We start from the raw sequence: 230686 nt of genomic DNA, 5'->3' as shown, positions 1-230686 counted from the left end.
AGCCTCAGCACCGACGGACAGTCCACCGTGGTGGCAGGCAACGAGGTCAGCCTCCAGGTTGCGCGATGAAAGAGCTGCTCGGTGCCAATGTGCTGGTTACCGGCGGCGCCGGAACCATTGGGTCCACGCTTGTGGACCAGCTGCTCGACGGCGGCGCGGCTCACGTCGACGTGCTGGACAACCTCGTGCGGGGACGCAGGGCAAACCTGGACGGGGCCCTGGCCAGCGAGCGCGTGCAGCTGGTGGAAGGCGACCTGCGTGACCGCGACCTGGTCCACGACCTTACGCACGGGAAGGACCTGGTGTTCCACCAAGCCGCCATCCGCATCACACAATGCGCGGAAGAACCACGGCTGGCACTCGAAGTGCTGGTGGACGGAACGTTCAACGTGGTCGAGGCTGCCGCGCAACAGAAAGTGGACAAACTCATCACAGCTTCCAGTGCCTCTGTCTACGGCATGGCCGAGGAGTTTCCCACGAAGGAAAGCCACCACCACCACAACAACGACACGTTCTACGGTGCGGCAAAATCCTTCAACGAAGGAATGGCCAGGAGCTTTCGGGCAATGACCGGCCTGGACTACGTGGCCCTTCGGTACTTCAACGTCTATGGCCCCCGGATGGATGTGCATGGCCTGTACACCGAGGTACTGGTCCGCTGGATGGAACGGATCGCCGATGGCCTCCCTCCGCTGATCTTCGGCAGCGGCGAGCAGACCATGGATTTCATCCACACCGCCGATGTGGCCAGGGCCAACGTCCTGGCAGCTGTCAGCGACGTGACCGAAGGGGTCTACAACGTAGCCAGCGGTACGGAGACCAGCCTGGCCCAGCTGGCACAGACATTGCTGGGAGTCATGGAATCCCCCCTGCACTTGGAACATGGCCCCGAGAGGGCAGTGAACGGCGTGGCCCGCCGCTTGGCGGACATCACGTCCGCACGCGATGACCTGGGCTTCGAGGCAGCCATCGCTTTGGAAGATGGACTGCGTTCGCTGGTGACGTGGTGGCGTCCGCTGCGCGACGAGATCGCTGCTTCCCGTACGGGCGGCCATCCTGCAGCTCCGGTAGTCGGTGCGCGATGACCACGTCCGAGACCCGGTTGGCACGCATAGATGTCATGAAGCCCTGGCTCGGCGCGGAGGAAGCCCAGGCAGTGGCTGAAGTGATTGCCTCCGGATGGGTTGCCCAGGGTCCCAAAGTCCGCCAGTTCGAAGAAGCCTTCGCCATGGCGCAACAAGCAGGCTTTGCGGTGGCCACCTCCAGTTGCACCAGCGCCCTTCATCTTGCCCTTGCTGTAGCCGGTGTGGGCCCCGGCGACGACGTAGTGGTGCCATCGTTCTCCTTCATTGCCACAGCGAACGCTGCAACGTACGTGGGGGCGCGGCCGGTCTTCGCGGACGTGGACGTCCTGACTGGTTGTGTGACGGCCGAAACTGTTCAAACAGCTCTGACGCCTGAGACAAAAGCGGTGGTTGCCGTCGATCAAGGAGGGGTACCGGTTGATCTCGACCCCATCCGTGCCCTGTGCGATCCGCTGGGCATCACCGTGGTGGAAGACGCTGCCTGTGCCATCGGTTCCCGATACCTCGGACGTCCTGTAGGAACCGGGGCGGAGGTGGCTGCTTGGTCCTTTCATCCACGCAAGATACTCACCACTGGAGAGGGCGGGATGCTCTCCACCTCCAGGCAGGACTTCGCAGACCGGTCACGACGCCTCCGGGAACACGCGATGAACGTCTCTGCCGCGGATCGCCACGCCAGCATCCTGGCATCCGCGGAGGAGTACCTCGAGGTCGGCTTCAACTACCGCATGACCGATCTTCAGGCCGCCGTCGGAATCGTCCAGCTGGGCAGGCTCGGCGAGGCCGTCCAGCGGCGGCGGGAACTGGCGGCCACCTACGCGAACGCGTTTGCCGGCGTCGAAGGCCTTCGTCTGGTCAGCGACCCGGAGTACGGCATCACCAACTTCCAGTCCTGCTGGTTGGAAGTCGGACCTGGATTCCCCATCGGACGTGAGGCGTTGATGATCCAACTGGCCAATGACGGCATCTCCGCACGGCGCGGCATCATGGCAGCCCACCGCCAACCTGCATACGCCGGCAAGAACAACGGCGGAGCACCCATGGACGCCACCGAATGGCTGACGGACCACACACTGATCCTGCCCCTGTACCACCAGCTTGCACTCCACGACCAGGTCCGTGTCATCGATTCAGTGCTTCGCGCCGCGGGTCGATCAGCATGAGCGAACTCCTCCTCATCGCAGCAAGCGGCCTGGCCAGGGAAGTCCTCGCCATGGTCCGCAGCAGCGGGCCGTTCGACGTCATCGGAATCCTCGACGACGACGAAGACAAGCTTGGCCGGGTAGTGGACGGCGCCCATGTGCTCGGCCCCATCCGCGACGCCCTGAAGTTCCCCCATGCCCTGTTGCTGGTGTGCATCGGGTCCGGGTCCGGTCGGGAGAGCGTGGTCATGCGGCTGAGGACCCTTGGACTGGATGAAGACCGCTACGCCACAGCGGTGGATCCCTCCGTGCAGGTTCCCGAGGGCTGCAAGATCGGCCGGGGCAGCATCCTCCTTGCGCATGTCAGCATGACGGCGTCGGTGACGATCGGCAACCATGTTGTGGCCATGCCGGGAGTTACCTTCACCCACGACGACGAGATCAGCGATTTTGCGACCTTCGCGTCCGGTGTCTCACTCGGCGGGAACGTCCACATCGGCCGGGCCGCCTACATAGGAATGAACGCCAGCGTCCGCGAGCGCACCTCCATCGGAGCGAACGCCACCATCGGGATGGGAGCGGCGGTCCTCACGGACGTCCCGGGGGACGAGACCTGGGCGGGGGTCCCCGCGCGTGTGATCAGGCGGGGCAATTCCCCTGCGTTGGAGGGCATTCAATGAAACTGATGCGGCCAGTCCCTTTGCGCCACCATGCGAGCGTTTCGGTGGTGGTCCCGTGCTACAACTATGGGCGGTACCTGCCCGATGCGGTGGCCAGCGCCTTGACGCAGGATGGCGTGGACGTTGAAGTCATCGTGGTCGATGACGCATCCACCGACGGCAGCGCCGCAGTGGCCTGGCGCCTGGCCGCGGGCGATCCCCGCATTTCGGTGGTCCTTCACGAAAGCAACCAGGGGCACATCGCCACCTACAACGACGGACTCTCCAGAGCCAGGGGCCGGTACGTCACGCTCCTTTCGGCGGATGACCTGCTTGCGCCCGGTGCCCTGGCCCGGGCCGCGGCACTGATGGAAGCCAACCCGGAAGTGGGTATGGTCTACGGCCTTCCCAGGGACTTCACGGACCAGCCGCCACAGACTGCCACACGTGGGCGCAGCTCCTGGACAGTATGGGGTGGCAAAAGCTGGATCACGCTGGCCTGCGCCCGTGGACGAAATTTCATCCTGTCGCCCGAAGTTGTGATGCGGACTGAGGCCGTCCTCGGCATTGGTGCCTACAGCGCCACCCTGCCGCATTCAGGGGACCTGGAGTATTGGTTGCGGGCAGCCTCTTCATGGGATGTGGGCAGGATCAACGGACCAGTCCAGGCTTTCTACCGTGTTCACGGTGCCAATATGCACCAGATGGAATTCCCGGCCGCGGCGGTTGACCTTCAGCACCGGCTCGACGCCTTCCGCGTACTGGAGGACCCCCGGTGTCCCGGCTCCCCGGAACGTCGGGTCCGGCAGTTGCAGCGGGCCAAGCGGGCCCTGAGCAAGGAAGCAGCCCAGCTCGGGCTTCAGGAGATCACCCGCGGAGGGTCCGTGGAAGCCGCGACGGAGCTGCGAAAGTTCATTGAGTGCCTTCATGAGGTTCGGGGCAACATCCACCGGGCCAACGCCCTTCAAGCCCGGATCGCCCGTGCTTCACGCGGCAAAGGCCCCGGCACCGGGCGGGCGGCAGCCCAGTACGTCCATACGCAGCTGGATCGTGTCCGTTGGCGCTTGTGGGCCATGACGGGAATCTCATGACCACCGTGAGTGGTCAGGACCGCGGACTGGGCAACAGGGCTGCGAGCGCAACGCTCTGGGGCGGGGTCAACATGGCCCTTGGCAGGATTGTCCAGTTTGCCACCACCATCATCGTGGCCCGGATGATTGCGCCCGAACACTTCGGAGCCCTCGCAGTGGCCATTGTGGTGCAGACCATTGCAACGAACATGGCTGAGCTTGGCGCTACTGCAGCACTGGCCCGCGGCAACGGCGACGCGGACAAGATCGCGCCGACGGTCTTCTCGATTGCACTGGTGACCAGCGGAATCATGACGGCCGCTGCCATGGCCCTGGCGCCGGCCCTGGCGGCGGCCTTTGATGATCCCGCTGCGACCCCCGTGATCCAGGTGCTGTCCGTGACTATCCTGCTGCAGGGCATCGGCGCCGTGCCCTCCACCATGGTGTGGCGGGAGTTCATGCAGAAGCCGCGCGTCGTCGTCGACCTCTGCAGCCTGGTCACGGTGTTGCTTTTGGTGGTTCCGATGGCATTGGACGGGTGGGGCGCCATGGCCCTCGCCTGGTCCAGGGTGGGCGGCCAGCTGGTTGCGATGGCAGGGTATTGGATTATCACGCCCAAGAGGTACGCTCCGGGGTTTGACCGGGTGGTGGCGGTGGATATTCTGCGCTTGGGCATGCCGTTGGCCATGGCCAACCTCGTGGTGTTTGTCACGCTCAACGTGGACTACCTCCTGATCGGGCGGATGCTGGATCCAACGGCACTGGGCCTGTACCTCCTCGCGTTCAACCTGGCCGGCCTGCCCAGCTCGGTGATCACAGCCGTCATCCGTGCCACCGCGGTGCCAACGTTCGGCAGGCTCTTCGCAGCCGGGACACTGGGGCCTTTGGCCGCAAAGTTTGTGACCGGGGTTTCCTATTGCGCATTCCCGATCTCCGCGATGGTGATAGCGCTGGCGCAGCCGCTGATCGTGACCGCATATGGCGGGGCATGGGCACCGGCGGGCATCGCGCTGGCGACGCTGGGAGTCTTCGGTGCCACACGGATCCTCGTTGAACTCTTCGCCGACCTGAGCGTGGGGGCAGGCAGGACGGTGTGGCTGTTCTGGGTCCAGGTTGCCTGGCTCGCCACCCTTACGCCGGCCCTCTACCTCTGCATCACATGGTGGGGGATCGCGGGAGCAGGCGTCGCCCATGCAGCCGTGGCGTGCTTCGTGGTGATTCCCCTGTACGCAAAGTCCCTCGCATCAGTACTGCAGACCACTGCCTGGCAGCTCCTTCGCGGAAGTCTTGCGCCGCTCCTGGCTGCTGCCTCGGCAGGGACTGCTGCGTGGCTGGCTACCCAGGGCATGGCCAACCCCGGGGTTGCCCTCGCTGCCGGCACCCTGCTCGGTTCGGCACTGTACGCCGCACTGACATACCGCCAGGGTAAACAACTCGTGGCAGATGTTCGCGGGCTGCTCCAAGCCACAGGAAGCCCCTCCCATGCCGGCGGTCCCGGAAGCGCAGGCCAGCCATGATGCCGTCCGCCCTGGCAACAGTCCGCGTCCTCGCCAATCGACTGCGCAGGGATGGCTGGCGGTCGGTAGCCAGAACCGTTGCGGCAAGGGTTGCAACCACGGCAATGGACACCTGGGACCTCTCAGAGCCAGGCCTTCCACTGCGGGAGGTGGACATTCTCGATTCCCGGTCCCTTGGCCGCCCATCACCGCTCCCCATCATCACCGGCAGCCTCAGGGTTGGCTGGGTCTGCACACCACCAGCCCCCGGCTCCGGGGGACACACCACGTTCTTCAGAATGGTCCAGGAGATGGAAGAACGGGGCCACCACTGCACCTTGTTCCTCTACGACCCCAACGACGATGACGCAGGCCGTCACGAAAAAACTATCCGCCGCCACTGGCCGGCGCTGCGTGCCGGGGTTCGCAGCGCCACAAATGGGATGGAAGGGGTGGACGTCATCGTTGCGAGTTCCTGGCCCACGGCACACCTTGTCGCGGGACGGGCTCCGGGCAGCGTCCACCTCTTCTATTTCATCCAGGATTACGAACCATACTTCTACCCCCGCGGATTCCTTTATGCACTGGCAGAGGACAGCTACCGCCTGGGACTGACGAATGTGGCCCTTGGGGGGATGATCGCCGATGTCATGGAGGCTGAACTTGGCGAGTCACCACAGGCCGTCATTCCGTTCGGTTGCGACACTGACACGTACCGGCTGCTCACGCCCGCCCCACGGAACACCCGCTCAGGAGTGGTCTACTACGCAAAAAAGAAAGTGGACCGGCGCGGCTACCTTCTGGCCAAAATGGCCCTGGAACGATTCCACGCTCTCCAGCCCGAACAGGAAATCCACATCTACGGAGACACCGTCACAGGGTGGAAGATACCGGTGACGAACCACGGCAACCTTGCCCCCGCGGACTTGAACGTCCTGTACAACCAAACCATCGCCGGGTTGGCAATCTCCTTCACCAACATCTCCCTGGTACCAGGGGAGCTGCTCGCAGCAGGAAACGTACCGGTCCTCAACAACGCCGCATTCGCGTCAGGGCTGCTCACGGACCCTGACGCGGTGTGGGCCCCCGCAACCCCATCGGGATTGGCCACTGCGCTCGCCGGGATTGTCAATGCCCCCGGCATCGACGAACGCGCTGCCTCCATAGCAGGCAGGAAACGGCTGGACTGGGCCGACTCCCGCAAGGCGTTTGCCCGCTTCCTGGAAACCTCATGCGCCCGCCTGCCTGATGAGGCCCCTCGTGCCTCGATGCGAGGAGGCCGGCTGTGAAGCGGATGAAGAAGGCACTCAGCTTCCCGCCAGCCAAGGAAGTGCGGATCGCAGATCTCGACGGCACCGCGGGCAACGCCGGACATGTGGGCCTGCTCCTGAAATTCGCGGCCTTCGCCGTTTTCTTCTTCCCCTCCAACATGATCGTGAAGCCCATAGGCGCCGTGGGCACCGTTCCCATCATGCTGGCCCTCCTGCTGCTGGTTTTTTGGCTGTGCTCCGCCCTCTTCGGACTCCACAATCCACTGAAAACGAACCACCCGGGCCGGATGGGGCTGGGACTGCTCTGGGTGGGAACGTGCGCCTCCTACGTTGCACTGTTCTCCGGATTCACCGGCAACACCAACGTTTCCGCCCAGGCCGCAGCCGACCGCTGGCTGATCCTGATCCTCGCCTGCGGCGGGATCGCCCTGGTGACCACCGAAGCCGTACGCACCCTGGACAACGCCATGTCATTGGTGCGGGCCATCCTTGCCGGGGCCTTCTTCTGTTGTCTCGTCGCCTTGGTCCAATTCCTTTTCCGGGTCAACCCCATGCTGTGGATCCAGGAGGCAATGCCAGGTTTTACGGACAACGGTGGAAACACCGCTTTCCAAGTGCGCGGACTGATGACCCGCGTTGCAGGAAGCACTTTCCACTCCATAGAGCTGGCCGTTGTCTGCGCCATGCTGCTGCCCTTGTCGATCTGGCGCGCGATCTACGACCGCACCGGCCACAAATGGCTGCACTGGACGGGTACTGCCTTGCTGGTTGTAGCCATCGCCTCCACCGTTTCACGATCCGGTGTCCTTGGACTGTTCCTGGGCATGGTGGTATTCATCCCGTTCCTGCCACGCGCGGCACGCCGGTGGGCAGTGGTGGCAGCGCCAGCAGCAATGGCAGCACTGTTCGTGGGGATCCCCGGCCTGGTGGGGACACTGACGTCCTCGTTCACCGCGGGAGACAGCGACCCCTCCCTCACAACGCGGACAAACAACTACCCACGCGTCGCGGAGATGTTCGGCGAACTGCCCTTCCTCGGCCTCGGCCCGGGAAACTACCTGCCGGACAACGCCCTCCACATCCTGGACAACCAGTACCTCAATTCCCTGGTTACCCTCGGACTCGTTGGCTTCATCGGCATGGTGGCCTACCTGACGCTGCCGGCCATTTCATCGTTCATCGCCGCCCGCGCCTCCCGGATTCCAGCCCTCCGCTGCCTTGCCGGAGCGGTGGCAGCCGCTGGCGCAGTGGCAGCAGGGTGTTCGTTGACGTTCGACTCGATGGCTTTCCCCGTGTTTGCCCTGCTGTATCCCTTCATCATCGGTCTCGGAGGAGGCGCATGGATCATGATTCGCCGTGAATTCGAGCTACGGGAAGCCAAAGCTCCGGACCAGAACAACAGTGGGCCGCCCCTTGACGGAACACCCCCCAAAACTTCCACACCGAATGACGAGGCGATCACATGGACCCGGTAGCAGTCATCAAAACGCTAATGCACCACAAGTTCATTGTGCTGCCCGTCCTGCTGGTAACAGCGCTCGCAGCCATCTACGTCTACCAGTTCGCCCCGCGGTCCTACGAGGCCAAGGCAACGTATGCCATCGTCAACCCCAAGATCCCGACTGCTGCTGAACTGGAGAAGAATCCGGCGCTCAACTCCTTGAACTCGGACAACCCCTACCTTCGATCGGCAGATTCGTCATTGATCGCGCAAGTGGTGGGCACACGGTTGAATGCCGACACCACTGGAGACGCCCTCCTTCGGGACGGACTCAGCACCGACTTCACAGTCCAACGTCCCCCCGCGTCGTTCCTGATCGAGATTTCGGCCGCTTCGGAAAACAAGGACAAGGCAGTAGCCACTGTCAAAGCCCTGGGAGCCCGGCTTGAGGACGACCTCATGGCCATTCAATCCATCAATGGGGCCGACGAACGCTTCTTGTACACATCGTTGATGGTTGCCGCTCCGGACAACGCGACCGAGCAGTTCTCCAGCAGGCTCCGGTCGCTGATTGTTGTCCTCGTGGCCGGCGTAGTGCTCACCTTTGGGGCAGTCTCCATAGCCCGGGGGTTTGAAGCCTCACGGTTGCGGGCCCGGTCAGCGGCTCCGGCGGGGGAGGGGCATAAGAAGTCCCGCCGCCGGCAGGCCGGCCATGACCCGGACCCAAACGGGCCATCTGACGGAACAAGCCTCGATGAACTCACCGTCCAGGACGTCCTTAAGCCCGCGGAAGAAGACCACTTTTTCGCCGCTACCGGACCCCTGCGTGATTCCCTGCGGTCCCGTTCCAATGGGAAGTCGCCTGTGAAGGAAACTTCTGCCTGAAAGGTCCTTATCCCGGGAGAGGAGCACCAGTGAAACGAAGGACAGCGGGAATCGCAGGCGGAACTGTTCTCGCCGGCTTTGTGTTTGTGGTCGCCGCTGCCACCGGCGTCACGCCCTTCACCGGTACCGGCACAGCCGACGGCAATTTGCCCAGCCCCACAGCCCCCTCTCCAACGGGCCACGAGGGAGTCGTCTTACGCCCGGTGGATGGGGGTGCGGACTACTATGCCCGGTTCAGGAACGGCCTGCCCGCTGACCCATCCTTCTTTCCCATCGCCGTATGGTTCGAAAGCGTGCTGGATAAGGGGAACGTTGCCCTCGATACGGCAGCAGGCCTCAACACCTACGTCGAGTTGACCGCCAACTCCGACCTCCAACTGGTGCGTGCGTCAGGAATGTACGCCATTCCCACTTTCGACTCGGCAGACGCCTCAGGCTTCGCCCTGAGCGACGAGGTGGACATGTGGGCAGGGCCGGGAAGCGCGCCCTGGACAGGCAAGTACCCCGGGGAGGGTCCGCTCTGTGTCCCGGAAGAAAGCAAATGCGGCTATACGGTACAGAAGGAACGCCGCGCTGTGGCGCCGCAAGGGTCAATGCTCTACGCCAACTACGGAAAGGGCGTGACCTTTTGGCTTTCCGATGAGGAATCCGTGGAATTCTTCAAAGGCATCCAGGACGTCGTGTCTGCCGATACCTATTGGTTCACCGACCCCAGCATTTGTGCCAAGGGCGAAGGTGGGGCGATTGTCGGCTACGTCCGCGATCTGACCCAGGACGAATGCCGGCTGGCCGCAAACTACGGCTGGACCATTGAACGGGTCCGAACCCTGCAGGCAAGCGGCAACGTCACGCCCATCTGGGCCTTCGTCGAAGCCGGACACCCCTTCAAAGACTCACCCAACGCCGCCACCATCACCGCTCCCGAGATCCGCGCGGCAGTGTGGAGCAGCCTGATCCACGGCGCTCGCGGTGTCATCTACTTCAACCACAACTTCGGCGGCGACTGCATCTCCCAGCATGTCCTCCGTGACTGCGGCATCCAGGTCCGCCCCACAGTAGCGGCCCTCAACAAACAAATCACTGACCTCGCACCCATCCTCAATGCCCCGTTCCTCGACGGCGCGACAACAGCCACCGGCCCTGTAGACCTCGCTACCAAACTCCACGAAGGCACGGTCTACATTTTTGCCGGTGCCAACAAGAAGGCCGGCGGCACAGCCACCTTCCACGTTCAGTGCGGCGGCAGCTCCGCCGTCGTTATCGATGAAGACCGGACCATCCCGGTGGTGGACGGCAGGTTCACCGACACCTTCGCCGACGGCAACGCCGTGCACCTTTACCGCGTGGAAGGCGGCGGCAGCTGCGGCTTCTGACTAGCGGCTGCTGTCGTCCCTCTCCCAGCCGGTTACCGGCCTCCTGCCGAACAGCGCACGACGGCGGCCCGCGGCGGCGAAGGCGGCGTAAACGGCGGCGTCAACTGAACTCAGCGGACTCCTGACGGAGGTAAGCAGTTCACGCAGGGTCCGCGAGGTCGATGCCACCGCTTCCGGGCCCGCCAACTGCGCGTTCCCGCGATAGCTCCTCCGAAGAATGGCAAGAAGCGCTGCCCGGGTCCGCGGCGTCCTCACCACCACCGGTTCAGTGTCCAACACAGCCTTCTCCGCCCCGCTGAAGAGACGGTCCACGTAATAGTCGTCCCCAGTGAGGGACGGAAAGGCGCCCAAGCGGTCATGTCCCGGCCTGCTGAGGGCGTATGCCCCGGCACCCCAAAGACCTTGCGCAGTGGCCGGAATCCGGTTCCGGGCCCGGTAATACGACCGCACCAGCGCGGTGGCACCACTGGTGTCATAGCGGAACGCGGGACGGGCGGCAAGGAGGACGCTGTCGTCGTCGAGCGCCGTCAGCACTGCGCGAAGGGCCTCCGTGCTGACCTCTATGTCCGCATCGAGGTATAGCCGGGGCCACAGGACAGCTTCCCGATCGGCAGCGTTCAAAGCTGCGGTCTTTGAAGCAGCGTCGAAAACCAGCACCCGCACCCCGGGAAAACCGGACGCAATGGTCTCCGTCCCATCAGTACAGCCATTACAAGCCACAATGACCTCAACCGTGCCCCAAGCGATCACGCCTTTTAACGAGTCAAGGGTCCTGCTGATGACGCCCGCTTCATTGTGCGCAGGGATGATCACGGCTCCTGATGGCCACGATGCCCCACTCTCCGGGGCAGCAGCCCCACCCTCTGGCGCCACGGCAGCCTGCGGCAACGTGCCCCACCGCCTGCGGTCAATCAACGCGAGAGCTGCCTCACGGTGCCCGGGCTTGTGGAGCCGTGCAAGCTCAGCTGCGAGGACCACCAGGGAGAAGGCCTTCAGCTGGCCGGGCCCACAATACTTCGCGGCGTACCGCACCCGGTTGACGGACATCAAGGCAGTCAACTGCGGAGACGTACCCGAGCCCCCACGTTCATGCCACATCCGGGCCGAGGGCTCAAACCAGATCGACCTGCCTGACTCGCGCACCCGCCGGCAATAGTCAGTCTCCTCCGAGTAGAGGAAGAACTGCTCGTCCCAGGCGCCGACCTCCTGCGTCGCATCGGCGCTGACCAGGAGCGCCGCACCCGTTGCCCAATCAACAAGGTGCGCATGCCGGTAACTCTCCGGATCAAAATCCATCTCGGAGAGCCAGCCCGGCCTGCCCTGCGCATGCCCTCCCAGGGCCGCATCACCCAGCGCCCGAAGAACCCCCGGCTCCCGCCGGAGTGATGGGTAGACGCTGCCGTCGTCGTCCAGCAGCATCGGAACCACCATCCCCGCCCCGGACATCGCCATTCTGTGCCGCATGGCAGATATCGCACCCGGCTCCACCCGCAGGTCGGGGTTAAGGATGAGGTAGGCGTCCGCGTCCCCGGCTGCACGCATCGCTGCGTTGATTCCACCTGCGTACCCCAGGTTGCCACCAGTACTCAGGGCCACCACATCAGGGTGTTGGGCCAGTTCCTCCATGGTCAGGTGGTCGGGGGAGTTATCGGCCATGACGACTTTGAGGGACTGCTCCGCGGTTTCCTGCCGCAAGCTGGCCACCAGTGGACCGACGTCGTCGGCATTGTTGTAGGTCACCACAATCACGGCGACGTCGGCCTTCGCTCCCGCCGCCACGAACGATCCCGGAGCACGGCTGGGCTCATGCTCCGGGACGGCTAAGGAATCGGGCACGGTGGCGGACCTCCCACCGGGCAAGCGACCGGGTGAGGCGGCACTACTGTGGATCCGCAGTTTGGCGTAAGCTCCCGGCCCGTCCACCAGGTATCGTCGGGCGAGCCTTCGTGGTTCCAGCATGAGTCGCCACGCCCATTCAAGGCCATGGCCACTCACCCACGTGGGGGCCCGCCTGATCCGACCTGCCAGGAAGTCAACAACTGCTCCGAACGCGAGCAAGACCTTTGCCCCTGTCAGTTCCCCGTACTCGGCAATCCAGAGCTCTTGCCGGGGCTTTCCCAGGCCCACCACCAGGATGTCCGGCGCGCTTGCTGCTATGTCCGCAGCCAATTGCGTGGATGCCGCCACGTCGCTCAGGACCGGGCGCTCGGGGGCCCACCACCCGGCGACCCTCAAGCCGGGGCGCTCCACGGCAAACGTGGTCCGGATAAGCTGCTGCGCCTCCTGGCGTCCACCCACGAAACCCACGCTGAGCCCACGCTGTTCTGCTTCGTCGAGCAGTGGTCCCACCAGGTCGCTGCCGGCCAGCCGTGGCCAGGCACGGCCGGTGACCCTGGCCGCTTCCGCAACCAACGGCGCTCCATCGATCAACGTCAGCCACTCCACTGGTGCAGGCTGGTCCAAAGTGCCCTGCCAGCGGCTGCCTGCACCGAAATGCCGGATGTGGTCCAGATTGGCCGAACACACGCCCAGGGGCTTCGCGCCACCTGCCGCCGCGCGATCCATGATGGTACGCAGCGCATCGTCGACGTCCATGGGTCTGACGGGGGCTCCGCCAAGGTCCACCCATTGACCAGCAGCTTGATCTGCAGTCGAAGCAGTCGTGCCCGGTCCGGAGGGCCCCGGTGGCGTGAACAGCATGGCGCCGCCATTCACAGCTACATCGGTGGTGCGGTGGGGGTGCGCGTCCCGTCGGGGGGCGATCTTCGGCAGCAGCATTCTCGGCTCTCCAGGCTTCAGGGTCCAACTCAGGCATAACAATTGAGCCGGCGATCCGAGGCTGCTGCACTGCCTGGACCGCCGCGGGCAGCGGATGCCGCCCAACCATAGTGTTCACTTGAGTTGTCTCCCGGCCCTGCCACTTTATGGGCTGCCGTAGGGCAACTTTAGGCCGTTTTGCTGGAGTTCGCTAGGGTGTTTTCCAGGCTTCGTCAGTGTTTCAAGGCGTCGAGATAACCGGCCAGCCGTTGGGCCGACGCCGGTGGATCGAAGCCCGTGGCGCGAATCCTGGTCAGGTCCAGAACGCTGCTGCGGGGACGGGGAGCGGTACCGGGCTTGGCGTAGTCGGTGGTGCTGATGGGCGTCACCAGTCCGGGGTCGGCGCCGCATAGCCGGAACACGTCCTGCGCAATGGTTGCCCACGACTGCCGCTCTCCGCTGTTGCTGATGTTGTACGTACCGTAGGGGGCGTGGTTGTCCAGCAAATGCCGGATGCCCGCAGCGATGTCCGTCGCGAAACTCAGCCGGCCCCACTGGTCATCAACCACCGACGGCGATGCACCCTGCGCCGCCAACGCAGCCATGGTGCGCACAAAGTTCTTCCCCTCACCCACCACCCAGCTGGTCCGAACGATGTAATGCCTCGGCACCGCCGCGACTGCCGTGTCACCAGCCGCTTTGCTTTGGCCATAGACACCCAGCGGCGCGGGGGTTTCGTCCTCATGGTGAACGTCGGCGGTGCCGTCGAACACATAGTCAGTGGAGATATGAACAAGTGTCAGCGAATGTTCGACGGCGGTGCTCGCCAACCGGGACACGGCAGCGGCGTTGATGCTCCAGGCAGCTGCGCGGCCGTCCGTTGTCTCCGCAGCGTCGACTCCCGTAAATGCTGCTGCGTTGATGATGGTGGAGTACTTCCGCCAGTCCGTGGCCACGTACGATGCTTCGGACGTGATGTCGAACTGCTTCCGGCCAGCGAATTCCACCGTGTGGTCACCGGAGAAGGCAGCCCGCAGGGCGCGTCCCAGCTGACCATCCGCGCCAAGGACCAGCGTGCGCTGCCGCGCCATGGGAGCCACTGTCATGGGAGCCGCTGTCAGGGGAGCCACTGTCAGGGGAGCCACTTCAGACAAGCGCGGATGGTTTTTGTCCTGTGGGGACACCACCGCCTTGCCCAGGGATATCGGCCAGGGCACTGCCACACTTTCGTCGGCCAGGTTCAGGAAGGTGTAGTCCCGTTGCGCCTCCGGACTCCAATGGTCGTTGACCAGGTAGGTGTACGCAGTGTCGTCCTCCAGCGTTTGAAAGGCGTTGCCTACACCACGGGGGACAAAGACGGCGTCCTTGGCTGTCATTTCCGCGCAGAACAACGTTCCGAAGCCGGGCCCCTCGCGCAGATCCACCCATGCCCCGAAGATGCTGCCTGATGCCAGGGAGATGAACTTGTCCCACGGTTCGGCGTGAATGCCCCGGGTGGTCCCTCGCGCTGCGTTGAAGGAGATGTTGTTTTGCACCGGCCCAAAATCCGGGAGACCAAGGTCCAGCATCTTTCTCCGGTGCCAGTTCTCTTTGAACCATCCCCTGTGATCCCCATGAAGCGGTAGCTCGAAGAGCAGCAGCCCGGGAATCGGGGTGGGCTTTGAGCGTAGTTGCTGTGCCGGGTCCACGGCCTAGTGTCCCTGGCCGGCGTATTTGGACTCGGTCGCTGTTTTCTGTGGCCGCCACCATTCCGGGTTGGACCTGTACCACTGGACCGTGTCAGCCAGGCCGGCGTCGAAATCCGGGTATTTGGGGGACCAGCCCAACTCCTGGCGGAGTTTGCTTGAGTCGATGGCGTATCGAAGATCGTGGCCAGGACGGTCGGTCACCAGGTCGTAGGCGTCGGGGGACTGGCCCGTCAGGGAGAGCAGCAGCTCCACAACCTCCCGGTTGGACCGTTCGCCGTCGGCTCCTATCAGATAGGTTTCGCCTACACGGCCGCCCTCCAGGATTGCCAACACGGCGGAGGAGTGGTCCTCCACATGGATCCAATCCCGAACGTTTCGCCCGTTGCCGTAGAGTCGCGGGCGCAAGCCGTCCAGGATGTTGGTGATCTGCCGCGGTATGAACTTCTCCACATGCTGGTAAGGGCCATAGTTGTTGGAGCAATTGCTGATGGTGGCTTTGAGCCCAAATGAGCGCACCCACGCCCGCACCAGCATGTCCGAGCCCGCCTTCGTTGCGGAATACGGACTCGTGGGGCGGTAGACGGAATCTTCGGTGAAACGATGCGGATCATCCAGGGCCAGGTCCCCGTAGACCTCGTCGGTGGAGATGTGGTGGAACCGGGTGCCGTGCTTTCTCGAGGCCTCAATGAGCGTGAAAGTACCCACCAGGTTCGTATCGACGAACGGTCGGGGCTCGTGAAGGGAATTGTCGTTATGGGACTCCGCAGCGAAATGGACCACTGCGTCCACGGCGGCCGTCAACGGGTCAACCACAGCGGCATCACAGATGTCACCCAGCACGAACTCGAACCGTTCGGGTGGCAGCCCGTTGAGCGATTCAAGGTTGCCCGCGTAGGTCAGTTTGTCCAGGACCGTGACATGCAGGCCAGTGTGCTCCATGATGTAGTGGACAAAGTTGCATCCAATGAATCCGGCCCCGCCGGTGACAAGGATTCTCTGCATGGCCCTAGAGTAGCCGTCCGCGGCGAGACTGGGCACAGGTGAGGACGGCAGGTTTGCGAGGAATTGTTCTTGCAGGTGGGACGGGTTCGCGGCTTCATCCCATCACGCTCGGAATCAGCAAGCAGCTGGTTCCCGTGTTCGATAAGCCCATGATCTATTACCCCTTATGCACGCTGATGCTCGCAGGCATCCGCGATGTCCTGGTCATCACCACGCCGGGGGATGCGGCCCAGTTCCAGCGGCTCCTCGGCGATGGCTCGCAGTTCGGCATCAACCTCAGCTATGCCGAACAGCCGACCCCGGATGGCCTCGCCCAGGCCTTCATTCTGGGAGAGGAGCACATCGGAACCGGCAAAGTAGCACTCATCCTCGGGGACAACATTTTCAACGGCCCCGGCATGGGAAACCAACTCCGCCACTATGCAGACGTCGACGGCGGCGCCATCTTCGGTTATTGGGTCAAGGACCCTTCGGCCTATGGTGTGGTGGAATTCAACGAGGACGGCCTGGCGGTTTCCATTGAGGAGAAACCGGCGTCACCCAAGAGCAACTACGCCGTCCCTGGCTTGTACTTTTACGACAACAACGTGGTTGCCATGGCGAAAGCCCTCAAGCCCTCCCCGCGTGGGGAGCTTGAAATCACGGACATCAACCGGCAGTACATGGAGCTTGGCCAGCTGCACGTCCAGAAGTTTCCGCGGGGAACGGCCTGGTTGGACACGGGAACCTTCAGCGACCTGAACGACGCCTCCAACTACGTGCGCACCACAGAGAACCGGCAAGGATTGAAGATCGGAGCTCCGGAAGAAGTGGCGTGGAGGATGGGATACCTGAGCGACGACGAACTGCGCCAGCAAGCCGCCAAACTCGCCAAAAGCGGCTATGGGAACTATCTCCTGGACATCCTGGACCGTCAATAGGGCCGGTTTAAGAGGCGGAGACGTCCTCGAGGGCGCGCGCTATCTCTGACGGCAGGACCGTCAATTGCGCGTCCAGCAATTCCTTGAGCTGGACGGCGTTCCTGGCGCCTACGATCGCCGTCGCAACTCCTGGCCGGGAAAGCAACCAGCTCAGGGAAACGTCCGAGGGGGACCGTCCAAGCCCGCGGGCGGCCATGGCCACAGCTTCCACCACCCTGGATGCCCTCGGCTCAAGATAGGGCTCGACGTACGCCGCCAGGCGGCTTTGCGCGGCCCGGGAATCGGCAGGAATTTGTCCGCGGTATTTACCGCTCAGGACACCCCGACCCAACGGCGCCCAAGCCATAAGCCCCAGCCCGGCATCCTCGACGGCCGGGATAAGTTCTTCCTCGGCCCGGCGCTGGACGAGGGAATATTCGGACTGGTTGGCCACAAGGGTGAATCCGGCCACTGCTGCGGCTTTGGCTGTCTGCCAGCCGTTGTAGTTGGAAATTCCCACGTACCGGGCGCGACCCGTCCGTTGGGCGAGTTCCAACGCTGAGAGGGTCTCATCCAGTGGAACGTTGGGGTCCCACTCGTGCGCGAACCAAATGTCGATGTAGTCGGTTCCGAGCCTGGCGAGGCTGGCATCGAGGGCGGACAGCATCGCGCCGCGTGAGGCGTTGATGCTGCGCCTGGAATCCGACGACGACACGCCGGCTTTCGTGGAAATGACCACCTCGGAGCGAGCCACCACGTCGCCCAGCATGGACCCCAGCATTGCCTCGGCCTGCCCTTGGGCGTACGACGCCGCGGTGTCAATGAAGGTGCCGCCTGCGGCGATAAATGCGTGGAGCACTTCGGCAGCGTCCTGTTCATCTGTCTCCTGGGCCCAGGACATGGTTCCAAGGGACAAAGAGGACACACGGAACCCACTGTTCCCGACATAACGCTGCTGCATAGCTGCTAGCTTACGGGCAGTTCCCAGTCTTCATGACGTAGGGTCTATTCACGTGAACTGGATAGAAGCAGCCTTGCTGGGCCTGGTGCAAGGCCTCACCGAATTCCTCCCGATCTCTTCAAGCGCGCACCTGCGGATTGTCGGCTCATTCCTTCCGGGTGCTGCCGATCCCGGTGCCGCTTTCACTGCCATCACGCAGTTGGGAACCGAAACCGCCGTCATCGTCTATTTTTGGCGGGACATCGTCCGGATTGTGCGCGCCTGGTTTGGGTCGCTCACCGGCAAAGTCGAGCGGAACAACCCGGATGCCCGGATGGGGTGGCTCGTCATCATCGGCAGCCTGCCGATCATTGTTCTTGGCCTCCTGTTCCAGGACCAGATCGAATCAGTGCTCCGCAGTTTGTGGATCGTTGCCACCATGCTGATCGTCTTCGGCATGATCCTTGCTGTTGCCGACGCCATTGGCCGGCAGGAGAGGGATCTCACACAACTGACCTATAAGCACGGCATCTTGTATGGCTTTGCCCAAGCCATGGCCCTGATTCCGGGCGTATCACGCTCCGGAGGCACCATCACCGCGGGCCTGCTCATGGGCTACACGCGCGAAGCCGCCGCCCGCTACTCCTTCCTCTTGGCGATTCCTGCCGTATTCGGCAGTGGCCTTTACCAGCTCTACAAAACGGTTTCCAACGAGGGCCTGACTGGTCCCTACGGCCTGCCGGAGACTGCCTTGGCCACCGTCATTGCCTTTGTGGTGGGCTACATCATCATTGGTTGGTTCCTGAAGTTTGTCTCCACCCGCAGTTACCGGCTCTTTGTTTGGTACCGGATCCTCCTGGGCCTGGCCTTGTATGTCCTGCTGTATTTCGGTGTCATCAGTGCCTAGCACTAAGGTTGAGTCGTGAAATCGTGGACCTCCCGCCCTGTTCCTGAGCTGCCCGGCAGCACGCCGCAACTTCGGCTGTTCGACACAGCCCTCGGCCGCGTGGTGGTCGTAGAAAGACAGCCGGAGCAGTCGATGTATGTCTGCGGCATCACTCCGTACGACGCCACCCACATGGGACACGCGGCCAGCTATGTGGCCTTCGACCTCCTGAACCGGGTCTGGCGCGATGCCGGCGTCCGGGTGTCGTATGTCCAGAACGTGACGGACATTGATGACCCGCTGCTGGAACGTGCCACGGCCACAGGCGTTGACTGGCGGGAATTGGCCCAAAGCCAGATCGAGCTTTTCCAATCGGACATGGACGCCCTGAACGTCCTCGCGCCCAACCACTACATAGGTGCCGTTGAGGCCATCCCGGACATCGTGCCCGCCATCGAACGCCTTATTGCCGACGGCGTTGCTTACCGTGTGCACGGCTCCGGGGACGAACCCGACGGCGATGTCTACTACGACGTCGAAATGGCCGGCAAGCGCTCCGACGCCACAGACGCCTGGACCCTCGGTGACGTGTCAGGACTGGGCGAAACGGAAATGCTTGCCTTGTTCGCAGAACGCGGTGGCGACCCCGCCAGGCCTGGCAAGCGCCACGCCCTCGACCCCCTGCTCTGGCGTGTAGCCCGTGACGGCGAGCCCAGCTGGCCAGGCGCAACCCTTGGAGACGGCCGGCCCGGTTGGCACATCGAATGTACGGTCATTGCGCAGAAGTACCTCCCCGCACCCTTCACTGTTCAGGGCGGCGGATCAGACCTCGTTTTCCCGCACCACGAAATGGGAGCCGGCCACGCGTATTCGCTGTCCGGCGTTCCTCTGGCCCGGCACTACTCACACGCCGGCATGGTGGGCCTCGACGGAGAGAAGATGAGCAAGTCCAAGGGCAACCTGGTTCTCGTCTCCAAGCTCCGGGCCGCGGGAGAGGAACCAGCGGCCATCCGCTTGGCAATCCTTGCCCACCACTACCGCTCAGACTGGTCGTGGACGGACGATGGGTTCGCCGCGGCCAAAGAGCGGTTGGCACTGTGGCGACAAGCCATCGATAACGCCCCGGCCGGATCAGCGGCGGTCCTGGTCGCAGCCATGCGCGAAGAGCTGGCCAATGACCTCAATGCCCCCGGTGCCATCGCCGCCGTCGATCGCTGGGCGCAGGAAGCGTTAGGTTCCGACGCCGAGAAGTCCCCGCAGGATACGGCCTTGGTTACTGATGCCATCGACGCGTTACTCGGGGTGGAACTCTAGAACCCGAATCCGCAGGAAACAGCAACGGCCCTGACGCAATGTCAGGGCCGTTGCTTGTTTCCGGTTGGGTTCCTAGGGGCGCTCTTTGCCGCGCCGCTTCAGGTACCGCTCGAATTCCCGGGCAATGGATTCACCGGAGGCCTCGGGGAGGTCGGCCGTGTCCTTCGCCTCCTCCAGCTGCCGTACATAGGCCGCGATCTCGGGGTCTTCGGTGGCGAGTTCGTCCACTCCGCGCTCCCAGGCCTCCGACTCTTCAGCCAAGGCCAGGCTGTCCAGGGGAACCTGGAGCAGGTCCTCCACCTTATGCAGGATCGCGAGCTGGGCCTTGGGGGAGGGAGGCTGGGCCACGTAGTGGGGAACTGCCGCCCACAAGGACACCGTCGGCAGGCCGGCCAGCATGGCGAACTCCGCAAGCACACCCACTATGCCCACCGGCCCCTCGTACTGGGACGCTTCAAGATTGAGGCGCTCCCTCAATGAGCTGTCCTCGGTGGTGGTACTCACAGGAATGGGCCGGCTGTGCGGAACGTCTGCCAGCAATGCGCCGATCAGAATGACGGAGTCGACCTTGAGCGCTTCCGCGTGGACCAGCAATTCCGTGGTGTAGGCACGCCAACGGTAGGAAGGTTCAGTCCCCAAAACGAAGACGACGTCCACGTTGCTGTCGGGGACAGCGGCCTTGTAGATCCGGGTCGAGGGCCACTTGACCTTCCGGGCCCCGGACGATGTGCGCCGCACCGTGGGCCGGGTGAACTGGAAGTCGTAATACTCCTCAGCGTCCACCGTGGCAACCTTCTTGCCGTCCCAGAGTTTGTTCAAGTAGTGCAGCGCATCGCTCGCGGCCTCACCAGCATCGTTCCAGCCCTCAAACGCGGCGAGCATTACGGTGACACGCTGGCCTTCCGCGGGTTCCTTGAGGAAACGCTCGGGCTCCGCGGTGATGTCCTGTCCTTCGGGGGTCCCGTCCACACTGTTCATCCACTCACCCTACGTCCAAGACCCTCGTGGATGCATGGCATTTCATGTCGGTGCGTGTCCCTTCTTCGCCCACAGCGCAAAGCACTGACAGGCGCCCGCCAGGTTCCACGTAGACTGGAAACCATGCATTCGTTACCCAGCCAGCCCCTCCTCAAAGCCGTGCTCTGGGATATGGATGGCACACTCGTGGACACTGAGCCCTACTGGATCGCGGCCGAGCGTTCGCTGGTGGAATCCCACGGCGGCAGCTGGTCGCACCAGCAGGCCATGCAATTGGTGGGACAGTCCTTGCTGCACTCGGCTGCCGTTCTTCAAGCCGCCGGCGTCAGGCTCGAGGCCCGTGACATCGTGGACACCCTGAGCGCACAGGTCATCGAGCAGGTTCGTAATGAAGTCCCGTGGCGGCCCGGCGCGCGTGAATTGCTGGATGAACTCCACGGCGCGGGCATCCGTTGCGCCTTGGTGACAATGTCCGAAGGCCCCCTGGCCGCCGTGGTGGTGGACAGCCTTCCCAAGCCCTACTTCGAGTTCATGGTCACCGGGGACACTGTCACTAATGGAAAGCCGCATCCGGAGGCCTACCTGACCGCTGTGGAACGGCTGCGGCTGGATGACGAGTCCTTGACCATCCACCACTGTGTCGCCTTGGAGGACTCCATTCCAGGAGCCACGGCCGCCATTGCCTCCGGCGTAGTCACGGTCGGAATTCCCCATCAGGTACCTCTTCCCGAGCACCCCCGCATGATCATGTGGGACACCTTGGCAGGCCGTACAGCTTCCGACGTCGGCCGCCTGGTTATTGACCGCTTCGCAGCAGTGAACCTGCTTGAAGGGGCCAACTAGGTGAGCAGCTCCTCCACGCCCCATCACTCGCACAGCAAAAAGAGGGACGGCATTCCCCTCGGACGAATCGCCGGCATTCCCGTCTATCTGGCCTATTCGTGGTTTGTGATTGCAGCCATCACCGTCATCTTCTACGGTCCCTTCCTCATGGACTATTTGCCCTATCTTGGCAACTGGGCCTACCTCGTCGGCTTTGCCGTTGCACTGCTGCTCGCCTTATCGGTCCTGATCCATGAACTTGCCCACGCGCTCAGTGCCAAGGCCTTTAACTGGCCAACAGAGAAAATCGTGCTGAACCTTTGGGGCGGCCACACGCAGTTCGAGAACTTCACCTCGTCACCGGGCAAGTCTGTCATCGTCGCGTTGGCCGGCCCTGCCTCCAACTTCGTGGTGGCCGGGGTCATCTGGGCCTTTGACGCTGTAGCCCCGCTTCGGGGCGTACCGGAAACTCTGGCCGACCTGCTGATGTGGGCCAACCTCCTGATCGGCATTTTCAATGTCCTTCCCGGCATGCCCCTCGATGGTGGCCGTTTGGTGGAATCTGCTGTGTGGAAAGCCACGGGCAGCCAGGACAAAGGCACCATTGCTGCTGGCTGGTCAGGCCGAGTCATTGTCGTTGCACTGCTGTTGTGGTTCATTGGCCGACCCATGATTATTGGGGCCTGGCCCAATCTCAATGTTCTTGTCGTCACCGTCCTCGTGTGCGGCTTCCTCTGGATGGGCGCCTCCAGCTCCATCCACCATGCGAAACTCCGCAGCCGCCTGTATCTGGTGAGCGCTGCGGGCCTGGCGGAACGCGCAGTAGGCGTGCCCAACTCGGCCACCGTCGCAGACGTCCTGGATATTTCACCGGCCGGAAGTCCCGCCGTCGTGATTTGCGGGCCCGACGGCAAACCGCAAGGAGTCGTGGATTTCGGCGCAGCGGCAGCTGTGCCCGCGCCAGCTACGACGTCGACGCCCGTCACCGCGGTAGCCCATGCCCTGGCCGCGGGCGCATACGTCCCCGAATGGTCCAAGGGCCAGGAATTGATTCAATACTTGGCCCGGCTGGAGGGCGGCGAATACGCTGTGGTGGATCACAACGGAATCGTCACCGGCCTGCTCCGCCAGCAGGCGGTAGTGACGGCCATTACAGGTAAGGAACCCCGCCGGAGCGGGCGCGCCTGACATCCTTGCCGGTAGAGTTGCATGCCGGCGGTTTTACCAAAGAACCCAATGATTTTTGGCGCCACCAGCCAGCAAGACGTTGCGGCACAGCCGTACAGGAGCGAGGAACAGTACATGAGCAGCGAACCCGCCGCCCCCGAAGCAAGCGCAAGCACTGACAAGCCGGCCGATGGCACAGCAGTGCAGCCGACGGGCGCCGCGCGCCGCCGCGGGCCGTTCCGCGTGGGCGAACGGGTGCAGCTCACAGACGAACGCGGCCGCATGAACACTATTACCCTCGAGGTGGGTGGCGCCTTCCATACCCACCGCGGATTCCTGAACCACGACGAAATCATCGGCAAGGTGGATGGTTCCGTCGTCAGTAACAATGTGGGCCAGCAGTACCAGACCCTGAGGCCGCTGCTCTCAGACTTCGTTCTGTCCATGCCCCGCGGCGCAGCCGTTGTTTACCCGAAGGACGCCGGACAGATTGTCACCATGGCGGACATTTTCCCGGGCGCCCGCGTCGTGGAAGCCGGAGTCGGCTCCGGCGCGCTGTCCATTTCCCTGCTTCGGGCAGTGGGCGACGGCGGCTACCTCCACTCCTTTGAGCGCCGCGAAGAGTTCGCGGACATCGCCCGCGGGAACGTGGAAACCATCTTCGGTGGCCCGCACCCGGCGTGGCAGATTTCCCTGGGTGACTTCCAGGAAGAGGTAGTCAAGGCTGAGGCACCCGGCTCCGTGGACCGCGTAGTGCTGGACATGCTGGCTCCCTGGGAGTGCTTGGACGCTGTTGCCACTGTTCTGGCTCCGGGCGGCGTCTGGATCAACTACGTAGCTACCGTCACCCAGTTGTCCCGAACCGCAGAGGCCATCCGCGCCGACGGACGCTTCACCGAACCCGACGCCTGGGAATCAATGGTTCGCGGTTGGCACCTTGAGGGCCTCGCCGTCCGGCCCGACCACCGCATGGTGGCACACACCGGATTCCTCCTTGTCACCCGTCGCTTGGCCGATGGGGTCACCGGCATTTCCGTGAAGCGCCGGCCGTCCAAGACGGAATTCAGCGAAGAGGACCTCAACGCCTGGACCCCCGGCGCGGTAGGGGAGCGGTCAGTGTCCGACAAGAAACTCCGCCGTGCTGCCCGTGACGCCATCGCCGGAACCAACGTCCAGGACGATCCCTCGGTCACAAACTGACAAAGGTCACAATAGGGTCCGCATTCCGGATGTCACCCAGCGCCCTCGGCTTTTCGGGACTAAGGTCTTGTTAAGCGCAGGAAGGGGCTGATGAATCGTGGATACGTCAAACAACGACCTTGGACGGCCGACGCCGGAAGAAGCACACGCCGCAGCGGAAGAAGCAGCAAGCCGGGGGCTTGCAGCTGTCCAACCGCCCGACCCCTCAAGTGAACTCACCGTTGCCGAACGGCAAATCAATATCCTTCGGGACAAGCTTCGCCACATTGACCGCCAGCTGGCAGCCGCTACCCAGAACAACGGCAAGCTTGTGAGCATGCTGGAGACCGCCAAGGCCGAAATCCTCCGGTTGAAGAGCGCCCTGGAGCAGGAGGGCCAGCCGCCCTACAGCTTCGGAACCGTGGTACAAATCAACCCGCGGAAGCAACCGGCCGCCGGTAGTTCCGGCCAGGCTGCCACGGAAGAGTCCGTGGATATTTTCAATGCGGGCCGCAAGATGCGTGTGGGGGTCAGCCCGCTGGTGAACGTCAACCAGCTCGCTGTCGGGCAGGAAGTTCTCCTTAACGAGGCGCTCTTGATCGTGGCTGGACTCGGCTACGAACGCGCCGGTGAACTGGTCACCCTCAAGGAAATGTTGGGCAAGGACCGCGCCCTTGTGGTGGGCCGGGCCGATGAAGAACGGGTGGTCCGGCTTTCGGGCGCACTGCAAAGTGTTCACTTGAAGGTCGGCGACGCACTGTCCTTGGATTCCCGCACCGGTTACGCCCTTGAGAAGGTGCCGCGGGCCGAGGTGGAGAACCTCGTCCTCGAAGAAGTCCCGGATATCACCTACCAGGACATCGGTGGCCTCGGCCCCCAGATCGAGCAGATCCGCGACGCCGTGGAGCTGCCGTTCCTGCATCCGGACCTTTACCGTGAGCATGGACTGAAAGCCCCCAAGGGTATCCTGCTGTACGGCCCTCCGGGCTGCGGCAAGACCCTCATCGCCAAGGCAGTTGCAAATTCCCTCGCGGCCCGGGCCGCCGAACGTGCCGGCAACACGGACCTCAAGAGCTACTTCCTGAACATCAAGGGTCCGGAGCTCCTGGACAAGTATGTGGGGGAGACCGAGCGCCATATCCGCCTGATCTTCTCCCGCGCACGGGAAAAGGCTTCGGATGGCAGCCCCGTGGTGGTCTTCTTCGACGAGATGGACTCGTTGTTCCGCACTCGTGGTACCGGGGTGTCCTCTGACGTCGAAACCACCATTGTGCCCCAGCTGCTCAGTGAGATAGACGGCGTGGAGCGCTTGGACAACGTCATCGTCATTGGTGCCTCCAACCGCGAAGACATGATCGATCCCGCCATCCTTCGTCCCGGCCGGCTCGACGTGAAGGTGAAGATCCAGCGCCCAGACGCAGAGGCCGCGGCAGACATCTTCGCAAAATACATCACCACGGACCTGCCGTTCCACGCCCAGGACCTGGCGGAATACGGCGGCGATGTCCAGGCGACCGTGGACGCCATGGTGCAGCGCACCGTGGAAGCCATGTACTCCACGGATAAGTCCAACGAGTACCTCGAGGTCACCTACGCCAACGGTGATACGGAGATGCTGTACTTCAAGGACTTCAACTCCGGCGCTGTGGTCCAGAACGTGGTGGACCGCGCCAAGAAGTACGCCATCAAGGACCTCCTGACAAACAACCAAAAGGGGCTCCGGATCGAACATCTGCTGCGTGCCGTGGTTGATGAATTCCGCGAGCACGAGGACATGCCGAACACCACCAACCCGGACGACTGGGCGAGGATATCCGGCAAGAAGGGTGAACGGATCACCTACATCCGCACGATTGTCCAGGGCAAGGCCGGCCAGGAACCGGGCAAGTCCATTGAGACCACCGCCAACACTGGTCAGTACCTGTGACAGCAAGACCCGAAAATACGCCTGCTGATAAGTTGCCTGCCGGGGGCGCCATGCGCGTGATGGGCTCGGAGACGGAATACGGAATCCATGCGCCGTCGGCGCCCGGCGCGAACGCCACCATGATGTCTGCAAGGATCATCCAGGCGTACGCCACGGTTACCCGGCAACGGGCAGCCGGGGGAGCGGAGACCCGTTGGGACTACACGGACGAAGAACCGTTGCACGACGCCCGCGGCTGGACCGTTGACAGGGCTTCGGCGGATCCCAGCCAACTCACCGACCAACCGCCGGTGCTCGACGCCGAAGCGGTCGCCTTGGCCTACGGTCGCCAGGAGTTGGAACTGGACGGTGCCGACGAATCCGGTTCCCTGCTGATGAACATGGTCCTTGGCAACGGTGCACGGCTCTACGTGGACCATGCGCATCCCGAGTACTCGAGCCCTGAGGTCACCAACCCCAGGGATGCCGTGGCCTGGGACGCTGCCGGTGACCTGGTTGCCTTGGCCACGGTCCGGAAGGTCGCAGCAGACACCAGTCTTCCTCCCATCAACCTCTACAAGAACAACACCGACAACAAGTCCGTGTCCTACGGCTCGCATGAGAATTACCTCATGCCGCGATCTGTTCCTTTTGGTGACATCATTCGTGGGTTGACGCCGTTCTTTGTGTCCCGGCAGGTGGTGTGTGGTGCTGGTCGGGTAGGCATTGGGCAGGACAGTTCGACGCCCGGATTCCAGATCAGCCAACGGGCTGATTTCTTTGAGGCTGAGGTCGGTCTGGAGACCACGATCCGGCGCCCCATCATCAACACCAGGGATGAACCGCACGCCACCGCGGACAAGTACCGCCGCCTCCACGTCATCATCGGGGACGCAAATCTCAGCCAGGCCTCGAATTACCTCAAGTTCGGGACCACAGCCATGGTCCTGAGCCTCATCGAAGCCGGCCAGGCGCCAAGGATGGAAGTCCACGAGCCCGTCCAGGCGCTCCAAGCCATCAGCCATGACACATCGCTGACCGCTACAGTGAGGTTGCTCGATGGGCGGAGGGTAACTGCCCTGGATATCCAGTGGATGTACTACGAGGCAGCCGCGAAGCTCGCTCAAGAGACGGGTGTCGCGGACTCGGTCACCGGCGACGGCCACACCCACGACGTTCTGCTGAATTGGGAAGCCACCTTGACGACCTTGGGCAGCGACCTGGATGCAGCAGCCTCGTCCGTTGAATGGGTGGCCAAGAGGTCGCTGCTGGAGGGCTACCGAAACCGCGACGGACTGTCCTGGGACGACGCGAGGCTCGGTTTAGTGGATCTCCAGTGGTCCGATATCAGGCCCGAAAAGGGTCTCTATTACAGGTTGCTGTCGAGGGACCGCATGACGCGGATCGTCGACGACGCCGACATCGCCAGGGCCGTTGGCGAACCGCCGTCGGACACCCGCGCCTACTTCCGTGGCCGCTGCGTTTCCAGGTTCGGCAAGGATGTGGTTGGCGCAAGCTGGGACTCGGTGATTTTCGACGTGCCGGGGATGGGGAAACTGCAGCGGGTACCCACCCGCGAGCCGCTGCGGGGGACCCGGGCACTGACAGGCGCGCTGTTTGACCGTCACCAGGATGCCGCCTCATTCCTTGCCGAATTGATGGGCAGGAACCTGCCCCCGGCGACGGGTTAGGGTCTGCCCGCCACAGATCCAATCGTGCCTGTTCAAAGCCGTACGCAGCAGCCCGCAGCGTGGCAATATGGCAGTAGGAAGTCTCCACCATCAGGGGACTGACAGTAGGGAGAAAGAAAATGGCAGCTCAGGAGCAACAGCAACCGCAGTCACGGGAAACCGAAACTGAAGTGGACGTCCCGGAGGCCCCGCCTGCGGCGCCCGAAGCGCAGGCATCGGAAGCCACACAGGGCGTGGACGACCTCCTCGATGAAATCGACGGCGTTTTGGAATCAAACGCCGAAGAGTTCGTCAGGGCTTTCGTCCAAAAGGGCGGCCAGTAACCGGACCCACCCAAGAGGTACTGCCCGGTCGGCGTGAGGCCGCCGGGCATCGGAACGCAGAGTCGAAGGAGTGCAGCAATGCAGGACCCATCAACCGGCCCCCTGGCCACCCAGGCAACGTCTTCTTTCACGGAGCATCTCCAACGCTCGCGTCCCGAACTTCTTCCCTTCAGCCAGTCGTTACCCGCCGGCATGGTGCCGTCCTCGCCCCATGCCACCACAATCGTGGCCCTGACATATGCAGGAGGCGTGCTGATGGCGGGAGACCGTCGGGCCACCATGGGCAATATCATCGCCAGCAGGCACATCGAAAAGGTCTTCCCAGCCGACGAGTATTCGGTGCTGGGCATTGCAGGAACGGCCGGTTTGGCCATCGACATCACACGGCTCTTCCAGGTTGAACTGGAGCACTACGAAAAGATCGAGGGCACCCTGCTCAGCCTCGTGGGGAAGGCCAACCGCCTGGGTGCAATGATCCGGGGCAACTTGCCCATGGCCATGCAGGGAATGGCAGTTATTCCCTTGTTTGCCGGGTTCGACCACGTTTCCGGAGCGGGACGGCTGTTCTCCTACGACGTCACAGGCGGCCGCTACGAAGAGCAGGAGCACCATTCGGTTGGTTCCGGTTCAGTGTTCGCACGCGGCGCGTTGAAGAAACTTTGGAAGCCCAACCTTTCAGAAGAGACCGCCGTCGCCGTCGCTGTCGAGGCACTTTACGATGCCGCCGATGACGACTCAGCCACCGGCGGCCCGGACCCTGTCCGGCAGCTATGGCCGGTGGTGTATACCGTCAACCGCTCCGGTAACCGGCGTGTTCCTGAACGCGACCTCGCCGCAATAGCCGGCGCCATTGTTGAGTCGCGGGCCATCGCCGGACGGGAGGCCTGACATGACGCAGCAGTTCTATGTCTCTCCCGAGCAGTTGATGAAGGACCGTGCGGACTTTGCACGCAAGGGCATCGCACGCGGGCGCTCCGTTGTGGTCATCAGTTGCGCCGATGGCATCGCGTTGATCGCCGAAAACCCTTCACCTTCACTGCACAAAATTGGTGAGATCTACGACAAGATCGCTTTTGCGGCGGTGGGCAAATACAACGAGTTCGAAAGCCTCAGGCAAGCTGGCGTCCGGTACGCCGACGTCCGCGGCTACTCGTACGACCGCGAGGATGTGACGGCCCGCGGCCTGGCCAGCGTGTATGCACAGAGCCTCGGAGCCGTGTTCACGGCCGAACAGAAGCCGTTTGAGGTGGAGTTGGCGGTGGCGGAGGTCGGCACCACACAGGAACTAGACCACCTGTACCGGCTCACGTTTGATGGGTCCATCGCCGATGAGAATGGTTTTGTGGTCATGGGCGGACTTGCTGACCAAATATCCGACGTCGTCAACGGGACATGGGAGCCGGAGCTCGGGTTGGCCGGGGCCATGCGATTGGCGCTCCGAGCCCTGGCCACCAATAAAGAAGTTGAAGAACTGCCCGCCACCGCCGTCGAAGCTGCAGTGCTGTACCGCGATTCGGAGAGCAACCGCGGATCACGAAGGGCGTTCCGGCGGCTGTTGCCGGATGACATGACCCGGTTGCTCACAGAGGAGAGCTGAGATGGACAAACGGATATTTGGCATCGAAACGGAATTTGGAATCTCTTATTCCAGCCCGGATTCACGTCCCCTGGCTCCTGAGGAAGTGGCACGCTACCTCTTTCGCAAAGTGGTCAGTTGGGGCAGGTCTTCCAACGTCTTCCTGACCAATGGCTCGCGGCTTTACCTGGACGTGGGCTCCCATCCGGAGTACGCCACGGCGGAGTGCGACGACCTCGCGCAGCTCATCGCCCACGACAGGGCGGGCGAACTCATCCTCGACGACCTCGTGGACGAGGCCCAGGCGAGGCTGGCAGCTGAGGGGTTCAACGGTACGGTTTACCTCTTCAAGAACAACACCGACTCTGCGGGCAACTCCTACGGCAGCCACGAAAATTACCTCATACCCCGGCGCGGAGAGTTCTCCCGACTGGCTGAGATCCTGATCCCCTTCCTGGTGACCCGCCAGTTGATCGCGGGAGCCGGCAAGGTACTGAAAACGCCCCATGGCGCTACGTTCGCTTTCTCCCAGCGGGCCGACCACATCTGGGAGGGCGTATCCTCGGCTACCACAAGGTCGCGGCCCATCATCAATACCCGCGATGAGCCACACGCTGACGCCGAGTTCTATCGCCGCCTCCACGTGATCGTGGGGGACTCCAACATGTCTGAAACCACAGCACTGCTCAAGGTGGGAACGGTTGACCTCATTCTTCGCATGATCGAGGCGGGCGTCATCATGAGGGACATGCGGATGGAGAACCCCATCCGCAGCATCCGCGAGATTTCCCACGACCTGACTGGCCGCGCCCTGGTCAGGCTCGCAAACGGCCGGCAGCTCACTGCTCTCGATATTCAGCGCGAATACCTCAACAAGGTGACCGAGTTCGTGGCCACGAACGGTGCACACAACGCACATGTGCCGCTCATCCTGGATTTGTGGAAGCGCACCTTGGACGCAATCGAGAGCGGGGACACCAGCCCCATCGACACCGAGGTGGACTGGGCCATCAAAAAGAAACTCATGGACGGCTACATGCGCCGGCATGACCTCAGCCTGGATTCTCCGCGCATCGCCCAACTCGACCTCACGTATCACGACATCTCGCGGCAACGTGGCATCTTCTTCCTGCTGCAGGCACGTGGTGCGGCCCGCCGGCTGGTCACTGAGACCGAGGTCAAGGATGCTGTGGATGCGCCGCCCCAAACAACCCGGGCGAAGTTGCGTGGCGACTTTGTGCGCCGTGCCCAGGAGCTTGGCCGCGACTACACGGTGGACTGGGTCCACCTGAAGCTCAATGACCGCGCGCACCAGACAATACTCTGCAAGGACCCCTTCCGGAGCGTCGACGAACGGGTGGATGCGCTCCTGGACTCCATGAGCTGACGCACTCTATAAGCTGGCTCCCAGCTTCACGGGCTATTCTGGATAGTGGTCTCTTCCCGAGACACAACCTGCTTGGATGCGCATAGCGCCTTTCCGAGTGTCCTTTGCCCCGACGAAAGTGTCTTTTTTGTGCGCCGACTCCTAGCAATTCTCCTTCCTGCCCTGTTGCTCATCACCGCGTGCGGAGGAAGCACTCCGGCCGCCGAGCCCACCAGCCAGTCGGCCGGTGACACGACCAAGCTCGACTCCGTGAAAGTAACTGATAACGGCGACAAAGCACCCGGCGTTGAGTTCGCAAAGCCCCTCACTGTGGCTGAGCCCACCATCAAGATGGTTGTCGAGGGCGACGGTGAGCGTGTGAAGGCCGGGCAGACAGCCGAACTGATGTACGTTGCCGTGGACGGCAACGACGGCAAGACGGTTGAAGATGCCTACGCCAACGGCCCCCAGCCGATCGAGCTGACTGACGAGCTGAAGTCCGGCAACGAGCAGATCTACAACGCCATTGTCGGAGCCAAGGTTGGCTCACAGATCGCCTTTGCTGCGCCGGGCAATGCCACAGCATCAGCTCCCGCCTCCACCCAGCTGGTCGTTTTCAAGCTGGTCTCGGCCAAGGATCCAGCACCAGTGATGGAGAAGCCTGAAGGCGAAACCGTGACTCCTCCGGCAGGGCTCCCCACCGTGAAGGAAGACGATAAGGGCATTCCGCAGATTTCCGTTGAGGGTGTTGCTGCTCCCAAGGAACTCATCGCCCAGGACCTCATCAAGGGCACCGGTGCTGCTGTCAAGGCAACTGACACCCTGACGGTCAACTACGTCGGCGTCAACCTCGTGGGCGGCACCAAGTTCGATTCCAGCTACGACCGTGGAAAGCCAACCAGCTTCCCGCTCACTGGCGTCATCAAGGGCTGGACGCAGGGCCTGGAAGGCAAGACCGTGGGCTCCCGCGTCCTGCTGGTCATCCCGCAGGACCTGGCCTATGGCGAGGCCGGCCAGGGCGAAGCCAAGGGCGATCTCGTGTTCGTTGTCGACATTCTCGGCGTCAAGTAGCAGCACCAATACTTCGACAAGATAGCCGGGCACTGGCTTAAGCTGGTTCCTGACATCAATCCGTCTCTCACACCTAGGAGCAACCATGTCATTTGGTCAGCGTGACTTCGACCGCACCAAGCCGGAAATCGACTTCCCGGAAGGTGACGTCCCCACGGACCTCATCATCACGGACCTCATCGAAGGCACCGGCACGGAAGCCAAGGCCGGAGACACCGTGTCCACCCACTACGTCGGTGTCGCCTGGTCCACGGGCGAAGAATTCGACGCATCATGGGGCCGCGGCGCTCCCTTGGACTTCCGCGTGGGGGTCGGCCAGGTCATCCAGGGCTGGGACCAGGGCCTGCTGGGCATGAAGGTTGGCGGCCGTCGCCGCCTGGAAATCCCTTCGGAGCTCGCTTACGGCTCCCGTGGTGCCGGCGGAGCGATCAAGCCAAACGAGGCCCTGATCTTCGTGGTTGACCTCGTAGCTGTCCGCTAGGAAAGCAAGCTCTTCGCAAGGCGCGTCACCCTCCGGTTTCACCGGTCGGGGACGCGCCTTGCTGCTTTCCGGCTGGTCTTTAGTAACGTAGCAACCGTGTCCGCATCCCGCACTGAACGACTCCTGAACCTCCTTCTCGCCTTGCTCAATACCAGGGTGGGGCTTCCGCGCTCCGTCCTGCGCGAGAAGGTGTACCACGATGCCGCCGAAAGCGATGTCGCCTTTGGACGCATGTTCGAGCGCGACAAAGTGGATCTCAAGCAGTTCGGTTTTGAGATCGAGACCCTGATGGATCCGCGGAACTTCGGATCGGATGATCCTGCGACGACGCGCTACCGCATCGGCAAGGACTCCAACAGGCTTCCTGAGGTCAACCTGACCCCCGCAGAGTGCACTGTCCTCCTGCTCGCTTCCCAGCTATGGGAACGTGCAGCCTTGGGCACTGCCGCTGCCAACGCTGTCCGCAAGCTGCAGGCCGCTGGAGGCTTCACCGACGTCGACCTCCCCGCAGGCGTACAACCACGCATCAAACCGGCCGGACAGGCCTTCGACGACGTCGTGGCGGCCATGCACGGACGGCACCCAGTCCGTTTCGGCTACCTCGCCATCAGCACGGGGCGGGAAGAAGTCCGCGAAGTTGAACCCTGGGGACTCGGCAGCCGCTTCGGCCAGTGGTACCTCGTGGGCCTGGACCGGGGGAGGAATGCCAAGAGGCTCTTCAGGCTCTCGCGGATGACAACAGCAGTGGGCATAGTGGCTGGGACTACGTTCGAGCCACCCGAAAACTTCAACGCCCGTGCCGAGTTGGACGCGCTCAACGAACTACCGGTCCAACGCGCCGTCCTTGACCTCGACAAGGACCGCCTGCTTGCGCTGCGGAAACGGGCCGACGCCGTCGAAGAAGCTCCCGGCGTCAGCAACCGTGACCGCATCACGGTTGAATTCCGCGATCCGGAGCAGCTTGCCGAGGAATTGGCCTCCTACGGCCCCCACGTCCAGGTGGAGGGTCCCCCTGAGCTGCGTACCGCCGTCGTACGCCGCCTCAGAGGTGCCGTGGACTTTGATGACGCCCCGTCAGTACCGGTCGGGTTCCCGGAGGCTGAACGGGCGCCACGGGCGCGGAAGCGTACCTCCGAGGACCAGCTGGCCAGGATGCTGCAGCTGGTACCTTTCCTGGTGCATCATCAAGGCCTGCACATCCAGGAAGTCGCGGACCACTTTGGCATTTCCCGCAAGGCCCTTATTGACGATCTCAAGATCCTGATCTGCTCGGGGCTCCCCGAGGGTTACCCGGATGACCTCCTGGACATCCAGTGGGAGAACGACCACGTCTACATCTCCGAGCACTTGGACCTGAATCGTCCAGTTCGTTTCAGTGAAGATGAGGCGGCCGCGTTGCTGACCGGCCTGGCAATGCTGGGCGACCTGCCGGCACTGGCCGGGATGTCTGAGGACGAGCCCGGCAGCGCGCTGGAATCAGTCACCATCAAATTGACAGGCGCTGCAGGGCAGGCGGGACGGTTGGCTGGGGCCGTCGCCGGCCAATCCGTTGCGCCGGAACAGTCACAGGCGTTCGCCACCATTACCCGGGCAATCAGGGACCGCCAACAACTCCGCCTGCGGTACTTGTCCCGGCAACGGGACGAGGTGACGGAACGGGACGTCGACCCCCTGCGGCTCTACTCACTGGACAACACGTGGTACTTCGAGGCGTACTGCCACAGCAAGGCGGGCATCCGGAACTTCCGTCTGGACAGGGTGGAAGTCGTTGAGCCAAATGGCCGTCCCGCATCGGGCACCGTAACCGCCGCGGAAGATTTTCCGGCCCGGCTGTTCACGCCCAGCGACGACGACGTCCTGGTGGTCCTGCAGCTGACCCGGCAGGGCGCCGGGCTGGCCGATGACTACTACGCCGAGCGTACGGCGGAATTGCCCGACGGCGGACTCCTCGCCGAGGTGCGGTTCGGCGACGCCGGGTGGCTGCCCATGTTTGTTTCCCAGCATGGGGGATCGGTCCGGATCCTCCAGCCCAGGACGCTGCGCGCGGAAGCCCGTACCTGGCTCGAAGCAGCCCTGGCCCAGTACGACTCTCCTTCCCACAGCAAGGCTGGCTAGACTACTCAGATGCCTTGGTGGTTCTGGATCCTGTTGTGGATCGCGCTCATAGCCCTTTCGTTGCTGCTTCACCTGACGCTGGGGTATCGCCTGTTCAGGAAATTCATGTCAACTGTTCATGAATTGGGTGATGCGGGTAAACGTTTCAGCAACCTTTCTCCTGTCGCGGAAACCTCCGACGTTGAAACGACGGAAGGCCGCGCCGAACCGGGCTCCGCAATTTTTGCCTCGCCGGAGCAGATGCGTCATGATTACCTGACGGCCAAAGCCTTCCGCCAGGAAGTTCGTCGCCAAAAGCGCGTCAAGCGCAAAGCAGAGCGGGGTCAGCCCCAATCCCTGCACGACATTGAATTCAGATAGACGTAGGATGTATCCAAAAGGAAAGGACCTCCCCACATGAGGCTCGAAGGCTGGCATCTCATCATCATCATCGTCCTGGCTCTGGTGCTCTTCGCAGCACCCAAGCTGCCGTCCATGGCGCGCAGCATCGGGCAGTCGATGCGCATTTTCAAGTCTGAGGTCCGGGAAATGAAGAAGGATGGTTCTTCCGAGAAGGACACCCCGGACGCTTCCGACGCCGTCGAAGGCAAGGTAGTGGGCCACCCGGACGCAAAGGCCAAGAACAACGGCGAGACCGACGTTCCGCCCTCCAACCGCGTCTAAAAAGAAGTGGTAGAGACGAAGGGGCGCAAGGCCAACCCCGAAGCCCGGATGGCGCTCCTGGATCACCTCAAGGAGCTGCGAAACCGGCTCTTCAAGGCTGCAATCGGCGTCATTGTGGGAACTGTGGTGGGCTTCATCGTCTACCAGCCCCTCCTTGAAGCATTGATCAAACCGATCAAGGACCTCAACGAAAAAGAGGGACGCGCTGCCACGCTGAACTTCGATGGCGTGGCCAGTTCCTTCGACCTCATGGTCCAGGTTTCGGTCTTCCTCGGCGTAATCCTTTCAAGCCCTGTCTGGATCTACCAGCTTTGGGCCTTCATTGTCCCCGGGCTCCACAAGAAGGAGCGGCGCTTGGCGCTGTCCTTCGTGGCTGCAGCGGTACCGCTGTTCATCGGTGGTGTCCTGCTTGCCTGGCTGGTGCTGCCCAACGCCGTTCGCGTGCTGACCGACTTCACACCGGTCGGTGGGTCGAACTTCATCAGCGCTGAAATCTACCTGGCCTTCGTCCTCCGGCTCCTGCTGGCCTTCGGGATCGCCTTCCTTGTACCCGTAGTGCTGGTGGGATTAAACCTCGCTGGAATTATCAAGGGCAAGCAACTGGTCAAGAGCTGGCGAATTACCATCTTCCTGGTGTGCTTGTTCGCTGCGATGGCGGCTCCCGGCGCTGACGCCATGAGCATGTTCTACCTGGCAGCGCCCATGCTGCTCCTGTTCTTCGCGGCCATCGGTGTCTGCCTCTGGAACGATCGGCGCCGTGAGCGCCGCGCCATCAAGCGGGCAGCTGAGACTGAAGCCACTGCAGACATCGCCACCCCGGCCACGGATCTGGAGAATCTCTAGACCTTGGGCCACTAGGCTTGATGCATGTCTTCCATATCCGGGTCTTCATCACCATCAGACCGTTATCAGGCTGCAGCCCAACGGGCAGCTGAGTCGAAAACATACTTGGGCGCCTTCGCCCGTTCCCTGGACTTTGACCTGGATGACTTCCAACGCGAGGCCTGCAGGTCTCTCCAGGAGGGCCGCGGGGTCCTGGTGGCGGCCCCCACAGGCGCCGGCAAGACGATCGTTGGCGAGTTCGCGATATACCTTGCGCTGGAGCGGGGACTCAAAGCCTTCTACACCACCCCAATCAAAGCCCTGAGCAACCAAAAGTTCTCGGAACTGGCCTCCAAGTACGGTGCGGCCAATGTTGGTTTGCTGACCGGCGACACCACCATCAACGGTGAAGCCCCTGTTGTGGTGATGACCACCGAAGTGCTTCGGAACATGCTGTATGCCGATTCGGAGACCCTAGGAGACCTGGGATTCGTGGTGATGGACGAGGTCCATTACCTGGCCGATCGATTCCGGGGAGCAGTCTGGGAAGAAGTCATCATCCATCTGCCCAGCGAGGTGCAGGTTGCCTCACTGAGTGCCACGGTTTCCAACGCCGAAGAGTTTGGTGCCTGGCTGGATACAGTGCGCGGCGATACAGACGTCATCGTCTCCGAGCACCGTCCCGTACCCCTATGGCAGCACGTCATGGTGGGCCGGGAAATAGTGGACCTCTTCGCCGGTGACACTACTTTTGACGAGATTGCACCCCAGGCACCGGGTACACAGGAAACGGAGGCTCCGGACCTTTCCGAGTCGGACGAAGGGGTGAGCGAACCCGCAGCCGCTGAGGTTCGGAGCGTCCAGGCCAAGCGTTCATCAGCCGGCCGGGTCCGCCAAGCAGTCACCGGCCCCGAGTTCGAGGTCAATCCGGACCTCCTGGCCATGGCCCGGTCTGAGAGCCGGATGAACATGAGTGGCCGATTCGGCCATGGTGGGCGGAGTCGCCGCCGCCAGGACCGCTCCCGTGATGAGCGGCAGCAGTCCGAACAGCGCAGTCCTGTCCGGAAGGCCAGCCGTCCCCAAGTCATCGAGAGCCTCAGGCGCCAGGATCTCCTGCCTGCCATCACCTTCATCTTCTCCAGGGCCGGCTGTGACGCGGCAGTAGCCCAGTGCGCCGCATCCGGGCTGTGGCTGACAACGGAGCGTGAGCAGCAGATCATCGCGCAGCGCGTGGACGAGGCAAGCCACGAAATTCCTGCGGACGACCTCGATGTCCTCGGCTTCTGGGGTTGGCGTGACGGCCTGATCAGGGGTTTCGCGGCACACCACGCAGGCATGCTCCCTACGTTCAAGGAAGTGGTGGAGAAACTCTTCGCCGATGGCCTGGTCAAAGCCGTCTTTGCCACCGAAACGCTCGCGCTCGGGGTCAATATGCCCGCCCGCTGCGTGGTCCTGGAAAAGCTGGAAAAGTACAACGGTGAAGCACATGTCAACATCACCGCGGGGGAGTACACCCAACTCACCGGACGGGCCGGACGCCGAGGCATCGACGTCGAAGGCCACGCTGTTGTGCTGTGGCAACCGGGAACAGATCCCGCCGCAGTCGCCGGGCTGGCCTCACGACGCACCTACCCCCTGAATTCCAGTTTCAGGCCCACCTACAACATGAGCATCAACCTGATTGCCCAGTTTGGCCGTGTGCGGGCTCGTGAAATCCTCGAATCCTCCTTCGCGCAATTCCAGGCGGACCGCTCCGTGGTGGGCCTGGCCAGGCAAGTACGTGGGCGTGAAGAGTCACTGGCAGGCTATGCAAAATCAATGCAATGCCACTTGGGCGACTTCACCGAGTATGCGAAACTCCGGCGGGAACTCAGCGATGCCGAGAATTTCGCTGCCCGGGACCATCAGCGGGCCCGCAAATCCCACGTGGCTGAATCCTTGACCCGGCTGATTCCGGGCGACGTCATCAGTATCTACAGCGGCAGGCTGGCCGGGCATGCAGTGGTGCTTGAGGTGGATCCCAACGCCCGCGAGCCCCGGCCATCTGTGCTCACGTCGGATAACCAGCTCCGGCGCATCGGCGTCCACGACCTCGAAGGGCCTGTGTCACCCGTGACCCGGATCCGCATTCCAAAATCGTTCAACGCCAAAGTTCCCAAGGCCCGTCGCGATCTGGCTTCGTCGATGCGTCACGCCATCAGCGAGGATGCACCGCATAGCCGCCGGAACAGCAGGCACGAGGACTTCGGCCTTGGCGCCCGGCTGCCGGACCAGGAAAAGAAGATCGCGGATCTGAGACGGGCGCTGCGGGCGCATCCGTGCCATGGCTGCAGTGAGCGGGAGGATCACGCACGGTGGTCGGAGCGCTGGTGGAAGCTGCGCAAGGAGACCGACGGCCTGGTCCGGCAGATCCAAGGCCGAACCAACACCATTGCCAAGACGTTCGACCGCGTCTGCGACGTTCTCTCTGTCTACGGCTACCTGGAAACGAACGACGCCGGGCAGGTCACCATCAGCGCCGATGGCCAGCGGCTCCGCCGGATCTACGGAGAAAAGGACCTGCTGATTTCGCAGTCCGTGCGGCGGGGCGCCATCAACGACCTCGATGCCGCCGAACTGGCCTCCCTTGCCAGCACGCTGGTTTACCAGGCCAAACGCGAGGATCGCGGGCTACGGCCCAAGATGCCTACCGTTTCACTTGAACCCGCCGTGGACATTGTCATCCGCGAATGGTCGCAACTGGAGGATACCGAGGAGCACAACAGGCTTCCCTTGACCGGGGAACCGGAACTTGGACTCATGTGGCCGATGTACAAGTGGGCAAAGGGCCGTCACCTCCAGGACGTGCTCAGCGGAACCGACCTCGCTGCCGGCGACTTCGTCCGGTGGGCCAAACAAGTAGTGGACCTCTTGGACCAACTGGCGAAAATACCCCAACTGGATCCACGGCTGGCGAGGATCTGCCGCGAGTCCATTGATTTGGTCCGCCGCGGCGTCGTGGCCTACTCCGCGGTGGCCTAACCCCCGCCCTCTTCACTGAACGACTGTTTTCAACGCTCAAGGAGCACAACGCATGAACCAGCCAGGCGTGCCGGCAGGCCGTGACCGCAACGAACGCGACCGCAAGGTCACGATGTACCGCAACGGTTCGATATATACGGCTGCAGATCCCTTTGCTACGGCCATGGTGGTAGACGGTGACACCGTCGCCTGGGTGGGCTCCGAACAGGCAGCCACCTCGATCGCTGATTCGTCCATGGAAATCATCGACCTCCGCGGCGCCCTCCTGGCGCCAGGCTTCGTGGATTCGCATGTGCACCTGACCGAAACGGGCCTGGCACTCACGGGCCTCACGCTCACCGCCGTGCGTTCGGCAAACGAGCTGCTCGACGCCGTGGCCACTGCCGGAGGTTCCGGCATCATCGTGGGCCATGGCTGGGACGAAACGCAATGGAACGATCCCACGCTTCCAACCCTCGAAGAGATCGAACGGGCTGGAGGGGGACGGCGGGTGTACCTCTCACGGATCGACGTCCACTCCGCCCTGATTTCAGGGTCGCTTGCAGCGGCCGCGGACTTGAACGGCCTGGATGGATTCTCCGGCAGTGCCCGCGTGGTGCGGGCAGCACATACTGCAGCCAGGCTGGCAGCGCGCCAGTTGCCGGAATCCGAGCGGCGGGAACATCAGCAACGGGCACTCCAGGAAGCTGCTGCCCACGGCTACGTGGCGCTGGCCGAAATGTCCGCACCCCACATCTGCGGGCCGGACGACCTCCGAATGGCTGCGTCATGGAATGCCCAGGGAGGCAGCCCCGAGGTGCTGCCCTATTGGGGCGAGCTGGCTTCCTCGGGGGAGCACGCCCAATCCATCCTGGACAGTTTAGGCACCCCGGTTCTGGGCCTCGCGGGAGACCTCAACGTGGATGGTTCCATCGGTTCCCGGACGGCAGCCCTTCTGGATGACTATTCCGATGCGCCAGGGGATCGCGGCAGTTTGTACCTCTCCGTGGATGATGTCACCAAACACGTTGCCGCTACGTCCCTGCTGGGCATCCAGTCCGGCTTCCATGTCATTGGAGATGCAGGCCTTGCCGCAGTCCTGGACGCTTTGGACGCGGCTGCGGCCGAGGTGGGTGAGCAACGTGTTCGGGCAGCGGGCCACCGCCTGGAACACGTTGAGCTGGCTGACCAATCCGCCATCGACAGGCTGGCAAAGTACTCCGTCACAGTCAGCGTGCAGCCAGGATTCGATGCAGCCTGGGGTGCGGCCGGTGGACTCTATGAGCAGCGTTTGGGCCATCGCAGCCAAGAAATGAACCCCTTCGCTTCCTTCTACGCAAGCGGCGTGCCCATAGCTTTCGGCAGCGATAGTCCCGTCACTCCTCTGCGGCCGTGGTCCAGCGTCCGTGCCTGCCTGGAGCACAGCAATCCTGAGCAGCGAATTTCGGCGCGGGCCGCTTTCCTCGGACATACCCGGGCAGGTTGGCGCGCCACCAAACACCGGAACCCCTTGATGGGCCAACTGGTACCAGGGGCACCGGCCAGTTTCGCTGTGTGGGAAGTTGAGGAGCTGATGGTCCAGGTGGCCGATAGCCGCGTACAGTCGTGGAGCACCGACCCACGTGCACGTACACCTCTGCTGCCCGCGCTGGACACTGGAAACGACCCCCGTTGCCTGCAGACAGTCCGCGAGGGAAACGAGCTGTTCGCCCACGAGTCACTCCGGGTTTAGCCTATGCATTTTTGCGTCGGCCTGTGGCCACTGAACTGGGCGGACGCACGGATCCGCAGGTCAGCGGACGGTTGACAGCCTGAGGTGAGTCCGTAGCATTGAGGCTCAACGGATCATCAACGCAGGGGCGACAGCCACGGCTTGATGGCCCGGTCGTGGCCGGAACACGTTCATGGTGGCGGCAAAGAGGCGGGCAGGTCCACAGCGACCCAGAAAACAGTTCGTCCGGAAAGCATTGTCCGGCTTCACTGGCCCTGGGCTTGTGGACCTGCCCGCAGCACCGCCACTTTGTGTCCGGGACCACAGCCGCGCAAGGAGTGTCCTTGGGCGTCCTATAATGGAGAGTTGCGCCAGAATGCCAGCCGCCAGGCTGGTACGGCACACTGACCGCTCCATCAAGGAAAGGCCTCTTCTTGCGTGTCCTGACGATCATTCCCACCTACAACGAGCTGGAATCGCTCCCTAAGACGTTGGGACGGCTGCGCGCCGCTGTGCCCGAGTCCGATGTCCTGGTGGTTGACGACAACAGCCCTGACGGCACGGGACAGCTTGCCGACGAGTTCGCCGCAGCTGACAGCCAGGTGCATGTCCTGCACCGAAAGGGCAAGGAAGGACTCGGAGCTGCTTACATCGCCGGATTCAAGTGGGGTTTGGCTGCAGGCTATGACGTCCTGGTGGAGATGGACGCCGACGGTTCCCACAAGCCGGAGCAGTTGCCGCTTCTCCTCGACGCCGTCAAAGACGGGGCCGACCTCGCCATGGGCTCCCGCTGGGTTCCAGGTGGCAGTGTCGTCAACTGGCCGCTCTACCGCCAAGCCATCTCGCGCATCGGCAGCACCTATGCGCGGATCATGCTGGGCGTCAAGATCAAGGACGTCACCGGCGGCTACCGGGCATTCCGGCGCAGCACACTTGAGGCACTGAACCTTGATGAAGTCGAGTCAGTTGGCTACGGCTTCCAGGTGGACCTCGCGTGGCGGGTGGCCAAGCTCGGCCTGCGCATTGAGGAACGCCCCATAACTTTCGTGGAGCGTGAACTTGGTGCCTCCAAGATGAGCGGCAACATCGTAGTGGAAGCAATGATCAACGTTACCAAGTGGGGACTGGCGGCCCGTTGGGCGAAGCTCACCCGCAAATCGCCCGCAGTAGCCAAGTAGCTTCCCGACAACAGGTCGTTCTCCAACAGAAAAGGCCGGGTCTGGTTCCCCAAGGAAACCGGACCCGGCCTTTCTTGTCTGAGTTGCTCAGACTATGCGGAGCGGCGCTCTCCACGACGCTCACGCAGAATGTTCAAACGATCCTCAAGGATCTGCTCCAGTTCAGGAAGACTGCGGCGTTCCAGCAGCATATCCCAGTGGGTGCGGACAGCCTTCTCGTTGGCATCCACGGGACGCTCGCCATCGACCAGGAGAGCTTCCTTGCCGGTCTTGGAAACCCAAACGGGGGGAATCTCGGCTTCCGAGGAGAAGGTCACGAAGACCTGTTCGCCATCCTCGCAGCGGTATTCGACCCGCTGGCGCGGTGCCGGTTCAACGCCGGACTCGGTTTCCATGCTTTGGGCGCCAAGACGCATACCCCGCAGGCTGCGATCGCTCATGATTACTCCCTCTGTCTGTTCGCGGAGCAAGAAACCCCGCGCAAGCCGTAAGCCGTTTTCACGATCCTTACGGACTACTTCTGCACACCTTGCATCACTAATTGCAACGCCTGGCCAAGCCTTTATGTTCCATCCACACTGAACCAGCCGGACAAATATCCCATTATACGCGGATGAAGCCCTACTACTCAAAAGCAGGGACGTGCAACGAGCGGCCAGCCGCAATGGCTGGCCGCTCGAATTACACCTGCGGTCTGGATTATTCAGTTGGCCGTGGCTGGTGCACTGCTGCTGCAGGCTCCGATTCCTTGGCTGGTTCATTACCGCCGAAGAGGCCGGCGGCGGGGGAGTCCCCGTTGTTTCCGCCAAGCGCGCCACCGATGCCCTTGAGGGCTTCGCCCACTTCACTCGGGATGATCCAGAGCTTGTTCGAGCTACCTTCAGCGATCTTCGGGAGCGTCTGCAGGTACTGGTATGCAAGGAGCTTCTGGTCCGGGTTGCCCTTGTGAATTGCATCAAAGACCTTCTGGATGGCCTGGGCTTCACCATCGGCCCTCAGGATGGCCGCCTTGGCATCGCCTTCAGCAGCCAGGATGGCAGCTTGCCTCTGGCCTTCGGCAGTGAGGATCTGCGATTGCTTCGTACCTTCAGCAGTCAGAATGGCGGCACGACGGTCACGCTCTGCGCGCATCTGCTTTTCCATCGAGTCCTGGATGGAGTGGGGCGGATCGATCGCCTTCAGCTCGACGCGGGAGACACGGATTCCCCAGCGCCCCGTAGCTTCATCAAGGACCCCACGCAACTGACCGTTGATCTGGTCGCGGGACGTGAGGGCTTCTTCGAGGTTGAGCCCACCAACCACGTTACGAAGCGTGGTAGTGGTCAGCTGCTCTACGGCCTGGATGTAGTTGGCGATCTCGTAGGTGGCTGCCCGGGGATCAGTGACCTGGAAGTAGACCACGGTGTCGATGGAAACCACCAGGTTGTCTTCGGTGATGACCGGCTGCGGCGGGAATGACACTACCTGTTCGCGCAGGTCGAGCAACGGCAGGAGCCGGTCGACGAACGGGATCAGGATGGTCAGTCCCGGATTGAGCGTGCGCTGATACTTGCCGAGTCGTTCAACGACGCCGGCGCGCGCCTGCGGGATGATCCTCACCGAGCGTACCAACACGATGATGACAAAAATGACGAGAACAATCAGCACAATTGCTGCTGCTGTTCCTCCTAAGCCGTCCATACATCTCCTTCGTTCCCCAATTGCGTGGTCTGATGCGGCTGTGCACGGGCGGGCTGCCCGGCCCGGCAACCGACTAAATCAAAAGGCGCGCCTCAGCGCGGGCTGTTGTCGGCAGACGAGGCGACGACCGCCGTCGCGCCGTCGATCTTGGTGACTTGAACCGTCACACCGGCGTCAATGACTCCTGCGGTACTCCGGGCGCTCCAGACATCTCCGCCGATTTTGACGAGTCCGCTGGTGCCGCTCACGGCTTCGATAACGAGGGCGGACTGGCCTATCAACCGGTCTATGTTGGAACGCTGTTCCTCTGGCCCTTTGTGCAGGTGCTTCAACGCGACCGGCCGCAGGAAGACGATCATCAGAAGGGAAACCACGCAGAAGATGACGATCTGAAGCCAGAAATCAGCGCCGGCGAAGTCGGCAACGAGCCCGGCCAGGGCTCCGCCGCCCAGCATGATGAAGAAGAGGTCGAGAGTCAGCATCTCCACCACTGCGAACGCGAGGAAGACCGTGAGCCAGAGAGCCCACCAATTCTCGCCGAGCCATTCGAACATCATTTCCCCCTTCGTCCCGGACCCCGCCAAGCGGGATCACAGTCACTGTTCCTCCATCCTAGCCCGACGTACCGTCGCACGTCAGGGCGCGGTGACGGTGGAGGTCAGAACTCCGGATTCTCCGCTGTGAACACGCTGATCCGGAACTTCGCCGTGGTGGCCACGGAACCACCGGAGCCGGTGAGTCCGGACAACTGTTCGCGCCGGAGGTGATGGCCGGCAGGGCCCATGTAGGCGAGGTCAGCTACTTCCTGGCCGCTCAACGTCAGGGGTACGTCGAGGCAGTGGCTCGTCGCGGGACCGAAATGACCTCGCATGGTGTCCGCCAAACGTTCTTCCTTGCCTTCTTCAATACCCAGCATGCCTGTCCGGGCAGCGATCTCCGCGAGATGGCCCGGTCGCGGCGTCACAACAATCAGCTTCCCCCCGGGACGAATCACCCGTGCGAACTCGGCAGGGTTTCGTGGGGCAAATACCACCATGACTACGTCTGCCGAGTGGTCTGCCATGGGCAACGGACGCCAGATGTCCCACACCAGGTTTGGGGCCTCCGGGTTAAGCCGCGCTGCCCTTCGCAGGGCGAACTTGGAGATGTCCATGCCTATCGCAGTCGCGCCGGTTTCCTGGATAACCGCGTGCAAATAATGTCCTGTGCCTGTACCGGCATCGAGCACCAGGCCGCCGGGCCGCCGGAGCGCCACCGCCGCGGCACCTGCAACAGCCTCGGTGAGCGCGGAATAGTGTCCAGCGTCCAGGAACCTGTATCGGGCCGCCACCATATCCGCCGTGTCCGCCTCGAATACGGTGCCCTTCCCCGTCAGCAGGTTGAAATAGCCTTGTTTTGCGGCGTCGAAGATGTGTCCGGATCCGCAGGTCAGTGAACTTTGCTGTGCTTCTTTGATATGGAATACCCCTTGGCAAACGGGGCAACGGAGGGCAGCGACGGCGTCGGACAACATGACTTCAATCCTACGGTGGGACGGAGTGTCTGGTACCGGGCACCGGGCAGCCGGGCTAGGCTCACCATCGTGAAACCCGCGCAACTGCCCCTGCTGAACTCTGTGTCCGCCCCGGCCATCCACCCCGATGGCACCAAGGCGGTGGTATCTGTCACGAGGCCGGATTTTGATGCTGACAGCTACGTCGGCCAACTGTGGACCATCCCCTTGGACACCACCAAGCACGCGCGCCGGATTACCCGCGGTTTCAGGGACAGCGCGCCGGCTTTCTCGCCCGACGGCCTCGTTCTTGCCTTCCTCCGCAGCGATCCGGAGGGGAAACCGCAGTTGTTCGTCGTGGAAGCGGCAGGTGGCGAGCCCCAGAAAATCACGGATCAGCACAGCGGCGTGGGCGGTTTCGTGTGGGCGCCTGATTCGCACCGGATTGCGTTCGAAGCCAGGGTCCCCGAACAAGGACGTTACGGAACGCTCGACGGCGTCACTCCAGGTGGCGAGGATGCCCGCCTGATCAGTGCCAACCAATATCAAATGAACGGGGTGGGGTACACCGCCGATCAGCGCCAGCAGTTGTTCCTGCTTGAGGTTCCCGAGTTGGGCGGTGAGCCTGCGGTTATTCCCCGCGGAAGGGCAGCCCACGAACAGCCGGCCCGGGTGACCGCCGGCGTCCCTGAGGCAAAGCAGTTGACCTTTGGCGATTCGGACCACGAGTCCCCGTCCTTTTCGGCTGACGGTTCCCACCTTTACTTCGTCGCCGCACTCCATGGGGGGCACGACGACGACCTCGTCACATCCATTTACCGCATCGATGCAAACGGAGGCCAACCAACCGCCGTCGAACCGGCCAACCGCAGGCTTCAAACTGTCACGGGCGTGCGGGCCTCCGCGGATGGGCAGTGGCTGTTCCATATTGCCCAGGATCTGGGCGATACGGGCAGGGACTTCGTCGCCCGAAATGCTGTTCTCTACGTCATGCCCATCGCCGGGGGAGAGGCAGTGGCCTTGACCGACGTCGAACATCTGGATGTTTCGGGTCCGTTGGAACCGAGCGGACCTGACAGCGTGTTCGTCCTGAACACCGCGCTGGGCAGCGTTGAACTGCTGAAGGTCACCGCTGAAGGAGAAATCACCCCTCTGGTACATGGCGCCCGGGTGGTCATTGGAGCAACAATGGCCGCCAATGGAGAGATCGCCGTGAGTCTTTCCGATGCGTCCACTGTGGGCGACGTTGCGTCCTTGGAGCGTGGCGAACTCCGCCTCCTGACGGACTTTTCGGCGGTCCTCAGAAACAATTCCCGCGTCAGTGAACCCATGGATTTCGAGGCCGAATCCGCCGATGGGCATCCAGTCCACGGTTGGTTGGTGCTTCCGGATGGGCCGGGACCCCACCCGGTACTCCTCACCATCCACGGGGGTCCGTTTGCCCAATACACCGGAGCCTTCTTTGATGAAGCCCAGGTGTACGCTGCGGCAGGCTACGCAGTAGTGATGTGCAACCCACGCGGGTCCTCCGGTTACGGCCAAGCGCACGGGCGGGCCATCAAGGAACGGATGGGCACAGTGGACATGCAGGATGTGCTCGCGTTCCTGGACGCAGCCTTGACTGCCGTTGATGCGCTGGATAAGGACCGGGTGGGAATCATGGGTGGTTCGTACGGCGGCTACCTGACTGCGTGGACCATCGCCCACGACCACCGTTTCAAGGCTGCGATTGTGGAGCGTGGATTCCTGGACCCCGTCAGCTTCACCGGCTCCTCTGACATCGGCTGGTTCTTCGGCGGTGAATACACCGGAGGAACCTCTGAGCAGATGGTGGCACAAAGCCCCATGGCCGTTGTCACCAACGTCAAAACGCCCACCCTTGTAGTGCACAGTGAAAACGATCTGCGATGCCCCATCGAACAAGGTCAGCGCTACTACGCACACTTGAAGACACAGGGCGTGGAGACCGCCTTACTGGTGTTTCCAGGCGAAGACCACGAGTTGTCCCGATCCGGAACTCCGCATCACCGCAGGCAGCGCTTCGACCACATACTTCGCTGGTGGGCAAAATATCTCCCCACGGCGACCAATCGCTTGGAGGCTTAACCGCCGCCCCTTTCGTCCCGGTGTCAGTGCAGGAAGCCAAGGCTCCTGCGCGCCTCGTCGATGTCGGGAGCAGCCCAGCGGGCCGAGTGCTCGGCATTGCTGCTCAGTGACCGGATCTCTGCCCGGTCCAAGTACAGGATGCCGTGGAGGTGGTCGGTCTCGTGCTGCACGATGCGTGCCTGCCAGCCCGAGAACCACTCTTCCATCGGTTCGCCTGCGGGGTTGGAATATCTCAACTCAACGTTTCGGTGCCGGGTCACCACGGCCTGGTAGCCGTTGACAGACAGGCAACCCTCATAGAACGAGGCAGTCTCCGTACCCAGAGGACGATATTGCGGGTTCACGATGGCGAAGAACTCCATCTGTTCCCTGTGCCGCACCGCAGCGGACGCCGGATCAATGTCGTACTGATCTTCAAGCACGGCCAGCTGCAAAGGGATACCCAACTGTGGAGCGGCCAAACCCACGCCCGGCGCATCGTGCATGGCATCGCGCATCCGTTCGACCAGTGCCATCAGCTCGACGTCGTCGAGTTGGCCATCGAAAGGAGCCGCCTGCTGTCGCAGCACCGGGTGGCCCGCCTGGACAATGGTGGGAAGTTCTTCCGCATCAAGCAGCCGCCGCACGGCATCCCTGATCTGGGTGGGGTTGAAGTCCGTGGCAGGACTTGTGGCCTCTGGACGAGGGTGGTGGTTCATGTCACGAGCCTATCGCCAGGGTGCCGCCTATGGTGGGCTAGGCTCGACGAATGAGCGATTCCACCCCTTTGGACCATGTACTCGGGTTCGTCCGAACTGTCGAAGCCGGCGGGGGTGCTGCAGAGCTGCGGCCCTTCCTTGCCGAGGACTTCAGGCTCACGGAATGGCCCCATGCCTTGTCCAAGTCAGGCTCCACGCGGAACTTGGCGGAGACGTTGGCCGGGGCCGACCACAGCAAGGACATTGTTGCTGACCAGCGCTTTGACGTGGTCCGTACAACCAGCGAGCAAAACCGTGTCGTCCTCGAGATGAACTGGTCCGCCACACTGCTCCTTGACCTTCCGCACTGGGACCGGGGCGATACCATCCGGGCCAGGAGCACTGCGGTCTTCGAGCTCCGCGACGGCCTGATCATCAGCCAGGATACGTACGACTGCTACTACACCACACCCGAGTAGCTAGCGCATGGTGAAGCGCCGCTCCACCAACTCCGCGACGGGCTGAACCTCGAGAGCAGCGGCAAAAATCCTGTTCCTGGCCGACATGGCGGCAGTCGGCAGCGGCCTGCCCAGAGCCATGTTGAGTCCTGCCTGCCTTGAAGCCCGCATCGCCGCTTTCCTGCGTGCTCTCTCGAAGTGTTCCAGCCTTCGGCCCACATCGGCGCCGCCGAAGGAAGCATCCATGATCGGTGCGAGTGCCGCGGCATCCAACCAGCCCAGGTTCATGCCCTGCCCTCCGATCGGGCTGATTTCATGGGCGGCGTCGCCGAGCAACACCACCCGGCCGTGGACCATGCGCTTCGCCAGCCGCGAACGTACTTCGAAAGCGCTCAACATCGTGTTGCTGGCTGGGTCCAGCACCTCACCGGTCCTGGCACCGACCAAGTCGGCCAGCCCGGCCGCCGTCGTACCTTTGTCCGGTGCGCCCAGCCTTACTACCCATCGACGCACGCCAGCCGGGAGCGGAAACGACTCCACGATGCCGTCAGGTTCCAGATATAAAACGGCATCGGACCCATGACCGGTGGCGTCTGCGAAGTCGCCCATGATGTAGCAGTCCGGATAGCCCCGTGGCGGAAGGTGGGGCAGGATGCCTCGTCGAATCTTTGAATGCGCTCCGTCAGCGGCCACAGCCAGGCGCGCCCTGAGCTCAAGGGTTCCGGAGGGAGAATCTGCCGCGATCCGAACAGACCTGAAGTCGTCCACTACCTCCTGAACGTCAGCTCCGCGGACGATGGCCTCCGGGTCCAAATCCGTGACCACTTGCTCCAGGACCTTCTCGGTCAGTGCCTGGGGTACGGCGAGGATGTAAGGAAAGGCAGCGTCGCCGTCGAACGGCAGCTCGGCCACCTTTCGTCGCTGACTGTAAGCCACGCCCCGGCGAATGTGGACCCCGGCTGCTATCAGGTCACCGGCCACTCCGGCCCGTGCCAGTTCCGCCAACGCCGGAGGGTGGATTCCGATGGCCCGTGAACGGTCGCTCCGGGTGGTCCGACGTTCCACGATGCGGATCCGGTGCCCGTGCTGAAGCAGCAGCGCTCCCATGAAGAGCCCCACCGGACCGGCACCAACAATGACAACGTCAAACACGTCTTCCCCGACTATTCAGGCCCTCTTGCTGGCTCTTCCCGTGGACGGCGAGGTGATGCCAAGGTCCGTTCCGTTCAACCGTCCACCCCTCCGGAACGGCTAACGCCAGCTCCGACGCCGTGTAACTGCGCCTGATGGACACCAGGCCATCGCCACAAATGTACGAGCCCAGGCCCAAGGGCCAGAAGCCTGCCATGAACAGCAGGTACGCGACGTTGCTGCGGTTGAGGTCGTTGTGGAGGGCAAGCCTGCCGGTCAGCGATTCGGAATCACGCAGCACCGCTGCCAGTTGTCCCGCGTCAAGGTGGTGCAGGATGTGGTTGGACATCACAATGTCGAAGGTCCGGCCCTCCGCCACCAATTCTGAGCTATGGGCTTGACGATAGCTGACGCCATCAACAGCGGGGGCTTGGGTTGCAAAGGCGTAGGCCCTCTCGTCCGGGTCGATTGCCGTTATCGAGAGACGGTAGCCATCGTGGCTGGCCCAGCGGGCCAGGCTGCGTGCCACATCCCCGCTGCCACACCCGATGTCCAGAAGCGACGTCGTCCCTCCCTCCGCCAGCACCGGTCGGATGCGTCGGCGGTACGTACTGAACCAGCCTGAAAGCAGGCTGTTGACCACCGGGAAGCGGGCATAGGTCTTGTGGAGGCGTTCAGGGTCGCAGTCGGGCCTGTCCATCTGCTCGACTGCGTGCAGGTCCCTCTCGCGGAGGGATCCCCACGGCGTCACAGGTCGGGGGAGACCAGCGTGAAGAGGCCCGTCTCCACCGTCAGCCCGGGGCCGAACGCCATGGAACAGATTCGTTCCTCGCGTTCAGTGGCGGCGTGCTCCAACATGTATTTCAAGACAAACAGCACCGTTGCACTGCTCATGTTGCCGTATTCCCTCAGCGTTTCCCGGGCGGGCACCAACTGCTCCTGCGTCAATTCCAGTTTGGATTCGACCTTGTCCAGGATGCTGCGGCCGCCCGGATGGATGGCCCAGTGGGTGATGTCCCGGTATGGGATTCCCGCCAACTGCGGCTCTTTGGCGAGAAGGGGCTCCAAGGCCCCCGTGATGTGTTCTTCGATGATGTGGGGGACGTACGAGCCCAACACCATTTCGAATCCTTCATCGCCTATGTTCCAGGCCATGGCTTCTTCGCCCACAGGCGTTAAAACCGTTTCGAAGTGGTCCAGCCGGATCACGGGTTCGGGCCCATCCGGTTCCCTGGCCGTTACGACGGCGGCCGCCGCGCCATCGCCGAAGATGGCTGATCCCATGATGGTGTCTGGATCATTCGATGTTCTGACATGCAGTGAACAGAGTTCGACACAGATCACCAGGACAACTGCTTGGGGATCGGCCTCACAGAATTGCTTGGCGGCTTTGAGGGCAGGAAAGGCGGCATAGCAGCCCATGAACCCAAGGTGGTAGCGCTGAACCGCCGGGTTCAATCCCAACGCCCTGACCACCTTGTAATCGGGTCCCGGATTGAAGAAACCCGTGCAGGACACAGTAATAACGTGGGTGATGTCGTCCAGGTCAATTCCCGAGGCTTGCGCCACCGCAGTTTTGCCTGACTCCACGAAGAGCTTGGTGGCTTCTGTCGCAAAAATTTCGTTGCGGACCTTCGTGCTGGGGCTGAGCACCCGGTTTGTTTCCGGGTCGAAGAACTGCGGGTTCTCAGGATGGGCGTCAAGGCTGAGCTCGGCAACGGCCGTGTAGCGGGTGTCGATGGCTGCGGAGTCGAAACAGGTGGTGACGAGTCGCGTTCCCAATCGTGTCAAGCCTGGTTGGGATGCGAAAACTTCGCGTGCTTGCTGCTGGACGAGGATGGTTGGCGGAACTGCGGTTTCAAGGGACCTCATGTATACCGGCATGCTTCATTCTTAGTGAGTAAAGCTGGGAAGACAATGGCAGAATCGATCGTATTGACCGAGGCTGGTCAGTGAGGACCAGGCGACGCCGGCGGGGGACTGTTGGGCAACGCCGCCTAACAGATGGAGAAATGATGACTATTGCTGCGAGTACCGACACGCAATCTCCTGGGTCGCACGTGGCCGACACCCACGACCTGATCCGGGTTCAAGGCGCACGGGAAAATAACCTGAAGGATGTCAGCATCGAGATCCCGAAGCGCCGGCTGACGGTTTTCACGGGTGTTTCCGGGTCCGGCAAGAGTTCGCTGGTCTTCGCCACCATCGCCGCTGAGTCGCAGCGCATGATCAATGAAACCTATAGCGCTTTTGTCCAAGGCTTTATGCCTTCCCTGGCGCGGCCGGATGTGGACGTGCTCGAAGGACTGACCACAGCGATCATCGTGGACCAGGAGCGGATGGGCTCCAATCCGCGTTCAACCGTGGGCACTGCAACCGATGCCAACGCCATGCTGAGGATCCTGTTCAGCCGCCTTGGCCACCCGCACATCGGCTCGCCCAATGCGTACTCCTTCAACGTCCCCACCGTGAAAGCGAGCGGAGCCATCACCGTGGATCGCGGCGAGGGCAAGACCAAGACCGAGAAAGCCAGCTTCAACCGGCTGGGCGGAATGTGTTCCCGCTGTGAAGGCATGGGTTCGGTCAACGATTTCGACCTCACGGCCCTCTATGACGACACGAAGTCCCTCAGCGAAGGGGCACTCACCATTCCCGGCTACACCATGGACGGCTGGTATGGGCGAATCTTCAGCGGTTCCGGTTTCTTCAATATGGACAAAGCCATCTCGAAGTTCACCAAGAAGGAACTCCACGACCTCCTGTACCGGGAACCCACCAAGATCAAGGTTGAGGGCATCAACCTCACGTACGAAGGCGTCATCCCCAAAATCCAGAAGTCAATGCTCAGCAAGGACGTCGATTCCCTGCAGCCACATATCCGCGCCTTCGTGGAGCGGGCCATCACGTTCACCACGTGCCCGGAGTGCGAGGGAACCAGGTTGAGCCCGGAAGCCCGGTCATCCAAGATCAAAGGCAAGAGCATCGCGGCCGTATGCACCATGCAGATCAGCGACCTCGCTGAATGGATCCGCGACCTTGATGAGCCCTCCGTTGCTCCGCTGTTGAAAGGACTCCAACACCTCTTGGATTCCTTCGCGGAGATCGGACTGGGTTACCTTTCACTGGACCGGCCGGCAGGCACGCTGTCCGGGGGAGAGGCACAGCGGACCAAGATGATCCGCCACCTCGGATCGTCGCTGACGGACATCACCTATGTCTTCGATGAACCGACCATCGGATTGCACCCCCACGACATCGAGCGCATGAACCAACTCCTGCTGCAGTTGCGCGATAAGGGCAACACGGTGCTTGTAGTGGAGCACAAGCCGGAAACGATCGCAATCGCCGATCACGTGGTTGACCTTGGACCAGGCGCTGGTACCGGAGGGGGTTCTGTTTGCTTCGAGGGCGACTTGGAGGGGTTGCGGGGGAGCGACACCATCACCGGGCGCCATCTCGACGATCGTGCCTCCATCAAGGACAGCGTCCGATCTGCTTCCGGCGCGCTCGAGATCCGCGGCGCGTCAACCAACAACCTCAAAAATGTCGACGTCGACATCCCCCTCGGCGTTCTCTGTGTCCTTACCGGTGTGGCCGGTTCGGGAAAGAGCTCCCTGATCCACGGTTCAGTGGCCAAGCGTGACGGGGTCCTGGTGATCGACCAGGGAGCCATCCGAGGTTCGCGCAGGAGCAATCCGGCCACCTACACGGGGCTCCTTGAGCCGATACGCAAGGCCTTCGCCAAAGCCAACGGCGTGAAGCCTGCATTGTTCAGCTCCAATTCCGAAGGCGCTTGCCCCACGTGCAACGGCGCTGGCGTCATCTACACGGATCTCGGCGTCATGGCTACAGTGGAATCCACCTGCGAGGAGTGCGACGGAAAGCGCTTTCAGGCGTCGGTCCTGGAGTACAAACTGGGGGATCGCAATATTGCAGAGGTGCTTGCAATGTCCGTGGACGAGGCTGAGGGCTTCTTCAGCGATGGCGAGGCCCGGACGCCTGCAGCCCACAAAATCCTGGATCGCCTGGCAGACGTCGGGTTGGGCTACCTGACGCTGGGCCAGCCGCTCACTACACTGTCCGGCGGTGAGCGCCAACGGCTCAAGCTGGCCACCCAGATGTCCGAAAAGGGCGATATCTACATCCTGGACGAACCGACCACGGGCTTGCATCTTGCTGACGTCCAAAACCTGCTCGGGATGTTGGACCGCCTGGTGGCTTCAGGGAAATCGGTCATCGTGATCGAGCATCACCAAGCCGTCATGGCACACGCCGACTGGATCATCGACCTTGGGCCCGGCGCTGGTCACGACGGCGGCGAGATCGTTTTCGCTGGAACGCCCGCCGAGCTTATTGCCGGCAAGTCGACACTGACGGGCAAACACTTGGCCGCTTACGTCGCCAGGTAGGAAGCCGCCGCCAAGCAGGAAGCCGGATTGTGGTCGTTTCGGGACGGCCCGGAATGACCACTTCCAGCATCCTGCTATAACGCCGATAATCTACATTATGTAAAGTAAACCTTCTGCGGGCCTTCCCCAGGACTATCCCGCTGCCCGAAACGCACAGTTGCGGTTGGTCGCTTCGTCGCGTTGACTACTGCCCTTGCTGCGCACCCGCGATGTTGACGAGCCACCCGATTCCGAACCTGTCCACGCACATCCCGAAGGTGTCCCCCCAGGGTGCCGTTTCGAGCGGGACTGTCACAGAGCCGCCGTCGACCAGCTTGTCCCAGTAGCCGCGGAGCTCGACTTCGTCCGAAGCTTCGCCACTCAAGGACACAGACATGTTGTCACCGGGGTTGTACTCCATGCCACTTGGGGTGTCAGCTGCCATCAAGGTCAACCCGCCGGGAGTCTCCAGCATGGAGTGCATGACCTTGTTGGCCTCCGCCGGATCTTCGCTCGCTTGGTAGTCGCCGAAGGTGCTGATGTTCAGTTCACCGCCAAAGACGGATTCGTAGAAGGTGATGGCATCGCGGGCATTGTCACGGAACGAGATATAGGGGTTGAGGCGGGTTGTCATCGGTCAGTTCTCCTCATGGTTATGGTGGGTTGCAGTTCACCGTGCGGCTATGCTAGCAGCGTCATCAGACGCCCGTCCCCCACTATTTTCTGCCGCCGTCGTGCGCCTGTCGCAAGGTGCTGATCTCAAGTTTCCGTTTTTTCAACATGGCCTCCATAGCGCGCTGTAACCCTCAGGGCCTGTCCTTGGGCCACCCGCACTGGCACTCCCCTCCCCCGGCCAGCAGGGCTTCCCAGTACCGATCCACCGCAGCCTCCATCGATTGGCCGTCGAAGCACAAACACGTGGAAATCTTTTTGCATCAGCCACTTCTCACAGATCACCAAAGCCGGGTCACCAAAGCCGGGCTGCCCAAGGGTGCTGGTCCTAGTCCCCCGCTGTCCGGATGCGGCTGACCAGTCCCACCGTATTGGCCTCACTGTCCTCGATGAAAGCCATCCATTCTTCCGAATTCGCCGGCCCCAAGGTGTCATCCTCGTGGGTAAAGATCATGTGCGGCCCGGCAATGATCCGGACACCCCGCTGTCGAAGCGCGGCCACGGTGCCGTGGATGTCCCCCACCTCGAAATAGACCAAGGATGAGGGTGCCCCCTTCTCCAGAAGGAGCCGAACACCACCAACGTCAAAAAACAGCAGCCCGGGAGGTTCGAGCAAAGCCTTGGGCTCGGTGTCCAACAATGCAGAGTAGAAAGCCGCCGCCCTTTTCAGGTCTTCGGCGTGTTGTGCCACTTGAACGAATCGCAATGCGTCCTCCAAGGCCCGGTTGGTTCCGTTGGCTTCTGCCCATCATGGTGTCTGCCCCTGCCGCCGCAGGCAAGGGATAGCGCGCCGAGGACGACTTCGCGCCACGGGGACACGCCGGATAGTGTCAGGAGCATGTCTTCACCGAAATCGTGGATCACCGCAGCCATTGCCGACCTTCTGTTGATTCTTGTCTTCGCCGCCATAGGCCGGGACGCCCATGCTCGCGGAGACATCATCGCGGGGGCTTTCGCTACAGCGTGGCCATTCCTGGCCGGAGCGGCAATCGCGTGGGCGGCAACACGTGCCTGGCGGGCGCCCTTGGCTATCTGGCCGTCCGGTGCGGGCATCTGGGTCGGCACAGTCCTGGTGGGAATGCTGCTGAGGGCCGCCACGGGCCAAACAGTTGTTTTGCCCTTCGTGCTGGTGGCATTGATCAGCCTCGGGGTCTTCCTGCTGGGATATCGCGCCCTTGCAGCGTTGGTGGTGCGAGCTTCGCGCAAACGGCAACGGAGCGTTTGATCACAAGCCCGGACCAGAGCGAATGCACTAGGCTGGAAACAGTCCGCAACGATGCTTTTCCGGAAAGGCCCCACGTGATCACCGCTTTCGTCCTGATCAAGACCGACGCCTCAAGAATCCCGGAGACCGCCGAGCAAATATCGGCAATCCAGGGCATCAGCGAGGTCTACTCCGTAACCGGTGAGTGGGACCTCATTGCGGTGGCCAGGGTAACAAAGCACGACGAACTCGCCGACGTCATCGCCGACCGCTTGTCCAAGGTTGATTCAGTGGTCCACACCACTACCCACATTGCCTTCAGGGCATACTCACAGCACGACTTGGACGCGGCCTTCGCACTCGGATTCGAGTAGGAAGCAGCGGCGGGATCAGCTTTGGCTGAGCGCCGTCCACTTGGCGAGCACTCCGGCGGCCTTTCCTGAGTCGACCGATTCGGCCGCACGCGCGTAGGCGGTGCGCATGCGCTCCACCAGGCTTCCCTCTGCGTGAAGATCGATGGACACCAACCCGGCAGCAGCATTGAGTAGAACAGCGTCCCGCACCGGCCCCGTCTTTCCATCGAGGATCTCGCGGACCACTCCCGCATTTGCTGCGGCGTCTCCTCCACGAAGGTCGGCCACAGTAGAAGGCCTGATTCCAAGGTCCGCGGGCGTAAATACCTGCTCTGCAACCGTGCCGTTCCTGATCTCCCACACCGTGGACGGGCCTGTGGGAGTGAGTTCGTCCAAGCCGTCATCACCCCGGAACACCAATCCCCGGCTGCCACGACGGGCGAGTACACCTGCCACAAGCGGGGCCATGCGCGCATTGGCAACGCCCACCGCTGAGGCCTGTACATGAGCGGGATTGGTCATTGGCCCCAGAAAATTGAAGGCTGTGGGAACGGCCAGTTCCCGGCGCGGGACGGCTGTATGCCGAAACGATGGATGGAACACCTGGGCGAAGCAGAAAGTGATTCCGGCCTCTTCTGCGTTCCGGGCCACCTGAGCGATCGACAGGTCCAGGCGTACGCCCAAGGCTTCCAGCACGTCCGCGGAACCGGACGTAGACGACGCAGCCCTGTTGCCATGCTTGACTACCTTGGCGCCGGCGCCGGCAGCCACCAGCGCTGCCATCGTGGAAATATTCACGGTGTTGAGGCGGTCACCCCCGGTCCCGACGATGTCCAGCTTCTCACCCGAGATCTCGATGGGATTGGCGTGCTGGACCATAGCTTCAACCAGGCCAGCCAGTTCCTCCACGGTCTCGCCCTTGGCGCGGAGCGCCACCAGGAAGCCCGCGATCTGCGCCGGGGTCGCCTCTCCGGACATGATGGTGTTCATGGCCCACTCTGTGTTGCCCACTGCAAGGTCGTCGCCGTTGATCAGTGCTGAGATGAGCCCTGGCCAGGTATTGCTGGTCGCAGGTGCCGATGCCGGTGAAGTCACTCCCTGATGCTATCGAGCCAGCCACGCCGATGACCAATGTGAACGCGGCCGGGAACTTTTCCGCGCGAATTCGCGTCTTTGTAGAAAAAGTCTCCCGAATCGGTGGTTTGCATTGGGAACTCTGGACTTTTACAGACATAATGTCCTTGTGACATCTGCGACCCATGCCCCCAGTACCCCGGCGCACCCGACGCTGAACCGCCCCAACCTGGTTTCTGTTGGAACCGTTGTTTGGCTGTCCAGTGAGTTGATGTTCTTCGCCGGTCTCTTTGCCATGTACTTCACCCTGCGCTCCACATCAGGTTTGATGTGGGCCGAGGAGACAGCCAAGCTCAACTTCCCGTTTGCGCTCGTCAACACCATCGTCCTTGTGGCAAGTTCCTTTACTTGCCAGATGGGCGTTTTTGCCGCCGAGCGGCTCGAGCCGCGCCGCACGGGCGGGCTGCTGCAGTTCACCCGATGGGGCATGACCGAATGGTTCACCCTCACGTTCGTCATGGGTGCCTTCTTCGTAGCCGGCCAGACCACGGAATACGCCATGCTCGTTTCAGAGCACGTGTCCCTGTCGTCCAACGCTTACGGCTCTGCCTTCTACATGACAACGGGCTTCCACGGCCTGCACGTCATCGGTGGCCTCATCGCGTTCCTGTTCATCATCGGCCGCGCATTTGCAGCCAAGAAGTTCGGACACTTTGAAGCGACGTCGGCAATCGTCACCTCGTACTACTGGCACTTCGTTGACGTTGTGTGGATCGGCCTCTTCCTGGTCATCTACGTCCTCAAGTAAGCCCGGCTTTGACTCTTTTTCTACAAGAGGCAGAATTTCAAGAAGCGGCTCACGGAGCCGACGCAGGATCGAATAAAGGAACCACCACGTGAAGGCACTATCGCAGAAGCGACGTCACCCACTGGCAGCCATTGCGCTGTTGCTGATGGGCCTCCTCCTCACTGGTGGGCTTTACGCCGTCGCCACAACTGTCAACCAGGCCAAGGCCGACACCACAAGCTTCAGTGCAAGTGACGTAGAGGAAGGCGGCAAGCTCTTTGCCGCCAACTGCGCCACCTGCCACGGCATGGGTGCCAGCGGAACCCAGGACGGCCCCTCGCTGGTCGGCGTGGGTGCTGCAGCAGTTGACTTCCAGGTTGGTACCGGTCGTATGCCCATGCAGATGAGCGGCCCGCAGGCCCAGAAGAAGCCCGCCCAGTTCAACGAGGAGCAGACCAAGCAGCTCTCTGCTTACGTTGCATCCCTTGGCGCAGGACCGGCCATTCCAGAGGAACACCTCCTCGACGGAAAGGGTGACGCAGCCAACGGTGGCGAACTCTTCCGAGTCAACTGCGCCATGTGCCACAACGCTGCCGCTGCTGGTGGCGCCCTGACCCGCGGTAAGTTTGCCCCCGCGCTGGCAGGAGTGAGCGCTGAGCACATCTACGAGGCCATGGCTACTGGTCCCCAGAACATGCCTGTCTTCAACGATTCCAACATCACCCCTGAAGACAAGCGCGACATCATCACCTTCCTGAAGACCATCGAGGCTGACGGTTCACCCGGCGGTGCCGACCTTGGCTCGCTTGGCCCGGTGTCTGAAGGTCTCTTCGTGTGGGTTGCCGGCTTGGGAGTCATCATCGCATTCACGATCTGGTTGACGTCCCGTACGTCCTAGACCGGACACAACAAACTTCTGCTGCACGTTCAGCAGTTTGAAACTGAAAATAACTCGGCCCCGGCCGAGACAACGAGAGAAGGATGAGGCGAATTATGGGCAACCATAGTGACGGCAGTCCGAACCACTCGGGCACCGTAGCTACGGCTGGTCAGAATGAGGTGGAGAAGTTCCAGGACCCTGGACTTCCTCCGCATCGTTTGCGCCTGGCTGACACGGACCCGGTAGCCGCGAAGCGAGCCGAACGTCAGGTAGCCATTCTGTTTGGCACCTCCGTCATCGGCACGCTGGTCTTCCTGGTGGCGTACTTTGCCATCGACCTTGGCGAAGATTCCACCATTGCGACCATCCGCACCCAGAACCTTCTTCTGGGTCTCGGTACGGCATTCGCAATGCTTGGCATCGGCACCGGCATCGTGCATTGGGCCAAGGCCCTGATGCCCGACCACGAAGTGTCTGAAGAGCGCCACGCTATCCGTACCGAAGAGGATCGCCAGGCAGCAGTCCGCATCGTCGACGACATCGTCGAGGAGACCGGCATCAAGCGCCGCCCGCTGATCCGCAACACCCTTCTTGGTGCCGTTGCGCTTGCGCCCTTGCCGGCTCTCGCCATCTTCGGTGACTTGGGCCCGCGTCCGGATGATGCACTGGCACACACCATGTGGGCTCCAGAAGGCGGCAAGCTTAAGCGCCTGACCCGCGACCCTGATGGCACCCCCATCAAGGCCTCGGATGTCACCATCGGTTCGGCCTTCCACGTCATTCCCGAAGGTCTCAACGAGCTCCACGAAGGCAAGCTGAACGAAAAGGCAAAAGCCGTCGTTCTGCTGATGCGCCTCGATCCGAACTCATTGAATCCCTCCGAGGGCCGTGAAAACTGGAGCTACAACGGCATCGTTGCTTACTCCAAGATCTGCACGCACGTCGGTTGCCCCGTTGCCCTTTACGAGCAGCAGACGCACCACCTCCTGTGCCCGTGCCACCAGTCCACGTTTGACCTCACGCAGGAATGCAAGGTCATCTTCGGACCGGCAAGCCGTCCGCTCCCCCAGCTGCCGATTGCAGTTGACGCAGAGGGCTACCTCGTCGCCACCAGCGACTTCAGAGAACCTGTAGGACCGAGTTACTGGGAGCGTGACGAGCATGAGCGCCTCATCAACAGCTGAAGCCCCCTTCGTTCCGAAGACAAAAGTTGGTAGTTTCACCAACTTCGTGGACGAGCGTGTTGGCGGCTCCGGCATCCTGCGTGAGTTCGGCCGGAAGGTCTTCCCCGACCACTGGTCATTCATGTTCGGTGAGGTGGCGCTGTACTCCTTCGTCATCTTGCTGATGTCGGGTACATTCCTGACCTTCTTCTTCGATCCGTCCATGGCGGAAACCCACTACCAGGGTTCATACACACCGCTGTACAACGTCGAAATGTCCGTCGCTTACAGCTCGTCACTGAACATCTCGTTTGACGTCCGCGGCGGCCTGTTCATGCGCCAGGTACACCACTGGGCAGCCCTGCTGTTCGTGGCGTCACTGGGTGTCCACATGCTGCGCGTGTTCTTCACGGGTGCTTTCCGCAAGCCCCGTGAAATGAACTGGGTAGTGGGCGGCGTCCTGCTTATCCTCGCCATGGCAGCCGGCTTCACCGGTTACTCCCTCCCCGATGACCTTCTCTCCGGCAACGGCCTGCGAATCATCGACGGTGTGATCAAGTCAATCCCGGTCATCGGAACATACACTTCGTTCTTCCTCTTCGGAGGTGAGTTCCCGGGTACAGCCATCATCGGCCGCCTGTATGTCCTGCACATCCTGCTTGTTCCGGCCCTCATCCTGCTGATGATCGTTATCCACCTCTTCATGGTGGTCGTGCACAAGCACACCCAGTACCCCGGTCCCGGACGCAACGACGGCAACGTCGTCGGCTACCCGCTTGGCCCGGTTTACGCTGCCAAGGCCGGTGGATTCTTCTTCATCGTCTTCGGCGTCCTGGCGCTCATGGCGGCCGCGTTCACGATCAACCCGATCTGGAACTATGGTCCCTACGACCCCTCCCCGGTTTCGGCCGGTACCCAGCCTGACTGGTACATCGGGTTCGTGGATGGCGCATTGCGACTCATGCCGGGTGTCATCAACGACTTCCACTTCGAATGGGTCATCTTCGGACGTACCCTGACCCTGAACGTGCTGCTTCCGGCACTTGTACCCGCTGGAATCATCTTTACGGTCTTGTTCATGTACCCGTGGATTGAACGCTGGATCACCAAGGACAACCGTGAACACCACGTCCTTGACCGTCCACGCAACGCTCCTACCCGCACCGCCATCGGCGTTGCAGGCTTCACCTGGTATTGCGTGATGTGGGCAGCAGCTGGCTCCGACCTTATTGCAACGCACTTCCACGTGTCCCTGAACGATGTGACGTACTGGCTCCGGACCCTGTTCTTCATCGGCCCGGTCATCGCCTTCATCGTGACCAAACGCATCGCACTGGCACTCCAGCGCAAGGACCGCGAAATCGCCCTGCACGGACGCGAGACGGGCCGCATTGTGCGACTCCCGCACGGTGAGTTCATCGAAGTCCACGCTCCCCTGGACGAGTACAAGCGCTACAAGCTCGTTGGCTTCGAGTCACCGGCTCCCCTGCCGGCTGAACCGAACGAACATGGCGTAGTCACCCGCAAGGAAAAGCGCCGCGCGGCACTTTCCAAGTGGTTCTTCGAGGATCGTGTTGCCCCGGCAACCCCTGCTGAACTCGAAGCAGCCCACGCTCATGGCCACCACGAGGCCATCGCTGCTGGCGAAGACCAGAAGAGCCTGAGCCACTAGCGGCTTAGCAAGCAATAAGGAAGGGCCCGGTCCATTGGACCGGGCCCTTCCTTATTGCGTTTTCTTTTCGTAGGGGGCATCCACCAAGCAGAGGCTGTTCGCGTTCCAACTACTGGGTGCGGTATCCGGACGAATAGTTCCGGGTGGGACGAACGCCGGGTCGCTGCAGAGGGACCCACAATTTGTACCGGTCGGCCCGGTAGTAAGAGACGGAGTAGTCCACCATCGCCCTGGCAACGAAGGCATGGCGCTGGATCTTAAGCAATGGTGCACCGACGTCCACGTTGAGGAGCCTGGCGGTGGAGGGGGATGCCGCAGTGGCTTCAATCATGTCCTCGCCCCACTCCATGACCAGACCAAAGCGTTCGCTCAAGACGTTGTAGAGAGAGGTTGGAGGCGCCTCATCGAGCAAGCCTGGAACACGATGCGCAGGAATGAAGTTCTCATCCACGCTCATTGGTTCATTGTCAGCCAGCAACAACCGCCTGAACCGAACCAAGGGCGTACCCTCCTCCAGCTGCAGTTCCCGTGCAAGGAACGCGCTGGCAGCGATCTGTTCGAAGCTGAGTACCTTTGCGGCAGGAACCATGCCTCGGCGCTGCATCTCTTCGCTGTAGGAGGTGAGTTTCACTTGGAGATCCAGCTTGGGCTTCCTGACGAATGTGCCAAGCCCAACTACGCGCTCGATAACCTCTTCGCCTACCAAGGCATCAATGGCCTGCCGCACGGTCATACGCGCGAGCCCGAACCGCTCCGACAGATCCCGCTCAGATGGAAGAGCAGACCCTGGTGGGCAGGATTGGGCGATGAATGCCCGCAGGATTTCACGAAGCTGAACGTAAATCGGAGTGGCGCTGGCGCGGTCAATTTCGCCGGCAATGCTTGCTGCCTCAGGCACGGCAGATGTCCAGCAGGTGAGTCATGATTCAAGGATAATTCAGGAACGCTACAGGTCTAGACCACTGAACGACCGAAATGGAGCGGGCGGTCCGCGGCGGCTAGGCTTGTATGGTTCATTTTTTGACGGAGGATCCGTCGTAGCAAAGGAGTTGGGTTGCCAAAGCAGAGGGCTTTCGTCGCCGCCGACATCGGACTGCATGCACGGGCAGCCGCAGTGTTCGTCCGTGCTGTTACCGAAACTGGTTTGCCGGTCACCATCCGTAAACAGCACGGTCAGCCTGTAGATGCCCGCTCGCTGTTGGAAGTCATGACCGAAGATTTTGGCCACGGTTGTGAAGTATTGCTGGAGGTGTCACCGAACGCGCTGAGCGGCGATCAGAGCATTCCCACCGTCGAGGATGCCCTTGCACGTCTCTCGGCTGTCCTTGAGGCCACGGAGGCCCGCTGAGAGGTATACCTGCAGAAAGCCGCCACGGTAGGCAACGTTCCAAGTGTCACCCTGGAGATCACGTTCTTAAACACGATGGGCCCCACCAAAAAGGTGGGGCCCATCGTCTTGTTGCTAAAGGCTAGTGCGCGTGGTCGCCACGGCTGTACTCAAACACCCAGCCAACCAAGGCCACAAGGGCGAGGCCACCAGCGACGTACGTCACCCAGAAGCCGATCGCGAGGCCGAGGAAACCACCGGCACATGCCAGGCCGAGAACCAGGGGCCACCAGCTCCAGGGGCTAAAGTGGCCCTGCTCGCCTGCACCCTCATGAACCTCAGCATCCGGGCGGTCCTCGGGACGCAGACCGATTCTCTTACCAGTGAACCCGAGGTAGGCACCGATCATGCCGGCGAGACCGCCGACCAGCAAGATGCCCAGGACACCGACCCACTCAGACCATTCGGTCAGGAAACCATAGGCGATGGCTACGGGGACGAAGAAGAAGACTCCGGCTCCGAAGAGCCACGATTCAATTTTCATTTGTTGACGTCCCTTTGGTCGGCGTTACCCAAAACGGCTGCTGCGGGCGACGGGGCCTCGGCGGTGTGAACCTGGGCCAGCTCCGGGTGGTGCAGGTCCAGCGCCGGGCGCTCGGATCGGATGCGGGGCAAGGAGGTGAAGTTGTGGCGCGGCGGCGGGCAGGAAGTTGCCCACTCCAGCGATGCACCGAAGCCCCACGGGTCATCAACTTCAACCTTCTTGTTGCTCCGCCAGGTGATGTACACATTCCAGAAGAACGGCAGCAGCGAAGCGCCCAGAACGAACGAGGAGATGGTGGAGAACTGGTTCATCCACGTGAAGTTGTCCTGCGGCATGTAGTCCGCGTAGCGACGCGGCATACCTTCAACACCCAGCCAGTGCTGGATCAGGAATGTGCCGTGGAAGCCCAGGAAGAGGAGCCAGAAGTGAATCTTGCCGAGCCGCTCGTTGAGCATCTTGCCGGTCCACTTGGGCCACCAGAAGTAGAACCCTGCGAACATCGCAAACACCACGGTACCGAACACCACGTAGTGGAAGTGGGCGACCACGAAGTAGGAGTCCGAGACGTGGAAGTCCAGCGGAGGGGAAGCCAGGATGATGCCCGTAAGGCCACCGAAGAGGAACGTCACCAGGAAGCCGATGCTCCACAGCATGGGCGTCTCGAAGGTGATGGAACCCTGCCAGAGCGTTCCGATCCAGTTGAAGAACTTCACACCAGTGGGTACGGCGATCAGCATCGTCATGAATGCGAAGAACGGCAGCAGAACCGAACCAGTTACGTACATGTGGTGCGCCCACACTGTGACGGACAACGCGGCGATGGCGATGGTTGCGTAGACAAGACCCTTGTAGCCGAAGATCGGCTTGCGGCTGAAGACGGGGAAGATCTCGGAAACGATGCCGAAGAACGGCAGCGCAATGATGTACACCTCAGGGTGCCCGAAGAACCAGAACAGGTGCTGCCACAGGACCGCGCCGCCGTTTTCGGGATCGAAGATGTGGGCGCCGAAACGGCGGTCGGCACCAAGTGCGAACAGAGCTGCTGCCAGCGGCGGGAAGGCCATCAGGACCAGGATTGCCGTAACGAGCGTGTTCCAGGTGAAGATCGGCATGCGCCACATGGTCATGCCGGGGGCACGCATGCAGATGATGGTGGTGATGAAGTTGACGGCACCAAGAATGGTTCCGAAGCCCGAGAGCGCAAGGCCAAACACCCACAGGTCACCACCGACGCCGGGACTGAACGTGGTGTTCGACAAGGGAGCGTAGGCGAACCAGCCGAAGGACGCAGCACCCTGAGGGGTGATGAAGCCGGAGACGGCAATGGTGGAGCCGAACAGGAAGAACCAGAAAGCCAGTGCGTTCAGACGCGGGAAGGCGACGTCGGGAGCGCCAATCTGCAGCGGCATGATCACGTTGGCGAAGCCGGCAAAGAGAGGAGTTGCAAACATCAGGAGCATCACGGTGCCGTGCATCGTGAACATCTGGTTGTACTGCTCTTTGGTCTGCAGGATCTGCATTCCGGGTTCGAACAGTTCGGCGCGGATCAACAGCGCCATGACTCCACCGAGGCAGAAGAACACGAAGGATGCAATCAGGTACATGTACCCGATGGTCTTGTGGTCGGTGGAGGTGATCCAGTTGACGACGATGCGTCCCTTGGATTTAGGAACTACGGGAGCTTCTAGGACCCCCGCGGATTGAGTGTACGTAGCCACGTCGCTCCCCTTACTTGGTTTCGTTCAGGTTCGGGTTGCGGTCGTATTCCGCACCGAGGAGGCCCGTGTTGCCTTCCTGGCGAAGCTTGTCCATGTGTGCCTGGAATTCAGACTCAGAGACAACCTTGACGCGGAAAAGCATTTCGGAGTGGTATTCACCGCAGAGTTCGGCACACTTACCGTCGAAGGTGCCCTCCTTGGTGGGGGTGAACCTGATGTAGTTCGTCTTGCCAGGGATCATGTCGCGCTTCTGGAGGAAGGCGGGAACCCAGAATGAGTGAATGACGTCACGGGAGTTCAGTTCCAGGTCCACTGACTTGCCAACGGGCAAGTAGAGAGTGGGAAGAAGTTCCTTGTTGACCTCGTTGCCGGTCAGGTGTGCCTGAACGCCGGCCTCGTGGAGGTCCTCGTTGATGACCTCACCCTTTTTGTAGTTGAAGTCCCAGGCCCACTGCTTGCCGCGGACGTCAACAACGACGTCGGCAGGCTGCGAGCGGTCATCGATCGCACGCTGATCCTGGTCGGTGAAGTAGAAGAACACCAGCACCATGAACAGCGGGATGGTCAAGTAGAAGACCTCGAGCGGCAGGTTGTAGCTGAGCTGCTTGGGGAATCCCGTGGTGCCCTTGCGGCGACGGTAAGCGATGATGCACCAGACCAGAAGGCCCCACGTGATAATACCGACTGCCAAGGCGGCGATCCATGAGTTGACCCAGAGGTCCATGATCCGGTCAGTGTGGTTGGTCGTGCCGCGCTCTGTAGGCAGCCAACCCTTCTCTACCTCTGGTGAACATCCGGTCAAAACCAACGCGCCGGCTAGTGCCAAGCCAGTGATCGATGTGATCTTTATGCGTCGGCTGCCGGTTCGGTTCTGCGAACTCACAGACGGCCCTTCCTCTTGTTGCTGTCTCCCGGCAGGCCGAAGGCTCACCGGGCACACTAAAAGTTTTACTACCCGATGTAGAGCTTACCGCTATCGCGCGGTTTTCGCGCACATGTCAGCGCCGTGGCTCCGAACGGTTTAAAACCCGTCCAAAGCGGCGCCGACATGCGGCGATGGCTCACATCAGTGGAACGAATCGCCGCAGGCGCAAGACCCGCCGGCGTTCGGGTTGTCGATGGTGAAGCCCTGCTTCGAGATGGTGTCTTCGAAGTCGATGCTGGCGCCGCTGAGGTAGGGAACGCTCATCTTGTCTACGACGACCTCAACGCCGTCGTAGTCACGCACAGCATCTCCGTCAAGCAGTCGCTCATCGAAATAAAGCTGGTAGATCAGACCGGAGCAGCCTCCAGGCTGGACTGCAACGCGCAGCCGAAGGTCGGTGCGCCCTTCCTGTTCGAGGAGGCTGCGGACCTTGCCTGCGGCCACGTCGGTCAGATCGACCTCGTGCGTGGGCAGTTCGTCGTTGGTGACGAGCTGTGCTCCGGTGCTGTTTTCGTTGGTTGCAGTGCTCATTGGCCTACCTTCTTATGAAGCTCCTGGCGGCGGCGCCGGAACGCTGCCTGCCCTTACCCAATTACGTACGGGTTATAGCTAATGCTACGTCGCGCAGACGCTTAGCTATAACTCCTGACGTAACCACAGACAGCATTTGGTTGTTCCCGGCGCGCCCTGGAGCTTAGCCCGCCAGTCCTTCGGCATTGAGTCTGGCCAGCATCAGCGCCTCAGCCAACACCGCGTGCCGGAAGTCTTCAATGTGCAAAGATTCGTTGGCGCTGTGCGCGCGGGAATCGGGGTCCTCCACGCCGGTCACCAGGATCTGGACATCCGGGTACATCTCCAGGAGGTCTGCGATGAACGGAATGGAACCACCGATACCCATTTCCACGGGCTGGACTCCCCATGACTCCCCCAACGCCCAGAGGGCAAGCCGCGCGGCAGCGGAGGACGTATAGGTGGAGAAGGCGTTGCCCCTCTCCCCCGGCGTAAAGGTCACCTTGGCACCGAAGGGCGCATGTGACTCAACATGCTGCTTCAGGGCCTCCATTGCTGCTTCGGGGTCCTGCCCCGGCGCCAACCGCATGCTGAACTTGGCGCGGGCAGCCGGAATAAGGGTATTGGAGGCGACGTCAACTGCCGGGACGTCCATCCCAATGATGGACAGGGCCGGCTTGGTCCACAGACGTGAACCGATTGTCCCGCTTCCGGCGAGCTTCACGCCGTCGAGCACTGACGCGTCGGCGCGGTAGTCCTCTTCGGCCAGGTCCACAGCTACTTCGTCCCTGGCTACCAGGCCGGCAACCGCCACGTTGCCGTCATCGTCGTGCAGAGTCGCAATGAGCCGCGACAAAAGTGTTGGGGCATCCAGTACCGGTCCGCCGAACATGCCCGAGTGGACTGCGTGTTCCAGAACGCGGACTTCGAAAGTACCGTCCACCAAGCCACGGAGGCTGGTGGTCAGGGCGGGAACGCCTACTTTCCAGTTGCTTGAGTCTGCCACCACAATGACGTCGGACCGCAAGAGCTCCTGGTGCTCTTCGAGGAATGTCCGGAACGTGGGCGATCCTGCTTCTTCCTCACCCTCGAAAAAGAACGTCACGCCGAGGCCGAACTCCTCACCAAGAACCTTGGTGGCGGCACTGTAGGCAGCAAGGTGCGCCATAATGCCTGCCTTGTCATCCGCTGCGCCGCGGCCGTACAGCCTGCCCCCGCGCTCCTCGGCGACAAAGGGTTCCGAGTTCCAGAGGCTCTTGTCCCCCGGCGGCTGAACATCGTGGTGCGCGTACAGAAGGATGGTTGGCTTGCCGTCGGCCGCGGCACGGCGCGCGACGACGGCAGGTCCACCCGGGGTACCGTCCGCTTTGTTGCACCGCAGAATCCGGACTTCTTCCATGCCGGCGGCCTTGACCAACGAAGCAACTGCCTCAGCGCTGCGATCAAGTTCGCCCGGATCAAAACTTGGCCAGGCAATACCCGGAACGGACACGAGTTCCTTAAGGGAGGCCATGGTGCTTTCGAAGGATTCATTGACCGCTTCGGTCAGGGCCTCCACGGGGGTTTCGCCGGAGTGCCGTTGCTTGTTCTGCGGGATCTCCGCATGTGCTGAAGTCATGGCCATACTTTACCGCCGGGGATTCCCGGGCCAGGGCAGGCACGGCCTGGGCCCGATCGGGCCCAGGCAACCGGACACGTAACGTGCGCCACCTTCGTGAGGGGTATTCTGTATGGGTGTTCGGACGCAAAAAGGAAGAGCCCAGCGCTCAATCAGTAGTAGACCAGGCCTACGCCACCGCCCCGGAGCCGGGTGCCGGCAAGGGCGCCCCTACGCCCAAGCGGAAGGACCAGGAAGCAGCCCGCAAGCGCCCCTTGGTTCCCAACGACCGTAAAGCATCCAAGGCAGCCGAAAGAGTGGCTATCCAGGACCAGCGGCAGAAAATGCGGCAGGCACTGGATACGGGAGATGAGAAATTCCTCCCCCTCCGTGACAAGGGCCCCCAGAAGCGGTACACGCGGGACTATGTCGACGCCCGCTTCAGCCTCGGTGAATACCTCATGTTCGGCGCCTTGCTGTTCGTAGTGATCTCCCTGATCATTCCGCCCACGAGCGCCGGTATCAGCTACGTGCTGGTGGGATTCTGGATCATGTTCCTGGCCGTCTTCGTGGACGTCTTCATCCTGTCCCGCAAGCTTCGAAAGCGCCTCACGGAAAAGTTCGGAGAGGTGGAACGCGGTTCTGTCTGGTACGGCTGCATGCGCGCCCTCCAGTTCCGCAAGCTCCGCCTCCCCAAGCCGCAGGTCAAGCGCGGGCAGTACCCGGCGTAGGCGCCCAAACCTTCAAATACAAGAAAACCCCGGACCACTGGTCCGGGGTTTTCTTCGTCATTGAGCGACTAGCGCCCAGCCTTCTTGCGGAGCCTTACAAGACCCTTGTTGATGCGGGATGCCCAGAACGGCCCCTCATAGAGAAATGCCGTGTATCCCTGCACCAGTGTTGCGCCGGCATCCAAACGGTCCTGGACATCTGATGCAGCCTCGACGCCACCGACAGCAACGAGCACCAGCTCGTCACCGACAGCCGCCTTCAGTCTCCGCAGTACCTCCAGGGAGCGTTGCTTCAGGGGCGCCCCTGACAACCCACCTGCGCCCAGCGATTCGACCTTCGCAGCGTCGGAGACGAGTCCATCACGGGAAATCGTGGTGTTGGTGGCAATGATGCCATCAAGTTTAAGGTCCAGAGCGAGTCGCGCGACGTCGTCGATGTCCTCGTTGGTCAAGTCCGGTGCAATCTTGACCAGCAGGGGAACGTGCCTGCCAGCGGCCTCATCAGCGGCGTCGCCTACTGCCCGCAACAGTGGACGAAGTGTTTCCACGTTCTGCAGCAAGCGAAGCCCTGGCGTGTTGGGAGAGCTGACGTTTACCACCAGGTAATCAGCTGCAGGGGCCAGGCTGCGTGCGCTGACCAGGTAATCGTCCGTGGCTTCGTCAAGCTCCACCACTTTGGTCTTGCCGATGTTCACACCGATGATTGGCCGGACGTCTGGGTGTACTTTTTGCAGGGCGGCCCGGGCAGACTTAAGCCTCGGCGCGACCGCTGAAGCGCCGTCGTTATTGAATCCCATCCGATTGATGACCGCGCGGTCCTCGATCAAGCGGAACAACCTGGGCTTCTCATTGCCTGGCTGCGCCTGGCCCGTGATGGTCCCCACTTCCACATGGCCGAAACCAAGCTCAGTCAAGGCCTCGATGCCGTGGCCTTCCTTGTCGAAACCTGCCGCCAGGCCAAAAGGTGACGGAAACGTCAAGCCCAGCGCCTCAGTGCGAAGCGAGGCGTCAGGAGCTGTCAGGCGGGCAAGGATCCTCCCGGCGCCCGAACGGTGGGCCGCCCTGATTCCCTGGAAGCCGATCTTATGTGCCTTCTCAGCGTCCATCCAGGAGAAGGCCAGCTTGAAGAATGTGGGGTAAACACGCATGATCCTAGTTTTCCGGTTTACGGACAACACACCAAACCCGTGACCACGGATGCCGCTAGCATGTACGCATGCCCGGGGAAAATAGTGACGCAAATCATGGAAGCTACAGGATCACTGCCGACGTGGTGGTGGTCGGAGCAGGGTTGTCCGGGCTGGTTGCCGCCGCCACTGCCTATGCCGCGGGGAGGACGGTGGCCGTTCTGGATCAGGAGCCTGGGGCCTCCGTGGGTGGACAGGCGCATTGGTCATTTGGCGGTCTTTTCATGGTCAACACACCGGAGCAACGGCGCCTCGGTGTGAAAGACAGCGTTGATCTTGCCCTGTCCGACTGGATGGCCTCGGCCGCCTTCGACCGACCGGATGACCGGGCTGCCTTGGAATGGGCAGAGGCCTACGTCGACTTCGCCGCCGGCGAGAAACGCGCGTGGCTGAAGAGCCTCGGAGTTGGCGTCTTCCCGTTGGTGCAATGGGCTGAACGCGGCGGCTATGGACCTCAAGGGCACGGCAACACCGTGCCACGATTCCACGTCACCTGGGGAACGGGACCAGCGCTGGTGAAGCCCTTCCTCGCCAAAGTATTGGAAGGCGTGGGCGCCGGCAGGGTCAGCCTGCACTTCAGGCACCGGGCCCAATCACTGACGACGACGGCGGGCAGGATCGCAGGCGTGTCGGGTGAGGTTCTTGAACCGTCGACGGCAGTGCGGGGCCAGGCTTCCGCGCGTGTCGCCGTCGGCGGTTTCGAAGCCACAGCAGGCGCTGTTGTGGTGACGACCGGCGGCATCGGCGGCAATCACTCGTCCGTCCGCCGCCAATGGCCCGGCAGCAACGCACCCGACCACATGCTTTCCGGCGTTCCAGCTTCCGTTGACGGCGAATTTCTACCTGTCGTGGAAAGCGCTGGAGCTGCCTTGGTCAACGACGACCGCATGTGGCACTATCCCGAAGGCATCCACAACTACGATCCTGTGTGGCCGAACCACGGCATCCGCATCCTGCCGGGCCCATCTTCCCTATGGCTCGATGCCGAAGGCCGACAGTTGCCCGCGCCCCTGTTCCCCGGCTTTGACTCGCTGGGAGCACTACGCCACATTGCCGGAACAGGACATGGCTATTCGTGGTTTGTCCTCAACCGCACCATAGCGCTCAAGGAGCTCGCTCTCTCCGGATCCGAACAGAACCCCGATCTCACGGATAAGGATGTCCGGCTTCTTGCCTCACGCTTGCGCCCCGGAAGCGATACCCCTATCCAGCGTTTCCTGGACCGGGGTCCCGATTTTCTCCAGGCGTCCTCGCCGTCGGAACTCGCGTCCCGGATGAACCAACTCGCAGGCAACTCCCTGATTGACGCCGCCGCACTTGACTCACTCGTGAGGGCACGGGACCGCCAGGTGGCCAGCGGCCTGGGCAAGGACCCGCAGCTTGCGGCGATCAGGGCTGCCCGTAGATTCGCTACGGACAAGCTGATGCGGGTAGCTCCCCCACACCGCTTGACCGATCCAGCCCACGGACCGCTGATTGCCATCCGGCTCTCCGTGCTGACGCGAAAAAGTCTGGGAGGCCTTAAGACGGATCTGCGCTCCAGGGTCCTGGACAACGAAGGAACAGCCATCCCCGGGCTCTACGGCGCCGGCGAAGCAGCCGGATTTGGTGGAGGCGGCATCCACGGATACCGGGCATTGGAGGGGACATTCCTGGGCGGGTGCCTCTTCACCGGCAGGGCAGCGGGCCGGGACGCCGCTGCCACTGTCTAAGCTGAAGCCATGGAATGGTCGGCTGACATCCTGGGAGAAGACTTCCAATCCTGTGGCCTTGACGCCACAGGGACAGACGGTGTGATCCGCCACGCCACCCTGATTCGACACCGCTCGGAACAAGAAAACCAACCCGCCGATGACGGGCGTGCCACACGCAAGCAGCACGGCGCAGTACTTTTTCTTCACGGGTGGAGCGACTACTTCTTCAACACTGAACTGGCCACGTTCTGGGCGAGGCAAGGATACGACTTCTACGCCCTTGACATGCACAACCACGGCAGGAACCTGCAGCCAGACACGCCCGGGGGTTATGTAGCCAAGCTGACAGACTACGACGCCGAAATTGACCGGGCCATAGAGCTCATCCAGCAAGATCGGGCCGGGTCCCCCACGGGAAGCCTGACACTGATGGGGCATTCCACCGGAGGACTGGTTGCGGCGCTATGGGCGAGTCATCATCCAGGAGTGATCCAGTACCTTGTCCTCAACAGCCCTTGGCTCGAAATGCACGGCAATTCACTGGTCCGGAGAGCTGCCCAAGCCATGGTGGCCCCCCTCGCAAAGCTTCGACCGGAGACTGTGCTGAGGTTGCCGGAGCGTGGATTCTATTTCCGTAGCATCAGCAGTTCCGCAGAAGGGGAATGGCTGCTGGACGAGAACTACCGGCCCCCTCTGGCGTTTCCGGTCCGGGCAGGCTGGCTAAGCGCCGTATTCGCAGGCCATTCGCAGGTGGCACGGGGGTTGAAGCTGGAAATACCGGTCCTGGTGCTCACCTCATCTGCAAGTGCCAATGGCATGGTGTGGCAGGAGTCCATGCGACGATCGGATGCTGTGCTTGACGTAGGTGTCATCGCGTTGCGGGCCATGGCGTTGGGCCGGACCGTGACCTTGGAACGCATCGACGGGGGGCTTCACGACGTCTTCCTTTCGGCACCGGCGGTACGGAAGGATGCCTACGCACGGCTGGCCCGATGGATCAACGGGTTCATGAACAGCGACTTGCCGGAGGAACGGCAGGAAGGGGACAAATGACCACCACGGAAGAGTCCGTATCGTTGTGGAAACGCGATTTCCTTGGCCACGGCTACGAATGCATGGACCTGCCCCTCAGGCCCGATGAGGAAGGTCCCGTCAAAGCCACGCTCGTCAGGCATGCCCCTCCCTCGGAACACGCGGCCCCGCAAGGAATCCTGGATTTCCTCGCATCCTTTACCAGGCGCAAGCGCCGGGCGGCCCCGGCAGATCCAACCGGGGCACCACGAGTGGTCCTCTACCTGCACGGGTGGGCCGATTACTTCCTGCAGACCGAGTTGGCAGAGTACCTCACGGCGTCGGGCTTTCACTTCTACGCGCTGGACCTCCGGAAATTCGGCCGCAGTCTGCTGCCCGGACAAACACCGGGGTACACATCCGACCTCGGCGTTTACGACGAAGACCTGGAGGCCGCGTTCACGGTCATCGAACGCGATGTGGCATCGCGAACTGCGAACAGCACTCCCCCCACCATCCACATGCTGGGCCATTCCCTCGGCGGCTTGATCGCTGCGCTCTGGGCGGACCGCAACCCCGGCAGGCTTGGCACGCTGGTTCTGAATTCGCCCTGGCTGGAGCTGCAGGGCAGCAGTCTCGTCCGCAGCATTGCCATGCACTTGGTGGAGCCCTTTGCCCGTACTGACCCCAAGCGACCGTTCCGCTTTCCGGAGATGCCCGCCTACTGGGAGAGCGTCAGCAACGAAGCACATGGCGAGTGGATCCTCGATCCGGTCTGGCGACCGCGGGCTTCCTTCCCTATCCGTGCAGGATGGACGAAGGCAGTGCTGGCCGGTCACGCCGCAGTGGAGCGAAAGCTCAACATCGACTCCCCTGTTTTGGTTCTTCTGTCGGGGAGAACCAGGATCCAAGCTGAATGGACGGCAGACCTCATGCGGGCGGATGCTGTCATTGACGTTGAAGAAACGTCTCGTCGGGCCCTTGGCCTTGCCCGGCGCACGGCCGTGTTCCGGTATCCGGGGGCCTTGCACGATGTCTTTCTCTCCAGGCGTACCGTCCGACAACAGGCTTACCGTGACGTCGCCGTGTGGCTGGCCGCCTATCCTTATTGATTCAGCACGGGCATGCTAATTGCCTGCGGGTGCAGCGTCAACGGCCCCGCCGTAGCGCCTGTCGCGCTTGGCGTAGATCTCCACGGCATCCCAAAGGGTCCGCCGATCTACATCCGGCCACAGAGTGTCCATGAAGACGAACTCCGCATAGGCCGATTGCCACAAAAGGAAATTGGAGAGCCGCTGCTCCCCCGAGCTTCGCAGGAAGAGGTCAACGTCCGGGAGGTCGGGCTCATCGAGGTACTTCTGGATGGTCTTCTCGGAAACCGATCCAGGCTTCAACCGTCCTTCGGCGACGTCGCGCGCAATGGCCGAAACGGCATCGGCAATCTCAGCGCGGCCGCCGTAATTAACACACATGGTCAACGTGCAGGTGTCGTTGGCACGGGTGTACTCCTCTGCCTCTTCCAACTCCCTGATGACCGAACCCCACAAACGGGGGCGGCGACCAGCCCAGCGGATACGGACACCCCATTCGTCGAGCTGGTTGCGCTGCCGTCGTAGTACATCCTTGTTAAATCCCATGAGGAACCGGACTTCCTCGGGCGAACGCCGCCAATTCTCTGTTGAGAATGCGTAAACGCTGACGTACTTAATGCCGAGCTCGATGGCCCCCGCCATGACATCCAGCAACGCAGGCTCGCCGGCCTTGTGCCCCTCGACGCGGGGCAGTCCACGTTGATTTGCCCAGCGCCCGTTACCGTCCATGACGATCGCCACGTGCTGCGGGATTAGTTCACTTGGAATACGCGGCGGCACCGCGCCGGATGGATGACCGTAAGGGGCAACCACAGGCCCCGTCCTTGCCGCTGTTGATTTACTTTTCTTTCCAAGTCCCACTGTCAGCTTCGCTCCACGTGTTTGAGTGATTTCAATGCCCGTTCAAGGTGCCACTGAAGGTAGCTGGCCACAAGCCCCGCCGCCTCCCGCCGATGCCGCGGGTCAGAAGCATCCGCAACGCCCCAGTTTCCTGTCAGGAGGGCGCCCAACAGCACTACAGTCTCTGGTGCCGGGGCAGGTGAACCCGGGGGCCTGCAGTCACTGCAAACCATTCCACCGACCGGTGCGGCAAAGGCGGTGTGTGGACCAGGACGGCCGCAGCGGGCGCAATCGGTGAAACTCGGGGCCCAGCCGCCTGTAGCCAACGCGCGCAGCAGATAGGAGTCCAGGATGAGCTCAGGTGGGTGGTCCGAACGGCTAAGGGCAGCCAAGGCTCCAACCAGCAGATTGTATTGGGCGGTGCCGGATTCGGTATCGGCGTCCGTTAGTTTCTCTGCGGTCTCAGTCATGGCCGCCGCCACTGTGAACCGCCCATAATCGGCAGCGATGCTGCTGCCATAGGCGCCCTTGGCTACCGCCTGGGTCACGATGTCGAGCGTCCGCCCGGAAACCAGCTGCAAATCCGCCACCATGAACGGTTCCAGGCGCGCCCCAAAACGGCTGCTGGTCCTACGCACGCCCTTGGCCACAGCACGGACTTGCCCATGGTGTTTGGTCAATAAGGTGATGATCCGATCCGCCTCGCCCAGCTTGTGGGTGCGGAGCACCACGGCATCGTCCCTATAGGACCGTGCTGCAAACGATGGATTGGCCACAACTAATCTTCGCACTATGCCTGGACCGGCCGGTGACAGCAAGACCGTGTGGTGACGGTATTTCCCGTCACCACACGGCGCAGGCTCCTAGGCCCGGGAGTCCCGCACGGCCCGGTTCACCGCGGAAATCAAAGCCTTGAGGGATGAAGTGGTGGTGCTGGGATCAATGCCGACACCCCATAGGACCCGCTCCCCAACGGCACACTCAACATATGCCGCCGCACTGGCGCTGCCGCCTTCGGACAGGGCGTGTTCGCTGTAGTCGAGTACACGAACGTCAACGCCGTCATGGTGCAAAATATCCAGCAGCGCAGCGATGGGACCGTTGCCATGGCCGGTCCGGCGCACCTCCACACCATCGATCCGCAGATTCGCGTTCATGGTCATAGCTCCGGATTCATCGGTTTCCGTGCTCACGCTGCCCAAAGCGTAGCGGCCCCACTGTGCCTGTTCCTCGTCGGAGGGCAGATACTCGTCCTGGAAGACCTGCCACAACTGAGCACCGCTCACCTCGCCGCCCACGGCATCGGTTCGGCGCTGGATGACTCCGGAGAACTCAATCTGGGCCCGGCGGGGCAGGTCCAGGTTGTGCTCGTTCTTCAACAGGTAGGCGACGCCTCCCTTGCCGGATTGCGAGTTGACGCGAATGACGGCTTCATAACTGCGGCCCAGGTCCTTCGGATCAACGGGCAGGTACGGAACCTGCCACGTGAAGTCGTCCACCGTCTTGCCAGCTGCGGCGGCGTCCTTCTCCAGTGCCTCAAACCCCTTCTTGATGGCGTCCTGGTGTGAACCGGAGAAGGCCGTGAAGACGAGGTCACCACCATAAGGTGAACGCTCCGGGACCGGCAGCTGGTTGCAGTACTCCACCGTGCGGCGGACTTCATCGATATCGGAGAAGTCGATCATCGGGTCCACGCCCTGCACGAACATGTTCAGGCCCAGTGTCACCAGATCCACGTTTCCGGTTCGCTCGCCGTTGCCGAACAAGCAGCCTTCGATGCGGTCTGCGCCGGCCAGATAGCCGAGCTCGGCAGCAGCCACACCCGTCCCGCGGTCGTTGTGCGGGTGCAGGGAAATGATGATGCCCTCGCGGGGGTGCAGGTTCCGGTGCATCCACTCGATGGAGTCTGCGTAAACGTTCGGGGTTGCCATTTCCACAGTGGCCGGCAGGTTGATGATGACCTGGTTGTCGGCGGAAGCCTCAAAAACGTCGGCAATCGCGTTGCAGACCCGCGCAGCGTACTCGAGCTCGGTTCCCGTGAAGGACTCCGGTGAGTATTCATAGGTGATGTGCGTGTCTTCCAGCGTCTCTTCGTACTTCTTGCACAGCCGGGCACCCTGCAAGGCAATATCCAGAATGCCGTCTTCATCCTGGTTGAACACGACACGCCGCTGGAGCACCGATGTGGAGTTGTACAAGTGAACGATGGCCTGCTTGGCACCAACCAAGGACTCGTAGGTCCTTTCGATCAAGTGCTCACGCGCCTGGGTCAGAACCTGGATGCTGACGTCGTCCGGTATATGGCCACCCTCAATGAGCTGGCGGACGAAATCGAAGTCGGTCTGCGACGCCGAAGGGAATCCAACCTCGATTTCCTTGTAACCCATCTTGACCAGCAGCTGGAACATCTTCAGCTTGCGCGCAGGACTCATAGGGTCAATCAGCGCCTGGTTGCCATCGCGCAGGTCTACGGCGCACCAACGCGGGGCTTTGGTGATGACCTTGTCCGGCCAAGTGCGGTCCGGAACCTCGACAGTTATCTGGTCCTGGAACGGCAGGTAGCGGTGAATCGGCATACCGGAGGGCTTTTGTGCATTACGCATGACGTGTGGCCTTTTCTCTAAGAACTAAGTGAAAGCTTAGCCGGACACAACGGAACTCCGCGGCGAGGATGGCCCAGCGTCAGATAGCTTTCAGGCCTCGCCGCGGCAGCTAAGAAGAAGCATTGCCGTACGCACAAATTCACACTAACACGATGCGTATGATGACAGTGCAACACCTCATGCAACGTCCACTATGCAGACGCCGCGACGGTGGAAACGCCGGCTGCAGTGTCCACACAAGGAGCCACAGTGCCACAGTCGGGGATCACTCTTTCCAACATCGATCACAGCGTCCGGCCCCAGGACGACCTCTACCAACACGTCAACGGCGCGTGGCTCAACAGCACAACAATCCCCAACGACCGGCCACTGGAAGGCACTTTCACCGCACTGCGGGATGGCGCCGAATTGGCCGTCAAGGCGATTATTGAGGAAGCTGCCGGAAAGGGAGAGTCAGCGACCGGCGTCGAACAGCAGGTTGGCGGCCTTTACGCGAGTTTCATGGACGAGGCGGCAGCGGAGGAAAAAGGGCTCGATCCCGTGCGCGGTCGTCTGGACGAGGTTCGGGCGGTGGGTTCGGCTCATGAGTTGGCCGCGCTGATCGGCCGCTTGTTCCGGTCCGATGTCTCGGGGCTCTTCTCCATCTACCCGGCTCCGGATGCCGGCAACCCCGAACGGATCCTCCTGTACATCGGACAAGGAGGCCTGGGACTGCCCGATGAGTCCTATTACCGGGACGGGAAGTTTGCCCCGATAGTGGTGTCATACGGCGATTACATTGCCAGGCTTTTCGAACTCGCGGGCATCCCCGATGCCCAAGCCGCCTCAACCCGTGTCGTCGCACTCGAAACCGCTTTGGCATCGCACCACTGGGACAACGTCACGTTGCGCGATCCCCAGAAGACCTACAACCTCAAGACCGCAGATGAAGCAGAGACGCTTTTCCCGCTCTTGGGCACCTGGTTCGACGCCGCGCGGGTTGACGCAGCCAAGCGGAATGAGATCGTGGTCAGCACTCCGGATTTCTTTGCAGGAGCGGCGGGCCTGCTGGAATCCGAGCCTCTTGACACCTGGAAGGAGTGGCTGACTCTCAGGGTCCTCAGTTCAGCTGCCCCATACCTGTCATCCGAGTTCGTGAACACCAACTTCGACTTCTACGGCACCAAGCTGAGCGGCACACCGCAAAACAAGGAGCGCTGGAAGCGCGGCGTTGCCGTCGTCGAAGCTGCGCTTGGCGAAGCTGTGGGCCAAATCTATGTGGAACGTCATTTCCCCGCTGGTCACAAAGCCAGGATGGAGACCCTCGTCGCCAACCTGATTGAGGCTTACCGTGACAGCATCTCCTCCCTTGAGTGGATGGGCGAGGAAACCAAGAAGGAAGCGCTCAAGAAGCTGGAAGCGTTCCGCCCGAAGATCGGTTTCCCCGAGAAGTGGATTGACTACTCCGCCGTGGAAATCGATCCAACGGACCTCTTGGGCAATGTGGAACGTGCCCACGACGCTGATGTTGACCGTCATTTGGACGAGATCGGGAAGCCCGTTGACCTCACCAAATGGCTCATGACACCGCAGACGGTCAACGCCTACTACCATCCGATGTTGAACGAGATCGTCTTTCCCGCCGCTATCCTTCAGCCGCCCTTCTTCAACGCTGATGCGGATGACGCCGTGAACTATGGAGGAATCGGTGCTGTGATCGGACACGAGATCGGTCACGGCTTCGATGACCAGGGATCCCAGTTTGATGGCAGCGGCGCGCTGCGGAACTGGTGGACAGAAGAAGACCGTGCCTCGTTCGAAATACTCACGGCCAAGTTGGTGGCCCAGTACGATGCTCTCTCCCCGTATGCTGCACCGGATCATAAGGTCAATGGCAAACTGACCTTGGGCGAAAACATTGGCGACCTCGGAGGCCTCACTATTGCCTACAAGGCCTACCTCCTCAGCCTCGGCGGAGCCGAGCCCGAGGTGATCGATGGTTTCACCGGGCAGCAACGCTTCTTCATGTCGTGGGCAGCAGGCTGGCGTCAGGTGATCCGTACCGAGGAAGCCATCCGCCGGTTGGCCACGGATCCGCATTCCCCCAACGAGTTCCGCACCAATGCCATTGCCCGGAACCTCGATGCCTTCCATGAAGCATTCGAGGTCGGTCCGAACGATGGGATGTGGATGGAGTCCGGAGACCGCGTGAGCATCTGGTAGGACAGGTATGAAAGAGGCCGGGCCACTTGGCCCGGCCTCTTTCATGCTCCATTGACTTGTGGGATCGGTTATTGATCGATGTACAGCGGATTGACCTGCTGGCAAACGGCGTCGCTGGCTGTTTGGTTCACCACGTCCGATGGAACCGACGCTGCCCCATAGGCAGTACCCGTCCCGAAGTCCGTACCAATGTAAAGCTGGACTCCCGCAACTCCTGGCGCCTCTTGCACCTGGGCAGCCGGGATTCCGTACAGCGTGGCCACGTCAGCCGCCACATCCGCAAAGCCAGCGCCGTAGTAGAGCACTGTCTGGTCCACGGGGTTCGCCAGATATGAAACGGCCTGCGTAAAGCCGTTGCCCGTCAGCACAGCCATGATCTCCTGGGCCCTGGTGGCAATCCCACTGCCATTTGCCACGGCAACCGGCTGGATGGCTTTGTTATAGGCCGGCACGGCTGGGGTTGTGGCCGTGGGCTGGGGCGCAGGACTCTCGGTCGACGATGGTGTGGACGTCGCGCCGGGGTTGGTCAGATCAAGGTCGGCGCGCAAGGCCGCGAAGAGTTGGGACGCCTGCGGCTCGATGAGCTCCAGCCTGTTGGGATCAATGGCAGCCGCCTGCGTGGGCACCGCGACGAACGCGACCTTGGAGACATCAATGTCCTTCAGCCGCCCACCGATGGTCAACAACGACGGTACGGACGCCAGTCCCTCATCAACAGTGAGGTTCTGTGTGACGACATCCGCAATCTGGAGCAACCTCTGAGGGTTTCCCAACGTACCCTCGTCCTTGAGCTTTCGCGTCAGCGAAGAGAGGAACGCCTGCTGGCCCTTGATACGGCCAAGGTCTCCACCGTCGCCGAATGCGTGCCTTGTCCGCAGGAAGGCAAGTGCTTGCTCGCCTTCAACAAGTGAGTCACCTTTGGGCAGTCGAAGGCGGGAATCAGGATCAAAGACGGGATCACTGACGCACACATTGACGCCGCCTATCGCTTTGGATAACTCCTTGACCGCGTTGAAGTCCGCCATCATGAAATGGTCGATCTCCAGACCCGTAAGCTTATTGATGGTGTCTACCGCGCAGCCGATCCCGGCTTCCGCCATGGCCTCGTTGATCATCACGCTGCTGCGGGCGGGAAACGTCTGGTTGTTGGTACGGTCGGTGCACTGCGGTACATCCACCAACAAGTCCCGAGGGAAGCTCATGACGCTGACGCGCTTGTTGTCCGCCGAAATGTCCAGCAACATCATGACGTCGGAGTGACCATAGCCCGTGGAGTCCTCGGTGCTGCCGTACTCGGAGTTCTTCCCATCACGGGTGTCAGAACCAAGAATAAGGATCTGCAGGCGGTCCGACTTGTCGTTGGCCAATGCTTCACCGCTATCCCGACTTTCTCCGGCACTCAATGGTGCCTTGGTGATATTGTTCTGCAGCCGAATGAACCAGAAGGCCGCAAAGGCCACACCGGCAACCAAGGTCACGGACAACACGCCAGTAACAATCTTCAGCCAGAGCGGGAGCCCCTTGGGCGCCTTCATGTGGCGAGGGGTGCCGTCGGCAACCTCCCCATGGCGTGCCGCAACGGAGCCTGCGGTGCCGGTGCCCTGGGGCCGGGCGTCACGACGTCGCACTATTGGGTTTACCTTTCCTCAAACAGCTGGATCCCCGCAATCATAGTTGCCGATTCTGAGAAGTTCCTTATCGTGCCAAAACCACGCCGGATCCAGTGACTCAGCTAGAACCCGAGTTTGACCAATTGCTTGGGATCCCGCTGCCAGTCCTTGGCGACCTTGACATGCAGGTCCAGGTAAATCCGGGTGCCAAGCAAGGTTTCGATGCCCTTGCGTGCATTGGTACCAACTTCACGCAGCCGGCTTCCGCCCTTGCCGATAATAATGGCCTTCTGCGAGGGGCGTTCGACATACAGATTGACCCGAACGTCCAAAAGCGGGTTGTCCTCCGTACGACCTTCACGAGGGACAATTTCTTCGACCACAACTGCCAATGAGTGGGGAAGTTCGTCGCGTACACCTTCAAGGGCGGCCTCGCGGATAAGCTCCGCAATCATCACAGCCTCGGGCTCGTCCGTCAGCTCGCCGTCAGGATAAAGCGGTGGCGATGACGGCATGTGGCTGATCAGGACATCCGCAACAGTTGAAACCTGGAAACCGTCGGCCGCGGACACGGGGACGATGTCCGCCCAGCCCTGCTCTCCAAGGACCTCACGACCCAAAGCTGCAACAGCGAGCAACTGCTCAGTCAACGCCTGACGATCCACGAGATCGGTCTTGGTGACCAGTGCCACGATCGGCTTGCGTCCCACTGCCGCCAACTGTGCCGCGATGTACTTATCGCCTGGGCCGATCTTCTCATTGGCCGGCAGGCAGAAACCGATGGCGTCAACTTCAGCAAGGGTGTCGGCAACCAGCTCGTTCAGGCGCTTACCCAGCAAGGTGCGCGGCCTGTGAAGACCCGGGGTATCCACCAGGATCAACTGGGCGTCTTCCCGGTGAACAATGCCGCGGATGGTGTGCCGCGTGGTTTGCGGTTTGGCCGACGTGATGGCCACCTTTTGGCCGACCAGGGCGTTGGTCAGCGTGGACTTGCCTGCGTTCGGCCGGCCGACCAGCACGGAGAATCCTGCGTGGAAGCCGCCGAAATCGTCATCGGCATCGAATTTCTTATTTTGCTTGCTCACGTGGAACTCCCTGTTGCGTTGAGTCGGCGTCTTCGAGAAGGTCTTCAAAGTCAGTGTCTTCCTTTGGCATGGCTGCCGCAATGATGTGGCTGACCCGGTTTCGGCGACCCTCCAGCCTATCCGCCCTGAGCGATATCCCATTCACTTCAACCGAGCTTCCGACAATCGGAACCTGGCCGAGGGCTTTGGCGAGCAGGCCGCCTACAGTGTCGACTTCATCGTCCTCGAGGTCGATGTCGAACAACTCGCCCAGATCATCGATGCTCATGCGGGCACTTACCCGGAAGGTACCATCGCCGAGGTCAACCGCTTCTTCCGCAGCGGCATCATATTCATCGACAATTTCCCCCACGATTTCCTCAATGAGGTCCTCAAGCGTCACAAGCCCGGCGGTTCCGCCGTACTCATCAATGACGATCGCGACATGCGTGGACTCCTGCTGCAGCTCCCTGAGGAGGTCACTCACGAGCTTGGATTCGGGGACATAGCGGACGTCCCTCGCCAAAGAGTCAACATCATGGGCCTGCAACCCGGGCTCACCGCGATACATGGCCGCCGCTACATCCTTCAGGTAGAGAATGCCGCGGATCTGATCCGTATTTTCGCCAATGACCGGAATCCGTGAATACCCCGAACGCAGGAACAGGCCCATGGCCGTCTCCAGGTCCGAGCCAGTACCGATGCTGACAATATCCGTGCGTGGAACCATGACTGACCGCACCAAAGTGTCGCCGAAGTCGAAGACCGAATGGATGAGTTCGGCTTCGTTGTCCTCGATCATGTCCGATTCCGCGGCGCGATCCACGAATTCGCGGAACTCTTCCTCACTCACGAAAGCGTCGTCACCGCTCGGGGCACCGGGTGCCACTGCCTGGCCAAGGGCCACGAGCCACCCAGGGATGGGGCCAAGAATCCAGCAAAGGAACCTGATCAGCGGGGCGGTGAAACGTACTACCGGTCCGGAATGGGCCCTTCCCAACTGCCTGGGTGAAACGCCGACCAGCACGAATCCAATCACGGCCATAATGCCGGTAGCGGCAAGGCCAGCGAGCCACACATTGTCCAACAAACTGTGAAGGACCACTGCCACAGCCACCGCGGCAGCCATTTCGAACCACACGCGCCAGAACCGCAAGGCGCGCATGTGGGCAATGGGCGCCTTGAGGATGCCCCCCAGGGCCTTGCCCTTGCTCCGGACAATCGATTGTTCGGCCTCATGCCGGGGCAGGAAGTTAAAGGCAGCCTCAGCTGCAGTCAGCAAAGCAACGAAACTGAGGAAAACCAGCGCCATGCCGACCAGGATGATCCAGGTCACTGCATGGTCTCCATGGGGGCATCCTTGCCCAGGAATTCAGACAGCAGTTCCCGCTGCAAACCGAACATCTCCTCTTTTTCCTCAGGCTCTGCATGGTCGAACCCCAGCAGGTGGAGGATCCCGTGCGTTGTCAGGAGCAGCATTTCGTCCTGTGTTGGGTGTCCAGCGTTGCGTGCCTGGACTTCGGCCACCTGGGGGCAGATGGCGATATCCCCCAGCATGCCCTGCGGCGTGGGCTTGTCCGGAGTGCCCGGCGTCAGCTCGTCCATCGGCACGGACAGGACATCAGTAGCCCCGGGCTCGTCCATTAGTTCGATGTGGAGCTTCTCCATGGCGGGTTCATCCACCAGGAGAATTGAGAGCTCCGCCTGGGGGTGGATATAAAGCCTTTCAAAAATGAAGCGTGACAACGTCACTAGTTGGGCTTCGTCTACCGCCACACCGGACTCGTTGTTTACTTCAATGCTCATTTACGTTCTCCACGTTTGTAATGTGTGCCTGCGGTATCGGTGCGATGAGCGTCATCCCACGTACTGTAGGCGGAGACGATGTCGGCCACGAGCCGATGCCTCACGACGTCAGCCGCGTCAAGAATGGAGAAATTGACATCATCAATACCTGTGAGGATTTCGCGCACGATCCGCAACCCCGACGTGGCGCCGAGAGGCAGGTCGATCTGCGTGACGTCGCCGGTGACCACCATTTTTGAGCCGAAGCCCAAGCGGGTCAGGAACATCTTCATCTGTTCCGGCGTCGTGTTCTGCGCTTCATCAAGAATGATGAAGGCATCGTTCAAGGTGCGACCGCGCATATAGGCCAAAGGGGCGACCTCGATGGTGCCGGCCGCCATCAGCCTCGGAATGGACTCCGGATCCATCATGTCGTGCAAAGCATCGTAGAGCGGGCGAAGGTAGGGATCGATCTTGTCGCTCAATGTGCCGGGAAGGAAGCCCAGCCTCTCCCCCGCTTCCACGGCGGGACGCGTCAGGATGATCCGGCTGACCTCCTTCATCTGGAGCGCCTGGACGGCCTTGGCCATTGCCAAGTACGTTTTTCCCGTTCCTGCGGGACCGATGCCGAAAATCACAGTGTTCGCATCAATGGCGTCCACATAGTTCTTCTGGTTCAGCGTCTTGGGTCGGATGGTCTTGCCCCGGCTGGACAGTATGTTGTGGGTCAGGACGTCCGCAGGACTCTGCACAGACTGTGTCCTCAACAGTGACACGAGCTGCTGAAGGATGTCCGGCGTCACCACGGTCCCTTTCGCAACGAGCCCACGGACTTCTTCCAGAAGGCGCATAATGCGGGGAATCACGGTGGAGGGCCCGGTCATGGAGAGCTCATTGCCGCGGACATGGAAATTGACGTCCTGGAACTGCTCCTCGATGTACCGCAGGGCTTCATCGTGGCTGCCCAGCGAGTGAACCATCTGGTCGGAGTTATCGAAAGTGACAACTTCCGTGCGCGTGCCCGGTAAGGTGTGCGGGAACTCGTTGGGCGGCTGGTTGCCGTTTCCGGTCCTGAGCCGCCCGTTCAAAGATTCACTCATAGTGCTGGCCGTCAGGCCTGTTCTCCTCCGGTTGGTCGTATTAACGCCATCTATTCGACATTCGCGGCCGCTTTCAGCGCCCGTGTTGATGCCGGAATGTCTCCAATCCTACGCCAGCCTGGCCCGCGATGAACCTCAACTTGCGCCGCCATTGGGGACGTCATGTTGATCACCGACACTTTGTCTCAACTCGGCATCAAGCGGGTATCAATCATGTTTCAGTTGATGCCGGTCCACTGAATCCCGCACGACCGCCGTCGGCGATGTGCCAAGCTGGCATAGCGGGCGGAAACGAAACCCTCTGCCCGGCCGCGACAGCGGCATCAACACTGCACGGTATGACAGGAAAGCCCCATCAAGAATCCAGCCAGCAAACAGGCGGGCGCGCGAAAGCGGACAAGGTCCGCCATCGCTGCGCCGGCGATGCTTGCTGTCCTCTTGCTGACAGGCTGCATTGCCAATGGCGGTGGCACCCAAGCCACGCCCAGTGCGCCCTCCTTAACTGTCCAGGAGGCTCCGGCCAGCAACGCGCCCTTGGAAACAACCCAGGCATCCACGAAGATTCCGGTCTACTGGATCGGACGCAGCAATGAAGAGGTCTACCTCTACCGCGAGTTCAGGGACATGTCCGGCGACGGTAACCCTGTCACCACCGCACTGCGGATCATGATGGCCGAAAAACCGCTCGACCATGACTTCTTCACACCGTGGCAGGAACCATCCAGCCTGGCAACGTCCGTTTCCGGCAAGAACGTGATCACGGTCGATATTTCCCGCGATGCGTTCAATTCGAACCTCGACGCAGGTATGGCGCAACGAGCCGTCCAACAGTTGGTGTACACCGCTACCGCAGCTGCGTCGTCTTCGGGCCTCATCAACTCGGGACAGCAGATTCAGGTGGTCATCCTGGTTGACGGCCACAAGGACTATATGGCCTTCGGGCAAGTGCAGTTGGGCCAGCCCATGGCCCGCGACGCATCAATGGTTGCACCGCTGTGGATCATCGATCCCCAGGAAGACACTTCCATGCCCACAGGACTGGTGAAGTTCAATGGACGGAGCACCGATAGCTCCAAGCCCATCGACTGGCAGATCCTCCAGGACAACGGCAAAGGCGAGAGGACCAGCATCCTCACAGGCCAAACGAAGGCCACAGGTGAGCCCGGACAGTATGGCCTCTTCACTTTCGGTGTGACGCTGAAGGCCGGGCAGTATGAGGTGCGGGTTTCCCAAGTTGATGAAGCCGGCAACACCATCGCGACGAGTACCGACACCCGGCTTTTCAGGGTCGGCTAGCGCAGGATTTGCCTGCTACCAGCGGCCCAGGATGTCGCTCGCCAGCACGACGGCGGCAGGTCCCGCCGTCGAGGACCGCAGGACATGATGACCCAACAGTGCCGTAACGGCCCCGGCGTCACTGAGCCGCGTTACTTCACGTGGCGAAATTCCGCCCTCCGGTCCGACGATCAAAAGGACTTCCTGGGGCGTTCCGGCGTCCGCTGCCCCTAAGGCCACGAACTCCTCGAGGACTGTCCTCAAGGGCTTCTTGGCATCTTCATGCAAAATAATGGCCAGGTCAGCGGCAGCGACCGCCTTCGCCAGACTCCCGGTGTCCAGAATGGACCGCACCTCGGGGATCCACGCCCTCCGTGCCTGCTTGGCAGCCGCCGTGACCACAGACTGCCACTTCGCATGCGCTTTTGCGGCGCGATCAGCCTTCCAGCGCACAATCGAGCGTTCCGACTGCCAGGGAATGACGGCATCTACCCCAAGTTCCGTAGCAGTCTCAATGGCGAGTTCGTCGCGATCGCCTTTCGCGAGGGCCTGTACCAGGACCAAGCGGATGCCCGGTTGCTCCTCGAAGACAACCTCGGAGGCAGTAACGGTCAACGCGGTGGGTGCGGCCTCGGCCACCGTCCCCGTCAGCCGCGAGCCCGAACCGTCTGCAATATCGACGGACTCTCCCACAGCCAAGCGCTTGACCGTGACCGCATGCCGGGCCTCAGGCCCCTCAAGCACGAATGTCGAACCGGGGTTCACATGCCCGAGGGTGCCTGCCGGCGTGAAGAAAACGGGATTGCTCACCGCTACAGGTTACCGAGCTTGTCCCGGAGCTTCGCGAACATGCCGCCACTGGCCACAAGCTTCCCCTCGGTGAACTGTTCCCCGCGAAGTTTGGCCAACTGCTGCAACAGCTCTTCCTGGGCAGGGTCAAGCTTGGTGGGCGTCTCCACATGAAGGTGCACTTTAAGGTCGCCGCGCCCGTAGCCGCGCAGGTGGGTAACGCCCAGTCCACGCAGGGTGATGATCTCGCCCGACTGTGTGCCGGCCTTCACATCAATGTCCTGTGCTCCATCGAACGTTTCCAGCTGCAACTCAGTGCCCAGTGCAGCGGCCGTCATGGGCACGCTCAGTGTGGCGTGGAGGTCGTCGCCTTCGCGCATGAACATGGAGTCGTTGTTGACGCGGATTTCCACGTAAAGGTCACCCGCTGGACCACCTGCGGGCCCCGCTTCACCCTGTCCCGACAACTGGATCCGCGTACCGGTGGCAACACCGGCCGGTACCTTGATGGTGAGGGAACGGCGGCTACGGATGCGGCCCTGGCCGTTGCATTCGTTGCAAGGATCCTTGATGACGGAGCCAAATCCTTCACAGGAACCGCAAGGGGCGGTGGTCATGACCTGGCCAAGGATGGATCGAACGGCGCGCTGGACCTGGCCGCTGCCGCCACAGATGTCACAGCGTTCCGGATGGGTGCCCGGGCGGCAGCAACTGCCGTCACACGTCGGACAGACGACGGCGGTATCTACTTCGAGCTTCTTGTTGACGCCGAACACGGCGTCCTTGAGGTCAATGCGGACACTGATGAGTGCGTCCTGGCCGCGACGGACACGGGACGCCGGTCCGCCATGGCCGCCACCACCAAAGAAGGTGTCGAAGATGTCCTGGAAGGCAAAGCCTTGACCGGAGTACCCGCCGCCGAACCCGTTGTCGGTTCCGTTCTCATTGCCCGTTGCATCGTAGACGCGGCGCTTCTGGGGGTCGGACAGCACCTCGTAAGCATGGGTCACGGCCTTGAACTGCTCCGCGACATCTTCACCGGGGTTCACGTCCGGGTGGAGTTTCCGCGCCAACTTGCGGTACGCCTTTTTGATCTCTTCCCCGGTGGCTTCCGGCGAGACTCCCAAAACGTCATAGTGGCTGCTCAAAGTCGGTATCTCTTCCTTGTTGTACTGCGGATATTTCTTCGGGCCGGCGTTCAGCCGCCGAGAATGCGTGAAAGGTAACGGGCCACGGCACGAACTGCTGCCATGGTGGTGGGATAGTCCATTCGTGTGGGTCCGAGGATCCCCACCTTGGCACCTGAGCCGTAGCCGGTGGCCACCACCGAGGCTTCGGCCAGGCCGTCGTAGGGGTTCTCACGGCCGATACTCACGGTGACGCCTCGGGGGTCGTCCCCCATGTCAGACAACAACCGGAGCATGACAACTTGTTCCTCAAGGGCTTCCAGCACGGGTCCGATACTCAACGGGAAGTCCACGTTGGACCGGGCGAGGTTGGCCGTGCCGGCCATGAGAATGCGTTCCTCTCGGCTGGTGTCGCTCAAGGCCTGCAGTCCGTGGGCCAAAGTTTGGGCCAGGCCACGAAGCTCGGGAGGACATAGGGCAACCACCGACGGGAGCACTTGGGGCAAGAGGGCCAGCTGGGTTCCAGCGATGCTCCCGAGGAAGCGGGACCGTAGAAGCATCAAAGCCTCGTTACCCACGTCCGTACCGGCATCGATGACCTTCTGCCCTACGCTCCCCGTGTCAGCTATCAGAACGACGAGGACCTGTTTGGGCGCCAGCAGGACGAACTCCACATGGCGAACCAAGGCACGGTTCGATTGCGGATACTGCACGACGGCTACCTGGTTGGTCAGTTGCGACAGGAGCCGCACAGTACGCTCCAGGATGTCATCGACGTCGTCCGGCCCCTCCAGCAGCGAGTGGATCGCCCTCCGCTCTGCGGCCGAGAGCGGCTTGACCTGGGAAATGCGATCGACGAACAGCCGGTAGCCCTTGTCCGTGGGAATACGGCCTGCACTGGTGTGGGGCGCTGCAATGAGGCCCTCCTCTTCCAGGACAGCCATGTCGTTCCTGATGGTGGCGCTCGAGACACCCAGATGGTGACGCTCAACGAGGGCCTTGGACCCAACAGGCTCCCGGGAATGCACGTAATCTTCAACGATGGCACGCAGAACTTCCAACTTGCGTGGCTCACTCATCGCTCCACCTCCTGACGACTGCCGTGGTCCCTGCGACCGGTCACCGCGGGATCCCGTTCGTATCACCGCGCTTAGCACTCAACATGCCCAAGTGCTAACCAGTCTAGTATGAGCCACCCCGTTGCTAGCATTGAAACTGCCCGTTTCAACCCATCACAAAAGGTAGGCATTCCTTGGCTTTCAACAATTGGGGCCCGCAGGATCTGTCCGCTCCTGCCAAACGGCAACTTCCCGAGGTAGCCGTCCAGCGTGGAATGGTCCTGGAAGATGTCCAGTCGGGCTGGGTGGGCGAAGTCACCCGTGTTGAAAAAACCGGCGGCATGCACATCGTGTCCCTGGAGGACAGGCGGGGCAAAACCAAGTCGTTCCAACTCGGGTTCGGCTTCCTGCTTGAGGGGCAGCCCATCCGGTTGATGCCTCCTGCGCCCCGCCAACCCGTTTCGTCGGTACCGACCGGACGGACAGCCTCCGGCTCAGTAAAGGTCCATGGACATCGCGCCCAAATCGCCAAGGCCAGCCGCATCTGGGTGGAAGGAAAACACGACGCCGAACTGGTCGAAAAGGTGTGGGGAGACGACCTTCGCGTCGAGGGCATCGTCGTGGAGCCACTGCACGGCGTCGATGACCTCAAGTCTGCTATCGCCGCCTTTAACCCCGGCCCGGGGCGCCGTCTTGGCATCCTGGTTGATCATCTTGTCGCCGGGTCCAAGGAGTCACGCATAGCGGCCGAGGCCATGACTGTCCCCGGGGCAGCAGGTAACGTCTTGATCGTTGGCCACCCCTACGTTGACGTCTGGCAGGCCATCAGGCCAAAGGTCCTGGGCATCGAAGCGTGGCCCACCGTGCCCCGCGGCGTTGACTGGAAGACCGGGATCCTCAGTGCCTTCGGATGGCCTCACGAAACGGCCGAGGATATAGGACTGGGCTGGCAACGACTCCTTGGGGCGGTGCGCAGCTATGCCGATCTTGAGGCATCGTTGCTTGGCCGGGTGGAAGAAGTCATTGATTTCCTCACGGTTCCCTGAAACCAGGCAGGTGCGGGCGGCAGCAACTGACATGTCATCGGGGCGTTGGTCCCGGGAAGTCCGTCAAGGCCGGTATTCTGGGACAGCAACACCGCAGCATCTTTACAGCAAAGGGAAGACACCGTGGCAGATAACGCTCCTGAAGAACCGGGCAGCGCCGCAGGCCAGCCCCAGTACCATGGCGCGCCTGCCAACGCACTCCCGCTGACAGCCAGCGAGGACCGGCAATGGGCTACGCTTGCTCATTTTGGCGGCATCCTGGGATGCCTGCCGTCGCTGCTGATCTACTTGATCTTCCGGGACCGTGGACCGTTCACGGCACAGGAATCCAAAGAAGCCCTGAACTTCACCCTGCCGCCAACCATCGCCGCTGTCCTGGCAAACATCCTGGTGCTGCTGCCAGTAGTGGGCAACATCTTCGCGGTGATTGCCACCGGCATCTGGGTAGCCTTGACGTGCTTTTCCGTCTCGGCCGGAATCCGGGTCAACCATGGCCAACCGCACCGCTACAAGCTCAATCTTCGCTGGATCAAGTAGCCTCTTCGGCGCCGGCCGCCGGCGGCTAGTCGGGCAGGATCCTTCGCACGACGGCGTCAGCCAGTAGCCGGCCCTTCAGCGTAAGTATCAGGCGTCCCTTGAAAGCCTGCACCGGATCAACCAGCTCATCAGCGATCAGCCCGGCCATCGCATGCCGCCCAATCGCGTCCAAGGCATCAACGGACAACCCTGATCCCAGCCGCGCTTCGAGCATGATGCGCTCGACTTCCCGTGTCTCGGCATCGAGGGTTTCCCTGCCTGCCGCGGGAGAGCTGCCGGCCGCCAAACGTGACGCATAGGCTGTTGGGTGTTTGACGTTCCACCAACGCACGCCACCCATGTGGGAGTGCGCTCCGGGACCAATGCCCCACCAGTCATCGCCGCGCCAGTACGCCAGATTATGCCGGCACGCTTGCTCCGGAGTTTTGGACCAGTTACTGACCTCGTACCAGCTCAAGCCTGCTTCGGAGATCATTCTGTCGGCCAGTTCGTACTTTGCGGCGTGGTCGTCGTCGTCGATCCCTGGCACTTCTCCACGCCTGATTTGGGCAGCAAGTTTGGTGCCGTCTTCCACTATCAACGCGTAGGCGCTGATGTGGTCCGGCTCGTAGGACAGGGCTGTTTCCAGGGAAACCTGCCAGTCCTCCATGGACTCCCCCGGCGTACCGTAGATAAGGTCCAGGCTCACAGCGAGCCCGGCTTCCCGCGCCCATTGCACAACGAGTGGAACGCGACTGGGACTGTGCGTCCGGTCCAGCACCTTCAGGACATGCGGCACAGCTGACTGCATGCCGAACGAGACCCTCGTGAAGCCGGCATCGGCCAGGACCCTCAGGGACTCGGGCGTCACGGAATCGGGATTGGCTTCAGTGGTTACTTCAGCACCGGGCTCAAGCCCCCAGTGCCCGACGGCGGCACGCAGGATCCGTGCCAAGTCTTCCGCAGGCAGGAGCGTCGGAGTGCCGCCACCGAAGAAGACTGTGCCCATGCGCCGTTGAGGCAGCCCCGAGGCGTCAAGGGCCGCAGCCGCAAAGTCGAGCTCGGACTCTGCCGTGGTGGCGTAGGCATCCTGGGAAGCACCGCCACCCAGCTCGGTGGCTGTATAGGTGTTGAAGTCACAGTAGCCGCAACGAACGGCGCAAAAAGGGATGTGCACGTAGAGCCCGAACTTGCGGTGCTCGACGCCGGCCAACACCTGCGGAGGCAGTATGCCGTCCGCAGGTGCCGGATCGCCCAAAGGTAGGACGCTGGGCATCTACTTCTTGGCCTTGTCCTTGGACTCGTCAGTGGTCAGGGCTGCAATGAATGCTTCCTGGGGCACCTCGACGCGACCCACCATCTTCATGCGCTTCTTGCCTTCCTTCTGCTTCTCCAGCAGCTTGCGCTTACGGGTGATGTCACCGCCGTAGCACTTGGCAAGAACGTCCTTGCGAATGGCCCGGATGCTTTCACGGGCAATAATGCGGGACCCGATGGCAGCCTGGATGGGCACCTCGAACTGCTGCCTCGGAATCAGCTCGCGGAGCTTCCCGGTCATCATCACACCGTAGGCGTAGGCCTTATCCCGGTGCGTGATGGCGCTGAAAGCGTCCACTTGCTCACCCTGCAGCAGGATGTCGACCTTGACGAGGTCGGCGACCTGTTCGCCGTCGGCCTTCCAGTCCAGCGAGGCGTAGCCACGCGTCTTGGACTTCAAGAGGTCGAAGAAGTCGAAGACGATCTCGGCCAGCGGGATCCAGTAGCGGAGCTCTACGCGGTCCTCGGACAAGTAGTCCATGCCGCGCATCTGGCCGCGGCGGCTTTGGCAGAGTTCCATGATGGACCCAACAAACTCGTTCGGCGCGAGGATGGTTGCAGAAACCATTGGCTCACGGACTTCGGAGATTTTGCCTGTGGGGTACTCGCTGGGGTTGGTGACGTGGATGACCTTCTTGTCCTCAAGGGTCACCTCATACTCCACGTTGGGAGCGGTGGAGATGAGGTCGAGGTTGTACTCACGCTCCAAGCGCTCACGCGTGATCTCGAGGTGAAGCAAACCAAGGAAGCCAACGCGGAAGCCGAAGCCGAGTGCTGCAGACGTCTCGGGTTCGTAAACCAACGCAGCGTCGTTGAGCATCAGCTTTTCAAGAGCATCGCGCAGGACCGGGTAATCCGTGCCGTCCAGGGGGTAGAGACCGGAGAAGACCATCGGCTTGGCGTCTGCGTAGCCGCTGAGTGACTCCGATGCCGGCTTGGCCAGGTTGGTGACAGTATCGCCAACCTTGGACTGGCGTACATCCTTAACGCCGGTGATCAGGTATCCCACCTCGCCGACGCCCAGGCCCTTGGATGGCGTGGGCTCCGGGGAACTGACACCAATCTCAAGGAGCTCGTGTGTTGCCCTGGTGGACATCATCTGGATGCGTTCGCGCGGGTGGAGCATGCCGTCCACCACACGGACGTAGGTGACCACGCCGCGGTAGGTGTCGTAGACAGAGTCGAAAATCATGGCGCGGGCCGGGGCATCGGGATCACCAACGGGCGCGGGAAGGTCGCGGACAATTTTGTCCAGCAGCGCCTCCACGCCTACGCCGGTCTTGCCGGAAACCTTGAGGACGTCATCGGGATCGCCGCCAATCAAGTTGGCAAGCTCCGCTGCGTACTTCTCGGGCTGGGCGGCCGGAAGATCGATCTTGTTCAGCACAGGAATGATGGTGAGGTTGTTTTCCATCGCCAGGTACAAGTTGGCGAGCGTCTGGGCCTCAATACCCTGGGCCGCATCCACCAACAGGACTGCGCCTTCACAGGCGGCAAGCGAGCGGGAAACCTCATAGGTGAAGTCGACGTGGCCGGGAGTATCGATCATGTTCAGCGCATAGCTGTTGCCATCGAGTTCCCACGGCATACGGACAGCCTGGGACTTGATGGTGATGCCGCGCTCACGTTCGATATCCATGCGGTCCAGATACTGGGCCTTCATGTCGCGTTGCTTAACGACGCCGGTGTACTGCAGCATGCGGTCGGCCAAGGTGGACTTACCGTGGTCAATGTGGGCAATGATGCAGAAGTTCCGGATGATGGCCGGATCTGTTGCGGCGGGCACCGGTGCGGTGCGGGCCATGGGAGACACGCAGGATCCTTACTGTCGACACTCACACGGCAATTCCCGGAACTGGGCATAGGCCAGCCGGAACCCGCCGCGCATCTGATCCTCTAGTCTCCCATGAACCGGCGCTTCGCCGTACATTGCCTGCCGGGGCTTCAGCCGCACACGGCTGTAGCGTGGTCACATGGCTTTCGACTTGCGCCCCTTGGGCAATCTCATCCTGCGGTCCCTCAAGTCGCTTGGAGGCAATGGCCCCAAGGCAACCACCCCCGGAGGTGCCCGAAAGACGCAGACCCGGCGATCCGACGTCGTACATCAGCCAGGCTCCTACCCAGGCGACTATCGCGGTTCATTTAAGGTCAGCTACTCCCCTAAGCCCGATGGCCAACCGGACCCCGGCGAAATTGTCTGGAGCTGGGTCCCCTACGAAGAGGACCACACTCAAGGCAAGGACCGGCCGGTGCTTTTGGTTGGTCGGGACCGCGAATGGCTTTTGGGCCTCATGCTGACTTCCAAGGAGCACGACAATGGCGCCCGGGCGGACGACTACGTTGACATAGGAACCGGCTCGTGGGATCGGCAAGGCAGGCCCAGCGAAATCAATGTCGGGCGCGTCATCCGGCTTGATCCCGGCACGATCCGGCGCGAAGGCGCCGTCCTTGGAAAGTCGCGGTTCCAGGAGGTAGCCCGGGCCCTCCAAGCGCGGCAATAGCGCCACTGAGTACCGGTTCGGCGTGAGCCCTGACTTTCTGCTATCCTTTATAGCTGTGTGTCCGTGCAGGTCGACGGCCACTCATGGTTGGCTGCCATAGGCATCCCCACGCCGCTCAGTCGATGGCCAACCTGAAAACCCTCTAGACCATTTCCGCATTAAAAAGAGAGTTCATACGTGGCTAATATCAAGTCCCAGAAGAAGCGCATCCTCACCAACGAGAAGGCTCGCCTGCGTAACAACGCAGTCAAGTCCGAGCTGAAGACGGCCATCCGCGCCGTCGCCACCGCCGTTGAGTCTGCTGACAAGGATGCTGCTGGAACTGCACTTGTTGCTGCCAGCCGCAAGCTGGACAAGGCTGTCAGCAAGGGCGTTATTCACAAGAACAACGCTGCAAACCGCAAGTCGGCGATCTCCAAGAAGGTCAACGCACTCTAAGGTTTTTCCAGTTCGACTGAGCTGATCAAAAGGCCGGCACCCTTTGGGTGCCGGCCTTTGGGTTTAACCGGCGATGCCGCCGCGCGCTGGCTTCAGCGTCGACTGGCTGACATGGCAATCACAGTCACCGCATGCTCCACGGCGTAAACGGGGTCACGCGACTCACCCTTCACCTGGGCATCCGCTTCCGCGATGACCTGGATGGAACGGATCAGGCCTTCGGGCGTCCAGCGGCGGACGTCACGCTGCGCCTGCTCTACAAGCCACGGCTGCATTCCCAGGTTCTTGGCGATGGTCGCCGGAGAACCGTTGGCTCCGGCAACTTTGGCCAGGGTGCGCAGCTTGGCCGCCAGCGCCGCAACCAGGGGAACAGGATCGACGCCGGTGGCCAGCGCGTGCCTCAGGGTGGACAGCGCCACTGGCCCATTGCCGGCCATCGCAGCATCGGCCACCTTGAATGCCGTAGCTTCCACCCGGCCACCGTAATAGCGTTCCACCGTCTCCGCCGTCACGGCGGTAGTGGCGTCGGCAATCAGTTGGTTGCACGCTGCTGCAAGTTCGGAGAGATTGGCGCCCACGGCGTTCACTAGTGCCTGGACAGCTTCGCCCTCAATTCGGCGACCTCCGGCCCTGAATTCGGAGACAACGAACGCGGTCTTGTCTGAGTCCTTCTTCAGCGGCTGGCAGTCGATCACTGGCCATCCCGCGGACTTCACGGCGTCGAGCAGCTTCTTGCCACGGACTCCCCCGGCATGACGCAGGACAAGGACAACGTCCTGGTCCGGATGCTGGAGGTAGGCCAATCCGTCGGCCAGGAAAGCATCATTCATTGCCTCGAGGCCCTCGACCTCGATGAGCTTGCCCTCGCCGAAAAGGGACGGCGTGACGGTCATGGCCAGGGAACCGGACTCGTAGGAGCCTGCATTCAGGCGGCTGAGCTCGACATCCGGAGTAGTGGCCCGCACCTGGGTGCGGATGCCATCCATTGCGCGGATCCCAAGGTATTCTTCCGGGCCCATGATGAGGACTACGGCGGCGGGCGCCGCTTCCCGCCAACTGACGGTGTTCGCCGCGGCACTCTTGGCCCGGGTGTTTTGGGCAGCAGCCACAGATGGTTCCTTCCGGATGTTACTTTGCAGGCTTCAAGTCTGCCATGCCTGCGCCTTGCACCGCGCTCCAGGAGCACGATCACAACACCGTGCAGGCCCATGACCAGCCGCTTCACATCTGCAGGGTGCAGCGACATCCAGACGACCAGCATGGTCACGATCGATGAGAGCACCATGGCCATTATTCCGATCGGCCCCTCAGCCCAGGGCAAAGCAGCTCCAGGCAAAGCGGCGAAGAACCGTGCCAGCCCCGCAACCATCCCCGCGCAGGCCCCCGCAACGGCGATCGGCACCACCGCCAGCCAGGGCAGGACCGTGGCCAGCGGCGCAGCAATCGTCCCAACAATAGTCACCGGCGCCACCAAAGGACCCGCCGCCACGTTGGCGATCAGGGCATACGGCGTGAACTGAGGCTGTAGTGCCACAATCACCGGGCCGCACAACAACTGCGCCGACAAAGGCACCGCAATTCCGGCGGCCAACCACCGTGGTACCCATAACGGAATCCACGACGCAATACGGGTGGCAAGCAGTACAATTCCGAGCGTAGCCAGAACCGACAAGAGAAACCCCACGTTGGCCGCCATGGCCGGGTCCAGCAACAGCAGAATCGTCGTGGCGAGGCAGAGGAAAGTCAAGGACCGGCCCCGCAATCCGCCTGTCAGGGCAGCCAATCCCACAGCCCCCATGACCGCAGCCCGCAAGACACTCGGATCCGGCCCAACCATCACGACGAACGACAACAGACCGCAGGCAGCGAATGCCCCGGCGGCCGGGCGTACCAGCCGGAAGCAACGCGCCAACAGAATGAAGCCACCCAAGACCAGGCTGCAGTTGGCTCCCGAAACGGCAGTTAAATGCGTCATGCCCGTGGTCTTCATTGCGGCTTCCAGGCTTTCCGGCAGCGCACTGGTGTCGCCTGTCACCATCCCCGGAAGCAACCCGGCCGGATCCTCAGGGAGCCACTGTGCAGCGGCTACAAACCCTTTTCGCACGTCGGCCGCGGTTTGTCGGACATCGAACCCGGAACCCGTAACGACGGGACCGGAGGACGCGTTCAGAAGGACAGCTTCCGATTGCCCGTCCCTCGCCTGTTTGAGCGTACCGGTTGTCCTGATCCTTTGCCCTGGCCGCACGTTCTGCCATCCGTCGCCGCCTGTGATGACGATGTCGGCAGATCCGCGCACCACGCTTCCCTCGGACCTGAGATCAATCAGGCTCGCATCCACCATCCACCTGTCGTCACTCGAATGCCCTGGTGAACGCACCGCTGCGGGGCTGCCAGTGATGAGTACATGGATCACAACCCCATCATCGGCGGCCACCGCCGGGGCTAGTGGCCCATTCTCACGATGGTCGGCCGAAACCCCGCAGTGCACCGCAACAGCGGCCCCCAGAACGCAGGCAAGAGCGAGGGTCGCGAACAGAGTTCTGGCCCGTACTCCGGACGGCCTTTGGCGGCGCCCCAACACCAGGAACACTCCGCCCATCACGGTCAGTGCACCCGCCAAAGCTACCGACCAGGCTGCACCTATGAAGCCGCCAGCCAGCGCGACGGACCACGTCACCATCACAACAGGAACAAGCCGCAGGTCAATGCGCTTTCCCGCTTCCGGACCGCCCAGGGATTCAGCCACCCTGCACCGTCACAAGGTCCTTGAGGGACTCCATGAGCTTGGGCCCTATCCCGTCAATGGCATCCAGTTCGTCCACCGATGCGAAAGGTCCGTGATCTTTCCTCCAGTCGAGAATTCGCTGGGCAGTTACGGGCCCCACCCGGGGCAAAGTCCCCAAGTCTTCCAGAGAGGCTGTGTTGAGATTGACCTTCGTTGCACCGCCACTCGAGTTGCCGGTACCAGCGCCACCGCCGGCAAGCGCAGACGGAGCAGGCTGCGGCGCCTCTCCCACGACCGGAACGACGATTTTGACCCCGTCGTTGAGCACCTCCGCAAGGTTCAGCCCACTGAGTTCAGCGTTGGTGGCTGCACCCCCGGCGGCATCTATGGCTTGAAAGACGCGACTCCCCAGCGGCAAGGAAACGACGCCGGGCTTCTCTACAGCCCCCGCCACATGGACAAGCAGCGACCCTTGAGGCTCCTCCCCCACTGGGTCCGGCGATTCTGACGGATCCGGCGCTCCCGGACCAACCGACGTCGACGAATCCAATGGTTCTGATGTTGGCTGCCCCAGTGAAGACTGCCACAACTGCCACGCAATGAGAGCTGCCGCTACGACAGCCAGGAGTACCGCTACCCGCCAGGGGGTCCGCCACCGAAGCCGGGCACTCCGAACGTGCGCGCCGAGTACTTCGTCGCCAGCCGGGGCGGGCGGGTCTTCGGTTGGCAACTGCAACAGCGGCGCGGTCCGGGTGTCCACTGCCATTCGGGCGGCAAAGCGCTGCCTGGCTGCCTGCGCTGCGGCATCTGGGGACGCATCCTGGCTCCGGCGTGGCATACAACGAGCCTATGGCCGCCGCTGCTGCCACGACGGAATGAAGTTCGCTATGTGGAAAAGACAACCCCGGAGTCAGCCTGTGGGTGTGCTGCTCTCCCCCACGATGACTGCAAGGACACCCAAACCCGCATGAGCAGCCAGGACAGCCGGTAGTGCGCTGATCTGGGGCGCCGGACAGTCCGGACACTTTTCGTTCAGGCGGGCTGCCAAGGCTTCTGCTTCGATCTGGTTTCCGAAATGATGGACTGCCAAGCGTTGCTGGCCAGCTGGGCGGGAGGCTACATCCGCTGCAACGATCTCCTCCAAGCGGGCCACGGCACGCACAGCGGAACGGACCTTCTCCAGCGGAACGATTTTGCCGCCGTCGACCGCCAGGATGGGCTTGATGGCGAGGACTGTACCCAACAACGACGCTGCCGCACCGATGCGTCCACCGCGTCTTAGCTGCTCCAGGCTGGGCACGTAAAAGTAGACCTTGGTGCGCTCCATACGCCTCTCGGCGAAGCCGCGAACTTCTGCCGCCTCCTGCCCGTCGGCGGCGGCCACAACAGCGCTTTGGACTCCCATGCCCTGTGCCATACCGACCGTGCGCGAGTCGACGACCTCAACCGGGATGCTGACGCGGGCAGCGGCAAGCCTTGCGGCATCAGCCGTTCCGGAGAGCTCGGAAGAGATGTGAATGGAGACCACGGATTCGAAGCCGTGGCGCTGGGCAGCGAGGTACGCCTGTTCAAACTGCCCGGGCGATGGGCGGGACGTTTTCACCGAAGCACCCGAAGCAAGAGCCAGCGACAACGTTTGGGTGATGTCGTCTTCGCCCTCGCCGTAGATTTCGTTTCCGACCATGACGGGCATGGGGACAACCGCAAGTCGTCCGTCGGCGGTAAAGGCCGACACCCAGTCAGGCGGCAGTGCAGCTGCCGAATCGGTGACGACTGCTGTTTTGACGACGGCGGCCAGCGGCTCGACAACGGATGTAACCGGGGCAGTGGGTTGCCTGAGGCGCGCCACTCTTTCCTTGAGCCATATCCATGCGGGTGGTTCTCGCTCAGGCACGCAACCTCCAAAGATGATGGCTGGCCGCCGGCACAGTGCCGGCGGCCGCACAATCCCTGCTAGGCAGGGACGATGTTCACCAGTTTAGGTGCCCGTACGATCACGGTGCGGATGCCGCGGCCGTCCAGTGCACGCTGGACGTTTTCCGAGGCCATGGCGAGTTCGCGCAACTCGTCTTCCGTGACGTCCGGAGAGACTTCCAGGCGATCGCGAACCTTGCCCTGGACCTGCACCACGGCAGTGACGGTGTCCTGCACCAGCAGCGCTTCGTCGTGCTTCGGCCAGCCAGCGTTGGCCACTGACGCGGGGTGACCCAAAGTGTTCCAGAGGTCTTCCGCGGTGTAGGGAGCGAACAGGCTCAGGATGACCGCAACGGCCTCCACCGCTTCCCGTACAGCCGGATCTGCGGCACCTGCACCCGAATCGATGGTCTTACGGGTGGCGTTGACCAGTTCCATCAGTCGGGCGACCACGACGTTGAACTTGTTGTTGTCAAGGAGGTCAGCGGCGTCGGCGATGGTCTTGTGGGTCACGGTGCGCAGTGCGCGGTCACCGGTAGCCGGGTCTACACCCGGCTCGCTGCTGACGTCCTGGCCGAGCCGCCAAGCACGGGCCAGGAACTTGGCCGAACCCGACGGCGAAACATCCGCCCAGTCGACGTCGTCCTCCGGCGGGGAGGCGAAGACCATGGTGAGACGGACGGCGTCGACGCCAAACTTGTCCAGCTGCTCGCCGAGGTCCACACCGTTGCCCAGGGATTTACTCATGGCCTTGCCGCCGTTGAGCACCTGGCCTTGGTTGAGCAGCGCGGAGAACGGCTCATTGGCTTCGATCAGGCCAATGTCCTTGATGACCTTGGTGAAGAAGCGTGCGTAGAGCAGGTGCAGGATGGCGTGTTCAACGCCGCCAACGTACTGACCCACCGGCATCCAGTTGTTGATCTTTTCGGGATCGAACGGGCCTTCGGTGTACTCGGGCGAGACGAAGCGCAGGAAGTACCAGGAGGAATCCACGAAGGTGTCCATGGTGTCCGTGTCGCGCTGGGCTGCACGGCCACAGTTGGGGCACTCAACGTTGACCCATTCGACGGCGGCGGCCAGCGGAGAGGTCCCCTTCGGAGACAAAGCCTCACCGCGCAGGTTGTCGGGCAGCCTGACGGGCAACTGGTCATCGGGGACTGGCACCTCGCCGCATTCACCGCAGTGGATGATCGGGATGGGTGTGCCCCAGAAGCGCTGGCGGCTCAAGAGCCAGTCGCGCAGCCGGAAGTTCACGAACTTCTCGCCGGTTCCGAGCTTCTCAAGAATGTCAATGGCGGCCGGAATTCCTTCGGACTTGGACAGCCCGTCCAGCTCGCCGGAGTTCTTGAGAGTGCCTTCGCCGGCAGTGGCTACGCCCGTCTCTGCAGGGTCCTCGGCACCGGTTTCCAATACCGCCCGGACGGGCAGGCCGAATGCCTTGGCGAAGTCGAGGTCGCGCTGGTCATGCGCGGGCACGGCCATGATGGCTCCCGTGCCGTAGTCGGCCAGCACGTAGTCAGCAGCCCACACGGGGAGCTTTTCGCCGTTGAGCGGGTTGATGGCGTAACGGCCGGTGAAGACGCCGGTCTTCTCGCGTTCGGTGGACTGCCGCTCGATTTCGGACAGGGCCTTGACCTTCTCACGGTAGGCCATGAGTTCGTCATGCTGTCCCGGCGTGACCAGGTCCAGCGCCAAATGTGCATCTGCTGCGACAACGAAGAACGTTGCGCCGTAGAGGGTGTCCGGACGGGTGGTGAATACGGTGACTTCGCGTTCGGCGCGGTCCTCGGTGGCTTCGATGACGAAACGCACGTGGGCACCTTCGGAGCGGCCGATCCAGTTGCGTTGCATGGCGAGGACGCGCTCGGGCCAGTGACCCTGCAACTGGTCCATGTCTTCAAGCAGACGGTCGGCGTAGTCCGTGATCTTGAAGTACCACTGGTTCAGTGACTTCTTGGTGACAGGCGTGCCGCAGCGCTCACAAGCGCCATTGACGACCTGCTCGTTGGCCAGCACGGTGAGGTCCTTGGGGCACCAGTTGACGGGCGAGTCCTTGCGGTATGCCAGGCCACGCTCGTAGAAGCGCTTGAACAACCACTGGGTCCACCGGTAGTACTCGGGGTCAGAGGTGTGGAGGCGGCGCGACCAGTCGGCAGAGATTGCGTAGCGCTTGAAGGACGCCGCCTGGGTGTCGATGTTCGCGTAGGTCCACTCGCTGGGGTGGGCGTTGCGCTTGATGGCAGCGTTCTCGGCCGGCAGCCCGAAAGAGTCCCAACCGATGGGGTGCAGGACATCGAAGCCCTTCTGGCGCAGGTAGCGTGCCACGACATCGCCCATGGCGAAGGCCTCGGCGTGTCCCATGTGAAGGTCGCCTGACGGGTAGGGGAACATGTCCAGCACGTAGCGGCGCTCCCGCGAACCGTCGTCGGCGGGCGTGAAGACTTTAAGGTCTTCCCAGACCTGCGGCCACTTGGCTTCCATCGCAGCGAAGCTGTAGACGCCCTCTTCGGGCGCTTCGGCTGCGGCTGCTTGTGCTGTTCCGGTCTCTGTCTCCGGCTGAACGCTCACTGCTGCCCTCTTCTGTTCTTCGATGGCGGTTTTGCCTCCTGCTGCGGTCCCGGATACCCCCGGACACACAAAAGCCCCTCAACAATGGAGGGGCGGCCGCACGGCTATTGAAAGCCGAGCGGCTAGCTAAGCAGAAGGATCGCACGCATACCAATACCTTACCCCACCAAACCCATGGGCTTGGTGTAAGACGTCCGTATGCGGCAAGAGGTTCCGGGGACTCCCCGCCATGGTGTGGTGGGCACCGCGAAGCGGGCGGGCGGGAGTCCCCGGAACCTCTGTCAGGAGAAGACTACTTAACGTCCTCGTCGACCCAATCCATGGACTTTGTCACTGCCTTCTTCCAGAGACGCATCTGACGCTCCTGCTCCTCGGCGGGCAGCTGCGGTTCCCAACGCTTGTCTTCGTTCCAGTTGGCGCTCAGTTCACCGAGGTCCTTCCAGAATCCGACCGCCAGGCCAGCGGCGTATGCAGCACCGAGGGCCGTGGTTTCGACGACCTTCGGGCGGACAACGGGTACGCCCAGGATGTCTGCCTGGAATTGCATGAGCGCCTCGTTGGCCACCATGCCGCCGTCGACCTTCAATTCGGTGAGGGGAACACCCGAGTCGGCGTTGACGGCGTCGAGTACCTCGCGGGTCTGGAAGGCCGTGGCCTCCAGCGCTGCGCGGGCGATGTGACCCTTGTTGGCGAAGCGCGTGAGGCCCACGATGGCGCCGCGCGCGTCTGCCCGCCAGTACGGGGCGAACAGGCCGGAGAAGGCAGGGACGATGTACACGCCACCGTTGTCCTCCACCGCTGCGGCCAGTTCCTCGACCTCCGGGGCGGAGCTGATCATGCCCAGGTTGTCGCGGAGCCACTGGATCAACGAGCCCGTGACGGCGATGGAGCCTTCAAGGGCGTAGTGCGGCTTGGCATCGCCCAGCTTGTATCCAAGCGTGGTGAGGAGTCCGTTCTTGGAGTGAACAATTTCCTCGCCCGTGTTGAAGATCAGGAAGCAGCCGGTGCCGTAGGTATTCTTGGCCTCGCCGGCCTGGAAGGCGGCCTGGCCGAAGGTTGCCGCCTGCTGGTCGCCCAAGATGCCGGCTACCGGAGTTTCGCGAAGAAGCTGCGAGGTGTGGACCTGGCCGTAGACCTCGGAGGAGGACTTGATGGCGGGCATCATGGAGGCCGGGACTCCAAAGACATCCAGGATCTCCTGGTCCCACTGCAGTGTCTCGAGGTCCATGAAGAGGGTGCGGGAAGCGTTGGTGACATCCGTGACGTGCACGCCGCCGTCCACACCGCCGGTCAGGTTCCACAGAACCCATGCATCGGTGTTGCCGAACAGGAGGTCGCCGGCTTCCGCACGCTCGCGGGCTCCTTCGACGTTGTCCAGGATCCACTTGATCTTGGTGCCCGAGAAGTAGGTGGCCAGCGGCAGGCCTACCTTCTGTTTGAAGCGTTCGAGCCCGCCGTCCTGCGCCAATTGGTCCACGATCGGCTGGGTGCGGGTGTCCTGCCAGACGATCGCGTTGTAGACAGCCTCACCGGTGTTTTTGTCCCAAACGACTGCAGTTTCGCGCTGGTTGGTAATTCCGACGGCGGCGATGTCGTGCCGGGTCAGGTTCGCCTTGGACAGGGCGGAGGCAATGACTTCCCGGGTGTTGTTCCAGATTTCGGCGGGGTTGTGCTCAACCCAGCCAGCCTGCGGGAAGATCTGCTCGTGTTCCATCTGCCCGGTGGAGACGATGTTGCCGGAGTGGTCGAACACGATGGCGCGGGAGCTGGTGGTGCCCTGATCGATGGCGATGACGTATTGGTTCATGGTGACGTCCTTGTCTGAAGTTGTTGTCTACGTTCGGGTGTTTACGGTGTGCGGGTGGGTAGGTGCAGGACTAGCCGGCGAGTGCGGGCATGATGTCCGGAACCCAGATGGCCACGAGGCCTGCGAGGGCGCCGCCAACCAGCGGGCCGACGACCGGGATCCAGGAGTAGGCCCAGTCGCTGGAGCCCTTGCCCTTGATGGGGAGGACGGCGTGTGCGATGCGCGGGCCGAGGTCACGTGCAGGGTTGATGGCGTAGCCGGTGGGGCCACCGAGGGATACACCGATACCGACAACGAGCAAGGCAACTGCCAGCGGGCCGAGGCCGGAAGGGGTGCCGCCGAAGGTCAGGATGACGAAGACCAGGACGAACGTGCCGATGATTTCGGTGATGAGGTTCCACGGGGTGGAACGGATGGCGGGGCCGGTGGAGAAGGTGCCCAGCTTGTTGGCTGCCAGGGGCTCCTCATCGAAGTGCTGCTTGTAAGCGAGCCAGCAGACAACGGCACCCAGGAAGGCGCCGAGCAGTTCGCCGCCGAAGTACGTCAGTGTTGACCCGAAGGTGACTGCAACGTCCGGGGCGTATTCGCCTTTCCCGTTGACCAGCAAACCCAGGGTGACAGCTGGGTTCAGGTGCGCACCGGACTTTGCGGCCACGAAAACGCCCGCGAAGACCGCAATACCCCAGCCCCACGTCACCATCAAGAATCCACCGTTGTTGCCCTTGGTGCCTTTGAGCGCAACGTTTGCCACGACGCCACAACCCAGTAGGGTCAGCATCATGGTTCCGAATACTTCGGAAAGGAAAACAATTCCAAGAGACATCTTTGACTCCTCATTTTTCTGTTGTCAGCCCCCTCGCGGGTGAAGAGGCTGTTGGGACGGTTCCGTTGTCTCCGGAACCGTCCCGGTGTGGTGGTCCCCTGACGGGCCCACCTACCCCATTCCGTCCCTACCGCACGCTGGGACGGTCAAGCTGTTTTCCGCTGCGTGGTGTCAGGCTACGAGACTGTGCACGTCAACCTTGTGGAACCGCTGCAGTACTTCCTGGGCGTGGCGGACCTCTGCTTCGCGGGCAGCAGCATCCCAACCGAGCGGTTCGGCCAGTACTGAGGCCATCTCGTTCAGCAGCTCGCCGGTAACCAGGCCACGGAAGGCGAGCGACGTCCTGCGGATGAGGACATCCACCAGGTGCCCGATCTGCTCGTGCTCGGCCATGAAGGCCAGCTCACGGACACTCAGTTCGCGGGTGGAACGCAGCGGCGCGTCGTGTCCGGCATTGAGGTACTCGATGACGGCGTCTGCGCGCGTTCCGTACCGGGTAAGCAGGACGGCTACGCGGTCAGCATCGAGGCCCGGCCCCATGTGCTTCTTGATCCATTCCTGTTCTCCCTGTTCGGTGGACGGGAAGCCGGCGCCGCCGCCGATGGCGAGTTTCGCCGTCGAGACTTTGCGTTCCATGCCGAGTTCGCGGAGAACGTCGTTGGTCATGTGTTCGGCCAGCGCGCGGAACGTTGTCCACTTGCCGCCCACCAGGCTGAGTACGACGGCGGCCTTACCGCCTGGGGTTGTGACGGCGTCGCTGCCGGTGCGGACGCTGCGTTCGATGCGGTAGTCACGTGAGACGAAACCGGGCTGGGTTTCGTCGTGGCGCGGCAACGGGCGGACACCGGCAAAGCTGTAGACGATCTGCTCGCGGCCAACCTTGATGGTAGGGAACACGTGTCCGACGAGGTCGAAGAAGTAGTCGATCTCTTCGTCCGTGCACACGGCGTCTTCGGACATATCCGCGTCCACGTCCGTGGTTCCGACCAGCACGCGGTCACCCATGGGGTAGATCAGGACGATGCGGCCGTCTGTGTGCTCGAAGAAGATTTCCCTGCCGTTGCAGGCAGCGAGGAGTTCCGGGTGGTCCAGGACGATGTGGGACCCCTTGGTACCGCCCATGAACTTGCTGACGGCACCCATGGCCTGGTTGGTGAGGTCAACCCAGGCTCCGGTGGTGTTGACGATGACATCTGCCTGGAATTCGAATTCCTTGCCGGTCAGTTCATCGCGGAGGAGTACCCCGTCGGCACCCATGGAGACGAGGGAGACGTAGTTGCTGGCGCGGGCGCTTCCACCGGGAAGTCCGCCGCCACGGCCCGCCTTCTCGCCGTCCTGCAGGACGTCGAGGGTCAAGCGCTCCGGATTGTGGACGGAGGCATCGAAGTAGGTTGCTGCGTACTTGATTCCGGAGTTCAGTTTGGGAAGCTCGGCAAGGGCCTTGGTCCGGCCACGGAACTGGTGGCGCGGAACGCTGCCGCCGTCACGGGAGAAGAAGTCGTACATGCTCAAGCCGACCTTGATGAGGAAGGCGCCACGCTCCTTGGGCTTGCCCTGCTTGTGGGTAAGGAAGCGCATGGGCGCGGAGAGGATGCCGGAGAACGTGCTGTAGATCGGGATGGTGGTCTGAAGAGGCTTGACGTAGTGCGGTGCGATGCGCAGGAGCCGGTTGCGCTCAACCACTGATTCCTGGACCAGCCGGAATTCGCCGTTTTCAAGGTAGCGGATGCCACCGTGGATCATGTGGGAGGAGGCACCGCTGGCGCCCTGGCAGTAGTCACCGCGTTCAACGAGCGCAACGTCGACGCCCTGGAGAGCCAGGTCGCGGAACGTTCCCACACCATTGATGCCGCCGCCGATGATGAGTACCTTCGCAGAGGGCCTCTCCTGCAGTGCAACGACGGAGTCGCGCTGCTGTGCGTGCTGTGAGGTACCGGAAATCCTGTTGTGTCCCAAAACTGCTCCCTTGGGCTTGGTTCGTGCGCCGCGCCACTCGCTGCTGCACCGTTCACCACTAATCTGGCGAAGGTGGAAAATGGAGTCAAGCTATTTGCACAAACGTGCAGTAAGGAAATGAGATGGCACGATCACGTCACTCGGATGCGCTCCGGGCTGCACAGATGTATTACCTGCAGGACCTGACCATGGATGCGATAGCCCGCGAGTTGCGGACCTCCCGATCCACGGTGTCCCGGCTGCTGTCCTCAGCCCGGGAAACAGGCTTGGTGCAGGTCCAGATTCGAAGCCCGTTTGAGACCGGGCCTGAGCTGGAGAGCCAGATCCGGAACCAGTACGGCGTGGACGTCCACGTCGTACCGGTCCTGGACACGCTCAACGAAGCCGAGACCCTGGACCGCGTGGCCATGCAGGCCGCGCGAACCATAGGACCCCTGGTGGACTCCAACGCCATCATCGGCGTGGCGTGGGGTGCAACACTCAGCGCCGTCAGTCGACACCTCACCAGGAAGGTGACCCATGACAGCATTGTGGTTCAACTCAACGGCGCCGGAAACATGCAGACCACCGGCATTACCTATGCCAGCGACATCATGCGACGTTTCGGCAGCGCGTATGGAGCACGGGTGGAGCAGTTCCCCGTTCCAGCGTTCTTTGACCACGCCTCCACCAAAACGGCGATGTGGAATGAGCGCAGCGTGCAACGCATCCTTGATCTACAGGCCCGCATGAGCATCGCCATTTTCGGTGTCGGATCTGTCGATTCGGACTACCCGAGCCACGTGTACGCCGGCGGTTACCTCGATGAAATGGACCTCAACAAGCTGGCCGCCGATGACGTGGTGGGCGACGTCGCCACGGTCTTTTTCCGGAGCGATGGATCCTCGGACGGCATCACCTTGAACGAGAGGTCCACGGGCCCGAGCCATGAGCAGCTCAGGCAAGTCAGGCGACGGATTTGCGTGGTGTCCGGTGCGTCCAAGATCAACGGGTTGCAGGGAGCGCTGGCAGCGGGGTTGGCCACCGACCTTATCCTCGACGAAGCATCGGCCAGGCGACTTGTGAGTTTCAATGGCCACGCCTGAAGCATTCGTGCAAGGAATGGGTAGAGTCTTTGCTATGAGATCCCCTGCCCGGCAGACATTGAACAACGGCGTACAGATGGAACGCCTGGGATACGGACTCTACAAAGTTCCGCCCAAAGACGCAGAAGCCTTGGTGGCCACCGCTTTGGGCGAGGGCTACCGGCGTTTCGATACGGCCGCGATGTACGGCAACGAAACAGGGCTTGGCCGCGCTCTGGGCGGCGCCATTGGGGATGCCTCGGAGGCCAACAGGAGTACCGGCGGCTCTGGCGAGTCGGTGCACGCACTCGCACGAGAGGACCTCTTCGTCACCACCAAGGTTTGGAACGACGATCAGGGCTACGATGCCACCCTCCGCGCATTCGACACATCCATCTCGAACCTTGGCCTCGACTACGTGGACCTCTACCTCATCCATTGGCCGTGCGCCGGCCGTGGCCTGTTTACCGAAACCTACAAGGCCATGGAGACGCTCTACCGCGAAGGCAAGGTGCGGGCGATCGGGGTTTCCAATTTCCAGCCCGGGCACCTTGAAGAACTCATGCAGAAAGCCGAAGTTGTCCCCGCCGTAAACCAAATCGAGTTGCACCCTTGGTTGCAACAAACCAGGTTGCGGACATTCCATGAACAGCTCGGAATCCGCACCGAGGCGTGGAGCCCCCTTGGGCGCGGGCAGGTCCTGGCTGATCCCGCCATCGTGTCGCTCGCTGGGAAGCATGGACGGACTCCCGCCCAGGTCATTATTCGATGGCATCTTCAGCTGGGAAACCTGGTCATCCCGAAAGCAAGCTCGGCTGGGCGCATCAAGGAGAACTTTGAGGTGTTCGATTTTGAATTGGACGCCGAAGACATGGACGGCATAACCGGGCTTGAACGCCACCACAGAACCGGTTCCCACCCGGACAACGTGAACTAGGAACGGCTGAATGGAAAAAGTGGAAACAGCGAACGGCCCGCAGGCCCCGAGCGAATTCTTCAGCACATCCTTGGCGCGGCGCACGCATGCCTCGGATGTGGACGTGGACGGCAGCAACGTGGCGTACTGGACGTACGAACCAGTCACCGTCACCCCATTGACCCGCACCATCCTTGTCATCCACGGCTTCAGGGGCGATCACCACGGCCTGCTCCGCGTGGCAGACCAGCTTCCGGAGATGCGGATCATCATGCCGGATTTGCCTGCTTTCGGGAGCTCGGAACCCTTCGTTGCGGATGAACACAGCGTTGAACGCTACGGCAAGTTCATCACCGGATTCATGGGGGCGCTCGGCCTCGGCCCCAGGACTGTCCTCCTGGGCCATTCCTTCGGTTCGATCGTTGCCAGCCACTTTGCCGCCGCACATCCAGGTGCCATCTATCCGCTGATCCTGATCAACCCCATCGCTGCCCCCGCGCTGGAGGGGCCCAAGGGCATCATGACCAAGCTTGCAGTGCTGTACTACCAGGCGTCCGCCAAGCTTCCCCGCCGCGTGGGCCTCGCGGTCCTGCGGAACCGTGCGATCGTCCGGGTCATGAGCATCACCATGGCAAAAACCAAGGACAAGGCTCTGCGCCGCTTCATCCATGGCCAGCACGATGCCTACTTCAGCGCGTTCTCCGACCGGAAGAGCCTGCTTGAATCCTTCAAAGCCTCGGTCTCCGGTAACGTGGCCGAGGTCGCCGAACAATTGACTCTCCCTGTGCTCCTGGTCGCCGGTGAAAAAGATGAGATTGCCACTCTTCCCAACCAGCACAAACTCATGGAGCGCCTGCCTGACGCAAAGCTGGAAGTGATTCCCGGCGTCGGGCACTTGATCCATTACGAAACGCCGGAACCGGCCGCAGCAGCCATTCGCACCTTCCTGGAGGAACACCCCGCGTGAAAATTGTCATCGACGCCCGCTTTACCAGGACGGACCACCACGATGGCATCAGCCGCTACGGTTCAAGCCTCATAGCCGCAACTTCGAAGATCGCCGACGTCACCATGCTGATCAGCGACAAGCGCCAGTTGGCCCTGCTCCCCGACGTCCCGTATGTGATGGTCAACAGCCCCTTGTCCCCGCTGGAGCTGTTCGTCGCCCGCAAGGTCAACCCCCTTGGTGCCGACGTTGTGGTGTGTCCCATGCAGACCATGGGAACCGTTGGCCGGCGATACGGACTGATCCTGACCCTCCACGACCTCATCTACTATGAGCACCCCACTCCCCCGGGCTTCCTCCCCGCACCCGTGCGCCTGCTGTGGCGGCTGTACCACAAGGCGTTCTGGCCGCAGCGAGTCTTGCTGAACCGCGCCGACATCGTGGCTACCATCAGCAGAACCACGGAAGCGTTGATGGCGAAATACCAGCTGACCAAACGGCCCGTGAGAATCGTCGGTAACGCACCGCAGCCCGGGCAGTCGCCGCGGGATCCTGCTGCCGGCGCCGCCAGGACACTCCTGTATATGGGCTCGTTCATGCCTTACAAAAATGTCGAGACCATGATCCGCGGCATGGCCGGGCTGCAGGACTACACCTTGCATCTCCTCAGCAGGATCACACCGCAGCGTCAAGCGGAGTTGGAGGCTATGGTTCCTGAAGGAGCCAAAGTCGAGTTCCACAACGGCGTCACTGACGCCCAATACGACGAACTCCTGCTCAGGGCAACTGCGCTGATCAGCCTTTCCCGGGCTGAAGGATATGGGCTGCCACTGGTGGAAGCCATGGCCCTTGGGACCCCCGTGATTGCCAGCGACATCCCGATCTTCCGCGAAGTGGGCGGAGACGCCGTGAGCTACGTAGACCCGGAGTCACCCACGGACTTCGCCGCAGCGGTCACCGCCCTGGGCAACCAGACGCTTTGGCAGCAGCGCTCCCGCAGGTCAGTGGAACGCGCTTCGGAGTTCAACTGGGACGAGTCGGCGCGGCAGCTTCTTGCTGCTGCCGCGGAAGTGGTGGCCTTTCGTCAACGTAAGGCCTAGACCCAAGATGGAGGCCTGGCCCCGGGCTGGAGGCCTGTTTACGGGCTAGAGGACGTCCACGCCGTCCAGGCGTAGCTGCACCGGCCCAGACGTGCGCTTGGCAGCACTCGCGGCCTTCACAGCGCGCATGGCACGCGTGGTTTCCGCGGCCTCGGCATACGGGATGAAGTAGAGCATCCTGACGTCCGCGTCCGCCTCGCCGGTGGTCCCTTGGGATGCGCCGGAGAACAGCTGCACCGGAGCTGGCCCCGCACTGCGGAGCTTGGTGCCCGGGGCACGCGCAGCGCTGGCCTCGAACGCATCTGCAAAGTGTCCGACGTCGGCCCTTGAGCCGGTCACGGAAGCCACCCTCACCGCCGGGGGCAGCTGAAGTTCCTTCCGCAATGCCAGCTCCCGCGACGCATAACCCGGGGCGTCCCACCGCAACAATGCTCCCGTGGCCGCAGTATCATCCGCAGTGATCACTACCAGGCCGCCTTGGCGGGCCGGTTTCACGAGGGAAGCAGCATTGAACCAGCGGCGGACGGTGTCCTCCCCCGCCCGCAGGTTTTCCCGCCGGAGCAGTGAATTTCCGTCCAACAGCAAAGCTGCCGCATAGCCGTTGGGAGCCACGGGCTCTGCTCCGACCGTTGCTACCACCAAGGCAGGAACATCAGGCACCGTGGCTTTGATGTGCTCACCGGAGGAGGTCACCACCGCTTTGCCCGGGAAGGCCCGGCCCAGTTCCTCGGCAGTCCTCATGACTCCTGCTGCTCCCCTGCGAAGCCGGGTGCCGCTGCAGTGGTTGCAGCGCCACTGTGGGGCGGGCGTCGAGCACCAGCGGCATGCCGGCATCGCCGAACTGCTGGAGACCGCCAGCGGCCCCTGGCACGCATTGCAGCGCGCCAGTTCACGGCACGACTCGCACACCAGCGACGGCGCATATCCGGCGCGGGCCACCTGCACCAGTACCGGGCCGCGCTCAAGGCCTTCTTTAGCCGCACGCCACGCCGCACCGGGCAAACGGGCAATCCGGGCGAGGGGGTCGCGTTCCTGTTCGAAGCTGTCAGCCGTGTTGAGTACCCGGGGCACAGTGGACCGGACAGTAGTTCGCGGCGCCTCGATAGGCACCGCCCACTGGACTTCGACGAGCCGCTGAAGCTCGCTGCTGCGGCTATGGGATGCCATGAGGCACGCGGCGTTCTCCTGCTCGGCTCGCAGGAGCAGGACCTCCCTCGCGTGGGCGTAAGGAGCCCTCTGTTCGATGTGGAGGTCGTCGCCGTCATCCCAGCACACCACCAGCCCCAGATCCCGGACCGGCGCATAGGCCGCTGAACGGGTACCGATGGCAACCCCTGCCGATCCGCTCAGCAGACGCAGGAAGTTCCGGTACCGGGGAGTCTGGCCATCATCCGCGGCGAGCCGTGCCACATCGGAAGATGGCAGGACCTTGGCAAGCGCGGCCTCCAACTGCTCAAGATCCCGGTAGTCCGGCACCACCACCACCGCGCCTCGCCCAGAGGAACGGACTGTGGCAACAGCCGATGCGATGAGGGCCGGCCAACCTTCAGGGCCGAAGCCCTGAAGGGCCGTGAGGACGGCCTTGGGCGCGCCGCCGCTGGCGAGGTGCTGCAGATATGCCGCCCCGTTGGAATACGAAGCCCAGGCTTGGGCATCCGTGTCCGGCTTCAGGTCCACAGCGGCGGCTTCCAAGTCTCCGGCCAGAAGCTCCTTCTCCACTTTGGCCACACGAGGAGGAACGGCCGTACGTAGGACATCGCTAAGCGTCCCGGCGTACCTTGCAGCGACCGCACCGGCAAGCTCAGCAATGGCCGGAGTCAGCACAGCAACCGGGGACACCACCTTGTGCAGGACCGTCAGCGGGTGCGCTGCATCCGAGAATTCACGCCGCTCGATGACATAGCCGTTCAATTCCTGTCCATTGAACTTGACCTTCACGCGGACCCCGGGAGCAGCCGAATCAGCCAGCTCGGCAGGAACGCTGTAGTCGAAAGGCCTGTCCAAGTGTGGCAGGGATGACTCCAGGACGACGCGGGCAACGGGATTTTCAGCCGCCAAGGGAGGCCCGTTGACGGGCAGGCGGTCCGGAAAGCCTTGCAGCAGCGACGGTTGAAGCAACGACGGCTGGGCCTCGTGTCCTGCCATGTACTTCACCTCCACCTATCGCTCGGAAAACCACCGCATACCAGCAACGCAGAATGCCCGCAGCGGGATTGACCCGCTGCGGGCATCTCTCTGGCTCCAGCCAATCACGGACCACCGACAAAACAACATCAGCGGACCGGTCGGCAAGGACAAAAATCAGGCGTTGAAGTATTCCTTCAGGTCATCAACCCGGTCCAGGCGTTCCCACGTGAAGTCCGGATCGTCGCGGCCGAAGTGGCCGTGGGCCGCCGTCTTGCTGTAGATGGGCCGCTTGAGGTCCAATGAGTCGATGATTGCGCGGGGACGGAGGTCGAAGAGTTCGTCGATGGCTTCGCTGATGCGGGCCGGGTCAACCGTTTCCGTGCCGAAGGTCTCAACGTACGTTCCGACAGGGCGTGCCTGCCCGATCGCGTAAGCGATCTGGATCTCGGCGCGCTTTGCCAGCCCGGCAGCCACCACGTTCTTGGCGACCCACCGCATGGCGTAAGCCGCAGAACGGTCCACCTTGGACGGGTCCTTGCCGGAGAACGCTCCACCACCGTGACGGGAGAATCCGCCGTAAGTGTCCACGATGATCTTGCGGCCGGTGAGGCCGGCGTCGCCTACCGGGCCGCCGATGACGAACGCGCCGGCAGGGTTCAGGATGTTGGCCGTGCGCGCGATGTCCAGGTTGGACGCCGAGAGGACGGGGTCGATCACGTAGCTGGCCAGGTCAGCTCGAAGCTGCTCAAGGCTTGCCTCTTCCGCGTGTTGGCTGGAGATGACCACCGTTTCAACGGAAACCGGCCGGTCGCCGTCGTACCCTACGGTCACCTGGGTCTTGCCGTCCGGGCGAAGGTAAGCCAACTCGCCGTTCTTGCGGACCTCGGTGAGCCGTTCCGACAAGCGGTGGGCAAGCCAGATCGGAGTAGGCATGTACGACGCCGTCTCATCGCTGGCGTAGCCGAACATGATGCCTTGGTCGCCTGCGCCCTGGAGGTCGTAGTCATCCTCCTGGCGGCCTTCGCGGGCCTCCAGTGAGTTGAAAACTCCACCAGCGATGTCGTTGGACTGCTGGCCGATGGACACCGAGACACCACAACGGGCGCCGTCGAAGCCGTTGGCTGAAGAGTCGTATCCAATGCCGAGGATGGTCTCGCGGACAATCTGCGGAATCTCAACGTAGGCGTCGGTTGTGACCTCACCAGCCACGTGCACCAGGCCGGTGGTGGCCATGGTTTCAACGGCCACACGGGACTCAGGATCAGCAGCCAGCAGCGCGTCAAGGATGGCGTCGCTGATTTGGTCGCAGATTTTGTCCGGGTGCCCTTCGGTGACCGACTCTGAGGTGAAGAGCCGGAGCTTGGACGGGGTGCCATGGTGTTCATGGTGCAGCGGTAAAGTCACTCGACCACCTTACTGGGTTGCGGGATGGCGGCATCTGCCGTGTGTCCCTTTGCTAAGAATTCGGGTGTGGGCCTGGTTACAAGGCCGGAAAGACGCGCGTGAGCTCAGCGCCCACCCGGTCCACGACCACGGCCGCGACGTCAGCCTTGGAACCGGCGGCAGATTGAGGTTCGGCGCCGTGCCCGGACAGGATGACCACGGAATTGTCGTCCTGGCCGAAGACGCGGCCGATACCCACCTGATTGACCACCAGGAGATCGCAGCCCTTGCGTTTGAGTTTGGCAGTGGCATGTTGCAGGACATCGCCTTGCGCGTCGCCAGTCTCGGCCGCGAAACCAACAATCAGTTGCTGGCCGCCCTCGGCGTTGCGCCGCTCAACCAGCTCATGGAGGATGTCCGGGTTCCGGACCAGCCGCACCACAGGTGCGTCCTCGCCGTCGACCTTTTTGATCTTGGTATCCGAAACATCTGCCGGACGGAAATCCGCGACGGCAGCGGCCATAATGACGACGTCGGAATCAACTGCCGCTTTCAGCGCTGCTTCGCGCAATTCCAAGGCAGACTCAACGCGGACAAGCTCGACGCCGGCAGGCGGCTCGACGTCCATATGCGCAGCGAGGAAACGGACCGTGGCTCCGGCCGCCAACGCAGCAGCAGCCAACGCTGCGCCTTGCTTGCCGGACGAACGGTTACCGAGGAAGCGGACAGGATCGAGGGCTTCCCTGGTTCCGCCGGCCGAAATCGTGACAACACGGCCCGCCAGTGGCTGCTCCGTGGCAGGAGAAGCTTTCGCCCCGTCCGCAGCATTGACCAGAGCCATGGCAGCCGCGAAAATGGCTTCCGGCTCCGGCAGGCGGCCCGGTCCCGAGTCAGCCCCCGTGAGTCGCCCGGAAGCAGGCTCCAGGACTGTCACACCGCGACTGCGCAATGTTTCCACATTCGCCTGCGTGGCGGCGTGCTGCCACATCTCCGTGTGCATGGCGGGCGCGAAAAGCACCGGTCCGTGAGCCATGAGAAGTGTGTTGGTGAGGAGGTCGCCCGCTTGTCCGGTCGCGGCTTTGGCCAAGAGGTCGGCCGTGGCGGGAGCAACCACGATCAGGTCAGCTTCGTGTCCTAAACGGACATGGTTGACCTTCTCGACGTCGTCGAAGACGCTGTTGCTGACGGGGTTGCCGGAGAGGGCCTCCCACGTAGCCACTCCGACAAATCGGGTAGCGGCCTCCGTGGGAATGACCGTCACCTTGTGACCGGCTTCAGTAAAAAGCCGGAGGAGCGATGCAACCTTGTAGGCTGCGATCCCTCCCCCGACTCCGAGGACTATGCGCACGTGACCTCCGTCAACAGGCAGTCTGCTTTATTCTGCGGGCTCGATCGGCGTGGAAACCAGAAGGCCTTCGTTGATCTCGCGGAGGGCGATCGAGAGCGACTTCTCGTTCAGCTTGGTGTCAACCAGCGGGCCGACGTATTCGAACAGGCCCTCGTGCAGCTGGGCGTAGTAGGCGTTGATCTGGCGCGCACGCTTGGCGCCGAAGATGACCAGGCCGTACTTGGAATCAGCAGCCTCAAGCAGCGAATCGATCGGCGGGTTGATGATGCCTTCAAGGTTCGTGGACACGAATTCTCCAAATTTTAGCGGGCCAACAAATGCAAGCGCTTAGCGCCCGTGCGGGGTAAGCCCCATGAGTGAAACAAGCTCGTCTGCTGCCCGGCGAACGTCGTCATTGATGACGGTGTGGTCAAACTCCGGTTCAGCAGCAAGTTCCAGTTTAGCGGTTTCCAGCCTGCGCTGCTGTTCCTCGGGAGTTTCGGTGCCGCGACCCACCAGTCGACGGACCATTTCGTCCCAGCTGGGCGGGGCCAGGAACACAAAGTTTGCCTCAGGAACCGCGGCCTTGACCTGGCGTGCGCCCTGGAGGTCGATCTCCAACAAGACCGATTTGCCGTCCGCGATGGCCGCATTGACCGTGCTGCGAAGCGTCCCGTAACGGTTCTGGCCGTGCACTACAGCCCATTCCAGGAGTTCGCCGTCGGCCACCAGGGAGTCAAACTCCTCAGCCGATTTGAAGAAGTAGTGAACGCCATCCTTTTCACCCGGACGCGCAGCCCGTGTGGTTGCCGAGACTGACAGCCAAACCTCCGGATAGTTGTCCCTGATGTAGGTGGATACGGTTCCCTTGCCAACGGCAGTGGGGCCTGCAAGGACAGTCAGTCCGGGTTTCTTGCTCACGGATTCCTTCGGGGAGATGCGTTAGACGCTTTGCTGGGTATCCATAAAATCTACCAGCGCCCGGGCTTGGTGAATTCCCAGCCCCCGGATGCGCCGGGATCCGGCGATACCAATCTCCGCCATGATCCCGGCCGCCCTGACGGGCCCAATGCCCGGCAAGGCCTCCAAGAGCTCCACCACGCGCATGCGCGCGATCGCTTCATCCGTACTACTCGATGAAATCAACTCCGCAATGCTCACCTCGCCGCGCTTAAGCCTTTCCTTGGCTGCGGCACGCACGGCCCGCGCCTTGGCAGCCTTCTCCAGCGCATCGGAACGCTCCTGTGGTGTCAGCTCTTTAAGGCCCACTGCCAAACCCCTGTCAGATCGCGATTGTGATCCAGATCACGCGGACTGATCCTGAACCTACCGGCAGGGACCCGGTTGCGCAATGGGTGGGCAATTTACTCGGATCGAAGCCCGGCCAACGTCGCCGCGGTGGCCGCGCGCAGACCCTCCACCGAAGGACCAGCGGCAAGGATCCCACGGCTGGACGTGGCCAGTACGGTGGGATACGCGGCCCCGAAGGTCTTACGGAGATCAGCAGGGGTGGCTCCCTGGGCACCGAGCCCCGGGGCGAGGATGGCACCGCGAACAGGGCCAAGATCGATATCCAGGTCCTCCAGCGCGGAGCCAATAGTGGCACCTACTACCAAGCCAACTGAGCCCAGGGATCCGTCATAGCGCTGGTTCTCAGCGGCAGCTGCAGCAATGATCCGGCGGGCAACGGAATCGCTTCCGCCAATGTGCTGGACCGACTTGCCTTCAGGGTTCGACGTCAGCGCGAGCACGAACACTCCCCTGCCGTACTGGGCTGCGAGGTCCAAGGCGGGGCGCAGCGACTCAAAGCCCAAGTAAGGACTCAGCGTCACAGAGTCAGCCGCCAAGGAGGACCCGTCACGCAACCAGGCATCCGCATATGCTGCCATCGTGGAGCCAATGTCTCCCCGCTTCGCATCGGCGATGCTGAGCACACCCGACTCCGCGGACGCGGCCAGAGTACGCTCCAGGACAGCCATCCCGGCAGACCCGTGGCGCTCATAAAGGGCCACCTGCGGCTTGACCGCGGCAGCGAGGGAAGCCACGGCCTCCACCACTGTCAACGAGAAACGCTCCAGCCCTGCGACGTCGTCGTTCAATCCCCAGTCAGCCAAAAGCTGCGGATGCGGGTCGATTCCGACGCAGAGCGGACCACGCGCGGCCATGGCGGCAGCCAGCCGGGAGCCAAAGGACTCCCGGGCCGGCTGCTGCGCCTGCTGTGGAGAAGCGGACTCAGGCATCGGCTGCTTCCACTGCGGCTGCCAGGTTGGCTGCGTGCTCCTGCAGGCTGGTCACGGACCATTCGTAGGTGCGCAGCGCCTCGATGGCCTGCACTGCAGCGTTGAACTCGGCAACGGTGGTGATGCAGGGAATTCCGATGGACGTTGCTGCAGCACGGAGTTCATATCCATCGCTGCGGGCTTCTCCACCCGAAGGCGTGTTGAAGACCATGTCGATCTCGCCGGCGATGACGAGGTCGGCGATGGTGCCTTCGCCTTCGGCGCTGCTGCCTTCGGCTACCTTGCGGACCGGAGTCGCCTGGATGCCGTTGCGGCGCAGGACATCTGCCGTGCCACCGGTGGAGACGATTTCGAAGCCGAGGTCCGAGAGCCGCTTGACACCCATGATGACGGAGCGCTTGTCGCGGTTGGCCACGGACACGAAGATCTTGCCCTCGGTGGGCAGTGCGTTGTTGGCAGCCGCCTGGCTCTTGGCGAACGCGGTGTCGAAGTGCTTGTCGATACCCATGACTTCACCGGTGGAGCGCATTTCCGGGCCGAGCAGGGAGTCGACGACCTTTCCTTCCGGGGTGCGGAAGCGGCTGAACGGCAGGACTGCTTCCTTGACGGCAACCGGCGCGTCCAAAGGCAGGGTGGAACCGTCACCGGTTTCCGGCAGCATCTTGTAGGCGCTGCGGAGCTGGTTGATGGTGACGCCGGTACCGATGAGGGCGGCAGCCTTGGCCATCTGTACACCCGTTGCCTTGGAAACGAACGGAACGGTACGGGAAGCGCGCGGGTTGGCTTCGAGGACGTACAGGACGTCGGAAGCCAACGCGAACTGGATGTTGATGAGGCCGCGGACGCCCACGCCTTCGGCGATGGCACGGGTTGCCGTACGCACGCGCTCGATCACGTTGTTGCCAAGGGTGATCGGGGGCAGGACGCAGGCCGAGTCACCGGAGTGGATACCCGCTTCTTCGATGTGCTCCATGATGCCGCCGAGGTACATGTCGGTGCCGTCGAAGAGTGCGTCGACGTCGATCTCCACCGCATCCTCGAGGAAGCGGTCGATCAGCACCGGGTGGTCCGGGGTGATTTCCGTGGCGTTGGCGATATAGCGGGAGAGGTTGGCCTCGTCATAGACGATCTCCATGCCACGGCCGCCCAGGACGTAGGACGGCCGAACCAGCACTGGGTAGCCGATTTCGTCGGCGATCTTCTTGGCGTCCTCGAAGGAAACAGCGGTGCCGTTCTTCGGGGAAGTCAGGCCTGCTTCGTCCAGGACGCGGGCAAAGGCGCCACGGTGCTCAGCAAGGTCGATCGCTTCCGGCGACGTGCCCAGGATGGGAACGCCGGCATCGGCGAGCTGCTGTGCCAGCTTCAGCGGGGTCTGGCCTCCGAGCTGCACGAAGACACCCATGACGCCACCGGTGCGCTCCTCCGCTGCGATGACTTCAAGGACATCCTCAAGGGTCAGCGGTTCGAAGTAGAGGCGGGTTGAGACGTCGTAGTCGGTGGAGACAGTCTCCGGGTTGCAGTTGACCATGACGGTCTCGTAGCCGGCCTTGCGCAGGGCCATGGAGGCGTGCACGCAGGAGTAGTCGAACTCAATGCCCTGACCGATGCGGTTGGGGCCGGAGCCGAGGATGATGACGGACGGCTTGGCGTGCAGTCCAACTTCGTCCTCTTCGTCATAGGACGAGTAGTGGTAAGGGGTGTACGCGGCGAACTCTGCAGCGCACGTGTCCACCGTCTTGTACACCGGGCGGATACCCAGGGCCTGGCGGACGCCCCGGACTACTGCCTCGTTGTTGTGTGTCAAAGCACCGATCTGCTCGTCGGAGAAACCGTGGCGCTTGGCGTTGCGCAGCATTTCCTCGGTCAGCACGCCGGCCTTGCGGATCTCCTGCGCGGTCTCATTGAGCAACTGCAGCTGGTCCAGGAACCAGGGGTCGATCTTGGTGGCCTCGAAGAGATCCTCGACGCTGGCGCCGCCCAGCATGGCTCGCTGCACCTGGTGCAGGCGATCCGTGGTGGGACGCTTGGCCTTCTCGATCAGCTCGGCCACTTCGTACTCCGGCACGGAGCTGAAGTCCAGCTGCGAACCCTTCTGTTCCAGGGAGCGGAGTGCCTTCTGCAGGGCTTCGGTGAAGTTGCGGCCCATGGCCATGGCTTCGCCGACGGACTTCATGGTGGTGGTCAGCGTGTTGTCCGCGGCCGGGAACTTCTCGAACGCGAAGCGCGGAACCTTGACCACGACGTAGTCCAGGGTCGGCTCGAACGAGGCCGGCGTCTTCTGCGTGATGTCGTTCGGGATCTCGTCCAGGGTGTAGCCCAGGGAGAGCTTGGTGGCGATCTTGGCAATGGCGAAGCCGGTTGCCTTCGAAGCCAGGGCAGATGAGCGGGATACGCGCGGGTTCATTTCGATGACTACAACACGGCCCGTGGCGGGGTCGATGGCGAACTGGATGTTGCAGCCACCGGTGTCCACGCCGACTTCGCGGATGACGGCAATGGAGACGTCGCGCAGCTTTTGGTATTCCCGGTCCGTGAGGGTCAGCGCCGGAGCAACCGTGATGGAGTCACCGGTGTGGACACCCACGGGGTCGAAGTTCTCGATGGAGCACACAACAACGACGTTGTCGTTCTTGTCGCGCATCATCTCAAGCTCGTATTCCTTCCAGCCGAGGATGCTCTCTTCGAGCAAGACCTCGGTGGTGGGGCTGTACTGGAGGCCCTGGCCGACGATGCGGCGGAGGTCGTCCTCGTTGTACGCCAGACCGGAGCCCAGGCCACCCATGGTGAAGGAAGGACGGACCACCATGGGGTAGCCGAGGTCTTCCGCAGCAGCGAAGGCCTCTTCCATGGTGTGGATGATGTGGCTCCGCGCGGACTCGGCGCCACAACGCTCCACGACGCCCTTGAACTTCTCGCGGTCCTCGCCGAGCTCAATGGCAGCGATGTTCGCGCCAATGAGTTCCACGTTGTACTTCTCCAGCACGCCGTTCTTGTCCAGCGCGATGGCCGTGTTCAGTGCCGTCTGGCCACCCAGGGTGGGCAGGATGGCGTCAGGACGCTCCTTGGCGATGATCTTCTCCACCACCTCCGGGGTGATGGGCTCAACGTAGGTGGCATCGGCGAACTCGGGGTCCGTCATGATGGTGGCCGGGTTGGAGTTCACGAGGATGACCCGAAGGCCCTCCTCCTTGAGGACCCGCAGGGCCTGGGTGCCGGAGTAGTCGAACTCAGCCGCCTGGCCGATGACGATAGGGCCGGAACCGATGACGAGGACGCTCTTGAGATCTGTACGCTTTGGCATTACTTCTTGTCCTCAGTCTTGGAGTCGGTGGAGGTGGCGCCTGTGGCCTTGGACTTGGTATCGGCCATAAGGTCGATGAAGCGGTCGAAGAGGTACGCGGCATCGTGGGGGCCGGCCGCGGCTTCGGGGTGGTACTGGACCGAGAACGCCGGGATGTCGAGGCAGGCGAGCCCTTCTACGACGTCGTCATTCAACGAAACGTGGCTGACTTCCACGCGGCCGTAGCGCTCTTCCGGTGCCACGGTGGAACCGTTCAGCGGTGCGTCAACGGCGAAGCCGTGGTTCTGTGAAGTGATTTCAACCTTGCCGGTCCGGCGGTCCATGACGGGCTGGTTGATGCCGCGGTGGCCGTAGCGGAGTTTGTACGTGCCAAAGCCGAGGGCACGGCCAAGGATCTGGTTACCGAAGCAGATGCCGAAGTACGGCAGTTTCTCGTCCAGTACCGATCGCAGCAGCGAAACCTGGTGTTCGGCGGTGGCCGGGTCGCCAGGACCGTTGGACATGAAGAAGCCGTCAGGGTTGACCGCGTTGACGTCCTCGAGCGTGGACGTGGCAGGCAGGACGTGCACGCGGACGCCGCGCTCTGCGAAGCGCACCGGGGTCATCGCCTTGATGCCGAGGTCAACGGCCGCAATGGAGAAGCGCGGTTCGCCTTCCCAACCGTGGTCCTTGGGTTCCACCACGTAGGCCTCGTCGATGGAGACTTCCTCAGCCAGCGCTGCGCCTTCCATGGGCGCACTGGCCAGGACGGCGTCCAGCAGTTCCTTGTCGGTGGCCTTTGCGGCTTCGCCCGAGAAGATGCCTGCGCGCATGGTCTTGTGCTCACGGAGGTGGCGGGTGATGGCACGCGTGTCGACGCCTTGGATGCCAACAATTCCTTGCTCCACCAGTTCGTCGTCGAGGCTGCGTTCGGAGCGCCAGTTGGAGGGGCGGCGGGCGGCATCGCGAACGATGTACCCGGCCACCCAGATGCGGCGGGACTCAGCGTCTTCGCTGTTGACACCGGTGTTGCCGATGTGTGGCGCAGTCTGGACCACCAGCTGGCGAGCGTAGGAGGGATCGGTGATGGTCTCCTGGTAGCCGGTCATTCCGGTGGCGAAGACGGCCTCACCGAGCGCGGTTCCCTGGGCTCCGTAGCTGCGGCCGCGGAACATGCGGCCGTCTTCGAGGACCAGCACTGCTGCTGAGGGGGTGGTTGTGGTGGCTGCTTTACTATCCGTCACTTTATTACTTTCCACTATCGGCATCTGCCTGAGGGGCTGCGGAGATCAATTCTTGGAGGGCTTCGAGGAGGAGGTGCTTGTCGGCGGCGTGCCTGGATCGGAATCCGGTGTCGAGCTCCCGGGCGCCAAGCTTCCAGCTGATGACCAGGAGCCCGTCCTTTTCGACGAACTTCCCGGCCATGCCGTTGGCTTCCCGGCTGTCCACCAGGGCGGAGCGCGGGATGAAGACCGGGGCTGCACCGGAGCGGTCGAACAGCACGCCTTCAGCGTGGATGCTCAATTCCGCATTGGTCCGGATGCCAAGGCCCTGCACCGCGATCCGGTCAAGCCAGTCGCCCGCCGTTGTGGTGGCTACGTACTGGCCATCCCCGACGACGGTGGCCGGCGTCAGCTGTTCCGGTACCTCAGGAAGGCGCTCGACGTCGGCTTGTCGCCTCAGCCGGTTCCGCCATCCCAACCAGATCATCGCCAGGACGACGACGATCAACGGCACCGTGATCACCACGGTAAGTGTCTGGTTGTCCATTAGTTGCTGCTGACTGCCGGATACCGGTACGGCGTGTTGAGCTGGCCGTCGAGCACCGTGGGGTGGCCTTTGAAGAAGGTCGCCACCACGGTTCCGGGCAGCTCCTTGCCCTTGAACGGTGAATTGCGGCCCATGGTTGCCATTTTATGGGGGTCGACGGTCCAACGCGCAGCCGGGTCCACCAGGATGACGTTGGCAGGTTCGCCAACCTCCAACGGGCGGCCCTGGTCAGCGACACGACCGATGACTGCGGGCGTAAAGGAGGTAACCCGCGCGAAGTCGGCCCACGTCATGAGGCCTGTTTCGATCATGGTCTCCTGAACCACGGAAAGCGCGGTTTCCAGACCGGTCATGCCCATGGCAGCCTGGGCCCACTCGCATTCCTTGTGCTCGCTGGGGTGCGGAGCGTGGTCGGTTCCCACGACGTCGATGGTGCCGTCGGCGAGGCCCTCGCGAAGCGCCTGGACGTCGGCATCGGTACGCAGCGGCGGGTTGACCTTGTACACGGGGTCGTAGCTGCGGACCAGTTCATCCGTGAGGAGCAGGTGGTGTGGTGTGACTTCGGCCGTGACGTTGATCCCACGGGCCTTTGCCCATCGGACGATTTCAACGGATCCGGCCGTAGAGACGTGGCAGACGTGCAGCCGCGAACCAACATGCTGCGCAAGCAGGACATCGCGGGCAATGATGCTCTCCTCGGCAACGGCGGGCCATCCGGTGAGTCCAAGCACGGCGGAGACTGTGCCTTCGTTCATCTGTGCCCCGGCGGTGAGGCGGGGTTCCTGCGCGTGCTGGGCCACCACGCCGTCGAACGCCTTCACGTATTCCAGCGCGCGGCGCATCAGGACGGGGTCGTGGACGCAAATGCCGTCGTCGGAGAACATCCGGACCTGGGCGCGTGAGTCGGCCATGGCGCCCAACTCTGCAAGCTGCTCACCGGCCAGTCCCACAGTAACTGCGCCCACGGGACGAACATCCACCCAACCGGACGCGCGGCCCAGGCTATGAACCTGTTCCACGACGCCCGCAGTGTCCGCCACAGGGTTGCTGTTGGCCATCGCGTGGACTGCCGTGAAGCCGCCCAATGCTGCGGCGCGGGTGCCTGTCTCCACTGTCTCGGCGTCTTCGCGGCCGGGTTCGCGCAAGTGGGTGTGAACGTCCACCATGCCCGGCAGGGCAATCAGGCCAGCGGCATCGACGACAGTCGCGTCGTCTGCGGAGAGGTCCTTGCCCCGCGCTTCGATCGTGCCGTTGCGGATCAAGAGGTCTTCAGCTTCGCCGCCGAGGATGGCGGCCCCACGAATCAGGTAGGTGTTCTCGGCCATCAGTTGGTCTCCTTGCTGGACTGGCTTGCGTTCGGGGCGGCTTCGCGGGAGTCTCCGGAGAGCAGCAGGTAGAGGGCGGCCATACGGACCGAAACACCGTTGCGCACTTGGGCAAGCACAGTGGAGCGCGGCGAATCGGCGGCGGCCGAAGAAATTTCCAGTCCCCTGTTCATGGGGCCCGGGTGCATGATGATGGTGTCTTTCATGCCGAGGTCATCCAGGGCACGGAGCCTGGCGTCGTCGAAACCCCACCTGCGCGAGTACTCGCGGGTCGAAGGGAAGAATGAGGCATTCATACGTTCGCCCTGGACGCGCAGCATCATCATGGCGTCGGTGCCGGCCTCCAGCGTCTGGTCCAGGTTGTAGCTGACCTTGCAAGGCCAGTGCTCGACGCCGATGGGCAGCAGCGTGGGTGGCGCCACCAGGGTGACCTCGGCGCCAAGGGTCTTCAGCAACCAGACGTTGGACCGTGCAACACGGGAGTGCAGGACATCGCCGGCAATCGCTACCCGCATGCCCTTGAGATCCGCTCCGGTTGACCCGGTGCCGTTGACCTGGGACCAGTGCCGGCGCATGGTGAAGGCATCCAGGAGTGCTTGCGTTGGGTGTTCGTGGGTGCCGTCACCGGCGTTGATCACTGCGGCGTCGATCCAGTCCGTGGCAGCGAGCCGGTGCGGCGCTCCGGACGCCCAGTGGCGGATGACGACAGCGTCCGCGCCCATTGCGGCGAGGGTTTGCGCCGTGTCCTTGAGGGATTCCCCTTTGGACACCGAGGAGCCCTTGGCCGCGAAGTTGATGACGTCCGCAGACAGCCGTTTGGCGGCTGCCTCAAAGGAAATACGCGTGCGGGTGGAGTCCTCAAAGAAGAGGTTCACCACGGTCCGGCCGCGCAAGGCCGGCAGCTTCTTTACTTCACGCTCCCCCACAGCGGACATTTCCTCCGCAGTGTCCAATACACGGATGGCGTCGAAAGCGCTCAGGTTTTCAGTGGAAAGGAGGTGCTTCACTTGCCTGCCTCGATAACTACCTCGTTGACAGGCACGCCGTCCACGGAGTCGATTTCTTCCAGGTGGACACGGACCTTTTCCGAAGAAGAGGTGGGAAGGTTCTTGCCGACGTGGTCCGCGCGGATGGGGAGCTCGCGGTGGCCCCTGTCCACCAGCACAGCCAAGCGCACAATCCGTGGGCGGCCCAGGTCTACCAAGGCATCCAGCGCGGCGCGAATGGTGCGGCCCGAATACAGGACGTCATCGATCAGGACAACAACCTTGTTGTCGATGCCGGACAACGGGAGCCTGGTATGGCGTGGTGGCCGCGTGGGCTGGTGCGAGAGGTCATCGCGGAACATGGTCACATCCAATTGGCCGACCATCGTTTCGGCGTTGACCGTAGGATCGGCCGCTGCGATCTTGTTGGCAAGCCGCACGGCCAAAGGGTAGCCGCGGCTGGGAATGCCCAACAGAACCAGGTCCTGGGAGCCTTTGTTGGCTTCGAGGATCTCGTGGGCGATACGAGTGAGCGCACGATCAATGTCCGCCTGATTGAGGACAACCCGCGACGGCACGTGCGCTGAAGTGACTTCAGTCATCGCTCGTCTCCCCTTTCCCCGCCTCACTGGACGGAATTAAAAAAGGAATATTTGCTTTTCAAAACTACCACAGCGGCCCTTTCCAACCTCACCGGGCTCCTCCGCCGGGCGTGAGTTTAAGCTCACATCCGGCACTGTGGAATAGGCTCATCACCATGACCATGAACCCCCACGGGCAAGCTGGCGGACACCCCTATCCGCGGCCTTACCTGGAACCTGGCGCCAACCCCACCTGGATTGGCCGTGTGCAGCCAGCGAACTACCAGCCCGCTCCAGGCAATCCGGCGTCACTCCCCCAGCAAACCTGGGCCATGCCACCAGCACCGCGCAGCCGCCGGTCGTTGGGCACCCTCCCTTTGATCATTATTGGTGGGGTGCTTGCCCTTGCCAGTCTTCTTCTGGTGGTGCCATTCCTGTTGGGCAATACCGGAGTGACGGGCTTCGTGATCGGTTTCATGGCGTCATTGATTCCGTTGTCCGTGGTTCTCCTGACGGTACGCTTCATCGATCGCTGGGAGCCTGAGCCGAAAAGGCTCCTGTGGTTCGCCTTCACCTGGGGCGCCGCGGTGTCCATTGCCGGGACACTGCTCATCCAGCCTCTCTTCGCACTCGCCGCACCAACCAGCAGTGAAGAAGCCTTCACCTACTTCATGGCCACCGTCCAAGCCCCCATCGTGGAGGAATTCACCAAGTCGCTGGGGTTGCTGGTACTGATTTTGGCCGCGCGGAAATACTTCGACGGGCCCGTGGACGGCGTAGTGTTCGCTTTCACCATCGCCGCTGGCTTTGCCTTCACAGAGAACATCCTCTACTTCGGACGGGAAATCGCCTCGTCCACCGATCCCGGGACGGACTTGGTCCGTATCTTCATCCTCCGCGGCGTCATGTCGCCCTTCGCCCACGCTGTATTCACCGGGACAACTGGCCTGATCATGGGCTTTGCTGCCCGGAAGTGGCACTCCGGATATGCGGTGCTGGCATTCTTCATCGGCCTGATTCCCGCAATGTTCCTGCACAACCGCTGGAACAGCATGGGCCAGAACTTCCTGGTGGAGTACTTCGTGGTCCAGGTGCCCATCTTCCTTGTAGCGGCAGTGGGCATCATCCTGCTCCGGGTAGCCGAAGGAAAACTCACGCGCCAGCGGCTCCTGGAGTATGCCAGGGCAGGTTGGTTCACCCCCGCCGAAGTGGAGATGCTGGCCACCTCCAGGGGCCGCCGGCAGGCTGTCCGCTGGGCGTCTTCGCGCGGCCGTGCCTCACAGATGAAAGCCTTCATCCGCGAAGCCACCGCCTTGGCGTTCACGCGCCAGCGAGTACTCAGCGGCCGCGATGTCCACGTTCACCAGCAGGACGAACTTGAACACCTCAGCAGCATCCCTGGCCTCAGGGCGGCGGTCCTCCAGTAATACAAAAGGACCCGCATCCTGTGGATGCGGGTCCTTTTACCATCTCAGCTCGCCAACAACTGTCTACGCGAGAAGCGAGGGCTTGAGCTTCTGAAGACGGCCCAGGAGGCCGTTGATGAAGGCCGGGGACTCGTCCGTGGACATCGTCTTGGCAAGCGCCACGGCCTCGCTGACGGCTACGCCATCGGGAACCTCGTCATTGTAGAGGAGTTCCCAGGCACCGATCCGAAGGATGATCCGGTCCACGGACGGCATCCGCTCCAACGTCCAGCCCTGCGCGTACGTCTCCAGGAACTCGTCAATGGTTGCCTGCATGGAAACAACACCTTCCACGATTTCCACCGTGTAAGGGTTGATGATCAGATCTGTCTTCTCCCGGCGCGCTGTCATGGCGTCAAAAGCCGAAACGGAGCGTTGCTCCGCCTCGAAAAGTACTTCGAGTGCCCTGCTACGGGCTTTACCGCGTGCGCTCACTAGTCGTTAACCCGGCCCAAGTAGCTGCCATCGCGGGTGTCGACCTTGACCTTGGTGCCCTGCTCAACGAACAGCGGAACCTGGATCTCGTAGCCGGTTTCAACGGTAGCCGGCTTGGTGCCGGCCGAGGAGCGGTCGCCCTGAAGGCCCGGCTCCGTGTAGGTGATTTCGAGGACAACGCTCGGCGGCAGTTCGATGTACAGCGGGTTGCCCTCGTGGATGGCAATGTTGACCATCTGGTTCTCAAGCATGAAGTTGGTGGCGTCGCCAACAGTGGCACCGGAGACGGTGATCTGGTCGAAGTCCTGGGTGTCCATGAAAACGAAGTCTTCGCCATCCTGGTACAGGTACTGGTAATCACGGCGGTCAACCGTAGCGGTTTCGATCTTCAGTCCGGCGTTGAAGGTCTTGTCGACCACCTTGCCGGACATGACGTTGCGCATCTTGGTGCGAACGAAGGCGCCGCCCTTGCCCGGCTTGACGTGCTGGAACTCGATGATGTTCCAGAGCTGGCCCTCGAGCTTCAGTACGGTACCGTTCTTGATGTCGTTTGTGGTTGCCACTCGTATCCTCAGGTTTCTCTCACTGGTTCAAGCTGCCAGTTCGTCTATGCCAAGCAGGCATGCCAAACGGCCCGCCAGCGCGTATTTATCAAAAATCCAAGAACCATTCTACCGGCAAATAGGCCGTTGGCTTGCGAAGGGTGATCCAAGCAGCTTTCAGGAAGCGACTTCGAGTACGTTGCGGGCCCTCTGCAGGGCTACGGCCGATGAGTAGATCAGCGCCGCATCGGCAGCCATGGCGACCCGCAAATCCAGGGCCTTGGCGAACTCCTCGGACGCTGCCAACGCATTCCCGCTGACAAAATATGCCCGCCCCAAGTACTGGTGCACAATCGCTTCCTTGGAACTTCCTTGAACGTCCTGCAACAGGTGTCGAAACAACTGGACAGCCCGGTCCAGGCGGTTGGTGGCCCTGTGGACTTCCGCTTCGAAAATACGGAGCCGGAATGACTCAGGGTCTTTGTAGCGGGCTTCAGCCAGGAGTTCCGCAGCTTCGTTGGGCTGGTTTTCGAGCAGAAGCGCCATGATGCGGTCAGCGGGGTCATCCGAGGCCGCAAGAGCAGACTCCATGACTTCCTCGTTGACGACCACGGGCAGCAGGGTGTCCGGGTTCATCCGAACGCCCGGGAAGCCCGCGGTCGGCCAGTCGCTGACGCCTTCACGCAGTGCAACGGTCATGATGCGATCTCCTGGTAGGCGGCAAACAGGAGGGAGGTGTCGGGAACGTCCAGGATGCCGGGCTTGGCTACGCCGTCAAGGACAACGAAACGCAGCAAGTCGCCACGGGACTTCTTGTCCCGGCGCATGCCATCGAGCAGACCCTGCCAACGGTCACGGCGGTAGGTAGTCGGAAGTCCCAGGCTTTCCAGGATGGTCCGGTGCCGGTCTGCATCAGTATCGGACAATCGGCCTACGCTCCGCGACAACTCCGCAGCGAACATCATGCCCACCGAAACAGCGGCACCGTGCCGCCACGAATAGCGTTCCACCAGCTCAATGGCGTGGCCCAAGGTGTGGCCGTAGTTCAGGATTTCCCTGAGGCCGGATTCCTTGAGGTCTTGCGAAACGACGTCGGCCTTGACGGTGATGGCACGCTCAATGAGTTCGCGCACAACGTCCGAACCCGGGTCCATCACGGCGTCGGTGTTCTTCTCGATCAGGTCCAGGATGGCAGGATCGGCGATGAAGCCGCACTTAATGACCTCAGCCATGCCGGAAATAAGCTCGTTCTTCGGCAGGGTCTGAAGGGTGTCCAGATCTGCCAGTACAGCGGCCGGCGGGTGGAAGGAACCCACCAGGTTCTTGCCCTCGGCAGTGTTGATGCCGGTCTTTCCACCTACAGAGGCATCCACCATGCCAAGCAGGCTGGTGGGCATGTGGATGACCTTGACCCCACGGAGCCACGTGGCAGCCACGAAGCCGGCAAGGTCAGTGACAGCGCCGCCGCCAACAGCCACAATGGCGTCGGAGCGCGTGAAATCGTTCTGCCCCAGTACTTGCCAGCAGAAAGCCGCCACCTGGATGTGCTTGCCCTCTTCGGCGTCCGGGATTTCGGCCGTCAGCGCGGTGAAACCAGCGGTCTCAAGCTCATCGCGTACGGTATCGCCCGTCAGGCGAAGGGCGCGGGGGTGGATGACGAGAACGCGCCGGACACGCTCGCCAAGCTTGGCGGGAAGGGTCTCCAACAGGCCGCGCCCCACCACGACGTCGTAGTTCTCATTGACAGACTGGCCGGTCACCTTGATGACAGTTGCTTCGTTGCTCACTTTTCAACTTCCTCTTTCAAGGCTGCATGCTGGCGCAGCCGCTCCTCCAGGTGGAGGCCGATTTCCGCCACGGATCCCGAACGGACATCCATGACGATGTCCGCCAGCCGCTCATACACAGGACGCCTGGTGGCAAACAAGGCTTCCCAGCGGGTCATTGCATCGCCCTGCAGCAAAGGCCTCCCAGTGTTCCGCGCTATGCGGTCGGCGACTGTCTCTGCGTCACATTCGAGGTAGACCACGGTGCACTCTTCCAGCAATTGCTGTGTCCCGGAGTCAAGAACGGCCCCACCACCCAAGGAAATAACAGCTGGTTGGGCCTTGGCGTTTTCGATGGACTTCGCCACTGCCCGTGCTTCGATTTCGCGGAAGGCGTGTTCGCCACGCCCCGCGAAAATATCAGCGATGCTACCGTGGGCGGCTACCACCACAGCGTCGGTGTCCACGAACGGGAGACCGAGTTGCTGTGCCAGTTGCTGGCCAATGGCCGACTTTCCAACAGCCATTGGTCCCACCAGGACGACGGGACGGCCCGGACAGCCGTCCGCAATAACGCGGACCACTACCGGCCGACCGAGTCCAGGGTGGCCGGGATGCTGTCGAGGTAGCTCTGCAGGTTCCGCTGGGTCTCGGCAACAGAGTCGCCGCCGAACTTCTCGGCAACAGCCTCCGCCAGGACAAGGGCAACCATGGCTTCGGCGACAACGCCCGCAGCGGGAACCGCACAGACGTCCGAACGCTGGTGGTGGGCCTTGGCAGGCTCACCCGTGCTCACATCAATGGTGCGCAATGCACGTGGAACGGTGGCGATCGGCTTCATGGCAGCGCGGACGCGCAGGACTTCGCCGATGCTCATCCCGCCTTCAATACCACCAGCCCGGTTGGTCTGGCGGACGATCTTGCCTTGGTCGTCCTTGAGGATCTCATCGTGGGCAGCCGAGCCGCGGCGGGCAGCTGTGAGGAAGCCGTCACCAACTTCCACGCCCTTGATGGCTTGGATGCCCATGAGCGCAGCGGCCAAGCGGGAATCAAGACGCCGGTCCCAGTGGACGTAGCTTCCAAGTCCTGGAGGAAGTCCGTAAGCAAGGACCTCAACCACGCCGCCCAGGGTTTCGCCTTCTTTATGCGCCGCATCCACCTCGGCCACCATGGCGTCCGATGTCTCGCGGTCAAAGCACCGCAGGGGGTCGGCGTCGAGGGCTATGACGTCCCGGGGCAGCGGCAAGGGACGACCCTCAGGAACCGTCACGCTGGCGATGGAAACCGTGTGACTCACCAGCTCAATTCCCAACTGCTTCAGGAATTGGGCGGCCACGGTACCCAAAGCCACACGGGTAGCCGTCTCGCGTGCGCTGGCACGCTCCAGGACCGGACGGGCTTCGTCAAAGCCGTACTTCTGCATTCCGGTGAAATCGGCGTGGCCCGGGCGGGGGCGGGTAAGCGGTGCGTTGCGCGCCTGGTCGGCGAGGACTTCGGGGTCCACTGGGTCCGCAGACATAATCTGCTCCCACTTGGGCCACTCGGTGTTGCCAACCTGGATGGCCACGGGCCCACCCTGGGTCAGGCCATGCCGGACGCCACCCATGATGGTGACCTCGTCCTGTTCAAACTTCATGCGGGCACCACGTCCATAGCCCAGGCGGCGACGCGCCAACGCGTCACGAATCTGCCCGCTGGTGAGTTCAACACCGGCGGGCACGCCTTCAACAATTCCGATCAGAGCCGGACCATGGGATTCACCGGCAGTCAACCAACGCAACATATAACCAATCCTGCCATGTAAGGCGTCTAGAACACTCGCCGGGGAAGCCCGACTGAGTCGCACATCACATCTATGACGGCGCCGTCAACGTCACAGCCGCTGAAGCGCCTGATCTGCTCGGCCGCCTGATACATCAGCATCTCCAGGCCAGGGACCACCGCTCCCCCATGGCCGTGCCACACTTCCGCGAGGCGGCTGGGCCAGGGATCGTACGCGACGTCCAACAGGACACCGGCCCCGGTTCCCGGCAACTCTGCGAGCTCCTCGGCCAAGGGATCGGCCGCACGCGGCGGAAACGTCGAAATCACCAGGTCCGTGCCCGCCAGCGCGGTGGCCGCCCCGGTCAAAGGCCTGACGCTGAGGGAAATTCCGACGGCGGCAGCCGCGGCTTCCGCGTCGCCGGCCCGTCCCGCGTCCCGAACGAAAACGTCAACGTGCCTGGCACCGAGTTCATACGCCGCAGCCACAGCTGCAGCCGCCGTACCGCCACCACCAAGGATGGCGGCATGGGGCGCGGAAACCACACCGGCATACCTGACCGATTCAACAATCCCCGCAACATCGGTGTTGTAACCCACGCGAAGCATCGTTCCGCCGTCGCGCTCGAAAACAACCGTGTTGATGACGCCCAAGTGGGCCCCGGCGCCGCGGACTTCATCGACTTGCCCGATCATCGCCGACTTCAGCGGCATGGTTACCGAAAGGCCGCACCATGAGTCGTCACCACGGAGGGACTCCATGAACGACGGAAGGCCGTCCACGGTGACGTCAATCGCCGAGTATTCAATGTCGACGCCAAGCTTGGCGTAGGCAGCGGTGTGCAGGGCCGGGGATTTCGAATGCGAGATCGGATGCCCCAGGACTGCGGCACGACGACTCACACACACCGTCCCGCATTGGCCTGGCACCACGCGTTGTACTGCTCAACGTAGGTGTTGTGCTCCGCCAGCGTCTTGGAGAACTTGGTCTCCTTGGTGTCCAGGTTGATGGTCACCCAGTAGAGGTAGTCATTTTGTGTGGGCTTGGCCGCAGCATCGATGGCTGTCTTGCCCGGTGAGCCGATCGGTCCGGCCGGAAGGCCGACGTTGGCGTACGTGTTGTACGTATTGGACTTATCGGCCTTCTCTTCCTCCGTGAGGTGGAAGGACTTCTTGCCCAAGCCGTACGTCACAGTGGCATCGGACTGGATAAGTCCGCTGGTTTCCACATTGTTTGGCTTCAGCCTGTTATAGATGGCGCCCGCCACGTTGCCGTAGTCCGCCTGACCACCCTCAGCCTGCACGATGCTGGCAATGGTGACGGCGTCGTACTGCTTGGCGGGATCGGTGATTCCCTGGGATTTGAGTTCGTCCAGAGTGGTGGTTACCAGCTTCTGGACGATCTCCTTGGCCGGCGTGCCGAGCGGAAAGCGGTACTCCCCCGGGGCAAGGAAGCCTTCCAGGTTCTTGGCCTTGGACGGAATGCCGAACTGTGCCGGGGCCTGGTTGAGTGCATTGAGTTCCTGCATGGAGATGCCCGAACCCTTGGAAATGGCTTCCAACGATTCATTGATGCGCAGGCCCGCACTCAGGGCGAAATACATCACCTTTGAGGCGTCCTTATTGGCAAGGACTGCCACGGCATCGGAGTTCTTCATCTCCGTGCGGAACGTGAATTCGCCGGGAGACAACTCGGCACCCTCACTCAAGAATTCCTTGACGAAAGCGTCGGCGTCGGCCACAACCTTGTTCGCCACAAGGGTGTTGGCCACGGCCTTGGGCCCGGAGCCCTCAGCCACGGTGACATTCACGGACCCTGTTCCGGGTCCTGGATAGTCGGTGACCTTATCCATTCCCAGCAGCGGTTTGAGGAATTGCGCGCCGATGGCAATGGCGGCTACGAAGACACCGAGCGTGATCAGGAGTGCGAGGACACGACGACGACGCCTGGCCTTCTTCGCGGCTGCTTTGGATGATGCAGTTTGCTCGACGGGCGCAATGAGGTCATGGTGATGCTCGTCGTGAAGGTGCTCATCGGCATGGTGATCGTCATGGTGATCGGCATGGGCTTCGAAGCCGTGGTGGGCATCGTGCTCAGCGAAGCCAGGCAGGTGACCAGCGTCAACGAGGACAGGTTCGAGGTGTTCCGGATCTGAGTGTTCAGGATCTGAGTGTTCTGAAGCGACGTGTTCTGGATCTGAGTGTTCTGGATCTACGTGTTCAGGGTGGTGATGCCCGGGGACATCCTGTGAAGCTTCGCTGTCCTGATGGACCTCGTCATGCGCCGGTTCAACACCATGTTCCGGTTCAACACCATGTTCCGGTTCAGTGGGGTTCGACGCGACAGGGGCTTGCACATCACTGGATTCGCCGGCATGAGCCGGCGTCGAAGCCGTAGCGTCGGGTATTGGCGCTGGAGCAGCAGGCCTGGCCACGGGTACTGGTGGAGCCACGGGCACCGGTGGAGCAACCGGCGCGGGAGGCACTGCGGGAACAGGGCGGGGCAGCGGGGGTTCAACGTCCGCCGGCGGGGCGGATTCCCCGGGCGTTGCTTCAGGAACGGGTACGACGTTGTGGTTCTGCGTGGCGAGGAATCGTTCCCGCGCCCGCAGCTCTTTGCGGGTCAGTGGCATGCCGCCACCGGCGGTACCGCTGGAGGGGTCGTTGTTGACCGGGCTCACAGTTGCAGTCCCCTCGTAGAAGAATCGGGTTCACTGCCCGAGGCATCCCGCAGCGTTGGGGCACTGCTGGGTTTTTCGGACTGCGCCGGTGCCTGCACTCGGCGGCCTACGTCCGTACCTCTGGCTTTTTGCATGTCGATTGCGTGCTGCAGTATTCCAGCAGCGGCAACCTGATCAACCACTTTACGGTGGTTCTTGCTGCTCATGCCAGCTTCGTGCAGGTTGCGGTGTGCCGTAACAGTTGAAAGTCGCTCGTCCACGAGGTTCACGGGGACGTCCAAACCGGCGCGCACCAGCTCACTGACGAGGAGTTCGGCGTACACTGTCGCCATTTCAGCAGACGCGCGTTCCTCGCCCTTCATGGTGCGGGGAAGGCCTACAAAGATCTGCACCGCCCCCAGTTCCACGGCGTGCTTGACAAGGACGCGGACGTCGGCGTTCTTCTTGGCATCCCGGCTCACGGTCTTGAACGGGGTGGCCAGGATTCCGTCGGGATCGCAGATGGCCACACCGACCCGGACGCTACCGACGTCTACCCCCAGCTTGATGCCCCGGGGGTAGACGCCGCCGTTAGTACTTTCAGCCACCGTCAGCGCTTGGCTATCGCATCCACCACCGCTGTGAGGGCCTCAGAGACCTTCCCAGCGTCGGCGCCGCCGCCTTGGGCGACGTCGTCCTTGCCGCCGCCCCCACCACCGAGGATGCCGGCAGCCAGGCGAACCAGCGCACCGGCCTTCACTCCGGCTTCGCGGGCAGCCTCGTTGGTGGCAATGAGGATCACCGGGCGGTCATTGCTGACACCAGCAACGGCCACCGTGGCAGCTTCCGAGCCGAGGCGGCTGCGGAGGTCCAGGGCAAGGTTCCGGAGGTCGTCGGCTCCGCCAACCTGACCGGCGTCGTGGGCTACTACCCGCACACCTGCAGCGTCCTTTGCGGTACCCACAAGGTTTGCGGCCGCTGCTGCCAGCTGCTCCTTGCGGAGGCGGTCGAGTTCCTTCTCCGTTGCCTTCAGCTTGCCCAGCGTGCTGGCGATACGATCGGCCAGTTGCCCCGACGGAACCTTCAACAGTTCAGTGAGCTCAGTCACCAAAGCCCGCTCGGCTGCCAGGTGACGGAAGGCATCCAAGCCAACGAAGGCCTCAACACGGCGGTTTCCCGAGCCAACGGACTGTTCGCCCAAGAGCGAGAGGCTGCCAATGAGGGAGGTGTTGGACACGTGCGTGCCACCGCACAGCTCGCGGGACCAGGCGCCGTCGATCTCCACTACACGTACTTCGCTGCCGTAGTTTTCGCCGAAGAGCGCCATGGCGCCCAGCGCCTTGGCCTCAGCAAGCCCCATCACCTTGGTGTCTACCCGGAAGTTGTTCCGGATGGCGATGTTGGAGACCTCTTCGATTTCCGAACGTGTGGCCGTGCTCAGGCCCTCGCCCCAGGCGAAGTCGAACCGGAGGTACCCGGCCTTGTTGTACGAACCGCGCTGGGTAGCTTCCGGGCCAAGGATCTGGTGCAGGGCGGCGTGCACGATGTGCGTACCGGTGTGCGCCTGCTCTGCAGCGTGGCGGCGTTCACGGTCGACGGCGGCGCGCACCAAGGCATCGGACGCAATCTCGCCTTCGCGGACAATCGCCTTGTGTACGCTGAGGCCCTTGATGGGACGCTGGACATCCAGGACCTCCACCACGAAGCCATCTCCTGTGATGAGGCCCGTGTCGGCAGACTGGCCGCCGGCTTCTGCATAGAACGGGGTCTCGTTCAGGACCAGCTCAATTTCGTCGCCGGTGGCAGCATGCGCTACCGAACGGCCGCCACTGACGATGCCGCGGACCTTGGCTTCGCCCTCAAGTTCGTCGTAGCCCGTGAAGACTGTCTCGCCCTTGCCAAGGAGCTCCTGGTAGGCGCTGAGATCAGCGTGGCCGCCCTTTTTGCCCTTGGCGTCAGCCTGTGCACGCTGGCGCTGCTCAAGCATGAGCGCGCGGAAGCCCGCTTCGTCGACCTTGAGGCCGGCTTCTTCTGCCATTTCCAAGGTCAGGTCAATCGGGAAGCCGTAGGTGTCGTGAAGTGCAAAGGCATCGGCGCCCGACAGGGGAACCCCGGCAGCCTTCGACTCGGCCACGGCATCCTCCAAGCGGGCCGTACCGGAAGCAATGGTGCGCAGGAACGCCTTCTCTTCGGCATAGGCGATACGGCTGATACGGGCGAAGTCGGTCTCCACCACCGGGTAAACGCCCTTCATGGCGTCGCGGGAGGCGGGGAGGAGATCCGGCAGGCAAGCCTTTTCGACGCCGAGCAAGCGCATGGCGCGAACTGCACGGCGGATCAGGCGGCGCAGAACGTAGCCGCGGCCTTCGTTGGATGGTGCTACGCCGTCAGCGATCAGCATGAGTGCGGAACGGATATGGTCGCCGACAACGCGCATGCGGACATCGTCCGTGTGGTGCGGGTCGTCCGCGGACTCGGCCGAGGTGTACTCGCGGCCCGAAAGTTCAGCGGCCTTGTCGATCACAGGACGGACCTGGTCGGTCTCGTACATGTTCTCGACGCCCTGGAGGATCATCGCGAGGCGTTCCATGCCCAGGCCGGTGTCGATGTTCTTCTGCGGCAGTTCGCCCACAATGTCGAAGTCCACCTTGGAGCGGACGTTCTCAATCTGGTACTGCATGAACACGAGGTTCCAGATTTCGATATACCGGGTCTCGTCAGCGAGCGGACCGCCTTCGATGCCGTAGGCGGGGCCACGGTCGTAGTAAATCTCCGAGCAAGGCCCGGCGGGGCCAGGCTGGCCAGTGGACCAGTAGTTGTCAGCCTTGCCCATGCGCTGGATGCGCTCGGCGGGAATCCCGGTGTTCTTGAGCCACAGTTCCTTGGCTTCGTCGTCTTCTTCGTAGACCGTCACCCAGAGGCGCTCGGCCGGAAGTCCATAGCCGCCGTCGTCCACACTGGTGGTGAGCAGTTCGAAAGCGAACTTGATGGCGTCTTCTTTGAAGTAGTCGCCGAAGGAGAAATTACCGCACATCTGGAAGAACGTGCCGTGGCGGGCGGTCTTGCCCACTTCCTCGATGTCGCCGGTGCGGATGCACTTCTGGACGCTTGTTGCACGCTTGTAGGGAGGCTCTTCGCGCGCAGTCAGGTAGGGAATGAAAGGCACCATTCCGGCCACAGTGAAGAGAAGCGACGGGTCGCTGGAAACGAGCGACGCGGAGGGAACGGCGGTGTGGCCCTTGCTGACAAAAAAGTCCACCCAGCGCTTGGTGATCTCCTGCGACTTCATTAGCTGATTACTTACCCTTCTCAATTCACTGCACACGATGTGCGCGGTACCGGCTGGTGCCGTTCCGCAGCTTTCCATTCTGCCCTGTTGAGGGCTTTGGAGCGAACCGCTCCTGCTAGCGGCGACCCGCTCCGGCGTCGTCGATCCCCAACGCTGCCCGAAGATCCTCTTCGCGTTGATGCATGCCGGTCCGCACGGCGTCGGCGAAGTCGAACAAGCCATCAGCCATTCGGCCGACCGCGCGGTTCAACCCTTCGGGCCCGATGGTGGCCTTGGCTTCGGTGATCTTACGGAAGGCGATGACGCCGATTGCGACGCCGATGCCCATCCAAACAATTCTTTTCATGGGTTTATGGTCTCCCGTTGTTTCAGCGGCTGCGGCGGCCGGAGGAAGGGGCGCGGCGTCCGGCGAAAGCAGAACGGACGCCGTAACTGAACGCAGCCACCTTGATCAGCGGCGAACCAACGGTGGCGGCCACGAGCGACGACAACGCGGAAATATTGGCAGATGCATCTGAGACGTTGGAGGCAATGCCGTCAACCTTCTTCAGCTGCTGATTAGTGGTAGTCACCGTAGCGGTCACTTCGTCCATCAGGGGCGTGGCGCCGTCGCTGATGGAACGGATGGAGGTGCGGACTTCGTCAAAAACGCCGCCCAGCTTCAGGATGGGCACGGCCAACAGCAGAACAAGGAGCGCGAACACTCCTGCTGCGATGAGGCCCGCGATGTCGCCACCAGACATAGAACTCTTCTCCTAGGATCGTTGCGCTGCCCTGCACCAGCCGGTTCACGGCTTTGGCCAAGGCCTCCCCAAGTACCTTACCTACATTGGACCGGTACCTTACATACAAAGAAGCCCGCGGCGTGTGCCACGGGCTTCTTTGTATGCGCTGCTTGAATTTAGCGAGCGTAGAATTCGACGACGAGCTGCTCTTCGCAGATCACGGGGACCTCAGAGCGCTTCGGGCGACGAACCAGGCGGGCCTGCAGGGCGTCAATCTTGACGTCCAGGTATGCCGGCACGTTGTTCAGAACGTGTGCGCCGGCTGCTGCCACCTGGAACGGGGGCATGACCTCGGAGCGGCTGTGAACGTGGATGAGCTGGCCTTCGCCAACGCGGAAGGACGGGCGGTCCACGCGGATGCCGTCAACCATGATGTGGCGGTGCACAACCAGCTGGCGGGCCTGTGCGATGGTGCGGGCGAAGCCTGCACGGAGCACGAGGGCGTCCAGACGCATTTCGAGCAGCTCAACCAGGTTTTCACCGGTCAGGCCCTTGGTGCGGCGTGCTTCTTCGAAGGCACGGGTCATCTGTGCTTCGCGGATGCCGTACTGGGCGCGCAGACGCTGCTTTTCGCGCAGACGTACGGCGTAGTCGGAGTCCTGCTTCTTGCGGGCACGGCCATGCTCGCCGGGGCCGTACGGACGGCGCTCCATGTACTTGGCGGCCTTGGGGGTCAGAGCAATGCCGAGTGCACGTGAAAGACGTGCGGTACGGCGAGCACGAGTGTTGTTAGCCACTTGTGTCCTTCCAATTACTGCGGTGTGTCTGTGTTACTGGCCTCCATCAGGGAGAGCATCGGCCAACCGCTGCCTCTTGCTACTAGCCCGGGCGCACAGCACTATGGAGTAAATCTTCAAAGGGATTGTGCGTCGGGCCATGCCAGACAAGCAACTATCCTACCATGTGCAGGGCCGCCGCCCACCGCTTGCTTGTTTCGGCGGACTACTCCCCACGCACGATCTTGCGAAGCCGTTCAAGCCGTGCCGCGATGTCCCGTTCAGCGCCGTTATTGGTTGGCTCGTAGTAGTCCTTCCCCACCAGGTCGTCTGGCGGATACTGCTGGGTTGCCACGCCGTGCGGTTCGTCGTGGGCGTACTTGTAGCTTTTGCCGTGGCCCAGCTGCTTGGCGCCCGGGTAGTGCGCGTCCCGCAAGTGCATGGGGATACCGCCGCCAAAACCGGCCCGGACATCGGCAACGGCCTTGTTTAAGCCCATGTAGGCAGCATTGGACTTGGGTGCGGTAGCCAAGTGGACCACGGCTTCGGCAAGAACGATCCGCCCCTCCGGCATGCCAATCAGCTGTACCGCCTGCGCGGCCGCCACGGCCGTCTGCAACGCCGTGGGATCGGCCATCCCGATATCTTCGGCCGCGGAAATAACGATGCGCCGCGCGACGAACCGCGGGTCCTCGCCAGCCTCCAGCATGCGCGCCAGGTAGTGCAGTGCGGCATCAACATCAGAGCCCCGAATGGACTTGATGAACGCGCTGGCTACGTCGTAGTGCTGGTCACCGGCGCGGTCATAGCGAACGGCTGCTGCGTCCAGGGCGCGTTCGGTGTGGCGCAGTTCCACCAAGACCGGGGCGTCCGGTGCGCCGTCGCCCGCAAGTCCGGGTTCGCCGTCGTCGCTGTCCTCCTCCGCGTCTGCGGGGTCGGTGTTCCCGACGGCGGCAGAGTCACCGAACGCAACGCCGGCGGCGGCTTCCAGTGCTGTCAACGCCCTCCGGGCGTCACCCCCGGACAACCGGACGAGGTGGTCCAAGGCCTCCGGGCTGAGCTCCACCCGTCCGGAGAGGCCGCGGGCGTCTGCCACAGCCCTTTGGAGCAAACCCGAAATGTCATCGTCGGTAAGCGGCTTCAGGGTCAGCAGGAGCGAGCGGGACAGGAGCGGCGACACTACCGAGAACGATGGGTTCTCCGTGGTAGCTGCCACCAGCACAACCCAGCGGTTCTCCACGCCGGGCAGCAGCGCATCCTGCTGGGCTTTGTTGAAGCGGTGGATCTCGTCGAGGAACAAGACCGTGGTCTTCTTGTAAAGGTCACGCGCCGTCAGTGCCTCGTCCATGACGCGCCGGACATCCTTCACACCGGCGGTGATCGCGGACAGTTCAACGAACTTCCGTCCCGGACCCCGCGCGATCACGTGTGCCAGGGTGGTCTTGCCGGTCCCAGGCGGTCCCCAAAGGATCACCGAGCTGGGACCTGCCGGACCGGCCGCCTCGGCTCCGGCCGCCAGCTGCCGAAGAGGGGAACCCTTTCCCAGCAAATGCTGCTGGCCCACAACGTCATCCAAGGTCCGGGGCCGCATTCTCACCGCCAAGGGGCTGCGTTGGGACGCCATCCAGTGGGCGTCGGAAGGTCCCCCGGTGGCAGGCAGATCCTCCGACTCGTCGTCGTTGACTGCACCCGCACCAAAGAGATCTTCCACATGGATAGGCTACTCATAGTTCGAGCAAAGGAGACATCGACGTGGGCCGCCCCCGATCAGCCCCGCTGCCACAGCAGCCGGGTAACACCACCCGCACGGCTGTTGTACCGGCGGAGCGGCTCCTTGGCTGGGTCGAACGGTTCAAGGCGAGCCACGGAGCGCTGCAGGAAGATTTCCACGACGACGGGCTGCTGCTGCGTGCGGCTGACGGTGCTGCCGCCCTGCTACGCGCACCCTGGCTTGCTGACGGACGCCCGGGACGCGGAGCGACGGAGCTTGAGCGCCTGGCATCCCTTGCCGCCCAGGAGCGTGGGCTGGGCCTCGTGCTGGTGCGCCGGGGTGGTTACGCTGTGGCCTCGGCCAGTGGAGCAACGATCCTGGCGTCGAAGACCGGGAACCGCCACCTCGAGTCCAAGTCCACGGCCGAACACGCCGCACGAATTTTCGCCCGGCACCGCATTGAGTACATTGTTCCTGGCGGCGACCGCACCTTGGTGGAGCAGGTCCTTGCCCAACCAGCCCTCAAAACCGTTGCAGGCCGGACCCGCCTTGCTTTCCTGGACATTCAGGTGGCCAAGTCCAACGTCCTCCCGAAGGCCGCCGCCGACGCTTGCTCAATCCGGATCACAGTGACCGATCCTCCGGGCTAGCAGCCGCTGAGGGCACGCTTCAATGGAGCTTGCCGGTACACGTAGCTGCCGAAGTCGGTGAAACCCGCCTGTGAGTACAGCGACTGCGCTCCGTGGTTGGATTCGGTGACCAGCAGCCAGAATCCCTCAAGCTCCCGTTCGGCCCCTGCATTCAGCAACGCTGCCAGCACCTGGGTGCCGTATCCGCGCCTGCGATGCCCTGTCGTCGTCGCCATACTGTAGATACCGCCCCAGCCGTCCACCAAGGCAAGACGACCGACGGCGGCTGGGACGCCGTCGTCGTCCCGCACCAGCGCGTACAGTTCCGGACAAGCGGTGAGAATCTTGTGGGCGACCGACAACTCGGCCTCCCCGCCACGGCCGTCGACGGCCCACCACAACCGGAGCCATTCATCCGAAGGGTTCTCAGCGAGTTCCACACGCATTCCTGAGGCGCCGACCGGCAGACCGTCCGTGCCGCGGACCATGATCCTTGTTTCAGACTGCCGGGTGAAGCGTTGGCCGTCCAAAACAGAGTTGAGGGCAGCGCTGCGGGAATCCTCGAAGACCTGGAAAATCACGGGAAGGCGACGTTTCCGGTACCACTGAGCTGCAGACCGCACGGCCGCTTCGATACCCGCACGATCTGAACTGGCGGGAACACCGGCGGGAACACCGTTGGATGTACGCTTCGGCCACACGGAGTTGGCCCGTTGCGTCACTCCGTCCGAGGCGCGGAGTACCCACTCCCCTGCCGCTTCCCGTTCCAGGGCTGGCCACGCTTTGTCCATGAGTGTCTCGATGGTGGATTGCTCAACCACGGTCGGAGCACCTTTCGCTGGAAGGAACACCAAAGGCTCCCCACCGAGGTGGAGAGCCTTTGGCTAACGATCTATTCGGACTTCGTTTCCGGCTTGGCCGCCGGCTTGGCTTCCGGCTTGAAGTCGACGCCAGCCTCCTTGCGCTGCTGCGCAGTGATCGGCGCGGGCGCGGCAGTCAGGGGGTCATAGCCATTACCCGACTTCGGGAAGGCAATGACGTCGCGAATGGACTCCACCCCGGCAAGCAGGGCAACCACGCGGTCCCAGCCGAGGGCCATTCCACCGTGGGGAGGTGCGCCGTACTTGAAGCCCTCCAACAGGAAGCCGAACTTGGTTTCAGCATCTTCCTTGTCCAGGCCCATGAGCTGGAAGACACGTTCCTGCACTTCGCGCTCGTGGATACGGATGGAGCCGCCACCGATTTCGTTGCCGTTGCAGACGATGTCATAGGCGTACGACAGTGCGGACTCAGGGTCCTTGTCGAAGGTATCCAGGAACTCAGGCTTGGGCGACGTGAACGCGTGGTGCACGGCCGTCCACTGACCCGCGCCCACGGCGACGTCACCGGAAGCTACAGCGGCCGCTGCAGGCTCAAACATCGGAGCATCCACGATCCACACGAAAGCCCAGTCCTTGGGATCGATCAAACCGGTGCGGTGACCGATCTCGACACGCGCGGCACCGAGCAGGGCACGCGCAGCGGACTTCTCGCCGGAGGCGAAGAAGATGCAGTCGCCCGGCTTCGCACCGACAGCGTCGGCCAGGCCTTCGCGCTCGGCCTCCGTCAAGTTCTTGGCGACGGGGCCCGCCAGTTCGCCGTCCTCCTTGAAGAGGACGTAGGCAAGACCCTTGTGTCCGCGCTGCTTGGCGAATTCCTGCCAGCCGTCCAGAGTACGGCGGGGCTGTGAGGCACCACCGGGCATGACCACGGCTCCGACATACGGGGCCTTGAAGACGCCAAAGTTGGTGTCCTTGAAGAACTCAGTGAGCTCGGTCAGCTCCACGCCGAAACGCAGGTCCGGCTTGTCCGAACCGTACTTGGCCATCGCGTCCAGGTACGTCATCCGGCGGATCGGGGTCGGGATTTCCACGTCAATCAACTGCCACAGTGCCTTGACGATTGCTTCGCCGAGCTCAATGACGTCGTCCTGGTCAACGAAGCTGGCTTCGATGTCCAGCTGCGTGAATTCGGGCTGGCGGTCCGCCCGGAAGTCTTCATCGCGGTAGCAGCGGGCAATCTGGTAGTACTTTTCAAAACCGCCCACTTGGAGGAGCTGCTTGAAAAGCTGCGGTGACTGCGGAAGCGCGTACCAGGAGCCTGGAGCCAGGCGTGCCGGAACGACGAAGTCGCGGGCGCCTTCCGGCGTCGAACGCGTCAGCGTGGGAGTTTCAATTTCGACGTAACCACGCTGGTGCAGCAACTCGCGGGCCACGCGGTTGGCCTCCGAACGCAGGCGCATGTTGCGTGCGGGGCCAGGGCGGCGAAGGTCCAGGTAGCGGTGCTTAAGGCGGGCTTCCTCGCCAACTTCAACGTGCTCGTCGATCTGGAACGGAAGCGGCTCGGAAGTGTTGAGGATAACCACCTTATCGGCGATGACCTCGATCCCACCTGTTGCCAGGGCCGGGTTTTCGTTGCCTTCGGGACGCTTGTTGACGGTACCCGTCACCTGCAGGACGTACTCGTTCCGCAAGCCATGGAAGACCTCTTCCTCACGGACAACCACCTGGGCGACACCGGACGCGTCACGCAGGTCAACGAATGCAACGCCACCGTGATCACGGCGGCGGCCCACCCAGCCGGCCAGGGTAACGGTTTGTCCAATGTGCTCGGAGCGAAGTGATCCGAGGTCATGTGTGCGCAGCACAGCATTCCTTTCAGCATGAAAATTTATAGGGACCGCTGCAAGGCGGTCCCGTCCGAGTTTACCCGCACCGGCCGCGGCTCCCGCCAACCGGCGGAACAAGCGCTGTGTGTATCAGGCAGTGGTGACGCGGACGTGCATGTCCTCCTCGGGAGGCGTCCAGCTCGCCGGGTCGGCGTCCACCTGCTCGCCGGAGCGGATGTCCTTGACCTGGTGCTTGCCGTCGTCGTCGGTAAACCACACGAAGGGGATGCCGCGGCGATCGGCAAATTTGATCTGCTTGCCGAACTTCTCGGCCTTGGCCGCCACCTCGGTTGCAATGCCCCTGCCGCGCAGCTGGGCGGCAATGTCCTGGGCAGCGGACCAGCTGTCGTCAGTGTTCAAGGCCACCAGAACAGCAGTAGGCACCGACCGCGAGGCCGTTGCCAATTCCTGGCTGAGTATGCGGGAAACGAGCCGCGTGACGCCGATGGAAAGGCCGACGCCGGGGAACTTGCGGTTGCCCTTGCTAGCCAGGGCGTCGTAACGGCCACCGGAACAAATGGAACCCAGCTGCTCGTGGCCCACCAGCACGGTTTCGACGACGGTTCCGGTGTAGTAGTCCAGGCCGCGGGCGATGCTCAGGTCTGCAACTACCTTGCCCGGGGCGCGCTGGACTGCCGCTTGGATGACCTGTTCAAGCTCGTTGAGCCCTTCCTCCAGGAGTTCATCTGTGACGCCCAAAGCGCGTACCTGCTGGACGAAGGAGGTGTCTTCAGTGCGGATACTTGCCAGTTCCAGGGCCAGTCCGGCTTGCTCGTCCGTGGCACCGAGCTCGCTCTTCAACAGCTCTGCCACCCTGGCAGCGCCGATCTTTTCCAGTTTGTCGATGCTGCGCAGTACGCCCGCGGTGTCTGTGAGGCCAATACCCCGGTAGAAGCCTTCGGCCAGCTTCCGGTTGTTGATCCGGAGCCGGAAATCCGGAATCGGCAACGCGCTCAGTGCCTCGGCGATGACCAGGGCGATCTCGACGTCGTAGCGGAACGGGAGCTCGCCGTCGCCCACCACGTCAATGTCCGCCTGGGTGAACTCGCGCGCGCGGCCTTCCTGGGGGCGCTCACCACGCCAGACCTTCTGGATCTGGTAGCGCCGGAACGGAAACGCCAAATAGCCGGCGTTCTCCACCACGTAGCGGGCGAAGGGAACCGTCAGATCGAAGTGCAGGGCCAAGGCATTCGGGTCAGCCTTATCCGCCTGGTTCTGCTTCGCAGCCTCACCCTCGTCATCCTGGAGCCGGCTCAGCCCGTAAACCTCTTTGTCGATCTCGCCTTTGCGGAGCAGCTGCCCCACAGTTTCCACTGCCCTGGTCTCGATGGACGAAAACCCGTGCAACTCAAACGTCTTCCGGAGCGTATCCAGCACATGGAGTTCCACCAACCGCTCCTGGGGAAGCCACTCGGGGAATCCGGACAGGGAGGCGGTACGTGCCATGGTGGAAATGTCTCCTCGAAGAAAGCTGACCCTGGCGTCGGCGCCGCAGCTTTAAAACGCCCGTTCGGCGTTTACAGGGCGGGCGTCCAGCCGGTCATGCATAAACTATGTGCGGCAGCCAGTTTATGCTTTCCGCGCGTGCACATCTAATGCAGCATGCCCGGTTCCTGTGGGCAGCCTCGGAAAGTGGACACAATCAGGAGGACTCTTGGCAACAAGGTCGCGGGATGACCGCGAAGCGAAACGGCGTATCAGGCAGATGGAAGCCAAGCGTGCCCTGCGACAGGAACAGGGAAAGCGGCGCAAACGCGACAACACCATCGCCGTCGGCGCCGGTGCAGCGGCAGTAGTCCTCGCCGTGGTGCTGCAACTGACTGTTTTCAGCTCCAACCCCACTGAGGCCGAGTTCGCAGCCGCAGAAGCCGGCCTGAGCTCTCCTTCCGCTTCACCGTCGGCTTCGAACAGCGCCGATATTCCCAGCCCCGACACGGCAGCGGGGAAGACCTTCACCGGTGAGCTCGCGCTGAACAGCGGCGTGGTCGGCATTGAGCTGAATGGAACGGCGGCACCGCAGGCTGCCGCCGTCTTCAAGTCTCTCAGCGACGCCAGCTATTACAACGGGAAGTTCTGCCACCGCCTGACAACGTCCGAAACGTTCGGGCTCCTGCAGTGCGGCGCCTCCTCGGAAGACGGGGCGGATGATCCCAACTACCGGTGGGGTCCGTTGGAAAACGCGCCTGCTGACAACAAGTACCCAGCCGGAACGATTGCCGTAGCCCGCACCGGTAACGACGCCAACGGTAATGGGCACCAGTTCTTCATCGTCTACAAAGACACGACTATTCCGGCAGATACGGCTGGCGGATATACGGTGGTGGGCAAGGTAACCAGCGGATTGGATGTGGTCACCAAGATCGCCGCGGCCGGCCTTAAAGCGGGCGAAAATCCCGGTGACGGCGCCCCTGTGGCACCTGTCACGATAGACTCGTTTTCTCTGAAGTAACCAGCTCCAGGCCCCGGCCCGGGGTGCATTACCTTAGCAGTCCCTCCAAGCGAAAGACTTTTAGCGGTGACAGACAGTCAGAAATCCGACGAAACAGCAGTAGTGGCCAACGAAGAAGCAGTCGAGGCGAACAGCGCCGACAACGTGGAAAACCCCGTCGCGCCGGCGCCTGCAGAGCAGCCAACTCCTGCCGGGACTCCAGCCCCCGCCGTGGAGGAACCAGCTACCCCGGTCGCGGAACCAGCCACGGCCACCCCGCCTGCGACGCCGGCCGCACCGCGCCCGGCTCCGTCCGCCGCCCCTTCCCCCGCGGCTTTTGCGGCCCGCCCGAAAGCTCCCGCCGCGGTGATTCCTGCCGCCCCCGCTGTGTCTGCTGCGTCGCTGGCCGAGGCCGCTAAATGGGGCCGCGCTGAAGGCGACGGCCACGTCTTCCTGACGCTGGATGGCGAGGAGATCGCTGTCGGCCAATACCCCGGCGTCAGTCCGGATGAAGCGCTGGGCTACTTTGCCAGGAAGTTCGACGACGTCATTGCCCAGGTGGTGCTGCTGGAGCACCGGGTGGAGTCCAAGGCTCCGGCTACAGACATGCAGAAGACCGTCACGCACCTTCGTGAGCAACTCGCCGAGCGCAACATGGTGGGCGACATCCGCTCCGCCGAGTCCCGCTTGGATGCCCTGTCCACCCACATCGTGGAACTGGAAAAGTCCGAGAAAGCTGCCCACGATGCCGTGCGGGCCAGCGAGCTTGCAGCACGGGAAGCGATCGTAGCCGAAGCCGAATCCATTGCAGGCCAGGATCCCACGCAGATCCAGTGGAAGACCTCCAGCGCCCGCATGAACGAGCTGTTCGAAACATGGAAGGCTGCGCAGAAGAGCGGCGTCCGCCTGGGCCGCAGCAACGAAGACGCACTGTGGAAACGGTTCCGTTCGGCACGTACGGTTTTTGATCGTCACCGCCGCGCCTACTTCTCGCAGTTGGACAGCAACAATTCCGCTGCGAAGTCGGCCAAGGAGGCCTTGATCGCAGAGGCCGAGGCACTCTCTTCTTCCACCGACTGGGGATTCGCTGCCGGCGAGTACCGCAGGCTGATGGATCAATGGAAGGCCACTCCCCGCGCGAGCCGCAAGGACGACGACGCTCTCTGGGGCCGGTTCCGCGCCGCCCAGGACGTCTTCTTCAGCAACCGACAGGCCGCCAACGACCAGATCGACCAGGAATACACGGCGAACCTGGCGGTCAAGGAACAACTGGTAGCCGAAGCGCAGTCCCTGCTGCCCATCAACGATCTCAACTCTGCCAAGAAGGCCCTTCAGTCCATCCGGGACCGCTGGGAAGACGCCGGTAAGGTTCCCCGGGCGGACATGGGTCGCATCGAGGCCGGCCTGCGCAAGGTCGAGGACGCTGTACGCGAAGCCGAAGAAGAGAAATGGCGCCGGAGCAACCCGGAGACCAAGGCCCGCACCAACAGCGCCCTCTCACAACTTGAAGCCGCTATCGCCGGCCTCAAGGAAGACCTGGAGAAGGCGGAGAAGGCAGGCGACCAGCGCCGCATCAAGGCTGCCCGTGAAGCCTTGGATGCCCGTCAGGCATGGCTGGACCAGATCCAGCGTTCGGCAAGCGACCTCGCCTAGCCCTCACCAAGGTTTCGCATACCTGCAGGCTCCGTCCTGGTTATCCACATAACCAGGACGGAGCCTGTACTCGTAAGGCGCGTGCACGGAATGATCGATGAATGGTCCCCGCTGTCACTGCCCCGCCCCTGTTGGAGCCGGTCATCCCCGAGCTCTACTCCCCCAGCCGCATCTTCTCCTGGAACGAACTGCAGGGCATGGCCTTCGACGGCATTCTGCTCCCCCTCTACGGCAAGAGCTACGCCTCACCCGGCGTCGCTGTCACGCATCGCCTGAGGGCCCGCGCAGCAGCCCTCACGGTTCCGGAGCGCATACGAACCAAGGTGGTTGCCGGCCGGCTCACTGCAGCCTGGATCTACGGGTGCGCGAATCCGCCCGAACATTTGTCACTGCTGGTTGATGCGAAGCACCGTATCTCGAGCCTGCGGGGAACCACGGCGTGCAGTCTCCATGAAGTACGGCTGGGCCAAATGGACGTGGTAAGCCTCGGAGGAATGCTGGTGAGCAGCCCGCTCCGCACCGCTGCAGATATCGCTCTTCACGTCGAAGCCGACCGTGCCTTGCCTGCTCTGAAACGCCTCTTGGAACGTGAAGAACTCGGTGTCCGGCTGCGGCTCCTCACCCTTGCCGTGGAGGCGGCGCCACGGGTTCCACACAAGAAGCGCGCGCTGGCCACCCTGTCAAGGCTGGCAGTCCCGGCCTTGAACTAGCTGCGGCGCCTGTTACCCGTGGTGCGGTAGACGTCAAAGACACCATCGATGCGGCGGACAGCATTCAGGACGTGGTGCAAGTACTTGGGATCGCCCATCTCGAAAGCGAACTTCGAGATCGCCACCCTGTCGCTTGAGGTGTGAACCGAGGCGGCGAGGATGTTGACATGATTCTCCGACAAGATACGCGTCACATCGGACAACAGGGACTTGCGGTCCAGGGCTTCCACCTGAATCTCCACGAGGAAAACGCTCGACTGGGTTGGAGCCCACTCCACTTCCACGATTCTGTCCGGCTGGTCGCGAAGTCCCGAGACGTTGGTGCAGTCGGTCCTGTGGACAGAAACTCCGGAGCCACGGGTAACGAACCCAAGAATGGGGTCCGGGGGAACAGGGGTGCAGCATCGGGCAAGCTTGACCCAGACGTCACCCACGCCACGGACGATGACGCCGGAGTCTGAGAACTTGGACTTGGCAACCTGCGTGGGAATGCTGACTTCGTCGAGGTCTTCGTCCGGAGTTTCGTGGCCGCCCAGGTGCTCCACGAGCTTTTCCATGACGGACTGGGCCGACGTGTGCCCGTCCCCAACGCCCGCGTAGAGACCGGAGATGTCCACGTAGTGGAAGTCTTCCGCGACGGCCGACAACGCGTCATGTGTCATCAACCGCTGCAGCGGGAGGTTCTGCTTTCGCATTGCCCGCGTCAGCATGTCCTTGCCACGATCGATCGCTTCTTCGCGACGTTCCTTGGTAAACCACTGACGGATCTTGTTGCGGGCACGCGCAGACTTGACGAAATGCTGCCAGTCCTGGCTGGGACCTGCTCCTTCGGCCTTGGAGGTGAAGATCTCCACCCAATCGCCATGGTTCAACTCACTGTTGAGCGGGACCAGTTTGCCGTTGACGCGGGCGCCAATGGTCCTGTGACCTACCTCGGTGTGGACAGCATAAGCGAAGTCCACAGGGGTCGATCCAGCGGGCAGGGCCATGACCTCGCCCTTGGGGGTGAAGACGAAGACCTCACGTGCATTAATTTCGTATCTCAGGGAGTCCAGGAACTCGCCCGGGTCGGATGTTTCCTGCTGCCAGTCCACAAGCGACCGCAACCAGCCCATATCGCCGTCACGTGGGCTGCCAGGGCCCTGCGCGGTCCTGTTCGGCTGGTCCTTGTACTTCCAGTGCGCTGCCACACCGTACTCTGCCCGTCGGTGCATCTCGTGGGTACGGATCTGGATCTCCACGGGCTTACCCCCCGGGCCGATCACCGTGGTGTGCAGCGATTGGTACATATTGAACTTGGGCATGGCAATGTAGTCCTTGAACCGCCCGGGAAGGGGGTTCCAGCGCGAATGCAGAGTGCCAAGTGCTGCATAACAGTCGCGGACTGAATCAACCAGGACCCGAACGCCCATGAGGTCGTTGATGTCGTCGAAGTCCTTATCCCTGACGATCATCTTCTGGTAAATCGAGTAATAGTGCTTGGGACGGCCAGTGATGGTCGCCTTAATACGTGCCGTGCGGAGATCATCAGCTATCTGGTTGCGGATGACGCTGAGGCTCTTCTCACGCTCGGGCGTGCGGTCTCCCACCATGCGCACAATTTCTTCGTACACCTTCGGGTAGAGAGCAGCGAAGGAGAGATCTTCGAGCTCCCATTTGATGGTGTTCATGCCCAGGCGGTGTGCCAGTGGCGCGAAGATTTCCAGCGTTTCGCGCGCCTTGCGTGACGAGGACTCAGCCGAGACGAACCGCCAGGTACGCGCGTTGTGCAAGCGGTCAGCCAACTTGATCATCAAGACGCGGATGTCCTTGGCCATGGCCACGACCATCTTGCGGACAGTCTCCGATTGGGCGGCCTCGCCAAAGCTGACCTTATCGAGCTTTGTCACGCCGTCAACCAGCATGGCAACCTCGGGGCCAAAATCCCGTGTCAGGTCAGCGAGTGTGTACGGTGTGTCCTCCACGGTGTCGTGAAGCAGCGCCGCAGCCAAGGTTGTGCCCGTCATGCCGAGCTCGGCCAGTATGGTGGCCACCGCCACCGGGTGGGTGATGTAGGGGTCACCGCTCTTGCGTTTCTGGCCCTGGTGGCTCCGCTCTGCGACAGCGAAAGCCCGCTGGATCAGGTCAAAGTCTTCTTTGGGGTTGTTGGCCCTTACCGTCCGCAGCAGCGGCTCAAGGATCGGTGAGTACGGGGCGACGCCACGGCCTGTCAGGCGGGCAAGCCGGGAACGGGTGCGCTCCCTCCGTCCCGGGAAGGTGGGACGCACGCCAGGAGTATCGATCGGAACCGCGCCGGCAGTCCGTCCAGCCACACTTGTTGCCGGAACCGCCACAGCATTGTGGCCGTCTTCTCCGCCCGCCGGTGGTGCCGACGTCGCACGTTCTTCCACAGAAGTACCCCTCACAACCGATTTAATTCTCCCAGTCTATTCCCGCAAACGAATGCTTCTGCAACTGGGCAGCACATGACGACAGGACCGGCAAGTCAAAGAGCCGGCCTCCGCAGTATCGCGGGGACCGGCTCTTAGGCGAATCTCTGGGCTGGAATGGCCCTAAACGGTAACTTCCGCCCTGCGGTGCTCCACCTTCTTGGCTTGCTTCACGAGCTCCGGCTCACCCTGCCGCAGCCACGCATAAAGCGGCGCCGCGATGAAGATCGTTGCTGCCGTGCCAATAAGAATCCCGACGAACAACGCCAGGGAGAGGTCACGCAACGTGCCCGCGCCCAGAAGCCCGGCACCGATGAAGAGGATCGCCGCCACAGGGAGGACAGCCACCATCATGGTGTTGATGGAGCGGACCAGTGTTTGGTTGACGGCCAGGTTGACCTCTTCGCCGAACGTGCGGCGTGTGGACGTGGCAATATCGGCAGTATTTTCGCGGATCTTGTCGAAGACCACCACGGTGTCGTAGAGCGAGTAGCTCAGGACCGTCAGGAAGCCAATGATGGCCGACGGCGTGACCTCGAAGTCGCTCAGTGCGTAGACACCTGCTGTGGTGAACATGGTGACGAGCATGCCCACGAGGGCAGACAGCGACATTTTCCAGGTTCTGAAGTACAGCGCCATCAGGACGGCCGCCAACCCAACGAAGACCACCAGGCCGATGAGCGCCTGACGGGTGACGTCCTGTCCCCACGTGGGTCCGACGAAGTTGGACGTCACTTCGTTCTCCGTGACGCCGTATGCGCTTGTGAGACCATCCTTGATGCGGTTGGTCTCGTCGTCAGTCAACTGGTCCGTCTGGATACGCATGGTGTTACCGGCGACGTTCGCAACGCGTGGAATGGCATCCGGTACGACGTCATGGACGGCCTTTTCGCCGAGGCCCGCATCAGTGTTGCTCACATTGGAAACGGTGAATTCCGAGCCTCCGCGGAATTCGATGCCGAGGTTGAATCCACCTTTAGCCACCGGAATGAGGATGGATAGGGCAACGGCGACTGCGGCGATGATGAACCAGATCTTCTTGGATTCAACAAAGCTGTACGAGCGCTTGCCCGTGTAAAGCTCGTGGCCGAAGGTTGCGAAGCTCGTGGTCATTACTTCTCCTCCTTGGTGGCCTTGGAGGAACCAGTGAGCTGGCCCTTCTCGGCGAGGCGCCGTTCGGCGATGGTCATGCGTCGTTCGGCTTCGGCCACTGCGCCGGTGTTGCGTGCCCGCACCGGTGTGGGCTTTTCGTCCGAAGTACGGAGCCTTCCGGCCCCCCGGTACAGGGGAACTGCGCCCAGCCGGTCAGGGGAAAGCCCGGAGAAACGGTGTCCTTCGCCGAAGAACTTGGTGCGCGCCAGGAGTTGCAGCGTGGGGTGCGTAAACATGAACACCACAATGAGGTCGGCAATTGCAGTCAGGCCGAGCGTGAACGCGAAACCACGGACGTTGCCCACCGCCACGAAGTAGAGGACCAATGCAGCAAGGAGATTGACCGCCTTGGAAGCCAGCACCGTTCGCTTGGCGCGCTTCCATCCATTTTCCACCGCGGAAACGAGGCCGCGGCCATCCCGCAATTCATCGCGGATACGTTCGAAGTAGACGATGAACGAGTCAGCGGTCTGGCCGATGGCCACAATCAGACCGGCCACACCAGCCAGGGAAAGCCGGTAGTTCTCGGTCCATCCAAGAATGGCGATGGCCAGATAGGTCAGGCCGCCGGCAACCACAAGGGATGCAATGGTGACGAGTCCAAGGGCGCGGTATTGGAAGAGTGAGTAGACAACAACCAGCAGCAGGCCGATCATGCCGGCCAGCAGCCCGAGGCGAAGCTGGTCGCCACCGAGCGTGGCAGAGATTTGCTCCTGTGATTGGATTTCGAAGCTGATAGGCAACGCGCCGTAACGGAGCTGATCGGACAGTGCCTTGGCAGAGGCCTGAGTAAAGTTACCCGTGATCTGCGGCCGTCCATCGGTGATCACCGCGAGGGATCGTGGAGCAGAAATGACCTTGTCGTCCAACACGATTGCGAACTGCGACTTGGGGTCGTTGCTCCCTTGTGCCTGCGCCGCAACGTAGTACTGGTTAAGCCGCTCGGTGACAGCCTTGAACTTTGCAGTTGCGTCGGCGTTGAAGACGATGTTCACACCCCAGGAGTTGGTCACAGAACCCTGTGCACCCTGGACCTGGGAAAAGGTGGAATCGCTGATGTCCTGACCCCTGACCTCGACCGGACCAAGGATGTACTTGATCGCGGGGGTCTCTGCCGTGGCGGCCTCACAGGTCACCAAGGGCTTGGAGGGATCGGAACGGTCGCGCCTTTCAGCGGAGGGATTGACGCAGTCCAGTGCCTCAAATTCCTTGTAGACCTCGGGGGTCACCCAGTTGACGTCACTGGCATTGGCAGGTTCTGCCGTGGGCTTGGGCAACTGGTCGTCCGGCGTCCGGGACTCGGCAGGAATGGCGGCGGGGTCGGCCGCAGCGATAACCGGGCGGAAGGTCATGTCCGCGGAAGCCTGGATAAGGTCACGGGTTTCCTTGGACGGTGTACCCGGAAGGCTTACCACCACGTTGCGGCCGGACTGCGTGCTGATCTCTGCTTCGGCTACGCCTGAGCCGTCCACACGCTGCCGGATGATGGCAACTGCCTGGTTGAGCTGCTCCTCATTGATTTCGCTGGAACCCTCCACCCTGGGGGCCAGGATCATCTGGGTTCCGCCTTCAAGGTCCAAAGCAAGCTTGGGAGCCCAACTGGCGTGGCCAGTCACCACCCCGCCAGCCAGGACAGCGGTGAGTACAACGAATATTGCTCCAAGCCAAGTCAGCACCCTGCGGGCTGAGTTTTTGGGGCCGGTCCGTGCCATTATCGATCTTCCTGTTATCGCCGAACAGCCGCCGGCGCACGCTGGTGAGCGTCTGCCGGCGGCTTTCCGCTGCCGTAGAAGGTGTCTTCCGCGGAGTTGCCGCGACTGACGATGCTAGTTGTCCTTCTTGTCCTCTTTGTTGAGGCGCGCGATGGTTTCTTCCGGCGTCTCGACAGCTGCGGAAGATTCGGTCTCCGCTGCAGTGAGGGAAGAAGCGTCATCCGGAACAACCGGAGCTTCCTCAGGGGTCGTCTCGACCACCTTGGTAACGGCCTGGCGGTGGACCGTGGCCTGGTTGCCCGGGGACAGCTCGATAACGACCTTGTTCTCGGCCTCGTCGATGGAAACGATGCGGCCAAAGAGACCGAAGCTGGTCATGACATCGACGCCCGGAGCAAACTTGGACTGCATTTCAGCCTGCTGCTGCTGGGTCTTCTTGTTGCGGCGGAACATCATGAAGACAAAGAGTCCAAGCATGACGAACAGCAATATGGTCATTGGATCCACAGGGAAGTTCCGTTCTGTACTTACGTTTTGGTTCCCGGCAACGTCCCTGGCAGATCCGCGAAGCGGGCGCATGATCAAGGACTCGAACGTGCCGAGCGTCATACCAGTCTAGAGGGAAAACCTGAATACGGCGTGTTAACCGACCGTATCTACGCTTTCGGCGTGGTTTTCGTCCTCGCCAAACAACGCCAGAGTCTCTTGGCCGAAGACTCCGGCCGGCACCGCATAACCGAGGTGCGTCCAAGCGGACGCCATGGCTATGCGCCCTCGCGGCGTGCGCCCCAGCAAACCCTCCCGCACCAGGAACGGCTCTGCCACGGTCTCAACGGTCTCTGGCTCTTCGCCCACGGCTATAGCCAAAGTGGACAGACCCACAGGGCCACCATTGAACTTGGTAATCAGCGCTTCCAACACGGAGCGGTCCAAACGGTCCAGGCCACGCTCGTCCACTTCGTACATGTCCAGGGCCGCTGACGCCGATCGGGCGTCAATTTGCTCGATGCCATGAACCAGCGCCCAGTCACGAACCCGGCGAAGCAATCGGTTGGCGATACGCGGCGTCCCGCGTGACCGGCCAGCGATCTCGGTGAACCCGGCCGAGTTCACCTTGAGGTCCAGGAGCCCGGCAGAACGCCGAAGAACGAGTTCAAGTTCAGCTACCGAATAGAACTCGAGGTGCCCGGTAAATCCGAAACGATCCCGCAAGGGTCCTGGCAGGAGTCCGGCCCGCGTGGTGGCACCCACCAACGTGAACGGGGGAAGTTCCAGCGGAATGGCAGTTGCGCCGGCGCCCTTGCCCACCACGATGTCCACTCGGAAGTCCTCCATGGCCATGTACAGCATTTCCTCTGCAGGCCTGGACATGCGGTGGATTTCGTCGAGGAACAGCACTTCCCCTTCCGACAATGAGGAGAGAATGGCAGCAAGATCGCCGGCGTGCTGGATGGCCGGACCACTGCTGATGCGCAGTGGCGCGTTCATTTCAGCGGCAATGATCATGGCAAGGGTGGTCTTGCCGAGTCCGGGAGGACCGGACATCAGCACATGGTCGGCACTGCGGCCACGCATCTTTGACGCTTCGAGGACAAGGGCGAGCTGTTTGCGGACGCGGTGCTGGCCCACGAAGTCGTGCAGGTTCTTGGGACGGAGGGCGGCCTCGATGACCCGCTCCTCCGGTTCCTCTCCCCCGGCGACAAGCGACTGCTCAGCCACGGCTGCCTACGCGGTTGCCGGCGCGGGCACCGTCTTGGCCAAGCCAGCGCAGGGTGGCACGGAGGATCTGGGCCACGTTTCCTGCGTCCACCAACTCCGGTGAATCCGCCATGGCTTTATCGATGCTGCCGGTCGCGTCCTTCTCGGACCAACCCAAGCTGGTCATGGCAGCGACTACCTGGGGCTTCCATTCGGCCTTAATGGAGCTTGCGGGGGCCGCAGTGGTACCTGTTCCGTGCGGGACCAGCTTGCCTGCGAGCTCCAAAACGATGCGTCCCGCGACCTTGGGACCGATGCCCGGCACTTTGGTGAACGTTTTGCCGTCGCCCGTGTGGGCTGCCACGCGGATTGCTTCGGGTTCATGCACGGCGAGAACGGCCAGTGCCAAGCGCGGCCCAACTCCGCTGACGCTGAGCAGGACATCAAAAACCTCGCGTTCGTCGTCGTCCGCGAAACCGAACAAAGTCAGCGAATCTTCCCGCACGATCATGGAGGTGAAAAGCTTGGCTTCGGTTCCCACTTTGAGATGGCTCAGGGTCTGAGGGGTGGCATGGACGCTCATTCCCGCACCGTTGAGGTCAATGACGGCGGTGGACAAACCGACGTGGGCAACGGTTCCACGAAGAAAACTAATCAAGACCCGGCTCCTGAATTTCTGCCGGCTCCGACGCCGCAAATACTGCGACGAAAGCCGACTATCCGAACATATCTACGAATACCCTAGCAAGGGCAGCAGACAATCACCGTGCGCGGCGCGCTTTCGCTTCGGCTTCGGCCCACGCCTTCTGCGCCGGAGTGAGCGAGCTGCTGCCGGAGCCACCACCGGCGGCGCCCATTCCGCTGCCTGCCCTCCATGCGTGGGTGAGGGCCAACGCCAAAGCATCGGCTGCATCAGCCGGCTTGGGCGGAGCGTCAAGGCGCAGGATCTTGGTCACGAGCTTGGTTACGGCATCCTTGTTGGCCGTACCACTTCCGGTTACGGCAGCTTTGACCTCAGAGGGCGTATGCAATGCGACCGGAATCCCCCGCCGCGCGGCGGCTGCGATAACAACGCCGGACGCCTGGGCGACGCCCATCACTGTGCTCACATTCATCTGCGAAAAAACGCGTTCGACGGCGACGACGTCCGGCTCATGCCGGTCCAGCCATTCGTCGATGGCTTCGGCAATGACCAACAGCCGCTTGTCCAAGGTCAGTTCCGCCGAGGTGCCAACGACACCCACGGCAATCATGGTGGCACGGCGGTTCCGCTCGATGTCCACCACGCCGATGCCGCAACGGGTAAGGCCCGGATCGACTCCCAATACGCGAAGAGTCAAGTCCGGGCCTTCCTGGTAAGTGTCAAAATTGGATGCTGCCTGCGCCTACTCGGCGTCGAGGGCAGCCTGCACTTCCTCGCTGAAGTCCGCATTGCTGTAGACGTTCTGGACATCGTCCAGGTCTTCCAGCGCATCGACGAGCTTCACGAACTTCTTGGCCCCGTCAACGTCAAGTTCCACCTGCATGGACGGCACGAACTCGGCTTCATCGGTTTCGTACTCGATGCCTGCTTCCTTCAAGGCGTCCCGGATGGCCTGAAGATCGGAGGGCTCGGAATGGATTTCCCAGTTCTCGCCGCTGTCCTTCACTTCTTCGGCCCCGGCCTCCAGGACTGCCATCAGAATGTCGTCCTCGCTGAGGCCATTCTTTGGCAACACCACAACGCCCTTGCGTGCGAAGAGGTAGCTCACGGAACCGGGGTCTGCGATGGTTCCGCCGTTGCGCGAAATGGCGAGGCGAACCTCGGAAGCTGCACGGTTCTTGTTATCGGTCAGGCATTCGATCAACAGCGCCGAACCCTGTGGCCCACGGGCTTCGTACATGATTTCGGTGTAGTCGACAACCTCACCGGTGAGGCCTGCACCACGCTTGATGGCGCGGTCGATGTTGTCGTTGGGAACTGAAGTCTTCTTGGCTTTGGTGACGGCGAGTTCCAAGCCAGGGTTGCCTGCGAGGTCCGGACCACCCATGCGGGCAGCAACTTCGATGTTCTTGATCAGTTTTGCGAACGACTTTGCACGCCTGCCGTCAATGATGGCTTTCTTGTGCTTGGTGGTCGCCCATTTGGAGTGGCCTGACATGCTTTACGCTTCTCCTCTGATCATTCGAATAAAGAGTTCATGCACGCGCTTCTCTCCCGTCACTTCCGGGTGGAAGGAGGTGGCCAGCAGGTGGCCGGAGCGCACTGCAACAATTCTAGCCACTCCGTGCAAAGTGGCCGTGTGGCTGGCGTGGTCCGGATCAACCTGCGCCAGGATTTCGACGTTGGGGCCCACACGCTCAACCCATGGGCCGCGGATGAATACCGCGTGAACGGGATCTACGCCGGACTCTCCCGCGCTGAAGTCCAGTCCCTTGAAATCGAGATCGGTTTCGAAGGATTCGCGCTGACGGCCGAAGGCATTCCGGCGCACAGTGATGTCGAGCCCGCCGAAGGTCTGCTGCGGATTTCCGTTAAGGTCCTTTGCCGGGTCGGCAATCTCATCGGCGAGGAGGATCATGCCGGCGCAGGAGCCGTAGACGGGAAGGCCGTCCGCGATGCGGTCTTTGATGGGATCGCGGAGCTCAAAAATCCGGGACAGTTTGTCGATGGTGGTGGATTCTCCGCCGGGGATAATCAGGCCGTCAACGTCGTCGAGCTCGGAAGGCCGGCGGATACCCACTCCTGCGGCCCCTGCGGCCTCAACAGCGTGGATATGCTCGCGGAAGTCGCCCTGGAGTGCCAGGACGCCGATCCTGAGTCCTGAACCCACGCGCGATGAAGCGTCGGAAAGGGGGTTGGTCATTGATCCATCATAGTGCTCCGGCCCGTGGCGCTGTCCCATTCGGCTGCCGACGACTGCCTTCAGGCGGGGTTCCATGCCTTAACTGGGATATATTACAGAGCATGCTTTCCTTCAGCGTCCCCCTCGGCAAGCTGGTCCGTAAACTCTCCCGGCTCCGGGGTGGTGGCTCGGCTTTTCCCGGCCTGGTGGTTGAGAAAATCGACCCCGGCTTCATGCAGCGAACGCTGGCCTCACTCCCCCATGGGGTGGCGGTGGTCAGTGGCACCAACGGCAAAACCACCACCACCAAGATGGTGGTGGAACTCCTGGAAAGCCAGGGACTGAAAGTCTTCACCAACCGCACTGGCAGCAACTTCACCCGCGGAGTGGCTGCATCGCTGCTGGGCGAGGTGGATTGGCGCGGCAGACTCGACGCCGACATCGCCATCCTCGAACTCGACGAAGCCCATGCAGTGCATTTCGTCAACAAGGTCCAGCCTCGATACAGCCTCCTGCTGAATGTTCTTCGCGACCAATTGGACCGTTTTGGCGAAATCGACAAGACTGCCCGGTTGCTGGAGCACATCGCATCCAAGACGACGGACACCGTGGTCCTGAACCGCGAGGATCCGCGTGTTGCGCGGATAGCCAACATCATCAACAGCCTCGACGCCGTTCACCACCCCAGCGTCCGATACTTCGGTCTGGATGAATCACTCCGCAGCACTTTTCCGAACGACGACGAGATGCGGACCGGAAGCGGCCCTTCTCCTTCCGGCACTTCGGTAGCCGCAGCGACCGGTGACGCCGTCGCCCTGCCGGCCGCCGACGTCGTACTTCGCCGGGTAGGTGCCCAAGACGCTGACTTCGAGTTCGACGGGAAGACCGTCACCACCACGATGAAGCTGCGTGGCGTCTACAACATCTTCAATGCAGCTGCCGCCCTGTCACTGGCGCGCGCCGTCCTTGGCACCGGCCCCGTTGACACGCCAAGACTCGTGAAGGCTTTGGGCGAGGTGGCTCCCGCCTTCGGGCGAGGTGAAAGCCTGACAGTGGACGGACAACCGCTGGAGTTGGTGCTGGTGAAGAACCCGAGCGGCTTCCGGCTGGGCCTGAAGTCGTTTCCGGCCGGCGGCTACGCCACCATGATCGCCATTAATGACAATTACGCAGACGGACGCGACATGTCCTGGCTCTGGGACGTCGAGTTCGAGTCCCTTCGCCAGGAAGGCGTGGAGGTTCTTACCGGCGTCCGCGCCTATGACATGGCTTTGCGCCTCCAGTACGATGACGTGCCGTTCGGCGTGGTGGAGCCGGACATCACGGCTGCGCTGCGCACGTTCATCGACGGCTCGAGGGGCAATCCCAAGCGAATCTTCTGCACCTACACGTCCATGCTCGCTATTCGCCGCGAACTCGCCAAAATCACCATAGTTGAGGTGGTCTCATGACCTCGGAAGCACAGCCGACCCCCCGGGAAGCACATCCCAGCAAGGGAACCCTCCGCGTTGTCCAGCTCTACCCGCGGGAAATGAACATCTACGGTGACTGGGGCAACGCCCTGGTGCTCCAGCAACGCATTAGATGGCACGGGTACACGCCTGAGCTGCTGGAGTACAACGTCGGCGACGACTTTCCAGAGGACGTCGACATCCTTGTGGGCGGCGGCGGGCAGGACAGCGGCCAGCTCGTTATCCAGGACGACCTCCAGGCGCGTGCCGAACAGTTGAAGCAGCTCGCCGACGGTGGCGCCCCCATGCTGGTGATCTGCGGCCTCTACCAACTTTTCGGCAAGTTCTTCAAGACCAGCACAGGACCTACTATTCCGGGTATTGGCATTCTGGACGTGGAAACCCACGGCACGGATGAACGGCTGATCGGCAACGTGATCATGAAGTCTGCCGAATTCGGGGACATTCTGGGCTACGAGAACCACAGCGGTCAGACCACTCTGGGTCCCGGCGTTGAGCCCCTCGGAACAGTGACCAAGGGCGCGGGAAACAACAGCAAAGATGGACATGAGGGCGCTCGGTACAACAACGTTGTAGCCAGCTATCTGCACGGTTCGTTGCTGCCGAAGAACCCGGCCATTGCCGACTTCCTCATCAGGACGGCGGCTGAGCGCAAGTTTGGCACTTTCGTTCCCGGAACGCCCGACGACGACTACGCCCGCCTCGCGCGCGAACATGCCGCCCGCCGGCCGCGTTAGGAGTTACCTTTCCTTGCTGATCAGCAATTCGTGCGCGCCCGCAGTTGCTGCGCCCATGGACTCCACCACCGCTTTGGTCCGCTGATAGGTCCCGGCATCGGCCTCAGGTGTAGCGCAGACGCCCTGCGGAGCGTCGCTGGCCACCGAGCACCATCGGTACGGGTCCCGAACAATGACTGACGGCGCCCAGGCGAGATCCGAGGCAGTCCAAACACCTGCGGCGTTCTGGCTGAACTGCGCCCTGACCAGCAGCCCTTCATTGTTGACGACATACCACGGGGACAATTCCGTGACCCCGTTGCCCAAACCATAGACGATCCAGGTGCCCTTGTAGTTCTCGATCGGCAGCACCGAGTGGGTGTGGTGCCCGTAGATCATGGTGAACTGGCCACTGTCCACCAACGCGTGCGCAACGTCCTGCTGCTGGGCATTGGCTTCGCTGGCGTACTCATCACCAGCGTGCATGACGCCCAGGACAATGTCGGCTCCAAGCGCTTTCGCCTGTGTTGCCTTCGCGATCATGGCCGCGGGATCCAGCTCGTCAACCAGCCACGGGTATTCCGGTATTTGCCCGTTGTGCCCGTAGGTTCCGATGATGATGGCCACCTTGGCCGCGTCCGTCTGGATCATCAGGATTTCCTTGGATGCGGCTTCCGTTCGGTAGGAACCCGTGTGCTTCAGGCCGGCGGCGTCGAGTGCGTCCAAGGTCCGGAGCAGTCCTTCGGTTCCACGGTCTATGGTGTGGTTGCTCGCCGTTGTGCAGGCTTGGTAGCCAACATCCTTGGACGCAGTGATGATCTGCGGCGGCACGTTGAAGGACGGATAGGCGGAGAACGGCCCTCCGGGAGTCGCGACCGGGGTTTCCTGGTGGCAGATAGCGAGATCGCTGTTGCCGATGTAGCGTCGCTGTCCTTCCAGAAGCGGAACGAACGTATAGCCCGGCAGTCCTGCCGCGGCGGCGTCCGCTCTTGCCTGTTGCCACAACTGGGTGTGGACCAGCATGTCCCCGGTCACCGTGATGGAAGTGCATCGCAGTTCGGGGCAAGCAGCGCCTTTACCCGGCGTCGGGTTCGGAGCGGGAGTACGCGTTGGAGCCGGGGATTCGGTGACGGGAGCCGGAGCTGCACTGCTGCGGGTCTGGTCGTCGCTCTCAGCGATGACTCCGCAGGCACCCAACGAGAGTGCGATCGCAGTTGTGACCAGCACGATGACGGCTCTCGGAGGACGAATCCACCCTGCTGCAGATGTGATATTCCCCATGATTTTCATCCTAAGGCTGAAGGCCGGACAAACAGGGCGTGCCGCTCTTGAGGACACGATTCTTACGTGAAAGAGTCACTTCATGGTCAATCCCCTCCTGAGTCCCAGCCCCCTGCCCTACGGACTACCGCCGTTCGCCGCGATCTCAACGGGCCATTACGCCGAGGCCATGGAGGCGGGGCTTGCCGAACACCTGAAAGAAATTGCCACGATCGCGAACAACCCCGAAGCCGCCTCCTTCGAGAACACCGCCCTGCCCATGGAGCGTTCCGGACGCCTTCTGGAGCGAGCGGCCGCATCGTTCTTCACCCTTGTTTCGGCAGATGCCGCGGATGAGATCAAAACACTGGAAACTGAGTTTTCGCCAAAATTCTCAGCCCACCAGGATGCTGTGTATATGAACCGCGCGCTCTACGAACGCTTTGCTGCCATCGACACCTCCACCCTCGACGCCGAGTCCACGCGCCTGGTGGAGGAATACCTCAAGGAATTCCGGCAGTCGGGTATTCAGCTGGATGGTGCCGCCCAGGCGCGGCTGCGTGAAGTCAACGCGGAACTCTCACGTTTGGGCACGGAATTTGGCCAGCGCGTCAAGGAAGCCATGAAGTCCTCGGCATTGCTGCTTGACGACGCTGGGGAACTTGCCGGGCTGCCGGCGGACGACGTCACCAATGCCGCAAAAGCAGCAAAGGCTGCCGGGCACGAAGGCAAATACCTGCTGACACTCATCCAGCCGAGCAACCAGCCCGCTCTCGCGTCCCTGGAAAACCGGGCCATCCGCCGTCGTCTGTATGAAGCATCCTTGTCACGTGGCACTGAAGGCGGCGCCTTGGATGTGCGCGACCTCGTGACGGCGACCGTCCGGCTGCGCGCAGAGAAAGCAACGCTGCTGGGCTTCGCCAGCTATGCGGAGCTGGTAGTGGATCAGCAGACAGCCCCGAACTTTGCGGAGGTGCAGGCAATGCTGGGCCGGCTGGCACCTGCCGCCATCCGGAACGCCCAAGCCGAAGCCGATGCCTTGGCCGAATCAGCCGGCCACGAACTCGAGCCTTGGGATTGGGCGTTCTTCTCGGCCCGGGTCCGCAAGGAACGGTTTGAGGTGGATGAGCAGGCCCTCCGGCCCTACTTCACCCTGGAGACCGTCCTCAACGACGGGGTCTTCCGCGCCGCAACACAGCTTTACGGAGTCACCTTCCATGAACGCGAAGACCTGGATGGCTACCACCCCGACGTCCGCGTCTGGGAGGTACTCAATGAAGACGGCAGCGGCCTGGGCCTGTTCCTGGGCGACTACTACACCCGGGAATCAAAGCGCGGGGGTGCCTGGATGAACTCCCTCGTGGAACAATCCAATCTGCTGGGCACGAAGTCCGTTGTGATCAACAACCTCAACATCACCAAGCCTGCTCCCGGCGAACCGACGTTGTTGTCCCTCGACGAGGTCCGCACCGTGTTCCACGAGTTCGGCCACGCCCTGCACGGCCTGTTCTCCGATGTCACCTATCCACGCTTCTCCGGAACGTCAGTGCCCCGGGACTTCGTGGAGTACCCGTCGCAGGTTAACGAAATGTGGATCATGTGGCCCGAAATCCTGGCCAACTATGCCCGTCACCACTCCACAAGGGAACCGCTCCCCCAGAAGACCGTGGATAAACTGAACGACTCACTGCTGTGGGGCGAGGGATTCGCAACCACCGAATATCTCGGCGCTGCCTTGCTTGACCTTGCGTGGCACGTGCTCTCCGAAGACGACATCCCGGACGACGTCCTGGCTTTCGAGGCCAAGTCGCTGGCCGAAGCCGCAATTGCGCATCCGCTGATTCCACCCAGGTACCGTACGGGCTACTTCCAGCACATCTTCGCGGGCGCCGGCTACGCGGCCGGCTACTACTCCTACATCTGGAGTGAAGTACTGGATGCGGACACGGTGGAATGGTTCAAGGAGAACGGCGGTCTCACAAGGGCCAACGGCACCCACTTCCGATCCGAGCTCCTCTCACGGGGCAACAGCCGTGACCCTTTGGAGTCGTTCCGGGCGTTCCGGGGCCGCGACGCAAAGCTGGAGCCCCTCCTGAAACGCAGGGGACTGGATTAAAAACGACGGCGGCGGCGCGCTCTGCCGGGTTGCCGGACTTGAAGATGCCCGAGCCAACGAACACACCATCGGCGCCGAGCTGCATCATCATCGCAGCATCAGCCGGGGTGGCGATGCCACCGGCAGTGAACAGGACCACGGGGAGCTTGCCGGTGGCGGCAACTTCCTTGACCAGTTCGTACGGGGCCTGCAGTTCCTTGGCCGCAACGTAGAGCTCGTCCTCCGGGAGGGCGGCGAGCTTGGCGATCTCGGAACGGATCTGGCGCATGTGCCCGGTGGCGTTGGAAACATCGCCGGTGCCGGCTTCGCCCTTGGAACGGATCATCGCCGCGCCCTCGTTGATGCGGCGCAGGGCCTCACCGAGGTTGGTGGCACCACAAACGAAGGGGACGGTGAAGTTCCACTTGTCGATGTGGTTGATGTAGTCCGCCGGGGTCAGGACCTCGGACTCGTCGATGTAGTCAACACCGAGGGACTGCAGGACCTGGGCTTCGACGAAGTGGCCGATGCGGGCCTTGGCCATGACTGGGATGGACACGGCGGCGATGATCGCGTCGATCATGTCGGGATCGGACATGCGGGACACGCCACCCTGGGCGCGGATATCGGCCGGGACACGCTCGAGCGCCATGACAGCGACGGCACCGGCGTCCTCGGCGATGCGGGCCTGCTCGACGTTAACGACGTCCATGATGACGCCGCCCTTGAGCATCTCCGCCATGCCCCGCTTAACGCGGCTGCTGCCCGTGACGCTGTTCGCGGACGAACCGGCTTCGTTGCTTACATCTGGTGTAGACACAAAAACCCCTATGGGTAGATAAACGACCTTCTTGCCGGAGGCACGCGCAGCCACAGGACCGCAATCAGCGCACACCGGATTTTCAGGTCAAGGTGACCAAGTACTAGTAATAGTAGTCCCAGGTTGCAGGGTGGCAGTACATTCATTACTGCCTTGACGGGCAACAAAGAGGCCTGTGGTAGGGCGACTGCACAACCGTCAAGGGCTGAGTTTGGTCGGATGCCAGTTCCCTTGTCAGGCATCGCCCCTTAGGCGTTACGCCGCAGCCGTTCCATCCGCTTCAGCCATGGCTTGCCGCCGCACCGCAGACATGCGCTGGACGATTGTCACCGCGCTGGCCAGCGCCAGCAGGATCAACGTTCCGAACAGCACCACCGGAGGAAGACCAAGACCGGTGAGCCCGGCAATCAGCAGCACCGAAGCCAACCGCTCGGCACGCTCGGCGATCCCCACGCTCGCTTGGTATCCGAGCGATTCCGCTTTGGCCCTCGCGTAGGAAACAACCATCCCCAGGACAAGGCAAACGACGGCGGCAGTCCCGATTGCAGGGTCCTCACCCTTGGTGAAGAACCAGATAGTGAGGCCCGCGAAGATCGCGCCATCCGCCAACCGGTCCAAGGTGGAGTCAAGGAAGTTCCCCCAGCCTCCGGCCCGGCCCTGCAAGCGCGCCATGATCCCGTCGACGACATCTGAGAAGGCGAAGAAGGCAACCACCACAGAACCCCACCACAGGTGGCCCATCGGGTAGAGGACCAGCCCGCCCAGAACCACGCCGGCGGTCCCCGCAATGGTCACTGCGTCCGGAGACACACCGATCCTGAGGAGCCAACGCGCCAGAGGTGTAAAGAGTGAAGTGAAGAAGCCGCGCGCATGCCTATTGAGCATTCGACTCCCCCGGCCAGGCTTCGGCCACGAGCTTGCGGACTTCGTCCAGAGTCTGCGTGATGGCCTTGGTCTGGGCGATGATGGGGAAGAAGTTTCCGTCGCCACCCCACCGCGGGACTACATGTTGATGAAGGTGCGCGGCGATGCCGGCACCGCCTGTCACGCCTTGGTTCATGCCCAGGTTGAAACCACTCGGATTCGAAACCTTCCGCAGGACCCGCATGGCTGTTTGGGTAAGTTCGGCAAACTCGGCCGTCTCCTCCACCGTGATGTCCGTGTAATCGGGCACGTGGCGGTAGGGACAGATCAACAAGTGCCCCGGGTTGTACGGGAAGAGGTTGAGGACCACATAGCAGGTCCTCCCCCGGTAGACGATCAGCGATTCCTCGTCCGAACGGGTGGGTCCTACACAGAACGGGCAGTCATCCTTGTTCTTGAATTGATCCTGCCCGCCCTTGATGTAGGCCATGCGGTGGGGAGTCCACAGACGCTGAAACGCGTCCGGAACGCCTGCGAGTCCGAAGTCATCGGTTACGTCGGCGTCGCCGGGAAAGTCAGCTGCCGCGCCTGTGTTCTCCTGCACCGTCTATGCGCCCGTTCCGTCAGCTCTCGCGGTTCTTGACGGCGTCGACAATCCTGCGGACCGCCTCTGCCACGGGAACGCCATTGTCCTGGCTGCCATCGCGGAAGCGGAACGACACGGCACCGGCCTCGGCGTCCTCACCCCCGGCAATCAGGACAAAGGGAATCTTGTCCTTGCTGGCAGTGCGGATCTTCTTGGGGAAACGGTCCGAGGAGATGTCAACCTCGGCACGGATCCCGGCGGCCTTGAGCTGGCCCACGACGTCGAACATGTAGTCGTTGAACGTCTCGGCGACAGGGACGCCCACCACCTGCACCGGGGCGAGCCACGCCGGGAAAGCACCGGCGTAATGCTCGGTGAGGACACCCATGAAGCGCTCAACCGAACCGAAGAGGGCGCGGTGGATCATGACGGGGCGCTGGCGCGTGCCGTCCGCCGCCTGGTATTCCAGTTCGAACCGTTCGGGCAGGTTGAAGTCCAGCTGAATAGTGGACATCTGCCAGGTCCTGCCCAGGGCGTCCTTTGCCTGGACGGAGATCTTGGGACCGTAGAAGGCTGCTCCCCCCGGATCCGGAACCAATTCCAGGCCGGAGGCCGCGGCAACCTCGGAGAGGGTGCGGGTAGCTTCCTCCCAAGCGGCGTCGTCGCCAACAAACTTTTCTTCGTTCTTGGTGGAAAGCTCCAGGTAGAAGTCATCCAGGCCGTAGTCCTTGAGCAGGCCGAGGACGAAGTTCAGCGTGGTGGTGAGCTCATCCTTCATCTGCTCGCGGGTGCAGTAGATGTGGGCATCGTCCTGTGTCATGCCACGTACACGCGTCAAGCCGTGCACGACGCCGGACTTCTCGTAGCGGTACACCGAACCGAATTCGAACAGCCGTAGCGGCAGTTCGCGGTAGGACCTGCCGCGGGAGCGGAAAATCAAGTTATGCATGGGGCAGTTCATCGGCTTCAGGTAGTAATCCTGACCGGGCTTGCGGACCGTGCCATCCTCATTGAGTTCGGCATCCACGTGCATCGCCGGGAACATACCGTCCTTATACCAGTCCAGGTGCCCCGAAACCTCGTAGAGGTGTCCCTTGGTGATGTGGGGTGTGTACACGAACTCGTAGCCGGCGTCCACGTGGCGTTGGCGGGAGTAGTCCTCCATGGCCTTGCGGATGATGCCGCCCTTGGGGTGGAACACCGGGAGACCGGAGCCCAGCTCGTCCGGGAAGGAGAAGAGGTCAAGTTCAACGCCGAGCTTGCGGTGGTCGCGGCGCTCGGCTTCGGCGATGCGTTCCTGGTAGGCCTTGAGGGCTTCCTTGGTGGGCCAGGCGGTGCCGTAGATACGCTGCAGCTGCTGGTTGTTCTGGTTGCCCAGCCAGTAGGCGGCGGACGAGCGGGTCAAAGCGAACGCATTGGAAATGATTTTGGTGTTGGGCAGGTGCGGGCCCCGGCAAAGATCGCACCAGACACTCTCGCCGCTCTTCCTGTCAACGTTGTCGTAGATCGTGATGTCGCCGGCGCCGACCTCAACGTTGACGCCTTCAGCTGCGTCTTTGGCGTCGTCCTTTTTGCCAAGGAGTTCCAGCTTGTAGGGCTCGTTGGCCATAGCCTCACGGGCTTCATCTTCGGTGACCACGCGGCGGACAAACTTCTGGTTCTGGTTGATGATCTTCTGCATCATCTTTTCCAGCGTGCGCAGGTCTTCCGGGGTGAACGGCTCGGCGACGTCGAAGTCGAAGTAGAAACCGTCGGTGATGTACGGGCCGATCCCGAGCTTGGCCTCAGGGCGCAACTGCTGCACGGCCTGCGCCATGACGTGCGCGGTGGAGTGGCGGAGAACGTTGAGGCCATCGGGTGATTCGATGGTGACGCCTTCGATGTCAGCGTCTGCGGGCAGAACCTGGTCAAGGTCCTTCAGCACACCGTTGACACGGGCTACAACGACGTCGCGGCGCTCGAAGAAGAGTTCCGCGCCGGTAGTCCCTTCCGTCACCTTGGTCTCTTCGCCATCGACGATGAGGGTGATCTGTTGGGCATCTGACACGGGTGTCTCCTATTCATGGTTGAGGCTTCATAGCTTGTGGCGTACGGGGACCACAGCCAGCCACCGTCAATCGTATCTGCTTCGGCGAAGGCGGCCAAAGCAGCGCGCCGGTGCCCAATTCAGCTGCTGTTCAGCTTCCCAGCCCTGTGATGGCAAGGTTCCTGGAGATGCCGTGAAGGGGGCCTTGGTGGGTGTAATTATCCGGTGGGCCACCTCCAGCAGGCAGGAGTTCCGCGAACGGCAGCGTTTCAGGCTGGCTGAGATCCCACGCCTTGCTGGCGCTGAGGCTGATCCCCTTGGGACCGGTCCTCCTGGTGGTTCCACGGATCAGCAGCAGGCGGGTACCGAACAGCAGCGGACCGGATTCCTCCTGGGCTTCATGGAAGAAGACAGAGTCCACACAGCCCGTGCCGTCGTCGATGCTGATGAACACCACACGCCTCCCGCCACGCATGGGTGGGGTTTGGGTGGCTATCCGTACCCCTGCCACCAGCACTTCGGTCCCGTTGCGAAGGCCGAGGAGTCTATTGGCAGTGGTTACTCCCAGCTTGTCCAGCAGGGGCCTGTGACTGTCCATGAGGTGTTCACTGACATCGACGGCCATTAAGTCGAGCTCTGCCCTGACGTTGTCCACCATTGATGGTTCTGGAAGCTCCGGAGCCAGATTTCTCAATTCAACATCGCCCAGCGCGAACGACAGTTGCCCCTCCATGACGTCGGCTGCCTTCTTGGAGGGACTGCTTTGGAGGGCTTGCAAATGCTGTACGAGGTCGGCCCGATTGGCTCTTCCACCGGAATCCTTGTGCAGGGCATCGAAGGCTCCCAGTTGGGCCAGCCTCTTGATGTTTGGCTTGCTGACCCGTGACCGTGCCCTGAGATCCGCCAGGGAATCGTAGGGTTGTCCCGCCACGATCCGTTTCAGTTCCGCACCTGAAAGCCCGTAAATTCCAGTGAGGCTCAAGCGGATGCCAAGTTTGCCTTGGTCAGGTCCCTCATGGATCTTCTCCACCCTGTATTCAGCCTGGCTCCTGTTGATGTCCAAAGGAAGGATCGGTATGCCAAGCCGGCGTGCTTCGGCCACCAGCAAGCGCTTGGGATACATCCCTGGGTCGTGTTCCCACAACCCAGCAAGGAAAGCCTCCGGATGATGGGTTTTTAGCCACGCCGATTGATATGTGGGCACCGCGAACGCAGCGCCATGGGCTTTGCAAAAGCCAAAGCTGCCAAAAGCCTTGAGTGTTCCCCACACCTTGTCCACTACCTCGGGAGAGTAGTTCTTGATCGCTTCCCGGCGGAAGTATTCTTCCACCCCGGGCTCTTGGATTTCATTCCCAAGAGCCCGGCGGAACTCATCAGCCCTATCCAGGCCGCATCCGGTCATAACGTGGAATGTCTTCAGGATCTGCTCATGGAAAACCGTCACCCCATGAGTCTCTTGAAGCACGGGTTTAAGGTCCGGATGGGGATATTTTTCAGGAGCAAAGCCATGCCGGTGCTCAAGGAAGGGCCGCACCATATCCGATTTCATGGGCCCGGGCCTGAAGAGCGAGATATCGATGATGAGATCGTTGAATTCCCTGGGAGCCATCTTTCCGATGAGCTCCCGCTGGCCGGGTGACTCGATCTGGAAACAGCCAAGTGTATGGGTGCTGCGGATCAGTTCAAAGGTGGGTTCGTCGTCAAACGGAACTGCGTTGAGATCGATCCTGCCATCGGCAGCGATGAAGTCCGGCCCTGTCCCACCCGGCTCAACCGGGTGCTTGCCGGCAGCTACTACTTCGGCTTTGGAAGGATGCAACCGGATCACTTCCCGCACGGCAAAAGCCATGGCACTTTGCATCCGAACTCCCAGGACATCAAGTTTGAGCATTCCCATGGGGTCCATGTCGTGTTTGTCGAACTGGCTCATGGGCAGCCCTAATCCACTGGGCTGAACAGGGGTCCTGTCCAGAAGCGTGGCATCTCCCAGGATCACCCCACAAGGATGCATGGAGATGTGCCTGGGCAGACGGTCCAGCCTTTCGGTAAGGTCCACCAGCAGATCAAGTTGCTGGTTCTCCTCCAACCTTCCCTGTTCCACCCTTCCGGCAAAATCACGCAGTTCAGGCTTCTCGACCAAGGCTTCCCTGAACTTGCGAGCTGAAAATCTCCACAATTGCTTGGCGATTTCACCGATCTCGCCGTCATCCATCCCCAAAGCCATCCCTGCGTCCCGAACAGCTCCGCGTGCCCGGTAACCGTTCTGCATGCTCATGAGCGTGACGCGCTCAGCACCGAAACGTTCAAAAATCTTTCGGTATACGTTGTGCCGTTCTGCGCTTTCGACGTCGATGTCGATGTCGGGAAGGGTTGACCGGCGACCTGACAAGAAGCGTTCAAAGATGAGGTCGTGGCGGATCGGATCCACTTGGCTGATGTCGATCAGGTAATTGACCAGGCTTGAGGCGCCTGATCCCCTGGCAGCAACCCTGACCCCCATATCAAGGATCATCCGGGACACCTCCGCCACGGTGAGGAAGTAGGAAGCAAACCCAAGCCGGGCGATGATTCCAAGCTCATGTTCCAACCGCGAGCGCAGGTGTTTTTCGGCTTTACCGTTGATGCCCGGGAACCGTCGGGAGATCCCTGCCTCACAGCGTTGGGTGAGTTCCACCATGGGGTCGCGGTCGATGCCAATGATGGAGGCCTCGGGAACTACCGGCTTCTTCCACCCCATGTCCAGGACGGGGTCAATGCGGCATTTGTCTGCGAGCGCTTCTGTGTTGGCGAGCAGTTTGTGGAGGTCGGCTTTTCCCTGGCCTGCCGCGTTCATGATTTCTTTGGCGAGTTGGAGCATTTGGTGGGCATTTTTCAGCCAGCCCTGCCCTGTCGGTTGGAGCAGTCCTGTCGGTTGGAGAAGTCCTGTTGGTTGGAGCATGGGTGCGGCTGAGAGTTCCGGGAGGGATTTCAGTGTGCGGGCCGAGTCCAGGACGTCGGCGGTGGCTGCGCCGTCCTGGGCGCAGTAGCGGACTGCGTTGGTAAGAACGGCGGGAACGTTGTATTCGAGGGCGAGCTTGAGCATCCGTACGGCGTGGGCAGTGCTGAGCGGCTCTCCTGGGGCACTGAGGTGGGAGACTGTTTCGGCCACGATTGTGCCGGGCGGCATGGCATCGACCCATTGCTTGAAGAGGGTCCTGGGCCGAAGGTACTTGCGCCCTCCCATGGCGCGGCCTACATCTGAGTCGGGTCCGAGCAGGATGGTCAGAACTGGTTTGAGGGTTTTGGGGTCGAGGGTTCTTGAGGCGAGTTCGCTCCGCGTGACTGCGACTGGGACTACTCCTCCGGCTTTACCTGAGGTGCGTGCGTGGGCGTCGGAAATGAGGCGGCACAGTGCCCTGTAGCCGGCGCCATTGTTGTTGCCATGAGCTAGTACGACGACGCGGCCCGCGACTTGGGTGCGGAGGTCTCCGTCGTCGTCGAATACTGCCAGGTCCACCCCAACGATGGGGTCGATGCCTGCGTCCATACAGGCTTTGAGGTGCTTGACAGTGCCGTACAGCCCGTCCCGGTCCGTGCAGGCGAGTGCTGTTGCGCCGTCTGCTGCGGCTGTTTGGGCGAGGTGGTCCGGCCAGGAGACGCCGAAGTGTGCGCTGAAGGCCGTGGAAACGTGCAGGTGGGTAAAGCTCAAGGTTCACGCTGCTTCGTCTGGTTCTACGGCACGTTCGGGCGCGGCGTCGTGGATGCGGAGTAGCCGCCATCGTCCGCTGCCTACGTGCCTGACGAGATCAAGGGTGATGGTCCGGCCGGCAAGTGCTTCATCCTGCGGGCGCTGAAGCTGAACACGCCAGATCTCGTGGTCTACCAGTCCAGCTCCGCTGCCAAGGGGTGCCCGGCTTTCTTCCAGCCACCATTGGCGTCGCTCGTACCACCGAACGGGTTCATTGGAGACCGCGTACTGCTCACCTTTCCACTGCACTGCCTGGGGCTGGCCTGTATCCGCGCAGATGACTTCCACTGACTCACTGAACAGCCCCATATCTTCACCTCTTCACGCCGGATCAAACTGATTCGAAAGTATGTTCGAATAAATTCAGTTTACGCCGCACCTCGGGCAAAAACCTATCCACAGATAAAGTACGTAGTTGTTTAAATTCCGTAGAAACCATAGTTTTGAGGTGTGACTGATACAGACCTCCAGCTGAAGCTTGCTGCGTTGGAAGAGCGGGTGGCTGCCTTGGAAGCAGCTTCGGTGCCAGGTGCCACACAGCCTGGGCCCGAACACGAACCCACCGACCCCTTCTGGGTGCTCTCTTCCTTGAAGCAGCGCTATGCCGATACCGCCGTTGTTACCTACGCGGGACGGATTCCCGGAGGAGACCACCAGGGCTACAAGGGGCCCACACCCGTTGATTGGCAGTACGGCCTCCCGGTCACGGACATCCTCGCCCGAGACTGGGAAACCACTGGTGCTTCACACGCCCTCGGTGCCCTGGGGAGCCCTACGAGGATCCGCTTCCTCCAGGAAATCCTTCGTGGCAATGACAGCGTCGCCTCACTGAGTGAACTTGAGGGCGTGGGGACTCCAGGACAGGTTTATCACCACCTCAGCCAACTGCAGGCTGCTGGCTGGGTTCGCCCCATTTCACGTGGACGTTATGGCGTCCCGGGGGAAAAGGTCATTCCATTGCTGGTGATCATCCTCGCGTCGGCGGGCACACCATGAGGGGGCGGCGGCTTCTCGCGCTATCACTGGTCATTGCCACAGCCACAATGTTCACCGGCGTCCTCTTGGGCCCTCATATTCCACGTTCCTCTACTGCCCACACCGGGGACCCCCGCATTGCCGGCCGACTGGCAGAACTCGCCTCCGATGGGGCCTACCACCACCTCAGCGTCGCTGTCGTGACACCTGAGTTCACCAAATTCGCTGGCCTCGGCGCGGACGAGCGCACCTCCATGGAGATCGGCTCCATCACCAAGACCATGACGTCACTCCTTCTGATTCAGGCGGAGGCTGATGATGTGCTGGACATTGCGGATCCGGCTTCGATGTACCTCGAACTCGGAACCCAGCCGTTCACCTTGGAGGAGTTGGCATCCCACCGGTCGGGACTTCCCCGGGTTGAGTCCGGAATAGGCGCCTTCCTGCAGGGTTATGTTTCCCAGCTCAGGGGCAGCGATCCTTACACTGGCGGCGTTGACGACCTCGTCAGCGCGGCACGCGGATCCGGGTTGTCGGGTGCAGGAAGTGTCTCTTACTCGAACATGGGTGTTGCGGTGCTTGGCCAGGCAATCGCTTCCGCCAGGGGCCTCCCCTACGAACAAGTGTTGGGCCAGGGAATATTCGAGCCCCTTGGCATGACAGACAGTTTCGCGCCGGTCAGTTCTTCCGGCCTCACGGACGATGCTCCCCGGGGTTACACATCCTCTGGCAGGCCAGCCGATCCGTGGACAGGGAATGCCCACGCTCCGGCCGGCGGGGTCCGCTCCACCGCCACAGATATGGCGCGATACGCCTCGGCACTCCTCACAGCCGACCCTGCATTGCGTGTCGATCCGGCAACGTCACTTGATCCCCGGTTTGACGATGATGACGGCGGCTCGATCGGCCTGGCATGGTTCATGGACGAGCGGGATGGCCGCACCATCACCTGGCACAACGGAGCAACCGGCGGCTATCGGTCAATGCTTGTCCTTGACCGTGCGGCGGGTACAGCTGTGTACATCGCCGGAGACACAGCCAACGGCCCGGTTGAGGGTATCGCCCATGCGCTCCTTGCTGAGGCGACACGAGGGGATTTCCGATGATGTGGATGGCGCCGGCCATTGGCGCATTGCTGCTGATACCGCACCTTGTGGCGGTCCTGCCTCGAAAGCGGGCATCCGAGCGCGCCGCGGGCAAGGCAGACAGGCTCAGACTCATCGCATCGGCATTCGAGATAGTGGCAGTGCTGGTCTTTGTCCGGCAGCTCGGGACGTGGACACCGGCAACAATAGCCCTTTGGTACGTTGTGGTCGCACTTGCGGCATCCGCCCTTGCGGGGATGATGTACCGCAGCGCAGGCCTGCCGTGGATCACGGACAACTCGTCCCATGCCCGGCGCATACTTGGGACCGCAGCCGGGTGCTTGGTGGCCACCACGGTCATCGTCGTACTCCTCTTGCCTTAGCACCGGTCCGCAGGCCCTAGGTACCCATCCGCGAAGCAGTCCGCTTGGAACGCTTGCCCACCTGTTTCACCACAGCGTCGCGCCAAGGTTGTGCACCCTGGGCGAGGGCAACGCTACCCATGAGCGAAGAAGCCAGCCGGAGCAGCTGAGTGCGCATGACCCGCTCCCGGTTATAGGCGGCGAGCGCTTCCTTCAGGGGCCGCTCGTTCAGCAGCTTGCCCAGGGTCACAGCATCGATCAAGGCTTCGCAGGCACCCCGGCCAAGATTGGGGGTCATGGCGTGTGCGGCGTCCCCAAGCAACACCACATTGCCCTGCGCGTATCGTCCGAGGGGAGGCGTCGTCCAGATCCGCTGAGCCAGTGAATTGTCCGGAGTCGCACTGGAAAGAACACGCCGAACAGCTGGTGGGTACTTCGCATACCGGGACCGCGTCACCTCAAGTGCTTCTGCGACGTCAACCCCGTCCGGGCCAAGGGCAGACCTGAAGGAGGCGTACCAGTTGGTTCCATCACCCGCAGGTGCCAAACCGAAAATCTCGCCCCTCCCCCAGTACTCGCCGATGTCTTCGGCGGACGGGGTTCCGGGAGTGACTCCGCGGACAGCAAGGAATGGAGTGGGCCTGGCAGTACTGCGCGGGCCCCAAATGCTGCGTCGAACAATGCTTTTGACTCCGTCCGCGCCCACGGTCAGCCAAGCATCGGCTGGTGGGCGATCCACACGCCTGGCCACCCTTGACACCGCATCCGGCACTGCGGAGTCCAGCAGCCTCAGCAGTTCGGGCCGGGACACTCCTACCAGCCCTTCTCCTTCCATGGAGAGCATGGGATCCCCGGAGGGGCTGCGGAGAGCGCCCGTCTTGATGATGGAACCACGACTCCGAACGGCACCAAGGATTCCCAGCTCGGCCAAGGCCCGCTGAGCACCCGGCCACATGGCAAGAGTTGTCCCAACTGCCGGGAGTTCGGGCCGCTGCTCATACACGGTGACGTGAAACCTGCTGGGATCCAGCCGCCCGGCGAGCGCCAGTCCGGCGATTCCTCCGCCAATGATGTCCACTTTTTCCATGAGCACACTGTACAACTACATTTGTAGTGGTACCAGGGGTTGAAGTTAGACTTTCGCCATGCAAGACCGACGAACTCAACTTGCCGATGCCGCGCTCGCCGTCGTCTCCGCCAAGGGTCTCAAGGGACTCACCCACCGGGCCGTCGACGCCCAAGCCGGCGTCGCCGTCGGAACTACCTCGAACTATTTCCGCAACCGTGCCGCGTTGGTCAGTGCCGCCGTCGACCGCGTTGAAGAACTGGACCGCCTCCTTCTGCAGCAAGGGCGGGCGGACTTTCCGACGTCGGTAGCCTCCTTGGCGGACCAAATCGCTGGAGCAGTCATGCGACTCGCGACTGAAAACGCCGACCTGACCAGGGCCCGTTTCGTTTTCGCCCTCGACCAGCCAGAGATGGTCGCCGCCGGGCACGAGCGGTTGGTATCGGCGTTGGCGCAACTGCTCGAAGCAATGGCAATACCTGACGCCCGGGCGCGGGCGGAGGCAGTTTCCGACTACAGCGATGGGCAGGCCCTGCACCTCCTGACCGCCCGCAAGGGCAGGATCATGGACAGGGCAACAGTGACACGCAACATCCAGCGGCTCTTGGAAGGATGACGTCCCGAGGGGTGGACGCCAGCGTGTCCACAGAGCAGGATTGTGGAATGAGCACCAATGACGCACTCCTGAAGCAGGTCAACATCTCCGCCGAAGACGACAACCTTGTGGCAAGGTTCGAAATCGATGGCAACATACCAGGCTCCGGCGCTTACGTCGTGGGCCTTGTTGCTGCCAGCGAGGACTATTCCTCGCAGCGCAGGCTCGGCATCGAATTCATGAACGGCGAGGCGATCTCGTTCTACTCCTTCAACCATTCCCTCAGTGCTGAGGAAAACTACGACATCAAGGGCGTGGAGCACTCGGGCAACGTCATCACGGGGAACTTCCCCATGTCGGCCATCCATGGGCTGAGCAAAGGCCACGTCATGACGGGCTTCAGCGAAGCGGACGGCCGGGAGTTTCAATCCGGCGTACCGGTCACCGAGGCTCTCTAAGTTCTAGAAGAGGCCTTCCACCGGTTCAACGAGTTCCGGTGAATTGTTGCGGACATTTCCCACCGCGGCACCCACTGGGTCCAGTGTCCATGCAGCTGCGGCATCGTGTGCCCTGGAGCGGACCAGCTCCACCAACCCTTCAGCGTCCTTTTCCCGCGGATCCAACCAGGCTTCCATCGTCTCTGTGCTCATCGGCAATGGAACACGGTCATGCAGGGCGGTCAGCTCATCAAAGACAGAGGCGCTGCGCCGGGACCTGGCCGACTCAGCCGTAGGGGTGTCCGCGGTCAGGATGGACATGGACAGCAACCAACGGGCAGGGTCATCATCAGAGGCCGACTGGTCCCGCCACCACTCGTACAAGCCTGCAAAGACCAAGCCCTGGCCATCCCCCGGATGCACATAATAGGGCTGCTTGTTCTTTCCCTCGCCCTTTTTCCATTCGTAGTAGCCATCAGCAGGAACCGCGCAACGCCTGGCAACGGCGGCCTTCTTGAAGGACGGCTTCTCCAACAGCGTCTCGCTTCGAGCGTTGATAAGCCGGGCACCGCCCTTGGGATCCTTCGCCCACGAAGGCACCAGCCCCCACTTCGCCACGTGGAGCTGCCGTTTCACATCGTCATCAATCAACCTCTCCAAAACGATGGGAACGGCATCCGTCGGAGCCACATTCCACGATTTCTCCAGGGCTATTTCCTTCTCGAGCTCGGCGTCAAAATCGGCGAGCAGGTCCCCCACCGCACGGGCCATCACATAACGTCCACACATGCGAACAGTCTGCCCTTTCCTCGCAGAACGCACCAGCACAGGCATGTGACGTAACCCGGCTTCGCGGCCGCACGGGAATTATTCGGTAGCGGGTTACCGTTGTTAGGAACGAACCACTCCCGTGAAAACGACGAATACTGAGGAGAGCTCTGTGGACTTCACTCCCGACTCCGGCACCATCACCATGTTCTCGACCACCTGGTGCGGCTACTGCAACCGCCTAAAGAAGCAACTGGACGCCAAGGGCATCGGCTACACCGAGATCAACATCGAAGAAGTGGATGGCACTGCCGAACTCGTCGAGCAGCTCAACGGAGGCAACCGCACAGTTCCCACCGTTCTCTTCCCGGACGGTACCGCTGCAACCAACCCCTCCGCATCAGAGGTTGAGAGCCGACTGGCCGCATAAGGTCCCGTGCCACCGAGTTCATGCCGGGGTCCGCACGGAACAATCCACGCACTGTCTGCCACTTGTGATAGACAGAATGGGAATCCGTAGCGGGCCCTGTTGCATTTAATCGGGCCGCTCTCCGCGAGCCCGAAGGGAAGCTCTCCATGGTCCACGCAGTCAAAGGTGTCGTCGTCCGCTCCAAAGGCGCACCCGTAACCCTCGAAACCATCCTGGTTCCCGAACCCGGTCCAGGCGAGGCCCTGGTTGACATCCTCACCAGCGGCGTATGCCACACCGACCTCCACTACAAACTCGGCGGCATCAGCGACGACTTCCCGTTCCTGCTGGGCCACGAAGCCACCGGCGTGGTCAGCGCAGTCGGTCCGGACGTCACGGACGTAGCACCCGGCGACCGGGTTGTCCTCAACTGGCGTGCCGTCTGCGGCAACTGCCGCGCTTGTAAGCGCGGCCAAGCCCAGTACTGCTTCAACACCCACAACGCCACCCAGAAAATGACCCTCGAGGACGGCACTGAGCTGTCCCCCGCCCTGGGAATCGGCGCCTTTATCGAAAAGACGCTCGTGGCGGCCGGCCAATGCACCAAGGTAGACCCCGACGCCGATGCTGCCGCCGTCGGCCTGCTCGGCTGCGGCGTCATGGCAGGTTTGGGCGCAGCGCTCAACACCGGCGGCGTCAAGCGGGGCGACTCGGTTGCCGTCATCGGCTGCGGCGGCGTGGGCGTAGCCGCCATCGCCGGTGCGGCGCTTGCCGGCGCCACCACCATCATCGCCGTCGATATCGATGCAAAGAAGCTCGAGCGTGCCAAGGACCTGGGCGCCACGCACACCGTCGATTCCTCCGCCGGCGACCCCGTGGAAGAGATCCGTGCGCTCACCGGCGGCTTCGGAGCAGATGTGGTGATCGACGCCGTCGGACGTCCGGAAACCTACAAGCAGGCGTTCTACGCCCGCGACCTCGCGGGAACCGTTGTCCTGGTAGGCGTCCCGACACCCGAAATGACTCTCGAGCTGCCCCTCCTGGACGTCTTTGGCCGCGGCGGATCCCTCAAGTCTTCCTGGTATGGCGACTGCCTGCCCTCCAGGGACTTCCCGATGCTGGTGGACCTGTACAAGCAGGGCAAGCTGGACCTGGACGCCTTCGTAACGGAGCGCATCACTATCAACCAGGTGGAAGAAGCCTTCGACAAAATGCACCAAGGCGCCGTCCTGCGATCGGTGGTGGAACTGTGACCAGCACCAACGACCTCCGCATCGACCATGTTGTCACGTCCGGCACGTTCTCGCTCGACGGCGGAACCTGGGACGTGGACAACAACGTGTGGATCCTCGGCGACGACGCAGAGTGCATCGTCATCGACCCCGCCCACAACCCGGAAGCGATAGTTGAGGCCGTCAACGGCCGCACGGTCAAAGCCATTCTCCTGACCCATGGCCACGACGACCATATCCGTTCGGCCGGCGCGTTCCGGGACCTCGTCAAGGCACCCATCCACCTGCACCAGGACGACTGGATGCTGTGGCGGGCAGTTTTCCCGGACGTTGACCCCGATGTCGCAATTGCGGACGGCGACGAGTTCACCGTCGGCGGTGCGAAGCTAACGGCAATCCACACTCCCGGACACTCGCCCGGGTCGGTGTCGTTCCACCTGCCCAGCGAAAGGACACTCTTCAGCGGGGACACCCTCTTCCAAGGCGGACCCGGCGCGACCGGCCGTTCCTACAGCGACTTCCCCACCATTATCGAGTCCATCCGGACCAAGTTGCTCAGCCTGCCGGATGAGACAGTGGTCCGAACAGGACACGGGGACTCCACTGCCATCGGTGCGGAAAAGCCGCACCTGGACGAATGGATCGCCCGCGGGCACTGACACCTTCAGGACTGCTTGTCGGCTGCCGTTCCGTAAACCGGTGCGGCAGCCGGCTCAAGCCGGATGATCACAGACTTCGACGCCGGCGTATTGCTTTCCTCCGCCGTCGAATCCAAGGGGACCAGCACATTGGCCTCCGGGTAGTAAGCAGCAGCGCAGCCACTCGCAGTGGGGTACGCCACCAAACGCAACTGCGGAAGGACACGGTCCACGCCGTCGTCGGCCTCGCTGTGAACGTCCACATAACCACCGTCCTGGTAGCCCAACTCCTCCAAGTCCTGCGGATTGACCAGCAACACCATGCGGCCTTTCTTGATCCCCCGGTATCGATCATTCATGGAGTACATGGTGGTGTTGAACTGGTCGTGGGACCGGAGGGTCTGCAAAAGCAACCGGCCTGGCGGAATCACGATCGTCTCAAGTTCATTGACGGAGAACATGGCCTTGCCTGTTGGCGTGGGGAACGTCCTGCTGTCCCTGGGTCCATGCGGAAGCACGAAGCCGCCCTCCTCACGAATGCGTGTGTTGAAGTCCTCAAAGCCCGGCACTATGCGGGAGATGTGGTCCCTGATGGTGTCGTAGTCAGTGCGCAGACCGACCCAATCCACCAGCATTTTGTTGCCCAGCACAGCCTGGGCAAGGCGACTGACGATGGCAACCTCGGACAAGACGTCCGGGGCAATCGGCTGCAGGGGACCCGCCGAGCGGTGCACCGCGCACACTGTGTCCTCCACCGTAACGAATTGCTCGATGCCGCCTTGCCTGTCCACCTCGGTTCGCCCCAGAGTGGGCAGGATCAGCGCCCGCTCACCCACCACCACGTGTGACCGGTTCAGCTTGGTGGAAATCTGGACGGACAGGCGGGTTTTCCTCACGGCCGCTTCCGCCACAGCGGTGTCCGAGATTGCATGGATCAGGTTGCCGCCCAATGCCACCAAAACCTTGATCCTTCCATCCCTCATGGCCCTGATGCTGTCTACCGCATCGACGCCGGCACGCCTCGGGGGTTCAAAGCCAAACTCACTCTGCAGGGCATCCAGGAACCGTGGCGGCATCTTCTCCCAAATGCCCATGGTCCGGTCACCCTGGACGTTGCTGTGTCCACGGATCGGGCACGGCCCCGCCCCGGGTTTGCCGATATTGCCGCGCAGCAGGAGCAGGTTGATGATTTCCTTGATGGTGGACACGGCCTTCTTATGCTGCGTGAGCCCCATGGCCCACGTGACAATGACCTTCCCGGCACGGAGGTACCTCCCGGCAAGTTCATCGACTTCTTCGCTGGTCAGCCCCGTGGCTGCCAGCACATCGCGCTCATTCAACGTAGCGAGATGGGCGGCGAAACCAACAAAACCCTGACAATGTTCATCAATGAACGTACGGTCCAGCACCGTCCCGGGGGCCACCCTTTCTGCGTCGAGCACGCGCTTGCTGAGAGACTGCAGCAATGCCATGTCCCCGGCGATCCGGATCTGAAGGAACTGATCGGCAAGGTCCGTGCCTTTTCCCACCAGGCCGCGCGGACGTTGTGGGTTCCGGAAATTTATCAAGCCAGCTTCCGGCAATGGGTTCACGGCAACGATCTCCGCGCCGGCTTGTTTGGCGTCTTCGAGAGCAGTGAGCATCCGTGGATGGCACGTTCCCGGATTCTGTCCCATGATGATGATCAGGTCGGCTTTGGCGAAGTCGGGGTAGGTGACGGCAGACTTGCCTACTCCGATGGTCTCTCCCATTGCGATGCCCGTGGACTCGTGGCACATGTTGGAGCAGTCCGGGAGGTTGTTGGTTCCGAACGCCCGCACGAACAGCTGATAAAGGAACGCAGCTTCGTTGCTGGTCCGGCCGCTGGTGTAGAACGTGGCCTGGTCCGGATCGTCGAGGCCGTTGAGCTCTCCCGCGATGATCTCAAAGGCCCGATCCCAACTGACGGGGGCATAGTGATCTGAACCAGCGGTTTTGTAGACAGGTTCAACCAGCCTGCCCTGCTGCCCCAGCCAGAACTCCGATCTCCGTTCCAGGGAGCCCAGCCCGTTCTCTGCCCAGAATTCCGTGGGGATCCGCAGCGGTTCCGCTTCCCATCCAATGGCCTTGGCACCGTTCTCGCAGAACTCGGCCGCTTTGCGCTCCGGCGGGTCAGGCCAGGCACAACTCATGCAGTCAAAGCCGTCCTTCTGGTTGACGGCCCTCAGCGTCTTCCATGCCCGCGACGGCCCCATGTTAGCGAGGGCGTGCGGGAGGGTTTCACTTAGGCTGGGCAAACCGGCGGCAGACCTCTTCGGTGGGCTGACGCTGATATCGACGTCCGAATCCTCAAACGGGTGATGCTTCCGGCCCATTGTGCCACCGCGATCCGCGTGATTGGATTTCCTGTTGACCTCAGCCTAAACCCGGGTAACTCCGTGCTCAACGGCGCAGGTGCCGCTAAGCCACCAGACTCCGGAAGTCGCCGTCGACGACGTCCGCGTAACCGCCGTACGCCTCAATGACAGCGCCCTCCACGGTGTCCACATCCAGGTGCGGCAGCAGGTCGTTGGCAGCGCCGGCCGTTGCGGGATCCCAGTCAAGGCCCAACGCGGCGTAGCTCGCCGTCAGGACGTCCCGGATGGGCTGGGAGTTCTCCACCACAATCACTGAGCTGAACAGCCAACCACCGGAGACTACCCGCTGTGCAGTACCGATGAGCTTGATACGGTGGGCCGGAAAGTCCGGATCCTCGCCGTGAACGCTGAACTCGCCGGGGCAGTACTCCCCCGGAATCTCACCGACGGCGGCGTGAACACCGACGCTGCGGAGCGCACCGGCCAACAGTTCACCGAACTCCGAAAAACGGGCCTTGGCGCGTACGATCGCGTCCGGATGTGGCTCAATGTGGTCTATCACCAAGGTGCCCTGGTGATAGGCAGCTGCGCGGCCTCCGGCTTTCCGGATGAGAGGCTCGAAACCCAGCTCCCGGCAGGCCTGTTCCGCTGCGTGGAAACCCGGTAGGTTGGCATCCCGCTGGCCGAAAGCAACCGTAGGCTCCGGGCGGTACAGGCGAAGCGAAGGACCCAGCTGCCCGCTGCGGGTGCGCTTCAGGAGCTCCAGGGCGAAATCTAGGTCTTCTGCTGCGCCCATGCTTTCGTGCTGGCGGTACACAGTGAGCTGCCCGCGGACCGCGTCGGCCGGCATCAGCTCTTCCTCAACGTCAGGATCTGCTCGGCCCTGCCGAACGGCCCGTTGACGTCGTGGAGCACTGTGGAGGTCAGCCCGATGCCGTCGGCTCCGAAGGAAACCTTGTTGTCCAACCCGAGCCATTCACCGGACGGTGCCCGGTACATGTGGATCTGCAGGTCCACGTTGGGAAAAATGTAGCTGTTCTCGCCCGGTGGGACACGGGCCGCGATGCCGTTGGCTGTGTCCACCAGGCCCATCAAACGCGCAAGGTCCGTGCTGTCCTGCCGGTCCGTCAGAGGGTGCGAGGTCCGGATCCACACCTTGCCGGATCCTGGTCGGTGGCCCTCCGCCAAGCGCATCTCCAGCGAGCGGATGTACCCGCCCGGCCACACGCTGGCTCCGTCCCATGGCTTGCACTCGTCGGGCGCCGGCATGCGCTCGTCTTCCACCGCTGCTACGGCGCTGGTGTCACTGGTGACCATTCGCCAGGCCGAAGCACGGATGGCCACCCGGCCTCCGGCAGTAAGTTCGGCCTGGATCAGTTCTATGGTCCGGCCAGGCCTCAGCGTTGAGGTGGTGACCTGGAATTCGCCGCCGGGAATCAATCCGAGGATTTCGTAGCTGATGCGGGCCAATCGCACGTCGTCCCTGGGCTCATGCCTGACAAGGGCATCGGCGATGATGCCCGAGGCCGGAGCCATGTGTTGTTCGTGTGGATTCCATGCACCCTGGGCATGGAGTGTGGACCGGTAGCGGCCCTCACCCAACGTTTCGTAGTAGAAATCGCCGTCCGCCAGTTCCGGTAATGCAGTAGTCAACCCGAGCCTTTCGCCGATCCAGCAGTAGAACTCAGACCACTGTATCCGCTGATTTGGCCGCAGAACGACGCCTGCGAACTACCAGCCACACGATGACGGCGGCCAGGGTGGCAAGTGCCAGACCTGCGCCAACGGGGGACGCCGCAGCCACCGCCAGCCACGCCTCCAAGGCGGCAAGTCCGATGGTGGCATAAAGCAACGCCCAGATGACAGAACCCCCAATGGCTGCCGGCAGGTAGCGGCGCAGCGGCATCCGCGCCGCACCCGCTGCAAGGTTGACCGCCGTTTGGAGGCCAATGGTCAGGAAAGAAAGTACGACGGCGTATGGCCCCCACCGCTGGATCAGGGCCTGGGCCCGGGCTGACTTTGGCCGCTCCAAGGACTTGCCAAATCGGGTGTGGCCGAATCCGGCCACGACGCCACGGCCAATCCAGTACGTGACGTTGACGCGGATCATGACTATCGCAAACAGCGCCGCCAGGGCGACTCCGAAGGGCAAGCTCATGATCTGGTCCACTCGGCTTAGGCTACCCTAAGCATCGGCCCAACGCGGATTTGGTCCCCTTTGCCGCCCGGATGAAACCCTAGGATAAGTTCATGGATCTCCGCGAAGCTGCCCAGGAGCTGTACGCCGTCTTGCCGCGTGAGTTCACAGCGGAGCGGTCGGCGCTGGTCCGCAAGGCAAAGGACGGCGGCGATAGCGCCCTGGCGAAGGAAATCGGCGGACTGCCCAAGCCCGCCGCCGCAGCCTGGGCCATCAACATGGTGGCGGTTCATAAGCCCGAGGTGATTGACGGCGTCGTGCGTTTTGGCGTTTCGCTCCGAACCGCACAGGAGGAGTCTGACGCGGAGGCATTTCGCGGGTTGGGGCAACAACGGCAAGGCCAGTTGGCATCGGCAGTGCGGGCGGCCAAGGATCTCGCAAGCGAGTTGGGAGCACCGCTCAGCGCAGCCGCGGTTGCCGATACGGAGCAGACCCTAAGGGCGGCGATGGCTGATGCGGGGGCTGCCGGCGCGGTAGCCACCGGGCGATTGGTGCGCGCACTGAGCGGCAGCGGCTTCGAGTCCGTAGACCTCACAGGTGCCGTGGCCGCAGCCGGGCCGGAGGAGTTGGCTGGCTTTGAAGCCACGGAGCCGCGTGTGGCGACACCAGGCAAGAAGGACCCGTCGCCTGCCAAGGAACCATCCCCTCCCAAGGAGAAGGAACCGAAAGAGCAGGCGACTTCCCTGGCTGAGCGTCGCGCCGCCAAACGACAGGGGGCGCTGAAGGAGGCCCGCAGCGAATTCGAGGCGGCCGACAAAGAGGCTCACCACGCCGAAGAAACAGCGGACCAAGCGTGGGACGTCGTCAGGAAGTTGGCCGAACGCCGAACAAACCTCACATCAGAGATCGAGGAAACCAAGAAACGATTGGCGTCCTTGGAAGCCGAGTTGATCGGGCTCACCCGGGATGCCGACGCCGCAGAATCAGACAAGAAGGGCGCCGTGAGGACGGCAACGCAGCTGCGACGAAGCGCGGATCAAGCCAAGCGGCGCGTCGATCGGCTCAGTTAGTCCTTTTTCCTGACGGGCGGCTTCTGCAAGTGATGGGTCGCAGGGCCTTCAAGGTACTTGCCCCCGGGGGTGAAACGGGAACCGTGCAGCGGGCAGTCCCACGATTTCTCGGCATCGTTCCAGCCCAGCAATCCGCCCAAATGCGCGCAGCTGCCCGACACCATGCACACCTTCCCATCCACCGTCGAAACCGCCGCCGGCTCGCCCTGATAAAGTCCGACGACGCCCGTTCCCTCGGGCGGGCGGGTTTCGTCGGTAATCTCCGGGTTTTTCCTGACTTTGGCTTTGTCCTCGATCATCCGACGCGCAATGTCGGCGTTATGTCGGATAGCTTCTGCAGCACCCTTGGGCGAGGTCACCCGGTGATGGATAACAGTGGCCCAATCAGATTGGCCACCCAGTATGTCCGAGGTGATGGACAGCGCAGCGGCGACGCCGTTGCTCATCCCCCACTTGTTGTAGCCCGTGCCAAAGAAGATCCGGCTGTGGCCCCGGGGCAGTTTGCCGAAGAATGGAAAGAGGTTGGTTGCCTGGTAGTCCTGGGCTGACCACGTATGGGTCGCCTCCGCGCCGGGATAATGCTGGCTGGCCCATCCCAGAAGCTCATCCAGATGCGCCTTCGGAGATGTGGCCCGCCCAGCCGCGTGACCGTAGCCGCCCACGAGCAAAAGTTCACCTCCAGGAGTTGGGTAGGTTCGCTGGGAGCGGGTTGGGCCATCAATGGACAGGTACATGCCGGACGGGATTGTTGTGTCGCCCGGTACACGGAGTGCGGCAGCGTAGGAACGGTTGGGCTCGAGCTTCGCAAAGTAAAGTCCACGGTCCAGAATCGGTATCCCCGTCGCCAGCACAACCGTGTCCGCTGTGAAGGTTCCCTTGTGCGTGGAGACCTCCAACGGCTGTTGGCCACTGACGTTTTGCACTTGTACGCCCTCAACCACCAGGCCGCCGTGTTCCCGGATGTCGCTCGCCAGGTTCTCCAAGACATCCATCGGGTGGATTTGGACCTGGTCCTCCAGCTCAAGCGCCTCGACTACCGCGAACGGGAGTCCGGGATCACGGCTGAAATGGACATCCAATCCCGCGTCACGCGAAACCGCGGCTTCTTTGCGGAGACGCTGGCCGCCGTCGTCGGTGTTTGCGAAGGTGACCGCAGTCCGGCGCTGGAACGGAATGCCCTGCTGCTCCATGTACTGCGTGAGCCAGGCCTGTCCTGTCTTGTTGGCCTCAACGTAGGCTTGGACCACCTTGAGTGAGTACTGGCCGCGCAACGCCGAGAGCGCGCCACCTTGCAAGAGACTCAGCTTGCCAGTGGTGTTGCCCGTGGTCACAGCGCCAAGTGTTCGTGCCTCGAAAACCACCACGCGCTGGCCGGACCGGGATAGGAGCAACGCAGCCACCATACCGGTGAGGCCTGCGCCCACCACTATCGTGTCAAAGTGCTTCTCATCGGGGATTGCGTCGGACGTGAAGTGAGATTGACGGTCCAACCATAGCGATTTCATCGAACAATCTGCCTCTCGATTCACTGGCATGTTGTGAGGGAAACGCTAGGCGCGTCCCTGGTGCTTATCAAGGGGTGGTGGCGCCTGTGGCAAGGGCAGCCGCGCGTCGCAATTCGGGGTCCGGGTCGGTCGCCCAACGACCAAGAACGCGATCAGCGCGGTCCTTTGCCGGCCCCTCGAGCCGGGCGAGCAGGGGCCGCACCACATCCTTGGCGAGCGGATTCACCAGTTCCGGCGTCCCGGCGTGCCTGATAAAACCCTCGATGCGGGTCAGGTCCGTATTCACAAGGACGCCCACTTTGCTCTGCAACAGAACCACCGCTGCGAGGCGCCGTTCAAAAACCGGTTCCTCCCAAAGTTCCGAGCTCAGGGCGGTGACGTCGTCATGGCTGAGGTTCTTGTACCGCTTCAAAGCATCCCGGATTGTTCCGCGGACGGCGCCCACGGACGCGCCATAGACCTTCAGCGCTCCACCGAGGCGTTCGCTGGCTTCGTCGGCTTTCTCCCAGGACGACTCACGCTGCAACGTGTAGTCCACAAATTCGGCGGCTTCACTCACCCGTCTATTTTGTCAGTCCCTCCGCATAGCGTGATCCCAACAGCAATCGACAGGAGACACATGCCGTCCCAAGAGCTCGCTACCGAGGCCTCATTTCCGGGGATTCCGGCAGCATCGTCCATGCCCGACTGGTATCCGGCTCTGCTCAATACGGTGGCGCAAGAGGTCCGGGTGGGCAGGACCCGAGCGATGGCTGCGGCCAACAGCGAGGTCCTGAACTCGTACTGGAGCATTGGCAGGCAATTGGCGGAACGGGAGTCCGAGCAGGGCTGGGGCGCCAAAGTGGTCACGCGATTGTCGGCCGATATCCGCACCCGGTATCCGGAAGCGAAAGGGTTCTCCCCCAGGAACCTGCGGTACATGAAGAGCTTCGCCCAGGCCTGGCCGGACTTTCCAATGTTGCAAGCGCCGCTTGCAACATTGCCCTGGTATCACCAGATCGCCCTGCTGGAAAAGCTCGACGACGCCGCCACGCGCCTTTGGTACGCCGCGGCAGCTGCCCAACACGGATGGTCACGCAACGTGCTGACCCACCAGATCTCGACGCGCTTGCACGAACGCTCCGGGCAGGCCATCACCAACTTCAAGTCCACTATGGTGCCAGCGGACTCGGACCTGGCTCAGCAGGCCACCAAGGATCCCTACGTCTTCGACTTTCTGTCCATGGGTGACCGGCACACCGAACGGGACCTGGAGCTGCAGTTGGTGAAACACGTGGAGAAGTTCCTGTTGGAGCTGGGCCAGGGCTTCGCGTTTGTTGGCGAGCAGGTGCGGTTGGAGATTGCCGGCGACGAGTTTTTCGCTGACCTGCTGTTCTACCACCTGAAATTGCGGTGCTACATGGTGATCGAACTCAAAGCGGTTAAGTTTGAACCCGGGTTCCTGGGGCAGCTTGGCATGTACATGGCTGCCGTGGACGATCTCATGGCACACCCGGACGACAAGCCGACCATCGGCTTGCTGCTGTGCAAGGAGAAGAACAGCGTGGTGGCGGAGTACGCGCTGCGGGGCTTCAACGCTCCCGTCGGCATCGCTGAGTGGCGGACCTCCCTTGCGGACTCCTTGCCTGACGAATTGGTGGCGTCCCTGCCGAGTATTGAGACGCTTGAAGCCGAGCTGGCCAGTGAGGCTGCCCGGTTAAACGGGTGAGGTCTGGCCGGGTTAAACGTTGTCCTTGAACCACGTCAGGGTGTCGTTCCAGGCGGCTGTTGCTTGGGCTTCAACGTAGCGGTCACCGGTGTCGTTGTGGAACGCGTGGTCCACGCCCGGGTACACCTTCAGCTGATGCTTGACCGTTGATGCGTCCAAGGCTTCCTGGAACTGGGGCATCGCGCCGGTGATGCGTGCGTCGTTCTCCGCATAGACACCGAACACGGCCGGCTTGATGGTGGGTACTTTGGCCAGGTCCGGTGCTGGACCGTAAAAGGCCGACGTTGCCTTGAGGCCAGGGATCTCCGTGGATGCCTGCCAGGTGATACCGCCGCCGAAGCAAAATCCGATCATGGCGATGCGGCCTTCTTCTACGAAGTCCTGGACGTTGAGGTAGTCGAAGGCGGCGGCGAAGTCTTGCACATGCCTTTGGGCACCGGCTTGGGTGAGCGCACCCGGGACGGCATCCGGGTCCATGGACGCCGTGCCGCCTTCCCGGCTCAGCAGATCCAGAGCCAGCGCTGCGTAGCCTTCCTTGGCGAAGCGCCGGGCGACGTCCTGGATATGCGGGGTTAGCCCTCGGTTCTCGTGGCAAATCAGGACCGCGGGTCCCTTTTCGCTTCCGTCGGGCCGGGCCAGATACCCGCTGATTTCTGTCCCTCCGGAAGTCAGTTTCACCGTGGCTGTTGTCAGGCCGGCCGCGCCTTCCGGAACAGACAATGGGCTCTTGGCGTTGGGAACCGCGGTTGTCGCCGTCCCGGCCGATCCAGCCGAAGAAGCAGGCGATGGCGTTGGCATCGGATCAGTGGTCCGCGGCACCTCGTCAGGTGTGCAGCCCACTAAGGTCATGGCCGCAGCAGCGGCCGTCATGCTCCCCATAATGAATGCCACCCGCCTGGTGAATGTCTTGTGCGACATGTCCCCTGACCGGTAGTCGTCGTAGAACTCTTCGATCAAGTACTTTTCGAACTTTTCAAGCCGCACCATGGTGAACCTCCCGAAGATGGCACTTATCCTCCCCTGATGTAAGGACGCGGACAAGGGCGGGACGGTTCAACTCCGCGTCACATATAGGCTGAACACCAGAAATAGACCTTGAACCCTACAAAAATTGGAGGCCCAATTGGCCGTAGTGTGGGGCATCCACAATGATGCTTTGTCCAGCGAGCTTCTTGAGCAGGGATTCGTCAGCATCGGCTGGAACGCCATCGCTGACATACGCTCCATCGGCAATGACAGGGAAAAACTAAAGCGTGCGCTAGAAGTTGCCTATCCCGATGCAAAGGCCGGGGCCTACCCCGTCTGGGCGGGAATACTCCGACGTTTTGCCTTTGAGATGAAGGAAGGCGACGTTGTCATCGCACCGCATCGGGCAGACAGCACCCTGAACTTCGGCGTGATAACAGGGAACTACAGTTACTACCCCGATACCCAGGTTCACCCTCATCGACGGGAAGTCCGGTGGGTCCAGACGGGCGTCTCGCGAGGTTTGTTTCCGCAGAAAGCCCTGTACGAAATCGGATCGGCAATGACCCTTTTCCGCGTCAAGAAAAACGTACAAGTCTTCTTGGACTATCTCGACTCTGGAACGGTTAGACCGCCTTCCGCGATGTCTTCTGACGTGACTTCGGAAGCTGTCGACGACTGGGTGGAAACGGAACCCAGCGCGGCAAGACTCGATCAATTCACGCGCGATTTTGTACTAAAGACACTCCTTGAGGACCTTAGCCATGAAGAATTTGAACACTTCACAGCCGATCTCCTCCGCGCCATGGGGTACCAGGCTCGGGTGACCCCCTACTCGTCGGACGGTGGCGTCGATGTCATCGCGCATAAGGACCCTTTGGGTCTGGAACCTCCTCTGATCAAGGTTCAGTGCAAGCACACCAGCGCCCAACAGTCCCGCCCGGACGTCCAGAGACTGAGCGGAACACTCGCGCACGGAGAGCTTGCACTATTCGTTTGCCTTGGTAGCTACAGCAAGGACGCTTTGGGGTACGAACGTGAGCGCCAGAACTTGCGGCTGATGACTGGGGCAGACATAGTCGAACACACAATTGCGAACTACGAGAGTCTCGCGGCGCGATGGCAAAGTCGTATGCCCCTGCGCCGCGTTTACGTGGTAGATCGTTCTAACGAAGGGCACTAAGGACGCATTGAACGCCCCTTTGGGCCGCTGACGCTATATTGTCAGTGCCTGCTGCGAACGTAAGGACATGAAGCAGAACGGGGAAAGGCAAGCGGAGACAACGGCGTCTACCGCGTCTCTTCGTGCCATCTCCCGAGGTGCGGCTCAGCCCGGCACTATCAGTGGCCATCTGATTGGTCAGTTGCGGATCCTGGAGGAGATGAAGTCGGCCATCACCGGATTGCAAGCGCAGATTGCTGTGGCTTTCGATCTAGCGCAGCGAGCCGAGCAAGCCGAGGCCGGCATCCCTGTGGCGGAGCGAGGCAAGGGCGTTGGCGCGCAGGTGGCTTTGGCGCGGCGGGAATCACCGTACCGTGGCTCCAGGTTATTGGGGCTTGCCAAAGCTCTAGTCACGGAGATGCCGCGCACCTTGGCGGCGTTGAGTTCGGGGCAGCTTAATGAATGGCGGGCCACACTGCTCGTGAAGGAAACAGCCTGCCTCAGTGTTGAAGACCGAGCCTCCGTCGATGAAGAGCTCGCCCCCGACACCGGTACTTTCAACAGTGCAGGAGACAAGGCCATCATCGCCGCCGCGAAGGCCGCCGCATACCGTCGTGATCCGAGGTCAGTGGCCCAGCGGTCCAGCCATGCCGCCAGCGAGAGGACGGTAAGTCTGCGCCCCGCACCGGACACCATGACGTATCTGACCGCGCTGCTTCCTGTAGCCCAGGGCGTTGCAGTGTATGCCGCGCTGACCCGGACGGCCGACTCTGCCCGCTCCAGCGGCGACCCCCGAAACCGTGGGCAGGTCATGGCAGACTCACTTGTTGAACGCACCACAGGCACGGCCGGCGGGGTCTCGGGCATCGAACTCCAAGTCGTTATGACCGACCGCACCCTCTTCCAAGGCGACAGTGAACCGGCCAGGCTCCAGGGCTACGGAATCGTCCCTGCTCCCTGGGCTCGGACTCTGATTGGCGCCGGACAATCCACCACCCAGGTAGGGACCAAGGCAGCAGCCAGTCAGAATCAGGACTTAAAGGTCTGGCTCCGACGGCTCTACACCGCGCCAGCCAGTGGCGAGCTGTTGGCCATGGACTCAAAGGCCCGGCTCTTCCCACCGCGACTCAGACGCTTCATCGAAGCCCGCGACCACGGCTGCCGCACCCCCTACTGCGATGCACCCATCCGGCACATCGACCACATCGTGCCCTGGCACTCCGGCGGAACCACTACCCTGGACAACGGCGCCGGACTGTGCGAAGCCTGCAACCACACCAAAGAAAACCCCGGCTGGAACGCAAAACCCCTACTCGCAGACGCTCACACCCTACAAATCAGGACACCCACAGGACATAGCTACCACTCAACCGCTCCACCCTTACCCGGGCACGCACGTACTAGGCGTCCTGCCTCAGCAGACGAGGGCGGCCCGTAGGTACCAGGCGGCCAGAGCTCTCTGCCGTGGAAGCCCTCTCGGCGTCGGGGATTCATTCCTCAGGCGCACTCTCCGGTGTGCCAGACGTGTCTCGCTTCCGCGACTTGAAGAGACCAGCGACTCTCCCACCTGCTGCGCCTGTGGCGCCCGCCAGAGCACCGCCGAGTCCTTTGACCGCAGACAATGCCTGTGGCTCATCAGGTATCCCGTCTCCGTCAACGTCCACTGCGCGGAACGGGCGGGACACCGCTGCGGCGGCGCCTGCTACGCCTGATCCCACAGCGGTGGCACCAGTCGCAACCCCACCCCCAACCGTGCTGGCCGTCCCTGTGATCCAGCTTCCTGTGGATTTCGCAGCATCCTCCAAGGCTGCAAGCGCCCGGTTGGGCTCCGACTCCCGAGCATCGGCGTCTGACGACTTGTCCTGAAGACCCAGACTCTCGGGGAACTCCTCAGGAGCCTCAGGGAACGCGGCCCGAGCTGCCACGACCACGTCGCGGCCAAATACGAATCGGCTGACTCCGCCTGCCAGCGCACCCACGCCGTATTCAATCGCTGACTGCTGTTTCCCGCTCAAGGTCTCACGTACGGTATCCAGCTGACCCGTCTGTATGGTTCTGACAAGACTTTGTGCTGCCCCGCTTGGCAGTGTGTCTGCAAGCGTCGTTGCCCAATGGGACCAGTCACCACTGGCAACGGCGAACTTGTGACCAACTCCCACCACTCCATCGGGAGACGTTTCCGCTACATCCTTAGCCATGGTTGCAATCTGCGTCTGGCTAACGGAATCGTTAGTGAGCCCGTAAACCAGAGCATGTGCCTGATCTTGGTCGAGGTCCATGCCGTGAATGTCTGCGAGGGCCAGCCCAAAAATTGCTGTGATCTCGAATTGAAGTTGCTGATCACCGGCGGGGAGAAGCGCGGCTACACGATGAGCACCGGTTTTCGCAGCACCCAGGGCCATATTCTTCGCGGCCACTTTGGCCGCTTCCTTGGCTGTTACTTGCACAGTCTTCTTTGCGGCCTGTTTCCCGGCGGTCTTAAGACCCGCGGCCGCGACTCCTCCACCCGGGATAAGGGAGATGCCCACCTCAGCGGCGATGGACCCTGCAGTAATGGCCGCGCCGGCGGCTGTGATTGACGTGCTGTAGTGACGTTCCAACAACTTGATCACTTCCGCCGGGGTCGCCTCTGGACGACGGCGCCGAATCCTCATGACGTACTTGCGGGCGATCGAATGACGGGCACTGACCGCCTTCGCAATGTCAGCATTGGCCCCCTCGTCATCGAGCTGTGTTTCGAGCGTCACGGATTCACTCTCGGTCATGTGCTGTCCCCCTCTAATTACAGACTCAACCCTGTGCCTGTTCGTCAACCCTGCAATTCGGTTCGCGGCAGAGGAGCCCAGGGCTTTCCTGCCGCGAAGTTATCAGTGTCCCCCATGGTGCGGCAGGACCTTGCTAGCCACGCTGCACCTACCCACTGCCGGGCCTCATGGTCCGGCCGAAGTGAGCTTATCCCGGGATCTGGATCCGCGCGGCCTCCTGCAGCAGAGGACCAGGGATCATGACGGTGTCAGCGCCTGGTGCAATATCGAATGCAATGTTGCCCCGAGCCTTGTCGCCGGGCAGAATCTCGCCGGATCCCAGCTGATTGTCGGCGAACAGACTCATGTCCGCCATTCGCCCATTTGCATCCTTAGCCGAGAGATAGAGCGGATTGGAGCTCGTCTTGCCGGATTCTGTTTCCCAAAGTAATGTCCTATAAGTTCCCAGCCGGGCACGTGGGAATTGTCGACGACTTTCTCCTTAAGGAGTTCGGGGAACGTTACATTGATGAAACGAAGTCATTGGGCGACGATCCTACTCGCGGATCAAAACTTCGTTTCCGGCTCAAGAAATTTGCGCCACCAGTCGGAAACTGAGTCTGGCTTTCCTGAGACAAAAGATCTTCTGCCACAAGGCGGTCGTTACCAAGCACGAAAAATGGGGAAAATATGTCGTATTACGACACGTCAACAGGCTACAACCCGCCTGTTCCGCCTATCCCGGAGTCGACTCCGCAGGCGAACGTCGTCAAGAAGCCCGGGCTTTTCAAAACATTTGCTGCAGCTGCCGGACCAGTGCAGCTTTCAAGGGTCATTCTGGGCATCATCCTCGGATTGCTGTTCATCCTGACTTGGGCTGGCACCGGGCCTGCTGTTGTCGACGCAGGCAACCCGTCCGAGTGGAAGTCAGACCTCGCCGACGCGAGCATCAAGAACGAGGTCAATAACGGGGAGACCAAGGGAGCCCCGCAGCAATCGGTGGTCAACGGTTGGTACGCCAACGATATCGCGGCAGTTACGGCCTCACAGAATACCTATATCGCCGCTAGTTCGGCCAGGAACGGCACTCTGTTGATGCTCATCGGTGTCGGGATTGCCGGCGAGATGATCATCCGAGGCTTCGCCGGCAATGAGCGGACGAAAAAGCAGCAGGGGCCGTCACAGGCGGTCGGTGCCCAGTGATCAAGCGCACCCTGATCCTGATTGTTGGCGCCATCGTACTGGTATTAGCCGCAGTCGGCGTAGCCAACGTGGCGGGAGTCAGCCCTTTCCAGTCGCAGCGGACAGACCGCAGCCAGCCTGCCCTTTTGAAGTCGATCAAGGACGTCAGCCAGTATCATGCCGCAGTGGGCAACTTCGAAACTGTCCTGGACATCGACCACAACGTCGCAGGGGTTCCCGCCCTAATTTCAGGACGCCGGACGCTTTTCGTCGCCGCTGGTACGGTTAACGCCTACATCGATCTATCCGGGTTTGCCGACGACGACCTTGTATTGTCAGCCGATGGGAAGTCGATGACCGTGCGGCTGCCGGAGGCGCAGCTGGATAAGCCAAACTTGGACCACGATCGTTCCTATGTGTTTAGCCAAGACCGCGGCATCATGGAACGAATCGCCGATGCTATAGAGGCGCCCCAGCAAGCGGAGTATTTCAAGCTCGCTGAGACGAAACTTACGTCTGCAGCTGAGGAATCACAGCTTCGCAAGCAGGCAAGTGAAAACACAAAGTCCATGCTGACCGGCATGTTCAGCTCGGCCGGAATTCAAGTCTCCTTCTCATGACAGCAAAAAGGACCCCGCACGCTCAAGCATGCGAGGTCCTTTTGGTTTTCAACGGCCGGTCAGATCGTGGTTGGAGGTTCAGGTGGAATCCTCACAACGACCTTCCGGCTGGACTACCTAGAACTCCCAGTCCTCATCCTCCGTGTTGACAGCCTTGCCAATCACGTAGGAGGAGCCCGAGCCCGAGAAGAAGTCGTGGTTCTCGTCAGCATTCGGGGACAGGGCCGACAGGATGGCCGGGTTCACGTCAGTGACGGAAGCCGGGAACATGGCCTCGTAGCCGAGGTTCATGAGGGCCTTGTTGGCGTTGTAGTGCAGGAACTTCTTGACGTCCTCGGCCAGGCCCACACCGTCGTAGAGGTCGTGGGTGTACTGGACTTCGTTTTCGTACAGCTCAAAGAGCAGCTCGAAGGTGTAGTCCTTGATTTCCTGCTTGCGTGCCTCGGAAACCTTCTCCAGGCCCTTCTGGAACTTGTAGCCGATGTAGTAACCGTGCACGGCCTCGTCACGAATAATGAGGCGGATGAGGTCGGCCGTGTTCGTGAGCTTGGCGCGAGAGGACCAGTACATGGGCAGGTAGAAGCCCGAGTAGAACAGGAAGCTCTCCAGCAGCGTGGAGGCAACCTTGCGCTTCAGGGGATCGTCGCCCTGGTAGTAGTCCATGACGATCTGCGCCTTCTTCTGCAGGTTCTCGTTCTCGAGGGACCAGCGGAAAGCGTCGTCAATCTCCTTGGTGGAGCACAAAGTGGAGAAGATGGACGAGTAGGACTTGGCGTGCACCGATTCCATGAAAGCGATGTTGGTGTACACGGCTTCTTCGTGCGGAGTGATCGCATCCGGGATCAGCGAAACAGCGCCCACTGTGCCCTGGATGGTGTCCAGCAGTGTGAGGCCCGTGAAAACGCGCATGGTGAGCTGCTGCTCATCAGGGGTCAGCGTGTGCCACGACTGGACGTCGTTGGAGAGCGGCACCTTCTCGGGCAGCCAGAAGTTGTTGACCAGCCGGTTCCAGACTTCCACGTCCTTGTCGTCCTGGATCTTGTTCCAGTTGATGGCCTCGACGTGTGTCAGCAGCTTGACCTTTTCGGTCATTTCATCCCCTTAAAGCGATGGTTTTCTTGAGATAAGCCTACGACGGCGGGTGGGAACCCGCCGTCGTGCTCTTTAGTTTTGAGTGCAGCCGGGGCCGCAATTAATCAACCGATAAAGGCTGATTACAGCATGCAGCTGACGCAGCCTTCCACCTCAGTGCCCTCCAGCGCGAGCTGGCGGAGACGGATGTAGTAGAGGGTCTTGATGCCCTTGCGCCATGCGTAGATCTGCGCCTTGTTGATGTCGCGCGTCGTGGCGGTGTCCTTGAAGAACAGCGTCAGGGACAGGCCCTGGTCCACGTGCTGCGTGGCAGCGGCGTAGGTGTCGATGATCTTCTCGTAGCCGATTTCATAGGCATCCTGGTAGTACTCCAGGTTGTCGTTGGTCAGGTACGGCGCCGGGTAGTAGACGCGGCCGATCTTGCCTTCCTTGCGGATTTCGATCTTGGCGGCCACCGGGTGGATGGAGGACGTGGAGTTGTTGATGTAGCTGATGGAACCGGTAGGCGGCACAGCCTGCAGATTCTGGTTGTAGATGCCGTGCTCCATGACGGAAGTCTTCAGCTCGCGCCAGTCATCCTGGGTGGGGATGTGGTGGCCGGCGAAGAGCTCACGGACGCGTTCCGTCTCGGGCGTCCATTCCTGCTCGGTGTACTTGTCGAAGAACTCACCGCTGGCGTAGGTGGACTTCTCGAAGCCGCCGAACTTCTGGCCGGTCTCGATGGCGAGGCGGTTGGAGGCGCGCAGCGCGTGGAACAGCACCGTGTAGAAGTAGATGTTGGTGAAGTCCAGGCCCTCTTCGGAACCGTAGTGGACGTGCTCACGGGCAAGGTAGCCGTGCAGGTTCATCTGGCCGAGGCCGATTGCGTGGCTCTGGGCGTTGCCCTGGGCGATGGACGGCACCGAGTTGATGTATGACATATCCGAAACAGCGCTGAGTGCACGGATGGACGTCTCGATGGAAAGACCGAAGTCCGGCGAATCCATGGTCTTGGCGATGTTCATCGAACCCAGGTTGCAGGAGATGTCCTTGCCCACGGTCTCGTAGCTGAGGTCCTCGGCGTAGATGGACGGCGAGGAAACCTGCAGGATCTCCGAGCACAGGTTGCTCATGGTGATCTTGCCGTCGATCGGATTGGCCCGGTTCACGGTGTCCTCGAACATGATGTACGGGTAGCCGGACTCGAACTGGATCTCCGCGAGGGTCTGGAAGAACTCGCGGGCGCTGATCTTGGTCTTCTTGATCCGGGAATCGTCAACCATCTCGTAGTACTTCTCGGTCACCGAGATGTCGGAGAACGGGACACCGTAGACCTTCTCGACGTCGTACGGGGAGAAGAGGTACATGTCCTCGTTCTTCTTGGCGAGCTCGAACGTGATGTCCGGTACGACAACACCCAAGGAGAGGGTCTTGATACGGATCTTCTCATCGGCGTTCTCGCGCTTGGTGTCCAGGAAGCGGTGGATGTCCGGGTGGTGGGCGTGCAGGTACACGGCACCTGCACCCTGGCGGGCACCGAGCTGGTTGGCGTAGGAGAAGCTGTCTTCGAGGAGCTTCATCACGGGGATGACGCCGGAGGACTGGTTCTCGATCTGCTTGATCGGTGCACCATGCTCGCGGATGTTGGTCAGCGAAAGTGCAACGCCGCCGCCACGCTTGGAGAGCTGGAGTGCGGAGTTGATGGCGCGGGCGATCGACTCCATGTTGTCTTCGATGCGGAGCAGGAAGCAGGAGACCAGCTCGCCGCGCTGGGCCTTGCCGGCGTTCAGGAACGTGGGGGTGGCCGGCTGGAAACGGCCATCGATGATTTCGTCAACGAGACGGTTGGCCAGCTCTTCGTTGCCGCGGGCAAGGTGCAGCGCGACCATGCACACGCGGTCCTCGTAGCGCTCCAGGAAACGCTTGCCGTCGAACGTCTTCAGTGTGTAGGACGTGTAGAACTTGAAGGCGCCCAGGAACGTCTCAAAGCGGAACTTCTTCTTGTACGCGCGGTTGAAGAGGTCGCGGATGAAGTTCATCGTGTACTGGTCAAGGGTTTCGCGCTCGTAGTACTGGTTCTTCACCAGGTAGTCGAGCTTCTCTTCCAAGTCATGGAAGAACACCGTGTTGTTGTTCACGTGCTGCAGGAAGTACTGGTGCGCAGCCTCACGGTCAGCTTCGAACTGGATCTCGCCGTTGGGGCCATACAGGTTCAGCATGGCGTTGAGCTCGTGATAACCCAAGCCCTTGAAAGCCTCAGGCAGCGGCTTCTTGACCGTGTCCACAGCGCCCCCGGTTACTTCTGTTTCTGCGACAGTTGTGTCCAAAACTTTTCCAGCCCTTCGTTGACCCGCTGAACGTCTTCCGGCGTCCCCATGAGTTCAAATTTATAAAGATGCGGCACCTTGCACTTGACGGAGATGATGTCCCCCGCCGCGCAGTAGTTGTCCGCGAAATTGGTGTTCCCTGCTCCGATAACACCCCGGATTAGTTCCCTGTTCCCGGGATCGTTGAGAAATCTGATGACCTGCTTCGGCACGGAACCTTCACCGTTTGTTCCGCCGTAAGTGGGCAGTACAAGGACGAAGGGTTCGAGGGCTCGAAGCGGGGCATCCTGGGCGTATAGCGGGATGCGCGCCGCATCCGTGCCCAGTTTCTGGACGAATCGTTTGGTGTTCTCGGAGGTCGAGGAAAAGTAGATCAGGTGACTCCTCGTGGTCACAGCTTCCGCAGCATCGCGTACGGGTGCCGCTGCCAGCGGTGCCATGGGAGTCACCTCGACTACATAGGAATTCTTAGTGTGCTGTGGTGGCGAAGTTTGAATGAAACTTAGGCCACGGAGGAAACGGCCTGGGCCAGTTCCTCGATCTTGTCCGGGCGGAATCCAGACCAGTGGTCCTGCTCGGTCACGACAACCGGAGCCTGCATGTAACCCAGTGCCTTGAGGCGCTCAAGTGCCTCGGCGTCCTGGGAGATGTCGACACTCTGGTAGGCAATGCCCTTCTTGTCGAGTGCCCGGTAGGTTGCGTTGCACTGAACACAGGCCGGCTTCGTGTAAACCGTTACGGTCATGATCCCTGTCCCCTTAGTTGAAGTCTGTCGCTCTTCGTATCTGGCGGGCTCAACCGGAACTGATTACTGAATCCGATACCGGCCCGCGGGCTGCCGTGACAGCCAACACGTTCTGATTTTGTCTTGTGCTGGTTTCCCGCTCAATCCGTAAATCGATACTACATGTAGTGCAACCGCCGAACTGGAACCCCAAGATGATGTATTACAAGTATGTCATTCAATCCACTGCTCGTCCACAGGTCAGGGGCTTCAAAATGTCCGTGATTCCGCCAAACTGAGAGATGTCATCCACACCCTGTGGACTACTTAGCCACATTTAATCTTCAGCGTGTCGCGTGGATACGGCGTGTCGTGACACTTTGAAAATGTGGCGTGGCGAACAGCTAAAATCGGCTGATGGTCAACCTCCTCCATCTTCGAACGCTGCTGGAGGTTACCCGGCTGGGTTCCTTCGCGGCTGCCGCCGCCCAACTGGGCTACACAGCCTCGGCAGTCTCCCAACAGATGGCCGCCCTGGAACGCGATACCGGCGTCGAGCTCTTCCAACGCTCTGCCCGCAGCGTTGTCCCCACGGAGGCAGCGGTGACCATGACGCGGCACGCATCCAAGGTGCTGACCGACGTCGAAGCGCTCATGGCAGCAGCGTCAAGAACGAACGACTCCCCCGCCCAGGAACTCAGGCTTGGCATTTTCCCCAGCCTTGCCACGTATGTACTGCCGGACATCCTGCGGAACGATCGCTGGAACGGCCTGGGCATTGAGCTGAAAGTCTCAGTGGCCGAACCGGCACAAACCATCCAGGGCCTGCGCAGCGGCGGCGAACTGGATGTGGCCCTCGTCTACCAGGTGGGGCAATCCGGTTTGGCATGGCCGCACTCGCTGGAACGGCAGTGGATCGGCGACGACGATTTCCGGGTGGTGCTGCCGGCATCCTGGAAGATCCGTGAGGATGCCGAGATTGAGGCGGCCCACCTCTCGGACATGCCATGGATCATCCACCACCCCGGCACCAGCGATGCCCTGGTGATCGAACGCCTGTTCGCCAGCTGCAACCTACACCCCCGTGTGGTGGCCTACAGCGACGACTTCCATGCGAGCCTGGAGATGACCGCCGCCGGACTTGGCGCCTCCCTGGTGCCTGAACTGGCACTCCGGAACCGGCCGCCCGGCGTCGTGGTCCTTGACGTCCCGGACATTCGACTGGCCCGTAACATCTTCGCTCTGCTCATCAACGAAAAACGCACGGCGCAGGTCCAGCTCTTTACCCAACTGCTTGCAGACACCCTCCGGGAATCATCCGGGAAGAGCGGTCTCCACCCCCTGAAATCCGTGCCTGTCAAGGGCCGCAAGCTCAAGAGGTGAATTGGCCCGAAGTGCTGGAACCGGCAGGTTGATGGGGTTAGATTGATCACATGGGCAAGGTAGCGAGCAAACATTTTGGGGAGATCGAGCTCAACCACGGGCGTGAACATTGCTTCGTTGCGAGACACGAACTCGGCGGCAACCAGCTTGAGCTGGACCTCAATGTCGCCGCGCACGACCATTTCGATGAGGCCGCGATGCGCAAGGTGGACTACCGCTTGCGTTTCCTGCCCGAGCTGGTGGACCAGGTCAGGGAAATGATTGCAGACGAACTGGACCAGGACGGTACCAACCCCCAACAGTTCCTGCACTTCCACTGTTCACAGCTCAAAGAAGAGCAGCTCGAGACAGTCTTCGGTGTCCGGGACAAGGGCCAGCTCACCAACGACGTCTTCTTGAAAGCACTCAAGCTCGGCCATGTGGCCATCTACCCCGGCCAACCTGAGCGGTATTTCGTCCTGGACTTCACGCTCGGCTCGCGATTCACGGACGAGCTCCTGGTGGTTGCCGCGGATGAAGACGGCGTGGTGGACGACGAAATACTGTGGGAGTCGTAACCGGCCACTACGGCGGGCGGTTGACCCACAGCCGGCGGGACGGAACGTGCTTGACAGCGGTTTCCAGCCGTTCGGTTACTTAAGCTTCGCCCAAACGTTCACCACGGCTTGTCCACGCCGGCGGTGTTGTCGGGGCTACGCAGGTATTCGCCGCGCTCCTGGCCTTCCGCGCGCTCACGCTGGGCCTGCTGGGCCTTCTCCTCCAGCTGCTTGAGCTGTTCCTGCTGCGGAGCGGACGGGGTCTCCTGCGGGGGCTGCGGCGTGTCCTCGCCCTGCGCTTCGTTTCCGGAGATTTTGCCGTTGAGCCGGTCTGAGGCCGAGTCGAGGGTGGCGCCTTCCCCGGCGGCATTCGCTGGACCGGTTTCGTGGCACTGCTGTGGCACCGACCCGGCAGCGTTCAGGGCTTCCCTGAACAGTTGGGCAGCAGCGTCCCGGTCCCCTGCAGAGTCTCCCAGCTTCTCGATGCTCAGCACCAGGTTGACGCTGACTTTGCATTCATCCACGCCTGGGCCAGCCCTCAAAGCCGCCTCAAAGTCTGCTCGTGCTGCCGCGAAATCGCCCGCCACAACATGGGCGTCACCTGAGGCAAAAAGTGCTTTGTGCGGCTCCAGGATGTTTGCCACCTGCAACCAGGACGCCGCTCTGGCTACGCCATCCTGCTGTCCGGCGGCGAAGGACTGCTCAGCAGATGCGCCCAGCACTCCAACACTCAGGAGCTTGACCGCGACTGCGAGCGCAAGAATGGCCGCCGGCGCGGACCAGAGCGCGAGTCGTCGCCGTCGAATCTTGTTGATGTTCATGCTGTGCGTTCCGTGGGCCGTGGACGGCGGAGGTTGAGGAGTGCGGTGAAGTGTCGCAGGGGTTCATTAAGGGCCAGGAGGAACGCGGCCAGGGCGAGGAGCCAATAAAGTTCGATGCGTCCGGGGCCGTCGGGGCCGGTGGCCTCGAGCGTGCCCGGTTGTGCCTTGGCGAGCATATCCGAGGTAGGTGCTGTCCCCGTCCTATGGGCGTAGGGGACGTTGAGTTGCCCTGCCAGGGCGCGCAACTGTGCTTCGTCAGCTATGGAGACAGCGTCACGGGGGGTGTCGGAAGTTTTGTCCCTGACATACCCGGCGTCGGTGTCCATCGACTCCCTCATGCGCCCACCACTCGCGGTTCCATAGCCGAGCACCGCTCCCCCAGCCACATTGGAGGCCTCCAACGGCGCGGGGGGCTCCGCGCTGGTGTTCTCGCCGTCTCCGGCGTAGAACACCAATGCCGGACGCCCCGGATGCTGCTCTTTGGCGGCGGCGAGCCTTTCCTTCAACAGGTTCCCGGCTCCTGTCACCGTGCTGCCCTTGGCGTACCGGGCGTTCTGGGGTTGCAGTGTAGTCATGGTTGTTTGCAGCGCAGTGGCGTCCTGTGTGAGGGGCATGCGGACACGTGCCTTGCTGTCGAAAGTGATCACCGAGAATTTGGCACCTGCCAACTCCGACGCAATTGCCATGACATCCTGCCTGACGCCGGCCATCCGCGTTTCGGAGCCGCTGTAATCCTCGGCTGCCATGCTGGTGCTGGTGTCCACCACGAAGAACACGTCCAGGTCCGCCGCAGCAGTTTGGGCTTGCCCACCGGCCCACCCAGGACGCAAAGCGGCGAGGACCAGAAGTACGACGGCGGCACATCGCAGCGCTGCGGGCCTCACGGACCGCAACGGCTGGGTTCGTCGAGTGCGCAGGATGTTCCACACAGTGAAGGCCAGGACAGCGACCAGGATGGCGGCGAGCGCTGGCCACGGAATGATGGGGGCGATGGTCATGGTTCCAGCCGCCGTCCGAGCACCAGCATTCCTGTGCCGGCGATCAGCGCGATACTGAGCGGCCAGGCTGGAGAGTCGGCGATCACCGATTGGGGGGCGGCACGGTAGCTGTTGGTTTCCGTTTCCTGAACCTTTTGAACGATCCCAGGCACGGACTCGGGGCTGTCCAAGGTGAAGTAGCTGCCACCTGTGTGCTCTGTTGCGGCCCTGAGTTGGGCGCCTGGCTGATCGGCTTGCGCGCCGTAGTCCATGTCTCCGGGGTTAAGTGCATGCACTTTCACGTTTTTTGCGGCGGCCATCCTGGCTGCTTCGTCCAGGGTGACGACCGGTTCCCCTGAGAGGAAGTTGTCAGTGGCCAGCACCACGGACCGGGATCGTTTGGTGTCTTGTGGTGCGCCGCCGGTTGCGTCAGGGGTGCCTGTGTCTGTGCCTGTATCGGGGAAGCTTTGGACGCAGGACGCCAGGCCGTCGCCGATGAGTGACGAGCCTTCCCCGTTCCAGGTGCCGTCGAAGAATGACCCTGCTCCGCTTTCCAGGGCTTCTTTGGCTTGTGTGAGCTGTTCCGCGGCGTAGTCGTAGTCGTCCGTGAGGGGGAAGAGTTGCACGCTGCTGCTGTCGAAGATGACCATGCCGATCCTTTCGCCGTCGAATTCCTTGGCGAGTCTCTGGAACACTGTGGCGATTGCTGCGTCTGTGCTGGTCATGGAGCCCGAGACATCCAGGCAGAGCACGATGTCCCTGTTCCGGACTTCGGGTTGCTCCACCGTGCGATGAATGGGCCTGGCCGCGGCTGTAGCGGTCGCGGCGAGGAACACCGCCCCCATCACGACTGCGAGCGCCAGACGTGTCCGGTGATTGCGCAATGCCCGTTGGTACTCCGGTAGGTCCGTGAGACGGTCGCCGTGCGCGATGAGCCGGGCGTGATGCGGACGACGGCGGCGGAGGTGCAGCAGGACGCCGATGGCCGCGGCCGCCACTGCCAGCGGCAGAATCCACCAGTAGGTCAGTTCCATGCCTGGACCACCTGACGCGCGATGTCGGCCGATCGCTGCACGGGTTGGGCCGGCGAGGGAGCGAATTCGTTGGGGTACATTCCCGCTATTCCCTCAGCCAAGCTGTCAAAGCCGTTGAGCCGCAGTTCGTCCAGTGTCATGGAGGTGACGGGAAGGCCTGTTGCCGCTCCGGCGAATTCCCGCACGAGGAAGCTGAGTCTCTGGTGGGCGTCGCGTTCAGGTAAGCGTCCGGCGTCGACGTCCGATGCGGTGGCGTCGATGGCTGCAAGGCATCCGGCCCGCAGCGTTTCAACATCCGGCGGTGCTGGCTTGCGTAGCGGCAGCGTCTTCCGGGCAGGCCTGAAGAGCCACACGAACCATCCTGCGACCAGGAGGACCAGCAGAAGGCCCAGCCAAAGCCACAGTGGCTGGTACTGCAGTGGCGCGTAGAAGCCGGCGTCATCCTGCACGGGTGCCGCCCTTGGGTGCGCTGCGGGCTGGGAGGGCCCCCGAACGGTGCTTTTCCAGGAGGGTGAAGACTGCTGTCAGGACGTCTTCACTGCCGGCTGCTTGTTCTTCGGCGATCCCCAAACGACGGAAGATATCTTTCCGTTTCCGCGCGCGCTCGGTCATCGATTCGGTGTAGGCCGCCCTGACCGCACTGTCCATGGCCAGCGGCAGCGGGATGCCTGCTCCCGTACCCACGTCCATGCTGTCTGCCTGTCCGTGGCGGCCACGCTCGGGCGCGAGGTCGGCATCACGAACGGATAGCCACAGGACTTCATGTCGCGCGCGAAGGCGGCGCATCAGGTTCTCCGTGTGGGTGTCGGGCAGGAACTCGTCAGCGACAGCAACAATGAGCAGGCGCCCCTTGAGGTACCTCAGGACGTAGTCGAGCTGCTGTGCGATGGAACTGGGTGGGCCTGCCAGGTCAACACTCGAATCGACCTCGCGGAGAAGCCGTTCCAGATGCTCTTCGCCGCCCCGGGGCGGGACGTACCTGGACACAGCCGCGTTGCCGTGCAGGAGGCCCACATCGTCCCCGTGCCGGCATGCCAGATACCCCAGGACTCCGGCTGCGTGAACGGCAATGTCCTTCTTGGTTTCCCCCGAGAGCGCTTGCGCGGCCATGTTCCGCCCCGTATCCACCAGCAGCAAGACAGAATGACGGCGCACTGCAACGTAGCGCTTCACCAAGGGCGATCCGTGGCGTGCCGTGGCCTTCCAATCAATGTCCCTGACTTCATCGCCAAGAACGTAGGCGCGGAGTTCGTCGAAGTCCAGGCTGCGGCCTTTGAAAACCGAGCCGTATTCCCCGTCGAGCAGGGTGAGGGTCCTGCGGTGGGCGAAGATGAACATCTTCGACTTAACGCGTCGGAGGAGGCTGGGCACGTGCTGGCCTCGCTACGGCGTTTGGACGGACGCCAGCACGGCGTCGATGACGGTTTCCACCGGGATTCCCTCAACCACGGCATCGAACCCCAGGATGATGCGGTGGCGAAGGATACGATGTGCCAGGCTTTTGACGTCCTCTGGTATGACGTGGTCACGCCCCTTAAGCAGAGCCATTGCCCTGGCTGCCTGGCTGAAGGCGATGCTGGCCCGGGGGCTGGCCCCGAACTCCACGAGATTGGCCAGCCTGGGCTCCAGGTACTGTGTGGCGTTACGGGTAACGTAGGCCAGTCCAACGATGTACCGCACGATGGCCGGATCGATGTAGACGCGACGCACAAGCTCCTGGACCTGAACCACTGCGTCAAGAGAGGCTGCAGCCGGTGGCCTTTGTTCCGCGCTGAACACGCCTGCGTCAATTCGCCGAATGACCTCGGCTTCTTCGGCGGGGCTCGGATAGTCCAGAACATCCTTGAGCATGAAACGGTCCATCTGTGCTTCAGGCAGGCGGTACGTGCCTTCCTGCTCAATCGGGTTCTGCGTGGCCAGCACCAGGAACGGCTGCGGCAGCGGGTATGACTCGCCTCCGATGGAAGTTTGCCGTTCCTGCATCGCCTCCAGCATGGCGCTCTGCGTCTTCGCACTGGATCGGTTGATCTCGTCGAGAAGGACGATATTGGCGTGAACGGGACCCAGCTGCGTGACGAAGGTACCCTTGGCGGCGTCGAAGATCTGCGTTCCAGCGATATCGCTGGGCAGCAGGTCCGGGGTGCATTGGATCCGGCGGAATTCGGCACTGACCGACTCGGCAATGGCTTGGGCCGCCGTGGTCTTGGCCAGGCCAGGTACGCTTTCCAGCAGCACATGACCGCCTGTCAGCAAACCGATGACCAGGGTCTCACGCAGCCTGGCCTGGCCCACCACCTTGTTCTCGAAGCTTCGGATGATGCTGCCGACGAGTTGCTGGGCACGGGCCATGTCCGGGGCATCGATTCCGGCCGTGGCTGTGGTCTGTTGCACTCGTGGTCCCCTCGCTGGCGTATGTGTCGTCCGGCAGGCAAAGTGCACGGGGTAGCCGGGCACAATGTAAATGTAGTTCCGCCTGCAGTGGCCACTCTATCCAAGCCCTCCCTGTTCAGGCCTGCAATGGGGACCCCTCCCCATGCAGCCTTCCGGGGTCTATCCTTTTGCCATGCATCAGCTACCAGCCGCCTATCAGAACTATCTGGCCTCCCAGGACCAGCACGTCATCGACGCCGTTCGGCCCGTCTTGCTGCAATCGGCCGCTGACCAACGGCACGGGGTCCGGATCACCTTCAACAGGGGTCCCACCGGTCATCAGGCCCACTTGGACGAGTCCGTTCCCTATGGCGAGATCGTCGAGGACATCGACTGATCCCCGCTTCTCCCTGGGCGTCCTACCCTTTCATGGCGCCGGACAGGGCGAAGGAGTTACCCATGCCCCGGGAAACCAGCGCGTAAAGGACCAGCACCGGCACGGAGTAAAGGATGGAGAACGCCGCCAGCTGGCCATAGGCAATGGCACCGTGTTGGCCGAAGAAGCTGAAGATGGACACCGCCGCCGGCTGTTTGGCCGGTGACAGCAGCAGGATGAAGGGGACAAAGAAGTTCCCCCACGCCTGTATGAAAACAAAGATGAACACCACCCCAAGCCCCTGCTTCATCAGGGGAAGGACGATGGTCCGCAACGCAGCCATTGCCGATGCGCCGTCCATCCAAGCCGCTTCCTCCAATTCCAGCGGAACCGAGTCCATGAAATTCTTGGTCATCCAGATCGCCATGGGCAAAGTAGTCGTCGCCATGAAGAAGACTGTTGCTGCCATGGAATCCAACAGCTGCAGGTGAACGAACAAACCGTAGACGGGCACCATGATTGCTGTTACCGGCAATGATGTTCCGAACAGGACGGTGTACATGAATGGCTTGTTGAAACGCGACTGGTATCTGGACAACGGGTACGCGGCAAGCACTGCGACCAGCAGGTTCACGACCGCCGTGCCTGCGGATAACAAGAAGCTGTTAGCCAACGGACGGAACAACAGTTCAGGTGTCAGCACCGCCCGGAAATTGGCAATCGACGGCGTTGACGGCACCTTGGTCTGGTAGCCGGCCTGGGGATCGACGGCGGCCAGCAGCAACCACAGCAAAGGCGCCACGAAGCACAAGCCGATCACGGCCAAGGCGATGTCCGCTCCCAGCCTGGCCCTGGAACGGGAGCCGCCACCCGTCGTCGTGCTGTCCGCTGCAACGCGCGCTCGCAGTCCGCTGGTGGTCATGGGCGTTGCTCCCGCAGCAGCCGGACGTAGACCGCACCGAAAACCATGCCCAGAAGAATCAGCACCGACGCCACCGCCGTGCCGTAGCCAATGTCACCAAACTTGAACGCTTCTTGATACGCCAACACCGGCAACGTGGTGCTGGCGTTGGCTGGACCGCCTGCAGTCATCACCCAGATGAGGGTAAACACGGCCAGCGTCTGAAGAGTGATCAGCATCAGGTTGGTGGCGATGCTGCTCCGGATCAGGGGCAGGGTGATGAATGCCAGCCGCTGCCAACCCCGGGCCCCATCCATGAGGGCCGCCTCTGAGATATCCCGGGGAACGTCCGCCAGCGCGGCCTTGTACACCAACATGGAGAAGGCTGTTCCGCGCCATGTATTGGCCAGGATGATCGCCACCAAGGGCCACGAGTACAACCAATCCGGGCCCTGGGCTCCCATGACGCCCAGCATCTGGTTCAGAGTCCCATCCCGGTTGAAATAGGCGTAGGCGGCGAACGCCGCCACTATTTCCGGTAGTACCCAAGCAGCAACCACGGCCGTACCCACCAAGGACGCTACCGCTTTCCGCGACCGCGTCATCAGCAGGGCGATCAGCAAACCGAGGATGTTCTGGCCAATGACAGCCGAGGCCGCCACAAACACCACCGTCAGCCAGGCGGCCAACGGGAACAAGTCGTCGCTGAACATCCGCGCGTAGTTGTCGGCGCCAACCCATTGCGGATCCCTGGCAGCTTTGCCGGATAGCGCCGCATCGGTGAAGGACGCGTAAAAAGACCACACCACCGGGGCCAGCAGGAACAGGAGGAGCAGGAGAATGGACGGGACTACAGGCAGGAGCCGCAGGACGCGGCGGATGGTCATTTCTCGAGAACCTTGTCCTCACCCACAAGCTTGCGAACGGTGGCGTCGTATTCAGCGGCGGCGTCTTCGGGACTTTGTTTGCCCGTGATCACAGATTCGGTAGCACCTTGGATGGCCGAGGAAATCCTCGGGTAGTCCGCTGTCGCGGGACGGTAATGCGTCACTTTCACCAAGTCCGAAACATCCTTCACGAACGGGTTGGCCGCCAAATAGGCGGCTTCCGAGGCGACATCCGTGCGAACAGCAATCTGCGAATTGTTGATGTCGTAGGCCAACGCGTTCTTCTTGTTGAGTGCCGTGGTGAGGAACTGGAAGGCGAGCTCAGGGTTCTTGCTCTTGGCCCCCACGGCGAGTGTCCAGCCGCCGGACATGCTCACGCCACCAGGCTCCTGGCCATTCCTGGTGGGGAACATTGCTACGCCCATGTCCTGTTCGTAGCCTGCCCATTCATAAGCCCCACCTTTTTGCCAGAACGACGGCGAGTAGGAACCTTCCACGGTGGCCGCCAGTTTTCCTTGGGGGAACCACTCGCCAAAGACCTTCTTCCAGACGTTGGCATCCAGCGCTTCAGCGGGACTGACGGCGAGCTTCTCGTCGTAGAGGGTTTTCAGGAACGCCAGCGAGTCGGTAAACCCTTGGGAGCCGACAACCCACTTCTTCTCATTTTCGTCGTACAGGGTGCTGTCGGTGCCATAGAGGAGCTCGTAGAACCCCTGCATCACTGTGCCCTCGCCAGTGCCCTTTCCTGCGTACATGTTGAAGGCGATCACGTTCGGGTCCGATGCTTTGACCGCACGTGCCGTCGTCAGGATGTCTTCCCAGGTCTTGGGCTGCCACGGAACCGACACACCCGCCTTCTGGAGGACGGCTTTGTTGTACCAAATGGCCCTGGTGTCAGTACCCAGCGGCACCGCGTAGATGCTGCCATCATCGGCCCGCCCGGCAGCCTTGGCTGCTTCGTTGAACGCCGACCAGTCGCCCCATTTCTCAAGGTAACTGTCCAGCTTCAGGAGATAGCCGGCATCGACATCCGAGCGCACCTTGAACGTATCCTCGTAGAAGACATCGGGCGCCGTGTCCGCGGAACGCTGCGCCAGCGCGAGCTTGGTCCCGTAGTCGTCGTCATTGGCTTGGATGGGCTGGAGGTCCACGGTCACACCGGAGTTGGCGGCCTCGAATTCCTTCTTGGCGTCCTGCATGACGGCATCAAGCGCCGTGAAGGCATCTGTCTTCTGGTAGACGACCTTCAGTGTTTTGTTCTCCGCCGCCTCAGGCGTGGGAGAACAGGAGGTCGCTGCCAGAAGAACAGCAGCGACGGAAACGGCGGCGGCTAACTTCCTTGGGCGGCGCATGGTGCTCCAATCAGTCAAACGTGCTGCTTACTTAGCCCTCCAGCAGGAGCCGCTGGGCGCGCGGTGCCAGCATGTGCTCCAAGACGAGGCACGCGGCACCTATGGCGCCGACATCTTCACCTACACCGCTGCCCACCACATCGAGGTCGTGGATCATGCGGGCAGCATTGTTTCTGTCCAGCAGCCCCGGAACACGTTCCAGGAAGTAAGGGGCCATCCGCCCCCAGAAGGGACCACCGAAGACGACGCGTTCCACGTCCAGGGTATTGGTCACCACGGACACGGCCCGCGCCACAAGGGTGGCAGATTTTTCCAGGATGGCAATGGCCTTCTCATCGCCCGCGTCGGCTTTGTCGCACAGCTCGGCGAAGCGCTCCTGGACTTCGGGACCGTCCGCTCCCTCCCGGTGCCCGTCGAGGACACCCGCTGTTTCGGCCTCGGCCACCACCACCTGGGGGATACAGGAAGACTTAACGCATCCGCGCTGACCGCAATCACAGAGAGGACCGTCCGGATCTACCACGATGTGGCCGATTTCACCGGCGTTACCAGACGTCCCCCGCACTACTTCGTCGTTGAGCACAATGCCGCAGCCGATGCCTGTTCCCATGTACATGAAAACAAAGCTGCCGGCGCCGCTGGCGCCACCCGCCCACGTCTCGGCCACGGCCGCGCTGGTGACATCCTTGTCCACAAGGGTCTCCAGTCCGGTGGCTTCGGTCAAAGCCTCACGGATACGCACCCTGTTCCATCGCGTGAGGAGGGGCGGCTCCACAACCGAGCCTTCGTCGAGGTCAATCGGGCCCGGGACAGCAACGCCAAGTCCTGCGATCTTGGACGCATCCACGCCAGACTCCTCGATCAGGACCCTGATCTGTTCGGCAATGCTGGTGATGACGCCTGCAGGGTCACCACCAGGCGTTGCCATCCGGGAGTGCCTCACAACGTCGCCCAACAGGTCAAGGACAACAAACGTGATGACGGCTGGGTCCAAATGCACGCCCACGGCGTACATTCCGGCGGGGTTCAGGCGCAGGATGGTCCGGGGTTTTCCCGGGCCTGACCCTTCCTTGCCAGCTTCGACGATCAGTTTCTGGTCCAGGAGGCGTCGCGAAATATTGGAAATTGTCTGCGGCGAAAGCCCAACAATCTGGGCAAGCTCGACGCGACTGAGTCCCAGCGTTGACCGCCGGATCGCCTCCAGAATGACCGTCAGATTGAAGTCCCCCATGCGGGGTAGATTCGTTCCGCGCCTCGGTGTCGGCTGCCGGATCTCAGTCACTGATGCCCCTCGTCATTCGGAAAAACTTCGTCGAATTTAGTGTGTGTCTGCATCGTACGACACCCCCGGCTCCGCGGATACGAGCACACGCTGACACCGGAGTCAGGGGTTGGTAACGATGACACTGAATTGTATGCGACGGCACATCAGGCCGCGCGCTGATGACCTTACTTCAGGACTTTATGCTGCGCGTTACAGTGAACTTCGGGTTCCGGCCCTCTTCGGTTGTGGGCCCGATCAGCCGCCCGAGTGAGGCCCGGTACTGCAGGTGGCTGTTGTACACCGTCCACAGCTCCCCTCCGGGCGCAAGGACACGTGCGGCCGCCTCGAACATCTTCAGCGCAGCACCGGCATGCACGCTGGCCCCCAAATGGAAAGGCGGGTTGAGCAGGATGAGATCTGCACTGCCGGCCTCCAGGGTGGACATGGCGTCATCGTGGAGCACGGATATCCGCTCCCCCAGCCCATTCGCCGCCGCTGTGCCCTGCGCCGAGGCAACGGCAGCCGCGGACTGGTCGGTCGCGATAACGCTGGCCAGTTCGTGACGGCGCACGTACATCGTGGCGAGGATTCCCGTTCCACACCCCAGGTCCACCACGCGATGAACGGCCGGCATGCGGTCCAGGAACGTCAACAGATAGCGCGTGCCTATGTCCAAGCGCGCCCCGGAGAAAACCGCGCCGTGGGCGCACACAGTGATGCCGAGTTCCGGCAAAGGCTGCTCAACGGGAAACGCCGGTGTGCCGGAAAGTGGCTGGGGATGGCGTGCCACGATCACCCTCGATTTTTGCCGGCCAAGCTGTGGTTGGACCGAAGAGAAATACTTGTCCAGGACGGCGTTCATGCCTACCGACATGTGTTTGACGCGACCACCGGCCAGCAAGACCGAATCAGGGGCAGCAAAGCGGGCCACGGCGTCGGCGATTTCTTCCAACTCAGCCAAGGATTTCGGCAACTGCAACAACACCAGGTCGGCGCCGTCCAGCAACTCCCGGCCGAGCTCACGCTGGGCGAACCGGTGCCCCAGCCCTGCCGCTTCGGCGTTTCGCTTCAGCGCGAGCCTTCCGGTGAACAGGTCCTGGTGGACCCGGACATGCCCGACGCCGAGTCCCGCCACTGCGCCCAACGTCAAGGCACCGTAGCGGTCTCCCACAACAACAACCTTGGTGTCAGGCCCCACAATCTCTGCCGCAGCCTCAAGCAGGATTCGATCAGTTGCGTCATGGGCCTGCAAGTTGTCCGCTTCGACGTCTGGAAGCCTGCTCAAAGAACCGAACACGGCCTCAAGTTCCAATGCCGTCACGATGCGGTTCTCACTTTCCTAGCGTCTGTGGCTCGACTTTATGGGTGCTTCGGAGGAACCTGAAGGGTGCACCACGCAAACACCTGCCCGCCGCTCCGAATGGTGAAACCTTTCCGACGGCGGCAGGCACAGGTCACGGCGAACCCATGGAGCCAGGCACCGGGACCACCCGTCATTCGGCTCCCCCTCCCCTGCGAGAAGCCATGAGTGTCAATGTTGTCACGAACCTGGACGTAAAGTCCCATAACTCCCCCGACGAAACCCGGCGCCCCGACAAAACCGTGCTGGATCTCGTCACCGTAGGTGATTACACCATCGGCCGTATGACGTTTGAACCTGGCTGGACTTGGGCCGACTGCATCAAACCCGTGGTCGGCACCGACTCCTGCCAGTTGAGCCACGTCGGGTTCTGCGTCTCCGGCAATCTGGAAGTGGAAACAAACGACGGCCGGCAGATCAGCATATCGGCCGGCGACTCCTACACGATCCCGCCGGGTCACAACGCCCGCGTGGTAGGCGATCAACCCTTCCAGGGTGTCGAGTTCGTTAGCGGCGCCGAATTCGCACGGCCACCGGAGTAGGGTCCACCTACCCCAGGGACAGCAAAAGACCCCGCTCGAAAGAGCGGGGTCTTTTTCCGAAGTGGAGCTGAGGGGACTCGAACCCCTGACCCCCTGCATGCCATGCAGGTGCGCTACCAGCTGCGCCACAGCCCCGGATTTGCTGGATTCGCGGAGAAGTATTTCCCTTCCCGCCGAAGCAACTCGTCAATACTAACCACAATCCAGCGAGAAGAGAAATCGCCGGAAGGTGAAGTGAATCACTCCATCGTGGGCGGCCCCGCAGTCGGCAGCCGAGGCGCGCTGGACAAGTCCACCGCACCTCCCCCCAAACCGGCTGCCTCTGAGCTTGCGGTAAACCAGCATCGCTCCCCTGAAGTCTAGGATCTCCCTTCCGAGAAACCAAACCGTTCAGTCGGTTTATTCGCCTCAGTCCACGCCTCGGCCGGTGATAGCGTTATGGGGTCTCCGCGGCCACCATCGCTCAATGCCGCGCCGCATATCCGAAAGGTCCCCATCGCTGATGCAGCAACGTGCGAAAGACACCCGGCTGGCCGTCATAGAAGGTGCCGCCCGTGTCTTCGCAGAGATCGGCTATGGAAACGCCAGCCTTGCCGACATCACCAAGCGCGCAGGCGTCACCAAAGGTGCGCTGTACTTCCACTTCACATCCAAGCGGGAACTGGCCTTGGCGGTCATCGATGAACAGCACGCCATGGTCCTGGCTGCGGGGTCGGAAATAGTCGCCGCCAGCGCTCCAGCACTGGAGAAGCTCATCAGGCTCTGCAGGATGTTCGGGCAGCAGCTGCTGGACGAGCCAATCGTCCAGGGAGGCATCCGTCTCACGTTCGAGGCTTCAGCCTTTCAAGCGGACGTTTCGGGGCCCTACGAGGACTGGATCAACACGGCCGAACAACTGCTGGCCCAAGCAACAACGGATGGCACTGTCCGTACGGACCTTGATCCCGCAGCCTTCGCCCGATACTTGATTGCATCCTTCACCGGCGTCCAGATGGTCTCCGACGTCCTGACCGCACGTGAGGACGTCCTCCTCCGGATCGATCAGATGTGGGAGTTCATGCTGCCGGCCTTGACTGCGGGCACCAGCGAGTAGACACACCGCCAGACGCCTGCACCCCATGCGATACGAAAAGAGGCCCTGCGTTTCTTCATGTGATACATGAAGAAACGCAGGGCCTCGATGGTGGAGCTGAGGGGACTCGAACCCCTGACCCCCTGCATGCCATGCAGGTGCGCTACCAGCTGCGCCACAGCCCCATATTCTTGCTGCTTCACATCAGGCTTTGAGGCCATCCGCGCCGAAGCAACTCAAATATCTTAGAACAGCAATTCCGAAAATTCCAAATTGGGCATATTCGCTTGCCGCGCCGTTCCTAGCGTTCGGAATCTTCCGCCGTGACAGCCTTGGCAGAGGCGTCATCCCCCAGCTCAAGGTCCACCACCGGGCAGTCCTTCCAAAGCCGCTCAAGAGCATAGAAGACGCGGTCCTCGGCGTGCTGGACGTGGATCACGATGTCCGCGTAGTCCAGCAGAACCCAGCGGCCTTCCGAGCGGCCCTCGCGGCGTACAGGGCGAAGGTCCTGCTTCAGGAGCTCTTCTTCGATGCCATCGACGATTGCATTGACCTGGCGCTCGGTGGGAGCAGACGCAATCAGGAAGATGTCAGTAAGCGCCAGACGCTCGCTGACATCCAATGCGACGATGTCCTCTGCGAGTTTTTCGGACGCGGCACGCGCAGCGTGACGGGCGAGAGTGATGGATTGTTCATGTGCAGACACGGGGACTCCTTGTTGTGGCCTGGGGCCTATGTATGGCGTGAGCCGTTGTTGAGCGGAACTAGCCGCTGGTAATCATGATGATGCCGACAATGAGCGCAACCAGTCCCAAAGCCAGGACGCCGAACTGCAGCAGCCTGTTTCGCTGCGCCCTGGCCAGGCCGGCAGTGTTGACATCCAGGGGGTCAAGCCCGTAGGCAGTACTGGCAGACACAGGTGGCCGCTGCGCTTCTTCGCCGGGCTCTGCCGGAACAACAGGCTTTTTCCGGACGGACTTTGCCACCGCCTCGGCACGGGCGAGAACACCCGCACGGCCCCGCGACGCTGTCTTTTTCCCCTGCGACTGGTCGCCATCCAGCTTCGGACCAGCAGACGTGATCAGTGGCACAAAGGTGGTACTGGGCCGCTTCATGACGGGGCGTTCCACGCCAGGGACCTTGACGAACTCCAATGGAGTCACCATGGCAAGGTTGTTGGCCGTGGAGGGCCCTGCCGTAGCGGCCTCGGACTTACCGTTGCCCGCGGGCTTGGCCTCCGGCAGCGCTTTACCCTGCTCAGCCTGGTTCTGCTCGGCAAGCCTCTGCTTCGCGGCGGCCCGCTTGTTCAGGACTGCTGCACGCTCGGCGAGGGCGATCTGCTCCGCGAGCACAGCTGGATCGACGGCCAAAGGATCCTGCTCGGCGATATGTTCAAGCTTGGCTGTCTGGTTCTGAACCTGGGCGGCAATCAATTCACGGACCGCAAGGGCCTGCTCCACGGACATTTCAGATTCCGCGGGACCCTTGCCGGCTTCCGGTTCACCGGACTGAGGAAGGCCGGGGGCCGGCTCCTTGGCGGGGTTCTTGTCGGGGTTCTTGTCAGCGTCAGCCGGAGCAACGCCCTGTGTGGAACCAGGCGTGGGCACAACCGGGTTCATGGAGGTCGCAACTTCAGCCTGGAGTTGCTGAAGCCGAAGCTGGCGACGCGTTGGCGGACCGCCCCCCGATAGCTGCTCTTCCTTGTCCGCCAGCTCCTTGATGGTCCGTAACGCCGCACGGTCGCGGGCCCGGATCTGGGAGGATCGCTCCTGGGCTGCGGACCCTACGGCATCCACAGGCGCGTCGGCGGCGCGGCGATTGCGGCCGTTGGGACGATCGGAACCTGTGTCAGGCTCCTCCTCTGAGGGTGCGGTTCCGTCCGGCTGTACCTCAGGCTGCTCTTCCCGGGCGCGGCGAAGCTCACGCCTGCTGCGGATGGGTCGCTGTTCCTGGCTGCTCATTCAAAACTCATTCAGTACGTGCTTGGTCGTCTGATCCGGACAGTGCTGGCGTCAGCTCCCCTGCCACATGATGCGCGGCATACAGTCCATACTTGGCGATGTACTGTACGACTCCGTCCGGCACCAGGTACCAGACGGGATTGCCTGCGCCAACACGCGTCCGGCAATCCGTCGAGGAGATCGCCATCGCAGGGACCTCCAGCAAACTGACGTCATCGGTCCGCCCCAGGTCGTTCAGTTCATGGCCGGGTCGGGTCACGCCGACGAAGTGGGCCAAAGACCACAGCTCGTCCACGTCCTTCCAGGACAGGATCTGGGCCAAGGCGTCGGCGCCCGTGATGAAGAACAGGTCTGCATCAGGACGCTGCGCCCGGAGATCGCGAAGGGTGTCAATGGTGAAGGTGGGTCCCGGGCGGTCAACGTCCACCCGGCTCACCGTGAACCTGGGATTGGAAGCCGTGGCGATCACCGTCATCAGGTACCGGTGCTCAGGCTCGCTGACCAGCTTGTGCGACTTCTGCCAAGGTTGGCCGGTAGGCACAAAAACCACTTCATCGAGACCGAACTTGGCTGCAACTTCACTTGCAGCCACAAGGTGGCCGTGATGGATCGGATCAAAAGTTCCACCCATCACGCCCAGACGAAGCCTGCGCTCCGACTCCCCACGCGGTGTTGCGGCGATAATGTTAGTGGCCCTGCCCGTGGGTGTGCTTGTTCGGGTGCTGGCGGTGCGGATCGGAGTGCTCTTCCACGGCCTCGTGGCGGTTGCCAAGATTGGTGTAGGAGAGGGTGACAAACATGAGAACAAGAAGGAAAGCGAACATCACGATACCGAAGACCCACGGCTCTGCCCACAGCGGAGCGAGTTCCTCGTGGCCGCCTTCCGTCTGGGCGGCAATGGACGTGGCGATCTGCTGAAACAGCATCTTCTCCCCTAGTTGGTTCTCAAATGTTTTGCACGACGGGACTCCCCGCCGTTCCGGACTTCTGTTCTATGTTACCGCGTTGCTAGCTGCGGACTTGGCCTTCGCCTTGCACGATCCACTTGGTAGTGGTCAGCTCCGTGAGGCCCATGGGACCCCGGGCGTGCAGCTTCTGCGTAGAAATGCCCACTTCAGCTCCCAGGCCGAGCTCACCGCCGTCGGTGAAGCGGGTGGAAGCGTTGACGATCACGGCGGCGGAATCTATCTCTGCAATGAACTTCTCAGCATTGGCCAGGTTGTTGGTCAGGATCGCCTCGGTGTGCCCGGTAGTCCATCTACGGATATGGCCCACAGCTTCATCCAGGCTGTCCACCATGGCTACGGCGAGGTCCAGATCCATGTATTCGGTGGCCCAATCGTCGTCGTCAGCCGGAACTGTCTCCACACTGCCACCCAAGGCCGCAGCGATCCTTTCATCCACGTGGAGGGTCACACCCGCTGCACGCAAGGCAGCCGCCACAGAAGGCAGGACAGTTGAACCGGAATGGACCAGGAGGGTCTCCACAGTGTTGCAGACACTGGGCCTCTGGGTCTTGGCATTCAGGAGGATCTCCACGGCCATTTCTTCACCGGCTGATTCATCAATGAAGATATGGACGTTACCTTCGCCGGTCTCGATGACCGGCACAGAGGAGTTGGTCACAACCGTTTGAATGAGGTCGCGTCCGCCGCGGGGAATCAATACATCGACACGTCCACGGGCCCGCATCAGGACGTTGGCGCCCTCCCGTCCGTACTGATCCACAGTCTGCACGGCGTCGGCGGGCAAGCCAACGGAATCCAGGGCTTCGCGAAGGATCTGCACCAAGGCCGCGTTGGTGTTCGCAGCCGCCGACCCGCCGCGAAGAATCACGGCATTGCCACTCTTGAGGGCAAGGCCTGCGATGTCCACCGTGACATTGGGACGCGCTTCGTAAATGGCGGCGACGACACCCATGGGGACATTAACCTGCCGCAGGCGCAGTCCGTTGGGGAGCGTTTGACCCCGGACCACATTTCCTACGGGATCGGGCAAACCTGCCAGGTTCTCCAGAGCTGCAACAAGGCCCTCGATGCGCGCGGTAGTCAGCGTGAGACGGTCCAGAAGGGCTGCAGACGTCCCATTGGCCCGGCCCGCAGCCACATCCTTGGCGTTGGCGTCCAACACATGCTTCCGGTTCTCCAGCAAGGCGCTGCCGATGGCGCGCAGCGCACGGTCCTTCCACGCACGGTTAGCCTGTCCCATGCGGCGCGCCGCCTTACGGGAACGATCAGCGATCGCATGAACCGCAGCCTGGACATCCTCCGGCGACAACGGGGCGCGACCTGCCTCAGGGCTCTCCGGCGTGTGGCCGGCGGCACCGGAAACGTCGGAGATCACGGGGGCGTCAGGGGTCAGCGCTTCAGTCATGCTCCAAGTTTAGATGAGCGGGACGCCCTCAGGAGCACTAGATCGTCAACATGAACAACTTCGCGGTCATAACCCCGGCCCATCGCCTGGCCAAGCTCCTGGGTGGTGCGACCGAGCATGCGCGGCAGTTCCTCCGAGGAGTAGTTCACCAACCCACGTGCTATCACGGTCCCATCCTGCGCAACCATCTCAACAGCGTCGCCGGCCTCAAAGTCTCCACTGATATCCGAAATCCCCGCAGGAAGGAGTGACCTGTGCCGGTCGCGCACGGCCTTCACAGCGCCGTCGTCGAGTATCAAGCGTCCCTGTACCGTCGCCAGGTGGGCCAGCCACAGAAGACGGACGGGTTTGCGGTTCCCGTTCACGGCGAACCAGGTACCAACGTCCTCCCCTGCCAGTGCTGCAGCGGCATTGGCGGTTGACGTCACCAGGGCGTGAATACCCGAGCCCGCGGCAATCGACGCTGCCTCGACTTTGGTCATCATGCCGCCGGTTCCGACGCCGGCCTTGCCGGCCTTGCCGATCCTCACGGCCTCCAGGTCCTGGGGACCGCGGACCAGCGGAATGCGCTTGGCACCGTGGGATGGGGGGCCGTCATAGAGGGCGTCGACGTCGGAGAGCAGCACGAGGGCATCGGCGCGGACAAGGTGGGCCACCAGGGCAGCCAACCGATCGTTGTCGCCGAAGCGGATCTCGTGGGTCGCCACGGTGTCGTTCTCGTTAACCACGGGCACCACTCCGAGATTCAGCAGCCGATCCAAGGCCCTGAAGGCGTTGGTGTGCTGAGTGCGGCGCATGAGGTCATCGGCGGTCAACAAGACTTGGCTGACCGTGACACCGTGGGCGCTGAAGGCCTGGGTGTAACGCGCCATCAACAATCCCTGACCGACGCTTGCCGCGGCTTGCTGTGTGGCAAGGTCCTTGGGCCTCTTTGCCAGGCCCAAGGGAGCCAAACCCGCAGCAATGGCACCGGATGACACCAGGATGATCTCGGTGCCGGCATTGCGTTTTTCCGCAAGCGCGTCCACCAGCGCTGCCAGCGACTTTTCGGATATACCACCCTTGATGCTGGTCAGCGAGGATGAGCCCACCTTGACCACAATCCGCTTGGCGGTGGCGAGGGCCTGCCGCTCAAGGCCCTCAGCCGTGTTTGGAGCGTCGACGGTTCTAGTCGTCATCACCGGAGTCCATGTTGCTTTCCCTGACGGTCTGGGCACGGCGACCGCTGACGGACTCGGTCCAGATGCCCGCCTTGCGTTCTGCTTCAAGCTCTGCGCGGGCTGCTGCCTTGGCTTCGCGGCGCTCAAGCTGCTCATCGCGCTTCTGCGAACGCGTAGGACGGTCGCCGATGTCAGCAACGCGGATGTCGGTACCACGCGGAGTTGCCAGAAGTTCGGCACCGGCCATCATGGTGGGCTCCCAGTCGAACACCACGCCGTCGTCTTCGCCGATCACCACGGTGTCGCCAGGCTTGGCGCCGACCTTGAACAGCTCAGTTTCGACGCCGAGCTTGGCAAGGCGGTCAGCAAGGTAACCGATGGCTTCCTCGTTGGTGAAGTCGGTCTGCTTGACCCAGCGCACCGGCTTCTCACCCAAAACGCGGAACAGTGGCTCGAGGTTCTTTTCTTCGCGGCGGATCTTGAAGCCGGACTCGTTGACGGCGCGCGGGCGCAGGACGGGCGGTGCCACCTTGGGAGGCGCGACTGCTACGGCGTCGCGAGCGGCCTTGACGATTTCCGCCATGGCGAATCCAAGCTGGCGCAAGCCCTCGTGGCTGGTTGCGGACACTTCGAAGACGCGGTAGCCGCGTGCTTCCAGGTCCGGCCGAACGAACTCGGCCATGTCCTTGCCGTCGGGAAGGTCCACCTTGTTGAGCACCACCAGCTTGGGGCGCTCGTTCAGCGGAACGACCTCACCGTCAACACCGGCGTAGCTCATGTCCACCGCGTACTTCTCAAGTTCGGCCTCGATGATGGCGAGGTCCGACAGCGGATCCCGGTCCGATTCCAGTGTTCCGCAGTCAAGGACGTGCACCAGTGCGGCGCAACGCTCTACGTGACGCAGGAAGTTGTGCCCAAGGCCCTTGCCTTCGCTGGCGCCCTCGATCAGACCCGGGACATCGGCAATCGTAAAGCGGACCTCACCGGCCTGGACCACGCCAAGGTTGGGGATGAGGGTGGTGAACGGGTAGTCGGCGATCTTCGGCCGGGCCGCGGACATGGCGGCAATAAGGCTGGACTTGCCGGCGGAAGGGAAGCCAACCAGCGCAATATCAGCGATGGACTTCAGTTCCAGGACAATGTCGCTGGATTCGCCTTCGATGCCGAGCAGCGCAAAGCCCGGGGCGCGGCGCTTTTGCGACGAAAGGGAAGCATTTCCCAGGCCACCCTGACCACCTGCAGCTGCGATGTATTCAGTACCCTCGCCAACCAGGTCAGCCAGGACTTCGCCGTCCTTGGTTTTGACCACAGTGCCGTCCGGCACCGGAAGGATGAGGGTTTCGCCATTCTTGCCACCGCGCCAGTCACCCATGCCGGGACCACCGTTGGTGGCGTGGCGGTGCGGGGCGTGGTGGTAGTCAAGCAGCGTTGTGGTCTGGGCGGATACCCGAAGGATGACGTCGCCACCGTTGCCACCGTTGCCGCCGTCGGGGCCACCGAGCGGCTTGAACTTTTCCCGCTTTACAGAGACACAGCCGTGGCCGCCGGTTCCGCCGGATACGTGCAGGACTACCCGGTCTACAAAGCTCGCCACGTGGATCTCCTCAGTTGCTGTCTTACAGCGTTTGTTGCTGTTGCCAGCGCTGTTGCAAAACCAGCGCGCCTGTGGCGCCCTAGTCGATTGTAATGCGGTTAAAAGAACGGTGGAGCGGGCCGTTTGGCCCGCTCCACCGGTTCAGAACTTGTTGTTACTCTGCAGCTGCAGCAGCAACGATGTTCACTACGCGACGGCCGCGGCGAGTACCAAACTCAACCGCACCGGCCTGCAGTGCGAACAGGGTGTCGTCGCCACCGCGACCGACGCCTGCACCCGGGTGGAAGTGGGTTCCACGCTGGCGAACGATGATTTCGCCTGCGGAAACTACCTGACCACCGAAGCGCTTGACGCCCAGGTACTGTGCGTTGGAGTCACGACCGTTGCGAGTGGAACTCGCGCCTTTTTTGTGTGCCATGTGAAATGCCTGCCTCTAAATTTCTGGGGAAACTGAAAAACCTGAACAGCGGGTAACGAAAGTTACGCGATGCTGGTGATCTTGATCTTGGTCAGTTCCTGACGGTGACCCTGACGCTTCCGGTAACCAGTCTTGTTCTTGAACTTCTGGATGACGATCTTGGGACCACGGAGGTCCTCGAGGATCTCAGCCGTGACCTTGACGTTGGCCAGTTCCGCAGCTGCGGAGGTGACCTTTTCGCCGTCAACCAGGAGCAAGGCGGGCAGCTCAAGCGTGCTGCCGGCTCCACCGGGGACGCGGTTAAGCGTTACGTAGTCTCCAACGGAAACTTTTTCTTGGCGGCCGCCTGCGCGGACAATCGCGTACACCACTTGGGTACTCACTTCTCTCGACGTTTATAACTAAATTTGCGTGCGGAACCTTGAACCGGAATCAGGCCTGGTTCGCGCTGTGCCTCAACGCCGTGGACTTCTGATCGAAGTCCGCGAGTCATCCCATGAACAATTCCAAGGGGCATAACCCAAGTGTTGGCGTAAGCACCGAAGATCAAGATTACGCTAGTTTGACCTTCAGCTGCAAATGAGGCCGGGTCCGGAGGCTACCACGTGACTTGCATCACCAGTTGTAACGGACTCTCCCGGCACCGTGCCCATACAGCCTACAGGGTTTGGGCCCGATTAACGCGATTTTGCACGCGACGCGCGGTGAACGACCGAAAAAGGCGCCGTCAGTGTCTCCGAACAACTGCTAGGAGTAATGCCGCGGGGCGTCGAAGAACGCCGTTTCGTAGCGGCAGGAATGCCCGAAAGCCTCCACCATGGCCGCCCTCTCCTTGTCCGAAGCCGCCATGGCCGCGGCGTCCGTGAAGTTGATCGCATTCCTGGTTGCCGCGGCAAAGTCCTCGTCGGCGTACGTCTTCAACCATTCCGCGTAGGGGTGGTCTGCAGGGGCGCCGGCCTCAATGTAGGCGGTATGAAGCTGTTGGCCCACTTCCGCGTACAACCAAAAGCAGGGCAAAATCGCGGCGAGCACCACTGCGTAACTGCCGGATGCCGAGGAAGCCACCAAATGGTCCACATAGGACTTGGTGACAGGTCCAGTGACCGTGGACGCCTCGCGGGTACTCAGCCAGTTCCTGTGCAGTTCCGATTCAACTTCCAGACACTGCTGCGATGCCTTGGCCCAAAACAGCTGTTCCTCTTCCGTGGGAGCCAAGGCGGCTGCCCGGGCAAGGACTCTTGAGTATCCGTTGAGGTAGAGGGCGTCCTGGGCCAGGTAATAGTTGAACTCGGATTCTGGCAGGCGGCCCGATTGCAGGCCTTCGATGAAACTGAGCTTGTAGATTGCCTCGAGCTCAGGTGTGGCTTCCTTCCACAGCGCCGCGGCGAATACGCCCGGCCTCAGCACGTGCTGGTGGTGGAAATGGTGGACCGGACCACAGCCATTGCCTACTTCGAGGCTGTCCGAGTGTGTCAGGGCTTGAAGCAACCACGGCTTCACCTGTCGCAGTGAAGCTTCCCAGTCACCAGTGCTGGCCTGCACAGTGGCCAGGGCCGACGATAGTGTGCACCCAGTTCCGTGGCTGTTTCCCGTCGCTACCCGTGGGCCAGGCACCTCGATGACGTCCTGCCGCAAAAGCCCGGTGGTGTTCACCAGCGCATCCGGGCATTCGGATCCCGCCAGATGCCCACCCTTCACCAGCACAGTGTTGCCGCACTCGGCAGCCAATCGCTTGCCTTGATCCAACGCCGATGGCCAGTCAGCGGCCTCGGGCTCCCCCAGCAACATGGCAAGTTCAGGAAGGTTCGGTGTGATGAGGTCCGCCAACGGAAGGAGCGACCGCAAGGCCTTCTCCGCTGACTCACGCAGCAGGCGGTCGCCACTTGTGGCCACCATCACCGGGTCAAGGACCACGACGGCGGGACGAGCCGCAAGGAGCCACCTGCGGACCTCGTCAATGACCGCTGCGTCACCCAGCATGCCGATCTTGACGGCATCAATGGCAATGTCACTGCTGATGGCGTCCAGCTGCTGGCGCAGGAACTCCACCGGCGGTACATGGACAGCACTGACCCCGAGGGTGTTCTGCGCTGTCAGGGCGGTGATGGCGGCCATTCCATAGCCGCCGTGGGCTGCGATGCTCTTCAGATCGGCTTGGATACCAGCCCCGCCGGAGGGGTCCGAGCCTGCAATGCTCAGCACCCGGGGAGTTGGCCTTCGTGAATCCACCAGCGGGTAGACAGGAGAATACGACGATGCAGTCATGGGGACATCCCTTCGCCGGTGCTAACCGGACAGGTTCAACGGGTCTGGATCTCAGCCCGGCCCAACGCCCGGCACCCCGTGTCAGTCCCCAAGCGTAACCGGGAAGAGGCGCGGCCCGGGAACCATGCAGGCTTGAAGACGGGATATGACCGCGGCTTACCCGGAGGATGGAAAGCGAAAGGCCCTGCATCAACCATCTTCTTGATGGTTGGTGCAGGGCCTTGGTGGTCCTGGAGTCGACTAGAGCTCGGAAGCCGGTACGCCAACTCCGAGGATGATGGGTTCCTCGGACGCTGTCTTCTTGGCAGGTTCCGCAGACGCCTTGGCTTCATGAGCTGACCCGCGGGCGGCCGAGGCGGTGACCTCATGGTGCTCAACGCTCGTTTCGTTGGCGGCACCTTGGGCCCTGCTGGCACTGCGGTTGCGGCGACCACGACGACCCCGCGGGGCGGAATCGGCATGGGGATCCTGCTCTGCGGCCGGTACAGGGTCAACCGCCTTCGGTGCAGCAGCGGGCTCCTTGGCAGAAACCAGTGCGACCTCCTCAGGAGCGGGGGCCGCTCCGAGGTGGGAGAAAGCTTCGGCCAGGAGATCCAGGCTCATGGCGGGCTTGGCGGCCTGCGGTTCCTCGTGGTGTTCCACGAACGGCAGTGCGACCTCTTCCCCGCCAAAGCGGAGGACCGGGGTGGACCTTGCTTCCCGGACTGCTGCTTCGCGGGCTGCCGCGTCCTCTTCCGGACCGGTATCAGCGGACTGCCCTGCTGACTCGTGGTGCTCAGCTGACCGGGCCTGCTCTTCGGCGCGGTGGAGCTCGTCGTCGTGCAAGTGTGCAGCATGCGCTGCAGCGGCAATCGTCGCCAACGCAGCCCTGGTCGCCTCGGCTTTGGCCTTGTGTGCCGGATCCTGCGTTTCCGTGTGCGTTGCAGGTGCCACTGGAGCAGACGTCGTCGTGTGGACCTGCGCGGGCGCTTCGGCGACGGCCTGTCCCCCACCCTTGCCGCGACGGCGCTTGCGTTCAGTCCTTGCAGCCGGTTGCTGGGTTTCGGTATGCGGACGGTGGTGTTCGGCAGCCACGACGTTGGCCCGGCGGTGTTCCACGGGCTCGTCATGAGTGACGACACCGCGCCCTGCACAGTGCTCACACTGCTCACCGAAGACCTCCAGGAGGCCCGTACCCATGCGCTTACGGGTCATCTGGACGAGCCCCAGCGACGTCACTTCGGCGACTTGGTGCTTGGTGCGGTCACGGCCAAGGCATTCAACCATCCGCCTGAGGACGAGGTCGCGGTTGGATTCCAGGACCATGTCGATGAAGTCGATGACGATGATGCCACCGATGTCGCGCAGGCGAAGCTGGCGGACTACTTCCTCGGCCGCTTCAAGGTTGTTCTTGGTGACCGTTTCCTCGAGGTTTCCGCCGCTGCCGGTGAACTTGCCCGTGTTGACATCCACCACGGTCATGGCTTCGGTGCGGTCAATGACCAAGGAACCGCCGGAAGGCAGGAAGACCTTGCGCTCCAGGGCCTTATGGATCTGCTCGTCGATGCGCCAGGCAGAGAAGATGTCCTGGTCCTTGGTCCACTTTTCAAGGCGGCCCACCAGATCGGGAGCAACGTACGTGACGTAGGCCTCGATGGTGTCCCAGGCGTCGTCGCCGGAGACGATCAGCTTGGAGAAGTCCTCGTTGAAGACGTCGCGGACAACCTTGATGGTGAGGTCCGGTTCTCCATAGAGGAGCTCCGGAGCCAGCACCTTGGTTGAGGAAGCCTGCCCTTCGATGCCCTCCCACTGCGCGCGGAGGCGGTTGATATCGTGCGTCAGCTCTTCTTCCGAGGCGCCTTCAGCGGCCGTGCGGACAATGACACCGGCATTTTCCGGCAAGCGGTCCTTCAGGATGCGCTTGAGACGGTTGCGTTCGACGTCGGGCAGCTTGCGGGAAATGCCGGTCATGGAGCCACCGGGGACGTACACCAGGTAACGGCCCGGCAGGGAGATCTGGCTGGTGAGGCGCGCACCCTTGTGGCCCACGGGATCCTTGGTGACCTGGACCAGAACGGAATCGCCGGACTTCAGGGCGTTCTCGATGCGGCGCGGCTGGCCTTCGAGGTTGACTGCGTCCCAGTTGACTTCGCCGGCGTACAGCACGGCGTTGCGGCCACGTCCGATATCCACGAACGCTGCTTCCATGGACGGCAGGACGTTCTGGACCTTGCCCAGGTACACGTTGCCAATCAAGGAGTCCTGCTGGGTCTTGGAAACGAAGTGCTCGGCCAGCACACCGTCTTCGAGGACACCGATCTGAATTCTGTCATCGCGCTGGCGGACGATCATCTGGCGGTCCACCGACTCGCGGCGTGCCAGGAACTCGGCCTCGGTGATCACCTGGCGGCGACGTCCGGTTTCGCGGGACTCGCGGCGACGCTGCTTCTTGGCTTCAAGCCTGGTGGAACCCTTGACGCTGGTAACCCGGTTGGAGGGGGCAGTCTCCGCGATCGGGCGGGGTGCGCGGACACGGGTGACCGTGTTGGGCGGATCGTCGTCCGAGCCGCCTGTCAGCTCTAGATCCTGGTCTCCACGGCGGCGACGACGCCGACGACGCGAGGTCACGCCTTCTTCGAGGGCCTCGGCTGCAGGAGCTTCATCGTCCTCCGGCTCGCTGCCTTCCTCGGCCTCGTTCTCTTCACGTTCGTTTCCGCGTCGACCACGGCGGCCACGGCTGCGGCGCCGGCGACGGCTGCCGGCGTCTTCCAGTTCACCTTCAGCAGTGGACTCGGTTTCTTCGCCGGGCTCCTCTTCCTTCTCCTCCACGGCCGCAACACGCGGGACAGTGGTGAGGTCCGGAGCCTGGAAGATCATGGACGTGATGGAGACAGGCTCAAGGAACAGTGATGTGGAGGCGGACGGAGCTGCTTCCTCGGCGGGAGTCTCTTCAGAACCGGACTCTTCGGGTGTCTGTGCCGCGGCTACCTCAGCAGCAGGCGCCTCAGGCTGGGCGGGTGCGTCCGGCGTCGTGGTTTCTTCCACGGCTTCCACAACGGCGGGCGCCTCTGCTGTCTCGGCCTTGGGCTTGGCCGTACGACGACGGCGGACCGGCTTTTCGGGGGCGGGCCCGGCGGCCTCGGGCTGGGTTTCCGCCACCGCTTCCTGGCCGTCAGCTGACACCTCACCCAAACCGGGCAGCGGTTCAGCGGGCTCTGCCTTCTTCCGTGAGCGGGTGCGGCGCACGGGGGTGGCAGCGGTCTCCGGCGCTTCTTCGGCAGTGGGCACCCCAGCTGCGGGCGACTCTACGTCAGCAGCAACTTTGGGCGCAGCCTTGCGCCGCGTCCGGGTGGCTTTCTTTGGTGCTTCCGCAGTTTCCGCGGGAGCTGCCTCGTCATTAACGGCTACAACTTGGTCATTATCCATATGTGGCAACACTCCTGCCCCAGCGACGCCGCCACATCCGGTGCCCAGTGGGGCAAATATTGTCAAAACCCGCAGGCGTTGACAGAAGTCGGTAGTATGCCTTCCGGTTCGCACCATCATTGGGGTGCGGCAGCCCTGGAAGACCGGCGGCTTTATTCTGAAACCCGTTGTTCTGCTGCCACAACCAGGTGCCGTCCATTGTCATGGCGGGCCTACCGAGGATCACGTGATCCGGGCATGCCCAGCTCATAATGGCGGTCTTGGGAACAAAGTCACCGGACTGGATTCCGAATGTGGATCGGCTTCCAGCCATGTTCATTCTCTCACACCCCTGCACATTCCCAACGTAGGCCGCTGTGTCGTGCGGTACCCGCGAGCCAGGACCAGGGACTGGCTGGGGGCAGCATCCAGCCCGCGGCGTTACAATCCTCCCAAGAGCCGTAACCGGCGAGGCCAGGCCAATTGTTGAAAAGGACTACATCCGCGATGCCGAGCACAGCCAGGGAAAACCTGGCCAACCAAGCCCCAAGCCATGTGGAGGACATGTCCATCCACCAGGATTCCTTACCCCGGGCCGTCCGTGACAAGCCGTTCGCCTGGCTCCTGCTGATCACCGGCATTATTGGCTGGCTGGCCTCCGGTGCCCTGGTCCTGGAGAAGCTTGAGGTACTCAAGGACCCCAACCACGTGACCGTGTGCGATGTGAATCCCTGGGTTTCGTGTGGTGCCGTCATGCAAACACCGCAAAGTTCCGTGTTCGGGTTCCCCAACATGTTCATCGGCATCGTTGCCTTTGCTGTCATCATCACAACCGCGATGGGCATCCTGGCGGGAGCAAAGTACTCACGGGGCTACTGGCTGGGACTCCAGGCGGGCGTGACCCTTGGTTTTGCCTTCGTCGTCTGGCTTTGGTCGCAGGCCCTCTATGCCATCCATGTGCTCTGCCCGTTCTGCATGGTGGTGTGGGCCGCCATGATCCCCTTGTTTGTCTGGGTGACCATCCGCAACGTCACCCATGGGGTCATCAAGGCACCGCCGGCAGTGTCCAAGCTCCTGGGTGAGTCCGGATGGATCATCGTGGCTCTCTTGTACGTGGCCGTCATCGCCACGATCTTCTTCGCATTCATCCACATCTTCGCGGGGTCGACCGCTTAGGAAACCTCGCGGGATGACAATTAGGGCCAATGTTCGTCACGAACATTGGCCCTAACTGTCATTTCGGTGGGGGAATAGCTAGCTTGCGAACCAGATCTTGATCTCGCGCTCGGCCGACTCGACGGAGTCGGAGCCGTGCACCAGGTTCTGCTGGACTGCCAGGCCCCAGTCACGGCCGAAGTCGCCGCGGATGGTGCCCGGTGCCGCCGTCGTGGGATCGGTGGTTCCGGCCAATGAGCGGAAGCCTTCGATGACGCGGTGGCCTTCGAAGACCGCAGCGATGACCGGTCCACTCAACATGAACTCAACCAGCGGCTCGTAGAACGGCTTGCCCACGTGTTCCTCGTAGTGCTGCTCCAGCAGTTCGCGGGTGGCGTTGACCTTCTTCAGCTCGGCCAGGGTGTATCCCTTCGCCTCGATCCGGGCGAGGATGCTGCCGCTCAGGTTGCGGGCGACGCCGTCGGGCTTGACCAGGACAAGGGTCCGTTCAATGCTCACAGTTGCTCCAATGTGGTTGGTCGGTGGTTTTCCCAGCCAGTTTACGGGGTTTGCGGGCCTGCTTCGTCACTGTGTGCTGCGTCCCATTCCGCCTGCTCACGGTCGCGCTGGGCAACTTCGCGGTCGATCCTCATGCCGGCCCTGATCCCGTACCACCAGCAGATGGCGAACAGGATGCCGACAATGAACATCGTTGGTTCGGCAAAGCCCGTCAGGATCAGCACCAGCTGCAACACCCAACCCAGTCCGATGCCCCAGGGCTTGGACAGTACGGCACATGCCAGAACCAGCACCACCGTCAGCGCAATGCCGACCCCCAGGATGATGGCGGGGTCCACTTGGCCGCGCTTCAAACCGAAGACCGCGAGAGTGCCGAAGAACGCGACAAACGCTTCGAGCAGGAGCACGGTGGAAGCGAACATCACTTTGGTGGACCGGCGCTTCTTGGGCATACCCGGCCGCCATTCGCGCTGCGCCTTGGTCATTTTCGCCATACTAGGCACTCGCCTTTCCGAGAAGGATCCGCGCCTCGGCCACCACGGTGATGGAACCTGTGACCAGGACGCCACCTGCGAGGTCATCGTTGGATTCCGCGCGCTCAACAGCCCATTCAAGGGCGTCGTCGAGCTTCTCTGCGATGTGGACGTTGTCCTCGCCAAAGCCGAGGTCGACGGCGAGCTCGGCCAGTTCCGCTGCAGGAACGGCGCGCGCAGAGTTGGATTGAGTGAAGCAGAATTCCCCGGCCAGGCCGCCGAGGGATTCCTTCAGGGTCTTCAGGATCTCTTCAGCATCCTTTTCCCGCAGCACGCCCACTACCACCACGAGTTTGCTGAAGCTGAAGGCCTCCTGGATCGCCTCCGCGGAAACCCGGATCCCTTCGGGGTTATGGGCAGCATCCACCACTACGGTAGGCGCCGTCCGTACAACCTCAAGCCGGCCGGGCGACGTCACGGTGCCGAACGCTTCCTTGAGGACCTCGGCGTCGAGTTCCTTCTCTCCCCCACCGAAGAACGCCTCCAGAGCAGCCACTGCCACAGCAGCGTTCTCTGCCTGGTGGGCGCCGTGCAGCGGCAGCAGCAGGTCCT

212 protein-coding genes, 2 tRNA genes, 1 pseudogene and 1 riboswitch (2 of these 216 running past the window's edge) are annotated in these 230686 nt (G+C 62.1%); of the genes and pseudogenes, 83 read left to right on the top strand and 132 right to left on the bottom strand.

Going from position 1 to position 230686, the window contains the following annotated elements; translation table 11 throughout:
* The 10 genes in view from N7568_RS01380 to N7568_RS01335 are tightly spaced (at most 29 nt apart) and all read left to right on the top strand, a layout consistent with a single transcriptional unit that may run on beyond the window.
* Positions 1-69: the end of a Gfo/Idh/MocA family protein gene (locus N7568_RS01380; RefSeq protein WP_261608126.1), read on the top strand. Its footprint begins 1041 nt before the window's first position; the window shows 69 of its 1110 coding nt (coding positions 1042-1110); the start codon falls outside the window, past its left edge; its stop codon occupies positions 67-69.
* Positions 66-1085, top strand: coding sequence for an NAD-dependent epimerase/dehydratase family protein (locus tag N7568_RS01375; RefSeq protein WP_261608125.1), 1020 nt, complete (start codon positions 66-68; stop codon positions 1083-1085). The genes N7568_RS01380 and N7568_RS01375 overlap by 4 nt, the downstream gene beginning before the upstream one ends.
* Positions 1082-2248 (top strand): DegT/DnrJ/EryC1/StrS family aminotransferase, encoded by a 1167-nt coding sequence (locus N7568_RS01370; RefSeq protein WP_261608124.1) that lies wholly within the window; start codon positions 1082-1084, stop codon positions 2246-2248. The genes N7568_RS01375 and N7568_RS01370 overlap by 4 nt, the downstream gene beginning before the upstream one ends.
* A complete protein-coding gene (locus tag N7568_RS01365; protein ID WP_261608123.1) occupies positions 2245-2907 on the top strand; it encodes an acetyltransferase in 663 nt (220 codons plus the stop codon). Before N7568_RS01370 ends, N7568_RS01365 begins: the two co-directional genes overlap by 4 nt.
* A gap of 5 nt (positions 2908-2912) precedes the next feature.
* On the top strand, positions 2913-3977 hold the full coding sequence (locus N7568_RS01360; RefSeq protein ID WP_261608122.1) for a glycosyltransferase family 2 protein: 1065 nt from the start codon (positions 2913-2915) through the stop codon (positions 3975-3977).
* A complete protein-coding gene (locus tag N7568_RS01355; protein WP_261608121.1) occupies positions 3974-5473 on the top strand; it encodes an oligosaccharide flippase family protein in 1500 nt (499 codons plus the stop codon). Before N7568_RS01360 ends, N7568_RS01355 begins: the two co-directional genes overlap by 4 nt.
* Entirely contained in the window at positions 5470-6741 is a 1272-nt protein-coding gene (locus tag N7568_RS01350; RefSeq protein WP_261608120.1) for a glycosyltransferase family 1 protein, read from the top strand. Before N7568_RS01355 ends, N7568_RS01350 begins: the two co-directional genes overlap by 4 nt.
* 5 nt (positions 6742-6746) lie before the next feature.
* A complete protein-coding gene (locus tag N7568_RS01345; RefSeq protein WP_261608485.1) occupies positions 6747-8198 on the top strand; it encodes an O-antigen ligase family protein in 1452 nt (483 codons plus the stop codon).
* Positions 8186-9049, top strand: a complete 864-nt coding sequence (locus N7568_RS01340) for a chain-length determining protein (RefSeq protein WP_261608119.1) — start codon at positions 8186-8188, stop codon at positions 9047-9049. The genes N7568_RS01345 and N7568_RS01340 overlap by 13 nt, the downstream gene beginning before the upstream one ends.
* Positions 9050-9078: 29 nt before the next feature.
* Positions 9079-10422: a hypothetical protein gene (locus N7568_RS01335; protein ID WP_261608118.1), complete on the top strand. Its 1344-nt coding sequence runs from the start codon at positions 9079-9081 to the stop codon at positions 10420-10422.
* On the opposite strand, the gene N7568_RS01330 is transcribed toward N7568_RS01335, so the two are convergent.
* From N7568_RS01330 to rfbB, 3 genes are all read right to left on the bottom strand, one after another.
* Complete coding sequence (locus N7568_RS01330; protein WP_261608117.1) at positions 10423-13200, bottom strand: WecB/TagA/CpsF family glycosyltransferase; 2778 nt, start codon at positions 13198-13200, stop codon at positions 10423-10425.
* A gap of 212 nt (positions 13201-13412) precedes the next feature.
* Positions 13413-14867 (bottom strand): bifunctional dTDP-4-dehydrorhamnose 3,5-epimerase family protein/NAD(P)-dependent oxidoreductase, encoded by a 1455-nt coding sequence (locus N7568_RS01325; protein ID WP_261608116.1) that lies wholly within the window; start codon positions 14865-14867, stop codon positions 13413-13415.
* Positions 14868-14870: 3 nt separating this feature from the next.
* The gene (gene rfbB, locus N7568_RS01320; protein WP_261608115.1) at positions 14871-15869 is read right to left on the bottom strand and encodes a dTDP-glucose 4,6-dehydratase; all 999 of its coding nucleotides are present in this window, start codon (positions 15867-15869) and stop codon (positions 14871-14873) included.
* A gap of 53 nt (positions 15870-15922) precedes the next feature.
* Here rfbB and rfbA point away from each other — a divergent pair, with 53 nt between their 5' ends.
* Positions 15923-16789, top strand: coding sequence for a glucose-1-phosphate thymidylyltransferase RfbA (gene rfbA / locus N7568_RS01315; RefSeq protein ID WP_261608114.1), 867 nt, complete (start codon positions 15923-15925; stop codon positions 16787-16789).
* Between the two features lie 7 nt (positions 16790-16796).
* Here rfbA and N7568_RS01310 read toward each other — a convergent pair whose 3' ends face one another.
* The gene (locus N7568_RS01310; RefSeq protein ID WP_261608113.1) at positions 16797-17729 is read right to left on the bottom strand and encodes an aldo/keto reductase; all 933 of its coding nucleotides are present in this window, start codon (positions 17727-17729) and stop codon (positions 16797-16799) included.
* 52 nt (positions 17730-17781) lie between these two features.
* Here N7568_RS01310 and N7568_RS01305 point away from each other — a divergent pair, with 52 nt between their 5' ends.
* Both N7568_RS01305 and mshC read left to right on the top strand, forming a co-directional pair.
* On the top strand, positions 17782-18615 hold the full coding sequence (locus N7568_RS01305) for an undecaprenyl-diphosphate phosphatase (protein ID WP_261608112.1): 834 nt from the start codon (positions 17782-17784) through the stop codon (positions 18613-18615).
* A 15-nt stretch (positions 18616-18630) separates the two neighbouring features.
* Positions 18631-19908, top strand: a complete 1278-nt coding sequence (mshC, locus tag N7568_RS01300) for a cysteine--1-D-myo-inosityl 2-amino-2-deoxy-alpha-D-glucopyranoside ligase (protein ID WP_261608111.1) — start codon at positions 18631-18633, stop codon at positions 19906-19908.
* Positions 19909-19980: 72 nt separating this feature from the next.
* Here mshC and N7568_RS01295 read toward each other — a convergent pair whose 3' ends face one another.
* Positions 19981-20886, bottom strand: coding sequence for a PAC2 family protein (locus N7568_RS01295; RefSeq protein WP_261608110.1), 906 nt, complete (start codon positions 20884-20886; stop codon positions 19981-19983).
* Positions 20887-20916: 30 nt separating this feature from the next.
* Here N7568_RS01295 and N7568_RS01290 point away from each other — a divergent pair, with 30 nt between their 5' ends.
* The 18 genes from N7568_RS01290 (at position 20917) to N7568_RS01205 (ending at position 41957) form a co-directional block, all read left to right on the top strand.
* Positions 20917-21729 carry an HAD family hydrolase gene (locus N7568_RS01290; RefSeq protein WP_261608109.1) on the top strand — a complete coding sequence of 271 codons (813 nt, stop codon included), beginning with the start codon at positions 20917-20919 and terminating at the stop codon, positions 21727-21729.
* The gene (locus N7568_RS01285) at positions 21730-22896 is read left to right on the top strand and encodes a site-2 protease family protein (RefSeq protein WP_261608108.1); all 1167 of its coding nucleotides are present in this window, start codon (positions 21730-21732) and stop codon (positions 22894-22896) included.
* Positions 22897-23010: 114 nt separating this feature from the next.
* Positions 23011-24075 carry a tRNA (adenine-N1)-methyltransferase gene (locus tag N7568_RS01280; protein WP_261608107.1) on the top strand — a complete coding sequence of 355 codons (1065 nt, stop codon included), beginning with the start codon at positions 23011-23013 and terminating at the stop codon, positions 24073-24075.
* Positions 24076-24172: 97 nt separating this feature from the next.
* Positions 24173-25981, top strand: coding sequence for a proteasome ATPase (gene arc / locus N7568_RS01275; protein WP_261608106.1), 1809 nt, complete (start codon positions 24173-24175; stop codon positions 25979-25981).
* Positions 25982-26031: 50 nt separating this feature from the next.
* On the top strand, positions 26032-27651 hold the full coding sequence (gene dop / locus N7568_RS01270; RefSeq protein WP_261608484.1) for a depupylase/deamidase Dop: 1620 nt from the start codon (positions 26032-26034) through the stop codon (positions 27649-27651).
* Positions 27652-27770: 119 nt separating this feature from the next.
* A complete protein-coding gene (locus N7568_RS01265; protein WP_043806102.1) occupies positions 27771-27974 on the top strand; it encodes a ubiquitin-like protein Pup in 204 nt (67 codons plus the stop codon).
* Positions 27975-28052: 78 nt separating this feature from the next.
* A complete protein-coding gene (gene prcB, locus N7568_RS01260; protein WP_261608105.1) occupies positions 28053-28862 on the top strand; it encodes a proteasome subunit beta in 810 nt (269 codons plus the stop codon).
* A gap of 1 nt (position 28863) precedes the next feature.
* The gene (gene prcA, locus N7568_RS01255; protein WP_261608104.1) at positions 28864-29571 is read left to right on the top strand and encodes a proteasome subunit alpha; all 708 of its coding nucleotides are present in this window, start codon (positions 28864-28866) and stop codon (positions 29569-29571) included.
* Position 29572: 1 nt separating this feature from the next.
* A complete protein-coding gene (gene pafA / locus N7568_RS01250) occupies positions 29573-30937 on the top strand; it encodes a Pup--protein ligase (protein WP_261608103.1) in 1365 nt (454 codons plus the stop codon).
* A 129-nt stretch (positions 30938-31066) separates the two neighbouring features.
* Entirely contained in the window at positions 31067-31987 is a 921-nt protein-coding gene (locus N7568_RS01245) for an FKBP-type peptidyl-prolyl cis-trans isomerase (RefSeq protein WP_261608102.1), read from the top strand.
* Positions 31988-32072: 85 nt separating this feature from the next.
* Positions 32073-32468: an FKBP-type peptidyl-prolyl cis-trans isomerase gene (locus N7568_RS01240; protein ID WP_261608101.1), complete on the top strand. Its 396-nt coding sequence runs from the start codon at positions 32073-32075 to the stop codon at positions 32466-32468.
* A 96-nt stretch (positions 32469-32564) separates the two neighbouring features.
* Entirely contained in the window at positions 32565-34583 is a 2019-nt protein-coding gene (locus N7568_RS01235) for a helix-turn-helix transcriptional regulator (RefSeq protein WP_261608100.1), read from the top strand.
* A gap of 9 nt (positions 34584-34592) precedes the next feature.
* Positions 34593-34943: a hypothetical protein gene (locus N7568_RS01230; protein WP_261608099.1), complete on the top strand. Its 351-nt coding sequence runs from the start codon at positions 34593-34595 to the stop codon at positions 34941-34943.
* A 36-nt stretch (positions 34944-34979) separates the two neighbouring features.
* A complete protein-coding gene (gene tatA, locus N7568_RS01225; protein ID WP_261608098.1) occupies positions 34980-35246 on the top strand; it encodes a Sec-independent protein translocase subunit TatA in 267 nt (88 codons plus the stop codon).
* A 6-nt stretch (positions 35247-35252) separates the two neighbouring features.
* Positions 35253-36089, top strand: coding sequence for a twin-arginine translocase subunit TatC (gene tatC / locus N7568_RS01220; RefSeq protein WP_261608097.1), 837 nt, complete (start codon positions 35253-35255; stop codon positions 36087-36089).
* Positions 36090-36113: 24 nt separating this feature from the next.
* Complete coding sequence (locus N7568_RS01215; protein WP_261608096.1) at positions 36114-39089, top strand: DEAD/DEAH box helicase; 2976 nt, start codon at positions 36114-36116, stop codon at positions 39087-39089.
* 52 nt (positions 39090-39141) lie between these two features.
* Positions 39142-40800, top strand: coding sequence for an amidohydrolase (locus N7568_RS01210; RefSeq protein WP_261608095.1), 1659 nt, complete (start codon positions 39142-39144; stop codon positions 40798-40800).
* Positions 40801-41213: 413 nt separating this feature from the next.
* The gene (locus N7568_RS01205; RefSeq protein ID WP_261608094.1) at positions 41214-41957 is read left to right on the top strand and encodes a polyprenol monophosphomannose synthase; all 744 of its coding nucleotides are present in this window, start codon (positions 41214-41216) and stop codon (positions 41955-41957) included.
* Positions 41958-42049: 92 nt separating this feature from the next.
* On the opposite strand, the gene N7568_RS01200 is transcribed toward N7568_RS01205, so the two are convergent.
* From N7568_RS01200 to N7568_RS01185, 4 genes are all read right to left on the bottom strand, one after another.
* Positions 42050-42397 (bottom strand): RNA polymerase-binding protein RbpA, encoded by a 348-nt coding sequence (locus N7568_RS01200; protein WP_011774875.1) that lies wholly within the window; start codon positions 42395-42397, stop codon positions 42050-42052.
* Between the two features lie 259 nt (positions 42398-42656).
* Complete coding sequence (locus N7568_RS01195) at positions 42657-43637, bottom strand: SPFH domain-containing protein (RefSeq protein ID WP_261608093.1); 981 nt, start codon at positions 43635-43637, stop codon at positions 42657-42659.
* Between the two features lie 92 nt (positions 43638-43729).
* Positions 43730-44191, bottom strand: a complete 462-nt coding sequence (locus tag N7568_RS01190) for an NfeD family protein (protein ID WP_261608092.1) — start codon at positions 44189-44191, stop codon at positions 43730-43732.
* 104 nt (positions 44192-44295) lie between these two features.
* Positions 44296-45150 carry a methyltransferase domain-containing protein gene (locus N7568_RS01185; RefSeq protein ID WP_261608091.1) on the bottom strand — a complete coding sequence of 285 codons (855 nt, stop codon included), beginning with the start codon at positions 45148-45150 and terminating at the stop codon, positions 44296-44298.
* A 69-nt stretch (positions 45151-45219) separates the two neighbouring features.
* Between N7568_RS01185 and N7568_RS01180 the strand changes: the two genes are divergently transcribed.
* Positions 45220-47235 carry a S9 family peptidase gene (locus N7568_RS01180; protein ID WP_261608090.1) on the top strand — a complete coding sequence of 672 codons (2016 nt, stop codon included), beginning with the start codon at positions 45220-45222 and terminating at the stop codon, positions 47233-47235.
* 23 nt (positions 47236-47258) lie between these two features.
* Here N7568_RS01180 and N7568_RS01175 read toward each other — a convergent pair whose 3' ends face one another.
* On the bottom strand, positions 47259-47933 hold the full coding sequence (locus N7568_RS01175; RefSeq protein ID WP_261608089.1) for a peptide deformylase: 675 nt from the start codon (positions 47931-47933) through the stop codon (positions 47259-47261).
* 50 nt (positions 47934-47983) lie between these two features.
* On the opposite strand from N7568_RS01175, the gene N7568_RS01170 reads away from it, so the two are divergent.
* Positions 47984-48391: a nuclear transport factor 2 family protein gene (locus tag N7568_RS01170; protein WP_261608088.1), complete on the top strand. Its 408-nt coding sequence runs from the start codon at positions 47984-47986 to the stop codon at positions 48389-48391.
* Here N7568_RS01170 and N7568_RS01165 read toward each other — a convergent pair whose 3' ends face one another.
* Genes N7568_RS01165 through N7568_RS01155 form a run of 3 tightly spaced genes read right to left on the bottom strand, consistent with a single transcriptional unit; the run spans position 48392 to position 51385 of the window.
* A complete protein-coding gene (locus tag N7568_RS01165) occupies positions 48392-49522 on the bottom strand; it encodes an FAD-dependent oxidoreductase (protein ID WP_261608087.1) in 1131 nt (376 codons plus the stop codon).
* Positions 49515-50252 (bottom strand): class I SAM-dependent methyltransferase, encoded by a 738-nt coding sequence (locus tag N7568_RS01160; RefSeq protein ID WP_261608086.1) that lies wholly within the window; start codon positions 50250-50252, stop codon positions 49515-49517. Before N7568_RS01160 ends, N7568_RS01165 begins: the two co-directional genes overlap by 8 nt.
* Complete coding sequence (locus N7568_RS01155) at positions 50249-51385, bottom strand: type III polyketide synthase (protein ID WP_261608085.1); 1137 nt, start codon at positions 51383-51385, stop codon at positions 50249-50251. The genes N7568_RS01160 and N7568_RS01155 overlap by 4 nt, the downstream gene beginning before the upstream one ends.
* Before the next feature lie 131 nt (positions 51386-51516).
* Here N7568_RS01155 and N7568_RS01150 point away from each other — a divergent pair, with 131 nt between their 5' ends.
* Positions 51517-53910 (top strand): excinuclease ABC subunit UvrA, encoded by a 2394-nt coding sequence (locus N7568_RS01150; RefSeq protein ID WP_261608084.1) that lies wholly within the window; start codon positions 51517-51519, stop codon positions 53908-53910.
* Positions 53911-54094: 184 nt separating this feature from the next.
* Here N7568_RS01150 and N7568_RS01145 read toward each other — a convergent pair whose 3' ends face one another.
* Together N7568_RS01145 and N7568_RS01140 are read right to left on the bottom strand one after the other, a co-directional pair.
* A complete protein-coding gene (locus N7568_RS01145; RefSeq protein WP_261608083.1) occupies positions 54095-54523 on the bottom strand; it encodes a VOC family protein in 429 nt (142 codons plus the stop codon).
* A 366-nt stretch (positions 54524-54889) separates the two neighbouring features.
* Positions 54890-55267, bottom strand: coding sequence for a VOC family protein (locus tag N7568_RS01140; protein ID WP_261608082.1), 378 nt, complete (start codon positions 55265-55267; stop codon positions 54890-54892).
* 132 nt (positions 55268-55399) lie between these two features.
* On the opposite strand from N7568_RS01140, the gene N7568_RS01135 reads away from it, so the two are divergent.
* Both N7568_RS01135 and N7568_RS01130 read left to right on the top strand, forming a co-directional pair.
* On the top strand, positions 55400-55786 hold the full coding sequence (locus tag N7568_RS01135; protein WP_261608081.1) for a DUF3054 domain-containing protein: 387 nt from the start codon (positions 55400-55402) through the stop codon (positions 55784-55786).
* A gap of 74 nt (positions 55787-55860) precedes the next feature.
* Positions 55861-56139 (top strand): Lrp/AsnC family transcriptional regulator, encoded by a 279-nt coding sequence (locus tag N7568_RS01130; protein ID WP_144648325.1) that lies wholly within the window; start codon positions 55861-55863, stop codon positions 56137-56139.
* A gap of 15 nt (positions 56140-56154) precedes the next feature.
* Here N7568_RS01130 and trpD read toward each other — a convergent pair whose 3' ends face one another.
* A complete protein-coding gene (trpD, locus tag N7568_RS01125) occupies positions 56155-57213 on the bottom strand; it encodes an anthranilate phosphoribosyltransferase (RefSeq protein ID WP_261608080.1) in 1059 nt (352 codons plus the stop codon).
* A gap of 148 nt (positions 57214-57361) precedes the next feature.
* On the opposite strand from trpD, the gene ctaE reads away from it, so the two are divergent.
* The 4 genes from ctaE (at position 57362) to qcrB (ending at position 61694) form a co-directional block, all read left to right on the top strand.
* On the top strand, positions 57362-58000 hold the full coding sequence (gene ctaE / locus N7568_RS01120; RefSeq protein ID WP_261608079.1) for an aa3-type cytochrome oxidase subunit III: 639 nt from the start codon (positions 57362-57364) through the stop codon (positions 57998-58000).
* 88 nt (positions 58001-58088) lie between these two features.
* The gene (gene qcrC, locus N7568_RS01115) at positions 58089-58877 is read left to right on the top strand and encodes a cytochrome bc1 complex diheme cytochrome c subunit (RefSeq protein WP_261608078.1); all 789 of its coding nucleotides are present in this window, start codon (positions 58089-58091) and stop codon (positions 58875-58877) included.
* A gap of 95 nt (positions 58878-58972) precedes the next feature.
* Positions 58973-60043, top strand: a complete 1071-nt coding sequence (gene qcrA / locus N7568_RS01110; RefSeq protein ID WP_261608077.1) for a cytochrome bc1 complex Rieske iron-sulfur subunit — start codon at positions 58973-58975, stop codon at positions 60041-60043.
* Entirely contained in the window at positions 60021-61694 is a 1674-nt protein-coding gene (gene qcrB / locus N7568_RS01105; RefSeq protein ID WP_261608076.1) for a cytochrome bc1 complex cytochrome b subunit, read from the top strand. The genes qcrA and qcrB overlap by 23 nt, the downstream gene beginning before the upstream one ends.
* A 109-nt stretch (positions 61695-61803) precedes the next feature.
* On the opposite strand, the gene N7568_RS01100 is transcribed toward qcrB, so the two are convergent.
* Complete coding sequence (locus tag N7568_RS01100) at positions 61804-62592, bottom strand: GntR family transcriptional regulator (RefSeq protein WP_261608075.1); 789 nt, start codon at positions 62590-62592, stop codon at positions 61804-61806.
* A gap of 156 nt (positions 62593-62748) precedes the next feature.
* Here N7568_RS01100 and N7568_RS01095 point away from each other — a divergent pair, with 156 nt between their 5' ends.
* Positions 62749-63042, top strand: a complete 294-nt coding sequence (locus N7568_RS01095) for an HPr family phosphocarrier protein (RefSeq protein ID WP_261608074.1) — start codon at positions 62749-62751, stop codon at positions 63040-63042.
* Between the two features lie 121 nt (positions 63043-63163).
* On the opposite strand, the gene N7568_RS01090 is transcribed toward N7568_RS01095, so the two are convergent.
* From N7568_RS01090 to N7568_RS01070, 5 genes are all read right to left on the bottom strand, one after another.
* Positions 63164-63565, bottom strand: a complete 402-nt coding sequence (locus N7568_RS01090) for a cytochrome c oxidase subunit 4 (protein WP_231342844.1) — start codon at positions 63563-63565, stop codon at positions 63164-63166.
* Positions 63562-65283 carry an aa3-type cytochrome oxidase subunit I gene (ctaD, locus tag N7568_RS01085; protein WP_261608073.1) on the bottom strand — a complete coding sequence of 574 codons (1722 nt, stop codon included), beginning with the start codon at positions 65281-65283 and terminating at the stop codon, positions 63562-63564. The genes N7568_RS01090 and ctaD overlap by 4 nt, the downstream gene beginning before the upstream one ends.
* Positions 65284-65293: 10 nt before the next feature.
* Positions 65294-66166, bottom strand: coding sequence for an aa3-type cytochrome oxidase subunit II (gene ctaC, locus N7568_RS01080; protein ID WP_089595186.1), 873 nt, complete (start codon positions 66164-66166; stop codon positions 65294-65296).
* A 183-nt stretch (positions 66167-66349) separates the two neighbouring features.
* Entirely contained in the window at positions 66350-66739 is a 390-nt protein-coding gene (locus tag N7568_RS01075) for a HesB/IscA family protein (RefSeq protein ID WP_261608072.1), read from the bottom strand.
* 163 nt (positions 66740-66902) lie between these two features.
* A complete protein-coding gene (locus N7568_RS01070) occupies positions 66903-68336 on the bottom strand; it encodes a dipeptidase (RefSeq protein WP_261608071.1) in 1434 nt (477 codons plus the stop codon).
* 116 nt (positions 68337-68452) lie between these two features.
* Between N7568_RS01070 and N7568_RS01065 the strand changes: the two genes are divergently transcribed.
* Positions 68453-69046 (top strand): DUF3043 domain-containing protein, encoded by a 594-nt coding sequence (locus N7568_RS01065; protein WP_261608070.1) that lies wholly within the window; start codon positions 68453-68455, stop codon positions 69044-69046.
* Positions 69047-69114: 68 nt separating this feature from the next.
* Here the strand turns inward: N7568_RS01065 and N7568_RS01060 are convergent, their stop codons facing one another.
* Complete coding sequence (locus N7568_RS01060) at positions 69115-70194, bottom strand: quinone-dependent dihydroorotate dehydrogenase (protein ID WP_261608069.1); 1080 nt, start codon at positions 70192-70194, stop codon at positions 69115-69117.
* Between the two features lie 68 nt (positions 70195-70262).
* Between N7568_RS01060 and N7568_RS01055 the strand changes: the two genes are divergently transcribed.
* The 3 genes from N7568_RS01055 to N7568_RS01045 are packed head-to-tail and all read left to right on the top strand — an operon-like array spanning position 70263 to position 74050.
* Positions 70263-71945 carry an FAD-binding dehydrogenase gene (locus N7568_RS01055; RefSeq protein ID WP_261608068.1) on the top strand — a complete coding sequence of 561 codons (1683 nt, stop codon included), beginning with the start codon at positions 70263-70265 and terminating at the stop codon, positions 71943-71945.
* 9 nt (positions 71946-71954) lie between these two features.
* On the top strand, positions 71955-72980 hold the full coding sequence (locus tag N7568_RS01050) for an alpha/beta hydrolase (RefSeq protein WP_261608067.1): 1026 nt from the start codon (positions 71955-71957) through the stop codon (positions 72978-72980).
* A complete protein-coding gene (locus N7568_RS01045) occupies positions 72977-74050 on the top strand; it encodes an alpha/beta hydrolase (protein ID WP_261608066.1) in 1074 nt (357 codons plus the stop codon). Before N7568_RS01050 ends, N7568_RS01045 begins: the two co-directional genes overlap by 4 nt.
* Before the next feature lie 15 nt (positions 74051-74065).
* On the opposite strand, the gene N7568_RS01040 is transcribed toward N7568_RS01045, so the two are convergent.
* The 3 genes from N7568_RS01040 to leuA form a co-directional block, all read right to left on the bottom strand.
* A complete protein-coding gene (locus N7568_RS01040; RefSeq protein WP_261608065.1) occupies positions 74066-74890 on the bottom strand; it encodes an isoprenyl transferase in 825 nt (274 codons plus the stop codon).
* Between the two features lie 2 nt (positions 74891-74892).
* Positions 74893-75645 carry a DNA repair protein RecO gene (gene recO, locus N7568_RS01035; RefSeq protein WP_261608064.1) on the bottom strand — a complete coding sequence of 251 codons (753 nt, stop codon included), beginning with the start codon at positions 75643-75645 and terminating at the stop codon, positions 74893-74895.
* 87 nt (positions 75646-75732) lie between these two features.
* Positions 75733-77472: a 2-isopropylmalate synthase gene (leuA, locus tag N7568_RS01030; protein WP_261608063.1), complete on the bottom strand. Its 1740-nt coding sequence runs from the start codon at positions 77470-77472 to the stop codon at positions 75733-75735.
* Positions 77473-77721: 249 nt separating this feature from the next.
* Here leuA and N7568_RS01025 point away from each other — a divergent pair, with 249 nt between their 5' ends.
* A complete protein-coding gene (locus tag N7568_RS01025; RefSeq protein WP_261608062.1) occupies positions 77722-79674 on the top strand; it encodes a M13 family metallopeptidase in 1953 nt (650 codons plus the stop codon).
* 68 nt (positions 79675-79742) lie between these two features.
* On the opposite strand, the gene N7568_RS01020 is transcribed toward N7568_RS01025, so the two are convergent.
* From N7568_RS01020 to N7568_RS01000, 5 genes are all read right to left on the bottom strand, one after another.
* A complete protein-coding gene (locus N7568_RS01020; protein WP_261608061.1) occupies positions 79743-81302 on the bottom strand; it encodes an LCP family protein in 1560 nt (519 codons plus the stop codon).
* Positions 81303-81406: 104 nt separating this feature from the next.
* Entirely contained in the window at positions 81407-82369 is a 963-nt protein-coding gene (era, locus tag N7568_RS01015; protein WP_261608060.1) for a GTPase Era, read from the bottom strand.
* The gene (locus N7568_RS01010) at positions 82353-83684 is read right to left on the bottom strand and encodes a hemolysin family protein (RefSeq protein ID WP_261608059.1); all 1332 of its coding nucleotides are present in this window, start codon (positions 83682-83684) and stop codon (positions 82353-82355) included. Before N7568_RS01010 ends, era begins: the two co-directional genes overlap by 17 nt.
* Positions 83681-84154 carry an rRNA maturation RNase YbeY gene (gene ybeY, locus N7568_RS01005; RefSeq protein ID WP_089595199.1) on the bottom strand — a complete coding sequence of 158 codons (474 nt, stop codon included), beginning with the start codon at positions 84152-84154 and terminating at the stop codon, positions 83681-83683. The genes N7568_RS01010 and ybeY overlap by 4 nt, the downstream gene beginning before the upstream one ends.
* On the bottom strand, positions 84151-85233 hold the full coding sequence (locus N7568_RS01000) for a PhoH family protein (RefSeq protein WP_261608058.1): 1083 nt from the start codon (positions 85231-85233) through the stop codon (positions 84151-84153). Before N7568_RS01000 ends, ybeY begins: the two co-directional genes overlap by 4 nt.
* Before the next feature lie 423 nt (positions 85234-85656).
* Here N7568_RS01000 and N7568_RS00995 point away from each other — a divergent pair, with 423 nt between their 5' ends.
* Positions 85657-86529 (top strand): GerMN domain-containing protein, encoded by an 873-nt coding sequence (locus N7568_RS00995; RefSeq protein WP_261608057.1) that lies wholly within the window; start codon positions 85657-85659, stop codon positions 86527-86529.
* Positions 86530-86544: 15 nt separating this feature from the next.
* Here the strand turns inward: N7568_RS00995 and N7568_RS00990 are convergent, their stop codons facing one another.
* From N7568_RS00990 to hrcA, 3 genes are read right to left on the bottom strand one after another with little or no spacing between them, the layout of a single operon-like run.
* Positions 86545-87318: a 16S rRNA (uracil(1498)-N(3))-methyltransferase gene (locus N7568_RS00990; RefSeq protein WP_261608056.1), complete on the bottom strand. Its 774-nt coding sequence runs from the start codon at positions 87316-87318 to the stop codon at positions 86545-86547.
* 2 nt (positions 87319-87320) lie between these two features.
* The gene (gene dnaJ / locus N7568_RS00985; RefSeq protein WP_261608055.1) at positions 87321-88445 is read right to left on the bottom strand and encodes a molecular chaperone DnaJ; all 1125 of its coding nucleotides are present in this window, start codon (positions 88443-88445) and stop codon (positions 87321-87323) included.
* A gap of 50 nt (positions 88446-88495) precedes the next feature.
* Entirely contained in the window at positions 88496-89503 is a 1008-nt protein-coding gene (gene hrcA, locus N7568_RS00980) for a heat-inducible transcriptional repressor HrcA (protein WP_261608054.1), read from the bottom strand.
* 173 nt (positions 89504-89676) lie between these two features.
* Here hrcA and N7568_RS00975 point away from each other — a divergent pair, with 173 nt between their 5' ends.
* Both N7568_RS00975 and N7568_RS00970 read left to right on the top strand, forming a co-directional pair.
* Entirely contained in the window at positions 89677-90528 is an 852-nt protein-coding gene (locus N7568_RS00975) for a DUF3097 domain-containing protein (protein ID WP_261608053.1), read from the top strand.
* Positions 90529-90651: 123 nt separating this feature from the next.
* Entirely contained in the window at positions 90652-91065 is a 414-nt protein-coding gene (locus N7568_RS00970; protein WP_261608052.1) for a DUF4870 domain-containing protein, read from the top strand.
* Positions 91066-91090: 25 nt separating this feature from the next.
* Here the strand turns inward: N7568_RS00970 and hemW are convergent, their stop codons facing one another.
* Together hemW and lepA are read right to left on the bottom strand one after the other, a co-directional pair.
* Positions 91091-92320: a radical SAM family heme chaperone HemW gene (hemW, locus tag N7568_RS00965; RefSeq protein ID WP_261608051.1), complete on the bottom strand. Its 1230-nt coding sequence runs from the start codon at positions 92318-92320 to the stop codon at positions 91091-91093.
* On the bottom strand, positions 92321-94174 hold the full coding sequence (gene lepA / locus N7568_RS00960) for a translation elongation factor 4 (protein WP_231342943.1): 1854 nt from the start codon (positions 94172-94174) through the stop codon (positions 92321-92323).
* A 160-nt stretch (positions 94175-94334) separates the two neighbouring features.
* Here lepA and N7568_RS00955 point away from each other — a divergent pair, with 160 nt between their 5' ends.
* Together N7568_RS00955 and rpsT are read left to right on the top strand one after the other, a co-directional pair.
* Positions 94335-94862: a type II toxin-antitoxin system PemK/MazF family toxin gene (locus N7568_RS00955; protein ID WP_261608050.1), complete on the top strand. Its 528-nt coding sequence runs from the start codon at positions 94335-94337 to the stop codon at positions 94860-94862.
* Positions 94863-95039: 177 nt separating this feature from the next.
* A complete protein-coding gene (gene rpsT, locus N7568_RS00950) occupies positions 95040-95300 on the top strand; it encodes a 30S ribosomal protein S20 (protein WP_231342946.1) in 261 nt (86 codons plus the stop codon).
* Positions 95301-95392: 92 nt separating this feature from the next.
* Here rpsT and holA read toward each other — a convergent pair whose 3' ends face one another.
* From holA to N7568_RS00910, 8 genes are all read right to left on the bottom strand, one after another.
* A complete protein-coding gene (holA, locus tag N7568_RS00945; protein WP_261608049.1) occupies positions 95393-96409 on the bottom strand; it encodes a DNA polymerase III subunit delta in 1017 nt (338 codons plus the stop codon).
* Positions 96328-98046, bottom strand: coding sequence for a ComEC/Rec2 family competence protein (locus N7568_RS00940; protein ID WP_261608048.1), 1719 nt, complete (start codon positions 98044-98046; stop codon positions 96328-96330). Before N7568_RS00940 ends, holA begins: the two co-directional genes overlap by 82 nt.
* The gene (locus N7568_RS00935; RefSeq protein ID WP_261608047.1) at positions 98039-98863 is read right to left on the bottom strand and encodes a helix-hairpin-helix domain-containing protein; all 825 of its coding nucleotides are present in this window, start codon (positions 98861-98863) and stop codon (positions 98039-98041) included. The genes N7568_RS00940 and N7568_RS00935 overlap by 8 nt, the downstream gene beginning before the upstream one ends.
* Before the next feature lie 72 nt (positions 98864-98935).
* Positions 98936-99919: a DegV family protein gene (locus N7568_RS00930; RefSeq protein ID WP_261608046.1), complete on the bottom strand. Its 984-nt coding sequence runs from the start codon at positions 99917-99919 to the stop codon at positions 98936-98938.
* A gap of 59 nt (positions 99920-99978) precedes the next feature.
* Complete coding sequence (leuS, locus tag N7568_RS00925; protein WP_261608045.1) at positions 99979-102507, bottom strand: leucine--tRNA ligase; 2529 nt, start codon at positions 102505-102507, stop codon at positions 99979-99981.
* Positions 102508-102799: 292 nt separating this feature from the next.
* Complete coding sequence (glpK, locus tag N7568_RS00920) at positions 102800-104314, bottom strand: glycerol kinase GlpK (protein ID WP_261608044.1); 1515 nt, start codon at positions 104312-104314, stop codon at positions 102800-102802.
* 70 nt (positions 104315-104384) lie between these two features.
* Complete coding sequence (locus N7568_RS00915) at positions 104385-105137, bottom strand: MIP/aquaporin family protein (RefSeq protein WP_261608043.1); 753 nt, start codon at positions 105135-105137, stop codon at positions 104385-104387.
* A gap of 171 nt (positions 105138-105308) precedes the next feature.
* The gene (locus N7568_RS00910; RefSeq protein WP_261608042.1) at positions 105309-107093 is read right to left on the bottom strand and encodes a glycerol-3-phosphate dehydrogenase/oxidase; all 1785 of its coding nucleotides are present in this window, start codon (positions 107091-107093) and stop codon (positions 105309-105311) included.
* A 122-nt stretch (positions 107094-107215) separates the two neighbouring features.
* Here N7568_RS00910 and N7568_RS00905 point away from each other — a divergent pair, with 122 nt between their 5' ends.
* From N7568_RS00905 to N7568_RS00890, 4 genes are read left to right on the top strand one after another with little or no spacing between them, the layout of a single operon-like run.
* Positions 107216-108178 (top strand): sugar-binding transcriptional regulator, encoded by a 963-nt coding sequence (locus N7568_RS00905; RefSeq protein WP_261608041.1) that lies wholly within the window; start codon positions 107216-107218, stop codon positions 108176-108178.
* 34 nt (positions 108179-108212) lie between these two features.
* A complete protein-coding gene (locus N7568_RS00900) occupies positions 108213-109094 on the top strand; it encodes an aldo/keto reductase (protein WP_261608040.1) in 882 nt (293 codons plus the stop codon).
* A gap of 10 nt (positions 109095-109104) precedes the next feature.
* A complete protein-coding gene (locus N7568_RS00895) occupies positions 109105-110040 on the top strand; it encodes an alpha/beta fold hydrolase (RefSeq protein WP_261608039.1) in 936 nt (311 codons plus the stop codon).
* Positions 110037-111119, top strand: a complete 1083-nt coding sequence (locus N7568_RS00890) for a glycosyltransferase family 4 protein (RefSeq protein WP_261608038.1) — start codon at positions 110037-110039, stop codon at positions 111117-111119. The genes N7568_RS00895 and N7568_RS00890 overlap by 4 nt, the downstream gene beginning before the upstream one ends.
* 45 nt (positions 111120-111164) lie before the next feature.
* Here the strand turns inward: N7568_RS00890 and N7568_RS00885 are convergent, their stop codons facing one another.
* From N7568_RS00885 to pyrR, 13 genes are all read right to left on the bottom strand, one after another.
* Positions 111165-113264, bottom strand: a complete 2100-nt coding sequence (locus N7568_RS00885; protein WP_261608037.1) for a primosomal protein N' — start codon at positions 113262-113264, stop codon at positions 111165-111167.
* Positions 113265-113420: 156 nt separating this feature from the next.
* Positions 113421-114650, bottom strand: coding sequence for a methionine adenosyltransferase (metK, locus tag N7568_RS00880; RefSeq protein ID WP_261608036.1), 1230 nt, complete (start codon positions 114648-114650; stop codon positions 113421-113423).
* 76 nt (positions 114651-114726) lie between these two features.
* Positions 114727-115977, bottom strand: coding sequence for a bifunctional phosphopantothenoylcysteine decarboxylase/phosphopantothenate--cysteine ligase CoaBC (gene coaBC / locus N7568_RS00875; protein ID WP_261608035.1), 1251 nt, complete (start codon positions 115975-115977; stop codon positions 114727-114729).
* A 27-nt stretch (positions 115978-116004) separates the two neighbouring features.
* Positions 116005-116265: a DNA-directed RNA polymerase subunit omega gene (rpoZ, locus tag N7568_RS00870; RefSeq protein ID WP_017197559.1), complete on the bottom strand. Its 261-nt coding sequence runs from the start codon at positions 116263-116265 to the stop codon at positions 116005-116007.
* Positions 116266-116304: 39 nt separating this feature from the next.
* Positions 116305-116877: a guanylate kinase gene (gene gmk / locus N7568_RS00865; RefSeq protein WP_261608034.1), complete on the bottom strand. Its 573-nt coding sequence runs from the start codon at positions 116875-116877 to the stop codon at positions 116305-116307.
* Positions 116878-116898: 21 nt separating this feature from the next.
* The gene (gene mihF, locus N7568_RS00860) at positions 116899-117225 is read right to left on the bottom strand and encodes an integration host factor, actinobacterial type (protein ID WP_261608033.1); all 327 of its coding nucleotides are present in this window, start codon (positions 117223-117225) and stop codon (positions 116899-116901) included.
* Positions 117226-117320: 95 nt separating this feature from the next.
* Entirely contained in the window at positions 117321-118196 is an 876-nt protein-coding gene (gene pyrF, locus N7568_RS00855; RefSeq protein ID WP_261608032.1) for an orotidine-5'-phosphate decarboxylase, read from the bottom strand.
* The gene (gene carB, locus N7568_RS00850; RefSeq protein ID WP_261608031.1) at positions 118189-121497 is read right to left on the bottom strand and encodes a carbamoyl-phosphate synthase large subunit; all 3309 of its coding nucleotides are present in this window, start codon (positions 121495-121497) and stop codon (positions 118189-118191) included. Before carB ends, pyrF begins: the two co-directional genes overlap by 8 nt.
* Complete coding sequence (gene carA, locus N7568_RS00845; protein ID WP_261608030.1) at positions 121497-122744, bottom strand: glutamine-hydrolyzing carbamoyl-phosphate synthase small subunit; 1248 nt, start codon at positions 122742-122744, stop codon at positions 121497-121499. The genes carB and carA overlap by 1 nt, the downstream gene beginning before the upstream one ends.
* Complete coding sequence (locus N7568_RS00840; protein WP_261608029.1) at positions 122725-123246, bottom strand: PH-like domain-containing protein; 522 nt, start codon at positions 123244-123246, stop codon at positions 122725-122727. The genes carA and N7568_RS00840 overlap by 20 nt, the downstream gene beginning before the upstream one ends.
* Positions 123246-124571 carry a dihydroorotase gene (locus N7568_RS00835; protein WP_261608028.1) on the bottom strand — a complete coding sequence of 442 codons (1326 nt, stop codon included), beginning with the start codon at positions 124569-124571 and terminating at the stop codon, positions 123246-123248. Before N7568_RS00835 ends, N7568_RS00840 begins: the two co-directional genes overlap by 1 nt.
* Positions 124571-125578 carry an aspartate carbamoyltransferase catalytic subunit gene (locus N7568_RS00830; protein ID WP_261608027.1) on the bottom strand — a complete coding sequence of 336 codons (1008 nt, stop codon included), beginning with the start codon at positions 125576-125578 and terminating at the stop codon, positions 124571-124573. The genes N7568_RS00835 and N7568_RS00830 overlap by 1 nt, the downstream gene beginning before the upstream one ends.
* On the bottom strand, positions 125575-126159 hold the full coding sequence (pyrR, locus tag N7568_RS00825) for a bifunctional pyr operon transcriptional regulator/uracil phosphoribosyltransferase PyrR (RefSeq protein WP_014921974.1): 585 nt from the start codon (positions 126157-126159) through the stop codon (positions 125575-125577). The genes N7568_RS00830 and pyrR overlap by 4 nt, the downstream gene beginning before the upstream one ends.
* 110 nt (positions 126160-126269) lie before the next feature.
* Here pyrR and N7568_RS00820 point away from each other — a divergent pair, with 110 nt between their 5' ends.
* Complete coding sequence (locus N7568_RS00820) at positions 126270-127565, top strand: PrsW family intramembrane metalloprotease (RefSeq protein ID WP_261608026.1); 1296 nt, start codon at positions 126270-126272, stop codon at positions 127563-127565.
* A gap of 63 nt (positions 127566-127628) precedes the next feature.
* Here N7568_RS00820 and nusB read toward each other — a convergent pair whose 3' ends face one another.
* The 14 genes from nusB to N7568_RS00750 form a co-directional block, all read right to left on the bottom strand.
* Positions 127629-128039, bottom strand: a complete 411-nt coding sequence (nusB, locus tag N7568_RS00815) for a transcription antitermination factor NusB (RefSeq protein WP_172324006.1) — start codon at positions 128037-128039, stop codon at positions 127629-127631.
* On the bottom strand, positions 128039-128602 hold the full coding sequence (efp, locus tag N7568_RS00810) for an elongation factor P (protein WP_261608025.1): 564 nt from the start codon (positions 128600-128602) through the stop codon (positions 128039-128041). The genes nusB and efp overlap by 1 nt, the downstream gene beginning before the upstream one ends.
* 156 nt (positions 128603-128758) lie before the next feature.
* Positions 128759-129280: a tetratricopeptide repeat protein gene (locus N7568_RS00805; protein WP_261608024.1), complete on the bottom strand. Its 522-nt coding sequence runs from the start codon at positions 129278-129280 to the stop codon at positions 128759-128761.
* A complete protein-coding gene (aroB, locus tag N7568_RS00800) occupies positions 129277-130368 on the bottom strand; it encodes a 3-dehydroquinate synthase (protein WP_261608023.1) in 1092 nt (363 codons plus the stop codon). The genes N7568_RS00805 and aroB overlap by 4 nt, the downstream gene beginning before the upstream one ends.
* Positions 130365-130931, bottom strand: coding sequence for a shikimate kinase (locus tag N7568_RS00795; RefSeq protein ID WP_261608022.1), 567 nt, complete (start codon positions 130929-130931; stop codon positions 130365-130367). The genes aroB and N7568_RS00795 overlap by 4 nt, the downstream gene beginning before the upstream one ends.
* Positions 130931-132130: a chorismate synthase gene (gene aroC / locus N7568_RS00790; protein WP_261608021.1), complete on the bottom strand. Its 1200-nt coding sequence runs from the start codon at positions 132128-132130 to the stop codon at positions 130931-130933. Before aroC ends, N7568_RS00795 begins: the two co-directional genes overlap by 1 nt.
* Before the next feature lie 26 nt (positions 132131-132156).
* The gene (locus N7568_RS00785) at positions 132157-133011 is read right to left on the bottom strand and encodes a shikimate dehydrogenase family protein (protein WP_261608020.1); all 855 of its coding nucleotides are present in this window, start codon (positions 133009-133011) and stop codon (positions 132157-132159) included.
* On the bottom strand, positions 133008-134789 hold the full coding sequence (gene mltG / locus N7568_RS00780) for an endolytic transglycosylase MltG (protein ID WP_261608019.1): 1782 nt from the start codon (positions 134787-134789) through the stop codon (positions 133008-133010). Before mltG ends, N7568_RS00785 begins: the two co-directional genes overlap by 4 nt.
* On the bottom strand, positions 134786-135376 hold the full coding sequence (gene ruvX / locus N7568_RS00775; protein WP_261608018.1) for a Holliday junction resolvase RuvX: 591 nt from the start codon (positions 135374-135376) through the stop codon (positions 134786-134788). Before ruvX ends, mltG begins: the two co-directional genes overlap by 4 nt.
* 2 nt (positions 135377-135378) lie before the next feature.
* The gene (gene alaS / locus N7568_RS00770; RefSeq protein ID WP_261608017.1) at positions 135379-138057 is read right to left on the bottom strand and encodes an alanine--tRNA ligase; all 2679 of its coding nucleotides are present in this window, start codon (positions 138055-138057) and stop codon (positions 135379-135381) included.
* A gap of 115 nt (positions 138058-138172) precedes the next feature.
* Positions 138173-138403 carry a hypothetical protein gene (locus tag N7568_RS00765; protein ID WP_261608016.1) on the bottom strand — a complete coding sequence of 77 codons (231 nt, stop codon included), beginning with the start codon at positions 138401-138403 and terminating at the stop codon, positions 138173-138175.
* A 22-nt stretch (positions 138404-138425) separates the two neighbouring features.
* A complete protein-coding gene (locus tag N7568_RS00760; RefSeq protein WP_011774967.1) occupies positions 138426-138800 on the bottom strand; it encodes a DUF948 domain-containing protein in 375 nt (124 codons plus the stop codon).
* 158 nt (positions 138801-138958) lie between these two features.
* Positions 138959-139579 (bottom strand): 30S ribosomal protein S4, encoded by a 621-nt coding sequence (rpsD, locus tag N7568_RS00755; protein ID WP_011774968.1) that lies wholly within the window; start codon positions 139577-139579, stop codon positions 138959-138961.
* 205 nt (positions 139580-139784) lie between these two features.
* Complete coding sequence (locus N7568_RS00750; protein ID WP_261608015.1) at positions 139785-141269, bottom strand: replication-associated recombination protein A; 1485 nt, start codon at positions 141267-141269, stop codon at positions 139785-139787.
* Between the two features lie 41 nt (positions 141270-141310).
* On the opposite strand from N7568_RS00750, the gene N7568_RS00745 reads away from it, so the two are divergent.
* Positions 141311-141919 carry a Vms1/Ankzf1 family peptidyl-tRNA hydrolase gene (locus tag N7568_RS00745; RefSeq protein ID WP_261608014.1) on the top strand — a complete coding sequence of 203 codons (609 nt, stop codon included), beginning with the start codon at positions 141311-141313 and terminating at the stop codon, positions 141917-141919.
* On the opposite strand, the gene N7568_RS00740 is transcribed toward N7568_RS00745, so the two are convergent.
* The 3 genes from N7568_RS00740 to hisS all read right to left on the bottom strand — a co-directional run bounded on the left by N7568_RS00740 (position 141916) and on the right by hisS (position 146051).
* Positions 141916-142689 (bottom strand): GNAT family N-acetyltransferase, encoded by a 774-nt coding sequence (locus tag N7568_RS00740; protein WP_306422508.1) that lies wholly within the window; start codon positions 142687-142689, stop codon positions 141916-141918. The two genes, N7568_RS00745 and N7568_RS00740, sit on opposite strands and share 4 nt — an antisense overlap.
* A gap of 101 nt (positions 142690-142790) precedes the next feature.
* Positions 142791-144584: an aspartate--tRNA ligase gene (gene aspS, locus N7568_RS00735; RefSeq protein WP_261608012.1), complete on the bottom strand. Its 1794-nt coding sequence runs from the start codon at positions 144582-144584 to the stop codon at positions 142791-142793.
* Between the two features lie 111 nt (positions 144585-144695).
* Positions 144696-146051 (bottom strand): histidine--tRNA ligase, encoded by a 1356-nt coding sequence (hisS, locus tag N7568_RS00730; protein WP_261608011.1) that lies wholly within the window; start codon positions 146049-146051, stop codon positions 144696-144698.
* Between the two features lie 208 nt (positions 146052-146259).
* Between hisS and N7568_RS00725 the strand changes: the two genes are divergently transcribed.
* The 3 genes from N7568_RS00725 to N7568_RS00715 all read left to right on the top strand — a co-directional run bounded on the left by N7568_RS00725 (position 146260) and on the right by N7568_RS00715 (position 149396).
* Complete coding sequence (locus tag N7568_RS00725; RefSeq protein ID WP_261608010.1) at positions 146260-147054, top strand: peptidylprolyl isomerase; 795 nt, start codon at positions 146260-146262, stop codon at positions 147052-147054.
* Positions 147055-147120: 66 nt separating this feature from the next.
* Complete coding sequence (locus N7568_RS00720) at positions 147121-148686, top strand: DUF349 domain-containing protein (RefSeq protein WP_261608009.1); 1566 nt, start codon at positions 147121-147123, stop codon at positions 148684-148686.
* Between the two features lie 101 nt (positions 148687-148787).
* Positions 148788-149396, top strand: coding sequence for a hypothetical protein (locus N7568_RS00715; RefSeq protein WP_261608008.1), 609 nt, complete (start codon positions 148788-148790; stop codon positions 149394-149396).
* Here the strand turns inward: N7568_RS00715 and N7568_RS00710 are convergent.
* The 9 genes from N7568_RS00710 to pdxT all read right to left on the bottom strand — a co-directional run bounded on the left by N7568_RS00710 (position 149393) and on the right by pdxT (position 159233).
* A complete protein-coding gene (locus N7568_RS00710; RefSeq protein ID WP_368736500.1) occupies positions 149393-151786 on the bottom strand; it encodes a bifunctional (p)ppGpp synthetase/guanosine-3',5'-bis(diphosphate) 3'-pyrophosphohydrolase in 2394 nt (797 codons plus the stop codon). The genes N7568_RS00715 and N7568_RS00710 overlap by 4 nt on opposite strands.
* Before the next feature lie 162 nt (positions 151787-151948).
* Positions 151949-152938: a protein translocase subunit SecF gene (gene secF, locus N7568_RS00705; protein WP_261608007.1), complete on the bottom strand. Its 990-nt coding sequence runs from the start codon at positions 152936-152938 to the stop codon at positions 151949-151951.
* A complete protein-coding gene (gene secD, locus N7568_RS00700) occupies positions 152938-154689 on the bottom strand; it encodes a protein translocase subunit SecD (RefSeq protein WP_261608006.1) in 1752 nt (583 codons plus the stop codon). The genes secF and secD overlap by 1 nt, the downstream gene beginning before the upstream one ends.
* A gap of 114 nt (positions 154690-154803) precedes the next feature.
* Positions 154804-155187 (bottom strand): preprotein translocase subunit YajC, encoded by a 384-nt coding sequence (gene yajC / locus N7568_RS00695; protein WP_261608482.1) that lies wholly within the window; start codon positions 155185-155187, stop codon positions 154804-154806.
* 144 nt (positions 155188-155331) lie between these two features.
* A complete protein-coding gene (ruvB, locus tag N7568_RS00690) occupies positions 155332-156408 on the bottom strand; it encodes a Holliday junction branch migration DNA helicase RuvB (RefSeq protein WP_261608005.1) in 1077 nt (358 codons plus the stop codon).
* Complete coding sequence (gene ruvA / locus N7568_RS00685; RefSeq protein WP_261608004.1) at positions 156401-157045, bottom strand: Holliday junction branch migration protein RuvA; 645 nt, start codon at positions 157043-157045, stop codon at positions 156401-156403. The genes ruvB and ruvA overlap by 8 nt, the downstream gene beginning before the upstream one ends.
* A 103-nt stretch (positions 157046-157148) precedes the next feature.
* Complete coding sequence (gene ruvC, locus N7568_RS00680; RefSeq protein ID WP_261608003.1) at positions 157149-157727, bottom strand: crossover junction endodeoxyribonuclease RuvC; 579 nt, start codon at positions 157725-157727, stop codon at positions 157149-157151.
* A gap of 45 nt (positions 157728-157772) precedes the next feature.
* A complete protein-coding gene (locus tag N7568_RS00675) occupies positions 157773-158528 on the bottom strand; it encodes a YebC/PmpR family DNA-binding transcriptional regulator (protein WP_261608002.1) in 756 nt (251 codons plus the stop codon).
* A gap of 3 nt (positions 158529-158531) precedes the next feature.
* Positions 158532-159233 (bottom strand): pyridoxal 5'-phosphate synthase glutaminase subunit PdxT, encoded by a 702-nt coding sequence (gene pdxT / locus N7568_RS00670; RefSeq protein ID WP_261608001.1) that lies wholly within the window; start codon positions 159231-159233, stop codon positions 158532-158534.
* 101 nt (positions 159234-159334) lie between these two features.
* Between pdxT and N7568_RS00665 the strand changes: the two genes are divergently transcribed.
* Positions 159335-160663, top strand: coding sequence for a Mur ligase family protein (locus N7568_RS00665; RefSeq protein WP_261608000.1), 1329 nt, complete (start codon positions 159335-159337; stop codon positions 160661-160663).
* Complete coding sequence (locus tag N7568_RS00660; protein WP_261607999.1) at positions 160660-161421, top strand: type 1 glutamine amidotransferase; 762 nt, start codon at positions 160660-160662, stop codon at positions 161419-161421. Before N7568_RS00665 ends, N7568_RS00660 begins: the two co-directional genes overlap by 4 nt.
* 3 nt (positions 161422-161424) lie before the next feature.
* Here the strand turns inward: N7568_RS00660 and N7568_RS00655 are convergent, their stop codons facing one another.
* Positions 161425-162690, bottom strand: coding sequence for a CapA family protein (locus N7568_RS00655; protein ID WP_261607998.1), 1266 nt, complete (start codon positions 162688-162690; stop codon positions 161425-161427).
* A 73-nt stretch (positions 162691-162763) separates the two neighbouring features.
* On the opposite strand from N7568_RS00655, the pseudogene N7568_RS00650 reads away from it, so the two are divergent.
* Positions 162764-164707 (top strand): annotated as a pseudogene (locus N7568_RS00650) (M3 family metallopeptidase); the annotation flags it as partial.
* Here N7568_RS00650 and pdxS read toward each other — a convergent pair.
* The 6 genes from pdxS to N7568_RS00620 all read right to left on the bottom strand — a co-directional run bounded on the left by pdxS (position 164637) and on the right by N7568_RS00620 (position 173087).
* Positions 164637-165575, bottom strand: coding sequence for a pyridoxal 5'-phosphate synthase lyase subunit PdxS (gene pdxS, locus N7568_RS00645; RefSeq protein ID WP_368736499.1), 939 nt, complete (start codon positions 165573-165575; stop codon positions 164637-164639). The pseudogene N7568_RS00650 and the gene pdxS overlap by 71 nt on opposite strands.
* Before the next feature lie 255 nt (positions 165576-165830).
* Positions 165831-166460, bottom strand: a complete 630-nt coding sequence (gene pgsA / locus N7568_RS00640; RefSeq protein ID WP_261607996.1) for a phosphatidylinositol phosphate synthase — start codon at positions 166458-166460, stop codon at positions 165831-165833.
* Positions 166450-167043 (bottom strand): HIT family protein, encoded by a 594-nt coding sequence (locus tag N7568_RS00635; protein ID WP_261607995.1) that lies wholly within the window; start codon positions 167041-167043, stop codon positions 166450-166452. The genes pgsA and N7568_RS00635 overlap by 11 nt, the downstream gene beginning before the upstream one ends.
* A 19-nt stretch (positions 167044-167062) precedes the next feature.
* Complete coding sequence (gene thrS / locus N7568_RS00630; RefSeq protein ID WP_261607994.1) at positions 167063-169072, bottom strand: threonine--tRNA ligase; 2010 nt, start codon at positions 169070-169072, stop codon at positions 167063-167065.
* A 130-nt stretch (positions 169073-169202) separates the two neighbouring features.
* Positions 169203-172739 carry a DNA polymerase III subunit alpha gene (locus tag N7568_RS00625; protein ID WP_261607993.1) on the bottom strand — a complete coding sequence of 1179 codons (3537 nt, stop codon included), beginning with the start codon at positions 172737-172739 and terminating at the stop codon, positions 169203-169205.
* A 3-nt stretch (positions 172740-172742) separates the two neighbouring features.
* Positions 172743-173087, bottom strand: a complete 345-nt coding sequence (locus N7568_RS00620; RefSeq protein WP_261607992.1) for a DUF6504 family protein — start codon at positions 173085-173087, stop codon at positions 172743-172745.
* 141 nt (positions 173088-173228) lie between these two features.
* On the opposite strand from N7568_RS00620, the gene N7568_RS00615 reads away from it, so the two are divergent.
* The 3 genes from N7568_RS00615 to N7568_RS00605 are packed head-to-tail and all read left to right on the top strand — an operon-like array spanning position 173229 to position 175221.
* Positions 173229-173774 (top strand): winged helix-turn-helix domain-containing protein, encoded by a 546-nt coding sequence (locus tag N7568_RS00615; RefSeq protein ID WP_261607991.1) that lies wholly within the window; start codon positions 173229-173231, stop codon positions 173772-173774.
* The gene (locus N7568_RS00610) at positions 173771-174859 is read left to right on the top strand and encodes a serine hydrolase domain-containing protein (protein ID WP_261607990.1); all 1089 of its coding nucleotides are present in this window, start codon (positions 173771-173773) and stop codon (positions 174857-174859) included. The genes N7568_RS00615 and N7568_RS00610 overlap by 4 nt, the downstream gene beginning before the upstream one ends.
* Positions 174856-175221, top strand: a complete 366-nt coding sequence (locus tag N7568_RS00605) for a hypothetical protein (RefSeq protein ID WP_261607989.1) — start codon at positions 174856-174858, stop codon at positions 175219-175221. The genes N7568_RS00610 and N7568_RS00605 overlap by 4 nt, the downstream gene beginning before the upstream one ends.
* A gap of 16 nt (positions 175222-175237) precedes the next feature.
* On the opposite strand, the gene N7568_RS00600 is transcribed toward N7568_RS00605, so the two are convergent.
* On the bottom strand, positions 175238-176293 hold the full coding sequence (locus N7568_RS00600) for an FAD-dependent monooxygenase (protein WP_261607988.1): 1056 nt from the start codon (positions 176291-176293) through the stop codon (positions 175238-175240).
* 52 nt (positions 176294-176345) lie between these two features.
* Between N7568_RS00600 and N7568_RS00595 the strand changes: the two genes are divergently transcribed.
* Both N7568_RS00595 and N7568_RS00590 read left to right on the top strand, forming a co-directional pair.
* Positions 176346-176882, top strand: coding sequence for a TetR/AcrR family transcriptional regulator (locus tag N7568_RS00595; protein ID WP_261607987.1), 537 nt, complete (start codon positions 176346-176348; stop codon positions 176880-176882).
* A 47-nt stretch (positions 176883-176929) separates the two neighbouring features.
* Positions 176930-177319: a hypothetical protein gene (locus N7568_RS00590; RefSeq protein ID WP_014921999.1), complete on the top strand. Its 390-nt coding sequence runs from the start codon at positions 176930-176932 to the stop codon at positions 177317-177319.
* Between the two features lie 3 nt (positions 177320-177322).
* On the opposite strand, the gene N7568_RS00585 is transcribed toward N7568_RS00590, so the two are convergent.
* Positions 177323-178069 carry an SOS response-associated peptidase gene (locus tag N7568_RS00585; protein WP_261608481.1) on the bottom strand — a complete coding sequence of 249 codons (747 nt, stop codon included), beginning with the start codon at positions 178067-178069 and terminating at the stop codon, positions 177323-177325.
* Positions 178070-178238: 169 nt separating this feature from the next.
* Between N7568_RS00585 and N7568_RS00580 the strand changes: the two genes are divergently transcribed.
* From N7568_RS00580 to N7568_RS00570, 3 genes are all read left to right on the top strand, one after another.
* Complete coding sequence (locus N7568_RS00580) at positions 178239-178496, top strand: mycoredoxin (RefSeq protein ID WP_018777778.1); 258 nt, start codon at positions 178239-178241, stop codon at positions 178494-178496.
* A gap of 146 nt (positions 178497-178642) precedes the next feature.
* Positions 178643-179728: an S-(hydroxymethyl)mycothiol dehydrogenase gene (locus N7568_RS00575; RefSeq protein ID WP_261607986.1), complete on the top strand. Its 1086-nt coding sequence runs from the start codon at positions 178643-178645 to the stop codon at positions 179726-179728.
* Positions 179725-180366, top strand: a complete 642-nt coding sequence (locus N7568_RS00570) for an MBL fold metallo-hydrolase (protein ID WP_261607985.1) — start codon at positions 179725-179727, stop codon at positions 180364-180366. Before N7568_RS00575 ends, N7568_RS00570 begins: the two co-directional genes overlap by 4 nt.
* A 5-nt stretch (positions 180367-180371) precedes the next feature.
* Here the strand turns inward: N7568_RS00570 and N7568_RS00565 are convergent, their stop codons facing one another.
* The 4 genes from N7568_RS00565 to N7568_RS00550 form a co-directional block, all read right to left on the bottom strand.
* A complete protein-coding gene (locus tag N7568_RS00565; RefSeq protein ID WP_261607984.1) occupies positions 180372-182699 on the bottom strand; it encodes an FdhF/YdeP family oxidoreductase in 2328 nt (775 codons plus the stop codon).
* Between the two features lie 85 nt (positions 182700-182784).
* Positions 182785-183531 carry a lipoate--protein ligase family protein gene (locus tag N7568_RS00560; RefSeq protein WP_261607983.1) on the bottom strand — a complete coding sequence of 249 codons (747 nt, stop codon included), beginning with the start codon at positions 183529-183531 and terminating at the stop codon, positions 182785-182787.
* The gene (locus N7568_RS00555) at positions 183531-184334 is read right to left on the bottom strand and encodes a thioesterase family protein (RefSeq protein ID WP_261607982.1); all 804 of its coding nucleotides are present in this window, start codon (positions 184332-184334) and stop codon (positions 183531-183533) included. Before N7568_RS00555 ends, N7568_RS00560 begins: the two co-directional genes overlap by 1 nt.
* A gap of 31 nt (positions 184335-184365) precedes the next feature.
* Entirely contained in the window at positions 184366-184851 is a 486-nt protein-coding gene (locus N7568_RS00550) for a DedA family protein (protein ID WP_261607981.1), read from the bottom strand.
* A gap of 80 nt (positions 184852-184931) precedes the next feature.
* Here N7568_RS00550 and N7568_RS00545 point away from each other — a divergent pair, with 80 nt between their 5' ends.
* Positions 184932-185888, top strand: coding sequence for a hypothetical protein (locus N7568_RS00545; protein ID WP_261607980.1), 957 nt, complete (start codon positions 184932-184934; stop codon positions 185886-185888).
* On the opposite strand, the gene N7568_RS00540 is transcribed toward N7568_RS00545, so the two are convergent.
* Positions 185885-187393, bottom strand: coding sequence for an FAD-dependent oxidoreductase (locus N7568_RS00540; RefSeq protein ID WP_261607979.1), 1509 nt, complete (start codon positions 187391-187393; stop codon positions 185885-185887). The genes N7568_RS00545 and N7568_RS00540 overlap by 4 nt on opposite strands.
* A gap of 67 nt (positions 187394-187460) precedes the next feature.
* On the bottom strand, positions 187461-187952 hold the full coding sequence (locus N7568_RS00535) for a DNA alkylation repair protein (protein WP_261607978.1): 492 nt from the start codon (positions 187950-187952) through the stop codon (positions 187461-187463).
* A 60-nt stretch (positions 187953-188012) separates the two neighbouring features.
* Here N7568_RS00535 and N7568_RS00530 point away from each other — a divergent pair, with 60 nt between their 5' ends.
* Positions 188013-189101 (top strand): PDDEXK nuclease domain-containing protein, encoded by a 1089-nt coding sequence (locus N7568_RS00530; protein WP_261607977.1) that lies wholly within the window; start codon positions 188013-188015, stop codon positions 189099-189101.
* Positions 189102-189113: 12 nt separating this feature from the next.
* Here the strand turns inward: N7568_RS00530 and N7568_RS00525 are convergent, their stop codons facing one another.
* Positions 189114-190088 carry a dienelactone hydrolase family protein gene (locus N7568_RS00525; protein WP_261607976.1) on the bottom strand — a complete coding sequence of 325 codons (975 nt, stop codon included), beginning with the start codon at positions 190086-190088 and terminating at the stop codon, positions 189114-189116.
* A gap of 169 nt (positions 190089-190257) precedes the next feature.
* On the opposite strand from N7568_RS00525, the gene N7568_RS00520 reads away from it, so the two are divergent.
* Positions 190258-191250, top strand: a complete 993-nt coding sequence (locus N7568_RS00520; RefSeq protein ID WP_261607975.1) for a restriction endonuclease — start codon at positions 190258-190260, stop codon at positions 191248-191250.
* 67 nt (positions 191251-191317) lie between these two features.
* A complete protein-coding gene (locus tag N7568_RS00515) occupies positions 191318-192667 on the top strand; it encodes an HNH endonuclease (protein ID WP_261607974.1) in 1350 nt (449 codons plus the stop codon).
* A gap of 52 nt (positions 192668-192719) precedes the next feature.
* Here the strand turns inward: N7568_RS00515 and N7568_RS00510 are convergent, their stop codons facing one another.
* Both N7568_RS00510 and N7568_RS00505 read right to left on the bottom strand, forming a co-directional pair.
* Positions 192720-193994, bottom strand: a complete 1275-nt coding sequence (locus tag N7568_RS00510; protein ID WP_261607973.1) for a hypothetical protein — start codon at positions 193992-193994, stop codon at positions 192720-192722.
* A 187-nt stretch (positions 193995-194181) separates the two neighbouring features.
* Positions 194182-194349: a hypothetical protein gene (locus N7568_RS00505; RefSeq protein ID WP_261607972.1), complete on the bottom strand. Its 168-nt coding sequence runs from the start codon at positions 194347-194349 to the stop codon at positions 194182-194184.
* A gap of 314 nt (positions 194350-194663) precedes the next feature.
* Here N7568_RS00505 and N7568_RS00500 point away from each other — a divergent pair, with 314 nt between their 5' ends.
* Positions 194664-195176, top strand: a complete 513-nt coding sequence (locus tag N7568_RS00500) for a hypothetical protein (protein WP_261607971.1) — start codon at positions 194664-194666, stop codon at positions 195174-195176.
* The gene (locus tag N7568_RS00495) at positions 195173-195775 is read left to right on the top strand and encodes a DUF4230 domain-containing protein (protein WP_261607970.1); all 603 of its coding nucleotides are present in this window, start codon (positions 195173-195175) and stop codon (positions 195773-195775) included. The genes N7568_RS00500 and N7568_RS00495 overlap by 4 nt, the downstream gene beginning before the upstream one ends.
* Positions 195776-195892: 117 nt before the next feature.
* On the opposite strand, the gene nrdF is transcribed toward N7568_RS00495, so the two are convergent.
* The 4 genes from nrdF to nrdH form a co-directional block, all read right to left on the bottom strand.
* Positions 195893-196867, bottom strand: coding sequence for a class 1b ribonucleoside-diphosphate reductase subunit beta (gene nrdF, locus N7568_RS00490; RefSeq protein ID WP_011775019.1), 975 nt, complete (start codon positions 196865-196867; stop codon positions 195893-195895).
* Between the two features lie 122 nt (positions 196868-196989).
* Positions 196990-199131, bottom strand: a complete 2142-nt coding sequence (gene nrdE, locus N7568_RS00485; protein WP_261608480.1) for a class 1b ribonucleoside-diphosphate reductase subunit alpha — start codon at positions 199129-199131, stop codon at positions 196990-196992.
* An 11-nt stretch (positions 199132-199142) separates the two neighbouring features.
* Complete coding sequence (gene nrdI / locus N7568_RS00480; protein WP_261607969.1) at positions 199143-199613, bottom strand: class Ib ribonucleoside-diphosphate reductase assembly flavoprotein NrdI; 471 nt, start codon at positions 199611-199613, stop codon at positions 199143-199145.
* A gap of 62 nt (positions 199614-199675) precedes the next feature.
* The gene (gene nrdH / locus N7568_RS00475) at positions 199676-199918 is read right to left on the bottom strand and encodes a glutaredoxin-like protein NrdH (protein WP_011775022.1); all 243 of its coding nucleotides are present in this window, start codon (positions 199916-199918) and stop codon (positions 199676-199678) included.
* A 396-nt stretch (positions 199919-200314) separates the two neighbouring features.
* Between nrdH and N7568_RS00470 the strand changes: the two genes are divergently transcribed.
* Together N7568_RS00470 and N7568_RS00465 are read left to right on the top strand one after the other, a co-directional pair.
* Positions 200315-201280: a LysR family transcriptional regulator gene (locus tag N7568_RS00470; RefSeq protein WP_261607968.1), complete on the top strand. Its 966-nt coding sequence runs from the start codon at positions 200315-200317 to the stop codon at positions 201278-201280.
* A 50-nt stretch (positions 201281-201330) separates the two neighbouring features.
* Positions 201331-201837, top strand: coding sequence for a DUF2004 domain-containing protein (locus N7568_RS00465; RefSeq protein ID WP_261607967.1), 507 nt, complete (start codon positions 201331-201333; stop codon positions 201835-201837).
* Positions 201838-201935: 98 nt separating this feature from the next.
* Here the strand turns inward: N7568_RS00465 and N7568_RS00460 are convergent, their stop codons facing one another.
* The 6 genes from N7568_RS00460 to N7568_RS00435 are packed head-to-tail and all read right to left on the bottom strand — an operon-like array spanning position 201936 to position 207039.
* Positions 201936-202637 carry a hypothetical protein gene (locus N7568_RS00460; protein WP_261607966.1) on the bottom strand — a complete coding sequence of 234 codons (702 nt, stop codon included), beginning with the start codon at positions 202635-202637 and terminating at the stop codon, positions 201936-201938.
* A complete protein-coding gene (locus tag N7568_RS00455; protein WP_261607965.1) occupies positions 202634-203635 on the bottom strand; it encodes a vWA domain-containing protein in 1002 nt (333 codons plus the stop codon). Before N7568_RS00455 ends, N7568_RS00460 begins: the two co-directional genes overlap by 4 nt.
* Positions 203632-204648 (bottom strand): vWA domain-containing protein, encoded by a 1017-nt coding sequence (locus tag N7568_RS00450; protein ID WP_261607964.1) that lies wholly within the window; start codon positions 204646-204648, stop codon positions 203632-203634. The genes N7568_RS00455 and N7568_RS00450 overlap by 4 nt, the downstream gene beginning before the upstream one ends.
* The gene (locus tag N7568_RS00445; protein ID WP_261607963.1) at positions 204639-205097 is read right to left on the bottom strand and encodes a hypothetical protein; all 459 of its coding nucleotides are present in this window, start codon (positions 205095-205097) and stop codon (positions 204639-204641) included. Before N7568_RS00445 ends, N7568_RS00450 begins: the two co-directional genes overlap by 10 nt.
* Positions 205087-206019: a DUF58 domain-containing protein gene (locus N7568_RS00440; protein WP_261607962.1), complete on the bottom strand. Its 933-nt coding sequence runs from the start codon at positions 206017-206019 to the stop codon at positions 205087-205089. The genes N7568_RS00445 and N7568_RS00440 overlap by 11 nt, the downstream gene beginning before the upstream one ends.
* A 12-nt stretch (positions 206020-206031) precedes the next feature.
* Positions 206032-207039 (bottom strand): AAA family ATPase, encoded by a 1008-nt coding sequence (locus N7568_RS00435; protein WP_261607961.1) that lies wholly within the window; start codon positions 207037-207039, stop codon positions 206032-206034.
* Positions 207040-207211: 172 nt separating this feature from the next.
* Here N7568_RS00435 and N7568_RS00430 point away from each other — a divergent pair, with 172 nt between their 5' ends.
* Positions 207212-207415 (top strand): hypothetical protein, encoded by a 204-nt coding sequence (locus N7568_RS00430; RefSeq protein ID WP_261607960.1) that lies wholly within the window; start codon positions 207212-207214, stop codon positions 207413-207415.
* A gap of 22 nt (positions 207416-207437) precedes the next feature.
* Here N7568_RS00430 and N7568_RS00425 read toward each other — a convergent pair whose 3' ends face one another.
* The 5 genes from N7568_RS00425 to N7568_RS00405 form a co-directional block, all read right to left on the bottom strand.
* On the bottom strand, positions 207438-208316 hold the full coding sequence (locus N7568_RS00425) for a carbohydrate ABC transporter permease (protein ID WP_261607959.1): 879 nt from the start codon (positions 208314-208316) through the stop codon (positions 207438-207440).
* Positions 208313-209182 (bottom strand): carbohydrate ABC transporter permease, encoded by an 870-nt coding sequence (locus N7568_RS00420; protein WP_261607958.1) that lies wholly within the window; start codon positions 209180-209182, stop codon positions 208313-208315. Before N7568_RS00420 ends, N7568_RS00425 begins: the two co-directional genes overlap by 4 nt.
* The gene (locus N7568_RS00415) at positions 209179-210534 is read right to left on the bottom strand and encodes an extracellular solute-binding protein (protein ID WP_261608479.1); all 1356 of its coding nucleotides are present in this window, start codon (positions 210532-210534) and stop codon (positions 209179-209181) included. The genes N7568_RS00420 and N7568_RS00415 overlap by 4 nt, the downstream gene beginning before the upstream one ends.
* A 31-nt stretch (positions 210535-210565) precedes the next feature.
* Entirely contained in the window at positions 210566-211765 is a 1200-nt protein-coding gene (locus tag N7568_RS00410) for an ROK family transcriptional regulator (RefSeq protein WP_261607957.1), read from the bottom strand.
* 223 nt (positions 211766-211988) lie between these two features.
* Positions 211989-213119: a class I SAM-dependent methyltransferase gene (locus tag N7568_RS00405; RefSeq protein ID WP_261607956.1), complete on the bottom strand. Its 1131-nt coding sequence runs from the start codon at positions 213117-213119 to the stop codon at positions 211989-211991.
* Positions 213120-213322: 203 nt separating this feature from the next.
* On the opposite strand from N7568_RS00405, the gene N7568_RS00400 reads away from it, so the two are divergent.
* Complete coding sequence (locus N7568_RS00400) at positions 213323-213700, top strand: cupin domain-containing protein (protein WP_261607955.1); 378 nt, start codon at positions 213323-213325, stop codon at positions 213698-213700.
* A gap of 62 nt (positions 213701-213762) precedes the next feature.
* Here N7568_RS00400 and N7568_RS00395 read toward each other — a convergent pair.
* Positions 213763-213835, bottom strand: a tRNA-Ala gene (locus N7568_RS00395).
* A gap of 367 nt (positions 213836-214202) precedes the next feature.
* On the opposite strand from N7568_RS00395, the gene N7568_RS00390 reads away from it, so the two are divergent.
* Positions 214203-214793: a ScbR family autoregulator-binding transcription factor gene (locus N7568_RS00390; RefSeq protein ID WP_261607954.1), complete on the top strand. Its 591-nt coding sequence runs from the start codon at positions 214203-214205 to the stop codon at positions 214791-214793.
* Positions 214794-214881: 88 nt separating this feature from the next.
* On the opposite strand, the gene N7568_RS00385 is transcribed toward N7568_RS00390, so the two are convergent.
* The 12 genes from N7568_RS00385 to N7568_RS00330 all read right to left on the bottom strand — a co-directional run bounded on the left by N7568_RS00385 (position 214882) and on the right by N7568_RS00330 (position 227948).
* Positions 214882-214957: transfer RNA gene (locus tag N7568_RS00385), tRNA-Ala, on the bottom strand.
* A gap of 116 nt (positions 214958-215073) precedes the next feature.
* Positions 215074-215478, bottom strand: a complete 405-nt coding sequence (rsfS, locus tag N7568_RS00380) for a ribosome silencing factor (protein WP_261607953.1) — start codon at positions 215476-215478, stop codon at positions 215074-215076.
* Between the two features lie 58 nt (positions 215479-215536).
* Entirely contained in the window at positions 215537-216733 is a 1197-nt protein-coding gene (locus N7568_RS00375) for a hypothetical protein (RefSeq protein ID WP_261607952.1), read from the bottom strand.
* A 7-nt stretch (positions 216734-216740) separates the two neighbouring features.
* Positions 216741-217415, bottom strand: a complete 675-nt coding sequence (gene nadD / locus N7568_RS00370; protein WP_261608478.1) for a nicotinate-nucleotide adenylyltransferase — start codon at positions 217413-217415, stop codon at positions 216741-216743.
* Positions 217416-217419: 4 nt separating this feature from the next.
* Entirely contained in the window at positions 217420-217659 is a 240-nt protein-coding gene (locus N7568_RS00365) for a hypothetical protein (protein ID WP_144651516.1), read from the bottom strand.
* Between the two features lie 82 nt (positions 217660-217741).
* Positions 217742-219106, bottom strand: a complete 1365-nt coding sequence (locus N7568_RS00360) for a glutamate-5-semialdehyde dehydrogenase (RefSeq protein ID WP_261607951.1) — start codon at positions 219104-219106, stop codon at positions 217742-217744.
* Positions 219103-220284, bottom strand: a complete 1182-nt coding sequence (proB, locus tag N7568_RS00355) for a glutamate 5-kinase (RefSeq protein ID WP_261607950.1) — start codon at positions 220282-220284, stop codon at positions 219103-219105. The genes N7568_RS00360 and proB overlap by 4 nt, the downstream gene beginning before the upstream one ends.
* Entirely contained in the window at positions 220274-221860 is a 1587-nt protein-coding gene (obgE, locus tag N7568_RS00350) for a GTPase ObgE (protein WP_261607949.1), read from the bottom strand. The genes proB and obgE overlap by 11 nt, the downstream gene beginning before the upstream one ends.
* A gap of 154 nt (positions 221861-222014) precedes the next feature.
* A complete protein-coding gene (rpmA, locus tag N7568_RS00345) occupies positions 222015-222278 on the bottom strand; it encodes a 50S ribosomal protein L27 (protein ID WP_003803426.1) in 264 nt (87 codons plus the stop codon).
* Between the two features lie 62 nt (positions 222279-222340).
* Positions 222341-222649, bottom strand: a complete 309-nt coding sequence (gene rplU / locus N7568_RS00340) for a 50S ribosomal protein L21 (RefSeq protein ID WP_024816904.1) — start codon at positions 222647-222649, stop codon at positions 222341-222343.
* A 376-nt stretch (positions 222650-223025) separates the two neighbouring features.
* A complete protein-coding gene (gene thiD / locus N7568_RS00335) occupies positions 223026-224543 on the bottom strand; it encodes a bifunctional hydroxymethylpyrimidine kinase/phosphomethylpyrimidine kinase (protein WP_261607948.1) in 1518 nt (505 codons plus the stop codon).
* A riboswitch (TPP riboswitch) is annotated at positions 224534-224632 on the bottom strand. It overlaps the preceding gene by 10 nt.
* Positions 224633-224783: 151 nt before the next feature.
* Positions 224784-227948, bottom strand: coding sequence for an Rne/Rng family ribonuclease (locus tag N7568_RS00330; RefSeq protein WP_261607947.1), 3165 nt, complete (start codon positions 227946-227948; stop codon positions 224784-224786).
* 543 nt (positions 227949-228491) lie between these two features.
* Between N7568_RS00330 and N7568_RS00325 the strand changes: the two genes are divergently transcribed.
* Positions 228492-229103: a vitamin K epoxide reductase family protein gene (locus N7568_RS00325; protein WP_439898953.1), complete on the top strand. Its 612-nt coding sequence runs from the start codon at positions 228492-228494 to the stop codon at positions 229101-229103.
* A 78-nt stretch (positions 229104-229181) separates the two neighbouring features.
* Here N7568_RS00325 and ndk read toward each other — a convergent pair whose 3' ends face one another.
* The 3 genes in view from ndk to N7568_RS00310 are tightly spaced (at most 41 nt apart) and all read right to left on the bottom strand, a layout consistent with a single transcriptional unit that may run on beyond the window.
* On the bottom strand, positions 229182-229601 hold the full coding sequence (gene ndk, locus N7568_RS00320; protein ID WP_261607945.1) for a nucleoside-diphosphate kinase: 420 nt from the start codon (positions 229599-229601) through the stop codon (positions 229182-229184).
* 41 nt (positions 229602-229642) lie between these two features.
* Positions 229643-230095: a DUF4233 domain-containing protein gene (locus N7568_RS00315; protein WP_261607944.1), complete on the bottom strand. Its 453-nt coding sequence runs from the start codon at positions 230093-230095 to the stop codon at positions 229643-229645.
* Position 230096: 1 nt separating this feature from the next.
* Positions 230097-230686, bottom strand: the end of a protein-coding gene (locus tag N7568_RS00310; protein WP_261607943.1) for a bifunctional folylpolyglutamate synthase/dihydrofolate synthase. 772 nt of this gene lie beyond the right edge of the window; only the last 590 of its 1362 coding nucleotides appear in the window; the start codon falls outside the window, past its right edge; its stop codon occupies positions 230097-230099.

Origin of the sequence: Paenarthrobacter aurescens (assembly GCF_025421775.1) — a bacterium.
Taxonomy (GTDB): Bacteria; Actinomycetota; Actinomycetes; order Actinomycetales; family Micrococcaceae; genus Arthrobacter; species Arthrobacter aurescens_B.
This window is presented reverse-complemented; position numbering and strand designations above follow the sequence as displayed.

Coding starts and splice junctions, on each gene's coding strand:
- N7568_RS00460 (WP_261607966.1), bottom strand. CDS start 202,637: ATGAACATCAACAAGATTCGACGGCGACGACTCGCGCTCTGGTCCGCG.
- N7568_RS00415 (WP_261608479.1), bottom strand. CDS start 210,534: ATGCGCCGCCCAAGGAAGTTAGCCGCCGCCGTTTCCGTCGCTGCTGTT.
- N7568_RS00560 (WP_261607983.1), bottom strand. CDS start 183,531: ATGCCGGCCGACGCGGTCCGCGGGCAGCTCACTGTGTACCGCCAGCAC.
- N7568_RS01370 (WP_261608124.1), top strand. CDS start 1,082: ATGACCACGTCCGAGACCCGGTTGGCACGCATAGATGTCATGAAGCCC.
- N7568_RS01360 (WP_261608122.1), top strand. CDS start 2,913: ATGCGGCCAGTCCCTTTGCGCCACCATGCGAGCGTTTCGGTGGTGGTC.
- N7568_RS01280 (WP_261608107.1), top strand. CDS start 23,011: ATGAGCAGCGAACCCGCCGCCCCCGAAGCAAGCGCAAGCACTGACAAG.
- N7568_RS00330 (WP_261607947.1), bottom strand. CDS start 227,948: ATGGATAATGACCAAGTTGTAGCCGTTAATGACGAGGCAGCTCCCGCG.
- N7568_RS01330 (WP_261608117.1), bottom strand. CDS start 13,200: ATGCTGCTGCCGAAGATCGCCCCCCGACGGGACGCGCACCCCCACCGC.
- N7568_RS00465 (WP_261607967.1), top strand. CDS start 201,331: ATGGGCAAGGTAGCGAGCAAACATTTTGGGGAGATCGAGCTCAACCAC.
- nrdF (WP_011775019.1), bottom strand. CDS start 196,867: ATGACCGAAAAGGTCAAGCTGCTGACACACGTCGAGGCCATCAACTGG.
- N7568_RS01365 (WP_261608123.1), top strand. CDS start 2,245: ATGAGCGAACTCCTCCTCATCGCAGCAAGCGGCCTGGCCAGGGAAGTC.
- glpK (WP_261608044.1), bottom strand. CDS start 104,314: ATGAACCAATACGTCATCGCCATCGATCAGGGCACCACCAGCTCCCGC.
- N7568_RS01075 (WP_261608072.1), bottom strand. CDS start 66,739: ATGAGCACTGCAACCAACGAAAACAGCACCGGAGCACAGCTCGTCACC.
- hemW (WP_261608051.1), bottom strand. CDS start 92,320: ATGCCCAGCGTCCTACCTTTGGGCGATCCGGCACCTGCGGACGGCATA.
- N7568_RS00430 (WP_261607960.1), top strand. CDS start 207,212: ATGCATCAGCTACCAGCCGCCTATCAGAACTATCTGGCCTCCCAGGAC.
- N7568_RS01135 (WP_261608081.1), top strand. CDS start 55,400: ATGTCTTCACCGAAATCGTGGATCACCGCAGCCATTGCCGACCTTCTG.
- dop (WP_261608484.1), top strand. CDS start 26,032: ATGCGCGTGATGGGCTCGGAGACGGAATACGGAATCCATGCGCCGTCG.
- secF (WP_261608007.1), bottom strand. CDS start 152,938: ATGACCACGAGCTTCGCAACCTTCGGCCACGAGCTTTACACGGGCAAG.
- N7568_RS00835 (WP_261608028.1), bottom strand. CDS start 124,571: ATGGCCGAGAACACCTACCTGATTCGTGGGGCCGCCATCCTCGGCGGC.
- N7568_RS01185 (WP_261608091.1), bottom strand. CDS start 45,150: ATGTTGTCCGACGCCGTCGCTGCCCTCCGTTGCCCCGTTTGCCAAGGG.
- N7568_RS01055 (WP_261608068.1), top strand. CDS start 70,263: ATGCCCGGGGAAAATAGTGACGCAAATCATGGAAGCTACAGGATCACT.
- N7568_RS00760 (WP_011774967.1), bottom strand. CDS start 138,800: ATGTCTGGTGGCGACATCGCGGGCCTCATCGCAGCAGGAGTGTTCGCG.
- N7568_RS00375 (WP_261607952.1), bottom strand. CDS start 216,733: ATGAGCAGCCAGGAACAGCGACCCATCCGCAGCAGGCGTGAGCTTCGC.
- N7568_RS00620 (WP_261607992.1), bottom strand. CDS start 173,087: ATGGGGCTGTTCAGTGAGTCAGTGGAAGTCATCTGCGCGGATACAGGC.
- N7568_RS01090 (WP_231342844.1), bottom strand. CDS start 63,565: ATGAAAATTGAATCGTGGCTCTTCGGAGCCGGAGTCTTCTTCTTCGTC.
- N7568_RS01200 (WP_011774875.1), bottom strand. CDS start 42,397: ATGAGCGATCGCAGCCTGCGGGGTATGCGTCTTGGCGCCCAAAGCATG.
- N7568_RS00840 (WP_261608029.1), bottom strand. CDS start 123,246: ATGGACAACCAGACACTTACCGTGGTGATCACGGTGCCGTTGATCGTC.
- ybeY (WP_089595199.1), bottom strand. CDS start 84,154: ATGAGCATTGAAGTAAACAACGAGTCCGGTGTGGCGGTAGACGAAGCC.
- N7568_RS01295 (WP_261608110.1), bottom strand. CDS start 20,886: ATGAACAGTGTGGACGGGACCCCCGAAGGACAGGACATCACCGCGGAG.
- N7568_RS01050 (WP_261608067.1), top strand. CDS start 71,955: ATGGAATGGTCGGCTGACATCCTGGGAGAAGACTTCCAATCCTGTGGC.
- qcrB (WP_261608076.1), top strand. CDS start 60,021: ATGAGCGCCTCATCAACAGCTGAAGCCCCCTTCGTTCCGAAGACAAAA.
- N7568_RS00665 (WP_261608000.1), top strand. CDS start 159,335: ATGCTTTCCTTCAGCGTCCCCCTCGGCAAGCTGGTCCGTAAACTCTCC.
- N7568_RS00545 (WP_261607980.1), top strand. CDS start 184,932: ATGGATCTCCGCGAAGCTGCCCAGGAGCTGTACGCCGTCTTGCCGCGT.
- N7568_RS00955 (WP_261608050.1), top strand. CDS start 94,335: ATGGCTTTCGACTTGCGCCCCTTGGGCAATCTCATCCTGCGGTCCCTC.
- N7568_RS01265 (WP_043806102.1), top strand. CDS start 27,771: ATGGCAGCTCAGGAGCAACAGCAACCGCAGTCACGGGAAACCGAAACT.
- N7568_RS00505 (WP_261607972.1), bottom strand. CDS start 194,349: ATGGCGGACATGAGTCTGTTCGCCGACAATCAGCTGGGATCCGGCGAG.
- N7568_RS00420 (WP_261607958.1), bottom strand. CDS start 209,182: ATGACCATCCGCCGCGTCCTGCGGCTCCTGCCTGTAGTCCCGTCCATT.
- N7568_RS00585 (WP_261608481.1), bottom strand. CDS start 178,069: ATGGCCCGTGCGGTGGGGGACCTGCTCGCCGATTTTGACGCCGAGCTC.
- N7568_RS01310 (WP_261608113.1), bottom strand. CDS start 17,729: ATGCAGCAGCGTTATGTCGGGAACAGTGGGTTCCGTGTGTCCTCTTTG.
- nrdH (WP_011775022.1), bottom strand. CDS start 199,918: ATGACCGTAACGGTTTACACGAAGCCGGCCTGTGTTCAGTGCAACGCA.
- N7568_RS01240 (WP_261608101.1), top strand. CDS start 32,073: ATGTCATTTGGTCAGCGTGACTTCGACCGCACCAAGCCGGAAATCGAC.
- proB (WP_261607950.1), bottom strand. CDS start 220,284: ATGACGACTAGAACCGTCGACGCTCCAAACACGGCTGAGGGCCTTGAG.
- N7568_RS00905 (WP_261608041.1), top strand. CDS start 107,216: ATGGCACGATCACGTCACTCGGATGCGCTCCGGGCTGCACAGATGTAT.
- N7568_RS00360 (WP_261607951.1), bottom strand. CDS start 219,106: ATGACTGAAGCGCTGACCCCTGACGCCCCCGTGATCTCCGACGTTTCC.
- pgsA (WP_261607996.1), bottom strand. CDS start 166,460: ATGCTCAATAGGCATGCGCGCGGCTTCTTCACTTCACTCTTTACACCT.
- N7568_RS00915 (WP_261608043.1), bottom strand. CDS start 105,137: ATGTCTCTTGGAATTGTTTTCCTTTCCGAAGTATTCGGAACCATGATG.
- N7568_RS01375 (WP_261608125.1), top strand. CDS start 66: ATGAAAGAGCTGCTCGGTGCCAATGTGCTGGTTACCGGCGGCGCCGGA.
- N7568_RS00515 (WP_261607974.1), top strand. CDS start 191,318: ATGAAGCAGAACGGGGAAAGGCAAGCGGAGACAACGGCGTCTACCGCG.
- N7568_RS01155 (WP_261608085.1), bottom strand. CDS start 51,385: ATGCCGGTATACATGAGGTCCCTTGAAACCGCAGTTCCGCCAACCATC.
- N7568_RS00595 (WP_261607987.1), top strand. CDS start 176,346: ATGCAAGACCGACGAACTCAACTTGCCGATGCCGCGCTCGCCGTCGTC.
- N7568_RS00425 (WP_261607959.1), bottom strand. CDS start 208,316: ATGACCACCAGCGGACTGCGAGCGCGCGTTGCAGCGGACAGCACGACG.
- N7568_RS01170 (WP_261608088.1), top strand. CDS start 47,984: ATGAGCGATTCCACCCCTTTGGACCATGTACTCGGGTTCGTCCGAACT.
- N7568_RS00325 (WP_439898953.1), top strand. CDS start 228,492: ATGTCCATCCACCAGGATTCCTTACCCCGGGCCGTCCGTGACAAGCCG.
- N7568_RS00610 (WP_261607990.1), top strand. CDS start 173,771: ATGAGGGGGCGGCGGCTTCTCGCGCTATCACTGGTCATTGCCACAGCC.
- N7568_RS01215 (WP_261608096.1), top strand. CDS start 36,114: ATGTCTTCCATATCCGGGTCTTCATCACCATCAGACCGTTATCAGGCT.
- N7568_RS00565 (WP_261607984.1), bottom strand. CDS start 182,699: ATGGGCCGGAAGCATCACCCGTTTGAGGATTCGGACGTCGATATCAGC.
- N7568_RS00450 (WP_261607964.1), bottom strand. CDS start 204,648: ATGGAACTGACCTACTGGTGGATTCTGCCGCTGGCAGTGGCGGCCGCG.
- N7568_RS01195 (WP_261608093.1), bottom strand. CDS start 43,637: ATGGACGGCTTAGGAGGAACAGCAGCAGCAATTGTGCTGATTGTTCTC.
- N7568_RS01045 (WP_261608066.1), top strand. CDS start 72,977: ATGACCACCACGGAAGAGTCCGTATCGTTGTGGAAACGCGATTTCCTT.
- N7568_RS00590 (WP_014921999.1), top strand. CDS start 176,930: ATGAGCACCAATGACGCACTCCTGAAGCAGGTCAACATCTCCGCCGAA.
- N7568_RS00715 (WP_261608008.1), top strand. CDS start 148,788: ATGGTCCCCGCTGTCACTGCCCCGCCCCTGTTGGAGCCGGTCATCCCC.
- N7568_RS01290 (WP_261608109.1), top strand. CDS start 20,917: ATGCATGGCATTTCATGTCGGTGCGTGTCCCTTCTTCGCCCACAGCGC.
- yajC (WP_261608482.1), bottom strand. CDS start 155,187: ATGACCATATTGCTGTTCGTCATGCTTGGACTCTTTGTCTTCATGATG.
- N7568_RS00995 (WP_261608057.1), top strand. CDS start 85,657: ATGCTTGCTGTCCTCTTGCTGACAGGCTGCATTGCCAATGGCGGTGGC.
- N7568_RS01350 (WP_261608120.1), top strand. CDS start 5,470: ATGATGCCGTCCGCCCTGGCAACAGTCCGCGTCCTCGCCAATCGACTG.
- N7568_RS00530 (WP_261607977.1), top strand. CDS start 188,013: ATGCCGTCCCAAGAGCTCGCTACCGAGGCCTCATTTCCGGGGATTCCG.
- N7568_RS00365 (WP_144651516.1), bottom strand. CDS start 217,659: ATGCTGTTTCAGCAGATCGCCACGTCCATTGCCGCCCAGACGGAAGGC.
- nrdI (WP_261607969.1), bottom strand. CDS start 199,613: ATGGCACCGCTGGCAGCGGCACCCGTACGCGATGCTGCGGAAGCTGTG.
- hisS (WP_261608011.1), bottom strand. CDS start 146,051: ATGGCACGTACCGCCTCCCTGTCCGGATTCCCCGAGTGGCTTCCCCAG.
- N7568_RS00935 (WP_261608047.1), bottom strand. CDS start 98,863: ATGCCACGCCGGAGCCAGGATGCGTCCCCAGATGCCGCAGCGCAGGCA.
- N7568_RS00510 (WP_261607973.1), bottom strand. CDS start 193,994: ATGACCGAGAGTGAATCCGTGACGCTCGAAACACAGCTCGATGACGAG.
- N7568_RS00540 (WP_261607979.1), bottom strand. CDS start 187,393: ATGAAATCGCTATGGTTGGACCGTCAATCTCACTTCACGTCCGACGCA.
- aroC (WP_261608021.1), bottom strand. CDS start 132,130: ATGTTGCGTTGGTTGACTGCCGGTGAATCCCATGGTCCGGCTCTGATC.
- N7568_RS01000 (WP_261608058.1), bottom strand. CDS start 85,233: ATGAGTGAATCTTTGAACGGGCGGCTCAGGACCGGAAACGGCAACCAG.
- N7568_RS00400 (WP_261607955.1), top strand. CDS start 213,323: ATGAGTGTCAATGTTGTCACGAACCTGGACGTAAAGTCCCATAACTCC.
- N7568_RS00390 (WP_261607954.1), top strand. CDS start 214,203: ATGCAGCAACGTGCGAAAGACACCCGGCTGGCCGTCATAGAAGGTGCC.
- N7568_RS01210 (WP_261608095.1), top strand. CDS start 39,142: ATGAACCAGCCAGGCGTGCCGGCAGGCCGTGACCGCAACGAACGCGAC.
- rfbB (WP_261608115.1), bottom strand. CDS start 15,869: ATGCAGAGAATCCTTGTCACCGGCGGGGCCGGATTCATTGGATGCAAC.
- carB (WP_261608031.1), bottom strand. CDS start 121,497: ATGCCAAAGCGTACAGATCTCAAGAGCGTCCTCGTCATCGGTTCCGGC.
- prcB (WP_261608105.1), top strand. CDS start 28,053: ATGCAGGACCCATCAACCGGCCCCCTGGCCACCCAGGCAACGTCTTCT.
- N7568_RS00500 (WP_261607971.1), top strand. CDS start 194,664: ATGTCGTATTACGACACGTCAACAGGCTACAACCCGCCTGTTCCGCCT.
- N7568_RS00895 (WP_261608039.1), top strand. CDS start 109,105: ATGGAAAAAGTGGAAACAGCGAACGGCCCGCAGGCCCCGAGCGAATTC.
- N7568_RS01070 (WP_261608071.1), bottom strand. CDS start 68,336: ATGACTTCAGCACATGCGGAGATCCCGCAGAACAAGCAACGGCACTCC.
- hrcA (WP_261608054.1), bottom strand. CDS start 89,503: ATGAGTGAGCCACGCAAGTTGGAAGTTCTGCGTGCCATCGTTGAAGAT.
- qcrA (WP_261608077.1), top strand. CDS start 58,973: ATGGGCAACCATAGTGACGGCAGTCCGAACCACTCGGGCACCGTAGCT.
- N7568_RS00525 (WP_261607976.1), bottom strand. CDS start 190,088: ATGGTGCGGCTTGAAAAGTTCGAAAAGTACTTGATCGAAGAGTTCTAC.
- pyrF (WP_261608032.1), bottom strand. CDS start 118,196: ATGCCTGAGTCCGCTTCTCCACAGCAGGCGCAGCAGCCGGCCCGGGAG.
- N7568_RS00655 (WP_261607998.1), bottom strand. CDS start 162,690: ATGAAAATCATGGGGAATATCACATCTGCAGCAGGGTGGATTCGTCCT.
- N7568_RS01230 (WP_261608099.1), top strand. CDS start 34,593: ATGCCTTGGTGGTTCTGGATCCTGTTGTGGATCGCGCTCATAGCCCTT.
- N7568_RS00605 (WP_261607989.1), top strand. CDS start 174,856: ATGATGTGGATGGCGCCGGCCATTGGCGCATTGCTGCTGATACCGCAC.
- carA (WP_261608030.1), bottom strand. CDS start 122,744: ATGCCGATAGTGGAAAGTAATAAAGTGACGGATAGTAAAGCAGCCACC.
- N7568_RS01355 (WP_261608121.1), top strand. CDS start 3,974: ATGACCACCGTGAGTGGTCAGGACCGCGGACTGGGCAACAGGGCTGCG.
- N7568_RS00740 (WP_306422508.1), bottom strand. CDS start 142,689: ATGGACAAAGCGTGGCCAGCCCTGGAACGGGAAGCGGCAGGGGAGTGG.
- alaS (WP_261608017.1), bottom strand. CDS start 138,057: ATGAAGTCGCAGGAGATCACCAAGCGCTGGGTGGACTTTTTTGTCAGC.
- N7568_RS00455 (WP_261607965.1), bottom strand. CDS start 203,635: ATGACCATCGCCCCCATCATTCCGTGGCCAGCGCTCGCCGCCATCCTG.
- N7568_RS01145 (WP_261608083.1), bottom strand. CDS start 54,523: ATGACAACCCGCCTCAACCCCTATATCTCGTTCCGTGACAATGCCCGC.
- N7568_RS01060 (WP_261608069.1), bottom strand. CDS start 70,194: ATGCGTGTTTACCCCACATTCTTCAAGCTGGCCTTCTCCTGGATGGAC.
- leuA (WP_261608063.1), bottom strand. CDS start 77,472: ATGCGTAATGCACAAAAGCCCTCCGGTATGCCGATTCACCGCTACCTG.
- N7568_RS00315 (WP_261607944.1), bottom strand. CDS start 230,095: ATGGCGAAAATGACCAAGGCGCAGCGCGAATGGCGGCCGGGTATGCCC.
- tatA (WP_261608098.1), top strand. CDS start 34,980: ATGAGGCTCGAAGGCTGGCATCTCATCATCATCATCGTCCTGGCTCTG.
- N7568_RS00410 (WP_261607957.1), bottom strand. CDS start 211,765: ATGGGGGACTTCAATCTGACGGTCATTCTGGAGGCGATCCGGCGGTCA.
- N7568_RS00900 (WP_261608040.1), top strand. CDS start 108,213: ATGAGATCCCCTGCCCGGCAGACATTGAACAACGGCGTACAGATGGAA.
- thiD (WP_261607948.1), bottom strand. CDS start 224,543: ATGACTGCATCGTCGTATTCTCCTGTCTACCCGCTGGTGGATTCACGA.
- N7568_RS00470 (WP_261607968.1), top strand. CDS start 200,315: ATGGTCAACCTCCTCCATCTTCGAACGCTGCTGGAGGTTACCCGGCTG.
- N7568_RS00805 (WP_261608024.1), bottom strand. CDS start 129,280: ATGACCGTTGCACTGCGTGAAGGCGTCAGCGACTGGCCGACCGCGGGC.
- N7568_RS00765 (WP_261608016.1), bottom strand. CDS start 138,403: ATGAAAAGAATTGTTTGGATGGGCATCGGCGTCGCAATCGGCGTCATC.
- N7568_RS00885 (WP_261608037.1), bottom strand. CDS start 113,264: ATGGCAGGACACGAGGCCCAGCCGTCGTTGCTTCAACCGTCGCTGCTG.
- N7568_RS01150 (WP_261608084.1), top strand. CDS start 51,517: ATGACTATTGCTGCGAGTACCGACACGCAATCTCCTGGGTCGCACGTG.
- N7568_RS01175 (WP_261608089.1), bottom strand. CDS start 47,933: ATGAACCACCACCCTCGTCCAGAGGCCACAAGTCCTGCCACGGACTTC.
- pdxT (WP_261608001.1), bottom strand. CDS start 159,233: ATGACCAACCCCCTTTCCGACGCTTCATCGCGCGTGGGTTCAGGACTC.
- N7568_RS01345 (WP_261608485.1), top strand. CDS start 6,747: ATGAAGAAGGCACTCAGCTTCCCGCCAGCCAAGGAAGTGCGGATCGCA.
- pyrR (WP_014921974.1), bottom strand. CDS start 126,159: ATGACTGAAGTCACTTCAGCGCACGTGCCGTCGCGGGTTGTCCTCAAT.
- prcA (WP_261608104.1), top strand. CDS start 28,864: ATGACGCAGCAGTTCTATGTCTCTCCCGAGCAGTTGATGAAGGACCGT.
- N7568_RS00575 (WP_261607986.1), top strand. CDS start 178,643: ATGGTCCACGCAGTCAAAGGTGTCGTCGTCCGCTCCAAAGGCGCACCC.
- rpmA (WP_003803426.1), bottom strand. CDS start 222,278: ATGGCACACAAAAAAGGCGCGAGTTCCACTCGCAACGGTCGTGACTCC.
- N7568_RS01340 (WP_261608119.1), top strand. CDS start 8,186: ATGGACCCGGTAGCAGTCATCAAAACGCTAATGCACCACAAGTTCATT.
- N7568_RS01190 (WP_261608092.1), bottom strand. CDS start 44,191: ATGTTCGAATGGCTCGGCGAGAATTGGTGGGCTCTCTGGCTCACGGTC.
- N7568_RS00660 (WP_261607999.1), top strand. CDS start 160,660: ATGACCTCGGAAGCACAGCCGACCCCCCGGGAAGCACATCCCAGCAAG.
- N7568_RS00675 (WP_261608002.1), bottom strand. CDS start 158,528: ATGTCAGGCCACTCCAAATGGGCGACCACCAAGCACAAGAAAGCCATC.
- secD (WP_261608006.1), bottom strand. CDS start 154,689: ATGGCACGGACCGGCCCCAAAAACTCAGCCCGCAGGGTGCTGACTTGG.
- pafA (WP_261608103.1), top strand. CDS start 29,573: ATGGACAAACGGATATTTGGCATCGAAACGGAATTTGGAATCTCTTAT.